Source organism: Thalassospira sp. B30-1 (assembly GCF_015767575.1).
GTDB lineage: Bacteria > Pseudomonadota > Alphaproteobacteria > Rhodospirillales > Thalassospiraceae > Thalassospira > Thalassospira xiamenensis.
On record NZ_CP065232.1, the window covers coordinates 3497178 to 3727863 of the forward strand.

At 54.9% G+C, this 230686-nt stretch carries 189 protein-coding genes, 1 tRNA gene and 1 other RNA gene (1 of these 191 running past the window's edge); 104 read left to right on the forward strand and 87 right to left on the reverse strand.

Translation table 11 applies throughout. The features are described from left to right. The first annotated feature begins 103 nt into the window (after window positions 1-103). Both IT971_RS16525 and IT971_RS16530 read left to right on the forward strand, forming a co-directional pair. Complete coding sequence (locus IT971_RS16525; protein ID WP_063092577.1) at window positions 104-580, forward strand: GNAT family N-acetyltransferase; 477 nt, start codon at window positions 104-106, stop codon at window positions 578-580. Window positions 581-794: 214 nt separating this feature from the next. Beyond that, window positions 795-2219, forward strand: a complete 1425-nt coding sequence (locus IT971_RS16530) for a pentapeptide repeat-containing protein (protein WP_063094783.1) — start codon at window positions 795-797, stop codon at window positions 2217-2219. Here IT971_RS16530 and IT971_RS16535 read toward each other — a convergent pair. From IT971_RS16535 to IT971_RS16545, 3 genes are all read right to left on the reverse strand, one after another. Next, the gene (locus IT971_RS16535; RefSeq protein ID WP_063094781.1) at window positions 2194-3414 is read right to left on the reverse strand and encodes an aminotransferase class I/II-fold pyridoxal phosphate-dependent enzyme; all 1221 of its coding nucleotides are present in this window, start codon (window positions 3412-3414) and stop codon (window positions 2194-2196) included. The two genes, IT971_RS16530 and IT971_RS16535, sit on opposite strands and share 26 nt — an antisense overlap. Before the next feature lie 28 nt (window positions 3415-3442). After that, the gene (locus IT971_RS16540; protein WP_063094739.1) at window positions 3443-4342 is read right to left on the reverse strand and encodes a tyrosine-type recombinase/integrase; all 900 of its coding nucleotides are present in this window, start codon (window positions 4340-4342) and stop codon (window positions 3443-3445) included. Window positions 4343-4650: 308 nt separating this feature from the next. Then, on the reverse strand, window positions 4651-6330 hold the full coding sequence (locus tag IT971_RS16545; protein WP_110252821.1) for an FMN-binding glutamate synthase family protein: 1680 nt from the start codon (window positions 6328-6330) through the stop codon (window positions 4651-4653). Between the two features lie 188 nt (window positions 6331-6518). On the opposite strand from IT971_RS16545, the gene IT971_RS16550 reads away from it, so the two are divergent. Then, window positions 6519-7565 carry a serine protease gene (locus IT971_RS16550; RefSeq protein ID WP_063094741.1) on the forward strand — a complete coding sequence of 349 codons (1047 nt, stop codon included), beginning with the start codon at window positions 6519-6521 and terminating at the stop codon, window positions 7563-7565. Between the two features lie 112 nt (window positions 7566-7677). Here IT971_RS16550 and IT971_RS16555 read toward each other — a convergent pair whose 3' ends face one another. From IT971_RS16555 to IT971_RS16570, 4 genes are all read right to left on the reverse strand, one after another. Then, complete coding sequence (locus tag IT971_RS16555; RefSeq protein WP_063094743.1) at window positions 7678-11331, reverse strand: hydantoinase B/oxoprolinase family protein; 3654 nt, start codon at window positions 11329-11331, stop codon at window positions 7678-7680. A gap of 68 nt (window positions 11332-11399) precedes the next feature. Beyond that, on the reverse strand, window positions 11400-12701 hold the full coding sequence (locus IT971_RS16560) for a TRAP transporter large permease (RefSeq protein ID WP_063094745.1): 1302 nt from the start codon (window positions 12699-12701) through the stop codon (window positions 11400-11402). Between the two features lie 10 nt (window positions 12702-12711). After that, complete coding sequence (locus IT971_RS16565) at window positions 12712-13224, reverse strand: TRAP transporter small permease (RefSeq protein WP_007089714.1); 513 nt, start codon at window positions 13222-13224, stop codon at window positions 12712-12714. 127 nt (window positions 13225-13351) lie between these two features. Continuing rightward, window positions 13352-14326: a TRAP transporter substrate-binding protein gene (locus tag IT971_RS16570; protein ID WP_063094747.1), complete on the reverse strand. Its 975-nt coding sequence runs from the start codon at window positions 14324-14326 to the stop codon at window positions 13352-13354. Between the two features lie 259 nt (window positions 14327-14585). On the opposite strand from IT971_RS16570, the gene IT971_RS16575 reads away from it, so the two are divergent. Continuing rightward, window positions 14586-15335, forward strand: coding sequence for an SDR family oxidoreductase (locus IT971_RS16575; RefSeq protein ID WP_063094749.1), 750 nt, complete (start codon window positions 14586-14588; stop codon window positions 15333-15335). A 77-nt stretch (window positions 15336-15412) separates the two neighbouring features. On the opposite strand, the gene IT971_RS16580 is transcribed toward IT971_RS16575, so the two are convergent. Together IT971_RS16580 and IT971_RS16585 are read right to left on the reverse strand one after the other, a co-directional pair. After that, window positions 15413-15937, reverse strand: a complete 525-nt coding sequence (locus IT971_RS16580) for a winged helix DNA-binding protein (RefSeq protein WP_007089717.1) — start codon at window positions 15935-15937, stop codon at window positions 15413-15415. Between the two features lie 136 nt (window positions 15938-16073). Continuing rightward, complete coding sequence (locus tag IT971_RS16585; protein WP_063094750.1) at window positions 16074-18038, reverse strand: methyl-accepting chemotaxis protein; 1965 nt, start codon at window positions 18036-18038, stop codon at window positions 16074-16076. A 367-nt stretch (window positions 18039-18405) separates the two neighbouring features. On the opposite strand from IT971_RS16585, the gene IT971_RS16590 reads away from it, so the two are divergent. From IT971_RS16590 to IT971_RS16610, 5 genes are all read left to right on the forward strand, one after another. After that, entirely contained in the window at window positions 18406-19218 is an 813-nt protein-coding gene (locus IT971_RS16590; protein WP_110252822.1) for a TerB family tellurite resistance protein, read from the forward strand. Window positions 19219-19347: 129 nt separating this feature from the next. Then, window positions 19348-21180 carry an ATP-binding cassette domain-containing protein gene (locus IT971_RS16595; RefSeq protein WP_037992270.1) on the forward strand — a complete coding sequence of 611 codons (1833 nt, stop codon included), beginning with the start codon at window positions 19348-19350 and terminating at the stop codon, window positions 21178-21180. Window positions 21181-21272: 92 nt separating this feature from the next. Next, a complete protein-coding gene (locus IT971_RS16600; RefSeq protein WP_063094751.1) occupies window positions 21273-21455 on the forward strand; it encodes a hypothetical protein in 183 nt (60 codons plus the stop codon). A gap of 156 nt (window positions 21456-21611) precedes the next feature. After that, window positions 21612-22484 carry a DMT family transporter gene (locus IT971_RS16605; protein WP_007089723.1) on the forward strand — a complete coding sequence of 291 codons (873 nt, stop codon included), beginning with the start codon at window positions 21612-21614 and terminating at the stop codon, window positions 22482-22484. Window positions 22485-22499: 15 nt separating this feature from the next. Further along, on the forward strand, window positions 22500-23231 hold the full coding sequence (locus IT971_RS16610) for an N-acetylmuramoyl-L-alanine amidase (protein WP_063094752.1): 732 nt from the start codon (window positions 22500-22502) through the stop codon (window positions 23229-23231). On the opposite strand, the gene IT971_RS16615 is transcribed toward IT971_RS16610, so the two are convergent. Next, entirely contained in the window at window positions 23225-24094 is an 870-nt protein-coding gene (locus tag IT971_RS16615; protein ID WP_037992176.1) for an ABC transporter substrate-binding protein, read from the reverse strand. The two genes, IT971_RS16610 and IT971_RS16615, sit on opposite strands and share 7 nt — an antisense overlap. Window positions 24095-24236: 142 nt before the next feature. Between IT971_RS16615 and rnpB the strand changes: the two genes are divergently transcribed. Next, window positions 24237-24632: RNase P RNA component class A (gene rnpB, locus IT971_RS16620), an RNA gene on the forward strand. Between the two features lie 54 nt (window positions 24633-24686). On the opposite strand, the gene IT971_RS16625 is transcribed toward rnpB, so the two are convergent. Both IT971_RS16625 and IT971_RS16630 read right to left on the reverse strand, forming a co-directional pair. Beyond that, the gene (locus tag IT971_RS16625) at window positions 24687-25307 is read right to left on the reverse strand and encodes a pyridoxamine 5'-phosphate oxidase family protein (RefSeq protein ID WP_063093882.1); all 621 of its coding nucleotides are present in this window, start codon (window positions 25305-25307) and stop codon (window positions 24687-24689) included. Window positions 25308-25377: 70 nt separating this feature from the next. Then, window positions 25378-25950: a cysteine hydrolase family protein gene (locus IT971_RS16630; protein WP_063093884.1), complete on the reverse strand. Its 573-nt coding sequence runs from the start codon at window positions 25948-25950 to the stop codon at window positions 25378-25380. Window positions 25951-26049: 99 nt separating this feature from the next. Between IT971_RS16630 and IT971_RS16635 the strand changes: the two genes are divergently transcribed. Next, entirely contained in the window at window positions 26050-27027 is a 978-nt protein-coding gene (locus tag IT971_RS16635; protein WP_063093886.1) for a GlxA family transcriptional regulator, read from the forward strand. A gap of 57 nt (window positions 27028-27084) precedes the next feature. Beyond that, on the forward strand, window positions 27085-27873 hold the full coding sequence (locus tag IT971_RS16640) for a hypothetical protein (protein ID WP_063093888.1): 789 nt from the start codon (window positions 27085-27087) through the stop codon (window positions 27871-27873). Here IT971_RS16640 and corA read toward each other — a convergent pair. Both corA and IT971_RS16650 read right to left on the reverse strand, forming a co-directional pair. Continuing rightward, a complete protein-coding gene (gene corA, locus IT971_RS16645; RefSeq protein WP_063093889.1) occupies window positions 27868-28911 on the reverse strand; it encodes a magnesium/cobalt transporter CorA in 1044 nt (347 codons plus the stop codon). The genes IT971_RS16640 and corA overlap by 6 nt on opposite strands. Before the next feature lie 152 nt (window positions 28912-29063). Next, window positions 29064-29777: a hypothetical protein gene (locus IT971_RS16650; RefSeq protein ID WP_223305256.1), complete on the reverse strand. Its 714-nt coding sequence runs from the start codon at window positions 29775-29777 to the stop codon at window positions 29064-29066. Between the two features lie 567 nt (window positions 29778-30344). Here IT971_RS16650 and IT971_RS16655 point away from each other — a divergent pair. From IT971_RS16655 to IT971_RS16735, 17 genes are all read left to right on the forward strand, one after another. Then, on the forward strand, window positions 30345-30881 hold the full coding sequence (locus tag IT971_RS16655) for a division/cell wall cluster transcriptional repressor MraZ (protein ID WP_037992169.1): 537 nt from the start codon (window positions 30345-30347) through the stop codon (window positions 30879-30881). Beyond that, complete coding sequence (gene rsmH, locus IT971_RS16660) at window positions 30881-31864, forward strand: 16S rRNA (cytosine(1402)-N(4))-methyltransferase RsmH (protein ID WP_063093893.1); 984 nt, start codon at window positions 30881-30883, stop codon at window positions 31862-31864. The genes IT971_RS16655 and rsmH overlap by 1 nt, the downstream gene beginning before the upstream one ends. Further along, the gene (locus IT971_RS16665) at window positions 31861-32304 is read left to right on the forward strand and encodes a hypothetical protein (RefSeq protein WP_007089735.1); all 444 of its coding nucleotides are present in this window, start codon (window positions 31861-31863) and stop codon (window positions 32302-32304) included. Before rsmH ends, IT971_RS16665 begins: the two co-directional genes overlap by 4 nt. Further along, a complete protein-coding gene (locus IT971_RS16670) occupies window positions 32301-34019 on the forward strand; it encodes a penicillin-binding protein 2 (protein ID WP_007089736.1) in 1719 nt (572 codons plus the stop codon). Before IT971_RS16665 ends, IT971_RS16670 begins: the two co-directional genes overlap by 4 nt. Continuing rightward, window positions 34006-35466, forward strand: coding sequence for a UDP-N-acetylmuramoyl-L-alanyl-D-glutamate--2,6-diaminopimelate ligase (locus tag IT971_RS16675; protein WP_074624785.1), 1461 nt, complete (start codon window positions 34006-34008; stop codon window positions 35464-35466). The genes IT971_RS16670 and IT971_RS16675 overlap by 14 nt, the downstream gene beginning before the upstream one ends. Before the next feature lie 65 nt (window positions 35467-35531). Next, window positions 35532-36962 carry a UDP-N-acetylmuramoyl-tripeptide--D-alanyl-D-alanine ligase gene (murF, locus tag IT971_RS16680; protein WP_063093897.1) on the forward strand — a complete coding sequence of 477 codons (1431 nt, stop codon included), beginning with the start codon at window positions 35532-35534 and terminating at the stop codon, window positions 36960-36962. Window positions 36963-36986: 24 nt separating this feature from the next. After that, window positions 36987-38075, forward strand: a complete 1089-nt coding sequence (gene mraY, locus IT971_RS16685) for a phospho-N-acetylmuramoyl-pentapeptide-transferase (RefSeq protein WP_007089739.1) — start codon at window positions 36987-36989, stop codon at window positions 38073-38075. A 27-nt stretch (window positions 38076-38102) separates the two neighbouring features. Then, entirely contained in the window at window positions 38103-39512 is a 1410-nt protein-coding gene (murD, locus tag IT971_RS16690) for a UDP-N-acetylmuramoyl-L-alanine--D-glutamate ligase (protein ID WP_063093898.1), read from the forward strand. After that, entirely contained in the window at window positions 39509-40651 is a 1143-nt protein-coding gene (gene ftsW / locus IT971_RS16695; protein WP_037992162.1) for a putative lipid II flippase FtsW, read from the forward strand. The genes murD and ftsW overlap by 4 nt, the downstream gene beginning before the upstream one ends. Before the next feature lie 140 nt (window positions 40652-40791). Further along, window positions 40792-40980 carry an antitoxin VbhA family protein gene (locus IT971_RS16700; protein ID WP_063093899.1) on the forward strand — a complete coding sequence of 63 codons (189 nt, stop codon included), beginning with the start codon at window positions 40792-40794 and terminating at the stop codon, window positions 40978-40980. Window positions 40981-41017: 37 nt separating this feature from the next. Then, on the forward strand, window positions 41018-41317 hold the full coding sequence (locus IT971_RS16705) for a hypothetical protein (RefSeq protein ID WP_063093900.1): 300 nt from the start codon (window positions 41018-41020) through the stop codon (window positions 41315-41317). A gap of 69 nt (window positions 41318-41386) precedes the next feature. Continuing rightward, a complete protein-coding gene (locus tag IT971_RS16710; protein WP_339723780.1) occupies window positions 41387-41737 on the forward strand; it encodes a metalloregulator ArsR/SmtB family transcription factor in 351 nt (116 codons plus the stop codon). Between the two features lie 62 nt (window positions 41738-41799). Continuing rightward, window positions 41800-42777: a zinc-dependent alcohol dehydrogenase family protein gene (locus tag IT971_RS16715; protein WP_196871079.1), complete on the forward strand. Its 978-nt coding sequence runs from the start codon at window positions 41800-41802 to the stop codon at window positions 42775-42777. A gap of 145 nt (window positions 42778-42922) precedes the next feature. Continuing rightward, window positions 42923-43246, forward strand: coding sequence for a helix-turn-helix domain-containing protein (locus tag IT971_RS22600; RefSeq protein WP_196871080.1), 324 nt, complete (start codon window positions 42923-42925; stop codon window positions 43244-43246). Next, window positions 43203-43925, forward strand: coding sequence for an IS30 family transposase (locus IT971_RS16725; protein WP_196871081.1), 723 nt, complete (start codon window positions 43203-43205; stop codon window positions 43923-43925). Before IT971_RS22600 ends, IT971_RS16725 begins: the two co-directional genes overlap by 44 nt. A 190-nt stretch (window positions 43926-44115) precedes the next feature. Beyond that, on the forward strand, window positions 44116-44580 hold the full coding sequence (locus tag IT971_RS16730; RefSeq protein ID WP_065701673.1) for an N-acetyltransferase: 465 nt from the start codon (window positions 44116-44118) through the stop codon (window positions 44578-44580). A 200-nt stretch (window positions 44581-44780) separates the two neighbouring features. Continuing rightward, the gene (locus IT971_RS16735; protein ID WP_065701674.1) at window positions 44781-45584 is read left to right on the forward strand and encodes a DUF3800 domain-containing protein; all 804 of its coding nucleotides are present in this window, start codon (window positions 44781-44783) and stop codon (window positions 45582-45584) included. Window positions 45585-45732: 148 nt separating this feature from the next. Here the strand turns inward: IT971_RS16735 and IT971_RS16740 are convergent, their stop codons facing one another. Further along, complete coding sequence (locus IT971_RS16740) at window positions 45733-46839, reverse strand: IS30 family transposase (RefSeq protein ID WP_196871082.1); 1107 nt, start codon at window positions 46837-46839, stop codon at window positions 45733-45735. Between the two features lie 135 nt (window positions 46840-46974). Here IT971_RS16740 and murG point away from each other — a divergent pair, with 135 nt between their 5' ends. From murG to IT971_RS16765, 5 genes are read left to right on the forward strand one after another with little or no spacing between them, the layout of a single operon-like run. After that, window positions 46975-48174, forward strand: a complete 1200-nt coding sequence (gene murG / locus IT971_RS16745; RefSeq protein ID WP_082822636.1) for an undecaprenyldiphospho-muramoylpentapeptide beta-N-acetylglucosaminyltransferase — start codon at window positions 46975-46977, stop codon at window positions 48172-48174. A gap of 11 nt (window positions 48175-48185) precedes the next feature. After that, on the forward strand, window positions 48186-49595 hold the full coding sequence (gene murC, locus IT971_RS16750) for a UDP-N-acetylmuramate--L-alanine ligase (protein ID WP_063095125.1): 1410 nt from the start codon (window positions 48186-48188) through the stop codon (window positions 49593-49595). Between the two features lie 39 nt (window positions 49596-49634). Next, window positions 49635-50579, forward strand: coding sequence for a UDP-N-acetylmuramate dehydrogenase (gene murB / locus IT971_RS16755; protein WP_063095123.1), 945 nt, complete (start codon window positions 49635-49637; stop codon window positions 50577-50579). Continuing rightward, complete coding sequence (locus IT971_RS16760) at window positions 50576-51490, forward strand: D-alanine--D-alanine ligase (RefSeq protein ID WP_063095121.1); 915 nt, start codon at window positions 50576-50578, stop codon at window positions 51488-51490. The genes murB and IT971_RS16760 overlap by 4 nt, the downstream gene beginning before the upstream one ends. Then, on the forward strand, window positions 51478-52347 hold the full coding sequence (locus IT971_RS16765) for a cell division protein FtsQ/DivIB (protein ID WP_063095118.1): 870 nt from the start codon (window positions 51478-51480) through the stop codon (window positions 52345-52347). Before IT971_RS16760 ends, IT971_RS16765 begins: the two co-directional genes overlap by 13 nt. Window positions 52348-52465: 118 nt before the next feature. Here the strand turns inward: IT971_RS16765 and IT971_RS16770 are convergent, their stop codons facing one another. Both IT971_RS16770 and IT971_RS16775 read right to left on the reverse strand, forming a co-directional pair. Beyond that, window positions 52466-53437, reverse strand: coding sequence for a 2-hydroxyacid dehydrogenase (locus IT971_RS16770; protein ID WP_196871083.1), 972 nt, complete (start codon window positions 53435-53437; stop codon window positions 52466-52468). A 108-nt stretch (window positions 53438-53545) separates the two neighbouring features. Then, a complete protein-coding gene (locus tag IT971_RS16775; protein ID WP_063095114.1) occupies window positions 53546-54307 on the reverse strand; it encodes a GntR family transcriptional regulator in 762 nt (253 codons plus the stop codon). A gap of 172 nt (window positions 54308-54479) precedes the next feature. Here IT971_RS16775 and IT971_RS16780 point away from each other — a divergent pair, with 172 nt between their 5' ends. From IT971_RS16780 to IT971_RS16805, 6 genes are all read left to right on the forward strand, one after another. Next, window positions 54480-55505, forward strand: a complete 1026-nt coding sequence (locus IT971_RS16780) for a TRAP transporter substrate-binding protein (protein WP_037992147.1) — start codon at window positions 54480-54482, stop codon at window positions 55503-55505. Window positions 55506-55567: 62 nt separating this feature from the next. Beyond that, window positions 55568-56095 (forward strand): TRAP transporter small permease subunit, encoded by a 528-nt coding sequence (locus IT971_RS16785; protein ID WP_063095112.1) that lies wholly within the window; start codon window positions 55568-55570, stop codon window positions 56093-56095. Further along, window positions 56085-57389, forward strand: coding sequence for a TRAP transporter large permease subunit (locus IT971_RS16790; protein WP_037992146.1), 1305 nt, complete (start codon window positions 56085-56087; stop codon window positions 57387-57389). Before IT971_RS16785 ends, IT971_RS16790 begins: the two co-directional genes overlap by 11 nt. Before the next feature lie 19 nt (window positions 57390-57408). Then, on the forward strand, window positions 57409-58608 hold the full coding sequence (locus tag IT971_RS16795) for a mandelate racemase/muconate lactonizing enzyme family protein (protein WP_063095110.1): 1200 nt from the start codon (window positions 57409-57411) through the stop codon (window positions 58606-58608). A 24-nt stretch (window positions 58609-58632) separates the two neighbouring features. Continuing rightward, window positions 58633-59400 (forward strand): SDR family oxidoreductase, encoded by a 768-nt coding sequence (locus IT971_RS16800; protein WP_063095105.1) that lies wholly within the window; start codon window positions 58633-58635, stop codon window positions 59398-59400. 11 nt (window positions 59401-59411) lie between these two features. Next, complete coding sequence (locus tag IT971_RS16805) at window positions 59412-60449, forward strand: L-idonate 5-dehydrogenase (RefSeq protein WP_063095103.1); 1038 nt, start codon at window positions 59412-59414, stop codon at window positions 60447-60449. A 528-nt stretch (window positions 60450-60977) separates the two neighbouring features. Here IT971_RS16805 and IT971_RS16810 read toward each other — a convergent pair. The 12 genes from IT971_RS16810 to IT971_RS16865 form a co-directional block, all read right to left on the reverse strand. Then, window positions 60978-62024 carry a LacI family transcriptional regulator gene (locus IT971_RS16810; RefSeq protein WP_065701675.1) on the reverse strand — a complete coding sequence of 349 codons (1047 nt, stop codon included), beginning with the start codon at window positions 62022-62024 and terminating at the stop codon, window positions 60978-60980. 37 nt (window positions 62025-62061) lie between these two features. Further along, a complete protein-coding gene (locus tag IT971_RS16815; protein WP_063095099.1) occupies window positions 62062-63171 on the reverse strand; it encodes an ABC transporter ATP-binding protein in 1110 nt (369 codons plus the stop codon). A gap of 29 nt (window positions 63172-63200) precedes the next feature. Continuing rightward, entirely contained in the window at window positions 63201-64079 is an 879-nt protein-coding gene (locus IT971_RS16820; protein WP_007089754.1) for a carbohydrate ABC transporter permease, read from the reverse strand. Then, window positions 64079-64972, reverse strand: coding sequence for a carbohydrate ABC transporter permease (locus tag IT971_RS16825; protein WP_063095095.1), 894 nt, complete (start codon window positions 64970-64972; stop codon window positions 64079-64081). Before IT971_RS16825 ends, IT971_RS16820 begins: the two co-directional genes overlap by 1 nt. A 65-nt stretch (window positions 64973-65037) precedes the next feature. After that, complete coding sequence (locus tag IT971_RS16830) at window positions 65038-66297, reverse strand: ABC transporter substrate-binding protein (protein ID WP_110252648.1); 1260 nt, start codon at window positions 66295-66297, stop codon at window positions 65038-65040. Between the two features lie 272 nt (window positions 66298-66569). After that, a complete protein-coding gene (locus tag IT971_RS16835; RefSeq protein WP_063095094.1) occupies window positions 66570-67952 on the reverse strand; it encodes a M20 family metallopeptidase in 1383 nt (460 codons plus the stop codon). Between the two features lie 66 nt (window positions 67953-68018). Next, window positions 68019-69605, reverse strand: a complete 1587-nt coding sequence (locus IT971_RS16840) for a gamma-glutamyltransferase (RefSeq protein ID WP_063095092.1) — start codon at window positions 69603-69605, stop codon at window positions 68019-68021. Next, the gene (locus tag IT971_RS16845; protein ID WP_007089759.1) at window positions 69602-70567 is read right to left on the reverse strand and encodes an ABC transporter ATP-binding protein; all 966 of its coding nucleotides are present in this window, start codon (window positions 70565-70567) and stop codon (window positions 69602-69604) included. Before IT971_RS16845 ends, IT971_RS16840 begins: the two co-directional genes overlap by 4 nt. Next, window positions 70567-71580: an ABC transporter ATP-binding protein gene (locus IT971_RS16850; RefSeq protein ID WP_063095090.1), complete on the reverse strand. Its 1014-nt coding sequence runs from the start codon at window positions 71578-71580 to the stop codon at window positions 70567-70569. Before IT971_RS16850 ends, IT971_RS16845 begins: the two co-directional genes overlap by 1 nt. Window positions 71581-71590: 10 nt before the next feature. Continuing rightward, entirely contained in the window at window positions 71591-72514 is a 924-nt protein-coding gene (locus IT971_RS16855) for an ABC transporter permease (protein ID WP_007089761.1), read from the reverse strand. Window position 72515: 1 nt separating this feature from the next. Beyond that, window positions 72516-73433 carry an ABC transporter permease gene (locus IT971_RS16860; RefSeq protein ID WP_007089762.1) on the reverse strand — a complete coding sequence of 306 codons (918 nt, stop codon included), beginning with the start codon at window positions 73431-73433 and terminating at the stop codon, window positions 72516-72518. 25 nt (window positions 73434-73458) lie between these two features. After that, the gene (locus IT971_RS16865) at window positions 73459-74976 is read right to left on the reverse strand and encodes an ABC transporter substrate-binding protein (RefSeq protein WP_063095088.1); all 1518 of its coding nucleotides are present in this window, start codon (window positions 74974-74976) and stop codon (window positions 73459-73461) included. Between the two features lie 178 nt (window positions 74977-75154). On the opposite strand from IT971_RS16865, the gene IT971_RS16870 reads away from it, so the two are divergent. The 8 genes from IT971_RS16870 (at window position 75155) to IT971_RS16905 (ending at window position 86124) form a co-directional block, all read left to right on the forward strand. Next, a complete protein-coding gene (locus IT971_RS16870; RefSeq protein ID WP_037992128.1) occupies window positions 75155-75934 on the forward strand; it encodes an IclR family transcriptional regulator in 780 nt (259 codons plus the stop codon). Window positions 75935-76121: 187 nt separating this feature from the next. After that, window positions 76122-77372, forward strand: a complete 1251-nt coding sequence (ftsA, locus tag IT971_RS16875; RefSeq protein WP_007089765.1) for a cell division protein FtsA — start codon at window positions 76122-76124, stop codon at window positions 77370-77372. A 255-nt stretch (window positions 77373-77627) separates the two neighbouring features. Next, window positions 77628-79313: a cell division protein FtsZ gene (gene ftsZ, locus IT971_RS16880; RefSeq protein WP_007089766.1), complete on the forward strand. Its 1686-nt coding sequence runs from the start codon at window positions 77628-77630 to the stop codon at window positions 79311-79313. A gap of 311 nt (window positions 79314-79624) precedes the next feature. After that, window positions 79625-80593, forward strand: a complete 969-nt coding sequence (gene lpxC / locus IT971_RS16885; RefSeq protein WP_063095086.1) for a UDP-3-O-acyl-N-acetylglucosamine deacetylase — start codon at window positions 79625-79627, stop codon at window positions 80591-80593. A 222-nt stretch (window positions 80594-80815) separates the two neighbouring features. Next, window positions 80816-81640: an outer membrane protein assembly factor BamD gene (locus IT971_RS16890; protein WP_007089768.1), complete on the forward strand. Its 825-nt coding sequence runs from the start codon at window positions 80816-80818 to the stop codon at window positions 81638-81640. Window positions 81641-81865: 225 nt separating this feature from the next. Further along, on the forward strand, window positions 81866-83536 hold the full coding sequence (gene recN / locus IT971_RS16895; RefSeq protein WP_037992121.1) for a DNA repair protein RecN: 1671 nt from the start codon (window positions 81866-81868) through the stop codon (window positions 83534-83536). A gap of 91 nt (window positions 83537-83627) precedes the next feature. Further along, window positions 83628-85697 (forward strand): NAD-dependent DNA ligase LigA, encoded by a 2070-nt coding sequence (gene ligA / locus IT971_RS16900; protein WP_063095142.1) that lies wholly within the window; start codon window positions 83628-83630, stop codon window positions 85695-85697. A gap of 34 nt (window positions 85698-85731) precedes the next feature. Beyond that, on the forward strand, window positions 85732-86124 hold the full coding sequence (locus IT971_RS16905) for a hypothetical protein (protein ID WP_063095085.1): 393 nt from the start codon (window positions 85732-85734) through the stop codon (window positions 86122-86124). On the opposite strand, the gene IT971_RS16910 is transcribed toward IT971_RS16905, so the two are convergent. Then, on the reverse strand, window positions 86121-87335 hold the full coding sequence (locus IT971_RS16910; protein ID WP_007089772.1) for a hypothetical protein: 1215 nt from the start codon (window positions 87333-87335) through the stop codon (window positions 86121-86123). The two genes, IT971_RS16905 and IT971_RS16910, sit on opposite strands and share 4 nt — an antisense overlap. Before the next feature lie 311 nt (window positions 87336-87646). Here IT971_RS16910 and IT971_RS16915 point away from each other — a divergent pair, with 311 nt between their 5' ends. Continuing rightward, on the forward strand, window positions 87647-88198 hold the full coding sequence (locus tag IT971_RS16915) for a thermonuclease family protein (protein ID WP_063095080.1): 552 nt from the start codon (window positions 87647-87649) through the stop codon (window positions 88196-88198). 9 nt (window positions 88199-88207) lie between these two features. Here IT971_RS16915 and IT971_RS16920 read toward each other — a convergent pair whose 3' ends face one another. Beyond that, window positions 88208-89254, reverse strand: coding sequence for a DMT family transporter (locus tag IT971_RS16920; RefSeq protein WP_063095077.1), 1047 nt, complete (start codon window positions 89252-89254; stop codon window positions 88208-88210). A 141-nt stretch (window positions 89255-89395) separates the two neighbouring features. On the opposite strand from IT971_RS16920, the gene IT971_RS16925 reads away from it, so the two are divergent. Then, window positions 89396-90301, forward strand: coding sequence for a LysR family transcriptional regulator (locus tag IT971_RS16925; RefSeq protein WP_037992114.1), 906 nt, complete (start codon window positions 89396-89398; stop codon window positions 90299-90301). 57 nt (window positions 90302-90358) lie between these two features. Here IT971_RS16925 and mgrA read toward each other — a convergent pair whose 3' ends face one another. Both mgrA and IT971_RS16935 read right to left on the reverse strand, forming a co-directional pair. Then, window positions 90359-91414: an L-glyceraldehyde 3-phosphate reductase gene (mgrA, locus tag IT971_RS16930; protein ID WP_063095140.1), complete on the reverse strand. Its 1056-nt coding sequence runs from the start codon at window positions 91412-91414 to the stop codon at window positions 90359-90361. Window positions 91415-91578: 164 nt separating this feature from the next. After that, window positions 91579-93603 (reverse strand): aminopeptidase P family protein, encoded by a 2025-nt coding sequence (locus IT971_RS16935; protein WP_063095075.1) that lies wholly within the window; start codon window positions 93601-93603, stop codon window positions 91579-91581. A 237-nt stretch (window positions 93604-93840) separates the two neighbouring features. Between IT971_RS16935 and IT971_RS16940 the strand changes: the two genes are divergently transcribed. The 3 genes from IT971_RS16940 (at window position 93841) to IT971_RS16950 (ending at window position 95933) form a co-directional block, all read left to right on the forward strand. After that, on the forward strand, window positions 93841-94077 hold the full coding sequence (locus IT971_RS16940) for a hypothetical protein (protein ID WP_007089778.1): 237 nt from the start codon (window positions 93841-93843) through the stop codon (window positions 94075-94077). Between the two features lie 195 nt (window positions 94078-94272). Continuing rightward, a complete protein-coding gene (locus IT971_RS16945) occupies window positions 94273-95013 on the forward strand; it encodes an SDR family oxidoreductase (protein ID WP_063095073.1) in 741 nt (246 codons plus the stop codon). A 158-nt stretch (window positions 95014-95171) separates the two neighbouring features. Then, complete coding sequence (locus tag IT971_RS16950) at window positions 95172-95933, forward strand: sulfite exporter TauE/SafE family protein (protein WP_063095071.1); 762 nt, start codon at window positions 95172-95174, stop codon at window positions 95931-95933. On the opposite strand, the gene IT971_RS16955 is transcribed toward IT971_RS16950, so the two are convergent. Continuing rightward, the gene (locus IT971_RS16955) at window positions 95930-96811 is read right to left on the reverse strand and encodes a 50S ribosomal protein L11 methyltransferase (RefSeq protein WP_063095139.1); all 882 of its coding nucleotides are present in this window, start codon (window positions 96809-96811) and stop codon (window positions 95930-95932) included. The two genes, IT971_RS16950 and IT971_RS16955, sit on opposite strands and share 4 nt — an antisense overlap. 60 nt (window positions 96812-96871) lie before the next feature. Beyond that, window positions 96872-99229 (reverse strand): ATP-dependent helicase, encoded by a 2358-nt coding sequence (locus IT971_RS16960; RefSeq protein ID WP_063095137.1) that lies wholly within the window; start codon window positions 99227-99229, stop codon window positions 96872-96874. A 207-nt stretch (window positions 99230-99436) separates the two neighbouring features. On the opposite strand from IT971_RS16960, the gene IT971_RS16965 reads away from it, so the two are divergent. Continuing rightward, window positions 99437-100168, forward strand: coding sequence for a hypothetical protein (locus IT971_RS16965; protein ID WP_063095069.1), 732 nt, complete (start codon window positions 99437-99439; stop codon window positions 100166-100168). A gap of 97 nt (window positions 100169-100265) precedes the next feature. Here the strand turns inward: IT971_RS16965 and IT971_RS16970 are convergent, their stop codons facing one another. Further along, window positions 100266-100448 (reverse strand): hypothetical protein, encoded by a 183-nt coding sequence (locus IT971_RS16970; RefSeq protein WP_063095067.1) that lies wholly within the window; start codon window positions 100446-100448, stop codon window positions 100266-100268. A 322-nt stretch (window positions 100449-100770) separates the two neighbouring features. Here IT971_RS16970 and IT971_RS16975 point away from each other — a divergent pair, with 322 nt between their 5' ends. Continuing rightward, complete coding sequence (locus IT971_RS16975; protein ID WP_063095065.1) at window positions 100771-101364, forward strand: hypothetical protein; 594 nt, start codon at window positions 100771-100773, stop codon at window positions 101362-101364. Window positions 101365-101433: 69 nt separating this feature from the next. Here the strand turns inward: IT971_RS16975 and IT971_RS16980 are convergent, their stop codons facing one another. After that, window positions 101434-103227, reverse strand: coding sequence for a chloride channel protein (locus tag IT971_RS16980; RefSeq protein WP_063095135.1), 1794 nt, complete (start codon window positions 103225-103227; stop codon window positions 101434-101436). A gap of 299 nt (window positions 103228-103526) precedes the next feature. On the opposite strand from IT971_RS16980, the gene IT971_RS16985 reads away from it, so the two are divergent. After that, on the forward strand, window positions 103527-104771 hold the full coding sequence (locus tag IT971_RS16985) for a multidrug effflux MFS transporter (protein ID WP_063095063.1): 1245 nt from the start codon (window positions 103527-103529) through the stop codon (window positions 104769-104771). Window positions 104772-104836: 65 nt separating this feature from the next. Here IT971_RS16985 and metH read toward each other — a convergent pair whose 3' ends face one another. The 4 genes from metH to IT971_RS17005 all read right to left on the reverse strand — a co-directional run bounded on the left by metH (window position 104837) and on the right by IT971_RS17005 (window position 110586). Continuing rightward, entirely contained in the window at window positions 104837-107482 is a 2646-nt protein-coding gene (gene metH, locus IT971_RS16990; protein WP_074624786.1) for a methionine synthase, read from the reverse strand. Window positions 107483-107517: 35 nt separating this feature from the next. Beyond that, window positions 107518-108591 carry a homocysteine S-methyltransferase family protein gene (locus IT971_RS16995; protein ID WP_074624787.1) on the reverse strand — a complete coding sequence of 358 codons (1074 nt, stop codon included), beginning with the start codon at window positions 108589-108591 and terminating at the stop codon, window positions 107518-107520. A 38-nt stretch (window positions 108592-108629) separates the two neighbouring features. Further along, window positions 108630-109532, reverse strand: coding sequence for a methylenetetrahydrofolate reductase (gene metF / locus IT971_RS17000; RefSeq protein ID WP_063095061.1), 903 nt, complete (start codon window positions 109530-109532; stop codon window positions 108630-108632). 76 nt (window positions 109533-109608) lie between these two features. Next, a complete protein-coding gene (locus tag IT971_RS17005; protein WP_063095059.1) occupies window positions 109609-110586 on the reverse strand; it encodes a metalloregulator ArsR/SmtB family transcription factor in 978 nt (325 codons plus the stop codon). Window positions 110587-110774: 188 nt separating this feature from the next. Here IT971_RS17005 and IT971_RS17010 point away from each other — a divergent pair, with 188 nt between their 5' ends. Both IT971_RS17010 and IT971_RS17015 read left to right on the forward strand, forming a co-directional pair. Continuing rightward, window positions 110775-111677, forward strand: a complete 903-nt coding sequence (locus IT971_RS17010) for a VacJ family lipoprotein (protein WP_223304853.1) — start codon at window positions 110775-110777, stop codon at window positions 111675-111677. Between the two features lie 14 nt (window positions 111678-111691). Then, on the forward strand, window positions 111692-112339 hold the full coding sequence (locus IT971_RS17015; protein WP_223304854.1) for a phospholipid-binding protein MlaC: 648 nt from the start codon (window positions 111692-111694) through the stop codon (window positions 112337-112339). Between the two features lie 123 nt (window positions 112340-112462). Here IT971_RS17015 and ettA read toward each other — a convergent pair whose 3' ends face one another. After that, entirely contained in the window at window positions 112463-114145 is a 1683-nt protein-coding gene (gene ettA / locus IT971_RS17020; RefSeq protein ID WP_007089794.1) for an energy-dependent translational throttle protein EttA, read from the reverse strand. A gap of 539 nt (window positions 114146-114684) precedes the next feature. Here ettA and IT971_RS17025 point away from each other — a divergent pair. The 8 genes from IT971_RS17025 (at window position 114685) to modC (ending at window position 122786) form a co-directional block, all read left to right on the forward strand. Continuing rightward, a complete protein-coding gene (locus tag IT971_RS17025) occupies window positions 114685-114942 on the forward strand; it encodes a DUF4212 domain-containing protein (RefSeq protein WP_007089795.1) in 258 nt (85 codons plus the stop codon). Between the two features lie 36 nt (window positions 114943-114978). Then, window positions 114979-116745 carry a sodium:solute symporter family protein gene (locus IT971_RS17030; protein ID WP_063095053.1) on the forward strand — a complete coding sequence of 589 codons (1767 nt, stop codon included), beginning with the start codon at window positions 114979-114981 and terminating at the stop codon, window positions 116743-116745. Between the two features lie 113 nt (window positions 116746-116858). Next, window positions 116859-118727, forward strand: a complete 1869-nt coding sequence (locus IT971_RS17035; protein WP_063095051.1) for a DUF294 nucleotidyltransferase-like domain-containing protein — start codon at window positions 116859-116861, stop codon at window positions 118725-118727. Between the two features lie 2 nt (window positions 118728-118729). Continuing rightward, entirely contained in the window at window positions 118730-119419 is a 690-nt protein-coding gene (locus tag IT971_RS17040) for an exonuclease domain-containing protein (RefSeq protein ID WP_063095049.1), read from the forward strand. A gap of 75 nt (window positions 119420-119494) precedes the next feature. After that, window positions 119495-120010: a hypothetical protein gene (locus IT971_RS17045; RefSeq protein ID WP_063095048.1), complete on the forward strand. Its 516-nt coding sequence runs from the start codon at window positions 119495-119497 to the stop codon at window positions 120008-120010. A gap of 182 nt (window positions 120011-120192) precedes the next feature. Beyond that, window positions 120193-120975, forward strand: a complete 783-nt coding sequence (gene modA, locus IT971_RS17050; protein ID WP_063095046.1) for a molybdate ABC transporter substrate-binding protein — start codon at window positions 120193-120195, stop codon at window positions 120973-120975. Window positions 120976-120981: 6 nt separating this feature from the next. Next, entirely contained in the window at window positions 120982-121674 is a 693-nt protein-coding gene (gene modB, locus IT971_RS17055; RefSeq protein WP_082822631.1) for a molybdate ABC transporter permease subunit, read from the forward strand. Then, the gene (gene modC / locus IT971_RS17060; RefSeq protein ID WP_063095043.1) at window positions 121671-122786 is read left to right on the forward strand and encodes a molybdenum ABC transporter ATP-binding protein; all 1116 of its coding nucleotides are present in this window, start codon (window positions 121671-121673) and stop codon (window positions 122784-122786) included. The genes modB and modC overlap by 4 nt, the downstream gene beginning before the upstream one ends. Here modC and IT971_RS17065 read toward each other — a convergent pair. Together IT971_RS17065 and IT971_RS17070 are read right to left on the reverse strand one after the other, a co-directional pair. Then, window positions 122783-123163: a winged helix-turn-helix domain-containing protein gene (locus tag IT971_RS17065; RefSeq protein ID WP_063095042.1), complete on the reverse strand. Its 381-nt coding sequence runs from the start codon at window positions 123161-123163 to the stop codon at window positions 122783-122785. The two genes, modC and IT971_RS17065, sit on opposite strands and share 4 nt — an antisense overlap. Window positions 123164-123229: 66 nt before the next feature. Beyond that, window positions 123230-124177: a 2-hydroxyacid dehydrogenase gene (locus IT971_RS17070; protein ID WP_063095040.1), complete on the reverse strand. Its 948-nt coding sequence runs from the start codon at window positions 124175-124177 to the stop codon at window positions 123230-123232. A gap of 245 nt (window positions 124178-124422) precedes the next feature. On the opposite strand from IT971_RS17070, the gene IT971_RS17075 reads away from it, so the two are divergent. From IT971_RS17075 to IT971_RS17090, 4 genes are read left to right on the forward strand one after another with little or no spacing between them, the layout of a single operon-like run. Beyond that, window positions 124423-125676 (forward strand): sarcosine oxidase subunit beta family protein, encoded by a 1254-nt coding sequence (locus tag IT971_RS17075; protein WP_063095038.1) that lies wholly within the window; start codon window positions 124423-124425, stop codon window positions 125674-125676. Window positions 125677-125687: 11 nt separating this feature from the next. Continuing rightward, entirely contained in the window at window positions 125688-126008 is a 321-nt protein-coding gene (locus tag IT971_RS17080; RefSeq protein ID WP_062960758.1) for a sarcosine oxidase subunit delta, read from the forward strand. Beyond that, window positions 126005-128998 (forward strand): sarcosine oxidase subunit alpha, encoded by a 2994-nt coding sequence (locus IT971_RS17085; protein WP_063095035.1) that lies wholly within the window; start codon window positions 126005-126007, stop codon window positions 128996-128998. The genes IT971_RS17080 and IT971_RS17085 overlap by 4 nt, the downstream gene beginning before the upstream one ends. Window positions 128999-129030: 32 nt before the next feature. After that, window positions 129031-129582: a sarcosine oxidase subunit gamma gene (locus tag IT971_RS17090; protein ID WP_063095029.1), complete on the forward strand. Its 552-nt coding sequence runs from the start codon at window positions 129031-129033 to the stop codon at window positions 129580-129582. A 1395-nt stretch (window positions 129583-130977) separates the two neighbouring features. Here the strand turns inward: IT971_RS17090 and IT971_RS17100 are convergent. The 4 genes from IT971_RS17100 to IT971_RS17115 all read right to left on the reverse strand — a co-directional run bounded on the left by IT971_RS17100 (window position 130978) and on the right by IT971_RS17115 (window position 133944). Next, window positions 130978-131673 carry a Crp/Fnr family transcriptional regulator gene (locus IT971_RS17100; RefSeq protein WP_007089809.1) on the reverse strand — a complete coding sequence of 232 codons (696 nt, stop codon included), beginning with the start codon at window positions 131671-131673 and terminating at the stop codon, window positions 130978-130980. Next, entirely contained in the window at window positions 131651-132427 is a 777-nt protein-coding gene (locus tag IT971_RS17105) for a Crp/Fnr family transcriptional regulator (RefSeq protein ID WP_082822632.1), read from the reverse strand. Before IT971_RS17105 ends, IT971_RS17100 begins: the two co-directional genes overlap by 23 nt. Window positions 132428-132497: 70 nt before the next feature. After that, a complete protein-coding gene (locus IT971_RS17110) occupies window positions 132498-133166 on the reverse strand; it encodes a Crp/Fnr family transcriptional regulator (RefSeq protein WP_063095025.1) in 669 nt (222 codons plus the stop codon). Next, complete coding sequence (locus IT971_RS17115; RefSeq protein ID WP_063095023.1) at window positions 133153-133944, reverse strand: hypothetical protein; 792 nt, start codon at window positions 133942-133944, stop codon at window positions 133153-133155. Before IT971_RS17115 ends, IT971_RS17110 begins: the two co-directional genes overlap by 14 nt. Window positions 133945-134143: 199 nt before the next feature. On the opposite strand from IT971_RS17115, the gene IT971_RS17120 reads away from it, so the two are divergent. The 10 genes from IT971_RS17120 (at window position 134144) to IT971_RS17165 (ending at window position 143149) form a co-directional block, all read left to right on the forward strand. After that, complete coding sequence (locus IT971_RS17120) at window positions 134144-135871, forward strand: nitrite reductase (protein WP_063095021.1); 1728 nt, start codon at window positions 134144-134146, stop codon at window positions 135869-135871. Between the two features lie 74 nt (window positions 135872-135945). Then, the gene (gene cobA, locus IT971_RS17125; RefSeq protein WP_007089814.1) at window positions 135946-136776 is read left to right on the forward strand and encodes a uroporphyrinogen-III C-methyltransferase; all 831 of its coding nucleotides are present in this window, start codon (window positions 135946-135948) and stop codon (window positions 136774-136776) included. Then, the gene (locus IT971_RS17130) at window positions 136760-137098 is read left to right on the forward strand and encodes a cytochrome c (protein WP_007089815.1); all 339 of its coding nucleotides are present in this window, start codon (window positions 136760-136762) and stop codon (window positions 137096-137098) included. Before cobA ends, IT971_RS17130 begins: the two co-directional genes overlap by 17 nt. Further along, window positions 137095-138318 carry a cytochrome D1 domain-containing protein gene (locus IT971_RS17135; protein WP_139189968.1) on the forward strand — a complete coding sequence of 408 codons (1224 nt, stop codon included), beginning with the start codon at window positions 137095-137097 and terminating at the stop codon, window positions 138316-138318. The genes IT971_RS17130 and IT971_RS17135 overlap by 4 nt, the downstream gene beginning before the upstream one ends. 9 nt (window positions 138319-138327) lie before the next feature. Continuing rightward, window positions 138328-138789, forward strand: a complete 462-nt coding sequence (locus IT971_RS17140) for an Lrp/AsnC family transcriptional regulator (protein ID WP_063095019.1) — start codon at window positions 138328-138330, stop codon at window positions 138787-138789. After that, on the forward strand, window positions 138780-139331 hold the full coding sequence (locus tag IT971_RS17145; RefSeq protein ID WP_063095017.1) for an Lrp/AsnC family transcriptional regulator: 552 nt from the start codon (window positions 138780-138782) through the stop codon (window positions 139329-139331). The genes IT971_RS17140 and IT971_RS17145 overlap by 10 nt, the downstream gene beginning before the upstream one ends. Beyond that, window positions 139328-139780, forward strand: coding sequence for an Lrp/AsnC family transcriptional regulator (locus IT971_RS17150; RefSeq protein WP_082822633.1), 453 nt, complete (start codon window positions 139328-139330; stop codon window positions 139778-139780). The genes IT971_RS17145 and IT971_RS17150 overlap by 4 nt, the downstream gene beginning before the upstream one ends. Continuing rightward, window positions 139777-140310 (forward strand): Lrp/AsnC family transcriptional regulator, encoded by a 534-nt coding sequence (locus IT971_RS17155; protein ID WP_007089820.1) that lies wholly within the window; start codon window positions 139777-139779, stop codon window positions 140308-140310. Before IT971_RS17150 ends, IT971_RS17155 begins: the two co-directional genes overlap by 4 nt. Next, entirely contained in the window at window positions 140298-141542 is a 1245-nt protein-coding gene (nirJ, locus tag IT971_RS17160) for a heme d1 biosynthesis radical SAM protein NirJ (protein WP_063095013.1), read from the forward strand. Before IT971_RS17155 ends, nirJ begins: the two co-directional genes overlap by 13 nt. After that, the gene (locus tag IT971_RS17165) at window positions 141539-143149 is read left to right on the forward strand and encodes a nitrite reductase (protein WP_063095011.1); all 1611 of its coding nucleotides are present in this window, start codon (window positions 141539-141541) and stop codon (window positions 143147-143149) included. The genes nirJ and IT971_RS17165 overlap by 4 nt, the downstream gene beginning before the upstream one ends. 58 nt (window positions 143150-143207) lie before the next feature. Here the strand turns inward: IT971_RS17165 and IT971_RS17170 are convergent, their stop codons facing one another. From IT971_RS17170 to IT971_RS17200, 7 genes are all read right to left on the reverse strand, one after another. After that, the gene (locus IT971_RS17170) at window positions 143208-143489 is read right to left on the reverse strand and encodes a cytochrome C oxidase subunit IV family protein (protein ID WP_062947882.1); all 282 of its coding nucleotides are present in this window, start codon (window positions 143487-143489) and stop codon (window positions 143208-143210) included. Window positions 143490-143580: 91 nt separating this feature from the next. Next, window positions 143581-144201, reverse strand: coding sequence for a cytochrome c oxidase subunit 3 family protein (locus IT971_RS17175; protein WP_082822634.1), 621 nt, complete (start codon window positions 144199-144201; stop codon window positions 143581-143583). Between the two features lie 35 nt (window positions 144202-144236). Further along, window positions 144237-146207 (reverse strand): nitric oxide reductase activation protein NorD, encoded by a 1971-nt coding sequence (locus IT971_RS17180; protein WP_065701679.1) that lies wholly within the window; start codon window positions 146205-146207, stop codon window positions 144237-144239. A 13-nt stretch (window positions 146208-146220) separates the two neighbouring features. Further along, entirely contained in the window at window positions 146221-147030 is an 810-nt protein-coding gene (locus IT971_RS17185) for a CbbQ/NirQ/NorQ/GpvN family protein (protein WP_007089826.1), read from the reverse strand. A 128-nt stretch (window positions 147031-147158) separates the two neighbouring features. Then, window positions 147159-148502 (reverse strand): cbb3-type cytochrome c oxidase subunit I, encoded by a 1344-nt coding sequence (locus IT971_RS17190; RefSeq protein ID WP_063095007.1) that lies wholly within the window; start codon window positions 148500-148502, stop codon window positions 147159-147161. A 27-nt stretch (window positions 148503-148529) separates the two neighbouring features. Continuing rightward, window positions 148530-148982 (reverse strand): cytochrome c, encoded by a 453-nt coding sequence (locus tag IT971_RS17195; protein ID WP_007089828.1) that lies wholly within the window; start codon window positions 148980-148982, stop codon window positions 148530-148532. 185 nt (window positions 148983-149167) lie between these two features. Continuing rightward, window positions 149168-149875: a DUF542 domain-containing protein gene (locus IT971_RS17200; protein WP_063095005.1), complete on the reverse strand. Its 708-nt coding sequence runs from the start codon at window positions 149873-149875 to the stop codon at window positions 149168-149170. A 254-nt stretch (window positions 149876-150129) separates the two neighbouring features. Between IT971_RS17200 and IT971_RS17205 the strand changes: the two genes are divergently transcribed. From IT971_RS17205 to IT971_RS17215, 3 genes are read left to right on the forward strand one after another with little or no spacing between them, the layout of a single operon-like run. Further along, a complete protein-coding gene (locus IT971_RS17205) occupies window positions 150130-150834 on the forward strand; it encodes an SCP2 sterol-binding domain-containing protein (protein WP_063095003.1) in 705 nt (234 codons plus the stop codon). Window positions 150835-150858: 24 nt separating this feature from the next. Beyond that, the gene (locus tag IT971_RS17210; RefSeq protein ID WP_063095001.1) at window positions 150859-151836 is read left to right on the forward strand and encodes a peptidase U32 family protein; all 978 of its coding nucleotides are present in this window, start codon (window positions 150859-150861) and stop codon (window positions 151834-151836) included. Beyond that, on the forward strand, window positions 151833-152750 hold the full coding sequence (locus tag IT971_RS17215) for a U32 family peptidase (protein ID WP_063094999.1): 918 nt from the start codon (window positions 151833-151835) through the stop codon (window positions 152748-152750). The genes IT971_RS17210 and IT971_RS17215 overlap by 4 nt, the downstream gene beginning before the upstream one ends. Window positions 152751-152951: 201 nt before the next feature. On the opposite strand, the gene IT971_RS17220 is transcribed toward IT971_RS17215, so the two are convergent. The 13 genes from IT971_RS17220 to kdpF all read right to left on the reverse strand — a co-directional run bounded on the left by IT971_RS17220 (window position 152952) and on the right by kdpF (window position 170184). Beyond that, window positions 152952-153941: an FAD:protein FMN transferase gene (locus IT971_RS17220; RefSeq protein WP_063094997.1), complete on the reverse strand. Its 990-nt coding sequence runs from the start codon at window positions 153939-153941 to the stop codon at window positions 152952-152954. Next, window positions 153938-154453: a nitrous oxide reductase accessory protein NosL gene (locus tag IT971_RS17225; RefSeq protein ID WP_063094995.1), complete on the reverse strand. Its 516-nt coding sequence runs from the start codon at window positions 154451-154453 to the stop codon at window positions 153938-153940. Before IT971_RS17225 ends, IT971_RS17220 begins: the two co-directional genes overlap by 4 nt. Then, window positions 154450-155274: an ABC transporter permease subunit gene (locus IT971_RS17230; protein ID WP_063094993.1), complete on the reverse strand. Its 825-nt coding sequence runs from the start codon at window positions 155272-155274 to the stop codon at window positions 154450-154452. Before IT971_RS17230 ends, IT971_RS17225 begins: the two co-directional genes overlap by 4 nt. Continuing rightward, window positions 155271-156200: an ABC transporter ATP-binding protein gene (locus IT971_RS17235; RefSeq protein WP_063094991.1), complete on the reverse strand. Its 930-nt coding sequence runs from the start codon at window positions 156198-156200 to the stop codon at window positions 155271-155273. The genes IT971_RS17230 and IT971_RS17235 overlap by 4 nt, the downstream gene beginning before the upstream one ends. Continuing rightward, entirely contained in the window at window positions 156190-157488 is a 1299-nt protein-coding gene (locus IT971_RS17240) for a nitrous oxide reductase family maturation protein NosD (RefSeq protein WP_063094989.1), read from the reverse strand. The genes IT971_RS17235 and IT971_RS17240 overlap by 11 nt, the downstream gene beginning before the upstream one ends. 11 nt (window positions 157489-157499) lie before the next feature. After that, complete coding sequence (nosZ, locus tag IT971_RS17245) at window positions 157500-159416, reverse strand: TAT-dependent nitrous-oxide reductase (protein WP_063094987.1); 1917 nt, start codon at window positions 159414-159416, stop codon at window positions 157500-157502. A gap of 18 nt (window positions 159417-159434) precedes the next feature. After that, window positions 159435-161774: a NosR/NirI family protein gene (locus IT971_RS17250; protein WP_063094985.1), complete on the reverse strand. Its 2340-nt coding sequence runs from the start codon at window positions 161772-161774 to the stop codon at window positions 159435-159437. Between the two features lie 346 nt (window positions 161775-162120). Then, complete coding sequence (locus IT971_RS17255) at window positions 162121-162804, reverse strand: response regulator (protein ID WP_063094982.1); 684 nt, start codon at window positions 162802-162804, stop codon at window positions 162121-162123. 1 nt (window position 162805) lies between these two features. Then, the gene (locus IT971_RS17260; RefSeq protein WP_063094980.1) at window positions 162806-165535 is read right to left on the reverse strand and encodes a sensor histidine kinase KdpD; all 2730 of its coding nucleotides are present in this window, start codon (window positions 165533-165535) and stop codon (window positions 162806-162808) included. A 208-nt stretch (window positions 165536-165743) separates the two neighbouring features. Beyond that, window positions 165744-166310, reverse strand: coding sequence for a potassium-transporting ATPase subunit KdpC (gene kdpC, locus IT971_RS17265; RefSeq protein ID WP_063094978.1), 567 nt, complete (start codon window positions 166308-166310; stop codon window positions 165744-165746). 13 nt (window positions 166311-166323) lie between these two features. Continuing rightward, entirely contained in the window at window positions 166324-168357 is a 2034-nt protein-coding gene (gene kdpB / locus IT971_RS17270; protein WP_063094976.1) for a potassium-transporting ATPase subunit KdpB, read from the reverse strand. Window positions 168358-168374: 17 nt separating this feature from the next. Beyond that, window positions 168375-170084 (reverse strand): potassium-transporting ATPase subunit KdpA, encoded by a 1710-nt coding sequence (kdpA, locus tag IT971_RS17275; protein ID WP_063094974.1) that lies wholly within the window; start codon window positions 170082-170084, stop codon window positions 168375-168377. A 13-nt stretch (window positions 170085-170097) separates the two neighbouring features. Then, window positions 170098-170184, reverse strand: coding sequence for a K(+)-transporting ATPase subunit F (gene kdpF / locus IT971_RS22605; protein ID WP_065701680.1), 87 nt, complete (start codon window positions 170182-170184; stop codon window positions 170098-170100). 591 nt (window positions 170185-170775) lie between these two features. Here kdpF and atpD point away from each other — a divergent pair. The 9 genes from atpD to IT971_RS17325 are packed head-to-tail and all read left to right on the forward strand — an operon-like array spanning window position 170776 to window position 177338. Further along, window positions 170776-172239 carry a F0F1 ATP synthase subunit beta gene (atpD, locus tag IT971_RS17285; protein ID WP_063094972.1) on the forward strand — a complete coding sequence of 488 codons (1464 nt, stop codon included), beginning with the start codon at window positions 170776-170778 and terminating at the stop codon, window positions 172237-172239. Beyond that, window positions 172236-172652: a F0F1 ATP synthase subunit epsilon gene (locus IT971_RS17290; RefSeq protein WP_196871085.1), complete on the forward strand. Its 417-nt coding sequence runs from the start codon at window positions 172236-172238 to the stop codon at window positions 172650-172652. Before atpD ends, IT971_RS17290 begins: the two co-directional genes overlap by 4 nt. Continuing rightward, window positions 172649-172951: an AtpZ/AtpI family protein gene (locus IT971_RS17295; RefSeq protein ID WP_037987405.1), complete on the forward strand. Its 303-nt coding sequence runs from the start codon at window positions 172649-172651 to the stop codon at window positions 172949-172951. Before IT971_RS17290 ends, IT971_RS17295 begins: the two co-directional genes overlap by 4 nt. Continuing rightward, window positions 172948-173238, forward strand: coding sequence for an ATP synthase subunit I (locus IT971_RS17300; RefSeq protein ID WP_037987404.1), 291 nt, complete (start codon window positions 172948-172950; stop codon window positions 173236-173238). Before IT971_RS17295 ends, IT971_RS17300 begins: the two co-directional genes overlap by 4 nt. After that, entirely contained in the window at window positions 173235-173948 is a 714-nt protein-coding gene (locus IT971_RS17305; RefSeq protein WP_063095127.1) for a F0F1 ATP synthase subunit A, read from the forward strand. The genes IT971_RS17300 and IT971_RS17305 overlap by 4 nt, the downstream gene beginning before the upstream one ends. Beyond that, the gene (locus IT971_RS17310) at window positions 173948-174193 is read left to right on the forward strand and encodes a F0F1 ATP synthase subunit C (protein ID WP_037987400.1); all 246 of its coding nucleotides are present in this window, start codon (window positions 173948-173950) and stop codon (window positions 174191-174193) included. Before IT971_RS17305 ends, IT971_RS17310 begins: the two co-directional genes overlap by 1 nt. 4 nt (window positions 174194-174197) lie before the next feature. Further along, on the forward strand, window positions 174198-174935 hold the full coding sequence (locus IT971_RS17315) for a F0F1 ATP synthase subunit delta (RefSeq protein WP_063094970.1): 738 nt from the start codon (window positions 174198-174200) through the stop codon (window positions 174933-174935). Then, window positions 174925-176496 carry a F0F1 ATP synthase subunit alpha gene (locus tag IT971_RS17320; RefSeq protein ID WP_063094968.1) on the forward strand — a complete coding sequence of 524 codons (1572 nt, stop codon included), beginning with the start codon at window positions 174925-174927 and terminating at the stop codon, window positions 176494-176496. Before IT971_RS17315 ends, IT971_RS17320 begins: the two co-directional genes overlap by 11 nt. Continuing rightward, window positions 176493-177338, forward strand: a complete 846-nt coding sequence (locus IT971_RS17325; RefSeq protein WP_037987397.1) for a F0F1 ATP synthase subunit gamma — start codon at window positions 176493-176495, stop codon at window positions 177336-177338. The genes IT971_RS17320 and IT971_RS17325 overlap by 4 nt, the downstream gene beginning before the upstream one ends. A gap of 439 nt (window positions 177339-177777) precedes the next feature. On the opposite strand, the gene IT971_RS17330 is transcribed toward IT971_RS17325, so the two are convergent. The 8 genes from IT971_RS17330 to IT971_RS17365 form a co-directional block, all read right to left on the reverse strand. Further along, window positions 177778-184401 carry a tandem-95 repeat protein gene (locus IT971_RS17330; protein WP_065701682.1) on the reverse strand — a complete coding sequence of 2208 codons (6624 nt, stop codon included), beginning with the start codon at window positions 184399-184401 and terminating at the stop codon, window positions 177778-177780. 332 nt (window positions 184402-184733) lie between these two features. Further along, entirely contained in the window at window positions 184734-186182 is a 1449-nt protein-coding gene (locus IT971_RS17335; RefSeq protein WP_063095380.1) for an HlyD family type I secretion periplasmic adaptor subunit, read from the reverse strand. Next, window positions 186166-188343: a type I secretion system permease/ATPase gene (locus tag IT971_RS17340; RefSeq protein WP_269451299.1), complete on the reverse strand. Its 2178-nt coding sequence runs from the start codon at window positions 188341-188343 to the stop codon at window positions 186166-186168. Before IT971_RS17340 ends, IT971_RS17335 begins: the two co-directional genes overlap by 17 nt. A gap of 194 nt (window positions 188344-188537) precedes the next feature. Beyond that, window positions 188538-194825: a cadherin-like domain-containing protein gene (locus IT971_RS17345; protein WP_065701683.1), complete on the reverse strand. Its 6288-nt coding sequence runs from the start codon at window positions 194823-194825 to the stop codon at window positions 188538-188540. Window positions 194826-195932: 1107 nt separating this feature from the next. Further along, window positions 195933-196009 (reverse strand) — tRNA-Ile (locus IT971_RS17350). 96 nt (window positions 196010-196105) lie between these two features. Next, window positions 196106-198181: an RNA polymerase sigma factor RpoD gene (rpoD, locus tag IT971_RS17355; protein WP_063093130.1), complete on the reverse strand. Its 2076-nt coding sequence runs from the start codon at window positions 198179-198181 to the stop codon at window positions 196106-196108. A gap of 118 nt (window positions 198182-198299) precedes the next feature. Further along, window positions 198300-200189, reverse strand: a complete 1890-nt coding sequence (gene dnaG / locus IT971_RS17360) for a DNA primase (protein WP_063093131.1) — start codon at window positions 200187-200189, stop codon at window positions 198300-198302. Between the two features lie 144 nt (window positions 200190-200333). After that, window positions 200334-200789, reverse strand: coding sequence for a GatB/YqeY domain-containing protein (locus IT971_RS17365; RefSeq protein ID WP_062947972.1), 456 nt, complete (start codon window positions 200787-200789; stop codon window positions 200334-200336). A 365-nt stretch (window positions 200790-201154) separates the two neighbouring features. On the opposite strand from IT971_RS17365, the gene carA reads away from it, so the two are divergent. The 4 genes from carA to IT971_RS17385 all read left to right on the forward strand — a co-directional run bounded on the left by carA (window position 201155) and on the right by IT971_RS17385 (window position 206794). Further along, the gene (gene carA / locus IT971_RS17370) at window positions 201155-202321 is read left to right on the forward strand and encodes a glutamine-hydrolyzing carbamoyl-phosphate synthase small subunit (protein ID WP_062960795.1); all 1167 of its coding nucleotides are present in this window, start codon (window positions 201155-201157) and stop codon (window positions 202319-202321) included. Between the two features lie 90 nt (window positions 202322-202411). Then, window positions 202412-205654 carry a carbamoyl-phosphate synthase large subunit gene (gene carB / locus IT971_RS17375; RefSeq protein WP_063093132.1) on the forward strand — a complete coding sequence of 1081 codons (3243 nt, stop codon included), beginning with the start codon at window positions 202412-202414 and terminating at the stop codon, window positions 205652-205654. 104 nt (window positions 205655-205758) lie between these two features. Further along, window positions 205759-206232 (forward strand): transcription elongation factor GreA, encoded by a 474-nt coding sequence (greA, locus tag IT971_RS17380; RefSeq protein WP_007089850.1) that lies wholly within the window; start codon window positions 205759-205761, stop codon window positions 206230-206232. A gap of 85 nt (window positions 206233-206317) precedes the next feature. Beyond that, window positions 206318-206794, forward strand: a complete 477-nt coding sequence (locus IT971_RS17385; protein ID WP_063093133.1) for a GNAT family N-acetyltransferase — start codon at window positions 206318-206320, stop codon at window positions 206792-206794. Between the two features lie 263 nt (window positions 206795-207057). Here IT971_RS17385 and IT971_RS17390 read toward each other — a convergent pair whose 3' ends face one another. Further along, entirely contained in the window at window positions 207058-207543 is a 486-nt protein-coding gene (locus tag IT971_RS17390) for an Lrp/AsnC family transcriptional regulator (protein ID WP_007089852.1), read from the reverse strand. A 309-nt stretch (window positions 207544-207852) separates the two neighbouring features. On the opposite strand from IT971_RS17390, the gene trxB reads away from it, so the two are divergent. The 5 genes from trxB (at window position 207853) to IT971_RS17415 (ending at window position 215972) form a co-directional block, all read left to right on the forward strand. Beyond that, complete coding sequence (trxB, locus tag IT971_RS17395; protein ID WP_007089854.1) at window positions 207853-208803, forward strand: thioredoxin-disulfide reductase; 951 nt, start codon at window positions 207853-207855, stop codon at window positions 208801-208803. Window positions 208804-209145: 342 nt separating this feature from the next. Then, a complete protein-coding gene (locus IT971_RS17400; RefSeq protein WP_007089855.1) occupies window positions 209146-210063 on the forward strand; it encodes a LysR family transcriptional regulator in 918 nt (305 codons plus the stop codon). Between the two features lie 999 nt (window positions 210064-211062). After that, entirely contained in the window at window positions 211063-212376 is a 1314-nt protein-coding gene (locus tag IT971_RS17405; RefSeq protein WP_065701685.1) for an adenylate/guanylate cyclase domain-containing protein, read from the forward strand. 915 nt (window positions 212377-213291) lie between these two features. Next, window positions 213292-215379: an elongation factor G gene (locus IT971_RS17410; protein ID WP_074624788.1), complete on the forward strand. Its 2088-nt coding sequence runs from the start codon at window positions 213292-213294 to the stop codon at window positions 215377-215379. 122 nt (window positions 215380-215501) lie between these two features. After that, window positions 215502-215972 (forward strand): Dps family protein, encoded by a 471-nt coding sequence (locus tag IT971_RS17415; protein ID WP_065701687.1) that lies wholly within the window; start codon window positions 215502-215504, stop codon window positions 215970-215972. 79 nt (window positions 215973-216051) lie between these two features. Here the strand turns inward: IT971_RS17415 and IT971_RS17420 are convergent, their stop codons facing one another. From IT971_RS17420 to IT971_RS17450, 7 genes are all read right to left on the reverse strand, one after another. Next, window positions 216052-217332: an amidase gene (locus IT971_RS17420; protein WP_065701688.1), complete on the reverse strand. Its 1281-nt coding sequence runs from the start codon at window positions 217330-217332 to the stop codon at window positions 216052-216054. Window positions 217333-217384: 52 nt separating this feature from the next. Further along, entirely contained in the window at window positions 217385-218068 is a 684-nt protein-coding gene (locus IT971_RS17425; RefSeq protein ID WP_065702128.1) for a DUF2848 domain-containing protein, read from the reverse strand. A gap of 133 nt (window positions 218069-218201) precedes the next feature. Continuing rightward, window positions 218202-219482 carry a TRAP transporter large permease gene (locus IT971_RS17430; protein WP_065701689.1) on the reverse strand — a complete coding sequence of 427 codons (1281 nt, stop codon included), beginning with the start codon at window positions 219480-219482 and terminating at the stop codon, window positions 218202-218204. After that, a complete protein-coding gene (locus IT971_RS17435; protein ID WP_223304858.1) occupies window positions 219479-220027 on the reverse strand; it encodes a TRAP transporter small permease subunit in 549 nt (182 codons plus the stop codon). Before IT971_RS17435 ends, IT971_RS17430 begins: the two co-directional genes overlap by 4 nt. Window positions 220028-220057: 30 nt before the next feature. Next, window positions 220058-221110 (reverse strand): TRAP transporter substrate-binding protein, encoded by a 1053-nt coding sequence (locus IT971_RS17440; protein ID WP_062960805.1) that lies wholly within the window; start codon window positions 221108-221110, stop codon window positions 220058-220060. A 39-nt stretch (window positions 221111-221149) separates the two neighbouring features. Further along, window positions 221150-222001: a putative hydro-lyase gene (locus tag IT971_RS17445; protein ID WP_065701691.1), complete on the reverse strand. Its 852-nt coding sequence runs from the start codon at window positions 221999-222001 to the stop codon at window positions 221150-221152. 89 nt (window positions 222002-222090) lie between these two features. Beyond that, window positions 222091-222984, reverse strand: a complete 894-nt coding sequence (locus IT971_RS17450) for a LysR family transcriptional regulator (RefSeq protein ID WP_065702129.1) — start codon at window positions 222982-222984, stop codon at window positions 222091-222093. 275 nt (window positions 222985-223259) lie between these two features. Between IT971_RS17450 and msrP the strand changes: the two genes are divergently transcribed. Next, the gene (msrP, locus tag IT971_RS17455; RefSeq protein WP_065701692.1) at window positions 223260-224228 is read left to right on the forward strand and encodes a protein-methionine-sulfoxide reductase catalytic subunit MsrP; all 969 of its coding nucleotides are present in this window, start codon (window positions 223260-223262) and stop codon (window positions 224226-224228) included. 28 nt (window positions 224229-224256) lie between these two features. On the opposite strand, the gene IT971_RS17460 is transcribed toward msrP, so the two are convergent. Next, window positions 224257-225021: an ABC transporter substrate-binding protein gene (locus tag IT971_RS17460; RefSeq protein WP_065701693.1), complete on the reverse strand. Its 765-nt coding sequence runs from the start codon at window positions 225019-225021 to the stop codon at window positions 224257-224259. A 143-nt stretch (window positions 225022-225164) separates the two neighbouring features. Beyond that, window positions 225165-227315 carry an excinuclease ABC subunit UvrB gene (gene uvrB / locus IT971_RS17465; RefSeq protein ID WP_065702130.1) on the reverse strand — a complete coding sequence of 717 codons (2151 nt, stop codon included), beginning with the start codon at window positions 227313-227315 and terminating at the stop codon, window positions 225165-225167. A gap of 306 nt (window positions 227316-227621) precedes the next feature. Between uvrB and IT971_RS17470 the strand changes: the two genes are divergently transcribed. After that, complete coding sequence (locus IT971_RS17470; protein WP_065701694.1) at window positions 227622-228824, forward strand: aspartate transaminase; 1203 nt, start codon at window positions 227622-227624, stop codon at window positions 228822-228824. Between the two features lie 116 nt (window positions 228825-228940). Beyond that, a complete protein-coding gene (locus IT971_RS17475) occupies window positions 228941-229726 on the forward strand; it encodes an alpha/beta fold hydrolase (RefSeq protein WP_065701695.1) in 786 nt (261 codons plus the stop codon). 98 nt (window positions 229727-229824) lie between these two features. Here IT971_RS17475 and asnB read toward each other — a convergent pair whose 3' ends face one another. Continuing rightward, window positions 229825-230686 carry the 3' end of an asparagine synthase (glutamine-hydrolyzing) gene (asnB, locus tag IT971_RS17480; RefSeq protein WP_175484465.1) on the reverse strand. 920 nt of this gene lie beyond the right edge of the window, so 862 of the gene's 1782 nt are visible here — the last part of the coding sequence; the start codon falls outside the window, past its right edge — the gene reads right to left on this strand; it ends in the stop codon at window positions 229825-229827.

Consider the following 230686-nt stretch of genomic DNA (forward strand, 5'->3'; position numbering starts at 1 on the left):
TCAGGATCAGACTCAAAACGTGACAACAGCCCGAAAACCCGCATGTTCCGGGCACCGACTATCGCCTGAAAAGACGCAACAATAAAAAGACAACGAGCCACGAATGCAGATCCGCAAAGGCACGGCCAACGACCTCCCCTTCATCCGCGACCTTACCAAACGCGCTACCGATTCAACCTATTTCATCGAAGGCATGGGCGATGCCGCGACCGCGACGGTTGCCCGCTATGTCGATATGTCGACCGGTGTGTTTGAAAATGCGCTTTCAAGCGACAATCACGGCGTCATCGTCGCAACCCAGGGCGACGACCTGCTGGGCTATGTCATTGTCATACATGACAATCCCGAAATCGACTGGATCATGGTCGACCCGGCGGCACATGGGATGGGCGCGGGCAAGGCGCTGATGATCGCAGCCCTTGATGCGCTGGCCGAACGCAAACCGCATGCGACCGTCAGACTCTCCGTCGTCGCGCACAACGAACGCGCCAAGGCGTTCTACCGCAAATTCGGCTTCCTCGTCACCGGCCCGATCCCGGGGCGCGATATTCCGACCGTGGAGATGCAGCGGGCGGCGTGATAGCTGCCGCCTGAAGCAGCCGCTGGACAGAGTCCCTATAAGTTGCAGTACACTCTTGCGACAAGATACGCACAACTAGACATCAAACTGTTTCCCTGCAAACAACTTTTAGTATGATTTTTCCCTCAGACTCTCGTAATCTAGAAACCTGACATATAATCAGGGAGTGAAACACTCTCTGAAACAATTACGATAACTAGGAATTATCAGAGATATGAGCGGCGACCAAATTTCTGTTTGGCAAAAATGGGCAGACCAACTGCCACCTATTGATCTAGGCGGCGATATATGGCCTGAAGAAGTAGGCAAGGACATTATTGGCCGTCTGATTTCAGGAGATGTGGATGGTTTCGAGTTCAGCCACAATTTCCAACGATGCTCGTTTAAAATGGCGGTCTTGTCCAACAGCAAGCTGAAGAACGTTGATTTCAAGGATTGTTCGTTTCTTGAGTCAACGTTCATCGGCTGCGACCTTGGTTCTGGATCAACTGTTTCATGCACCTATTCAAAATGTGTTTTCATAGGATGCTCCCTCTCTGATGCAGCATTTCATGAATGTATGTATCTTGAATGCAGGTTCATTGAGTGTGATTTCCGCAGCTCAATGGTGCGGAATTCTCAGATAAAAGAATGCCTTTTTGAGGAATGTAAAACATCGAACAAAGTTTTTGATGGATGCATTTTGTTTAACAATTCATTTAAGAAAACATCAATAGATTTTCGCGCGATCATTGATAATTTCGGATTGGATTGCCGTCAGATTGACCAAGGATTAATTCGAGTTGATCGTAGTTACCCTGAGGCAGAAATATATGAGTTCGATCAGGCGGACAATCACACATCAAAGAGTTCGCAAACGTCCCCCTTTGAATCCCTACGACTAGATTTTTATTTGGCGGAAGGCGAGCTCGAAGGAAGTACAACTCTTGACAAGGTATTTGAGGCAGAAGCATGGCTGTCAATGGTCCGCGCGCCCATAAACTTCATGCGGTTGCTTCAAGACTTCTCAAGTTTTGTTTTATACTTATACGATACTGACAAAGTTCCTGTCCTTATTGTAGTAAAGATGTACGTTCTTACAGATAAAATCTGGTCGTCTTTTCAAGGAGCTCTGGGCAGCGAGCATTTAGCTCAAACCGCGGCAGGCGTAAATTTACAATGCTTGCAACGAATAGAACATCTGGATCGGGCTAGCGACCGGATAGTCGGGAATACACAAGGATCTAAAATTGTTTATCGGTCCTTTGATTGGGCAACTGATGAACAAATAGACGATCTATCAAAAGAATTGGCCGCTTTGTTACCTGAATCCCATTTTTTTATTCGCCCCAGAAATTCGCCAGTGGACATTGTATTCTCCATTGGCAATTCTGCAACGCTTTTGCTTGGAGTTTACCTGTTTTTAAACACCAAAACACGTATTCAACTCGCACAACAAAAGGCGAAAGACGTTGGTCGGGGAAACACCCCGCTCGTGAATCTCGAAATCGGGGGAGCCTCGGGGAAAGAACAGATGAGCCTTGTACATTTCAGCGGAAACTTGCCAAGGGCAGTGACTTTCTGTTTCGAAATCAATTTCAGCTCCACGCTGATTTCACGCATAAAAAATGTCGTCAAAGACGTTCATATAGAGAAGTAGAAAACTTCTGAAATGCAGTACCAGATCGCGTCATGTTCTCGGGAGGAGTGAAATAGTTAATTCGAATAATTTCCCCACTTGCGTCATAGGGAAAATACAAACTTGACCCCCGCACAATCGGTAGCTTTATTTCAACAGCTGTATACAGAAAATATTCTCGAAACTGATCAAAGTCCACGTTGGGGGGGCTGCGAAAATGGGCGGTTGCGAGATAACTGTTTTCTATCGGTGCCAAGGTAATCGGAAGCCCCATAATCATACTCTGCAATGTTTGGTATTGCTGTCTGACATAATTACGTGCTCCTTCGAGAAGAGCCAAGTAACGCATAGGTTTTTTAGCGAGTTCCAACACCAACCTCATTGCAGCAGCATCAATTGCACCTCCGGTGAAATCAACAATCTCCCCCAATAATGGCCTCATGTCGGTTGGATGTAGAATTGTGGCTATTTTCGCAGAGTTCAGCCCCAATCCCTTTGTAAGCCCGCGAACCCGAATAATCTTGACATCCCCATCTAACTCCACCTTGCCAAATGGGCTGGGAGCGGACTGATCTGCCGCTTCATCAACAACAATAATATCTCCTGGCCTCAATGCCTCTCTGAGTTTTAGCAGCTCTTCAGTCTTCCGATTGTAACCCAGTCCGTATCTGGGCTGAGTTATCATCAATGCAACCGGAGCACTCGATATACGATCAATGTCGATAATATCCTGTGGCGTTATTCGATAACCGCTGCTTGGGCTTGCCGGAAATAGCCCGACATTTAGACCAAGCAGTTCAGCCTGCTCTATACCCGCAAAATATGCTGGGAGTTCAAAGATAATCTCCCCTATCCCCATACTCTTGAGCGCCGCCATGATGATTAGTAAGGCGCTTGAAACTCCTGGAGCCAAGGTGAATTCATCTGTGTTGATTAGCTTGCTGTCAAATGCCGCAACAAGACTTGCAATTTGTTGTTTTTCTGTCCAAAGCACATCACCAGTGTCCATCTTATATCCTTTGAGGTGGGAAGCCTCTAAGGACAACTGCGGATATTCATCAGAACATGGGACAACGGTGTCCATAACAGCACCGGGCAATGCGATCCAATCAGCAGACGTAACGGTGGGCCTGAAACGTGTTGCAACCAAGTCGAAATCTTCATCGTAGACCTTTAATTCAGGGTCACGTCTGTTGCGAAGAATGCGGCGGCTCATATCTCTGATAATTCCTAGTTATCAGAATTCATATCCTTCGTGGGCTTGCCATCTCCACGACAGTTCTCAGCTGCCGATCCGAAACATGGGTATAGATTTCGGTTGTCGAAATACTGGCATGTCCCAACAACTTCTGAACAAAACGGATATCAACACCGCGCTCCAGAAGGCGCGTTGCCGCAGTATGACGAAACATATGAGGCGTGACTTTCCGATCCAGTGGAAGTTTGCCAACAAAATCATGGATCATTTTTCGAATGTAGCCTGGGTCAACTTTACCTCCGCCAGACGAAAAAAGCAGCCCCGTGCCACGCGCGCCATGACGGGACCTCAACGTCATGTAAACAGTGATCTGCTGGTGCAGTTCTGAATCGACAATATAAACGTTACGTTCCCGGTTCCCTTTGCCCCGGATACGAATATTGCCAGCCTCCAAATCAATATCACCAACCGTTATGCTACAAAGCTCACCAACCCGTATCCCTGTTGCCAGAAGAAGCTCTAGCGATAGGGCCAAAGTCGCCAGTTCTGGATTATCTTGTCCCACCCTGCGCAGTTCGCTGGTTTCAAAAATTAACCTGAGTTCTGCCGAGGTCAGATTCCGTGGTAGTTTCCGGGGCAAACGCACCAACGTGTGCAGCTTGTGGAATGGATTTTCATCCAGTCGCTCCTCTTGCTCCAACCAACGAAACATCGCACGCAGACAAGCTACGCGACGTTTGACACTGGCTGGAGCCAAGTTTCGCGTGCGCATATCTTCAACCCAGGCCAAGATTGAGTGCTTTTCAAACGGGTTTCTTCTGCCACTTCGGCTGAACCACAATCGATAATCTTTCAAATCCCGATCATAAGCTCTAAGCGTATGACGCGACAGGTCCTTAAAGCGGCAGTGGACCATAAAGTCATTAATGACGTCTAGCAGTTTCATACGCAATTCTCCCAATCATTAGAAAATGAGAAATTGCAACAAAACCCTTAAAAATCATGCCTCTATAATAGAAAAACCCTGAACAAGAAATATGCTTACTGCCAAATGGTTTAGGGAATTAAGCAAGACCTGTAACAATTACTCTGGCAGCTTCTCAATATGGAAATTACCCCAAAACTCCGAAAGACACTGTTACACCGAGGCGCTTGCAGCACCAGCATACCATCCATAAATTGCTGAGCATGATATCTTGCGCATTGCTCACGTCGTTAAATATCGTAGATCAAGGTCATCTAGATATCCTCTCCCTACTGCGCTGCCCGCTCCCCTGCGATATTCGCATGGCGTTTGAACGGCCCGAACGGAATTTCGGACGGCGCAAAGGTTTCCGCCGATGCCCGGTCCCAGCGCGAATACCAGTCATGCAGCCCCTCGATCTCCGGCCCGCCGGAAACAAGGAACCCTTCGGGCAGGTAGGGATAGGCTTCGTTGCCATCCAGGAACTCGTTATCCTTCTGGCGCACCATGAAGTGATAGGGCATGAAATTGCGCGGATCGGTCAGGCCCGCAGCCCCGGTAATTTCGGCCAGCGCATGCATGGTATTATGATGGAACCGCGCCACCCGGTCGCTTTTGTCACCCACATTAAGGGCCCGCTGGCGCAGCGGGTCCTGGGTTGCAATGCCGACCGGGCAATGGTTGGTATGGCATGACTGCGCCTGAATACAGCCCAGCGCAAACATATACCCCCGCGCCGCATTGCACCAGTCCGCACCAAGCGCCAAGGTCTGCGCGATGTCAAACGCCGAAACGATCTTGCCCGCCGCACCGATCTTGATCTGATCACGCACACCAGCACCGCGAAGGGCATTGTGAACAAATGTCAACCCCTCGCGCATCGGCATGCCGACCCGGTTGGCAAATTCAACCGGGGCCGCACCCGTACCGCCTTCCTTGCCGTCGACCACGATGAAATCGGGCAGAATACCGGTTTTCAGCATCGCCTTGACGATGCACATAAACTCGCGCCGATGCCCGATACACAGCTTGAACCCGACCGGCTTGCCGCCCGAAAGATCGCGCAGCTTGGCGATGAATTCCATCAGGCCGACGGGGGTGGAAAACGTGCTGTGCGCGGCAGGCGAAATGCAATCAATCCCCATCGGGATGCCGCGTGCCTCGGATATTTCCGGGGTGATTTTGGCGGCGGGCAACATGCCGCCATGGCCGGGCTTGGCCCCCTGGCTCAGCTTTACCTCGATCATCTTGACCTGCGGGTCGGATGCGGTCTCGGCAAAGCGTTCCTCGGAAAAAGTGCCGTCGTGGTTGCGGCATCCGAAATACCCCGACGCCACCTGATAAATCAGATCCCCGCCACCTTCGCGGTGATACCGGCTGATGCTGCCCTCACCGGTGTCATGGGCAAAGCCGCCCTTTTTCGCCCCCTTGTTCAGCGCCAGAATGGCATTGCCCGATAACGAGCCAAAACTCATCGCCGAAATATTGTAAAGGCTGGCGTCATAGGGCTGCTTGCAGGCCGCCCCGCCGACCCGAACCCGAAAATCGATATCGGTGATGCTGGTCGGCGTGACCGAATGGGTCAGCCACGCATAGCCGGAACCATACACATCCTCGATCGTGCCAAACGGGCGCTTGTCCTCGACCCCCTTGGCACGCTGATAGACAAGCCCGCGCGACTGGCGGCTGAACGGCACCTCGTCCTGATCGCTTTCGATCATATATTGCCGGATTTCCGGGCGGAAACTTTCAAGGATAAACCGGATATGCCCGCTAACCGGATAGTTGCGCAGGATCGAATGCCGGGTCTGGCGCAAATCAAACCAGCCGACCACCATCAACGCGCCAAAGACCACCACCGGCACCCAGAACCAGACATCGACCGCAGCCGCACAGATCAACGAGGCAAAAGTCAAAAGCGTCACACCGGCCAGAACCGCATAACGCTGATTCAAAATCAGAAACTTCACAGTGATCTATCCCATCCAATGGTGCGGGGAGTGTTGAATGCGGTTCCCGATCCTACCTTCTTATGCCGCCGCCGTCAGGGTGAAATCGACATGCACGGCATCATGCTGTACTTGAGAAATTCATTTAAACAAATCACAATTGTTAAAAGGAAGAACATATAGAAAAAAATAAAATCATCGAGGCATCAATGGAAGATATTAACCTTCAGCTAAATAGCACAAACAAAACCGACATCGAATTTGAAATCTGCGGCTTAGCTCGTGTATTTTCAAATCAGTTATTTGAAAAGCAAATACCAGAATTTCGCGACTTCACTCCGACTAAGAACTGCTACAGCTTCTTTTCTCACATAAGTGAGGATGGATGGGTAGCCATCCGAATCACCTACGATGATCGCATGCAAATGATTGTCGGGCCAAAGCATGACAAAAAAGATACGGAGATTGTTTCTAAAATAGCAAAAACAAACAAATTCATTTCTCCAGAGGAACTGCACAATAATTTAGATGAAAAATGGATATCATATTCAACATTCAGCTACATAGGCCCGTATAAGGAAAGAAAAATATCTGAAGAGCACTTTATATCCCACGTAATTTACTGGCTAAACACATACGTCATACCTCAACTAGACGACATCAACAAAAAGAGAGTTCTAAGAGCCATTCCGACTCCGCCAGAGTACGACATAAAAAGTATTTTCCAATCAATGTGGGTTTTAGAGTGTGAAAATGAATTAATTCAAGGAACCGCCTTCGAGATAAGCGAAAAAACATTCGTAACTTGTGCTCATGTTCTTGGATCAAACACCAAGGCCTTCCGATATGATGAACCGTCAAAGAAGTACGCCGTTGAAGTTATTTCCCAGAATGAGGCAATTGATTTAGCCACAATCCGAATATTCACTGACCACAGCCAGCCCATAGAGACCGGGGACTCTACCAAACTAGTATACATGGATCATATCTTGCTGGTCGGACATCCAAATTATCGCCTAGGAGACAAACCTATAATTAGCCCAGGCCTCATTACCGGTTTTCGACGCAAATCAGGTATCACTCGATTTATAACTAATGCCCCCATTGTCCGAGGAGCGAGTGGCGGTCCAGTCTTAAACGCTTCAAATCAAGTCATTGGTGTCGCGGTAACTGGAGCTGAAACTTTGAGTGAAACAGCCAACACTGAAGACCTTGGCGTAATACCAATTGAGGCTATTGATCTGATGCATCCATAAAAAAACCGCCGGTTTCCCGGCGGCTGCAAGTCTGACAAGTAACATCCTGTCGGGAACACCCCGTGATGAGGGGCGGGTGTTCCCGGATGTCCTGTCGCTCTGGATCGTGTGATCAGGCTTTGCCGTAACCGCCGCCACCCGGCGTTTCGATGATGAAGACATCACCGGGATACATGGTCGCGCCATCGGTTCCCTTAAGTTCCTCGACCGTGCCGTTGGTGCGTTCAATCGCATTGCGGCCAAGTTTGCCCGGTTCCCCGCCGCCAACGGCCTGAACCGGCACGCGACGGTGGTTGGACAGGATCGATGCGGTCATTTCTTCAAGGAAGCGAACCCGGCGTACCGTGCCGTCCCCGCCCTTGTGCTTGCCCGCACCGCCGGAACCCTTGCGGATGCCAAAGCTTTCCAGCATCACCGGGAACCGCCATTCAAGCACTTCCGGGTCGGTCAGGCGCGAATTGGTCATGTGCGAATGCACACCCGACGTGCCATCATAATCCGGCCCGGCACCCGTCCCGCCACAGATGGTTTCGTAATACTGGTGCGTATCATTGCCCCAGGTGAAGTTGTTCATCGTGCCCTGCGCACCCGACATCACGCCAAGTGCAGCATACAGCGTATCGGTAACATGCTGCGATGTTTCAACGTTCCCGGCGACCACGGCGGCCGGATAACGCGGGTTCAGCATCGATCCTTCCGGCACGATCAGATTGACCGGCTTCAGGCACCCGGCATTGAGCGGAATGTCATCATCAACCAAGGTGCGGAAGACATAAAGAACTGCCGCCCGCGTCACCGCCGACGGTGCGTTGAAGTTGTTATCAAGCTGATCGGACGTACCGGTAAAATCAACCGTGGCCGAACGGGTTTCCTTATGGATCGTGACCTTGGCTTTCACCACCGCGCCATTATCCATTTCATAGGAAAACTCGCCGTCTTTAAGCACGTCAATCACACGACGAACGCTTTCCTCGGCATTGTCCTGCACATGGCCCATATAGGCATGCACAACATCAAGCCCGAAGTGATCGACCATCTTGCGCAATTCCTGCACGCCCTTTTCATTGGCGGCAATCTGGGCGCGCAGATCGGCAATGTTCTGATACGGGTTACGTGCCGGATATTTCGCCCCTTCCAGAAGCGCGGTCAAACCGGCCTCGTCAAATTTGCCCTGATCAACCAGTTTGAAATTGTCGATCAGAACGCCTTCTTCCTCAAGGATACGGGAATTTGGCGCCATCGAGCCCGGGGTGATCCCGCCAACATCGGCATGGTGGCCACGCGATGCGACATAGAACAGGATTTCCTTGCCATCATCACCAAACACCGGCGTGATCAAGGTAATATCGGGCAGGTGCGTCCCGCCGTTATAGGGATCGTTGAGCATATAAACATCGCCGGATTTCATTTTCCCGGCATTGTTTTCCATGACAGCCCGAACAGACTCACCCATCGATCCAAGATGGACCGGCATATGTGGTGCGTTGGCAATCAGAAGACCTTCCTGATCAAACAGCGCGCACGAGAAATCAAGCCGTTCCTTGATGTTGACCGAGTATGACGTGTTGGCAAGGGTGACCCCCATCTGTTCGGCAATATTCATGAACAGATTGTTGAACACCTCAAGCATCACCGGATCGGCCTGCGTGCCAATCGCTTCCGACCGTTTGAGCGGCACAACACGCGTCAACACAAGATGATCCCGGCCATTTACCTTGGCCTCCCAACCCGGATCAAGCACCGTGGTGCCGACCGGCTCGACAATCACCGCCGGGCCGCGCACGGTGACACCCGGTTTCAAATCTTCGCGTTTATAGAACGGCGTATCTTCGGATTTACCATCAAACACCACCTTGCGGGTGGCAAGCGGATCGGGTTTCACACCATCCTTGGCAACTTCGGTTTCGGCATCGGGCAGGCCTTGGGTTTCACCAATCGCCTCGACCGCGACGGCTTCGACCACCAACGGCTTTTCGTCCATGACAAAGCCGTAACGCTGCTTGTGCTGTTCTTCGAACTGCGCCTTGATCGAGGCAACATCACCGAAATCAACGATCAACGGATTATCCGTACCGTCATAACGCAGATGCAGCTTTTTCAGCATGCTGATCTTGCTATCCCCAATGCCCTGCTCATGCAGCTCGCCACGCGCCTCAAGTGCTAGCGCATCAAGGCTTTCATCAAGCCCCGCAAGGGCAGACGTTTCAAGCTTCGCCTCGACCGCCTGTTCGCGCATTGCGCGGATATCGGCAAGCCCCATGCCATAGGCCGACAGAACCCCGGCAAACGGATGGACAAACACGCGTGTCATGCCCAGCGTATCGGCCACCTGGCAGGCATGCTGCCCGCCGGCCCCGCCAAAGCATTGCAGGATGTAATCGGTCACGTCATAGCCGCGCTGAACCGAAATCTGCTTGATCGCGTTCGCCATGTTTTCGACAGCAATCCGAAGGAACCCTTCGGCGACTTCTTCAGGCGTGCGGACCTGACCGGTGGCTTCCTTGATCTTGAGCGCCATGTCGGCAAAGCCCGCCTTGACCGCATCCGCGTCAAGCGGCTCGTTGCCTTCGGGGCCAAACACATTCGGGAAGAATTCCGGCTGAACCTTGCCCAGCATGACATTGATATCGGTCACTGCAAGCGGCCCGCCACGGCGATAGGCCGCCGGTCCGGGATTGGCACCGGCACTGTCCGGGCCGACACGGAAACGCGCACCATCGAAATGCAGGATCGACCCGCCACCGGCCGCAACCGTATGGATTTTCATCATCGGGGCGCGCATGCGCACACCGGCAACCTGGGTTTCGAAATCGCGTTCATATTCGCCGTCATAATGCGAAACGTCGGTCGATGTGCCGCCCATATCAAAACCGATGACCTGATTAAAGCCATCCATTTCGGCGGTCCGCACCATGCCGACAACACCGCCCGCCGGGCCGGACAATATCGCATCCTTGCCCTGGAACTTCGCGGCATCGGTCAGCCCGCCATTGGACTGCATGAACATCAGCTTCACACCGCCCAATTCACCGGCAACCTGATCAACATAACGGCGCAGGATCGGCGACAGATAGGCATCAACAACCGTGGTATCGCCACGCGACACCAGTTTCATCAACGGACTGACCTGATTGCTGACCGATACCTGGGTAAAGCCGATCTCACGTGCGATTTCAGCCGCCGCATTTTCATGGGCGGTATAACGATAGCCATGCATGAACACGATGGCACATGCCCGGATGCCGTCATCAAAGGCGGCCTGCAAGTCACGGCGCAGGTTTTCACGATCAAGGGCTGTCAGTTCCGTGCCCTGCGCGTCAAAGCGGCCATCGGCCTCGATCACGCGCTCATACAGCATTTCCGGCAGCCTGATATTGCGATCAAACAGCTTCGGGCGGTTCTGATAGGCAATGCGCAACGCATCGCGGAAACCGGTCGTGGTCACCAGAACCGTGCGGTCGCCTTTGCGTTCCAGAAGCGCATTGGTCGCAACCGTCGTGCCCATCTTGACGGCTTCGATTTTCTCGGCCGGGATTTTCTCGCCCGCCGGAACGTCAAGCAGTTCGCGAATGCCCTGAATGGCGGCATCGGCATAACGTTCAGGGTTTTCCGACAGCAGCTTGTGCGTCAGAAGGCTGCCATCGGGCTTGCGCGCGACAATATCGGTAAAGGTACCGCCACGGTCGATCCAGAACTGCCATTTCGGCTGTCCGGTGGTCTGATCAGTAGTCTGCGAAGCGGGCGAATTTTGGGTGTGCGAAGCCATGATGCTTACTCCTTCAGCATCGTATTCAAACAAATCTTGCGAATGCGCCGACCGTTAAACGGCGCGGGTCAGCCGTTCATTTTCTGCGGAAGCCAGGTGGCGATTTCGGGGAAGACCGTAATCAGCAAAACCGCCAGCAAAAGCAGGAAGAAGAACGGCAGGGAAGCCCGTGCAATGGAAAACAGGTTTTTGCCCGTAAGCCCTTGCAGAACGAAAAGGTTGAAACCGACCGGCGGGGTGATCTGCGACATTTCGACCACCAGCACCACATAGATGCCAAACCACAAAAGATCGATCCCGGCGGCCTGCACCATCGGCAGGATCACCGACGTGGTCAGAACCACCACCGAAATCCCGTCAAGGAAGCAGCCCAGCACGATAAAGAACACCGTCAGCGCGGCAAGCAACGCATAGGGCGAAAGGTTCATTTCCGCGATCCATGCCGCAAGCTCACGCGGAATGCCGGTAAAGCCCATGGTGACGGTCAAAACCGCCGCCCCGGCAAGGATGAAACCGATCATGCACGATGTGCGCGTCGCCCCCATCAGGCCGTCGATAAAGCTTGCCCGGTTCAGCGACCCGCTGATGGCCGACAGGATCAGCGCACCGACCACGCCAAAGGCCGCGGCCTCTGTCGGGGTGGCAATCCCGCCATAGATCGACCCGATCACGCTGGCAATCAGCACGATCACCGGGATCAGGCGGCCAGATGCCCGGACCTTTTCCATAAAGCCCATATCCGGCCCGGCAGGCGGCATCTTGTCCTTGTTTAGCGTCGCCCAGATCATGACAAAGCCCATGAACAGGATGATCAGCATCGCACCGGGCAGAATGCCGGCAATAAACAGACGCGCAATCGAAAGCTCCGCCGAAACGCCATACACGATCAGGATGATCGAGGGCGGGATCAGAAGCCCAAGCGTGCCGGAACCGGCCAGCGTGCCAAGGATCAGCCGGTCGGCATAGCCCTGCTTGCGCAGTTCCGGGATCGACATCCGGCCAATCGTGGCCGCCGTCGCCGCCGACGAACCCGATACGGCGGCAAAAATCCCGCAGCCCAGAATATTGACATGCAGCAACCGCCCCGGAAGCTTGTTTAACCAAGGTGCCAGGCCGGTAAACATATCCTCGGACAGCCGCGACCGAAACAGGATTTCACCCATCCAGATAAACAGCGGCAGCGGTGCCAGCGACCAGCTTGCAAGCCCCGACCACGCGGTCGTCGCGATGATCGGTCCGGTCTGCGCGCTGGTGAAAAATTCAAGTCCGATGACACCGACCGCAAATAACGACAATGCCACCCAAAGCCCCGCCCCCAGAAACAGGAACATCAACCCCATAAGGATCAGGCCGATTTCAAGTACTTCCATGACCGTCCCCCTATTCCGTCAGTTCGCTGGTTTCGCGCGTGGCAAAGACGGGCGCACGACCGCGCGCCACATCAAACAATGCTTCAAGCATGGCGATGGTAAAAACAATCAACCCGAACGCCATCGCCGCTTGCGGGATCCACAATGGAAAGGCCAGAACACCGGGCGACGTATCGCCATAGGAAAAACTTTCCTCGGCCAGCACGGCCATCCAATAGGCGAAATACCCGCCAAGAAAACTTGCCAGCGCCAGCGTGATGCTCTCGATCCCCCGGCGCAAACCGCCCTTAAGGTGCGATAACACAATCAGAACCCGGATATGGGTGCCCGCCCGAAGGGCCGGACCAAGGGCCAGGAACGTCCCCGCCGCAAGCGAGAACCCGGCAAGCTCGTTGGCATCATGCACGGCAATTCCGACAAACCGGCCCAGCGACGACGCCAGGATCAGCAATGCGATGGCAACCAGAAAAATGGCTGCTAACCCCGCACTGAATTTGAACAAATAATCTAATGATCTGCGCACAGCAGTCCCCTTTCCGCCCGCGGGATTTCCCAGTGGTGGCTGACAATACGGACAGTCATATCATGAATTTCGGCGGGGCGTCCCGATCCGGGCGTCTTCACCCGGATCGGAAAAGTCGGTTCGTCGCTTACTTTTTATAAGCGTCGATGATGGCGGCACCGGCATCACCGGCTTCTGCCTGCCAATCGGCAACCATCTGTTCGCCAACCTTGGCCAGACCGGATTTCAGCGCGTCGCTCGGTGCGGCAACATTCATGCCGTTATCGGCCAGAACCTTTTTCTTCTCGTCGGTTTCGGCCATGCTCATTTCCCAGCCGCGCGTTTCGGCTTTGGCGGCGGCGTCCATGACGGCTTTCTGTACTTCCGGCGACAGACCGTCAAATGCCTTGGCATTGACGATCACCATGTTTTTCGGAAGCCATGCCTGAACGTCATAGAAATTCTGCACAAAGTCCCATGCCTTGGAATTCGCACCGGTCGAGGGCGAGGTCATCATCGCTTCGACAATGCCGGTCGCAAAGGCGGTCGGGATTTCCGGCACTTCAACCTGGGTGCCGACCATGCCGGTCAGGTCTGCCAGTTTCGACGTTGCCGAGTTATAGGCACGGAACTTCATGCCTTTAAGGTCATCAACCGTGCTGACGGGCTTGGCGGTATAAAGACCCTGTGCCGGCCATGCGACCGCATAAAGGACCTTAAGGCCATCACCGGCCAGTTTTTCTTCAATCGCCGGGCGCGATGCTTCCCAAAGCTTTTTGGCTTCGTCATAGCTGGTCGCAAGGAACGGGATCGCGTCAACGCCGTAAATCGGGTCTTCATTCGACAAAAGCGAAATCAGGGTTTCACCGGCCGGAACCAGACCGCGCTGCACCGAACGTTTGATGTCGGGGTGCTTGAACAGCGAACCACCGGAATGAACGGTGATGTCAAGCTCACCGCCGGTCGCTTCTTTCACGTCCTTGGCAAATTCGATGATGTTCTGGGTGTGGAATGTCGCGTCCGGATACGGGGTCGCCATATCCCATTTTTCGGCTGCCATGGCAAAACCGGCCGACATGGTCATCGCGGCAACTGCAACGGTGGAAAGTGCCTTTTTAAGCATCAGTCAAGTCTCCCTGTGTGTGATGAGGCCGACATGCATTTTTTCGCGCATCTCGTGACTCCGAAGTAGCCTCCCAACAGAACGGTCACATTTTACTGATAAATTGTCAATGTTATTTCATGGCTGATATGCAAAATGCGGGAAACGACGCAGGATATTTTATCGGCATTGACCCGCCAGAGCGCGCCATCAATATGATATTCCTCGATTTATGGCCGTGTGCTAGGCTCCGCGCAAATAACAAACAGGGAGAAAGCCCGTGCATGATCTTTCGGGGAAATCAGTCTGGATTACCGGTGCCGGCAGCGGCATCGGCGAGGCAATCGCAAAATCGCTTGCCGCGGCGGGTGCGCATGTCGCCCTGTCCGCACGGCGCGAAGAAACACTTCAGCAGGTCGCAGACACGATCACGTCAGAGGGCGGAAAGGTCGAAATCCACCCGCTTGATATCAGCAACAGCGATCAGGTCCTTGATGCCGCCCGGAATATCAAAAATTCCATGGGCTCGGTCAATGTCCTGATCAATTGCGCGGGCATGAACACCCCCAAACGGCATTGGCGCGATCTTGATATTGCCGACTGGCACCGCATCGTCGCGGTCAATCTCAATGGTGTGGCGAACACGGTTTGCGCAACCCTGCCCTTCATGCGTGATCAACAGGACGGACTGATCATCAATATCGCGTCATGGGCGGCAAAGCATGAATTCCCCGTCGCGGGCCCGGCCTATGTCGCGTCAAAACGCGGCGTTGTCGACCTGTCGCACAGCATCAATCAGGAAGAAATGCACAACAATATCCGTTGCTGCTGCATAAGCCCCGGCGAAGTCGCCACCCCGATCCTTGACCAACGCCCCGTCCCGATCAAAGAAGACGAACGCGCCCTGATGCTAAAACCCGACGATCTGGCCGATATGGTCGCCTATGTCGTCGCCGCCCCGGCACGGGTTTGCTTCAACGAAATCATCATGTCCCCGACCCATAACCGAACCCTTCTGCCGCAGCCCTAAAACGCAGACATGAAAAAGGCAGCCCCGATACCCATCGCGCTGCCCTTTGTCTGCTCTTCAGAAACTCTGGAAGTCAATCACATCGCACTCGCCGCACGCGATGCCTGATCATACACGCCCGAAATCGCGCGCAGCGTCTTGGCCACATCGCCGACTTCCTCGTGATTGACGCCCAGTCGCTGGAACGTCTCCACCAGACAGGCTTCGCGCACCTCGCGGTATTTCTCGCACATCGCGCGGCCGTCCTTGGTCGTCGAATAATGCACTTCCTTGCCGCGCTTGATCCCGTCAACCAGTCCCAGCTTGCGCAGTTTCTTAAGCGAATAATTCACCAGATGGCTGTCTTCGACATTCAGAACGAAACAGACCTCCGACAGGCTTTTTTCCCGCTCGCGTGAATTGACGTTATGCAGAACAAGGATATCAAGAACCGAAACATCGGGCATGCCCGCCGCCCGCATGCACCGCACCATCCAGCGGTTAAACGCATTGCCCGACAGGATCAGGGCAAATTCAAGCTCGGAAAGCTCGGCCGCGCGTTCCGAAACAAGATGTGACGATGATACGATACGTGGTTTGTCGGTCCGTGGTGTGTCGGTCATGCGGCGTTCCTGAAATCCCGTTGTTAACTTTCGCGATGCGCTTTGCGGCATTCACTTATACGCTTTGTCGGGATTTTATCGCAAAAAAAGCAGCCCGGACAAGGCCGGGCTGCACATTAATGTCGACATTTCACCGTCAAAGTGATCGCATGCGTTCCAGGAACCCGTCAATCTGACCGCGCAAATGACCGCTTTGCGTGCCAAGATTATCGGCCGAACCATGCACGTCATTGGCGGCAACATTGGTTTCGGCGACTGCTGCCGATACGCCCTGCATGGCGGCTGATATTTCCTCGGTCCCGGCGGCGGCCTGTTCGACATTCTGCGAAATCTCGCTGGTCGCGACCGTCTGCTGTTCGACTGCGGCGGCAACGGCCGATGCCCGTTCACTGATGTCGGAAATCATCCGCACGATTTCATCAATCGCCTCAACCGCCAATCCGGTCGCCTGCTGGATACCGTTAATCTGGCTGGTGATTTCATCGGTGGCCTTGGCCGTCTGGTTGGCAAGGTTCTTGACCTCGCTTGCCACAACCGCAAACCCCTTGCCGGCATCACCGGCACGTGCGGCCTCGATGGTGGCATTAAGCGCCAGAAGGTTGGTCTGCCCGGCGATATCGCTGATCAGGCCAATGACCTCCCCGATCTTGAGCGCGGCATCATTCAGCCCCTGAATGTTTTCATTGGTATGGCGCGCACGCTCGGTCGCGGATTGCGCCATGTTCGATGTTTCGCTGACCTGACCGGAAATCTCGTTGATGGATGCCGCAAGCTCGGTCGCCGCCGTCGCGACAAGCTGTACATTCGCCGATGCTTCCTCGGTCCCCGATGACACCGCCAAGGACTGGTTTGCCGCAGTATCCGCACTTTTGCGCAGCACATTTGACACTTGATGCAGCTGGTCAACGGCACCGCCAACCTCGGCCATGACAGCCACCACCGCCTGATCAAACTCGCGGATATACCGCTCCTGGGTTTCCAGACGTTTACGGCGGCGTTCATCCGCCTCGCGCTGGGCGGCTTCAAGCTTGACACGTTCAATACCGTTTTCACGGAACACCAGAACCGCCCGGCCCATCTCGCCGATCTCGTCGGCCCGATTGACTTCATTGATGTCGACATCAAAGTCGTTATGCGCCAACCGCGTCATCTTTGTCGTCAGCCCGGCTATCGCGCGCACAATTGCTTTTGACAGCAATACGGACAGCACCAGCAACGCCAACGCCCCCACAACAAACATCACCACCGTCGTCATCAGGCTACGCTGCGAAATGGCGTTTGCCTCCGCCTTCTTCGTGGCTGCGATGGCCGCTATATCGGCACTAAGCTGTTCCAGAACCGGTTCTGCCGCAGCGTAATAGTCGCTCAGCTTGCCCAATTCTTCCTCGCGCTGAAGGATCCCCGCCGCCAGCGCCTTGAAATCCGTCACATAGGATTTCATCAGATCGGCAATCTTTTGCTTTTCCGCAGCAGGAATACTGTCGGCGGCGGTCAATGCCGGACCAAATTCCGCCAGACGGTCATCAATGCGCGCAACATATTTCGGATCAATCCGCGCCAGGAAATCCTTCTCGTGGCGGCGCATCATCAACATGATGATTGTCAGCTTGTCGGCCTTGTACTGGTCCAGCGCTTCCTCGACATTGTGAACCGATGCGCGCAGACTGCCAAGCAGGCCACTTTCTTCATTCAAGCCGATTTTCTGTTGCAAATCAGCGATGATTTCGAATTGCGCCGCATAATTGTCAAAGGACGTCGCAATGGACGAAATTTGACCATCAAACGGATCAAGGGCCGGATCATCTGACAGCTTTTTCAAATCGGACTGAACAATCGCAACCGTTTCTGCATGGTCGGCGGCGTATTTTTCATCCAGCCGCAGCAGAAAGTCTTTTTCACGCCTCCGGGCGTTCAGGAATTCTCGGGCGATCCCATCAACGATCAATCGGTCATCGACGGCTTCCTCGGCAGTCGTTTCCGCAGTTTGACGCTGATAATCCGCGACAAACAGGACCATGGCAACGATCGCAAAAATAGAAAGCGCAGCTAAACCTATCAACGAAATCTGATAGATCAGCTTCATGCGCGACAAAAAGCTCATTACGAATCTCCCAAGAGACTTATATTCAACAGGACACTAACCCTAGGTATAGTACTATACACTTTGGTATAGCAGGTCACGCGTTTTCCGCCCTATTGCCCTGCATCTGATGCATGAGTGCTATCTTGGGCTGCACCTGTGCCTTTTCATCTCCGGTTGGGTTACCGTTTTGTTACAATGGTGCATGCCGGACGGAAAGACGCCACTTGCCAAGGCCTCAGACCCTTGAAAGGACGCGACATTTACCCCCTGCCGCCACCGCGCCCGGTACACTGCAACGATTCCCTGAATGAAAAGACTGGCTTCCTGCTTCACCTGTACTATCTAATGCGCTTTGCCTGTCGGCATCTGGCCGATACGGCGATAAATGAATGTCCTTTTCGCAACCAAGAGCCTGATCAGAAGTATGAGCATCTGGGGTAAAATCATCGGCGGCACTGCGGGCTTTGCCCTTGGCGGGCCGCTTGGCGCCATTCTGGGGGCGGCGGCCGGTCATGTCGTCGACAGGATCAAGCACAATATCCGCACCGCCCGCATTGGCGGCTATAGCGGCAGTACACAGGGCAGCTTCCCCGGCGGGCAGGATGCGCGTCAGGTCGCCTTTGCCACCGCCGTTGTCGTCCTGTCGGCCAAGATGGCCAAGGTCGATGGCGTGGTGTCGCGTGATGAAATCAACGCCTTCAAGCGCGTGTTCCACATCCCGCCGGGCGAGGAAAAGAATGTCGGTCGCCTGTTTGACATGGCGCGCAAATCATCCGACGGCTTTGAACCCTACGCCCGGCAGATCGCCCTTCTGTTCCGCGGCGAACGTGCTTTGCTCGAAGGCATCCTCGAAGCGCTTTATCAGATCGCGATGGCCGATGGTGCCCTGCACCCGGCCGAAAAGGACTTCCTGCACAAGGTCGCAACCATTTTCGGCTTTGCCGATATTGATTTTGATCGCGTGCATCATGCCTATACCAGCCCCGGCGGCCCCGATCCCTATGAACAGCTTGGGCAGGGCCGCGATGCCAGCGACGATGACCTCAAGGCCGCCCATCGCAAACTGTCGCGCGAAAACCATCCCGACACCCTGATCGCCAAGGGCATGCCGCCCGAATTCATCGAACAGGCAAATCACAAGATGGCCCGCATCAATGCCGCCTGGGATCAGATCCGCAAGGAACGCAATATCCGCTAGGGTCACGCCCTGATAACAGCCACTTGCGACGCACCCCTGCCCTGCATGCAATGATTTCCCTTGCAAGATGCCGCGATTTGCGGTTTGCAGGGGGCCAGTTTTCATGACCTCAAGCTTATCGGTTTTTCCATGGCGCCACCGCTGATCAATATAAACGATATCCGTCTGACCTTTGGCGGCAACGATCTGTTTTCCGATGTTTCCTTTGCCATCGGTGATCGGGATCGCCTGTGCCTTGTCGGGCGCAATGGCGGCGGGAAATCGACCCTGCTTAAAATCATCGCTGGCGAAATCGAAGCCGATGGCGGCGAACGCTTCGTTCAGCCGGGCTGCAAGATCGCCTATCTCAATCAGGAACCGAAATTCGACGGCTTCGCGACGGTCGAGGAATATGTTCTGTCCGCACTCGACGAACATGAAATCGATTATGCCTATCGCGTCTATATGCTGCTGGACTCGGTCAATATCGATCCGCAGGCCGACCCGACCAAACTCTCGGGCGGCGAAGGCCGCCGGGCGGCAATCGCGCGCGCGCTGATCGCCGATCCGCAGGTTCTGTTGCTTGACGAGCCGACCAACCATCTTGACCTGCCGACCATCGAATGGCTTGAGGGCGAGATCAAAAACTTCCGCGGTGCGGTTGTCGTCATCTCGCATGACCGCGCCTTCCTGAACGCGATTTCAACCGGCATCCTGTGGATTGATCGCGGCGTCATGCACCGCACCGATCAGAACTTCTCGAAATTCGAAGAATGGTCCGAGGAAATCTTCCGCAAGGAAGCCGAAGAACGCGCCAAGCTTGATAAACTGATCGCCCAGGAAACCGTCTGGTCCGTGCAGGGCATCTCGGCGCGTCGCAAACGCAACCAGGGCCGTCTGCGCCGCCTGTGGGACATGCGCGAAACCCGGTCGCAGCAGATCGAACGCATCGGCAATGTGTCGCTGGCGGCTGACGCCGGCAGCACCTCGGGCAAGGTCGTGATCGAGGCCACCGACATCACCAAATCCTTTGGCGACAGAACGATCCTGACCGGTTTCTCGACCCGTATCCTGCGCGGCGACAAGGTCGGCATCATCGGCCCGAACGGGGCGGGCAAAACCACCCTGCTTAAAATGCTGACCGGGCAACTTGAACCCGATAGCGGCACGATCAAGATCGGCACCAACCTCAATGCCAGCTATTTCGATCAGAAACGTGCGGCCCTTGATGACAATATGACCCTGTGGGATACGTTGTGCGATATCGGCGGCGATCAGGTCATGGTGCGCGGCAATCCGCGCCATGTCGTAAGCTATCTGCGCGATTTCCTGTTCGACGAAAAACAGGCGCGCAGCCCCGTTGGCGCCCTGTCGGGTGGGGAACGCAACCGGCTTTTGCTGGCCAAACAGCTTGCCAAGCCGACCAACCTTCTGATCATGGACGAACCGACCAACGATCTTGATATGGATACGCTTGATCTGTTACAGGAAATGCTGGCCGATTACGAAGGCACGCTTTTGCTCGTCAGCCACGACCGTGACTTCCTGGATCGCGTCGTGACATCCTCCATCGTGATGGAAGGCAACGGCATCGCCACCGAATATCCCGGCGGCTATTCCGATTATATCGCGCAACGCAAACTGTCCGCCGCCCCGGCTGTCGCCGAGGAAAAGCTGGGCAGCACATCGGGCAAAGGCGGCAAAAAATCCGTCTCGTCACAGGCCGCCAAGCCCAAACCGACCGGCAAGATGAGCTACAAGGACCAGCGCGAATACGACAATCTGCCCGGCCAGATCGCCAAGCTTGAGGCCGAGATTGCCGAAATCGAAGCCGCCCTGTCCGATGGCAGCCTGTTCACCAAGGACCCGGATGCCTTCCAGAAAAAGGTCGACCGCATGGCAGCGGCCCGTGCCGAACTCGAAGCGGGCGAAGAACGCTGGCTCGAACTCGAAATGCTCCGCGAGGAACTCGGGCTGTCATAAGCCCGGGACCGCCGCCCAAAGGCTGGCCACACCACTTGCAGCTTTTCGACTGAAACCGTAATCTTCTGACGGAACATTACGGGGAAATCGGCATGCGCGGCACGGTAAAACAGGATGCAATCGACGCGATTTCGAGGCTTCCCGATGATGCCAGCATGGATGACATCATGTATCAGCTTTACGTGCTGAAAAATATCCGCTGCGGGCAGGATGACATCGCATCGGGCAAATGCCATGACATGGACCAAGTAAGGGCCAAGCTTAACTCTTGGTAACCAATGCTTTACGGCACTATTCGGATCGGTCACAATTTACCCGACAACTGAAAACAATTCACTTGTCGGGTTGCTCTTTCCATCCGATGAAGGGGCATACCGATAAACCCGCAAACGCGCCACCAGCGCCGATGCGCTTTGCCGAAAGCCCCTGCCATGCCCCTCAAAGCCGTTCTGATGGCCCTGTCCGTTGCCGTGATCTGGGGCGTCAATATGCTGACCGTCAAAGGCGCGGTCAGTGAAATACCGCCCCTGATGCTGACCGCGATCCGTTTTGGATCGGTTGCGATCCTGCTTTTGCCCTTCACCAAAATGCCGTCTGGCCGCTTTGGCCGTCTCGCCATTCTGTCGGTCATCTTTGGCACCGGCCATTTCGGCGTGCTGTTCTTTGCGCTTTCGATGCTTGATGCCGGGCCGGTGGCGATTATCGTTCTGCTCGGTGTGCCGTTCTCCTCGATGCTGGCGACCTATTTCTTCAATGACCGGCTGGGTTGGAAACGGCTTTCGGGCATGACACTGGCCTTTGTCGGGGTGATGATCATGTTCTGGGACCCGACCATGACCGACCTGCAATTGCCCCTGTTGCTGGTGGTCTTTGCCGCCTTCATGTGGGCGGTTGCCAATGTCATGATCAAAAAACTCGGCAATATCGATACCTTCCAGCTTAATGGCTGGATGGCTTTGATGGCTGCCCCGCAATTGCTGATCCTCTCGCTGTTCCTCGAACCGGCTGCGGTTGAGGCGGTGTTCAATGCAAGCTGGGTCGCATGGGCCAACACGAGTTTCACCGTCGTGATGTCGTCCATCGTGGCCTATGGCTTCTGGTATCATTTGCTGAAAACGCAGGATGTGAATGTGGTGGTGCCGTGGTCGTTGCTGGCCCCGGTGATCAGTGTCGCCGGATCGTTCATTGTCTTTAACGAACCGATCAGCACCCTTAAAATCATCGGCGGCCTGACGGTTCTGGCCGGGGTTGGCGTGATCATGCTGCGCAAACCGCCGCAGCAACAGGAACAGGGAATGGACTAGGCCGCAATGCCCACAATGTCTGCCGGAAATGACGACCTCAAGAACCACATCATCGCCCGCCCCTCGCCCAATTGCGGCGACAGGCCCGGTGATGGTGCGGGGGACCGCAAGGTCGATATCCTCGTCCTGCATTATACCGGCATGCAAAGCGGTAAGGCCGCGCTGGATCGTCTGTGCGATCCGACGGCCTCGGTCTCAAGCCACTATCTGGTCGAGGAAGACGGCACCATTTTCCGTCTGGTGGACGAGGATAAACGCGCCTGGCATGCCGGGCGCGGTCAGTGGCAGGAATGCGATGATGTGAATTCCAATTCCATCGGCATCGAAATCGTCAACCCGGGTCATGAATTCGGCTATCGCGCCTTTCCCGATATTCAGATCGATGCGGTGATCGCGCTATGCCGCGATATCCTGACCCGTCATGATATCAGGCCTGATCGCATCATCGCCCATTCCGACATGGCCCCGGACCGCAAGGAAGACCCCGGCGAACTTTTCCCATGGGATCGTCTGGCGGCAAACGGCATCGGCCTGTGGCCCACGGCGGACATCACGATAATGGATGAAACCTGCACCGAAACCGAATTCGATGCGATGCTCGACCGTCTGGGATATGGCCCGAATGACGCGCTTAAACGCCGCATCGCCTTTCAGCGTCACTGGCGGCCTGCCGATATTTCGGGGAAGGTGGACGGAGAATGCGCCGCAATTTTGCGCGCATTGCTCGATAAAGCCGGACTTTACTGAACGATCAGGCCACCCGGATTGGCAATCGGCACATCCGATAACCCGACATAGCGGGCAAAACCGACCCGGCTAAAGCCAAGATGCCGGTGATAGATACCATCCACCACCCCGGTCAGAAGCCCGCGCGCCATTTCCCGGTCAAAATCGTTCAGCACCGGTGCCAGATCGGACCGCAGGCTCAAATACCGCTCCTCAATCTCGACCGCAGGCAAAAGCACCTTGAACCCCGTCAGGCTTTTCTGATCCCCACCAGCAAAACGCAGAAAGGCCAGATCGCTAAACAGCACATCGACATGGTGCCGTTTAAGCATCTCGAACCCCTTGGCATATTCGGCAACTTCCACCGGATGCATGGTTTCGTTGGCAAGGATTTCCGCCGGATAGGACTGCCCGATCACTTTAAGCCAGTTGGTGTTATCAAGGCTGCGCACGCCCTGATAGGTCCCAAGACAAAAGCCCGAATTGACCACGGCCACCGTCACCTTGCTAACCAGGGACTGGGACGATATCACAAGCCCGGTTTCATCAGCCTTGGCAAGATCATCAAGCAAAACGCCATCCACCGCCCCCTGCCGCAGCGAGAAACGGCACCGCGCCATCGGCATCGCGACAAAACTGACGGAATGCCCGGCATTTTCAAGGAACCGGGTCGCCAGATCCACCGCAAGCCCGCGCGCAACACCCTGATCGTCATAGGCATAAGGCGGCCAGTCGTCATAGCACAGACGCACGTCTTTCGCCTGCGCCCCAAAAGACACAGCACAAAAGATCAATATTGCGCCTGAAATCCAAAGCGCCGCACGCATGGCCAATCCTTCAAATGAAAATCCGGCATCATCAATATGAGCCTGAAAACACGACATACCCCCTTAGGAGGGATATGGCAAACCCGCAGTTTTCCGGGCTTCCATGCGTTTTTGGCATGGTTCGGATAACGATCGTATAAGTCCCTGTACAAACTGCTTTTTCTTGACGACGGGGTCAATGTCACCTACATCACGCCCACCAGATGGCCGGATGGCCGCCCCGGTTCTTCGGAACGGGGGAGGAAAGTCCGGGCTCCATGGAAATACGGTGCCAGTTAACGGCTGGCGGGGGCGACCCTAGGGAAAGTGCCACAGAAAGCAAACCACCTGATCGCGCAAGCCATCAGGAAAGGGTGAAAGGGTGCGGTAAGAGCGCACCGGTCCTTCAGCAATGCGGGACGCATGGTAAACCCCACCGGGAGCAAAACCTAATAGGAATGGTCGGCCGGATGCTTCGGCATTGTCGGCAGGCGGGTTTCCGCGCCACCATTCGGGTTGGTTGCAGGAGGCGTCCGGCGACGGGCGTCCCAGATGAATGGCCATCCAGTGCGGTTCGCCGCATGGACAGAACCCGGCTTACAGGCCATCTGGTCTATTTTCTTTTTTGCCCGATATGACATCGGCGGGGACATGCCCCGCCGTGAATGCCTTAACCGCGTTCGGCGATGGATTGCGCGAAATACTTATCGGCATCTTCCTGGGTGCCAACGTCGAAACTCGCTGCCGTCTGATCCTTGATGATCTTGCCAAGGGTCGGCATCACCTTGCGATCCACCTGGCTATCAATGCTCCAAAGCTTGGAGCGCATCAACGATTTCGCACAATGCAGGAACGCTTCCGCGACCCGGATTTTGATCACCGTGATCGGCAGTTTTGGCGTATCGGCAAAATGCGCCAGCAATGCCGGATCATTATGGATTTCCGCCGTGCCATTCACACGCAGCGTATCGTTGAAACCGGGCACGAAAAACAGCATCCCGACATTCGGGTTTTCAATGATGTTCGATAACGTATCAACGCGATTGTTGCCCGGACGATCCGGCATCAGAAGCGTATTGTCATCAAGCACCTTGATAAAGCCCGGCCCGTCGCCGCGCGGGCTGACATCGGCATTGCCCTTGGCATCGGCCGATGAAATCACTGCAAAGGGTGCCAGTTCGATAAAATGCCGGCAATGCGGGTCAAGTTTCGTCAATGCCTTGGCAACCGCCAATTCCATCGGCATTCCGTAAATCTCGCGCAGCTTCTCGGCAGTATCGATCTTGGTCATGGGGCAAACCTTTTCAGGGGACGATTATGATGGTGACGGGCGGCAAAACTGCGTCAAGCCAGAACGCAAGTCAATCGCAATCCCCCCCGATCACCTGATCTGTCGTGCAAACTTTGGCAAACTCGCCGTTCAAACTCGCCAGCGCCACATCATGCACAAGATCGGCACCAAACACCCGCCCATCGGGCAATTTGCGCTCAAACGCAAAACAGGCATCACTGACAATCGTCACCTCAAAGCCAAGGTTCGCCCCCATCCGCGTTGTCGTATTCACGCAATGATCGGTCGATATCCCGCAACAAACGATCTGATTGATCCCCCGCGCCCGCAAATCGGCCTCAAGGCTCGTTCCGATAAACGCCGAATTGACCTGTTTGCCATAAACCGCCTCACCATCCTTCGGTGTGGCAAACTCAATGAATTCATGCCCCGGATGATCGGGATGCAGGCGCGATATCGGGGTTGTTGAATCATGACGCACATGAATAACCGGCGCGCCCTTTGCCCGCCAATGCGCCAGAAGCGCCGCGCCATTGGCCTCCGCCCCCGGATTATTGCGCTGCCCCCAATAATCCAGATCGGCAAAACCCTGCTGCCAGTCAATCAGGATCAGGGCGGTATTTGCGGTTTTGGTTTCGGTCATTCTCAATCTCTCCGGCGCGGTTGAATGTTGGCCCTAGATTATCCGATCCCCGAATGGCATAAATGACAACCACCCCTCATTTCAGGACAAAGCCCCTTGATGCCCCGGCTGCCCCACCTCATCGCTTTCATCCTCACCCCGCAAACCGTGATGCTTGATGTCACCGGCCCCTTACAGGCGTTTCACGAGGCCCGCGATCCGGCAACCGGCACCCCGCTTTATCGCACCATATTGGCCTCAAGCCACGGCGGCCCGATCATGACCGATACCGGCATCGCATTGGATACCGTCGCCCTTGCCGATCTTGATCCGGGTGAAATCGACACCCTGATCGCCGCCGGGTCCGATGAAATGCTTGATGCGCTGGGTGATGCCAATCTGATCGGCTGGCTTGAAAAATATCGCGCTCAAATCCCCCGCATCGGGTCGGTCTGTATCGGGGCGTTTATTCTCGGCGCTGCCGGGATGCTTGATAATCGCGCCTGTGTGACGCACTGGCGCTGGTGCGACCGTCTGCAGGCCATGTTCCCGCAAAGCCGTGTCGCCCCCGATCCGATTTTTGTCCGCGATGGCCCGGTCTGGACCTCGGCCGGGGTAACAACCGGGATTGATATGGCGGTCGCGATGATCGAACAGGATCTTGGCCGTGACGCCGCCCTTGCCGTGGCGCGCAGCCTGATCGTCTTCATCCGCCGTCCCGGCGGCCAGTCACAATTCAGCCTGCCGCTTGAACATCAGGCCAATGACAGCACCGGGCGCTTTGACGATCTGCATGGCTGGATCACGCAAAACCTTCAAACCCGCCTTGCGGTCGAAGACCTCGCCGAACAGACGGGCATGAGCCCGCGCAACTTTTCACGCACCTACAAATCCGCCACCGGCCTGAGCCCGGCGCGCGCAGTCGAACTGATGCGTCTCGAAGCCGCAAGAACCGCCCTTGAACAAACCGACAAACGCATCAGCCAGATCGCGCTTAATTGCGGCTTTGGCGATGACGAACGCATGCGCCGCTGCTTCGTCAAACATCTGGGCGTGGCACCGACAGAATATAGACAGCGATTCTCAACTAATGATTGATTATTTTGATTAAAAATGAAATCTTTGGATGCCATTTCATCCTAAGGACCAATCATCATGATTCCAAGCTGCAAGGTCAGACACAACGCGCCCAGTCCATTGAAAGCAACCCAACGCTACACTGCAAACGGGTCAAGTGCTGATTTCGATTTATTGATGGGAGATTTATGGCCTCGCGACGCACGACGCAAAGAGCGCATTGAAGTCGGTGATGATTTTGACAGAAACGAACTATCAATTACAAAAATTGACCCCGTAACGACAAATCCCGATAGCGTGTGGCGAACCAGCGGAGGGGAATGGGAGTACACATTGGAAGCACCATGGGCAGTTGCGCAGACCGGCAAGGGCTATTTGGTATTCGGCCAATTGCAATATGGCGATCAGTTATTTTCACTGCGATGGGCACCATTTGATAAAAGCTATTCGATGAACGGGCGCCTCTGGTTCGATATCATTCAATACAATGCGGGAAACACCAGTTCGCAGCTTGATATTTCAGATTTAATCGCGGGCTACACAACCAGCAACCTCGAAGAACCAAGCCAAACACCAGAAACACTGAAGATAAGACTGAAAATCGATGCAAACGCATATTCAAATGGACTTATGAAAATACAAGCATCGGCGGAAAACATTTCGGGCATCTCCAATGATTTCAGCACCTTCATTGCCCCGAACCAAATTGGGACCTCTAGTAGCGAAATGCGCTTCAAATTTGGGGTATACAGACGTCGAAAGTGCGTTAGATTTTGGGAACCCGTAAAGGTTCGAATTTCTGATGTAAAAATTGACCAACAAAACGGCACATTCCCTGCGGCGCCAAATTACTCAAGCGGCTTATAACCACCCTTTCCGCTTGAAATACCAAAGCGGAAGAACAGCCGACAGCACCATCAGGCCAATCGCCAGCGGATAACCAAACTGCCAGTCAAGCTCCGGCATGACGCTGAAATTCATGCCATAAATGCTCGCAATCAGAGTCGGCGGCAGAAATGCCGCTGCCGCGACCGAGAAAATCTTGATGATATTGTTCTGTTCCAGATTGATCATGCCCAGCGTCGCATCAAGCAGGAACGTCACCTTGTTGGCGATGAAATTGGCATGTTCGGTGATCGACACGATATCGCGCGAAATGGTTTTAAGCCGCGTCTTGGCATCCTTTTTAAGCCGCGTCTGCGTCGACAGAAACAGCCCCAGCCGATGCAGGTTCAGCAAACTGTCCTTGGCCTTGCCCGAAAGGTTCCCGGCCCGCCCGATGCGGCGCAGAACCGCCCGGTGATCCTGATCATGGGCCGGGTCATCGGGATTGGCGAAAACGATGTTTGACAACCCTTCAAGGTCGGCGGCCGCCTGTTCCATGATATCGGCCAGCCGGTCAACAATCTGTTCCAGCAACCCGAACAGAACCGCCTCGGCGCTGGACGCCAGCGACGGGCTGCGATTGACCCGCCGGATAAAGGTCTTGAACGGCACCGGGTCGGCATAGCGCAGGGTAATCAGCGTTTTCTTGACCAGGATAAAGGTGATCGCGGTGGTTTCCGGCTCGTCACTATTGGCCTTGTTTAGGACCGATACCGTCATGAAAAGCGCGCCGTCTTCGTCATACAACCGCGATGAAAGCTCGATCTCCTGCATTTCCTCGCGGGTCGGCACCTCGATGGCAAACCGCTTTTCAATCTCGTGAATTTCATCATCGGACGGGTTCAAAAGGTCGATCCAGACCGGCGTGCGCTCCACCTTTGGCGGCTTTGCCACACTTCCCGCGCTGTTAACCTCGCCATCAACAGCATCGCCGCTACTGACCAATGCAGCATCATCCGCCGGTGCGGCGGTATCGTCGGACGGGGTCCGGGCCGGGGCAAAAAATTCGTTGCTGTCCATGGTCACTCTCCATCCGCGCCGGTTGACCGGACATTGCCGGGTGCCGGTCTATTTCGGGCTTGTGCGCTTCCTGTCATAGGCCCGAAGGCCCCGTTCTGTCACGCGCCAAGCCATGACAAATCGGTTAAACACCGCCAAGGCACATCATCGCGCTATTGAAACGGCAGAACCGTCTGAAACGCAAACGGATCAATATCCGCATCGTTCCCGCGCTTTTCATCAAACTGCGCCTTGGCATATTCAAGGAATTCATCCTTGCTGATCATTTTGTCAGAATTGGCATCAACCCCGCCAAACAGCAATTCCAGCCGCCGGCTTTCGGTCCGCAGCCGCTGCCGGTTGGCCTCCGGCGATCCCGGCAATGCCTCGACCGCGGCAAATTCACGCGCCACCAGGACACTGTCGCCATTGATATCACGCCGCCGAAACATCCAGCTCGCATAGGACGCGGCCTCGTCGGCACTGATGCGCGCATCGTGATCCATGTCGATCGGATGATATTGCTGCCGATACATTGTCACTTGTTCGGGGATGCCGGTTGCGGCAGCACTCGCCGCATTCTGCTTTGCCAGCGCCTTGGCAATCGCATCCTCAAGCCCGGGGATGGCCGCCGCACCCGTGCCGTTGGCGCCTGTGCCCGCAGGCATGCCCTCGCCATCCTCAAGCCCGCCCAGTCCGTTAAGCGCACCAAGCCCGCCAAGCCCGAACTGCCCCATCAATTGCGGATTATTCTGCAACTGCTGCATGATCAAGGGCAATAACTGGCGCATTTCCGGCGACGTGACCTCGGGCGTGATTGTCGCACTGCCCTTATCCAACTGAAGGCTTTGGGCATGCACCGATGCCCGAATGCCAAAAACTGCCACCAGGGCACAAGTCATTAACAATATGGCAGCTTTTTTCCGCAACACTCGTTCCCTTCGCCTGTCCTGACGCCGCCCCGCATCAGGATCATCATCATAGCATATCAGCACGGACCGGATCGCGGGCAACATTGCCCCATCAAAACCGATTAACGATCAAATGCCAATCCCCGAAGCCGGGATCGGCCCCCAAACCGGATCATCGCCATGTTGCGTGAAATGCCTCCCCGTCATCCCGTCACATCCCATGCAGGACAAAAATGGTCTGCGAATGGATTTGCATGGGCGGACATGGGGACGCCTGTGGGTTTTGATGGGCGAGAGCCGGAAATCACCCGGAAAACGGTTACTTTTGGCCCATTTGCCCCCCATTCCGATATGCCCCAAAGCCGCAGGAAACCACATTATTACCCTATTTGATCCCATCAATTCCCATTGACCCCCATCAAAACCCATGGTACCCCATAACTAGGCACATTTACGGTGTCATGCGGGGCATATCCATTTCGACGCGGAAACTGATCATTCTCTGGCGGTTCGAAATGGGTTTTTGATCAGGGGAATGGCGAAGTGCTGTTCACAGGAACGCACATTCACAAGCTGGACCGAAAAGGGCGCGTCTCCGTGCCCAAGCGGTTCCGTGCGACCCTGGAACGCGAAACCTTCGCTGGCATCTATCTGTATCAATCCCACAAGGAAGCCGCTCTTGAAGGCTGTGGCGAAAGCCACATGGACCGCATTGCCGCGTCGATTGACGAACTTGCGATGTTCTCGGACGAGGCAGATGACCTTGCCGATACCATTCTTGGCGCATCCCACATGCTGCCGTTTGACGGCGAAGGCCGCATCATCCTGCCCCCGGAACTGATCGAATTCGCCCGCATCGAAGATCAGGTCGCCTTTGTCGGCCGTGGCCGCACCTTCCGCATCTGGAACCCGGAAATCTTCAAACCGCTGCAGGATGCAAGCCGCACCCGCACCTTCAATCGCGGATCGACCCTCAAACTCAAACCGGCATCCGATTTCGCGCCGGGCAGCCGCCCCGCTGCCCCGACCGGCGAAATCGCCCCGGATGAAGAGGGACCAGATGATGGGGGGAGCGCGTGATGAGCATCCATGACCTCAGCTTCGCCACAGGCGATGGCCCGCACAAGCCGGTGCTATTGCGCGAAGTTCTCGATGCCCTGTCCCCCGGGGCGGGTGAGATCATGGTGGACGGCACTTTTGGCGCGGGTGGATATTCCCGCGCCATTCTCGATCATGCGGACTGCGAACTTTACGCCATCGACCGCGATCCGACCGCCGTTGCCACCGGCAAGGCCATGGAAGCCGATTACGCCAATCGCTTCCACATGCTCGAAGGCTGCTTTGGCGATATGGGCACCCTTCTGCCCGCTGCTGGCGTTGATCAGGTGGACGGCATCGTCCTTGATATCGGCGTATCTTCCATGCAGCTTGATCAGGCCGACCGCGGATTTTCCTTCCGCGAAGACGGGCCGCTTGATATGCGCATGTCGATGTCCGGCCCGACGGCGGCTGATTTCATCAATACCGCCGACGAAGAAGACATCGCCAACGTCATCTATCGTTATGGCGAGGAACGCGCATCGCGCAAGGTCGCGCATAAAATCATTGAAATGCGCGCCGAGGCCCCCTTTGAAACCACCCTGCAACTGGCCCGCGCGGTGCGGTCGGTCGTGCGCAAATCCAAGGACGGCATCGATCCTGCAACCCGCACCTTCCAGGGCCTTCGCATTTACGTCAATGACGAGTTGGGCGAACTCGAACGCGCCATGCAGGCGGCTGAAAACCTGCTCAAACCCGGTGGCCGTCTGGTGGTCGTGACCTTCCATTCGCTCGAAGACCGCAGTGTCAAAACCTTCATGAAGGAACGCTCGGGCGATCCGTCGAAAATGTCGCGCCGCCTTCCGGGCGAGCCAGAGGTCGCAACCCCGACCTTCACCACCATCACCCGCAAGGCCGTAACCGCGCAAAAAGACGAACTGCGCGCCAATCCGCGTGCGCGTTCGGCCAAACTGCGTGCGGTTGCCCGCAATGAACAGCCCGCAACTCAAGGGGGGCGTAAATGACACGCGCCATGACCTTTATCGGGCTGTTTCTGACCATCGTTATTGGTGCTGGCACCTATTGGGTGTCGCACGAAGTCGAACGCCTTGAAAAACGCTATTCCGCCATTCAGTCGGAAATCCTCAATGAACAGGAAAGCATCCACGTCCTCGAAGCGGAATGGAGCTACCTGAACAATCCGCAACGCATCGAAAGCCTGGCCAAGACTTACCTTAAACTCGATCAGATCGCCCCGCTTCAGATGGCCAGCATCGATGACCTGCCCGAAGACGCCGATCTGCACCAGTACCGTCTTGATAAATTCGGCGAAGCCGTCGCCTTCCTGCCGGTGCCGCGTGCGCGCCCCGATGAACTGGCCCCGGACGAAGCCGCCGAAGCCATGATCATCAATGCCCCGTCGCTTGCCGCAACCCGGTCCGATGCGCAGGAGGGCGGACAATGAGCTTCCATCGTTTCTCATACTGGCTGCGCGGTGACCGCCCGGAACTCAGCCCCGATCAACGCGAACGTCACGCGATTGAAACCGCGCGCAACCGCATCTTCATTACCGGTGCGATGTTTGCCGTTGGCTTTGTCTGGATCACGGCGGGTCTGGTCGATGCCACCGTTCTGCGTCAGGGCAACGAACCCGAAATGGCATCGGGATCGGATACCCGCGAACTCAAAACCGAACGTGCCGATATCGTTGATCGCAACGGCATGCTGATCGCGACCGATCTTCCGACCAATTCGCTTTATGCCGATGCGCGCGTGATCAAGGACCCGGTCGGATCGGCTGATCAATTGCTGACCGTCCTGCCCGAACTCGATCGCGATACCCTGATCCGTCATCTAAGCTCGCAAAAGGCTTTCGTCTGGATCCGCCGCAACCTGACCCCTGAACAGCAATATGCCGTCAACTCGCTTGGCGTGCCGGGGCTTAATTTCCAGCGTGAAGAACGCCGCGTCTATCCGCATGGTCGCCTGTTTGCCCATGTGCTGGGCTTTACCGATATCGACAATAACGGCATTGCCGGTGTCGAACGCAAATTCGATAACGAACTGCGCATCAATAACGGCCCGCTGCAACTCTCCCTTGATACCCGCATTCAATACGCGCTTGAGGAAGAAGTCGAAAGCGCGATGAAAACCTATGATGCGGTCGGGGCGACCGGCATGGTCATGGATATCTATACCGGCGAAGTGCTCGGCATGATGTCGCTGCCCGATTTTGATCCGCACCGCCCCGGTCAGGCCCCCGCCGACGCGCGCTTTAACCGCGCAACGCTGGGCGTTTATGAAATGGGCTCGGTGTTCAAACTGTTTAACACCGCCATTGCGCTTGAAACCGGCACCGTCAATCTGCAAAGCATGTATGACGCCTCCCAGCCGATCCGCGTCGGACGCTTCGCGATTAGCGACTATCGCGGCGAAAACCGCTGGTTATCAGTCGCCGAGATCATCAAATATTCGTCAAACATTGGGTCGGCCCGCATCGCCCTTGATTTCGGGACCGAGACCCAGCGCAAATATCTCAAGAAATTCGGCATTCTCGATACCCCGAAAATCGAGCTGCCCGAAGTCGGCTCCCCGCTTGTGCCCAATCCGTGGCGCGAAGTGAACACCATGACCATTTCCTTTGGCCATGGTCTTGCCGTGACACCCCTTCAGGTTGTCAGCGGCATTTCCGCCCTTGCAAATGGCGGCATTTTGCGCCCGGCAACGATCCTCAAACAGGACGGCGCACCGGCGGGAGAACGTATTATTTCCCGGCAGACCTCGGACAAGATGCGGCGTTTGATGCGCCTCGTCGTGACCGATGGATCGGGCAAAAAGGCTGAAGTTCCGGGTTACTTCCTTGGGGGTAAAACCGGGACGTCGGAAAAACTCGTGAACGGGCGCTATGTCAAGAACGCCCGCATGTCGACCTTTGTCGCCGCCTTCCCGATGCAGGACCCGAAATATGTGGTTCTGGTGACGCTGGACGAGCCCAAAGGCACAAAAGAAACTTATGGATTTGCCACGGCCGGTTGGGTGTCCGCCCCGGCAGTAGGCAAGGTTGTGACACGTATTGCTCCCCTTCTGGGCATTGAACCGGCGAATGCGAAGGCGCCGGAGATTGAGCAAGCGCTGCAGATCGACCTTCGCAAGGGGGAGCGCAAACTTGCGTCTTTCTGAACTCATGGCAGGTGATCAAGCGGCACTTAAACATGCCGACGGACAGGACCCGAACATTACGGGCCTGACAGCAGACTCACGCACCGTGAAGGATGGCTATCTGTTTGCCGCCCTGTCCGGTGCCAAAACCGACGGATCGAAATATATCGATGATGCGATCCGCCTTGGTGCAGCCGCCATCCTGGCAAAGGACGGCACGCCCAAACCCATGGCCGCAACGGTTCCCCTGATCCCGGTGGAAAACCCGCGACAGCGTTACGCCCAACTGGCCGCGCGTTTTTATGGCAAACAACCGGCCAATATCGCGGCGATCACGGGGACGAACGGCAAAACCTCCACCGCCGTTTTCACCGAACAGCTCTGGACGATCATGGGCAATATGTCGGGCTCCATCGGAACCCTCGGCATTCGTGCCGCCGGGGCCAAAATCCCCGGATCACTCACCACGCCCGATCCGGTGGCATTGCATCAAAGCCTTAATGAAATGGCTGAAATCGGTGTCACCCATGTCGCGATGGAAGCCTCCTCGCACGGGCTTGACCAGCATCGCCTTGACGGGGTGAAAGTCACGGTTGCCGCCTTTACCAACCTGACCCGCGATCACCTTGATTATCACGGCAATTTCGAAAAATACTTCGCCGCCAAGGCCCGCCTGTTTGCCGATCTTCTGGCGGACGACGGCACTGCGGTTTTGAATGCCGATGTCCCGCAATTTAAAATCCTGCGCTCGATGTGCGAAGGACGCGGCATTTCGGTGATGTCCTATGGCCTTGCTGCCGACGATATCAAACTGCTCGAAGCCAAGCCCGATGCCACCGGCACCAAGCTCAAGCTCGCCATTGAAAAGGGCGAATATGGCGTGCATCTGCCGCTTATGGGCTCGTTCCAGGTGATGAACGCCCTTGCCGCCCTTGGCATCGTCATTGCGTCGGGTGCGGATGTCGATGATGCGGTTGCCGCCCTTGAAAAGCTCGAAGGTGTCCGGGGCCGCATGGAACTGGTTGGCAAAACAAGCTTCGGCGCACCGGTCTTTGTCGATTACGCCCACACGCCTGATGCACTTGAAACCGTGATCAAGGCTGTCCGCCCACACGCCAAGGGCCGCATCATCTGCGTCTTTGGCGCAGGCGGTGACCGTGACACCGGCAAACGCCCGGAAATGGGCCGCGTGGTCAAGGAAAACGCCGATATTGCCATCATCACCGATGACAACCCCCGAAGCGAAGACCCCGCCAAAATCCGTGCTGCGATCAAGGCCGCCTGCGACGGTGCGGTTGAAATCGGTGACCGGGCCGAGGCAATCAAACGCGGCATCGGCATTCTGCAACGCAACGATATTCTTATTATTGCCGGAAAAGGCCATGAAAGAGGCCAGATTGTCGGCGATACGGTTCTGCCTTTTGATGATGCCGCGGTCGCGCGCAACATCCTTCTGGGCGGTAACTGATTGATTTTAAAACCAGCCACGACGCCAAAGATCGTGCTGGATGCGGATACGAAAGAAACCCAAAAATGACCAAGGCTGTTTTATGGACGGCAAAAGACGCCGAAAAAGCCACCGGGGGCAAGGCCACCGGCAACTGGCAGGCGTCCGGCGTATCAATTGACAGCCGCAAGACCGCCAAGGGCGATCTGTTCATCGCGCTCAAGGGGCCCAATTTCGACGGTCACAAATTCGCCCAGGCCGCCCTTGATAACGGCTGTGCCGCCGCGATGGTGTCGGATACCAAAACCCTTGGCAATGGCGCACCGGCCCTTGTGGTCGATGATACGCTGGATGCCATGGTCCGCCTTGGCCTTGCCGGGCGCGAACGCAGCACCGCCAAAATCGTCGCGATCACCGGCTCTGTCGGCAAAACCGGCACCAAAGAGGCGCTCAAATACGTTCTGAACGAACAGGGTCAGACCCACGCCAGCCCTGCGAGCTTCAACAACCATTGGGGCGTCCCCATGAGCCTCGCCACCCTGCCGGTGGCGGCCGAATATGGCGTATTTGAAATCGGCATGAACCATCCCGGCGAAATCAGCCCGCTGGTCAAGATGGTCCGCCCCAAGGTCGCCCTGATCACAACCGTCGTCGGCGCACATACCGAATATTTCAGGGACGAGGCCGAAATCGCACAGGCCAAGGCTGAAATCTTTGATGGCCTTGATGCCGATGGCACCGTGATCCTCAACCGCGACAACATGCATTATTTTGCATTGGCGCGTCGGGCCAAGGAACTCGGCATTAAAAACATCAAGTGCTTTGGCACCGATGCCATGGCCGATTACCGCCTGTTCGAAGCCAACATTGTCGCCAATGGTTCTGCCGTGCGTGCGCGTATCGGCGGTCGCGATATCGAATATTTCATCGGCTGCCCCGGCGAACACTGGGTCATGAACTCGCTTGCGGTTCTGGCCTGCGTTGATGCAATCGGCGGTGATGTGCTGCGCGCCGCACAGGATCTGGCCGATTTCACCCCGCCCGCCGGTCGCGGGGAAACCCATATTCTGCCGCTGCCCAATGGGGCTGATGGCACCTATACCCTGATTGACGATGCCTATAACGCCAATCCGACCTCGATGATGGCGGGTTTAAGCGTGCTGGCGCAAAGCAAACCCGAAGGATCAGGCCGCAAAATCGCGGTTCTGGGTGACATGCGCGAACTGGGCGATGATGCGCAAAAACTGCATGCGGACCTGCATCAGCCGCTGGTTGCCCTTGGCATCGAACGTGTTTATACGGTCGGCCCTTTGATGGCCAACCTGACGGAAACCCTGCCAGCCGGCCTTCTTGCTGGCCATTTTGACACCGCCGAAGACGCAATCGACCCGATAAAGGCCGATTTGCAGGCCGGTGACGTGGTTTTGATCAAAGGATCGCTTGGCATTTACGTTTCGAAAATTGTCTCGGCCTTAAAATCATCGGATGGCGCATCTGGCGCCGCATCCAAAAATTAAGACGCAGAAGGAACCCCCGGGGCGATGCTCTATAATCTGCTTTATCCGCTGGCCGACCAGTTTCCGATCTTCAACCTGTTTCGTTACATCACGTTTCGGACCGGCGGGGCGATTATCACATCCCTTATTCTGGCCTTCGTGCTGGGCCCGTCCCTGATCAACTGGCTGCGCTCCAAACAAAGCGAAGGCCAGCCGATCCGCGATGACGGCCCCGAAAGCCACCTTCTGACCAAAAAGGGCACGCCGACGATGGGCGGCCTTTTGCTGTTGCTGTGCACATCCATCGGCACATTGCTTTGGGCGGATCTGTCCAATGCCTATGTCTGGGCGGTGCTGCTGGTCACCATCGGCTATGGCTTCCTTGGTTTCCTTGATGATTTCCTGAAAGTCTCCAAGAAAAACACCAAGGGCCTGCCGGGCAAACTGAAACTGCTTGGTCAGTTTTCCATTGCCGCCGCCGCTGCATGGTGGATTTCCACCAACACTGCCGATCCGCTATCAACCGCGCTGGCCTTCCCGTTCTTCAAGAACTACCTGCTTGATCTCGGCTGGTTCTTTGTACCCTTCGCGATGTTTGTCATGGTCGGCGCGTCCAACTCCGTCAACCTGACCGACGGCCTTGATGGCCTTGCCATTGTCCCGGTCATGATTGCGGCGGCCAGCTTCGCGCTCATCACCTATCTGATCGGTAACATCCAGTTCGCCGAATACTTACAGGTCCACTATGTCGCCGGATCGGGCGAACTGACCATCTTCCTCGGTGCCCTTGTCGGGGCTGGTCTTGGCTTCCTGTGGTACAACGCCCCACCGGCCATGGTGTTCATGGGCGATACCGGGTCGCTGGCCTTGGGCGGTGCGCTGGGTGCTGTTTCGGTTGTCACCAAACACGAACTGGTTCTTGCCATCATTGGCGGTCTGTTTGTCCTTGAAACGCTGTCGGTGATCATTCAGGTCGGCTCGTTCAAAATGACCGGCAAGCGCGTGTTTCGTATGGCGCCGCTGCATCACCATTTCGAAAAAAAGGGCTGGCAGGAACCGACCATCGTCATCCGCTTCTGGATCATCGCCGTCATTCTGGCCCTTGTCGGGCTGGCAACGCTTAAACTCCGTTAAACTCCGTTAAATTAAGGACATCCCGCCTTGATCGACCTGTCACATCTGCGCGGCAAAACCATCGCGGTTCTGGGTCTGGGAAAATCCGGCCTGGCCAGTGTCAAGGCACTGGTCAATGGCGGGGCCATCGTCTGGGCGTGGGATGACAACGCGGAAAGCCGTGGCCAGCTAGAGGCCTTCGGCCTCGCCCCGATCAATCTGGCGGAATGTGACTGGACCGAACCCGATATGCTGGTCATAAGCCCCGGCATCCCGTCCACCTTCCCGACCCCGCATCCGGCGGCTGAAAAGGCCCGCCGTGCGGGCAAACCGATCATCTGCGATGTCGAACTGCTCTGCACCGCCCTTCCCGACGTGCCCAGCATCGCGATCACCGGCACCAACGGCAAATCGACCACGACGGCCCTGACCGCCCATATCCTCGCCCATGCCGGGATCAAAACCCAGGCGGGCGGCAATCTCGGCAATCCGGCCCTGGGCTTTGATCCTGCCGGTGCGGACGATTGCTTCGTGCTTGAACTCTCCTCCTATCAGCTCGAACTGCTCCATGACGCCAGCTTCGATGCCTGTGGCCTGCTCAACATCACGCCGGATCATCTGGATCGGCATGGCGGCATGGATGGTTATATCGGGGCCAAACGCCTTGTCTTTGCCCGCAACAAGGGCCCGAAATGGGCGGTGATTTCGGTTGATGATGATCCGTGCGCGCGCATGGCGGTTGAACTCGCCCGCGAAGGCGGCCGTCGCGTGATCGAGGTCTCGGTCCACAAACCAAGCCCGCATGGCATTTACGTTGAAAATGGCTGGCTGATCGATGACCTGACCGGTGCGCAAACCCGCATCATGGATCTGGTCACCGTCACCCATATGCCCGGCGTCCATAACTGGCAAAATATCGCGTTTGCCTATGCGCTTTGTCGGGCACGCGGGGTGGCGGCATCCCAGATCATCGACGGCATCATGACCTTCCCCGGCCTCGCCCACCGGCAGGAACGGCTGGGCATGGTCGATGGCGTGACCTTTGTGAATGACAGCAAGGCCACCAACGCCGAAGCCACCGCCAAGGCGCTTTCGGCCTATCGCGATATCTACTGGATTCTGGGCGGCAAGCCCAAGGAAGGCGGCATTGACGGCCTTCAGGCGTTTTATCCGCAGATCAAAAAGGTCTATCTGATCGGTGCGGCCGCCGACGCCTTTGCCGAAACGCTCGGCGATGATCTGCCCTGGCAGAAATGCGAAACCCTTGATCGCGCCACGGCGGCGGCGTTCCTTGATGCCAAGGACGCCATCCAATCGCGTGCGGTCGATATGCCGGTCGTGCTGCTCTCGCCGGCTTGCGCATCCTTTGATCAATTCAAAAGTTTCGAAGCCCGCGGCGATGCCTTCCGCGATCTGTTTAACGCACTGGCTAATACCGCTGGGCAGGAGAAACCATGAAATCCCTGTTTGGCAACAGCAACAGCAACATCGCCTTTTCGCGTGCCGATACCTCGGTACTTGGCATCTGGTGGTGGACGATTGATCGCTGGATGCTGGCGGCTGTCATCCTTCTGATGGGGATCGGTGCACTGCTCGTCATGTCGGCAAGCCCGCCGGTGGCGGACCGCATCAATGTCGACAGCTTCCATTTCGTCCGTCGCCAGTTCGTGTTTCTCGGCCTTGCCGCGATCTGCGCCTTTGGCATTTCGCTGCTCTCGATCAAATGGGTGCGGCGTCTGGCCTCGATCATGTTTCTGGGCGTCATCTGCCTTCTGATCATCACCCCCTTTGTCGGCTCGGAAATCAAGGGCGCGGTGCGCTGGATTCATCTCGCCGGGATCACGCTGCAACCGTCCGAATTCCTCAAACCGGCCTTTGCCGTCGTGATTGCATGGATGCTGTCCGAAGGCCGGCTTAACCCGAACTTTCCGGGTTATATCGTCTCCTGCATGCTGCTTGCGACCTGCATCATCCTGCTGATGATCCAGCCCGACTTTGGCCAGACCGTCGTCGTCACCGCCATCTGGTCAACCCAGATTTTCCTCGCGGGCCTTCCGATGGTGCTGGTCTTTGGCCTTGGCATGGGTGTGGTCGGCCTGGCGGTCGGGGCCTATCTGATCCTGCCGCACGTGCAGTCGCGTGTGGACCGCTTCCTTGATCCGGCATCGGGCGATAACTATCAGATCGACCGCTCGATGGAGGCCTTCATGAATGGCGGCCTGATGGGTCAGGGCCCCGGCGAGGGTTCGGTAAAAAACTTCCTGCCCGACGCCCATTCCGACTTCATCTTTGCGGTTGCGGGCGAGGAATTCGGCCTTCTGTTCTGCGTTCTCGTGGTTGGTGTGTTCAGCTTCGTCATCATGCGCGGCCTCTCGCGCCTGATGGGCGAACGCAACCTTTTCGTCGTGCTGGCGGTGACCGGCATTCTGGTCCAGTTCGGTTTGCAGGCGGTGATCAACATGGCCTCCACCCTGCAACTCGTCCCGCCAAAAGGCATGACCCTGCCCTTCATCTCGTATGGCGGCTCCGCCACCGTCGGCATCGCAATCGGCATGGGCTTCGTTCTGGCCCTGACCCGCAAACGCCCGGGCGAATAAAACAGCGATCAGGCATCACGAACATCGCGGTTTCTGCCCCCCTCTTAAGGCATTGATCAAGGTCAGGACCTATTGCTGTTCACATCTGATGATTTCAGCTATAATTGCCTCATCCAAAGTTAACCTTAAGGTGTTCTGGAATGACAACTAAAGAGCAACTTTTTGACCGGCAGCGTCACGTAGCCAACGCCGTGGCAAGTCAGCGTCTGGAAGGGCTGAAAGTTGACCCCACCACCCTCGCTGATTTGCAGCGCTATTCTGATGGGTTACTCGATATTGAAAACGTACTGGCTCGCCTGAAAGACCGTATTGCGAGTGGGAAAGTATAGTTCAAACGACGATTATCTGGACGCTAAAACGGGCGTAATGAAGAACAAGCTCGGTTTTGAAAATCAAGCCGAGCTTGAGGCGTTTGAAGGGGGTATTGTTGCAGTTCGCACATCGCAACTTGCAGAAACTCCCCTGAAAAATCGCGATAAAACCTTCGACCTTTCTCATATGCAACGCATACACAAACACTTGTTTGGCGATATATACGAATGGGCCGGTTATTTCATTGACTGGACGAAAACCAGCCAGGAACAGATGATAAGAGCTTCAATCGAGGCGTATCATGGTCAAAGCGAACGGATGGCGCAGATCATACTGGATAATCTGCAAGATTAGCTCTCTGAAACTCCTTAAAACCACTCCATGACCCAACACTCACCCTCGCAGCCACGCATACCTGCCCGGTTGATTCCGCATATTGACATATCGGAAAATCCCGATATATTTCGCGTCATGGAAATGCTCGAAATATTCAAAGCCCTCTCGAACCGGACCCGCCTTGAAATCCTCAAAGGCTTGAAAGAGCCCGCGAAGAACTTCCCTCCGCAGGATGAAGGCGACGTCAATACGGTTGGAGTTTGCGTCAGCAGTATTCAGGAAGGTGTCGGACTGTCGCAATCGACGGTGTCCGATTATCTTGCGACGCTGCAACGGGTGGGTCTGGTGGAAGTCAGACGCATCGGTCAGTGGACCTACTACAAGCGGAACGAAGCAACCATCCGCGCTCTTGCCGAGGCTATCGGAAAAGAACTGTAGTTTTTTTGCCACAATATATCGAGAAATTGCGATATCCCTTTTTACCGAAATTCGGTAGCAAAATGAAAGCCCAGACAATGAAAGCCCAGATACTCAAATCCTTTGGCGGCCCGGAAGCGTTTGAACTTCAGGACGTCGCCATGCCCGTCCCGCAGGCCGGACAGGTCCTTGTCCGTGTCCACGCAACCTCCATCAACCCGCTGGATTATCAGGTCCGGCGCGGTGATTATCCCGATTATGTGCCCCTGCCCGCCATTACCGGGCATGACGTTTCGGGCGTCGTCGAAAGTGTCGGCCCCGGCGTCACCAGCTTCGTTCCCGGCGATGAAGTCTGGTACACCCCGCAGATTTTTGACGGTCCGGGAAGCTACGCCGAATACCATGTCGCTTCGGAAAAAATTATCGGCAAAAAACCGGCCTCACTCAGCCACCTTGAAGCCGCCAGTCTGACGCTGGTCGGCGGCACGGCGTGGGAGGCACTGGTGGTGCGTGCGGGCCTTCGGGTCGGTGAAAGCATCCTGATCCACGGCGGTGCCGGCGGTGTCGGCCATGTGGCAATCCAACTGGCAAAGGCAATTGGCGCAAAGGTCTTTACCACCGTGCGCGAAGATAACTTCGAATTCGCCCAAAGCCTCGGTGCCGACGTCCTCATCGATTACACAAAGGAGGATTATGTAGATGCCATCCTGCGCGAAACCGATGGCAATGGGGTGGATGTCATCTTTGATACCATCGGCGGCAATACACTCGCCAAAAGTGCCGATGCACTGGCCCAGCTTGGCCGCGTTGTCTCGATTGTCGATATCGCACAGCCACAGAACCTGATCGAAGCCTGGGGCAAAAACGCCAGCTACCACTTCGTGTTCACCCGCCAGAACCGGGGCAAACTTGACGAGCTAAGCACCCTGATCGAACGCGGTCAGCTTCGCCCCCATGTCGGTGCCGTCTATTCACTCGCCGACATCCCGCTTGCCCACGCCCGGCTGGAAAATCCCGATAACGGCCTCCGGGGCAAAATCGCGATCAAGGTCGCTCCATAACCCGACAATCACCCAACCACACCCCGACAACGCCGCACCTTTGGTGCGGCGTTTCCCTTCCCAAACAGCCTTATCCTGCTTCCGCCAAAACTGGATTCCGGAGACTCACACCACAAGTGCAACATCAGTTATAGTTGGTGTTGCGATGGGACAGGAATACAGGCAGCTCGGCCTTGACGAGCGTATAGAGATTTACCGCCTGCACCGGGCGGGGAAATCCGTTCGGGCGATAGCCGTGTCGATGGGGCGCGCCCCATCGACAATCTGTCGTGAGCTTCACAGAAACAGCCGGAAGACCAAGGTCTGGGATGGCGGTTACGAGCCTGCCCGGGCCCATGGTCTGGCCTTGAGGCGACGGCGATGGGACTGTCGTCAAAACTGGCGCGCCAACCGGCATTGCAGCAAAAGGTCCGGATTGCCTTGCGATGGGATGGTCGCCGGAACAGATCGCTGGCCGGTTGGCGCGTGAACAGGGTGGCACAGTCATCAGTCATGAGTCCATCTATCGCTTTATCTATCATCGCAGTGCCCAGAAAGATTACTGGCACCGGCTGTTGCCGCGTGCCCGGCATCGCAGGGGACGCCTTGGCAAACGCGGCGGAAGCCCGGTGGATCGTATCCGCGACCGGGTCCCGGTCAGTCAGAGACCATCGGAAGCCGGAACACGCAAGCAAGCCGGTCACTGGGAGGCCGACCTGATGCTGTTCAGTCGCTACGGACAGGCGGTTCTGGTGACCCATGAGCGCAGATCGCGCTTCACACGGATCACGCGTCAACCGAACAAGGCAGCTCGTCCGGTGCTCGACAGCTTGCTGGGGCAGTTCCGGCATTTACCTCCAGCGATCCGGCGTTCGGTCACGTTTGACAACGGTACCGAATTTGCCTTGCACCATCAGCTTAAAAGCAGGCTGGGGATCGAGACTTTCTTCTGCGATCCGCATGCTCCCTGGCAAAAGGGCGGCGTGGAAAATGCCATTTGCCGGTTGCGTCGTTTTCTGCCGAGAAAGTCCGATCTTGCAAGTATCACACAGGAGCAGCTTGATGAGCTGGTTGCAAAATACAACAATACACCGAGAAAGTGCCTTAACTTCAAAACCCCTGCCGAGCTATTCTCTGAGCAGGTCAAACATGTTGCACTTCAAGTGTGAGTCCATCTTCCCGCCTTCGCGGGAATGACGACAAAGGGGCAGCGACCGCTCCCTCCCTCCAAAACCCACCGTCACTCCCGCGAAAGCGGGAGTCCAGTCTGCTCCTTCCTCAAAAACACCAGCCTTGATTGACTTTTAGCGATACAGTACCCGTACCTGTTCGCCCCAAACACGACACCAAGGCCCCACCATGATCGATATCCAGCATGCCGAAGCCCGCCACCGCACCGGATGGGAACGCCTCTGGCGGCAAAACATCATCCAGTTCGGCGCACCCGACATGCCTGACGACGTGATTGATGGCCTGTGGCAGCGCATCCTTGACCCCAGCCACCCGATGCAGGCATGGCTGGCCTTGGATCATGACCAAGATGATGATGACCAATCCGTCATCGGACTGGCCCACCTCATCATCCATCCACACACCTTCACGCTGCGCGATGTCGCCTATCTCGAAGATTTCTGGGTATCGCCCGATCACCGCAGCCGCGGCATCGGCAGCCTGATGATGGACGCCCTGCAAGAACAGGCAAAACAAAACAACTGGCTCCGCCTCTACTGGCTCACCGCCAGCGACAACCACGGCGCCCAACGCCTTTATGACCGGCTGGCAAAACGGGTTGATTCGGTGCTGTATAAGATTGATATCGACTAAAACTCCGGCATCGGAAACAATATCAAAATCGGCCAACCTGCTAACGTAATGATCGCAACAACTGTTACTGTCTGTAACTTTTTAATTGACGATACCGTCAATAGTGGACCATATTGTTCATGCGTCGCACGAATGAAAGTTTGTGCACGCTTTCCGAGGCCCACGTTCATCGTGGGTCTTCGTGTTTCTGGGGGAGACACATGACCTACATCGCCTATCTTGATGAATTTGGTCATATCGGCCCCTACGTTTCCCGCATCCATCCACGATATAAAGAAAGCCCGGTTTTTGGCCTCGCAGGTTTGATATTGCCTGCATCAGAAGTCCGATCTTTCGGTACCTGGTTTTTCCAGAGAAAACAGGAATTGCTGGATTGGGAAATAAAGCGGGCGGGAAAACACCCGGCAACGTGGGAGAAAAAAGGCGCTGCCCTCTACACCCTGCGCAATATCTCAAAGTATCCGGAACTCCGGCATTTCACCAACCGGCTGTTCAATAAAATTGAAAATATCGGTGGCAAGGTATTCTTTGTCGGAACAGAAAAAACCGCATCCCCCGAAGAGCATGAACCCAACCGGCTCTATATTTCCATCCTCCGCGAAGCCATAAAACGCATCAATCAGTTTTGCGAAGATGATTGCCCGTCAGGAACCTCTTTCCTGCTGGTCCTTGATGAACATGACCAACGGGATGCACTCGTCACCGCTGCTGCTCAAGCAATGTATAATACTGACGACCCACGCCGCAGACTGATCGAGCCTCCTTTTCAGGTTGAAAGCAATCGATACCAGACATTGCAGGCGGCCGACTGGATTGCGGCTCTGGTGGGGCGTCTAGGCGCCTGCTGGGCGGAAAGCGGGCAATATGAAGATTGGACACCGATACGCAATTACTTCGAAGCCCGCATAAACCGCGTCGCGGTTCGAAGCGGCATCAGGACAGGTGCAGCGGCTAGCTTCATTGACAAAGAAGCCAATGAAATCGCTAAAACACTCGAAAGCTAGCTTCTTGCTCCCCTATTCACTGAAATTTCGTCTTATTGGCAAACCTGACCTGAAAACTGGATTCCCGCCTGCGCGGGAATGACAAACTTGGGGTTCACTTCCCAACCACAAGAACCACCGTCACTCCCGCGAAAGCGGGAGGATGGACTCACACTTGAAGTGCAACATGTTTGACCTGCTCAGAGAATAGCTCGGCAGGGGTTTTGAAGTTAAGGCACTTTCTCGGTGTATTGTTGTATTTTGCAACCAGCTCATCAAGCTGCTCCTGTGTGATACTTGCAAGATCGGACTTTCTCGGCAGAAAACGACGCAACCGGCAAATGGCATTTTCCACGCCGCCCTTTTGCCAGGGAGCATGCGGATCGCAGAAGAAAGTCTCGATCCCCAGCCTGCTTTTAAGCTGATGGTGCAAGGCAAATTCGGTACCGTTGTCAAACGTGACCGAACGCCGGATCGCTGGAGGTAAATGCCGGAACTGCCCCAGCAAGCTGTCGAGCACCGGACGAGCTGCCTTGTTCGGTTGACGCGTGATCCGTGTGAAGCGCGATCTGCGCTCATGGGTCACCAGAACCGCCTGTCCGTAGCGACTGAACAGCATCAGGTCGGCCTCCCAGTGACCGGCTTGCTTGCGTGTTCCGGCTTCCGATGGTCTCTGACTGACCGGGACCCGGTCGCGGATACGATCCACCGGGCTTCCGCCGCGTTTGCCAAGGCGTCCCCTGCGATGCCGGGCACGCGGCAACAGCCGGTGCCAGTAATCTTTCTGGGCACTGCGATGATAGATAAAGCGATAGATGGACTCATGACTGATGACTGTGCCACCCTGTTCACGCGCCAACCGGCCAGCGATCTGTTCCGGCGACCATCCCATCGCAAGGCAATCCCGGACCTTTTGCTGCAATGCCGGTTGGCGCGCCAGTTTATGACGACAGTCCCATCGCCGTCGCCTCAAGGCCAGACCATGGGCCCGGGCAGGCTCGTAACCGCCATCCCAGACCTTGGTCTTCCGGCTGTTTCTGTGAAGCTCACGACAGATTGTCGATGGGGCGCGCCCCATCGACACGGCTATCGCCCGAACGGATTTCCCCGCCCGGTGCAGGCGGTAAATCTCTATACGCTCGTCAAGGCCGAGCTGCCTGTATTCCTGTCCCATCGCAACACCAACTATAACTGATGTTGCACTTGTGGTGTGAGTCTCCGGAGTCCATCGCGCCACAGGCTCGGTCTCGCCTGCCCCATCAACCGAGCCCCACATCCCAAAACCTCAAAACCCACCAATCCACCCTCAAAAAAACGACAAAATCCTCCCCTACAAACGCCCGCGCTTGAAGGGATGTTAACCTTTCTCGGGTTCTGATAGGGGCAAACCGTCGTTGCATATGTGGATCTGATGACCGACATCCAGAATATTGAAGTTTCCCCGATGGAACACCCGTTGGCAGGACAGGTGATCGCCCTGACATCGGGCGGCACCGGCGGCCATATGTTTCCGGCGGTTGCACTGGCGCGCGCCCTTGTCAGGCGCGGCGCGCATGTGCTGTTTTTTACCGATGCCCGTGCATCGCGCTATACCGAGGGGGTCGAGGGGGTTGAAACCATCATCCTGCCGGCGGGCGGCATTGCCGGAAAGGGTCTTAAGGGCCGTCTGACCGGTGCACTTCGCCTTGGCCTTGGCACGATGAAGGCCAGATCCCTTCTGAAAAAATCCCGCCCCGCCGCGGTCATCGGCTTTGGTGGTTATGCCTCCATCCCCGCCACCCTGTCGGCCAAGTGGCTTGGCATTCCCTTTGCCATTCATGAACAGAACGCGGTGCTGGGCCGGGCCAACCGGATGGTTGCGGGGGCGGCACAGCGCATCGCGACATCCTTCCCGACGGTCAAACTGATCGCGCCAAATGACGAAGCCAAGGTCATCTGGACCGGCAACCCGATCCGCCACGAGGTCGCCGCGCTTGCCAGCACCGAATATGACGCCCCGACATCCGAGGGCCCGGTGCGCCTGCTGATTACCGGCGGGTCGCAGGGCGCGCGCGTTCTGTCCGAAATCCTGCCCGCCGCACTGGTCGCCCTGCCGCGTGATTTGCGCAACCGCCTGATCGTGACCCAGCAGGCCCGCGAAGAAGACCTTGAGGCCGTGCGCAAAACCTATGAGGGTTCGGGCATTGATGTGACCCTGGCATCCTTTATCGATGACATCCCCGAACGTCTGCGCGACTGCCATCTGGTGATTGCGCGTTCCGGTGCCTCCACCGTCGCCGAACTCACCGCAGCGGGTCGTCCGGCCCTTCTGGTGCCGCTGCCAAGTGCGATTGACGATCACCAGCGTTTCAACGCCCAGCAGGTCGAAGAAGCAGGTGGCGCGTGGCTGATGTCGCAGGACCGGTTTACAATCGAAATTCTAAGCGAGCGTTTGACCAAGCTTCTGCAAAACCCGGCCGCACTCACCCGTGCTGCCAAGGCTGCCAAGGCCACCGGTCGCCCCAATGCCGCCGAACGGCTGGCCGACATGGTGCTGGATCTGCTGGGGCTGAACCCGGCCGGTAGCCCCGATAATGATAACATGACAAAGAAAGACCCCCAGAAGGTATGAGGAGACACTCCATGAACACCCTGCCGCTCAACATCGGCACCATCCATTTTGTCGGTATTGGTGGCATCGGCATGTCCGGCATTGCCGAAATCCTGCACAACCTTGGTTACACCGTGCAGGGATCGGATATTTCCGACAATGCCAATGTGCAGCGCCTGCGCGATCTGGGGATCAGGGTTTTCGTCGGCCATCAGGCCGCCAATGTCGAAGACGCCAAGGTGGTGGTGATCTCCACCGCTGTCAAACCCGACAACCCCGAAGTCGTCGCCGCACGCGCCGATATGATCCCGGTGGTTCGCCGCTCCGAAATGCTGGCCGAACTGATGCGGCTTAAGGCCGCGATTGCGGTTGGCGGCACGCACGGCAAAACCACCACCACCTCGCTGGTCGCGACCATGCTGGACGCTGCCGGGCTTGATCCGACCGTGATCAATGGCGGCATCATCAATTCCTATGGTACCAATGCGCGCCTTGGCGATGGTGACTGGATGGTGGTCGAGGCCGATGAGTCTGATGGCACCTTTGTTAAGGTCCCCTCGACCATTTCGGTCGTGACCAATATCGACCCGGAACATCTTGATCACTGGAAAAACTTTGATCAGCTGCGCGAGGCGTTCAAGAACTTCGTTCAGAACATCCCGTTCTATGGCTTTGCCGTTCTGTGCATCGACCATCCCGAAGTCCAGGCCCTGATCGGCAAGGTCACGGATCGCCGCATCTTTACCTTTGGCTTCTCCCCACAGGCCGATGTCCGTGCGGTTAATGTCCGCACCGAAATCGGCCAAAGCACCTTTGACGTCGTCATTCGCGAACGCGTCGATAGCGCCGAACGCGTGATCAGGGATGTCCGCCTGCCGATGGTTGGCGATCATAACGTGTCAAACTCGCTGGCCGCGATCACGGTCGCCCTCGAACTTGGCATTCCTGACGATAAAATCGTCTCCGCCTTTGACGGTTTCACCGGCGTCAAACGCCGCTTTACCAAAACCGGCGAAGTTGATGGTGTCACCATCATCGATGATTACGGCCACCACCCGGTCGAAATCAAGGCGGTGCTGAAGGCCGCCCGCAAGGCAACCGAAAACAACGTGATCGCCGTGGTCCAGCCACACCGCTATTCACGCCTGCATGACCTGTTCGAGGAATTCTGCACCTGCTTTAACGACGCCGACAGCGTGATCGTCGCCGACGTTTACGAAGCTGGCGAAAGCCCGATTGAGGGTGCCACGCGCGACGCACTGGTCGAAGGGCTTCGCAATCGCGGCCATCGCCACGTTGCCGCCCTTGAAGGGCCGGAATCACTGGCAAGCATGATCGCCAAAGAAGCCAAACCGGGCGATCTGGTCGTCTGCCTCGGTGCCGGATCGATCAGCGCATGGGCCAACGCCCTGCCCGCCCAACTTGAAGCGCTTAAGAACTGAGACTGAACCGAAACCTGAAACGGATTTGACGAGTTTGTCATGAGCACGCCGGGACATCACACACCGCTTATTGATCGCCTGCCAAAGGTGCGCGGCAAGCTGCGCGAAGGCGCACAATTGTCCAAGGTCACCTGGTTTCAGGTCGGCGGCCCGGCAGATGTGATGTTCCGCCCGGCTGATGAAATGGATCTCGCCGATTTCATCAAAAACCGCCCGGCCGAAATTCCGATCACCGTCATCGGGGTCGGATCAAACCTTCTGGTCCGTGATGGCGGCATTCGCGGGGTGGTCATCCGCCTTGGTCGGCCCTTTACCGATGCCATCATCAAGGACGGCGAAATTCATGCCGGGGCCGGTGCGCTTGATCTCAACGTCGCGCAAATGGCGCGCGACGCCGGGATTGCCGGGCTGGAATTTCTGTCTGGCATTCCGGGCACGATTGGCGGCGCGCTTCGCATGAATGCCGGGGCCTATGGCGCGGAAATCAAGGATGTTCTGGTCAGCGCCAATGCGATTGACGGCAATGGCGACCTTCATACCGTCACCGCCAAGGCGATGGATATGACATATCGGCACTGCGGCCTGCCCGAAGACTGGATTTTCACATCCGCCATCCTGCGTGGCAGGCCGGGCGACCCGGCCGAGATCACCAAACGCATGGATGAAATCCACGAAGCCCGTGCGGTATCACAGCCGATCAAATCGCGCACCGGCGGATCGACCTTCGCCAATCCCCTGCCGGATCGCGCATGGGAAGTCATTGATGCCGCCGGGTGCCGGGGGCTGACGATTGGCGGCGCACAGATGTCGCCGCAACACTGCAATTTCATGATCAATCTGGGCAATGCCACCGCCTTTGATCTCGAAGAACTCGGCGAAACCGTGCGCGAGCGCGTGAAAAAACATTGTGGCGTCGATCTGCGCTGGGAAATCCGGCGCATCGGCGACCGACTGGGACACTCGATCATAGGAAAAGACGCATGAGCAAGCATGTCGCCGTCATTTATGGCGGCTGGTCCGCAGAACGCCCCGTTTCCCTGTCCTCGGGCACGGAATGCATCAAGGCGCTGCGTGAAAAGGGCTATCGCGTCACCGAAATCGATGCCGGTCGTGATCTCGCCGCGCAGCTTGCCGCCATCGATCCCAAACCCGATGTCGTGTTCAACGCCCTGCATGGCCGCTGGGGCGAGGATGGCTGCGTGCAAGGGTTGCTTGAAATCATGGGCATTCCCTATACCCATTCCGGTGTGCGCGCATCCTCCATCGCCATGGATAAAATGTCGGCCAAGGCGATGTTCATGGAATATGACATCCCCTGCGCCCGCCACGTCTGGGTCTCGCGCGATGAAATCGCCTCGGGCAATGCCCTGCCCCCACCCTATGTCCTGAAACCCAATAACGAGGGGTCTTCTGTCGGGGTGGAAATTATCCTGACGCCGGAGGAAGAACAGAACATGCTGGCGCGTGAATGGATGCATGGCGATGGCGTGATGCAGGAAGAATTCATTCCCGGCCGTGAAATGACCGTCGCGGTCAAGGATGGCAAGGCGATGGAAATCATCGAAATCATGACCGGCAATCACGCCTTTTATGATTTTGAGTCAAAATATGTCGCGGGCGGCTCGGAACATATCATCCCGGCCGATATCCCCGGCGACCTTCGCGCCAAAATTCAGGATTGCGCCGAAAAGGCCTATCGTGCGCTGGGCTGTCGCGGGATTGCACGCGCCGATTTCCGTTATGACCCGGCCCATGACCGCGTCGCGATCCTTGAAATCAACACCCAGCCCGGCATGACCCCGACATCGCTTGTCCCCGATGCCGCCCGTCACGACGGTCTAAGCTTCGCCGACATTGTCGCCTGGATGGTCGAGGACGCCTCATGCGAGCGTTAGGAACCCTCGAAGAACAGGCGCGCGAACGCCGCGAGAAGCTTCAACAGCAGCACGGCGTTGGTGCCAACCTGAAAAAACTGGTGCGTGTTTTCTGGTGGTCGAGCCTCACGGCCCTGCTGATCGCCGGGCCCTTTGCGCTGTGGTATACCGGCAAGGCCGAAAAATGGTATGCCGTCGCCGAGGTGGAGGCGATCCGCCTTTCCGCCGAATTTGGCATGACGGTGAAAAACATCGAAGTCCGGGGGCGTGAAAAGACCGACCCCGAAGCCCTTCTGGCCGCCATCGGCCAGAAACCCGGCACCCCGATTGTCACCTTTGATGTCGATGCCGCGCGCGAACGCATCGAACAGCTTTCCTGGGTCCGCAATGCGATTGTCGAACGCCGCCTGCCCAACACCCTGATCGTCTCGATCACCGAACGCCAGCCGGTCGCCCTGTGGCAGACCGATACCGGCCATGTGGTGATTGATGCCGACGGGGCGCAGCTTCAGAATTATGAACTGGGCGATTATCTTGACCTGCCGGTCGTGGTCGGCGCGGACGCCCCCGAACATGCCAGCGAAATGCTCACCACGCTCAAATCCATCCCGCGCCTGTTTGACATGGTCAGCGGCGCACAGCGCATCGGCAACCGCCGCTGGAACATCCAGCTTGCCAACGGCATGTTCATCCGCCTGCCCGAAGAAAACATCGACAAGGCCTGGGCCCGCCTCGATCAGCTTGATCAGGAACATCACATCCTGTCACGCGACGTGCTGATCGTCGATCTGCGCCTGCCTGATCGCACCTTTGTCCGCCTGACCCCCGGTGCTGCCGAACAACGCCGCAACCCGCCAAAAAAAGGTAACGCGGCCTAAGGCCGCGCACCGTTTTCTCTAACAAAAGACCCGGAGCAAAAGGGCGGCTTCTGCTCCGGGGATAGCCGGTCGGTCGAAAATCAACCGTCCGGCCGGTGGGCGATGCGGTCAAACGACCTTATTTTGCAATCCGATTGACTGGTGCCAATCCCTGACAGATACGGTTGACGTTATCTGCCATGACATTTCTGCGCCGTTCAATCGTGCCATGGGTCCAGCCCGACATGTGCGGCGTCATTGTAATGTTGCCGAGCTCATGAAACGGCAGGCGGGAGGGATAGGTCACCGCGTCCGGTCCGCCCGGATACTGGTACCATGTATCAATAAAGGCATGTGCGATCAGGCCGTCTTTTGATGCCCCAAACAGCGCCTCTTCATCAACCACCCCACCGCGGCCGACATTCATGAAAACCGCAGTCGGCTTCATGTTGGCAAACGCCTTGCCATCGACAAGGCCGGTCGTGTTGGCCGCCAGCGGCAGCGTATTCACGACAACATCCACATGCGCCAGCATTTCCCTGAAATCATCAATGGCATGAAACGCATCGATCTGGCTCTGATCCTCAGGGCGGGAACGATTGGCAACATGCACATTCATGCCAAACGCCTTGGCGCGTTGAGCAATCGCCTTGCCGATATGCCCGTAACCCAGAATACCGATTGTGGTATTGCCAAGCTCCGTTCTCATGCCAGATGGGCCACCCGCCCAGTATTTCCAGTCCCCTTTGCGCAAACGCGCGTCGGCATCGCCAAGCGGAACATGACGCGACAGCAACGCACACATCGCATATTCCGCAATCGCGATCTCATGCCCGAAACAATTGCAAAGATCGGCATCCACCGGCAGGTCCGAAACTCGGATGCCGTCATAGCCCGCACCCGGCACCTGATAAAGTTTCAGGTTACGCGGCGTTGGAAAACTGTCATCAAACCTGATACCGATAATGACATCCGCCGTGGCATAGGCTTCGCGATCCGCCTCACTGCCAAGATGATCGGGCAACAGAACAAGCTCATGCGCCGTATCAAGCAATTCGGCAAAACCGGGATGAAAAGTCGAGGCATTCGCCCCATGGAACACGACCTTCACGAAATCCTCCCACATATGGTTATTATTTTTGCGGCTTGATATTTTCTGATATTTCACAAAATTTCAACAGGAAAATCGCAAAACCCTATTGGCCCTCCGGCCCCTATCTCAAAATGGATCAAAGTCCTGCGTCACGTCAAAAATGCTCGGCGCGATACTGCTTTCAAGAACCGGGAACATCGCATCCACAAACTCGATCAGCTTGTCCGACGCAACCAGTGCCTCATCCTTTTTGCCCTCGACAACCGCATTCAGAACATCCAGATGGCTGTCGATGGTCACGTCAAGCGACACCCCATCATCCGTCTGCGTATGATAAATCCACCCCAGACGGCGGAAAATCGTATGCAGGGGACGCAAGGTATATTCAAGAAACGGCTCGCCGCAGGCCGCCAGCATCATCTGATCAATCCGGCGGTCAAATTCGTTGAACTCGACAATCGTCATCTTGTCGCGATGCGTGGTCAAAAGCCCGATCAGGTGGCGCATCTGACTTCTGTGCGACGTACTCGCCCGCGCACTCGCCAGCGACACGACAAACCTTTCCATATCGCGGCGCAGCCGCAACAGCAAATGGGTGCGCGTCAGGTCAATCGGCGCAATCTGGATGCCCTGGCGGGGCTGAATGATCATAAGGGTATCGGCTGACAGGCGCGTGACCGCCTGATGAACCGGCGTGCGGCTGATACCGGTTGCGGTTTGCAAATCCTGTATGCGCAGATAACTGCCCGGCTTCAATTCACAGGTCACGATAAGTTCTTCAAGCTTGTTATAGGCAAGCTCGTTTAAGTTTTTGCCCCCGCCCGATCCCGTTTTTCCCGGCTCGGAAGAATCGCCTGAAATGGCCTTATCTTTCTGTTTCGGTGCCATTATTTCTCTCTGTAATTTCATAAAAAGTCACAATATATTTGTTTTTATTCAATACCATATATACACATTCCCATGGATGGAAAAGTAAAACCTGTTGAAGTTCCCGCTTGATACATGTTACTGATGTTTCGTGAAATATCACAACATGTCACATAAGGGAGGAACCAACGACATGAAAAAACTAACAAAAACATTAACCGCCTTGGCCGCCACCGGCTTTCTGACCTTCACCACCTCACAGGCCTTCGCGGCCGACCCGACCCCGCTGCAATTCCAGACACATCACAACGCCTCGTCATTGCAGGGCAAGGCACTGTTGCGGTTTGCCGACCTTGTCAAAGAATATTCCGATGGCACGGTGCAGATCGAAATGCACACCAGTTCGTCGGTCGTCAATTCGAACGAGGCCTTCGAAGCATCCAGCATGGGCATCATTGACGGTGACGCAACCGGTGCGGGCTATATCACCGGCAAAAACCCTGCCTTCCAGTTCTATGGCGACATCATGGGCGGCTACAGCACCCCGGAACAGCTTCTTGGCTGGTACAAGGATGGCGGTCTCGACCTCGCAAACGAGCTGTATCACAAATTCAACATGCATCTTGTCGGTGTGTTCATCGCAACCCCCGAGTCATTAAGCTCAACCACCCCGCTTGCCGGGATCAATGATCTTAAGGGCTGGAAATTCCGCTCGCCTCCGGGCATGGAATCCGAAATTTTCCAGAAACTTGGCGCAGGCCCGGTTGTGATGCCGTTTGGCGAAGTGTTCACCGCCATGTCCACCGGCACGGTTTCGGGGGCCGATGCCTCCACACTCGCCGTGAACAAGAAACTCGGCCTCTATGACATCGCCAAATACGCGACCTATCCGGGCTTCCATTCCATGCCGATCGAACATATCGCGATTAATCTGGAAAAATGGAATGCGCTGAACGACACCCAGCAAAAGGCAATGCAGGACGCCATTGCAACGATTGCCCCGGAAGTCATCGCAGAATCAAACAAGCTTGATCAGGAAGCCGCCAAGGAACTGACCGAGGCCGGCGTCACCCTTGAAGACTGGAGCAACGAAGACCGTCTGGCATTCCGCAAGGCGGCACAGGACGTATGGGCCGACTGGGCAACGCGGAGCCCCGAAGCCAAGGCGGCCTATGACGCACATATCGCCTACATGAAGAAAAACGGCATCCTCGACTAACCAGCAAGTCCGTCATTCTGATCCTCGGGGGTTTCCCCCGGGGGCTTTTCTGGAGGTCCGCGATGCAGGCAACCCCGAAACGCGTGCGCAGCTTTCAATTCGTCGTCGCACTATTTTCCCTACTTCTTTTGATCATTGTCGGGGTGACTTTTTACGAAGTCATCGCACGCTACATATTCAGAACCCCGACAATCTGGGCCAATGAACTGGCCTTGTGGCTCTCGGCAATCCTGTTTCTGGCTGCGGGCCTCTATGCCATGCAAAGAGACCAGCATCTCAGAATTACCGTCCTCTATGACGCAAGCCCCGCATGGCTCCAGCGCATATTCGATCTCATCACGCTGGCCTGCTGCCTGACATTCTGTCTGGGCATTGCATGGTTCGGCGCGCCCAGTTCGTGGCAATCCCTGATGAATTGGGAACCGTTTGGCACGGCGTGGAACCCGCCGATCCCGGCAACGGTAAAGCCGCTCATTGTTCTGACAACCGGTTTGATGGCGCTCTACGGGATCATCAACTGCGTCAAAAGGTTCCGTGGCATCCCCGCAGACACCGCAGAATCAGTCACGGAGGACAACCGTGTCGATTGAACTCATTTCCATTATCCTCGTCGGTGGCGTCTTTGCCCTGATGGCGCTGGGTGTTCCGCTGGCTTTCGCCGCCGGGTCGCTTGCCGTCCTTGTCAGCTATCTTAAATTCGGTCCGGCGGTCATCGCACTTGCCCACAAAACGGTTTACGGGCTTGCGACCGAATATTCGCTGCTGTCCGTACCGCTTTTCATTCTGATGGCAACCCTGCTGGAACGCTCCCGGCTGGCACAGGATCTTTACGATGCCCTGTTCAAGGTTTTCGGGAATCTGAAGGGCGGCGTTGCGACCGTAACCCTGATCATTTCCGTTTTCATGGCCGCCATAAGCGGCATCATCGGCGGCGAAATCGTTCTGCTTGGTCTGATTGCCCTGCCACAGATGATGCGCCTGCAATATGACCGGAAACTCTCCATCGGGATCATCTGCGCGGGCGGGTCACTCGGGACAATGGTGCCGCCTTCGATTGTCCTGATCATTTACGGCCTGACCGCCGATGTCTCGGTGCAAAAGCTCTTTCTGGCGTCCTTCGTACCGGGCTTCGCGCTCGCCTTTGCGTACTTTGCCTATATCTATATTCGCTGCACGCTTAATCCGGCCCTGACCCCAAAGGCACCGGAAAAAACCGAGCCCTTCACAAAACAGGATTTCTTACGCGGCGTTCTGCCACTACTTGTCCTGATCGGCATCGTTTTTGGCTGCATCTACGGTGGGGTGACCTCCATTACCGAGGCCGCGGGCATCGCGGTTGGCGTCTCCATCCTTATCATCGCCCTGCGATCCGAACTGAACATAACCATGCTGTGGCAGGCCCTGACACGCACCCTGCAATCCTGCGGGATTATCCTGTGGGTGACGTTTGGCGCGGCATCGCTGATTGCCATTTACAATCTTTCGGGCGGCCAGCGCTTTGTCACCGGCATGATCACCGGTCTGGATATCGCACCTGTTGTCACGATCATGCTGATGATGGCGATCTTCATCGTACTCGGGCTGTTCATGGACTGGATCGGCATCCTGCTTCTGACCATTCCGATCTTTGTGCCGATCGTCACCCAGCTTGGCTATGACCCGGTATGGTTCGGGGTGCTTTTCTCGCTGACCATGCAGGTGGCATTCCTCTCGCCGCCTTTTGGTCCGGCTGCTTTCTATCTCAAAAGCGTCGCCCCGCCGGAAATCACCCTTCAGACGATTTTCGCGTCTCTCTGGCCTTTCATGCTCATTCAGATCGCCTTCCTGGCGCTGATGCTCACCTTCCCGTCCATCGCGCTATGGCTCCCGGAAATACTCAATTAATCTGAATTCGGATAAGAAAATGAAGATCACAGCAATCAAAACCTACCGCGTAGACGAATTTGCCAATGTCCTGTGGGTCCATGTCGAAACGGATGCGGGCATTACCGGCCTTGGCGAAACCTTCTATGGTGCCGGTGCTGTCGAAGCACACATTCACGACACGCTGGCCGGACGCCTGATCGGGCAGAACCCCCTTCACATCGAAGCCCTGCACAAGGAAATGGTCAACCTGCCGATGGCACAATCATCGACGGGCGCGGAATATCGTGCGGCATCCGCCATCGACATTGCCCTTTGGGATATCTTTGGCAAGGTCTGCGACCAGCCCGTCCATCAGATGCTGGGCGGTTTGTGCTGGGATAAAATCCGGATTTACAACACCTGTGCCGGCTATCGCTATGTCCGCACCAACAATATCAAACCCGTATCGAACTGGAACCTTGGCGAACCGGAAGGCCCCTATGAGGATCTGGACGGTTTCATGAACCGCCCCGCCCAACTGGCCGAAAACCTTCTGGAATCCGGCATCACGGCCATGAAAATCTGGCCATTTGATCCGATGGCGGCCGAAACACGCGGCCAGTACATCACCGCCGAACAGATGAAAAAGGCGATCCGTCCCTTCGAAGAAATCCGCAAGGCCGTGGGCGACAGAATGGAAATCATGGTGGAATTCCATTCCCAATGGAACCTGCCGACCGCCAAGAAGATCGCCCGCGAACTCGAACAGTTCAGCCCGACCTGGTACGAAGACCCGATCCGCATGAACTCGCCGCAGGCTCTGGCAGAATTTGCCGCATCCACTGATGTCTGGACCTGTGCCAGTGAAACACTGGGATCACGCTGGCCCTACAAGGATATGCTCGACCGTGATGCAACCCATGTGGTCATGGTTGACCTGTGCTGGACCGGCGGCCTTACCGAAGGCAAGAAAATCGCCGCCCTGGCCGAAACATGGCATCGCCCGTTTGCCCCGCATGACTGCATCGGGCCGGTTGGTTTTGCCGCCGCCATTCACATGTCGTTCAGCCAGCCAAACACCCTCATTCAGGAAAGTGTCCGCGCCTTCTACAAGGGTTGGTACAATGAACTGGTCACCGCCGTTCCGAAAATCGAAAACGGCTATGTCTATCCGATGGAAGGCCCCGGCCTTGGTGTCGAATTGCAGAAATCCTTCTTTGATCGCAGCGACCTGACCGTCCGCGAAAGCAAAGCCTGAAAATAAAAGCCCGTTGGAGGAAACATGTCTCTCGAACTTTTCTCGCTCGCCGGTAAAACAGCCCTCATAACCGGCTCTTCCCGCGGTCTTGGTCGCGCCTTTGCCGAAGGTCTGGCTGCCGCCGGGGCCACCGTCATCCTGAACGGCACCAATTCCGAACGTCTGTCGCAGGCCTGCAAGGAAATGTCTGATGCGGGTATGAAAGTCGATATGTCCCTGTTTGACGTCACCGACGAAGCCGCAATCAGGGCCGCCTTTGACCGCTTCGATACGTCCGGTATGCAGATCGACATATTGATCAATAATGCCGGTATCCAGTTCCGCAAACCCATGCTGGAACTCGACACCGCCGACTGGCAGCGCGTGATTGATACCAATCTGACATCCGCCTTCATGATTGGCCGCGAAGCCGCCAAACGCATGGTCAAACGCGGGCATGGCAAAATCGTCAATATCGGATCACTGACAAGCGAACTGGCACGTGCCACCGTCGCCCCCTACACCGTCGCCAAGGGCGGCATCAAAATGCTGACCAAGGCGATGGCAGCCGAATGGGGCGAACACGGCCTTCAGGCCAACGCGATTGGTCCGGGTTACATGCTTACCGACATGAACGCGGCGCTGACATCCAACCCGGAATTTGACGCCTGGGTCAAGGCACGCACCCCCGCACGCCGCTGGGGCCGGCCTGACGAGCTGATCGGTACGGCGATTTATCTCTGCTCGGATGCGTCGAACTATGTGAACGGTCAGATCATCTATGCCGATGGCGGCATGATTTCCGTTCTTTAAGGTGATCTTAGATGTACTCTGTTGTCATACATTCACCCCATGACCTGCGTGTCGATCAGATCGACCAGCCCGGCGCACCGGAACCGGGCACGATAACCGTTCAGATCGACAAGGGCGGCATCTGCGGCTCTGACCTGCACTACTATCATAACGGCGGTTTTGGCACGGTTAAAATCCGCGAACCGATGGTTCTCGGGCATGAAGTCGCCGGTACGATCATTGCCGTTGGTCAAAACGTGACCGGCCTTGCCGTTAATGACAAGGTCGCGGTCAATCCCTCCATGCCATGCAACCAATGCCAGTATTGCCGCGCGAACATGCGCAACCAATGCACCGACATGCGTTTCTTTGGCAGCGCAATGCGCTTTCCCCATCAACAGGGCCTGTTCCGCCAACAGATCAACCTGCCCGCCGAACAACTGGTCAAACTGTCCCCCGACATCAATATGGAACACGCCGCCTGCAGCGAACCCTTGGCCGTCTGCCTGCATGCGGTGCGTCAGGCCGGGGCACTGTCGGGGAAAAAAGTCCTCGTTTCCGGTTGCGGTCCCATCGGCTGCCTGACCATTCTGGCCGCCGCCCATTCCGGGGCGCACTGGATTACCGCGACCGACCTGTCAAAGGCCGCCTTGGATATTGCGGCAAAGGCAGGTGCCAATAGCTGCATCGATGTTGCCCGCAATGCCGATGCCTTCAAAACGCTCGGCATGAACAAGGGCACGCAGGATGTGGTCTTTGAATGCTCCGGCAGCCCGCAGGCGCTTGCCAATGCATTCGACGCGGTCAAACCGGGCGGCACCATCATCACGGTCGGCCTTGGCGGCAATGGCGAACTCCCGCTCAGTCTCGCCGTCACCAAAGAAGTCAGAATGATCGGAAGCTTCCGCTTTGATGCGGAATTTGCCCAGGCCGCAGAACTGATTGACCGCAAGGTCATTGACGTTTCACCGATCATCAGCTCGGTGCTGCCCTTCCGGGACGCCAAAACCGCCTTCGACCTTGCCTCTGATCGCAGCCAATCCATGAAAGTACAACTGGATTTCGGCTGACGGCTGACCTATTCGTCCGCGCGCCCCTATCGCCGCGCGGATCACCGGGGCGGGCAAGACACCTCGATAACCTTGCCCGCACTCGCTGCAACGATCTATCTCGGGGCAAAGATGCAGGCCATACGCACGCGACCGCGTTAAACAGCATTCACAGGTGCGCAACACACTTGTCGCCCCCGCCCGCTCGCCCCCATCTTTGTCTGCCTGATCTCGGGCCACCAACAACACCTCAACCCACCAAAAAAGGTAACTCTGCCCCACGCTACATGCCCTGCCCGCAAAGCACCCTGAATAAATCCTCATACAAATAATATTAATGGCGGATTTCCGGGATTTATCTGGCAGGTTGGGGCTGAAAACCTGCCTGAAATGCCGGTTTTGAAAATCAATTCCTCATACAAATAAAAACGCTGTTTTTACGCTTTGCCGGGCCGATGATTCACGCCCGAAAAGCGATTAACAACCAAAAATGAATAATCGATCTTATTTTTCACTTTAAATGAATAATAAGTCCGGGAAATCGGCCGCTTAAATATCGTTGCGCCAGACCGGGATCGGCGCGCTCAGCGATTGCAGATTTGCCCCTTCCCGCCCCTCGATCATGTCCAGCAGATGGGTCGCCAATTGCTGCCCCGCCACGATCAGATCCTCCCGCAAACTGTCGATCCGGGGCCGGGTAAAGTTCAGCAAATCCGACGTTTCCTTGGCGATCACATCGATGTCCCGCCCGACATCCATCCCCGACTGGATCATCCCGTCAATCAGCGCCATCGCACACAGCTCGCTGCCGCAAATCACCCCGTCGGGCACATAATCCTGATAACGCAATGCCATGCCGGCCTGGCGCAAAACCTCGCTGCTGCTATCAAGGTCTATCCCGCCAAGCACCTGAAAAGGCACAGCTTCTGCCTCCGCCACCGCGGCAAGCCCGGCCAGCGTTTCCTGATAATATGAAAATTCCGACGGCGGCGAAAGCAGCGCCAGCCGCCTGCGCCCCCGCGCAATCAGACGCCTTGCCGCCATCTCGCAAAACGCCCGGTTATCAAAATCGTGATAGGCATGACCCGGTGCCGAAAGACACCGGCCATGCGCCACAAACGGCAGTCCGCTTTGGCTCAGGGCCTGCACCCGTTCATCATCGGGCCTGATATGGGTGATGATCACCCCGTCGGCAGCCCGGGTATTAAGCACATATCGCACCGGGTCCATCGGGTCATCGGCACGTGATTGTGGTGTTACAACAAGGTGATAGGGCGTACCGCGAATGACATCGGAAATGCCGACAATCAGCCGTCTGGCAAATTCCGGCACCTTGTCGGTCTGATCAAGGATCAGGCTGATAACATTGGTTTTTCCCGTCCGCAAACGCACCCCGGCCCGGTCCGGGTGATAGCCGATGGCATCTGCCACCTTGCGCACGCGCAGCTTGGTTTTCGCACTGATATCATGCGCATCCTTAAGCGCGCGCGACACCGTCGTCACACCAAGACCGGTCATTTCCGCAATGGTTTTAAGGGTCGGCCGGGTTTGGGCGGCGGGGCGCTCAACCTTCCCGGCAAGATCGTGATCAGACAGTTGTCAAAGCCTCCGTGGGGTATTCCAAGGTCAGGACCTAGCGCAGTCTTACGCCGCTTTCGGGGTCAAAAAACACAACTTTTTCAAGGTTGAACACAAGTTCGGCATGGCTGTTGGCCTGCCCGCTCCAGTCCTGATGCAGGCGGGTCACCACCTCCTTGCCGCCCAGCGACGTGATGGCAAAAATATCCGCCCCGGCCGGTTCAACCACATCAATCCGGCACGATGCACTGACCGCCTGCTGCCCGTCGCGCACCAGTGCCCGGTTATCGGCATCGGTGATCGCCTCGGGCCGGATGCCGACAATGACTTCCTGCCCGTCCCGCGCCCGGACATCCGCGGGCAGTTGTTGAAATTCAAGCATCAGCGGCTCTTCGCCCGCCCGCGCCATTTCAACCGCACTGCCCCGCACCGTCGCCGGGATCAGGTTCATCGCGGGCGATCCCATGAAATCGGCAACAAACAGGTTGGCCGGATCGTTATAAATCTCGGCCGGGGTGCCGTATTGCTGAACAATACCGTCCTTCAGGACCGCGATCCGCGTGCCCAGCGTCATGGCTTCGATCTGGTCATGGGTGACATAGACAATCGTGGTGCCGAATGTCTGATGCATGCGTTTGATTTCGGTGCGCATATCGACGCGCAGCTTGGCATCAAGGTTTGATAACGGTTCATCAAACAGGAAAAGCTGCGGATTGCGCACAAGCGCACGGCCCATCGCAACGCGCTGGCGCTGCCCGCCCGAAAGCTGGCCGGGCTTGCGATCCAGAAGATGTTCGATCTGAAGCGTCTTGGCGACCTCGGCGACCTTGGCGGCGCGCTCATCCTTTGGCATGCCGCGCATTTCAAGGCCAAACGCGATGTTCTGCCCGACATTCATGTTGGGATAAAGCGCATAGCTTTGAAACACCATCGCGATATTGCGCTCCGACGGCGGCAGATCATCAATGACATTGCCTGCAATGCGGATTTCCCCGGTCGTCAGCTTTTCCAGCCCGGCAATGGTATTAAGCAAAGTCGATTTGCCACAGCCCGACGGCCCGACAAGCACCAGAAAACCGCCTTCTTCAACATCAAGCGTAATATCGCGCAGAACCTTGATCGGACCGAAACTTTTGCACACCTTGTCGATTTGCAGAAAGGACATGATAACTTCCCTGTAAGTCTTTTTATGAGCTAACCCTTGACCGCACCGGCCATCAGTCCGCGCACGAAATAGCGCCCGGAAACGATGTAAACGATCAGTGTCGGAAGGGCGGCAAGAACCGCACCGGCAAAGTGCACATTGTATTCCTTGACCCCGGTCGAGGATGAAACGAGGTTGTTGAGCGCAACCGTCATCGGCATCGAATCAAAATCGGCAAATGACGCCCCGAACAGGAAATCATTCCAGATATTGGTAAATTGCCAGATCACAGTCACCACAATGATCGGCCCGGAACTGGGCAGAAGAATACGGGTAAAGGTCCGCCAGAACCCGGCCCCGTCCATCTTTGCCGCCTTGATCAGCTCGTCTGGGAACGCCGCGTAATAGTTACGGAAAAACAGCGTGGTAAAGCCAAGACCGTAAACCACATGCACCAGAACCAGCCCGCCGGTCGTGCCTGCCAGACCAATCATGCCCAGCACGCGTGCCATCGGGATCAGGACGATCTGAAACGGGATAAAACAGGCAAACAGCATCAGCCCGAAAATGATCTTGTCCCCCGGAAACCGCCATTTGGTCAGAACATACCCATTCAGCGCCCCAAGCCCGGTCGAGATGGCGACCGCCGGTACAACCATCATGATGCTGTTGATGAAATAGGGTTTAAGTCCCGTCGGCTCGACCCCGATCTGGGCCTGTGACCACGCGGTAAGCCAAGGCTCGAAGGTGAACATTTCGGGGAACGACATCATGTTTCCGCCCCGGATTTCATCAAGCGTCTTAACCGAATTGACCAGCATCACGAATAGCGGCAGCAGGTAATAAACCGCAAACAGGATCAGGACCGCATAAAGGGCCGCCCGCAACAGCTTTCCGGTGCCAAAGGAGGATTGTGTTGAACGCGACATCAGCGGCGCTCCCGAAGTTCGGAATAAAGATAGGGCACAATGATCGAGGCAATCATCGCCAGCATGATCACCGCCGACGATGCCCCAACTCCCATCTGGTTTCGCGTGAAGGTATAGGAATACATGAACGTCGCGGGCAGCTCGGTCGCCCGCCCCGGCCCGCCATTGGTCAGCGCAATGACAAGGTCATAGGCCTTGATCGCCAGATGGGCCAGAACCACAAAGGCCGACAGGAACACCGGGCGTAATTGCGGAATGACGATACGGGTATAGAGGCTCCATCGGCTGGCACCATCCATCTGGGCGGCCTTGAGGATTTCAGTGTCAATCCCGCGCAAACCCGCCAGAAACATCGCCATGACAAAACCCGACGATTGCCAGACCGCCGCAATCACCACGGTATAGATCGCCATGTCGCGATCCTTGATCCAGTTGAAGGTAAAGCTTTCCCACCCCCAAAGATGCATGGTGTTTTCAAGACCAAGCCCCGGATCAAGAAACCATTTCCATGCCGTGCCGGTGACAATGAAGGACAGCGCCATCGGATACAGATAGATCGGGCGCAAAACGCCTTCGCCGCGAATTTTCTGATCCAGCAGGATCGCCAGAACCAGCCCCAGCACCGAACAGATCGCAATGTAAAGAATACCGAAAATCGCAAGGTTTTGCAGGGCAATCAGCCAGTTTCGCTGCCCCCACAGATTGGCATAGTTGCCAAATCCCTCAAGCTCGTAGGAGGGCAGCATCCGGCTGTCGGTCAGCGACAGATAGCCGGTGTAAATGATAAATCCGTAAACGAATAAAAGGATCAGAAACAGGCTGGGGCTCAGCACCAGACGGGGCAGAACCTCCCGCAGGGTTGCCTGTGCCTTGCCGGGCAAGGATGATTGCATGGGTGATGCTCCGCACTTTGTCCGGCGGCCGGGATGCTATCCGGCCGCCGGTTTCGTTTTTGGTCTTATTGAGCGGATTCAACCGCGTTGACGAGTTCCTCGACAGCGGCCGCACTGTCATATTCGCCGTTAAAATGCGCGGTAATCACGTCATACATCGCGTTTTTGACCCCGGCCGGAACCGAATGGCCATGCGCCATCGACCCGAACAGTGTGCCCTTTTCATTGGCAGCAGCAAGTTCGGCCATGCCTTTTTTGCCACAGGCATCAAAGTCGTCATTGGGCACATCGGTGCGCGCCGGGACCGATCCCTTGACCACGTTGAATGCCGACTGGAAGCTTGGCGACATCACGGCTGATGCCAGTTTCATCTGCGCGTCCTGACGGTCTTCGCCAACCTGGAACATCACGAACTGGTCAGAGTTGAACGTCACTGCATCCTGTGTTCCGGGGAAACGGAAGCACATGAAATCAGTGTCGGGCACCTTGCCGGCATTCAGAAACTCGCCCTTGGCCCAGTCGCCCATGAACTGCACCCCGGCTTCCTTGTTGATCACCATCGCGGTCGCAAGGTTCCAGTCCCGGCCCGAGAAATTGTCATCAACATAGGTGCGCAGTTGCGCCATGCGATCAAACACGGTTTTCATCGTGTCCGACCCCAGCGCGTCCGGATCGGTATCGATCATGGATGCCTGATAGAATTCCGGCCCGCCGGTTGCCATGACGACCGCATCAAAGATCGTCGCGTCCTGCCATGCCTGTCCACCGTGGGCGACCGCGGTGTAACCGGCATCCTTGATTTTATCGAGCGCCGCAATCAATTCGTCCCAGTTGGTCGGCTGCTTCAGGCCAAGCTCATCAAAGATCGCCTTGTTGGCCCAGACCCAGTTGGTTGAATGGACGTTGACCGGGGCCGCGATCCAGTGACCGTCATATTTCGAAAACTCTTTTAAGGCATCGGGAACAACTTCTTCCCAGCCTTCCTTTGAGGCCAGATCGTCAAGATTGCCCAGAACACCCTCGCCCGCCCAATCCTTGATATCAAAACCAAGCATCTGAACCGCGGTCGGTGCATTGCCCGATGTAACGCGTGCGCGCAGCACGGTCATGGCCTGTTCGCCACCACCACCAGCAACCGGCATGTCGTTCCACGAAACACCCTGATCTTCGAGATCCTTTTTAAGAACCTGAAGCGCCTTCGCTTCGCCGCCCGCCGTCCACCAATGCAGGACTTCCACACTTTGCTGTGCCGATGCGATGCTGGTTGAAAGCCCGAATGCCGCGATCATACCGATCCCGGCACATGTCATTTTGCCAAGAAACATGCTGTTTCCTCCCTGTTGGCTTTTTTGATTTGGCAGTTGATTACTGCAACGTTACAGGTCGAAGTCAAGCGCCTCCTGTAACGTTGCAGTACAGCAAAGCCGCCAACAGGCGCAAAACCTGTGATTGATCCGACTGCGTTATTGCGTCGCAAAATAGTGCATTTGTTATTGCCGGAAACTGGAACGCGGAAGACTCCGCCTCATATAAAAAGGCGCCAGCCATGATCCTGTCATGGTTTCTGGCGCCCGAATTTTCGGATGGCTTGCGATGGTCAGGCGGCGTCGCCGATATCCCAGAACACACCGGCCATCATTTGCAGGGCCTGTCGGCTGAGGCTTTGCAGGATGTGTTCGTTGGGCGCATGCTGAGAGCATGATGCATAGGAATGCGGCACCCAGACGGTTGGCAGATCAAGGATATAGGCAAATGTATCATTGGGCAGCGACCCGCCAAGATTGGGCAGGATTGCCGGTTTGGTTCCGGTGGTCTTGATGATTGAATCGCGTACACGCGTGACCCACGGATGGGACGGGTCAAGCCGGGTTGCCCGGAAGAACCCCTTGGCCGAGGGAATGATTTCAACATCCGTAAAGCCATGTTTATCAAGGTGGCGGCGCAAAGCCGGCAGAATGTCATCCGCATCCGTGCCGACCACATAACGCAACTGGCAATGCGCAATAGCTTCAGGCGCGATGGCGTTGACCGGTTTTTCAGGGTTTCCGGCCTTTGCCGCAAGTACCGCAAAGCTGTTCCAGCCATAAACCTTTTCCGCCAGTGACAGGCTTTCCTCGCCCCAGTCAGGGTTGATTGTCGGCCCGGTTTCGGGTTGGGTGATTGCGCAATCCTTTAGGGCTTCCCGGACTTCGTCATTCAGGCTGTCAGGACGCCATTCCGGTACCTGAATCTGTCCTCGACGATCAACGATGGATGCAATCGCATGCGAAAGAACAATCATCGGGTCTTTCAGCAAACCGCCCCAGTTCCCGGAATGGTGGCCGCCTTCACGATATTTAAGCGACAGCGCAAAATTGATCGCCCCGCGTGACCCCATGAACATGGTCGGGCGTTCGGCACTCAGGCGCGGACCGTCCGATGCAATCAGGACATCGGCGGCAAACAGATCGCGATAATTGGTAAACAGTTCGGCAAGGCCGGGCGACCCCGCCTCTTCGCCCATCTCAATGATGACCTTGCAGTTAAAGCCCAATGCACCACGTGTCTGAATGACCGACCGCAGGGCCGCCAGATTGATGCAATGCTGCACTTTGTTATCCGCCGTACCGCGCCCGTAAATCCGATCACCTTCGATCACCAGCTTGAAAGGTTCAAGGCCTTCGCGCCATTCGCCTTCCTGTGCGAGGATCACATCGCCATGCCCGTATGTCAGAACAGTCTGCAGGTCATCACCTTCGTGTCGTTCGGCAAACAGGAACGGTCCGAAACCGGGCTTGGGATTATCGATGATGCGGGTTTCAAACCCCATATCGCGCACCATCGGCACAATCACATCGGTAAGATACCCATAAAGCGCTTCGAGATTATCGGGCTTCTGGCTTTCGGTTTTCTGTTCGACCATTCGACGCAGTTCGTCGATAAACTGCCCATCTTCAAAATACCGGGTTACATTTTCGATAGCATCAGCACGCGTTGACATTGATTGATCCTTGTTCTTTCCGATAAGCCATCCAATTCCCAAAGGAACGACGGAGCATTTTGTGTTTCACGAACCATCCCGGTTTTCCGCCACCGCATCGCCCCAGGGCGACATGATTTCGGTCATGCCCTGATTGAAGTTTCCCTGCCGAAGAACCCCGGCCGGGCAGGCAAAGGCATAGGGGAAAGCGGTCCGGCGCGTGGTCACGCAACGATGCCCTTCCCCCAGAGCCGCAATGATATCGGGCGAAAGGCTTTGATCGATGATCACCGTATCGCCGCCGCTGAAATCAACCCGCGCCTGATGGAAGGCGTCTTCGAGGGTCATATCGAAATCCATCAGGCAGGATGTCAGTTGCAGGATGGCTGGCAAAATCTTGCGCCCGCCCGATGCTCCGATGGCAAAACGCCGGTCCTTGTGCCGCCCGATTGCCGGGCAGACATTCATCAAACACCGCTTATTAGGTGCTAACGAGTTTGGCCGTCCCGGTTCGGGATCGAACCACAGGATCCCGTTATTCATCAAAAGCCCGCTTCCGGGCAGCACGACCTTGGATCCGAAAATGGACAGCAATGTCTGGGTCACCGCGACCATGTTGCCATGTCGATCCGTCACACTGAAATGCGTGGTGCAGGCGGGGGCGCGACTGTCATCAACGTCCCCCATATCGCGCAACCGGCGTTTATAGGTCGCCTTAAGCGCATCGACATACGCCCCATAGGCATCCGCCCCCGGTGACGTCCCCTCAAAATTCTGATGCGACAGGATTTCCAGACATTCCGCAAGGTTTTCACCCGCCGTCATCGCAGGCGGCGTATAGACCGCCCCCCCGCGATAGGATGCTGTCAGCGGATCAGACAAAACAGCCTGATAGAACTTCATGTCATCAAGCGACAAACATCCCCCGGCGTCCCTGACATCGGCAACGATTTCCGCCGCAAGATCGCCTTCGTAAAATTCACGCGCACCTTTATCGGCGATGCGTTGCAGGGTGGCCGCCATCCGGTCAAGATTGATCCGCTTGTCCGAAAGGGCCGTCCATCCGGCAATAGTCGGCCACTGCCCATCTTCCAGAAAGGTCTCCGCCGCGGTCGGGTTTTTGGCAAGTTCGCGGGTACTAGACGCGATGATAAGGGCGGCATACCAATCAACCGATAACCCGCCCGACGCAAGCTTGGCCGCCGGCGAAACAAGATCACGCCACGGCATCGTGCCAAACCGGTCAAAGGCAAGCTCCATACCGGCAACGGTACCGGGTACCGCAATCGCGGTTGCACCAATCTGGTTACGATCCCCGACGACCCGCGCCCACGGGAACAGGTCGCCTGCAACGCCTTGGCCCGATAACGGATAATCGGCGATATCAAGCCCGGCGGGGGACCGCATCCCGAAGGTAATGCTATAGGTCCGGTCTTCATCGGCACGATAGATCATCATCGCACCGCCACCGGCCGGGCCACTCATCCAGGGTTCGACCACCCCCATGGCAAAGGATGTGGCAATCGCGGCATCAATGGCATCGCCACCGGCGGCAAGAATGTCAGCCCCGACCTGGGCGCCTAGCTTATGCTGGGCTGCGACCACCCCACCATTTTCGACGGCGACGACGTTTTTACGGACCGACTGCATGTTGGAAAAATTGTCGCGGATCATTGAACCGCCCCTTCGACCAGATGACATTCAACCCGCTTGCCCTGATGCAGGGTCGCCACCGGTGCCTTGGTCGAACAGATATCAATCGCGCGCGGGCAGCGCGGATGGAAATGGCATCCACTGGGCGGGTTGATCGGATTGGGGAATACGGCACCCAATTGCGTGTCGGGCACGCCAAGGGACGGGTCCGGCGTCAGAACGGATTCCAGCAACGCATTGGTATAAGGATGATCCGGACCGGCAAACAGCGAAGATGCTTCTGCTTCTTCGACAATGCGCCCCAGATACATTACCGCCACCCTTGTTGCGAGATGTTCGACCACCGCAAGATTGTGACTGATGAACAGATAGGTCAGCCCGAATTCATTGCGCAAATCCGACAGCAGATTAAGAATTTGCGACTGTACCGACACATCAAGCGCCGATGTCGGTTCATCGCAGATCACGATTTCCGGGCGCATGATGAGTGCACGTGCAATGGCGACACGCTGACGTTGCCCGCCCGAAAGCTGGCTGGGATAACTGCGCAAAACCCGTTTGGGCAAACCGACAACATCAAGAATATCGGCGGTCTGCTTATCCCAGTCACGCGGATCGCCGACCTTGTGCACCCTTAGCGGCAGCGAGATGATATCTCCAATCGTCTTGCGCGGGTTCAGCGATGAATAGGGATCCTGGAAAATCGGTTGGATACGCCGCGCCAGATAGGATCTGTCATGGCTGGTAATGTCTTCGCCATCGACCAGAACCCGGCCCTGTGTCGGCGTTTCCAGTCCCAGCAAAATACGTGCAAGGGTACTTTTGCCACAGCCGGATTCCCCGACAAGGCCAAGGACCTCTCCCTTTTGCAGTTTCAGGGTCAGTTCATCGACCGCACGAAGATCCTTGCGTTTGCCAAAGATGCCCTGCTTGATCGAAAAAATCTTCGACACATTTTCAAGTTCAAGAACCGGAACGGACATTATGCTTCCCCCGATTTTGGCTGGTTCATCGACAGGGATGCAGACCTGTCATAATCGTGAACACAGCGATAAAGATGCCCGGCGGGTGAAATCCGGGCCGGTATATCGGACGCACATTGCGCTGTTGCCTCGTCACAGCGGCTTCGGAAAGCACAACCAGCAACATCACCGATAAGAGACGGCACAATACCGGGGATCGAGCCCAGATGTTCGCCAACCGCGGTTTTGCCCGGCACCGGAATGCAATTAAGCAACCCGCGGGTATAAGGGTGCTTTGGCGCGGTAAAGACTTCGGCAGCACTACCGGCTTCGACCATTTCACCGGCATACATGATGGCGACCTTGTCCGCGACGCGGGCCACCACGCCCAGATCGTGGGTAATCAGGATCATCGCCATGTTCAATTCACGCTGAAGATCCTTAAGCAGGCGCAATATCTGCGCCTGAATGGTGACATCAAGCGCGGTTGTCGGTTCATCCGCAATGATCAGATCAGGTTCGCCCATCAGGGCCATGGCAATCATAACGCGTTGGCGCAGACCGCCTGAAAGCTGGTGGGGATATTGTTTCATACGGTTGGCCGCCGCCGTGATCCCGACCTTTTCCAGAAGTTCGATGGCACGGTCACGCGCTACCGTCTTGGGGACCTTGCGATGAAGCAAAAGGGCTTCCATCAGTTGATCGCCAATCGTGTATGCCGGATTAAGCGAGGTCATCGGTTCCTGAAAGATCATCGAAATCCGGTTGCCGCGCAGTTTGCGCATATCCCGATTGGATGCGGTTTGCAGATCGACACCTTCAAAATCCAGAACCTGCGCCGAACGTTGCGCCTGCTTGGGCAGAAGTCCCATGATCGCAAGCGATGTCAGGGACTTGCCACTACCTGATTCACCCACCACACACAGGGTTTCACCCCGCTTCACATCGAAATCAATGCCGCGCACGGCATGCAGCGTTCCGGCTGCCAGCGGGATATCAACCGTCAGGCCGCGAACAGAAAGAATGTTTTCCATACTGATGCCCCTAGTTGCGGTTTTCAGGTGCGGAAACGTCACGAAGACCGTCACCCAGCAAATTGATCGCCAGAACAAGGATGAACAGCGCGACACCCGGGATGGCAATCATCCAAGGCTGGAACAGAAGCATCTGTTTGCCTTCCGACACCATCAAGCCCCAGGACGGTGTCGGCGGTTGCACCCCCAGGCCCAGGAACGACAGGGCCGCTTCAAGCAGGATGGCATGCGCCATTTCGAGCGTCACAATCACGATCAGACTGTTGGCGATGTTCGGCATGATTTCGCTAAACAGGATGCGCTTGGTTGAACAGCCGATGGCCTTGGCCGCCGTGACATATTCCATGGATCGCAATTGCAGGGTGGCAGATCGCATCACAACCGCGAACCGATCCCAAAGCAAAAGGCCAAGAACCGTAATCACCACCTGAAGTGATCCGCCAAACAGTGCGACCACCGCCAACGCCACCAGAACCACGGGCATCGCAAGACGCACATTGATCAAAAAGGTGACACAGGCATCGACACGTCCGCCGAAATAACCGGCGGCAACGCCCATACTGGTGCCGATAATGCCGGAAATCAGGGCCGCAATCGCCCCGATGGCCAGTGAAATACGTGCGCCATAAAGCAACCGTGAAAGATAATCCCGCCCGAGATGATCGGTACCAAGGATGTTTTCCCAACTGCCTTTGGCATCCCAGACGGGCGGGATCATTCGATGCATCAAATCCTGATGATAGGGATCATAAGGTGCCAGAAGAGGTGCGAAAAGCGCCATCAGGAAGATGGTCAGAAGCACGATGGCACCAAACATCAGTCCCTTGTGACCAAGGACTTTGGTCAGCAGAACCTGTCGCGGCGTCGGGCCGCTCAGGACTTCAGCTTCAACCTTGGGTGCCACTGTGTTGATGGTTTCGGTCGTGTTGGTCATGTCAGCCCACCCTCATGCGCGGGTCAAGCCACGCATTCAACAAATCCGACAGGAAGGTGAAGACGATATAGAACATCGAAAACACCAGAATCAGGGCCTGTACGGTTGGCAGATCGTTGCGACCAATGGATTCCCACGCCAGATAGCCCGCCCCATGCAGGGCAAAGATCGATTCAACGACAATCGACCCGCCTAGCATGAAGCCCATCTGAACGGCGGCCAGACTGACAACCGGGATGATGGCGTTGCGAAGGGCATGCTTGAACATGACCCGGAATTCACCCGCCCCCTTGGCGCGTGCGGTGCGGACATAATCCGCACCCAGCACATCAAGCATCCCGGCACGGGTCAGGCGCATGATGGCAGGCATCGCGTAATAACCCAGCACGATGGTCGGCATCACAAAGTTCTGCCAACTGTCCGAACCGGAAGGCGGCAGGATGCGAAGCTTGATACTGAACAGGACAATCAGGACCAGGCCAAACCAGAAACTGGGCATGGCCTGCCCCATGACCGAAAGGAATAGCGCAATCCGGTCAATAAGACTGTTGGGGCGAACGGCGGCGGCAACGCCCAACGGCACCGCCGTCAGAAGCGCAAACGAGATTCCGCATACGCCAAGCAACATCGTGACGGACAGACGCTCCGCAACCAATTGCGACACCGGCAGTTTGAAATAGTAACTTTCGCCGAAATCGCCCCTGATCGCGTTGAACATCCATTCGCCATACTGAACGACCCATGGTCGATCAAAACCGTAATAAACCCTTACAGCCTCGATATCCTCGGCATTTGCCGTTTCACCCGCAATAGCCGCCGCAGGATCCCCCGAAAGATAGAGAAGCGCGAAGCTAAGCATGGAGACGGCAAGCGTCACCAGCAAGGCCAAGCCAAGCCTTTTTAACGTATATACCAACACCGTTCTGAACCCCTGATCCGGAGGATTATTTCCAGTTCATCTGGAAGAAGCGCGGAATTGCATCCGTGGTCGGTGCATATTCCAGATCCTTGGTGAACACGTAGTTCGAGTTATAGGAGAACAACGGCAACCAATAGGCTTCTTCCGCAATGCGCTTCAGGGCTTTGGAATAATATTCCTTGCGCTCCTCGGAATCGACGGAACTGTCGGCAACATCCAGCCATTCCTTGACCTGCTTGTCTTGCGCACTGTCAAGACTGCCAAGCTTGAAATACTGGCTGACGATCGCCGACGCATCATTGATCGAATAGGATCCCCATGTCTGGAACGACATCGGTACTTCGCCCTTCATGCTCAGTTCACGCAGGGCGGAGTATTGCAAAAGCTTGAAATTGCTTTTGATACCGACCGCTTCGAGATAGCCCAGCATCGCTTCGGCATATTCGCGATCGCGATAGGCATAGAAGTCAATTTCCAACCCGTCCGGATAACCGGCTTCGGCAAGAAGCTGCTTGGCTTTTTCAGGATCATAGTCATAGACAGCGACGTCCTGTGCACAGCCGAACTGCGACGGGAAGCAGGCCGAATTGACCACACGGGATTTACCTTTGAGCATCGATGCAACGATGGCTTCGCGGTCAATGGCATGCGAAATTGCCTGACGCACAAGCTTGTTGGTGAACGGGTTGCTTTCACCGCTGCGACCGGCGGCATCAAATTGCAGATAACCGATGCGCATGGTGCTTTCGTTGGCAACCGTGAATTCACCCATCGCGCCAAGGCTTTCGGCCTGATCTGGCGGCACCTGCCAGATCCAGTCCAGACCGCCACTGAACAGTTCGGCAGCCTGCGTGTTGAAATCGGGAATGGTACGGATATCCAGACGACCGATATTGGCCTGCCCCTTCGGGCTGTCCTTGTGATAATTTTCGTACTTCTCCAGCACGAAATGCTTGCCCGGCTCGACTGAAACAACCTTGTAAGGACCGGTCCCTACCGGATTAAGTCCCATGCCGGTCGGACCAGCTTCGGCGTAATATTCGTTGGGATAAATCGATACAGGTCCGGCAAGATATTCGATTGCTGCGGGGAATGGTGCTTTCAGATGAATGCGGACCTTGAACTGGTCAATCTTCTCGGCACTTTCCATCCAGTTGACGTTGCGCTGGGTTTTCACCCCGTTCTTTTCGTCCGCAACCCAGTTCACGGTCGCGACCACATCGTCGGCGTCGAAAGGCTCGCCATTGTGGAACGTCACACCCTGGCGAAGATTGAATTCAAGGGTTTTGTCATCAACCCATTTCCAGTCCGTCGCCAGATTTCCCTGATACTCGCCGGTATAAGGATCGCGATACACCAGCCCATCCCAGATGGAGCGTTGCAGAATAACGCCTTCACGCGCCGAGTTGAAATAACTGTCGACATTTTCAAGCTCTTTGGAGAATGCGACATTGAGGGTATCGTCTGCTTTGTTGGCAGCAGCTGTTCCAGCAGCGGCCATGACGAGGGCAAAGATTCCAGCCCCCTTAAGGATCTGTTTCATTATAGCCTCCTGATATGCGTGCCTTACTTCACGGTGTTCGCGGCAAGACACATTAGATGCATTTAAAACATCTTGTATTATATTGTAATACAGCGTACTGTATAAAACTACGATAAGGCAACTGGAAGCTGCATGTCAACCAGCACGTTTGCCATTAAAAAACCGAGGAAACGCGACCATGGCGAATGCCAAAGCCCGGCAGCAGGACACCCTTTTTGTCACATCCCTTGAAAAAGGCATGCGGATACTCGAAGCTTTTTCAGAAGACAAAACCGAACTTGGGCTGGCCGATCTTGTAAAGGTTACCGGCCTCGAGAAGAGTGCGGCACAACGATATGCCAACACGCTTTACGAGCTTGGCTATCTGGAAAAGAATCCGGAGACTCGCCGGTTTCGGCCATCCGTCAAATATCTGGAAATGGCGTACAGCTATCTGTGGGCTGATTATCTAGCGCAGTTGGCAATGCCCCGCCTGATCGACCTGAGCCGCCAGACATCCCAAACCATCAACATGGCCGAGCCCATCGGAACCGATATTATTTATGTCGTGCGCATGCCCAACCACCGCACCAATTTCGGGGCTTCTGCGATTGGCCGACGGGTGCCAGCACTGGTTGCCTCGTCCGGGCGCATTATCCTGAGCCGCCAGTCAGATCAGGCCATTCGTGACGCAGTGAATAATTGGCCAATCCGGCAATACACCCCCCGGACAACGATGGATCGCGATGCCATACTCGACAATATCCTGATGGCACGCGAAAAGGGATATTGCACCACACAGGGGCAGGTTTTACCCGATGAAGTCAACGTTGCCGCCCCGATCTGCAGCATTGACGGAATACCGGTTGGCGCCATCCACTGTTCTTTGCCGTCGATCCGCTGGACAATCGAACGCGCGGAAGCAGAAATTGCCCCGCTTGTAGTTGAAGCAGCCCAATCGATCGTGCCATCCAGATAAGGTAAAACCCGGTCCGGCCAGACCAAGGGAACGCCAGCACAGCCTCAGACAGACGCACAGCTTTGGAAAATACCGAATAACGCGGCCCTGCCTTAACCAATTTGCAACAGCTTATGGGCGAAAACCGGCATAAGATCTGGCGGACAGAAATCAGATCATAATTTTTAAAAAAGTTCAGAGCATTCAATTGGCACGCAGCAAAACCAGATCAGGCTTGATCGCGGCCTTGGACATCGGCACGTCCAAGGTCTGTTGCTTTATTGCCCGACGTGAAAAGGGCGAAGCCCCGAAAGTCATCGGCATCGGACATAACATGTCCAAGGGGCTGCAAAGCGGATCAATTGCCAATCTTGATGCTGCACAGGAAGTTGTCCTTGCGGCGGTGAATGCGGCCGAGAAAATGGCAGGCCACACGATTGATTCCGTCATCGTCAATCTGTCTGGCGGCAGCCCGGAATCAGAAACCCACACGGTTGAACTGCCGCTGGGATCGCGTCCGATTGGCAATCTTGAAATCCGCAAACTGAACGATCAGAAGGACGCCGTTCTGCGCCAGGCGGGTGACGAGTTGATCCATACCGTGCCGCTGGGCTTCAGGGTCGATGCCGCCACAGGTCTTCGTGATCCGCGCGGCATGTACGGGTCTGTCGTCGGGCTTGATCTGCATTTTGTGCGCACCCAGACCGCCCCGCTTCGCAATCTGGAAACCCTTCTGGGGCGTTGCCATCTGAGGATCGAGGAAACAGTCGTCACCCCACTGGCATCGGGCCTGTCGGCTTTGACTGCCGATCAACGCGACCTTGGCGCGACTGTCATCGATATGGGGGCCGGCACCACAAGCGTTGCCGTCTTCCACGGCGGTCAGGTGATCTATACCGCGACCGTACCGGTCGGCGGGGCGCATGTGACGCGCGATATCGCCTATGGGCTCAATACATCGCTTAATCATGCCGAACGCATGAAAACACTGCACGGCAGTGCTTTGACATCGCCGTCCGACGATCAGGAAATCCTGGCGGTCCCTGTGATCGGCGATGAAGACGAAAACAACGTCAATCACGTGCCGCGTTCGATGCTGATCAACATCATCAAACCGCGCCTTGAAGAAACGTTTGAGTTGATTCGCGATCAGTTGGACGAGCATGGCCTGTCACAGATCGGCGGCCGTTCCATCGTTCTGACGGGTGGTGCCAGCCAGCTTAACGCGATTGCCGATCTGGCAAGCCAGATGTTCGAACGCCCGGCCACCATTGCCACACCGCACGGGGTATCAGGTCTTGCCGAAGCCACAGCCGGCCCGGCATTTTCGGCCTGTGCAGGTTTGTTGTTGCGCGCCCTTCAGCAGCAGAACGATCCGCTTAGCGAAGCAATGGCTCAAATCCGTCAATCGGGTGGGCGTTGGGGTCGACTTGGCGCATGGTTCAAGGAAAACTTCTAGTTTCCCTGTCCGTCCCAAGGCTTTTCGCGGCCTGCCCGATCCGGCAGGAAAGGCGTTTTACGCAACGCGAAAATTATTTCGCGAAAAAAACGCGATAATTTTCGAAATCTTCCATTGTTATTAATACGGCAATAACTCTTTGCCCGCTAAAACGAATGCCAAGGTCTAATGTCCGGGGGACACCTGAGACTTAGCGTGGCAACGGGAAGGCCGCGCCGATCTTAAGCTCTAAAGCGCGGAGAGGAAGAGCAAACAATGAGCACGATCAATTTTTCCGTTCCTGAAACGGAAGAAAACCTGAAACCGAAGATTACCGTTATCGGCGTCGGTGGCGCTGGCGGAAACGCCGTTAACAACATGATCGCATCCGAACTTGAAGGTTGTGATTTTGTTGTTGCCAACACCGACTCACAGGCCCTGAGCCAGAGCAAAGCAGCACGCAAGATGCAGCTTGGTCGCAAAATCACCCAGGGTCTGGGTGCTGGCGCACGTCCCGATGCGGGCAGTGCGGCCGCCGAAGAATCCATCGAAGACATTCAGGCCCAGCTTGAAGGCAGCCACATGGTGTTCATCACCGCGGGCATGGGCGGCGGTACCGGTACCGGTGCGGCCCCGGTCATTGCACGTGCTGCCAAGGAAGCCGGCATTCTGACGGTTGGGGTCGTTACCAAACCGTTCCATTTCGAAGGCACGCGCCGTATGCGCACTGCCGAACAGGGGATCGAGCAGCTTCAGCAATATGTTGATACGCTGATCATCATTCCGAACCAGAATCTGTTCCGGGTCGCGAATGAAAAAACCACATTCGCAGATGCCTTCCAGATGGCTGATGACGTTCTGCGCAACGGCGTGCGCTCCATCACCGATTTGATGATGGTCCCGGGCCTTGTGAACCTTGACTTTGCCGACATTCGCACCGTCATGAGCGAGATGGGCAAAGCCATGATGGGCACCGGTGAAGCCACGGGTGAAAAACGTGCCCTTGAGGCCGCCGAGGCCGCCATCGCAAATCCGCTTCTGGAAGATGCTTCGATGAAGGGCGCACGTGCGGTCCTGATCAACATCACCGGCGGCATGGATATGGCCCTTTACGAAGTCGACGAAGCCGCGAACCGTATTCGCGAGGAAGTTGCTTCGGAAGCCAACATCATCTTTGGTTCGACGTTCGACCCGACCATCGAAGGCGCACTGCGCGTTTCCGTGGTTGCCACCGGTATCGATGCCGAGGAAGTCCGTCGTCCGCAGCCGACCACCGTTTCGGTTGCCCCGGTCAAACCGGCCGAACAGGCCGCAAAACCGGCAACCCCATCCTTTGGTCAGCACGGTGCGGCAGCCGCCGTCGCCAGCGCCGCGGACGCCGCCATTGCAAATGGGCATGATGGTTATCAGGGCGGTGCATCAATCGACGAAATTCCGGCAGAACGTTTTGCCGCAACCGGCAGCGCCCAGCAGCCGGAACTGAGCAATCAGCCTGCTGGCAACAATACCGGTTCGATTGAACTGGGTCAGACCGTTCTGAAACCGAAGCCGGTTTCGCGTCCGGCACAGCATTTCACCCCGGCCGAAAAGCCGAAAGAAAACGGTGACATGGCCTTTATCCCGCCGCGCCCAGCCCGTCCGAGCGACGCAGAACAAAATCACAGCCCGGATGTGTTCGAAGCAGCAGATGCCCAGAACGCAACCCCGCCGCGCTTTGGTCTGCGGACCCTGTTTGGTAAAAACAAGGGCGGTCACGAAGACCATTCAGAACAGTCTCACCACGCGGCACCGCGTCAGGCACACCCGCAGCCGCAGGCTCCGGCACCGCGCCAGACCGAAATGTCGCTTGGCGAGAATGCAAACCAGTCCTTGAAGGCGGATCCAGCTTCCCGCGTCAAGACGTCGAATGCGTCTGACGACCTTCTGGAAATTCCGGCCTTCCTGCGTCGTCAGGCCAACTGACGACATTCTCCGCGCGAAGAAGGGGAAGGCTTTGGCCTTCCCCTTTTTTTAATGCGGTCCAAGTTTTTTAATGCGGCCCGGTCATCCAAACATCTGCCTCTGCGTAACCTGAAATGATATTCGATCAGATTTTCCACATTGTTTCTTTATTTATCAGTTACTTATCCAGTTTACAAAGCGTAACAAAGAGTGATTTGTTCTCTTGTCACAGCGCCTGTAGGGTCTGAAACTAAGAAATGGGGTTCATACCCCAAGCGCCGATAGGGCGCATTCATTGACAAACTTGACTGACCTGACTTTTGGGGGTTCCCGTGAACAAAATTGCAGACCTCAGCGCTGCCCTTTCGCATTCGGGCGCATCTGATCATGATGTCGTGCGTCAGCGGACCCTTAAAGCATCCATCGGCTGTGCCGGTGTCGGGCTTCATTCAGGTCATAAAATCCGCATCACCCTGCACCCTGCACCTGAAAATCACGGTATCGTATTCCGCCGCACGGATCTGGATGGCCAACCGCTGTTTCCGGCACGTTACGATGGTGTGATCGATACGCAGCTTTGCACCTGCCTTGGTGACAGGGGTGCCGGGATCAAGATTGGCACCATCGAACATCTGATGGCAGCCCTTGCGGGGCAACGCATCGACAACGTTCTGATCGACATTGATGCCGACGAAGTGCCGGTTATGGATGGCAGTTCGGCACCGTTCAACTTCCTGATCGATTGCGTCGGGATTGAGGAACAGGATGCACCGCGTCAGGTAATTGAGGTTCTGAAACCGGTTGAAGTCGAATACAAGGGCTGCACCGCGCGGATCGAACCGGGGCATGGCTTTGAGGTCGATTTCGAAATCGATTTCGCCAGCAAGGCAATCAACAATCAGCGCATGTCGGTCAAATTCGACGATGGCGTGTTTGTTGCCAATATCGCCCGTGCACGGACTTTCGGCTTCCTGCACGAAGTCGAAGCCATGCGGTCGATGGGCCTTGCACGGGGCGGTTCGCTTGATAACGCCGTTGTCCTTTCGGGCGACGAAGTCATGAATGAAGAAGGTCTTCGTTACGACGACGAATTCGTCCGTCACAAGATTCTTGACGCGCTTGGCGATCTTTACACCGCCGGCAAGCAGTTGCAGGGCAAAGTGACGGCATATAAATCCGGTCACCATGTCAACAACCTGCTTTTGAAGGCGCTGTTTGCCGATGCAAGTGCGTGGCGCGTTGTGCCAATGCGCAAATCGGCCCTTCATGCGGTTGAAGCCCCTGCGCTCGCAACGGCTTGAGAAGCTTTTTTGATATGATCTTGTTTGCAAAAAGCGGTCCCTGGGGGCCGCTTTTTTATTGCGTTGCCCAACCACGGCTTGTGAAACCGCGATCCGGTTTCCGACCGGGATGCAGAAAAGTGCCTGCGGGGTAACACAACCCCTTGCCCTATGCCCGTACAGGCATGGTATAGTCTGGCAAATTCCGCCTGAACGCGTCACAAAGCTTAAGGAAACGTCACAGTGCTTCGTAAGGCTTCCGCCAAGAATGTTATTGCTGCTTGTGGTCTGGCCCTGCTTCTTGCAGCCTGCTCCAGCGACGACAAACCGGCATATGTCGAACGCCCGGTTTCCGAACTTTATAACAGCGCGCAGGACCTTCTGGACGCCAAGGAATACCAGAAGTCAGCCGAGGCCTTTGACGAGGTTGAACGCCAGCACCCCTATTCTGTGTGGGCGACCAAGGCGACCCTGATGTCGGCCTATGCCTATTATCAGGACAACAAGTATGACGACGCAATCACAGCCCTTGATCGCTTTATCTCGCTTCATCCGGCAAACCCGGATGTGCCATACGCCTATTACCTGAAAGCATTGTCCTATTACGAACAGATTTCCGACGTCGGCCGCGATCAGCAGATGACACAGCATGCGATGGATTCGCTTGATGACGTTATCCGCCGTTTCCCCGACAGCCAGTATGCGCGTGACGCGAAACTGAAAAAGGATCTGACGGTTGACCACCTTGCTGGCAAGGAAATGAGTGTTGGCCGTTATTATCAGGATCGCGGTGAATATCTGGCTGCGATCAACCGGTTTAAAATGGTCCTCGACAAATACCAGACCACCACGCATGTCCCCGAAGCACTTGCGCGCCTGACCGAAAGCTATCTGGCACTTGGTCTTGAAGGCGAAGCCAAACGCACCGCATCGGTACTGGGTCATAACTTCCCGGGCAGTCCGTGGTATGAGGAATCATACGATCTTCTGGTTGGTGACGGCATAAACACCCGCGAGGGAGAAAGCTGGTGGCATTCGACCACCACCGCCCTTGGTGACTGGTTCTGATTCTTGACGCGTCGCGTGACTTCCGACACGAGAACGCATCAGGAACACCGATTTCTTGTCAGTTGTTTTTCAACATTTTTCGCTCTTTCCTGCGGCACACAGGGATGCGGCAGATTTTGCGTTCTGCCAAAGCTTGCAAGGCGCGCTGTGATTGGGCACTCTGCTTGTCGCGACGCTGCCTGACGGGCACGATCGCACCTGTTTTAACAATGTCAGTATCCCGCAATGCTCCGACGGCTTAGCATCCGAAATGTTGTTCTGATCGACAAGCTGGACCTTGATTTCCGCGACGGGCTTAGTGTGCTTACCGGGGAAACCGGTGCCGGGAAATCGATCCTGCTTGACTCGTTGGGGCTGGCACTTGGCGCACGCGCCGATAGCGGCCTTGTCCGACATGGCACGGACAAATGCAGCGTTACCGCAACCTTCACCCTGCCCGCCGGTCATCCGGTTTACAGGCTTCTGGCCGAACAGGATATCGAGGTTGAGGACGACGAACTGGTGGTGCGTCGTGTTGTCACCTCGGACGGGCGGTCGCGCGCCTATGTCAATGATCAGTCGGTATCGGTCGGCCTTTTGCGCGATGTCGGCAATTACTGTGTCGAAATCCAGGGGCAGTTTGACCAGCACGGATTGCTAGATCCGACCACCCATCGCGCGACCCTTGATGCGCACGGCAATCTTGGCAGTCTGGCACTTACGGTGCGCGATCAGTGGCGCGCATGGCGCGATACGCAAAAGGAACTGACAGCGGCGACCAACCGCATCAACAAGGCGCGCGAAGAAGAAGAATGGCTGCGCCACGCGGTTGACGAACTTGAAAAACTTGGCCCTGAAGAAGGCGAGGAAGAACGCCTTGCCGAGGAACGCCAGTTCCTGATGCATGGGGAAAAGCTTGTTGCAGCCCTGAATGATGCCGCAGGCGAACTGTCGCGCGGCAAGGGTGCCGAAAGTGCGCTTCGCAGTGCGCAGCGCCATCTTGAACGCGAATTGCAAAAGGCCGAAGGCCGGTTTGAACCGATCATCGAGGCACTGGACCGTGCCGCCATCGAACTTGAAGAAGCATCGCGTGCGATATCGGTCACCCTTGCTGATCTGAATGTCGATACCGGGCAGCAGGAAACGGTTGAGGAACGGCTGTTTGCGCTGCGCGCGGCCGCGCGCAAATACAATGTACCGGTTGATGGGCTGAATGGCCTGATGAAGGAATACCGCAGCCAGATCGATCAGCTTGAATTCGGCGAAAAGGAACTTTCACGCCTGACCGCTGCCGTTGCCGAACATCGGGCCGCCTTTATCGATGCCGCGCAAAAGCTTCATGGCGCACGCAAAGCCGCGGCCGAGACCCTTGATACCGCGATCAATGCCGAACTGCCGCCGCTTCGTATGGAAAAGGCGCGGTTTGTCACCGACATTGCCGAACTGGAAGAAAACGAATGGGGTATCGACGGGATTGATCGCGTCCAGTTCATGGTTGCCACCAACCCCGGCAGTCCGGCCGGACCGCTGAACAAAATCGCCTCCGGTGGCGAGCTTTCGCGCTTCCTGCTTGCTCTCAAGGTGGTTCTGGCGCGGGTTTCCGCGGTGCCGAGCCTTGTGTTTGATGAAGTCGACAGTGGTGTTGGCGGCGCAACAGCCGCCGCGATTGGCGAACGGTTGCATTTGCTGGCCGGGGAACGCCAGATTCTTGTGATTACGCACAGCCCACAGGTCGCCGCACGTGGACGCACCCACTTCAATATTGCCAAAAGCGAAAATGACGGCAGCATGGTAACGCGTGTGAATGAGCTGGTCGATGGTGCCCGACGCGAAGAAATCGCAAGGATGCTGGCCGGACATTCGATCACCGCCGAAGCCCGTGCTGCGGCAGACAGCCTGTTAGACCAACCCCGCTAGAACGTTTGACAGGGTATTTTCCCTGCCCGTTCCAGCCGCTTGAATACGGATAAAAAGAAATATGAGCGCCGAACAAGGGTCAACCTCGTCCATTGTCCCCGACATGCCCGAAACCCGGACCGAGGCAGGCCGGCAGCATGCCGAAATTTCCGACCGTATTCGCGGCTTTAACGAAGCGTATTATATCAATGATGAACCGCTGGTTCCCGATGCGGAATATGATGCACTGTTCAATCGACTGATCGAACTTGAAGCACGCTATCCGACGCTCAAGAAGAACAGCCCGACGCAGGAAGTTGGTGCCGCCCCGGCCGATGGTTTTGCCAAGATCAAACATGCGCGTCCGATGCTGTCGCTTGCCAACGCATTTTCGCGCGAGGACATTGTTGATTTTCTGGCCCGTATTCGCCGTTTCCTGAACCTGACGGCGCACAGCCCAGTCGAAATCGTTGGCGAACCCAAGATCGATGGTTTGTCACTATCGCTGCGCTATGAAAACCGTGAACTGGTCAGCGCTGCAACGCGTGGCGACGGGACAGAGGGCGAAGACGTCACCGCCAATGTCGCCCATATCACCGACATCCCCAAAATCCTGCCCGAAGATGCACCGGCCGACGTCGTTGAAATCCGTGGCGAGGTTTACATGGCGCGTTCGGCCTTCCAGAAGCTGAATGAAACGCAGACCGAAACAGGTGGTAAAACATTTGCCAATCCGCGCAATGCCGCCGCCGGGTCGCTTCGCCAGCTTGACCCGACCATCAGCGCCAAACGCCCGCTGCGTTTCTTTGCCTACAGCTTTGGCGAACTGTCCGAAAGTCTTGCGCAGACGCATTGGGATTTCATCAGCAAGATCAAGGGTTGGGGCTTTGTCACCAATCCCCACACGACGCTTTTGCACAACACCGACGAGATCATGGCGTTTTACGAGGAACTCGGCAATCAACGGGCCGAACTCGATTATGACATTGACGGCATTGTCTATAAGGTCAACGACTTCGAATTGCAGTTGCGGCTTGGCTTTGTCAGCCGGTCACCGCGCTGGGCAATTGCCCATAAATTCCCGGCCGAACAGGCCCGCACCCGCGTTAAGGCGATTGATATCCAGGTTGGGCGCACTGGCGCACTAACCCCGGTTGCGCGGCTTGAACCCGTCACGGTTGGCGGCGTTGTGGTCTCGAACGCGACCCTTCATAACCGCGACGAAATCGAACGGCTCGGCGTAAGGGTCAATGACCTTGTCGTCATTCAGCGGGCTGGTGATGTGATCCCGCAGGTGGTCGAGGTCATTACTGATGAACGGCCCGATGACGCCGTGCCCTATGACTTCCCGGAAACCTGCCCGAAATGCGGCAGCCACGCCATGCGCGAAGAAGGCGAAGCTGTCACACGATGCAGCGGCGGGCTGATCTGTCCGGCACAGGCAGTTGAACGACTGAAACATTTTGTGTCGCGCAATGCGTTCGATATCGAAGGCATGGGCGGAAAGCATATCGAGGCGTTCTTTGACCTCGGCTGGGTCAAATCACCTGCCGATATTTTCCGGATCGAGGAAAAGCACCGGGACGCCCTTCGAAAGCTTGAAGGCTGGGGCGACAAATCGGCCGAAAAGCTGTTTGCCAGCATCAATGAACGGCGGACCGTGCCGCTGGACAGGTTTATCTATGCCCTTGGCATCCGCCAGATCGGTCAGGCGACGGCAAAGCTCCTGGCGCGGCATTACGGATCGATCACGGAATGGCGCACAGCGATGAATGATGCCGGAACGCCCGATAGTGACGCGTTGCGCGACCTGATCAATATCGATCAGATCGGCCCCAGTGTGGCCCATGACCTTATTGAATTCATGGCCGAAGAACATAACCGCGATGTGCTGGATGACCTTCAGGCCGTTCTGACCATCGAAGATGTCGAAGCCCCGCAGGTTATCGACAGCCCCGTCAGCGGCAAAACGGTTGTCTTTACCGGCAAGCTGGAACTGTTTTCGCGCAACGAGGCAAAGGTCAAAGCCGAAAGCCTTGGTGCGAAAGTAGCCGGTTCGGTATCGGCAAAAACCGATTTTCTGGTTGCAGGACCGGGTGCGGGTTCCAAATTAAAGAAAGCAGAAGAATTAGGTGTTACTGTTCTGGATGAACAAGGATGGCTTGATCTGATCGCCGATTGATCAGCGTGGGCAAAGCGGAAGGAAAACGGATCTTATGGAAGACCTTGGCAGCTTTTTTCGCCGCTATGCCGATGCACATCTTAAATTCGAAGCAGACGCCCTTGATGCGTTCTATCACTTCCCGTGCCTGATCAATGACCTGATGGGGGTTCATGCCATCGGCTCGGTGGAGGATCTGCATAAATACAATCAGTCGTTTTTTGATGAATTGAAAAATGCCGATCTGGCGATGGCGAAATCAATGCTGGTCGAACAGCATTCCGCCCTGCCCGGCGGATCGCGCGCGATCGTGTCGTTCCGGTTCGGCAATTCGGAAAACAATCTGATCTTTGATTGTGATTATGCCTTTGCCCTGCTCAAACAGGACGAAACATGGAAAATCGTTTTTGCCCAGCTTGACGAGATCCGATACAGCGATCTTTATTAGGCACGTGCACGCCCCAAGGCCAGACGCGCACGGGGCAGATCTTTCGCTGTGGCTTTGCCCAGCACCCGTTCAATTTCAACGGGCGCATCAAGAAAACCTGCCAATCCATACCCTTGAAAGTATGAAACGCCTGCCTGCACACCGGCTTCGATCTGCGCCACTGTCTCACAGCGGCAGAAAACTATTTTATTGATCAGATCGGGCGAACATTGGTCGAGTGTCTGCCTGATTTCATCGGGTTCGCAATCCGCCACATGCAGTTTGATGAAGTCGGCGATTTCAGTTTCCTTGGCCAGAAGCTGTGTCAACCGCGACAGCGGAACACGATCAAAGGCCAGTCGAATGCCATGCCTTTGAAAACGTGACAAAATTCCCTGACGGACTTTGGGATTGTTTCGCCACATCAGCAACGGGATTTCCACCGTTAACTTGCGAAGCTGACGGGATGGAATGGTTTTGATCATTCGCTGAAAATTGGCGCTGACAACAGCCACAGGATTCAGGTTCAGAAACCGCGCGACATCACCCGTATAGTTTTCCTTGGTGACGTAGGATAGAACCCGGTTATCCAGAAGCTCTGTAAAACGCGCGAACATCCATTCATCGTTGAGAATTTCCTTGCCCGAGATTTCTTCCATCGCGGCAATAGAAACCCAGAACTCCTCACCGGCAAGCGCAGGCGTGCTTTCCGGCAGCAATTCCCAGATCAGTTGGCTGCGAATATGCATCGAGATGTCGGCCTGGCCAATGATCCGCTCGATTTCGACAAGTTGCCCAAGCTGGGTGACGTTTTTTGGCGGTGCCAGATAGAAATCAAGGAAGTCTTCGGCATTTTCGCGTGTGATGGCCCGCATATGACCGACACAGCAGAGCGCAAAAGCAGATGCTTCCTCACTAAGATCGAAGACCTTGCAGTCAAGGCCGCCATATCGGCGTGCCAGCAAAAATGTTCTTACATTTTCGACCAGTTCTTCCATTCGGCTGCGCTGGTCGTTGGGCATCGTCAGGACGAATGTGTGGTCTGATAAAATGCGCGGCGTCAGGTTTTGCAGACAGCCATATTGAAAGTAGCGGACAAATGAACAAAACACCGTCCGGCTTCGTGTCGTCGGCACACTTGTAAAATCAAGAACGAACGCGCAATGGTCAGGTTTATGAAGGCCGGATTTCTGAATACTGGCGAGCAACTCTTTCGGGACTGTTCTATTCATCCAAGGACCCCTAACGATGCAACTTCATTGTATGTGTCGCTGTTGATCGCGACTTCCTTTAGCGTCCCGGTCTGTGAATTGGATCGTGCTAGGCACGGGTCAAGAGTTATTCTATACTTTAATATAGTACATATCTCTACGGAATCTAATGTGTCCATGTCAAGTAATGGTTGACCGGGCACATGACTTCGAATTGACGATCAGTCACTTAAGGTTCGTACTCAACTGCCGCCTGAACCAATACTTTCTTTGATTTCTGCCGACAGACAGCACAAGATAGATACTTGGCCGATCACACAGTCAGATAAACCATGAGCCCGATGCATTTCTTCAAAACCATGCTTGTTCTGGGAACGGTTACGGCCTTTTTCGTCGCGAGTCCGGCACTAGCCGACCCCGATTTCGATGAACTGGTTGGCAAGGCGCGTGCGGTTGATGGCGACACGCTGGAGTTTGGTTTCAAACGCGTTGATCTTTGGGGGGCGGACGCGCTTGAACGGTTCCAGCGATGCATCGTGAATGGTCAAACCACGGCATGCGGTGCAGATGCCTGGCAGGTCGTTACCAATTTGATTGCAGCCGGGCCAATTACCTGCAAGGTGCAGGGCAAGAACCGGTACCATCGCAACATGGCGATCTGTCGCAATGCCAACGGGATTGATATCGGCCAAAGCATGATTGCACGCGGCATGGCCGTGGCACGGACCGACGAAATGCCATCTTATGCTGCGGCTGAAAACAGCGCACGCCAAAGTCGTTCAGGGGTATGGGCCGGGCAGTTCATCGACCCGCTGCTGTGGCGACGCGGAGAAAGGTTGCCGGAACATCAAACCGAAGTCCGCCGCTGGCAACGTGACGAATAAAGGCCACTGTCACGCGCCTTTGCCCGGCGCACCAGCTGCCGGTTCGCCGTCTGTGTCTGTCGCGTTGGCATCCCCCGAACCACGACCGGTTGCCGAAAAGAACGGACGGGCCAGTAACCGACCAAGACCGGCCAGTGTCACACCATTCTTGATCGATGCCACACCAACAATGACGATAGCAAAGCCAAGGGCTTGTGCCGTGGTCAGAACTTCGCCCAGTAGTAGCCAGGCAGCAAAGAATGTCATGGCAGGGCCCGAAAGCGAAATCAGTGCTGCCTGTGTCGCCCCGATCCGCCGAATACCTTCAAACAGCAGAAAGAACGGGATCACGGTGCAGAAGATCGAAATACCCGCGGTCCACAAAACCCCATCGACATTCAGATTTAGCGGCTTGGTGACGATCAGTTCATAGATGATCATTGATACACCTGCCATGGTATTGACCATGGCGGCAAAATGCATTGATCCAATGACCGAAATCATCCGCTGCCCGAAATAAAGGTAACAGGCGTAAGTCAGGGCGGATGCAAACGCGAGCGACGCTCCCAGCCAAAGCTGATCTGAAACGGCACCGATCCCGTTGGGGGCGAGAACCAGTACCAACCCGACATAAGTAACCGCAAAGCAGACAAACTGGCGCAAGGGAGGAAGCCGCCACTTATGCAGGCATTCAAGGATCAGGACGATGGCCGGGAATGTGAAAAGCACGATCCGCGAGACGGTGACATCAATCACCGACACGGCGGTAAAATCAAACAGGGCAGCGGCAAAGAACAGCCCGCCATAAAGCGCGCCCCAGAGAATATCGACCGGCTTCATCGTACGTTCGCCCGGTCGGTGTTTGCCAAACAGATAAACACCGATCCAGAAAAACGGCATCGCGATCAGAAAACGCAGCAGCAGCAAACCATCCACCGTCATGCCGGTGGCATAAACATATTTTGCCAACAGCCCCTTCATCGCGAATGCCACAGTCGACAGCAATACAAGGGTCAGGGCCGAACCCGATGGCTTTGCCACGGATTTGGCATCTGCTGGCGCGGATGGTTTTGTCATTATTGTCTCCGGTCTCTCTCGACCTTAACTATCTGCCGCGCATAGCCATTATTCAATTCGAATTAAATGTTATCAGATATCAGGATTTGCTATATCTAACAAAACATACGCCGGTTCATATTCCTTTTGGATTGCAGATAAATGGACATCAAACAGCTTCGAAGCTTTGTTCACATTGCCGAACTTGGCAGCCTGTCGCGCGCGGCCGACCGGCTTAACCTGTCGCAACCAGCCCTGAGCCGACAGCTTAACCTTCTGGAAGAGGCACTTGATACCCGCCTGCTGGAACGGACCGGACGTGGGGTCAAACTGACCGAAGCCGGTCAGATGCTGGCGGAACGGGCACGGGTTATTCTGGGTGATCTCGCAAGGCTGGAGGCCGATCTTTCGGCGCGACGCAGCAAGGTGACCGGTCATGTTCATGTCGGTGTGCCGCCCAGTGCGGGGATCGTCATTACCGGCGCACTGGTCGAAGCATTGCGTGAACGCTATCCCGATCTGAATATCTCGATTGCCGAGGATCTGACAGGTGACGTGCAGGAAGGATTGCTATCGGGTCGTCTTGATATCGGCATCCTGCATGACGGCATGATTTCGCGAAGCCTGCATGCAGAACCATTGTGGCGCGAAGACCTGTTTCTGATTTCCCATCCGTCGCGCGTTGGCGAAGGCGAAACCGAAATTGCCTATGAAGATGTATTGGCCCTACCGCTTATCATGCCAACGCCAAAACACGGGTTGCGCGCCAAGATGCAGGAAGCAGCATTCCGTGCCGGTCGTCCCCTGACCCCGGTGGTCGAAGCCGATGCGTTGCGGGTTCTGGTCGATCTGGTGCATCGCGATCTGGGCCATACGGTTTTGCCACGAAGCTCGCTTGTGATGGAACTTTCGACCGGTCGGCTTAAGGCACGGCGGATCGTCAACCCGCAGCTATCGCGCAAGGTGATGTTGTCGTGGCTTCAGGATCGCCCGCTAAGTACCGGGGCCAAGGCCGTGCTTGATACCCTGCGCGATCTGGCCGGCACCATGCCGATGGCTGATAACTGAAAAGAAAACCCCGGCACGACAAACGTACCGGGGTTTGATGGAAAGACTTTGGACCGATCAGACCGGGGCTTCGGAATCAGATGATTTCTGCCACAGGTTCAGGCCGCCATCGGTCGCGTATTTATCGATCTCAGCCAGTTCCTCGGCACTGAATTCAAGATTGTTCAGGGCATCAAGGCTGTTATCAAGCTGTTCGACATGACGCGCGCCAATCAGGGCCGATGTGATTTCCGGGCGACGCAGCACCCAAGCAATCGCCATCTGTGCCAATGTCTGGCCGCGGCGTTTGGCGATTTCGTTCAGGGCGCGCACACGGTTCAGGTTGTCTTCGGACAGCATGCCGGGCTGGAACGATCCTTCAAGGGCTGCACGGGAATTTTCCGGCACACCATTCAGGTATTTGTTGGTCAGAAGCCCTTGCGCAAGCGGCGAGAATGCAATGCAGCCAATGCCAAGTTCGGACAGGGTATCAAGCAGACCTTCGGTTTCGACCCAGCGGTTCAGCATCGAATAGGATGGCTGATGAATGACGCAGGGCGTGCCCAGATCAGTAAGGATCGCCTGCGCCTTGCGGGCCATTTCGGCGGAATAGGACGAAATGCCGACATAAAGCGCCTTGCCCGAACGCACGATCTGATCGAGTGCGCCCATGGTTTCGGCAAGCGGCGTGTTCGGATCAACACGGTGCGAATAGAAAATATCCACGTAATCAAGACCCATGCGCGACAGGCTTTGATCCAGACTTGAAATCAGATATTTGCGCGAACCCCATTCGCCGTACGGCCCCGGCCACATGCGGTAACCCGCCTTGGTCGAAATCACCAGTTCGTCGCGATGGGATTTCAGATCCTTTGCCAGCACCTTGCCAAAATTTTCTTCGGCCGATCCGGGGGGCGGGCCATAGTTGTTTGCAAGATCGAAATGGATGACACCGCGATCAAAGGCACGCCGGATCATGGCACGCTGCGTTTCAAAAACGTCAACACCACCAAAATTCTGCCAAAGGCCAAGCGTGATCTGCGGCAGCATCAGGCCGCTTTTGCCCGAACGGTTATAGGTTGCATTGTCGTATCGCGCGGGATTGGCATTCCAGCCTTCTTCCACTGACGCCATGTCTTCCTCCTGATTATTTTCTTTGGGGCCATGCCCACAATTGAATCGATCCAATGTTTTATTCATAAGGCAAAAAGACCACGCTGTCAGGCGTGTTAAAACGAAAAAACCGCCCCGATATGTCGGGACGGTTTTGTGATATGCCTTGACTTGATAGGGGGAACTTACGCCGCACGTTTCTTGATCGGTGCCGTTGCCTTTTGCAGCCATTCAAGAAGATCTTCGTCAAGATCGTCGGCATACATCGCATAGACCTGCGCGTGGTAATCGTTCAGCCACTGCAATTCGTCCTTGGTCATCAGTTCCGGATCAATCAGTTTGCGTTCAATCGGCGAGAAGGTCAGCGTTTCAAAGCCCAGCATCGGGCGATCCGCCCCGACCGGACCATCAATCTCGACAACCGCTATCAGGTTTTCAATCCGAATGCCGTATTCGCCTTCCTTATAGAAACCCGGCTCGTTCGACAGGATCATACCCGGTTTAAGCGCGATCTTGTTCGGGGCTTTGGAAATCCGCTGCGGACCTTCGTGAACACCAAGGTAACTGCCAACGCCATGCCCGGTGCCGTGGTCGAAATCAAGACCGGCTTCCCAAAGCGGCGCTCGGGCAAGGGTATCCAACTGCTGGCCGGTGGTGCCGACCGGGAAAATCGCGCGCGCAAGCGCGATATGCCCCTTCAGCACACGGGTGAACCGATCCCGATGTTCCTGGGTCGGCTGTCCGATCACGGTTGTCCGCGTGATATCGGTGGTACCGTCCAGATACTGCCCGCCACTATCGATCAGGAAAATTTCGCCCGGCGAAAGTTTGCGATTGGTTTCGGGGGTATTGCGATAATGGCACAAAGCACCGTTCGGGCCGCTGCCCGGAATGGTTTCGAAACTGGTATCGCGGAATAACGGATCTTCGGCACGAAGTGCGAGAAGTTTGTCCGCAGCCATGCGTTCGTCAATGCTGCCATCGGCAGCAGCTTCGTCGAGCCACGCGAAATAACGAATGATCTTTTCGCCGTCGCGTTTGTGCGCCTTGCGCGATCCTTCAAGCTCGACCTCGTTCTTGCAGGCCTTGGGCAATGCCACCGGATCACGGCCGATCCGCATGGTTGCACCGGCATCGGCAAGCTTCATGCGCAGCCAGTCGGATGCGGTTGCCTCGTCCAGGCGGACCGACTGATTGCCCAACGCGCCAAGGGCTTCTTCGAGTTCGCCGGGCTGGCGGAGGGTCGCATCGTTTTCAAGCCATTTGACGGTTTCAGCCGCAAACTTGCGTTCATCCATAAACAGATCAACCGATGCATCGCCATGAATGATGGCATATCCCAACGGCAGCGGAATATGGGGTACATCGCCGCCACGGATATTCAAAAGCCAGGCGATGCTGTCAGGCGCGGAAATCACCGCACTGTCGCATTCCAGCTTTTCGAGCATTTCGGCAATCTGTTTACGTTTTTCCGCGTTTGATTTACCGGCATGTTCCAGAAGATGTGGACGAACGGGCGCTATCGGCATGGCGGGCTGTTTATGCCACAGAACATCAATCGGATTGGGTTCGATTGCGACCAGTTCGGCACCGACACCCTTGCACGCACCGCGCAGATGTTCGGCCTGCTGCACGGTATGCAAATGCGGGTCATAGGCCAGCTTCTGTCCCGATTTCAGATTGTCGTGGATCCAGCCGACAACCGGCTCATCGACCAGATGACGATATTCGTAAATGTCACGGTTCACCTGCTGGCGGACCTGAATGGTGTAACGGCCATCGACAAATACTGCGGCCTTGTCGGCAAGCACCACCGCCGCCCCGGCCGACCCGGTAAAGCCGGTCAGCCACGCCAGACGTTCGGCACAGGCAGGAACATATTCACCCTGATGTTCATCAGATCGCGGTACGACGAAGCCATCGACACCCTTTGCCGAAAGATATTTGCGAAGGGCATCAACCCGACCGGCAGCATCATAGCCATCCTTGGCATACAGAAATTCCGATTTGCGTTCATCACGCAATGCCAGCAGGGCCGATTTCAGATCATCGCCAAGCTTGCCACCGACCAGATCAAGCCAATCGGTTCGCGTATCGCCATTGGCACTGGCAAGAACACCGTCGATCAGATCGACAATGGCAGTAACGTCCTTGTTAACGCCGTCACGTTCAAGCATGGCAGCAAGTTGGGTATCGCCGGGAAGGGTCATCAAAATCCTCGTTTCTATGCGTGGGGCAGCATCCGACCAAAGCTATCTAAGGGTTTTCGCTGATCACTTGCAAGATGGAATGCCATAAAACGCCTTCCTGCGCGTCAGATCAGGTCCGCAATAAACTACACCTGTTCTGGTCCTATACCACCACATGCATCATGGGTATGAAAGCCCTGCAAGCTTCGCAATGCAAATTAAGGAAAGTTTAAACTATGACATCCCGGTGACAAAAAGATGACCCGTCGGGACGTCAATTTGCAGGAGACCAAAACGGTGATCCGTTTTCCAATTACTGCCCAAAGCGTTGTTCAATCGCGTCGTCGTCAGACGGCCTATGACGGTCTTGAGCGCCTCACCCGTGCGGAAAGAGCCGCGCTCGGCCTTGATACAGGCCCTGCCAATCTGTCAGACGACGCTGAAAGCCACCATCGGGGTCAGACCCTTTCGGTAGCAGCAATGGGCAGGGAATAGGGATCAATCCCGCCCGCCTAGGTCTTTGATGCCATAGGACGCCACGCAGGATCGAAGGTTCGCGATCCTTGCGGTCTTTTTTTGTCTTTCCCTCTGAGACGGCCCTGCTACTCCACAGCAGGGCCGTTTCTTTTTGACCCCGGCATAAAACCCGCGCCATAGTGTCGCCCGACATTGATTTTCGGGGAAACATCCATGACAAAAACCGTCCTGATCACAGGCGGCTCCCGCGGGATTGGCCGTGCCACGGCCATTCTGTGCGCGCAACACGACTGGAACGTCGCCATCAGCTATGTCGGTAACAGGGAAAGTGCCGATGAAACCTGCGCGCTGTGTGAACGGGCCGGACGAACCGGCAATGTTTTCGCCCTGAAATGCGACGTGAAATATGAACAGGACGTTGTTGACCTGTTTCAGGCAACGCTTGACCGGTTCGGAACAATCGATGCGGTTGTCAATAATGCCGGGATCGTTGCCCCCAAAAGCGATCTGGCGGATATGAGCATCGAACGGATGAAATCGGTGTTTGATACCAATGTTCTGGGGGCCTATATCGTTGCCCGCGAGGCCGCACGTGCTCTGTCAAATGCGGGCGGTTCAATCGTCAATGTATCGTCGATGGCCTCCAAACTCGGATCACCGGGCGAATATGTCGATTACGCCGGGTCCAAAGGTGCGATTGACACCCTGACCATTGGTCTTTCGAAGGAACTTGGTCCCAAAGGCATTCGGGTCAATGCGGTGCGACCGGGCATTATCGATACCGACATTCATGGCAGTGTCGGCCGCCCGGAACGGGTTGCCGAACTTGGCCCCAACTGCCCGCTGGGCCGCGCGGGCAAGGCAAACGAGGTCGCCAATCTGATTTATTGGCTGCTGTCAGATGACGCGTCCTATGTGACCGGCGCGCTGATTGATATTTCAGGCGGGCGTTAAGCCCGGCCCCCAAAGCCCCATGACCCGAGTAAACACAAGAATGTCCTGCGGCATTTATGCATGGCGGACATTCCGCCAAACGCGCATTTGCCGATATCAAAAACACGGCCTGTCGATACAATTCCGGCGTTGTGTTCTTGATGGAGCAACGCACATAAATGGACGACTTTTTCTGGTGGATCGTTCTGATCGGCTTTGCCGCACAGCTTGTTGATGGTGCGCTGGGCATGGCTTATGGCCTGACATCGACATCGCTCCTGATCAGCATCGGCCTTCCCCCGGCGCAAGCCAGTGCAACAGTGCACGCCGCCGAGATTTTCACCACCGCCGTTTCTGGCACATCACATCATTTCGCGCGCAATGTTGACTGGAAAATGGTCAGGACACTGGCGATTGCCGGTTCCATCGGCGGCGCTGCCGGGGCGGCGTTGCTGTCATCGGGGATCGGCGAATATCTTGCGCCGTTTGTCGCCCTTTACCTAAGCGCGCTGGGCGTTCTGGTCATTGCCAAGGCGGTGCGCAAGGTACAACCGCCTGCGGCCATGCGCGGGCTTGCCCCGCTTGGTCTGGTTGGCGGGTTCCTTGATGCGGTGGGCGGCGGCGGATGGGGACCGATCGTATCAAGCACGCTGGTCTATCGTGGCCATGCCGAACCGCACCGTATGCTGGGCACTTCGGCGGCGTCGGAATTTTTCGTCACGGTGATGATCACCGTGACCTTTGCCGGGCATTTCGGACTGGAAAGTTTCGGGATGGCGGCACTGGCACTGGTGATTGGCGGCGTGCCCGCCGCACCGCTTGCCGCCGTTCTTGTCCGCATCATACCACGCAAACCGCTCATGATCGCTGTCGGATTGCTGATCGTGATCCTTGGCGGGTTCGGGATTTACCGGTTTGTCAGTGCGTTGCTGGTGGCTTAGCCAACCACCAGCGTCGTCCATTCTTCGACCGGGAAACGTTTGACCAGCGACAGGCCGACATCGCGGTAGGCCGACAGAACAAACTGTTCCTGATGGGACAGAAGCCCCGACAGAACCACATAACCGCCATCGGCCAGCGTCCCGCGCAGGTCGCGTGCCATATGGCGCAACGGGCGGGCAAGGATATTGGCACACACAATGTCGTAATAACCGGCATTGCGGATGCGAACGTCGCTAAAGCCGTTGGAATGGATCGCGGTGACCAGATCGGTGATCTTGTTGATCCGGGCATTTTCACGGGCAACGCGCACCGATGCGGCATCGATATCGGCCATCATCACCGGGCAGCGCCATGTTTTGGCACATGCCATGCCCAGAATGCCGGAGCCACAGCCCATATCAAGCGCATTGTGACGATAAGAATGTTTGGCGATCCAATCGATTGCCGCAAGGCAACCCTTGGTCGTTTGATGTTCGCCAGATCCGAATGCCAGACCGGCATCGACCTGCAAACCGGTTTTGGCCACCGGCACGCTGTCTTCCCAGTGCGAGCCATGGACATAGAACCGGCCGACCGAAATCGGCTTGAAGCTGCGCAGATTGTCGCTGACCCAGTCTTTGGGCTCGTAAGTGCCAAACTCGACGACCGGCACGTCAACACCAACGGCTGATGCCATCAATGATACGGCGGTTTCAACCGCAGTCTTGTCAAGGTGATCGCCCGAAAAGCCCTCGACCTTCCAGGGTGCGGTCGGATCGCCCGGCCGTTCGAAATGCGACAGGGCATCGCAATGCTCATACAACGCCTCGGCAAAGGCGGCGGCATATTTGCCATCGACCTCGAAGGTGAAATTATAGCAACGAACGGTTTCGGTCATATCGCTTCTCGCAAGATTGCGGCGGCCATTTGACCGCACCAGAAATAATGTCCGGGCGGCTTAACCCGGCAGGATGAAACTGTCGACCACTTTCTTTGTGCCGACACCTTCGAAATGAATTTCAAGCTTGTTGCCATCGACCGCCTTGACGGTGCCGGGGCCGAATTTGCGATGACGTACCGCATCACCAACCTTGTATTTCGATGATTTCGAACTGGTTGTGTAGCTGGTTTCACCGTCCGGCTTGACGTCGATCACGTTTTTGCGCACCCGGTCCTGCCAGCCTGCGCTGGCAAACCGGCGTTCGCCGGTCCCGCCATAGGGGTTATAGCTTTCCGCCGGTTTGTTATCCGCCCAGCTTGGCATTTTCATCCAGTCATCGGCCCCCCATGCACCCGGCGATACATTGCCGCGATGATTGCCAAGGCCGGTATCGCTGATGCGTTCGACATGCTCGTCGGGCAATTCATCGACAAAGCGCGACGGCAGGGCCGATTGCCACTGGTTATAAATCCGCCGGTTGGCGGCATAGGAAACCGTGGCACGTTTGCGCGCACGCGTGATGCCGACATAGGCCAGACGACGTTCTTCCTCAAGTCCCTTGACGCCGCTTTCATCCATGGCGCGCTGATGGGGGAAAACGCCCTCTTCCCAACCGGGCAGGAAGACATAGTCAAATTCCAGCCCCTTTGCCGCATGCAGGGTCATGATGGTGACTTTTTCCTGATCGGCGTTCTGTTCGTTTTCCATCACCAGCGACACATGTTCAAGGAAGCTGGTCAGGTTTTCAAACTCGCCAATTGCGGATACCAGTTCTTTAAGGTTTTCGAGACGGCCCGGCGCATCGATTTCCTTCGATGTCCGCCACATATCGGTATAGCCGCTTTCATCAAGAACCGTTTCAAGCACCGCCACATGCGATGTGGTTTCAAGCATCTCGCGCCAGCGTTTGAAATCACCCAGCAACCCGCCAATCGCCTGACGCATTTTGGGTTTGAGTTCCTCGGTCCCGATCAGATCAAGGGCCGCCGCCGGAAGCGACACGGCCTGATCACGCGAATATTGATGCAGGGTTTGCAAGGTGGCCTTCCCCACCCCGCGCTTGGGCACATTGACGATGCGTTCAAACGCAAGGCTGTCATCAGGTTGGGCGACCATGCGGATATAAGCCAGCGCATCGCGGATTTCCTGACGTTCATAGAAACGCGGTCCGCCGACAACCCGGTACGGGATGCCCAATGTAATCAGCCGTTCCTCAAACTCGCGGGTCTGGAACCCGGCGCGAACAAGGATCGCCATCTGGGATGCACCGATGCCACGGCTTTGCAGGGCTTCGATATCCTCGCCGACAAGCCGCGCCTCTGCCTCGCCATCCCAGACACCTTTGACAAAGACCTTTTCGCCGGTATCAAGTTCGGTCCAAAGCTCCTTGCCCAGACGACCATCGTTAAAGGTGATCAGCTTGGACGCCGCCGCCAGAATATGGGGCGTGGAACGATAATTCTGTTCCAGCCGGACGACCTTGGCCCCGGGGAAATCGGACTCGAAACGCAGGATGTTGCCGACCTCGGCCCCGCGCCAGCTATAGATCGCCTGATCGTCATCACCGACACAGCAGATATTGCGATGAACCATCGCCAGCGCACGCAGCCAAAGATATTGGGCCACGTTGGTATCCTGATATTCATCGACCAGAACATAGCGGAAGGTTTCCTGATAGCGGCGCAGGATTTCCGGATGTTTCTGGAACAGGGTCAGGCAATGCAGCAAAAGATCGCCGAAATCGGCCGCATTCAGAACCGCAAGGCGTTCCTGATAGATTTTATAAAGGTACTTGGCCCCGCCATTGGCGAACTCGACACTTTCATTGACCCGTTCGGGTGAAAGCCCCTTGTCCTTCCAGCGCTGGATGATGCCCATCAGCTGCTTGGCGGGCCATTTTTTCTGATCGATCTGTTCGGCATCCATGATCTGCTTGAGCAGGCGGACCTGATCGTCGCTATCAAGGATCGTGAAGTTTGATTGCAACCCGACCAGTTCGGCATGACGGCGCAACAGGCGGGCGGCCAGCGAGTGGAAAGTCCCCAGCCACCATCCTTCAACCGGACGGCCCAGCGCATGGGCAACACGTTCCTGCATTTCCTTGGCCGCACGGTTGGTAAAGGTCACGGCAAGGATTTGCTGCGGATGCAGGCGCTCCGTCTGTCCCTTGGTTTCCAGCAGATGGGCAAGGCGGGTCGTCAGAACGCGCGTTTTCCCGGTCCCGGCACCTGCCAGCACCAGCAACGGGCCATCAAGCGTTTCGACTGCTTCGCGTTGCTCGGCATTCAGATTGGCAAGGTAATCCGGTGCGGGTGCGTCCTGAAGGCGCATTTCCGGGCTTGCGGCGAATTCATCGATTTCAAAGGGATCATCCATCATGTCGGGATATATAACATGCTCTGCAAACGGGGCCAGTATTGGCATTCAATCAAGTGGCGATATCGGGTTGCTTATTGTGCAACAAATCAGGAACGTCGACCAATTTTTTCCCTGAAAATATTTTTCCGCCTGCTTTTCTGCGCCAGTTTTTCCTGCGCCTCGCGTGAACAGTCATAACGACAATCACCACGCAAGGAGCCCCTGATGAGCGGCATCAACAGTCTCAGTGCCAGTCTTGCGCAAATATTTAGCCAAACACAATCGACCGGTAGCAGCCAGTCTACCGAAAGCAGCAGCGGCGTAGAAGGCATTGGTGGATTTGCGCTCGCCAGTGCGCAAAGCACGGCCTCGACACAGGCGGTCGACGCGGTTTCGGAAATTGCTGCCAACGGACAGGGCAGCGTTGACCAGCTTTCCGATCAGATCAAAGCCATGCTGCTCGAAATGCAGGAAAGCACCGACACATCGGCCACCGATGGCGGTTTCGATGCGCAGCAACTGTTCGATGACCTTGATACCGATGATGACGGCTCGCTGACCAAGGATGAATTCCTGGCCGGGAAACCCGATGATGTCAGCGATGAAATGACCGAAAACCTGTGGTCGATGATGGCGGGAAGTGATGCCGAAAGCATTTCCGAAGACGATTACCTGACAAGCATGGCACCACCACCCGGTGCCACTACGGCCACGGCAACTGCGGCTGAAAGCACGGGCAGTTCATCGGACGGTGACAGTGCCGCAACATCCGATATCGAAAATTACGATCCGCTTGATACCAACGAAGACGGTATTGTCAGCCTTGCCGAAATTATGGCCGCCTCCCCGGCCAATGAAACCGCGTCGGTCAGCAGCACAAGCAACGACGCAGCCACCACGACCAGCAACGGCCCAACACCGTTCGACAACCGTCTGATGGCGCAGTTGATGGCGTAATACCGTTCACTTCCGACGAAGCGATAGCACCAACTTGCTGCCGGCCCCCCGAAATCAAACCGGCAGCATTTTTTTGCCTTCACATTCAGGGAATACCTCAGAAAAGCTTAGGCGGCGCATCACCGCGCTCTTCGCTTTGCAGTTCCAGAAGCGCGTTGTTATAGGACATCATCGCGTCCTTTTCATGGACGAAGCCCACTATCAGGCGTTCTTCCTCGTTATTGATCACCGGATCGTTGGATGCTCGCGCGACGCGCCCCCCAATCAGATGAACGTGCATCTATTGCCTCCACACCCGGTATAATTCATGCGGTCGGTATCACAGGCTTGTTGCGTATCGCCTTGCACTTATCCAATCGTCCGTAAGGGTTGGCAGGTTATAACCTGTTGGATAATGGGCAAATTATGCCGCCCAAGACACACAAAGCCCTGACGCCGGATATGTTTGGCGCAATACAAGGTTACTGACATCAGCAGACCTTTGGAAAAGTGCCAATGGTCTTGAAGTTGCATGAATTTTTCCGGTTCGCGTTACACCCTGCAAAAGGTTCGCCTTTTGTGTGGTGTAGTGCTGTGTACATCCATGAAGAAGGACATTTTTCATGAACAGTCTTCTTGGATTGGGATTTGGGCTACCGGTAACGTCGCCCAACACCTCAGTATCTAAGGATGGTGGACCCGAAGGTATCGACAAATACAGCGCATTTAGCGCAACACCTCAAAGCAGCAAATCTGCACAACCGACCTTTTATGGCACCAAATTCGGCGATTTGTCTGATGCGGTGCAGACGGTCATGCTGGAAATGCAAGCAACCGGAAGCGGATCGACATCCTTTGCCGATGCAATGGCCAATGTTGCAGAACAAGGCAAGGATGCCACTTCCGGCGAGGAGGCCTCCAAGGGGGTCTTCTCGTCAAATTCTGATCCGGCCAAAAACGATCCTGCATTTGCTGAGCAGGATGCCGAGGAAGAATTCAAATCTGCCGTTCGTGACAGCTTGACCCCGCCATCAAAGGAGGACAAACGTAACGAAACGGCAGAAATTGAGACCCGTAAAGAAAGTCAGGAAATCGATATTGCCGCCCAACAGGCTGCAAACGATCTTCCTGAAAACGTTGCTGGTCTTGATAGTCGTGTTGCAGCCCAGGTCATGTCCGGTCGGCCGGGTCAAACCCAACCTGCACTGGCCGCCTGATAGTATTGGCCACAGAACCTTGAACGGAGCAGCGCATATAAGCGCTGCTCTTCTTCATCACGGATCGGACTAGAACAGCTTGGGCGGCGCATCACCGCGCTCTTCGCTTTGCAGTTCCAGAAGCGCGTTGTTATAAGCCATCATCGCGTCCTTTTCATGGACGAAGCCCACCATCAGGCGTTCTTCGTCATTATTGATCACCGGCAGGTGTTCCTCGCCGGTTTGTTCCATCAAACGCACGGCCTTTTCGATACTGTCGGTCCTAAGCAGGACCGGCGGCTTGGATCGGGCGACCTGGCCTGCGGTAACTTCTTCGCCCATCGTCGGGTCAAATGCGGCATGGCGCAGATCTGCCAGTGTGATCGTGCCATGCAACCGGCCATCATCATCAACAACAAACAGTTCGGAATAGGGGGCGTTAATCAGTTTTTCCCGTATTCCCGGCATGCCTTCGACAAGCGGCACGGTTTCGTATTCCGCCTTCATGATGTCGGCGACCTTCATCATGCGCAGCAAATTGACTTCCCTGCCCCATCGGGTTGAAAGCCCCCTGCATTTAAGCTGCCACGCGAAAAACGACCCGCCCTGAAACTGATCCATGATGACCGATGCAATCACCGATGCCACCATCACCGCAATGGTCAGGGCATAGTCGCCCGTCAGCTCAAACATCATCAGGGTGGTTGAAATCGGTGCTCCCAGCATGGCAGCGGCGACTGCCCCCATCCCGATCAGCGTATAAGCACCATAGCCCGATGAAAGGTCGGGAAAAACTGCCGTTGCCGTAATCCCGAAAGCCCCGCCCAGCATCGCCCCCAGGAAAAGGGCGGGGCTGAAAATGCCGCCCGCAAAGCCCATACCGATGCAGATCGCGACCATCGCGGCCTTTATAAACAAAAGCTGCATCAGGAATGACCAGTCATAAGCACCGTAAAGCGCATCATTCATTGCGCTGTATCCAACCCCGACAATCTGGGGAAACTGGATCGCAACGATACCAATCACAAGCCCCGCCACCGCAGGCCGTAACCAAAGCGGAATTTTGGATGCCTTGGCGGCCTTTTGCACCACCGGTATCGCGCGTGTTACGCAGATTGCGGTAATTCCCGCGGTGATGCCCAAAAGGATAAAAGCCGGAAATTCAAGGAAGGACTGGATTTCGTGGGCAGGCAGCAAAAAGGCAACATCGGCACCATAATAAAGCCGGGTTATGATCGTGCCGGTCACAGATGCCAGAACAATCGGGGCAAATGCCGTTAATGCGTAGTGACCAAGGGCCACTTCATGGGCAAACAAGGCCCCGGCCAGCGGCGCATTGAACGATGCCGCCACCGCCGATGCGACACCACAGCCAAGCAAAGTACGCGAAGCGCCGCGCCTTAAATGCAGTATTCGCGCAAGCCACGCACCGAAGGATGCCCCCATATGGGCAACGGGTCCCTCTCGGCCCAGTGACGATCCGGCTCCCAGTGACACAGCACTGACAAATGCGCTTTTGATCCCGCAACGCGATGACATGCGCCCATCGTGAAAGGCCACCGCGTCAATCAGGTCGGCAACACCGTGCGGGCGTTTTTCCGGCAGAAATTTATAGATGAATATGCCGACAAAAAGTCCGCCCAGTGTCGGGGCCGCCATCAGATGCCAGAATGGCAGATCGACAAGATAGTGATGAAGGGCCTCGTCCCCGGTGCCATAAACCAGTGCCTGAAAAAACAGCAATCCTTCGCGAAACACGATTGTTCCACCCCCGGCCATGGCCCCGACCACCAATGCCAGTATCGACAGCACAAGCTGTTCGCTTTTGACAAGGCGACGCAGTTGACTGAGCAGTTGGTTGGACTTGAAAAGCTTTTCTGCCATATCGGGGTACCGGCGGGAACGGGTGAAACAGGATGTGATCATATGATTACAAGTTCCTGCGAATAAAAGGTAAAGGTCGGCAAATCCAATATTTTTTGCCACTATCAGCATTTTTCAGGCACAAATAATGACCTTTGTTCGTTCAAAATGCTGTTTTGAGTGGGGAATGACCTGCCTTTCAAAAAACCATCATTGATCTTGCAACGAAAAATAACGCATGTTTGTTGCAATACAGGCCTTTTGGCTGGCGGGACTTGGCCGCACACAACAACAAACTCCTTTTTCAGGACTTCCGATAAATGACTGAAAGTCAAAAATCGGGCGCCACCATCGCCCGTCCGCTCCCCGGTTTTGTCGAATTCGTGGTATTGATGGCGATCACGATTGGTCTGGTCGCGCTTTCGATCGATAACCTGTTACCGGCATTCGGCCCGATTGCCACCGATTACGGCATCGAAGACGGCAACCGCATGCAGTTGCTGATCTATGTCTTCATGATTGCCTTTGGCCTGATGCAGATCGTTTATGGTCCGCTGGCCGACAGCTTTGGCCGCAAGCGTATCTTGATGCTGGGTCTTTCGATTTATGCCATCGGCACGGTCATGGCGATTTTTGCCGACAGTTATGACCACCTTCTGATCGCGCGTTTCGTTCAGGGACTTGGCGCGGCGGCCCCGCGCGTCCTGACGATTGCGATCACGCGTGACTGTTTCGAAGGCCGCGAAATGGCGCGTGTCATGTCGTTCGTGATGATGATCTTTATCATCGTGCCGGTCTTTGCCCCGGCATCGGGCAGCCTGATCCTCGCCCTTGCCAACTGGCACATGATTTTTGTCAGCACCCTTGTGCTGGCGATCATTATTGCCGTCTGGTACAGCCTGCGGATGCCCGAAACACTGCATCCGGAATACCGGCATAAACTGTCACTCAGCCGGATTGCGCGCGATATCAAAACCACCATCACCAACCGCCAGACGCTGGGTTATGCAACGGCGATGGGGCTGATGTTTGCCTGTCTGATGGCTTATATCGGATCGGCCCAGCAGATTTTCGAAACCGAGGTTTACGGACTTGGCGTCTGGTTCCCGCTGGTGTTCGGGATGATCGCCGCCTGCATGAGCGTTTCGTCCTTCGTCAATGCCCGGCTTGTGCGCAAGATCGGCATGCACAAACTCTCCCAGGGCGGGCTTCTGGTGATGGCAATCAGCAGCCTGATCAATCTGGGCATTGCATTTGCCTTTGACGGCGCCCCGCCGCTTCCGGTGTTTGGTGTGGGTCTTACGGTCACACTTTTCTGCTTTTCGATGACCATGCCAAACTTCAATTCGCTGGCGATGGAACCGGTTGGCCGGATTGCCGGCACCGCATCCTCGATGATCGGGGTTTACAGCACCCTGATCGGTGTTGTCGCGGGCGGCATCATCGGTCAGCAGTTCAATGGCACGGTGATCCCGCTGGTGGGCGGTTATCTGGCTCTTGCCGTGCTGGCTATCATCATTGTCGGCATCACCGAACGCGGGAAGTTTTTCCACGCGACGCATTGATGACCGACCCAATGTAAAAAAGCCCCGCAGCCGGAAAGCTGCGGGGCTTTTTTGGTTCTGTACGATCACGCCTGACGCGGATCGTAATTCAGGTTCGGTGCCAGCCAGCGTTCGGCTTCGGCCAAAGTCATGCCCTTGCGTTCGGCATAGCTTTCGACCTGATCGCGTTCGATCTTGCCAAGACCGAAATATTTGGCTTCGGGATGGGCGAAATAGAACCCGCTGACCGAGGATGCCGGGGTCATGGCACAGCTTTCGGTCAGTCTGACTCCGACATTCTTTTCGGCATCAAGCAACTGCCACAGCGTACGCTTTTCCGTATGTTCCGGGCAGGCAGGATAGCCCGGTGCCGGTCGGATACCGCGATAGTTTTCGGCAATCAGTTCCGCATTCGGAAGGTTTTCATCCGCCGCATAGCCCCAAAGCTCCTTACGCACCTTTTCATGCATGCGTTCGGCAAAGGCCTCGGCAAAGCGGTCGCCCAGTGCCTTGACCAGAATGGCGTTGTAATCGTCATGCTCGGCTTCAAGCTTTTTGGCGATTTCTTCGACCTGCGGCCCGGCGGTGACGACAAAACCACCGATATAGTCGGTTTTACCGGATTCTTTTGGCGCGATGTAATCGGCAAGGGCGCGGTTCGGGCGTGAATTGTTTTCACGGAACATCTGCTGGCGAAGCGTGCGCAGCATTACCGGTTCGTTCTGATCGGGTGCCGGGGTGACCTCGATATCGTCACCCACCGAATTGGCCGGCCAGATACCAACAACCGCACAGGGCTTGAACCATTTTTCATCGACAATGCGTTTGAGCATCGCCTTGGCGTCTTCATAAAGACCGCGCGCGGTTTCGCCAACCTTCTCGTCGTTCAGAATATCGGGGAAACGGCCATGCAGTTCCCAGGTTTCAAAGAACGGTTTCCAGTCGAACCGTTCAACCAGTTCGGCAAGATCAAAGGTTTCAAACCGGGTAATGCCCGGTTTGGCCGGTGCGGGAACATCATAGGCTTCCCAGTCAAGCTGCACCTTGTTGGCGCGCGCGTCCGCAATGGCAAAACGTTTTTTCTGCAATTGCTGGGCGGCGTGTTTTTCCGCCATCGCGATATATTCTGCACGGATTTCGGCGGCAAAACGTTCACGGTGGGTTTCAGATACAAGCTGGCTTGCAACCCCCACCGCACGCGATGCGTCAATCACGTAAACCACCGACTTGTTATAGTTCGGGGCGATCTTGACTGCGGTATGGACCTTGGACGTGGTTGCGCCACCGATCAGAAGCGGGATATTGAGCCCTTCGCGTTCCATTTCGGCCGCGACATAGGTCATTTCTTCAAGCGATGGCGTGATCAGGCCAGAAAGACCGATCATGTCGACCTTTTCGGCCTTGGCGGTTTCGATGATTTTCTGGGTCGGCACCATCACGCCAAGGTCAAGGACCTCGAAATTGTTACATTGCAGGACCACGCCCACAATGTTCTTGCCGATGTCATGGACATCGCCCTTGACCGTCGCCAGCAGGATTTTGCCGTTGGTTTCGCGCACACCGTCCTTTTCTTCCTCGATGAACGGGATCAGGTAAGCAACGGCCTTTTTCATCACGCGGGCGGATTTGACCACCTGCGGCAGGAACATCTTGCCCGCACCAAACAGATCGCCAACCACATTCATGCCGTCCATCAGCGGCCCTTCGATAACGTGAAGGGGCTTATCAGCCTGTTGGCGGGCTTCTTCGGTGTCTTCTTCGACGAACTCGGCAATGCCGTTGACCAGCGCATGGGCCAATCGTTCATTAACCGGCTTTTTGCGCCATTCGAGATCGGCCTTTTTCTCTGGCCCGCCGGTGCCCTTGTATTTTTCGGCGACTTCAAGCAAACGGTCGGTTGCATCCGGACGACGGTTCAGGATCACGTCCTCGACCCGCTCGCGCAGTTCAGCCGGGATTTCCTCATACACCACGAGCTGACCGGCATTGACGATGCCCATATCCATACCGGCCTGCGTTGCATAATACAGGAACACGGAATGCATCGCTTCGCGGACCGGGTTGTTGCCCCTAAACGAGAAGGAAACGTTGGAAACACCGCCGGAAATCTTGGCGTATGGCAAGCGTTCCTTGATCAGCTTGCAGGCTTCGATGAAATCGACGGCATAATTGTCGTGTTCCTCGATCCCGGTCGCGACCGCAAAGATGTTCGGATCGAAAATGATATCTTCGGGCGGGAAGCCGACCTTGTCGACCAGCACGCGATAGCTGCGTTCGCAAATCTCGATCTTGCGGGTAACCGTATCGGCCTGCCCTTTTTCATCAAAGGCCATCACGACGACGGCGGCACCATAACGGCGCAGAAGACGTGCTTGCTTGATAAAGGGTTCCTCGCCTTCTTTCAGGCTGATGGAGTTGACTATCCCCTTACCCTGAAGACATTTCAGACCGGCTTCGATCACGTTCCATTTGGAACTGTCGATCATGATCGGCACACGGGCAATATCGGGTTCGGCCGCCAGAAGATTAACGAATTTGACCATCGCCGTTTCGGCATCCAGCATCGCATCATCCATATTGATGTCGATGATCTGTGCGCCATTTTCGACCTGCTGACGGGCAACCTCAAGGGCTGCGTCGTAATTTTCCTCGACGATCAGGTTTTTGAACTTGATCGATCCTGCGACGTTCGTGCGTTCGCCGATATTGATGAATCTTGAAATGTCACTCATGGGTCTGTTCGATCTCTTTTTTCAGCTTCCCGGCATCAGGCGGCGTTGAATGGTTCCAGGCCCGAAAGACGCATTTTCGGTTCAATCACAGGCAATTTGCGCGGGGTCGCATTTGCCACCGCATCGGCAATCGCCTTGATGTGGGGTGGCGTCGTGCCACAGCAGCCGCCCAGCAGATTGACCATGCCGGTATCGGCCCATTCCTTGACCAAGGCCGCCATTTCGGCATCCGATTGATCATATTCACCGAACTCGTTGGGCAGGCCCGCATTGGGATAAACCGAAACACGGCATTCGGCAATGCGCGACAGTTCCTGCACATAGGGGCGCAACTGTGCCGCCCCCAATGCACAGTTAAGCCCGATCGAGAACGGCTTGGCATGACGGACCGAATTATAAAACGCCTCGGTCGTCTGCCCCGAAAGAGTCCGGCCAGAGGCATCGGTGATCGTGCCCGAAATCAGAACCGGTACATCTTCACCACGTTCTTCAAGCACTTCGTCGATGGCAAATAACGCAGCCTTGGCATTGAGCGTATCGAAAATGGTTTCCACCAGAAGCGTATCCGCCCCGCCATCCAGAAGGCCGTTCACAGCTTCCTTATAGGCTTCGCGCAGCTGATCAAAATTAACCCCGCGGAAGCCCGGATTATTCACATCGGGCGAAATCGATGCGGTGCGGTTGGTCGGGCCGATGGCACCATTGACAAAGCGCACATCGCCGGGATGGGCGGCTTCCCATTCATCGCAGGCCGCGCGCGCGATTTTGGCACTTTCGTAATTGATCTCGTAGGCAAGGCTTTCCATGCCGTAATCGGCCTGCGCAATCGTCGTCGCACTAAAGGTATTGGTCCCCTGAAGGTCGGCACCCGCGGCAATATATTGCAGATGGATATCCTTGATGATGTCTGGCTGGGTCAATGACAGCAAGTCGTTATTGCCCTTCACATCCTGTTTCCAGTCGGCAAAGCGTTCACCGCGATAATCTTCCTCGCTCAGCTTGTGCTTCTGGATCATGGTGCCCATCGCACCATCAAGGATCAGGATTTTGTTTTCGGCCCGTTTACGCAGCAGGGCAATGCGTTCCTTGCGGTCATTCATCATCGTCATCCAGTCGTTTTGATCATGCAGGGTTTCTGGCGGGTGGTTCAGGCAGCAGCCTGTGCAACACCGCGAATACCCAACGCATGACAGATGGCATATGTCAGTTCGGCACGGTTTAACGTATAGAAATGGAATTCGGTAACACCTTCGGCCATCAGGCCCTCGACCTGTGAAATGGCTTCGTGGAAGGCGACCATGCGGCGCGTATCGGGATCTTCGTCAAGGTCTTCAAACCGCCAATGCAGGCGCTTGGGCACCGATGCGCCGCACATATCGGCAAATTTCAAAAGCGATCCGAAATTGGTCACCGGCAGGATACCCGGCACAATCGGTGCGGTGATCCCGGCAGCAACACATTTGTCACGGAACCGAAGAAAAACCTCGTTATCAAAGAAGAACTGCGTGATCGCGCGGTTCGCACCGGCATCGATCTTGTGCTTCAGATATTCGATTTCGAAATCGGCACTGGGGGCATCCGGGTGGGTTTCCGGATAGGCCGAAACCGAAATATCGAAATCCGCAATCCGCTTTAGTCCTTCGACCAGATCAACCGCATAAGGATATCCCCCCGGCGTCGGCACATATTTATCGCCCGCATCAGGCAGGTCACCGCGCAAGGCAACAATTGATCGGATGCCTTCATCCCAGTAGTTGCGCGCGATACCCTCAATTTCGTCCTGGGTGTGACCAACACAGGTCAGGTGGGCGGCCGCCGGAATGCCGGTTTCGCCCTGAATGCGGGTGACACTGCTATGCGTGCGGTCACGGGTTGACCCGCCTGCCCCATAGGTTACCGAAACAAAAGACGGGTTCAACGGCGCCAGACGGTGGATCGAACGCCACATGGTTTCTTCCATCTTTTCCGTTTTCGGCGGAAAGAATTCGAACGAAATCCGCAAATCGCTGCGGGATGTTCCCTGTGGTGCGATGTCGTTTTTAACCGTCATTCTTTTAATCCTGTCTTGTCGTTCCGGTGGAACGGGTCGTTATTCATCATTATTATGGTATCAAGCTGCCGGTTTGTTACTCGGCAGCTTCGTTATGATTGTTCGCGATCTGCGCCTTCTGTTCCTTTGCGGATGCATGTGCAGACCAGATTCGCACCGTCAGGGGCTTGCCCGGCAGGCTTATGACATCGCCGGGCGAAAGTTCACATGCGCGAAACCACGTATTGATCGCCCCGTCTTCAAAGCCAAGCCGCCGATGCGCGTGCTCTTCACGCAGTTCTTCGCGGTCATGGGTTGCAAAATCAACCACCACCAGCCTGCCATTAGGTGCCAGAACGCGGGCAGCTTCGGCGATGGCGGCTTCGGGGCGTTCGGCGTAATGCAGCACCTGATGCAGGGTCACAACATCAAACATTCCGGCCGGATAAGGCAGTTGATACATATCGGCCTGCCGTACCAGACAGTTCGAAAGATCGGCGCGCTGCAAGCGTGCGCGTGCGACCGCCAGCATCTCGCGCGACATATCAACACCGACACCTTCTTCGGCCGTTTTGCCCAGAAGTTCCAGAATCCGGCCCGTACCGGTCCCGATATCAAGAATACGGCCCCCGGAAAGATCGCCGATGGCGTCAACAAGCGCCCGTTCGACCACTGCTTCGTCGACATGAAGTGACCGGATTCGATCCCAGTCATCGGCATTGGCACGGAAATATTCCGTCGCAATCTGTTCGCGCTGCGCCTTGACCTGCTCAAGCCGGGTACGATCAAGTAAGAGGGTTTCGTCATCGCGGGGCAACAAATCAAGAACCGGCTGCAACAGTTCGGCCCCCGGACCTGTATTGGGTGTGCGATAAAAAACCCATGTCCCTTCACGGAATCGGACAAGCAAACCGGCTTCGCACAGCAATTTCAGATGACGTGACACACGCGGCTGGCTCTGCCCGATGATCTGGGTGATCTCGCTGACCGTCAGTTCGCATTCGGCACAGATCGCCAGCAGGCGAAGACGTGTCGCCTCTGCCGCCGCGCGTAACCTTGCAAGGACCTGTTCCATTTCGCCACCTCCGCTAACTCTGCAAAGACATAAAGATATGTTTATATTTAATCAAGACCTATTTACCCACCCCAAAGGGGTATGGCAAAAAAGCAACACGCCAAATCCCATTGATCGGGCACATAATTTTGTGTGCTGGTGTTTAAACTTTCCCTATGCTAACCACATTGGTATCTGAGACGTGCGCGATGCATGGTCCTGTTTTCTTCGCGGGCAACAGGACAGGTAGCGTTTTTGAAATCCCGATTTCAAAAACGTCTCGGGGTCGGGGAAAGTTTGTATCGAAAATCGTTTGGCAAAAAATAATGAAGCTTCGAACTTTGCTTTCGCTGTGCGCTGGTGCATCTCTGTCCATGCTGACAGCATGCGCGTCCACCCAGCCGGCACAGGACATGAGTGACTATGACCCTCTCGAACCGGTGAACCGGGTCGTGCACGGGGTTAATGGCGCCGTAGACTTTATGGTCCTTTACCCAGCCGCCATGTGGTATCGCGACATTGCACCGCAGCCGGTAAAAACAGCTGTCCGCAGTTTTGTGCGCAACATCGGCGAGCCGGTTAATGCATTGAACTCGCTGCTGCAAGGGGAACCTGATCAGGCGGCTGACACCGTTCAGCGCTTCATCATGAACACCACGATCGGCTTCCTTGGTTTCAATGATGTGGCTGCCGATTTCGGCATCGAATATCATTCAGAAGATTTCGGCCAGACTCTTGGCCATTACGGTATCGGCGGCGGTCCTTACATCGTCCTGCCGCTGCTTGGTCCGTCGAACTTGCGTGATACGACCGGCATTGCCGTTGATTACGTGGCAAACCCGCTGACCTGGGGCAGCCGGAACAGCGATACCCTTGATGCGCTCTATCTTGGTTCGCTGGGTTTGACAGCACTTGACGCACGCTATCGTACGCTCAACCAGCTCAACGAATTGCAGCAGACGTCGATTGACTATTATGCCGCTTTGCGTAGCCTGTATCGTCAGCAACGCAACGCCGCCATTCGGAACGGTGCAGATCCTTCGGCACCGAATTTCGAAGACGAAAGCGCTTCTGCCGACTTCGACGATGCGTTTGAAGCTGCGGCAAATTAATGGTTCGATCGAACATGAAAAGCAAATTTACGATTCCCGCACTGGCGGCAGCAATCGTTAGCGCGACCGGCCTTCTGGCCGGTCCTGCATTTGCAGGTAATGCAAACACTGCGCCGTCCCTGACGGTAGAGGTCGCTGTAAGCAGCAACGCATCCGAGGTAATCAAGACTCTTGCGAATGAAGCGATTATCGGCCTGACCGACCAGTCGCTTAGCAACGATACCCGTCGGCAGAACTTTGTTGCGCTGATGGACCGTTACTTCGCAATGGATGTGATTTCCCGGTTTGTTCTGGGACGTTACTGGCGCTCGATCTCCGAGGAAGAACTCAACGAGTTCGCCGATCTTCTCCAGGACTATCTGGCGCTTAACTACGCCAGTCAGTTCAAGGATTTCAATGGCGAGCAATTCGTTGTCGGCGACGAGAAACAGCAGAACAAGGATACCTTCGTCAATTCGCAGTTTGTCCGCCCGGACGGTCCGCCGGTTTCGATTATCTGGCGTCTGCGCGAATTTGGCGACGAGTACAAAATCATCGACGTCACCGTCGAAGGGCTGAGCATGGGCATCACCCAACGCGACGAATTCACCGCCGTCATCCAGAAAAACGGCGGCAAGGTCTCTGCGCTGACCGAAAATCTGCGCGAAAAAGTCGGAAAATAACTCCGTCACGACCTTTACGGAAATCAAAAAGCCACCGGTGATTTTCCGGTGGCTTTTTTAATGCATCCCCCAGATGGGGATAATAAAAGGCCGCCCGGCAGGCAAGCGGGCGGCCTTTTATTGTTAACCGCGCGTCAGCGGCTTGTATTTGATGCGATGCGGGCGGTCGGCCGCGTCACCGTAACGGCGTTTATAATCCGCTTCGTATTCCTGATAGTTGCCTTCGAACCATTCGACATGCGAATTGCCTTCGTAAGCCAGGATGTGGGTCGCGATACGGTCAAGGAAGAAACGATCGTGCGAGATAACCACGGCACAGCCGGCAAATTCCAGCAGACCTTCTTCAAGCGCGCGAAGCGTATCGACATCAAGATCGTTGGTCGGTTCATCGAGCAGCAGGACGTTAGAACCGGATTTCAGCATCTTGGCAAGATGAACGCGGTTACGTTCACCACCGGAAAGCTGCCCGACCTTTTTCTGCTGATCCGCCCCCTTGAATGCAAACTGCGACACATAGGCGCGCGAGCTCATCGGGCGTTTACCCAGAAGGATTTCGTCCAGACCGTCGGAAACTTCCTGCCAGACGGTTTTGTTCGGATCAAGCGAGTCACGCGACTGATCGACATAGCCCATCTTGACCGTTTCACCGATCTTGAGCGTACCAGCATCGGGTGTATCGCTGCCGGTCAGCATTTTGAACAAAGTGGTTTTACCCGCACCGTTCGGACCGATCACACCAACAATCCCGCCCGGCGGCAGACGGAAATGCAGATCATCAAACAGAAGCTTGTCACCAAATGCCTTGGTCAGGCCTTCAGCAGTGATCACCTCGTTACCAAGGCGTTCGGCAATCGGAATAACAATCTTGGTTGAATCCGGAACCGCCTTTGCGGCTTCGGCAACGAGATCGTCATAGGCACGAACACGGGCCTTGGATTTCGCCTGACGGCCTTTCGGGTTCTGACGGATCCAGTCCAGTTCGGATGCCAGCTGTTTCTGACGGCTACCTTCCTGACGGGCTTCCTGTTCCAGACGCTTCTGCTTCTGTTCGAGCCAGGATGAATAGTTGCCTTCATACGGGATACCCTGACCACGGTCGAGTTCAAGAATCCAGCCGGTAACGTTATCAAGGAAGTAACGATCGTGGGTAACCAGAATGACAGTACCCTGATAATCTTCAAGGTGACGTTCCAGCCACGCAACCGATTCCGCATCCAGATGGTTGGTCGGTTCGTCAAGCAGCAGGATGTCGGGCTTTGCAAGCAACAGACGGCAAAGCGCGACACGGCGGCGTTCGCCACCGGAAAGCTTGGTCACATCTGAATCCTTGGGCGGGCAACGCAGCGCATCCATGGCGATATCAAGCGTACGCTCAAGATCCCAGCCATTGGCCGCATCAATGCGTTCCTGCAATTCCCCCTGCTCGGCGAGGAGATTATTCATCTCGTCATCGGTCATCGGCTCGCCAAAGGCCATGCTGATTTCATTGAAACGTGCGAGATCGTCAACGATCTGACCGCAACCTTCCATGACGTTGCCCAGAACATCCTTTTCCGGGTTCAGCTGCGGTTCCTGTTCAAGGTAACCGACGCGAACACCTTCGGCTGGCCATGCTTCGCCGGAATAATCCTTTTCGATGCCCGCCATGATTTTAAGCAGGGTCGACTTACCGGCACCGTTGTTCCCGAGAACACCGATTTTCACGCCCGGCAGGAAGGATAGCGTAATGCCTTTGAAAAGTTCGCGACCGCCCGGAAGGATCTTGGTCAGGTCCTTCATGACGTAGATATACTGGTAGGATGCCATTAAATTCCCCATCCAAAATGTGAGAAATCCCGGGCAATGCCGGGACATGCGGATCGTCGCATTGCGACCATCCAGAAAGCTTTGCCCGTTTGTAACCGACCGGCCCCTTACAAACAATGACAAACAATCGCAATCGCTGTGATGCGCTTTGAATCTGCATCGGTGGAAACGACGCGGGCAAAACCGCGCCCGGAAATACACCTCTCGGGGCAAAATCAACCGTTAATAATGCATAATCAAGCAAATATACGCGTATTTCGATTAAAAACAGGCTGCCATTGTGCAGCGCAGAAAAACATCGAAAAAATGGCGGTTTTGGTAGGTTTTTGCAGCATTTCCAGCAGGTTGAGAACCCCGGGCGCGCGAATGTCTACGACTAATGATTAGCTTCTTGCGCATTCTGAAAACTGTTATCGAATTCGTTGGCAATGGTGCGTGCAAACACCACCACTGCATCAAAAGCAGGCGGACCGGCACAAAAAAAGAACTCAATAGCCGGTCGGCAGGGAAGTTTTCATTTTCTAGGAAGGAGACGCGCTATGGATGAGCAAAGCGCAGCCTACTGGAAGCGAAACGTAAAACTGGTGACCACCTTGTTGATCATCTGGTTTGTCGTTTCCTACGGTTTCGGCATCTTGTTTGTCGATGTGATGAACAACATCAAGATTGCGGGCTTTGAACTCGGGTTCTGGTTCGCCCAACAGGGGTCCATTTACGTCTTTGTCGCGTTGATTTTCGTTTACGTGTCCAAGATGAACAAACTGGACCGTGAATTCGACGTTCGCGAAGACGACTGACGTCGGTGAAAATTCCGGATCCGGGGAGACAGACAAATGGATCTTACTACCCTTACCTATATCGTCGTCGGCCTGAGCTTCGCGCTGTATATCGGCATCGCGATCTGGTCACGTGCGAGCACCACCGGCGAGTTCTATGTCGCTGGCAAGGGCGTTAACCCGGTCGTCAACGGTATGGCGACCGCCGCAGACTGGATGTCTGCTGCATCCTTTATTTCAATGGCCGGTCTGATTGCCTTCCTTGGCTATGGCGGCTCGGTCTACCTGATGGGCTGGACTGGCGGCTACTGCCTGCTGGCAATGCTTCTGGCACCTTACCTTCGCAAGTACGGTAAATTTACCGTGCCGGAATTCATCGGGGACCGGTACTACTCCAAAACAGCGCGTATCGTTGCTGTTATCTGCCTGATCTTCATTTCCTTCACCTATGTTGCAGGCCAGATGCGCGGTGTCGGTATCGTGTTCTCGCGCTTCCTTGAAGTCGAACTCCTGACCGGCCTGATCGTCGGCATGGGCATCGTCTTCGTTTATGCCGTTCTTGGTGGCATGAAGGGGATTACCTATACTCAGGTTGCGCAATATTGCGTGCTGATCGTTGCCTATACCATTCCGGCAATCTTCATCGCCTTCCAGCTGACCGGCAATCCGCTGCCGCAGCTGGCATTCGGTTCGACGGTTAACGGTACGGGCGATCATATGCTTGATCGTTTAAACCAGATCGTGACCGAACTGGGCTTCCTTGAATATACCACCACCAACAAATCGACGATCGACATCTTCTGCATCACGCTTGCGCTGATGGTCGGTACGGCAGGTCTGCCGCACGTTATCGTCCGCTTCTTCACGGTTCCGAAAGTACGTGATGCACGTTCATCGGCCGGTTGGGCGCTGGTATTCATCGCGATCCTTTACACCACTGCCCCGGCAGTCGGTGCGATGGCTCGCCTGAACCTGACGGAAACCGTGCAGATCGGTGCGGTTGGTGATCCGGAAGGCAACCTTAAAATCGAAGATCGTCCGGATTGGATGACCCGTTGGGAGGCCACCGGTCTTCTGAAATTTGAAGACAAGAACGGTGATGGTCGTATCCAGTACTATAACGATGCCAATGCCGAATTTGCCGCCAAAGCCGCTGAATATGGCTGGGCCGGTAACGAACTGAGTGTTGACCGGGACATCATGGTTCTGGCCAACCCGGAAATTGCACAGCTTCCGAACTGGGTGATTGCCCTTGTCGCAGCCGGTGGTATTGCCGCCGCACTGTCAACGGCAGCCGGTCTGTTGCTTGTGATTTCCTCGGGCGTTTCGCATGACCTTCTGAAGGGCACGTTTACGCCAGATATGACAGAAGGGCAGGAATTGATGGCCGGGCGTATTGCGGCAGCCGTCGCAATCGTGATTGCCGGTTATCTTGGATACAACCCGCCTGGCTTCGTGGCACAGGTGGTGGCCTTCGCCTTCGGTTTGGCAGCGGCATCACTGTTCCCGGTTATCATCATGGGGATCTTCTCCAAGAAGGTTAACCGCGAAGGTGCGATTGCAGGGATGCTGGTCGGTCTGATCTTCACCATGGGCTATATCATGTCCTACAAGGGCATCTTTATCCCGGTACTGATCGAAAACGTTCCGGCAAACTGGCTGTTCGGCATTTCGCCGGAAGGCATCGGTGTTGTTGGTATGATCCTGAACTTCCTCGTTGCGTTCGGCGTTTCGAAAGTTACCGCAGAACCGCCGGAACATATCCAGCACATGATTGAAGATATCCGTGTTCCGAAAGGAGCCGGTAGCGCCGTTGACCATTAATCGGTCGACTGGTTTGCAAGAAACCTGTTGCTGGCCCCCGGAATTACCTCCGGGGGCCTTTTCTTTTGCCGCGAACTCGGGCAACAATGCATCACGACAGGGAGGAAGGTCATATGAGTCTGGAATTAAAAGAAATCAGCGATTTCCTTAAGCAGCATCACCCGTTCGACCTTTTGCCTGACGACGTGATCAATGCCCTGCCCAAACGCCTGACCGCGCGCTATTTCCGCAAAGGGACGAAAGTCCTCTCACCTGAACAGCAATGCCTGCATCTGCACATCATCCGGACAGGCGGAACCGAAACACGCGACCCCGATGGCCAGCTTCTTGCCCGCCTTGGCGAAGGTGAATGTTTCGGCGTACGCGCGATGTTCCGCAATGGCAAGGCCGCCAACAACATCACCATGCTCGAAGACAGCCTTGTCTATCTGCTGCCCGAAAAGGATTTCCACGATCTGGCGGGGAAATACCCGCAGTTCAATTACTTCTTTGAACAGATGGGCGGTGCCCGACTTCGAAGCGGCATGCAGTTGCTTGAAAAGCGTGATGATGATCAGCTTAAACTGATGTCCATCCGGGTTTCCGATCTGATCGCGCGTGATCTGGTCAGTATCGATATCGGCGCATCGATTCTCGAAGCAGGCAAGCTGATGAGCGCCGAACGGGTTTCCTGCCTGCTGATCACGCAAAACGGCGATGAAGTCGCAGGCATCATGACCGATCGCGACCTTCGCAACCGGGTCGTCGCCGAGGCCCGATCGTTTGACGAACCGGTGACCAACATCATGACGCCGAACCCGATCAGCATCGGGCCGGACGATTATGCCTTTGACGCACTTCTGACCATGACGCGTCACAATGTCCGACACCTTCCGGTGATGAAGGACGGTAAGGCGATTGGCATGATCACCACCAACAACCTGCTGGCCCGCCAATCGCTTTCGGCGGTTCATATGGTCGGGCGCATTCGTAAAATGACCAGACCCGCCGATATGGCAAAGGTCATCGCACAGGTGCCCGAACTGCTAAGCAACCTGATCGAAGCCGGGGCGACATCGCGCAATGCCGGGCACATTGTCACAACACTTTCGGATGCGGCAACATCGCGCCTGCTGCAACTGGCCGAGGAAAAATTTGGTCCCCCGCCCGTGCCCTATGTCTGGATGGCGGGCGGATCGCAGGGGCGACAGGAACAGACCGCCCTGTCGGATCAGGACAATTGCCTGATCCTTGATGACGCCTATGATCCCGATCAACACGGCGACTATTTCAAGTCATTGGCCGATTATGTTTGCGATGGCCTTGATACCGTCGGCTATGTCTATTGCCCCGGCGAAATGATGGCGAAAACCGCCGAATGGCGGCAGCCTGTCCGGGTCTGGCAGCAATATTTCAACAAATGGATCGAACAGCCTGAACCCAAGGCATTGATGCTGTGCTCCGTCTGGTTCGACTTGCGGCCGATCCATGGGACGCGGTCGATTTTTGAAGACCTGCATCGCATGATCATCACCAAAGCCAAGGGCAACCGTATTTTCCTGGCTTACATGGTCGGAAATGCTTTGACCCATCACGTGCCGCTTGGCTTCTTCAAGAATTTCGTGATGGTTCGTGGTGGTGAACATGACCGCACGCTTGATATGAAGCATAACGGGGTTGTACCGATTGTTGATCTTGCGCGGATTCACGCATTGGCCAACGGTGTTGATGCGGTCAACACCTATGAACGCCTGGAGGCCGCAATGACCTTCCCCTCGATCAGCAAACAGGGGGCGTCCGACCTTCTCGATGCATTTGAATTTATCAGCATCACCCGGCTGAAACATCAGGTCCGGCAGATCCGCAACGGGGATCGCCCCGATAACTTCCTGCATCCCGAAAGCCTGTCGGCGTTTGAACGCACCCATCTGAAAGACGCATTTTCGGTGATCAAAAACCTGCAGACCGCCCTTGAGAACGCCTTTGGCAAAAGCGGGACATAACAATGGGCCTGCGTCAGAAAATCGTCGATAGCGACTTTTACCGCCAGATGGTGCAACGCCGGGCGACCGGGCCGCTTCGTTCCTATTACGACATCCCCGCCGCCGATCCCGATACGCCGATCCGGAATGTCGAATTTGTCGCCCTTGATCTGGAAACCACCGGTCTTGATCCGAAACACGATGAAATCGTCTCGATTGGCTTGGTGATCATTCGTCAGCTCGCAGTTGATTTTTCAAGCTGTCAGCATCTTCTGGTGCGGCCGAAAAAGGAACTCAGCGAAAGCTCGGTAATCGTGCACCGCATTTTCGACAGCGACGTCGAACAGGCCCCCGATATCGAGATCGCGCTGGCCCATATCCTGCCCATTCTGGCCGGGCGGGTTCTGGTGGCCCATCACGCGCCGATCGAGCTCGGTTTCCTTGGTCATGCCTGCAAACGTTACTTTGGTGCATCTTTGCAGATTCCGACCGTCGATACCCTGGTGCTGGCTCTTCGTGATCTGCACCGGCAGGGACAACCGATGAAATCGGGCGCGCTGAAACTTGAAACGCTGCGCCATACCCATAATCTGCCACCCTATCGTATTCACAATGCCCTGTCGGATGCGATTGCCGCGTCGGGCCTGTTTCTGGCGCAGATTGCCAAGCGTGATCCGAAAGGCGAACTTGAGCTTCGCCGCGTGCTGCGTTAATCGGTAATCAGGGGAAACGGGAACACCCGCCAGACCGATCCCGTCATAACAATAAATCAGGGGACTTCTTGCCGGATGTATGTGTTTATTATCACGACCGTTGTGGTCGGTTTTGCCTGTGCCGGTGTGGTCATGTTGCTGTTCCGCCTTTGGGGACGCAAGGCACCGAAATATGTCATCCCCTTTGTCGCGGCGATTGGCATGTTTGCCTATATGATCTGGGATGAATACAGCTGGTTTGACCGCTATGCCGGTCGCCTGCCCGGCCAGATCGATATCGTGCAGACCTTTGCCGATGAAAATCCCTTTGCCCCCTGGACACTGATTTCTGCCCCGATCAACCGCTTTACCGCCATTGACCGGGAAAAGGTCGTCGCTAATCCGGACAATCCCGGTCATAAACGGGTCACGACCCTGCTTCTGAAAAAAGGTTCAGAAACGCTGGCCCTAACCCATCTGGTGGATTGCAATGCCGGAACACGCGGCTACATCACCGCTCAAACCGCCCTTGATGGCAACGGATTCCCGATTGGCATCGAAGAATGGTTTACGATGGACGAAAACGATCCGCTGCGTTCGGTCTGTGACTGATCTGATCCAATCCAATCGAAAATTCCCGAACAGGATCGGCCATGCCGGTCCTTTCTTTTTTGGCCCGCACGCCCCGGCAGGCTCCATCTGATGGCACAGATGGTTGACGTCCCGCTATATTTTATCGAATATAGCGGAAAATGATCATCTGCTCCGTTCATCCTCCAGCCCGGAATTTTGCCATGCGCGATCTGATCCGAACCGCTCTTGCGTCCCTGTTGTTTCTGGCTGCCGCAACCACCGCCCGCGCCGAAGAAATCACGGTCTTTGCCGCCGCCAGCCTGACCGACGCCATGACGCAGGTGGCCCAAAGCTATGCCACGGCAACCGGCGACACGTTGCAACTATCCTATGCCAGTTCATCGACACTGGCCCGTCAGATCGCCGCAGGTGCCCCGGCTGATTTATTCATCTCGGCCAATCAGAAATGGATGACCTGGCTTGCTGATCAGGATCTGATCGCCGCCAACAGCCGCCATGATCTTCTGGCCAATGCGCTTGTTCTGATTGCCCCCGCCAACAGTAACCTTGAACCGATCACGTCCCAAACCGATCTGACCAGCCTGATCGGTGACGAGGACCGCATTGCCGTTGGCGACCCGGACCATGTCCCGGCGGGCATTTACGCCAAACAGGCACTTGAAAACCTTGGTCAATGGAACACCGTCGAACCAAGGCTGGCACGTGCTGACAATGTGCGCGCCGCCCTGGCACTGGTGGAACGGGGCGAGGCACCGCTTGGCATCGTTTACGCCACCGATGCCGCCATCGCCACCGATGTCAAAACCATTGCCACCTTCCCCGAAAACAGTCATCCGGCCATTACCTATCCGGTTGCGATCACGGCCGGACAGACCAAACCCGCAACCGCAAAATTGCTGGCGTGGCTTTTGGGGGATGACGCGGGCACCATTTTTGCGGAATATGGTTTCAGACGCCCGGCAACCAGCCCGAAGACACAATAACAAACCATGATCACACTCACCGACGCCGAGATCGAAGCCCTGCTGCTTAGCCTGCGCATTTCCGGCGTGGCGGTGATATGTGCCCTGCCCTTTGCCATTCTGGCCGCTGCCCTTCTGGCGCAGGCGCGCTTTCCGGGCAGGATTTTGGTCGATGCACTGGTGCATCTGCCATTGATCCTGCCACCGGTTGTGATGGGCTATCTTCTGCTGATCAGTTTTGGCACCCGCGCGCCGCTTGGCGCGTGGTTGCTGGAAACGTTCGATATCCGCCTGATTTTCAGTTGGACCGGTGCGGCACTGGCCGCGGGGATTGTCAGCTTCCCGTTTCAGGTCCGCGCCATCAGGCTGGCACTGGAAAATATCGACCCCGGCCTGTATCACGCCGCCGAAACGCTGGGGGCCGGGCCGGTTGACCGGTTCTTCAGCCTGACATTGCCGCTGGCCCTGCCCGGTATCATTGCCGGGGCGATTACCGCCTTTGCCGCAAGCCTTGGCGAATTTGGTGCCATCATTACTTTTGTGTCCAACGTTCCGGGTGAAACACGCACCCTGCCACTTGCGATCTATACCGCAATCCAGACACCGGGCGGCGAACTGGCCGCCGCACGCCTTGCGGCCATTTCCATCGGACTTGCCCTGATCGGGCTTCTGCTTTCGGAATTTGCCATGCGCCATATTCGCAAAAGGGCCCGCGCATGAGCATTTCCGTCGATATCCGCCACAAGATCGGCAAGCTGGACCTGCATGCGCAGTTCGATATTGCCGAGCCCGGAATTACCGCCCTTTTTGGCCCGTCAGGCAGCGGCAAAACCACCATCATCAATGCGATTGCCGGGTTGCTGCGCCCGGATCGGGGGCTCATCACCATCCATGACCGCCTTGTCTATGACAGCATGAAGCGGATCAATCTGGCACCGCGCAAGCGCCGGGTCGGTTATGTCTTTCAGGATGCCAGACTGTTCCCGCATCTGAGTGTCGCGGCCAATTTGTTTTACGGCCATAAACGCTGCGACCGGCCCATGAACAAAGCCGCCTGTGATGATGTCATCGCGATGCTCGGTATCGGCGGCTTGCTATCGCGACGCCCCAACCTTCTTTCCGGCGGCGAGAAACAGCGCGTCTCGCTGGGCCGGGCATTGCTGGGCAATCCGGAAATCCTGCTGCTTGACGAACCGCTCTCGGCCCTTGATCAGGGCCGCAAGAACGAGATCATCCCCTATCTGGAAAATCTGCGTGACGCACGGCAATTGCCGATCCTTTATGTCAGTCACGCGATTGATGAAGTCGCCCGTCTGGCCGATCATATGGTGGTGATGGAAGGCGGCAAAACGCTTGCCAGCGGATCGGTGTTTGACATGCTGGGCCGAACCGACCTTGCCCCGCTTGCCGGGCAGTTCGATACGGGAACCGTGCTTCCGGCCACGGTCAAAAGCCGCGACCCGAAGGGTGTCATAAGCTTCCTTGACTGTGCCGGGCAACGATTTGTCGTGCCCTTCCTTGGCAAGAAATCCGGAAGCCCGGTGCGCCTGCATATCCGGGCGCGTGATGTGATGATCGCCCGGACAGCCCCGACCGGGATCAGCGCCAATAACGTCCTGCCGGTAACGATCCGCGATATCGCCGATAATGGCGGCGATACGCTGGATGTCACGCTGGGGCTGGGTCATGACGATACCGGTGAAAACCGCACAATCCATGCCCGCATCACCCAATGGTCGGCAACACGCCTGAAACTTGCCATCGGACAAAAGGTCTTTGCGGTGATCAAATCGGTCACGGTCGACGGGCATCTGCGCGCCGACGATCTTTAAGACCCGTCTTCAGTCGGCGGGGACGGATCGCCCGCCAGTTCATCGGCAAGCTTGCGCAACTGGTCCGCCAACGCTTCATCTGCACGGGTTTGCGCATCGTCGTAAATCGCAATGATCCGCATCCCCGTCCCGGTCAGGCTGGCCCCGCCACGGCCTGCCCCCCCCATCCGGGTTTCAACAACCGGGGTGGCAAAGCTTTTGTTCAATTCTTCAAGCAGCATCCATGCCCGGCGATAGGACATGCCCATCGACCGCGCCGCCGCCGAAATCGACTGTTCACGATCAATCGCGCGCAGCAGATCGATCTTGCCATAACCAAGGCGAACCCCATCGGGCAATTCGATTTTAAGCCGGATTTTAAGGTCGGTTTTGCTCATGACGGACAATCTAGCGCCTTGGTCACATGCGCGCTACTGCCAACCGTAAACCGGGTGCCGATACAATCAGTTAACCGGGCTTACCAGCGTCCCGTCCGCAAACCACTGTGCCAGATTATCGACCACCATCTGCGCCATCGCATCGCGGGTTTCGACCGTGCCGCTGGCGTTATGGGGATACAGCACGACATTCTCAAACTCGGCAAAGGCACGGTCCATATGCGGTTCATTATGGAACACATCCAGCCCCGCCCCGGCAATCACGCCATCCCGAAGTGCCGCAATCAGGGCCGGTTCATCAATCACCGAACCACGGGCGATATTGATGACAAAACCGCGCGGGCCAAGTGCCTTCAAAACGTCGGCATTGATGATCCCCTGTGTCGCCGCCCCGCCGGGGCAGGAAATCATCAAAACATCCGCCCAGTTCGCAAGCCCGATCAGATCGGCTTCATAATGATAATCGACCGGCTTTTTGGATCGTCCGAAATAACCGATTTTCATGCCAATCGGCTCCGCCCGCGCGGCAATCGCCTGCCCGATCCGGCCAAGCCCGACAATGCCAAGCTTCTTGCCGCGTGCCGTTGTGGTTAACGGCATCGCCCCCTTTTCCGACCATTGTCCGCTGCGCGCCCAATGATCACCAACAACCAGCCGCCGAAGCGTCGCCAGCAGCAGCATGATCGCGGTATCGGCGACATCGTCATTCAAAACATCGGGCGTATTGGAAACGCGAATACCGCGCGCCGTACAGGCCGCGATATCAATCGCATCATAACCGACCCCGAAACTTGTAATGACCTTAAGGTTCGGCAGTTTCCCGATCAGCTCCGTCGGCACCCCGACCCCGGCGGTCGAAACAAGGGCTGTGATTCTGTCTGCCACTTCAGAAAGAAACGCGTCCTTGTCACTCGCCTGATCCCAGCGATGCAGTTCGTATTTCGCGGCCAGTTCTTCCATATGACGCGGCCGGATGGCCGAAACGACGAGGATATGTTTGTCAGAACGTGACATCGGGGATTCTCCGTTGGTGGCGGGAGGTCACAGACTAGCGGCATGCAACTTGTAAAACAAGAGAACAGGACAATTAACAGGCCAGCGCACATACCCCCTGAACTTGCAACCTGCCGCTGCGCCATTGCACACTACCTGCCCGGATGGCGAATATGTACAACAGATATGACGCAAATATCCAATCGCGACGTCGCAAATTCACATCTAATCGTGCAAAATCATGACACTTGGTGGAGCCGCTTCTCATGACGCATTTTTCTGCTTTGTCGCTGTTAAAGAATGCTCTTACAGGACAAAAGAACTGGCAGGCGCAATGGCCCGACAGCCAACCGAAGGCAGAATATGACGTCGTCATTGTCGGTGCCGGCGGGCACGGGCTTGGCGCGGCCTACTATCTGGCCAAGGAACATGGCATCACCAATGTCGCCGTGATCGACAAGGGCTGGCTTGGGGGTGGCAATACCGGGCGCAACACCACGATCATCCGGTCAAACTATCTTTATGATGAAAGTGCGCGGCTTTATGACCATGCCGTTGATCTCTGGGAAGGTCTTAGCCAGGATCTGAATTACAACGTCATGTTTTCGCGCCGCGGCGTTCTGATGCTCGCACACAATGTTCACGACGTTCAGTCTTTCCAGCGCCACATCCATTCCAACCGCCTGAACGGTGTCGATAACCGCTGGCTCACGCCCCAGGAAGCCAAGGAATTCTGTCCGCCGCTTAATATTTCGCCCAATGCACGCTATCCGGTCGTCGGTGCCGCCCTTCAGATGCGCGCCGGAACCGCCCGCCATGATGCGGTTGCGTGGGGCTATGCACGCGGGGCATCACAACGCGGTGTCGACATCATCCAGAACTGCCCGGTCACCGCGATCCGCCGCGGGCCGGATGGCGCGGTTGAAGGCGTTGAAACCGCCAAGGGCTTTATCCGTGCGAAAAAGGTCGCGGTTTCGGCCGCCGGTCACACCAGTGTCGTTATGGAAACCGCCGGTGTGCGCATGCCGCTTGAAAGCTATCCGCTGCAGGCACTGGTATCCGAGCCGGTCAAACCGATCTTCCCCTGTGTCGTCATGTCCAACACCGTGCATGCCTATATCAGCCAGTCGGACAAGGGCGAACTCGTGATCGGATCGGGCACCGATCAATATACCAGTTATTCCCAGCGTGGCGGCCTGCCGCTGATCGAACATACGGTTGCCGCGATCTGCGAGATTTTCCCGATCTTCAACCGCATGCGGATGCTGCGCAAATGGGGCGGCATTGTGGATGTGACCCCGGATCGCTCCCCGATCCTTGGCATGACCCCGGTACCGGGCCTTTACGTCAATTGCGGCTGGGGCACGGGCGGGTTCAAGGCCACACCGGGGGCTGCCCATACGCTTGCATGGACGGTTGCCAAGGACACTCCGCATGACATCAACGCCCCCTTCACGCTGGACCGTTTCCGGACTGGCCGTCTGATTGACGAAGCGGCCGCAGCCGCCGTCGCACACTGAGGAGAACGAACATGCTTCTCATCCATTGCCCCTATTGCGATGAAACGCTGCCGGAACTGGAATTCACCTATGGCGGCGAAGCCCATATCGCGCGTCCGGAAAATCCGGCGGACAAAACCGATGATGAATGGCGCGATTTCCTGTTCATCCGCACCAATGTCAAGGGACCGCATTTTGAACGCTGGCGTCATGCCCATGGCTGCGGCCGGTTCTTTAACGCCGTGCGCGACACCGTCTCGGACCGGTTCCTGACGACATACAAGGCGGGCGAACCGCGCCCTGACCTTGCTGTTTTGCTTGAAGATGCCGCAAAGAAGGAGCCTTCGAAATGACCGCTTTCCGTGTTCCGGGGCGTGGCCGGGTCCTTCACAATCGGCCGGTTTCATTCACCTTTGACGGCGACACCTATCAGGGTCTGGAGGGCGACACTGTCGCATCTGCCCTGATCGCCAATGGTGTTCACCTGATGGGGCGTTCGTTCAAATATCATCGTCCGCGCGGCCCGATTGCCGCAGGGTCGGAAGAACCGAACGCCCTGATCGGAACACGTCGCGGCAAGGGGCAGTTTGAACCCAACACGCGCGCAACCGTGCAGGAAATCTGGAACGGGCTTGAAACCAACAGCCAGAACAAATATCCCAGCCTGAAATTCGATATCGGCGCGATCAACGACCGCCTTTACATGCTGTTTTCCGCCGGGTTCTATTACAAGACTTTCATGTGGCCGCGCTCCTTCTGGGACAAGGTTTACGAGCCCTTCATCCGGGCGGCTGCCGGTCTTGGCGTGTCACCGACCGAACCCGATCCGGACAATTACGCATCCCGTTATCTGCATACCGATATTCTGGTTGTCGGCGCCGGTCCTGCGGGCCTTGCCGCCGCACGTGCCGCCGCTGAATCCGGGCTTCGCGTCACACTGGTCGATGAAAACGCCGAACCGGGCGGAACGATTTTAAGCGAACCGCAGGCAAAAATTGACGGCAAACCGGCATGGGACTGGCTGGAGGCCGAGCTTGATGCCCTGACCGACCTTGGTGTGCGGATCATGACCCGCACCACAGCAATTGGCTATTACCATCAGAACATGATCGGCCTGTGTCAGAAACTGACCGATCATCTCGAAAACCCGGCCGCCAGCACCCCGCGGGAACGGATGTGGCGGGTCCGCGCCAAACAGGTCATTCTGGCGCAGGGTGCCCTTGAAAAACCACTGGTATTTGATGGCAATGACCGTCCGGGCGTGATGCTGGCCGGGTCGGCGCAAACCTACCTGAACCGCTATGGCGTGCGTGTCGGAAACAATCCCGTCATCGTCACCAGCCATGACAGTGCATGGTATGCCGCCTTTGATCTGGCATCGGCCGGAACGAAGATCGAGGCCATTGTCGACACCCGCCCGACCCCGAATGCCGACCTTGTCAAGGAAGCCGCCGCACGCGGGATCACGGTCTTTGCCGGTTATACCGCAACCGGCACCTCGGGCCGCCTGCGCATCAAATCGGTGCGGATCAACAAGGTTGAAAATGGCACCGTTATGGCCGCCCAGACATTGGCCTGCGACAGCCTTCTGGTCTGCGGGGGCTGGACCCCGTCGCTCCATCTGTTTTCCCATACCAAGGGGACGCTTAAATGGGATGACCAAAGCCAGACCTTCCTGCCCGACCGCATTACCGAGGATTGCCAGATCGCCGGTGCCGGGCGTGGGCTTTGGGGGATCGAAGCCGCCCTTAATGACGGGGCCGCAATGGGCGCTGCGGCGGCCAAAGCACTTGGCAAAACCGCCACGGTCAAAACGCTTTCGGTTGCCGATGATCGCCCCGGTTCGGGCGCCAGCCACACCGAACTTCCGACCGACCTTGACGCTGGCAAGGCCCGTGCCTTTGTCGATTATCAGAACGATGTCACCGCCAAGGATTTGCGCCTTGCGGTGCGCGAAGGCATGCGCTCGATCGAGCATGTCAAACGCTACACCACCAATGGCATGGCCACCGATCAGGGCAAGATGTCAAACATCAACGGCCTGAACATCGCCGCCGATGCGCTTGGCAAGAAACAGCCCGAAGTCGGCCTGACCACGTTCCGCCCGCCCTATACCCCGACGACTTTCGGGGCGTTTGTCGGCTATCACAAGGGGGATCATTTCGAGGTCACCCGCAAAACCCCCATCGATAGCTGGGCCGAAGAAAATGGTGCCGTGTTCGAACCGGTCAGCCTGTGGCGTCGTGCATGGTATTTCCCCAAGGACGGCGAGAATATGGACGCCGCCGTGCGTCGCGAATGCCGCGAAACGCGCAAATCGCTTGGCATGTTTGACGCATCCACCCTTGGCAAGATCGAGGTGGTCGGCCCTGATGCGGTTGAATTCATGAACCGCATGTATACCAACCCCTGGACCAAACTTGCCCCCGGTCGCACCCGTTATGGCCTTTTGCTTGGCGATGATGGTTATATCCGCGATGACGGCGTGATTGGCCGTCTGACCGATGACCGTTTCCACATCACCACCACCACCGGCGGTGCGGCGCGTGTGCTGAACATGATGGAAGATTACCTTCAGACGGAATGGCCCGATCTGAAAGTCTGGCTGACATCGACCACCGAACAATGGGCGACCATTGCGCTCAATGGTCCGAATGCGCGCAATCTTCTGGCGCCGTTTGTCGAGGGGCTCGATATTTCCGACGAAGCCTTCCCGCATATGTCGATTGCCGAATGCTCGGTTGCCGGTTTCCCGGCCCGTCTGTTCCGGGTCAGCTTCACGGGCGAACTTGGATTTGAGGTCAATGTCCCCGCCCGTCATGGCCGGGCCCTTTGGGAAACGCTGTTCGCGGCGGGTCAGAAATACGATATCTGCCCCTATGGCACCGAAACCATGCATGTCCTGCGTGCCGAAAAGGGCTTCATCATTGTCGGTCAGGATACCGACGGGACGGTGACGCCTTATGACGCGGGTGCCGGATGGGCGGTTGGCAAAAACAAGCCCGACTTTGTCGGAATGCGGGCCCTTAACCGCCCGGACCTGACGGCAGAAGGCCGCAAACAACTGGTCGGGCTTCTGACCGATGATGGCACGTCCAAACTTGAAGAAGGCGCACAGATCGTCCTTGATCCGAACCAGCCGATCCCGATGAAGATGGTCGGCCACGTGACATCGTCCTACCATAGCGACGCGGCAGGTCGCCCGATTGCCCTTGCCCTGATCGAAGGCGGTCACGGCAAGACCGGCGAAACGGTTTATATCCCGATGCCCGACCGGACGATCAGGGCCACCATCACCGGCACGGTCTTTTACGACCCCGAAAATGCGCGTCTCAAACTTTAAATTCCAAGGTCATACAAGCGGAGATGACTGCAATGACTGCACATATCGACCTGTCCAAAGCCGGGATACTGGCCGAAAGCTCCGCCGTGCGTGTAGCACTTCTGCCCCCTGTCGCCCGCTTTTCCCTTCGGGCCGCAACGCCCGAACAGAAAGCCCTGTCAAAGGCGCTTGGCGTACCCCTTCCGGCCAAAATCGGTCAGTGCGGGCGCAAAGGGGATATTGAAATCCTCTGCCTTGGCCCGGACGAATGGACGATCATCGCCCCCGAAGATCAGGCAGGAACGATCACCGATGCCTGTGCCGCGATCTATGCCAAAACCCCGCACAGCCTGACGGAAATTTCCGACCGCGAAGTTACCGTCCATATCACAGGCCCGAAGGCCAGCGACCTTATCACCATCGGCTGCCCGCGCGACCTAGATCAATTACCGACCGGCGAAGCACGCCGCACGGTTTTTGATGGTGTGTCGGCGGTGCTGTGGCGGGATGGCGATCAGGATTACCGCCTCGATCTTTGGCGCTCCTTCGCCCCGCACGTCATCGCCCTTCTGGAAACGGGTTGCGCTGAACTGGCGGGCGAATAACCCGATGCCCGGGCCCTTTGCAAAGCTGCCGCAAACCCGGGACCGACGCCGCGATATGACGCCTCGACCCATGGCTTTCCCCGCAAGAGCCACGCCACGAACCCCAACCCGCCCCACAGCCGACGACGGCCCCAACGACAAACCACCTCCGCCAAAACCGGACGTCCCTCAATCCGGGAAGTCCCGACAAACGCGGGGCTTTGGCATCCCAGCCAACGCGGCAGAGCAGACAAGCCGCCTTCGGCCTCACAGCCCACTCCGGTCTTCCGGCCATGGTCGCATTTCCGGCAACCATCGGAAGGCCCGAAAAACCCAGGACTTCGGCATCCCCGCTAATGCCGCGCAGACAGCGGCCTTCGGCCTCACAGCCCGCCCCGGTCACTTCCGGTCATGACACCACCCCCGCAATCATTGGAAGCCCGGACGAACCTCGGGCCTCCGCCATCCTCGCCAACAACCGGTCTCCGGACCCACGACCCGCTCCCATCACTCCCGCAATGGCGACATTTCCGGCAACTGATGAAGTCCGGACACATTTCGGGCATTCGCCATCCTCGCCAACAACCGGTCTCCGGACTCACGTCCCGCTCCGATCACTCCCGGCAATGGCAACATTTCCGGCAACCGATGAAGTCCGGACAAACTTCGGGCTCATGGACCCCGCCGGTCCCCCCTTGACGGGCCACAGCTCAACGCTGCCCCCTGCTGCCATCGTTGCCGCTACCGGCAAATTTAAAGCTCCCTCCTCAACAAGACGCACCTCTCCCGTCATGACAAATGATCGGGTTAGCCCCCCTAGTCCTCGTCCTAGTCCCAGTCCTCGTCCTCGGGCAGAATGCCGCCATAATGGCTCCGCCATCCGCCGCCCCATATCCTGCGGAATGCCCCGCCGCCCTGCCTGTGTCTATGTCCGCGTCTTTGCCGATGCATCCCGATATCCTCTTTCCTTCAGCCCCAAACGCAAAAACCCGCAAGGCACAAGGCCTCGCGGGTTTCCGTCCGGGTGCATTTCTCCCGTTGACTTTACTCTTATGCCATAAATAAAAGAACAAATCAAGAACTTTTTAAGGAAACCGAATGGGAAGGAGGATTCGACACGACGCAGCCTGCGCGCTCGGAAATCTAGAAACAACTCTCACGGGTACGTCCACCAGAAATGGCTATTCGCTATTGCGTGGCAATTGATGAGCCCTACCCGACGCGCGCCCATCGGATGCCCGGTTCGGCTTCGGGAAAATCCCCAATTACAGCACCACCAACAGATCCGCATACCGGGAATATAAAAGCATCCTGCTGCTTCGGCAGCATATGTGCCACAGCCTTTTTGTTCACGAAGAGGAAAACCCTTTTGCAGACATTTCCACGTCGCGACAGGTAAGACCAGCCGTCATAATTCTAGCGCGAAAGCTCGTACAGAACCGCCCGGTCAAGGATGCGCAGTTTCGGTCCGGCGGCGATTGCACCTGTTGCCTCTAGCTTACGAAGCGAGCGCGAGAATGTTTCTGGCGTAATGCCGATCCGGCTTGCGATCTGACGTTTTTCAGGAAAGTTCGTCTCGTCCTCGCCACCCAGATTCTCGCCACTTCTTTCTTCGAAATCGATCAGGAAAGACGCAATTCTCTGGATCGGTTTGGTGTGGCGAATTTTGAAAATTTCTTCGAGGAAGAATCGTTCCCACCGCAGAAGTCCGGCAAGGACTTCGGCCATGACATCGGGCGCGCTGCGTAAAACGGAAAGATAGGTATCGCGCGGAATGGCGATGATCTCGCAATCTTCCATGACCTCGCATTCCACCGGATATGCCCGACCGGCCAACGAAACGGCTTCGGCGAATGCCCCCGGTTGGGTCAGGAAATGCATGACGGTTTCTTCGCCCTGCGGGGAAACCTTTACAAGGCGCAAGTGCCCGGAAAGCAGAACATAGAAGTTACGGGCAACATCACCGGCACGAAACAGATGTTCGCCGCGCGAATGGCATTCCACACGACATTTTGCCATCAGACTATCAAGCCGCGCCCCGCCAAGAGCAGACAGAAACGGGACCTGTCGGACGATATCGTAATCGATTTCAGACAGCGGTCTTGAACGCATCTTCGCCCCCTTCCTTGGCATCATTCCCAGACAACCCGCACCAATCGGCCAGCATTTCCGCATCTGCAATCCGGATAATGTGACCATTGGCATGTTGCGAAACACCAATTTCAGAAAGTTTCTTAAGCGCGCGAGAGATCGTCTCGCTGGTCATTCCCAACTTGCGGGCCAAGGCAGACTTTTCAATGGTCAGGGGTGTTTCATGCACACCGTCAATCGGCACCGCATCTGCCAGGAAATAGATCCCCAGACGTTGCGCCGCCGACCGGCATTTAAGTTCTTCGGCCTGTCGCAACATCTGACACAACCGTTCTGTCATGGCCGACATCATGGTCAGTGCACGGTCGAAATGGGCCGCAAGAAAATCAGCAAAGCCAGCACCATCAATACGAACCGCGGTTGTTGCCTCCAAGGTACGAACCGAAACCGCATAACAGCCATCGGGCACCAATGCGCATTCCCCGACAAGCTGACCATTCCCCAGAAGATCAATGACCCCGTCTTTACCGTCCTGATCCTTGAAAGACAATTCGACATGCCCGTTCACAATCAGATAAAGCGCTGACGCCAGTTCATCTGCCGAAATCATCATTGTATGAGTGTCAAACCTGACCCATTGGCATAGGGATGCCAGTTCAAGGATATCTTCCTGCGGCCATGTTCGGAAATAGTTCGCAAAGCGAAGAACACCGGAAATGCGTTCGACATCATTCATCACGGCATCGTCCATTGTATAAAAAAGGGAAGATTGCATTTACTGGAATAACTCTAACATCAGCCCAGATGATCAAGTTTGTTCCAGATCAATTTTGATCGGAAAACGCTTATCGGCGCGAGAACTGCCTTAGCCCTTCGACATCAAGGATGCTCATCCTTGTATCCTGGGCAATAAATCCGTCGTCTTCAAGTTTGCGCAATGCGCGTGAGAATGTTTCCGGGGTGACACCGATCCGGTTTGCGATGACATGCTTGGGTACGATTTCCGCATCGTCAGACTGCGAGAGCAAAAATCCGGCAAGGCGCTGCGATGGGCTTCGCTGGCGCAAATCATTGAGCTCCCTGTAGAAAAACCGTTCTCTCTCGATCAATGACTGCATCATCCGACCAATCATCGCCTTGTCATTCCTGAGGCGATTGACCAGTTGCAGCCTGCTGATTGCGATGATCTGGCTGCCCGGATCGCATTCGGCAGATACCGGATACTTTTGCCCGGAAAGGACCACAGCCTCGGCAAAAGACTCGCCTGCTGAAACAAGATGAAAAAGGGCGACACGCCCGTCACCGAGAATTCGAAACAGACGCACCTGCCCCTTGATGACAATAAAGAACTGTTCGGCGGGCTCCCCCTCGCTAAACAGCAATTCACGGCCGTTATAAATCACAACGGTCGCACCATTTGTCATCGATACGATTTCATCGCGCGAGAAGGCAGAAAGAACTGCCACCTTCGACATCAGACTGAAATCCGCATCATTCAGGTTACGGCGTGACATGATCGGCTCCAAACTCTGTCCGAGCTGACTGCGATGGTTGAAAACTGCTTCTGCGATGATGTCGACCGCAATTCACATGATCGGCCAACAGCGAAGACAACTCCCACCACGTGCCAACCGGTGCGAGCATGCCGACTTTCTCATCAGACCGGGAATTAACAGAAGCCGGAATATCAATGCGGCAATGCGCCCCATCCCCCGTCATAAGGGGAACAAAAAGAGCATTTCTGCACCTTGTCATGTTTCGCCAGTTGGCGAGAGACGGTTGGCCATCAATCTGGACATTGTAGATTTCGTCGTGATCAAGATGGTGCGAAAGTATCGCTCGCAACTGCTGCATTTCGGGCGACGGGCAGATGTCCTGCTTCTGCCCGTGAGCCACCAGAAAAATTGCCTTTTTATCCTTTTGATTTCCACCGGCCTTTAATCGCTGGGCAATTCGTGCCGCCAACATGCGGTCATATCCAGACAAATGTCCTGCGAATGGCAAAAGTGCCTCCGCTTCCAACCGGGCATCGGCAACAAGTGCGGACAGTTCCGCCACCAAACCGGCGCCCGGCGTAAAGAACAGGGGAAAGACAAGCACGTCAGACGCCGAATTCCGCGTCATGACCTTCAACACATTTCCCGCTGATGGCGTTGATCGCAAAAATGAAAGGCGGATGTCGAAATGCGGTAACTGACGTTGCAGATGCGCGGAAAACATCCCGCCGGGCACTGCACCAGTTCGTCGCGTTCCATGCGCGACAATCATCAAAACCGGATCGCAGACGGACATAACCATTCCCCTGTTTCACTCTCTCTGAACGCATTTTGCGGGCTTTTCCCCCAAGCGTATTGACTCCCGTCAAGAGTGGAACGGCTCAAAACCACAATGTTCATATGGTTATTTGATCATCATCAAGGCTGGCTCGCGTCGAAAGATCAAATCTCCGCAACCGGGAGCGAAGGCTTTCATTTTCCTAATGGAGGGACGCATGAAACTCACAACTCGGCTGAGACGGTCGGCAGCGCCGCTTGCACTTGGTTTCGGCCTTATCTTTGCCTCGGTGGCAATCGCCCAGGAAAAACATCCTGAAAGCGAAAGCACCTATGAACCCAGTCTCGAGTCACTTCCGACCGATGGGTCGCAACCCGGTACACACGAAGGTGTGCCAACGATGACGGCCGATGAATTCAATCAGGGCCGCAAGATTTTCTTTGAACGTTGCGCAGGTTGCCACGGCGTTTTGCGTAATGGTGCAACCGGCCCGGCCCTGACAACGGACCGCACCCGCGATCTTGGTTATGACTATCTGCATGACTTCATTACCTATGGATCGCCAGCTGGTATGCCAAACTGGGGAACCTCCGGAGATTTGACAGAAGAGCAAATCGACATCATGGCGCGATATGTCATGCAGGACCCGCCTCAACCGCCAGAATGGGGTATGGCCGCGATGAAAGAAAGCTGGAAAGTCATTGTTCCAGTCGACCAGCGCCCGACCCAAAAAATGAATGATCTCGATATCGAGAATCTGTTCTCGGTCACACTTCGTGATGCGGGTCAGATCGCACTGATCGACGGCCACGACTACAAGATCAAATATGTCATCGACACTGGATATGCCGTTCATATTTCACGTGTATCCGCGTCCGGGCGCTACCTCATGGTTATCGGTCGCGATGCAAAAATCGATATGATCGACCTATGGATGAAGGATCCCAAGATCGTTGCAACGATCAAAGTTGGTTTGGAAGCTCGTTCAGTCGAAACTTCTAAAATGAAAGGTTGGGAGGATCGTTACGCGATTGCGGGCTCATACTGGCCACCACAATTCACAATTATGGATGGCGAAACGCTTGAGCCACTTAAAATCGTCTCTACTCGCGGCATGACATATGATGAACAGGAATATCACCCTGAGCCTCGCGTTGCCGCGATTGTATCCTCACATTACAACCCGGAATTTGTCGTTAACGTTAAGGAAACCGGCAAGGTACTTCTGGTAAATTACGAAGATCTCGACGCCTTGCAAGTCACTTCAATAAGTGCCGAACGGTTTCTCCATGACGGTGGTTTTGATTCATCCGGTCGATATTTCATGGTTGCCGCCAATGCTCGTGACACAGTCGCCGTTATAGATACCAAAGAACGTAAACTGACCAAACTTGTCGAGGTCGGCACAACCCCGCATCCGGGTCGCGGGGCGAACTTCATCCACCCGGAACTCGGTCCGGTCTGGGCAACCAGTCATCTTGGCGATGACACCATTGCATTGATCGGTACCGATCCGGAAAAACATCCGGAAAATGCGTGGAAAATGGCGGCATCCATTGACGGGCTCGGTGGCGGTTCACTGTTTATCAAAACCCACCCGAATTCGAAAAACCTTTGGGTTGATGCGCCGCTAAACTCGGATGCCGAAATTTATCATTCGGTTGGTGTCCTTGACATCAACAACCTTGATGCCGGTGTTGAAACACTGCCGATTGCCGAATGGGCCGATCTGGGCGACGAAGGTGCCCAGCGCGTCGTTCAGGGTGAATATAACAAACAGGGTAATGAAATCTGGTTCTCTGTCTGGAACGGCAAAGCTGAAAAGTCAGCCATTGTGATTGTTGATGACAAAACCCGGAAGCTCAAGAAGGTCATCAAAGATGATCGCCTTGTGACCCCGACGGGCAAATTCAACATCTACAACACCCAACACGACATCTACTGATCTGCAGAACCGGAGGCCATCCACGGCCTCCGGACTTCCCGCATTTGAAACCTTGCCAAAACAGGGGAAAAGCCATGCAAAAATCCGGGCGTATTTATCTTGTCGGAGCCGGACCAGGCGATCCTGAATTGCTGACCATCAAGGCAGCACGCCTTCTCGACCGCGCGGATGCCGTTATCTATGACCGGCTTGTCTCCGATGAAATACTTGAACTGGCCAACCCGTTTGCAGAACGCGTTTATGTCGGAAAATCCACAGGATCCCACAGCCTGAAGCAGTCCGAAATCAATACGCTTCTGGTTCATATGGCCAGAAAACATTGCCACATCGTTCGTCTGAAAGGCGGGGATCCGTATATTTTCGGACGCGGGGGTGAAGAGGCAGAATGGCTCAGCCTGCATGATGTTCCGTTTGAAGTTGTTCCCGGAATTACAGCCGCCGCAGGATGCATGGCACAACTTAATCTACCGCTGACCCATCGCGGTCTGGCAACCAGTGTACGTTTTGTCACCGGTCACATGCAGGCAGACGCAGAACCCCATCACGACTGGCGTTCTTTGGCCGATCCGGACACTACGCTTGCGATTTACATGGGGGTCAAAACCATGCCGGTAATCGCGGGCAAACTGCTTGAACATGGGCTGCCCACCGATACGCCGGTGATGATTATCGAAAATGGTTCGACACCGGATCAAAGACATTTCCGCAGCACATTGGGCAATGTCTGTGACGACCTGAACCGGCTGGATTTTGATCCGCCCTGCATGATCGTCATTGGCCGCGTCATTTCACTGGCGGATCGACTATCACTGCCCGAGGCCGAACTTCTATCCGAAAGCCGGTTTGACCAAAACGCAGCACCCGACTTCCCCGATGGGGGTCTACGTTATGCCCATACTGCGTAATTCCCTCGTGATCCTGATCACCACGCTCGCTTTGGCGGGGACCTATTCAGTAAGTGCGGAAAACGCGACTTCTTCCCGAAGCCCCCATGCGCTGGAGCAAATGGTGCGTCAGGATTGCGGTTCCTGTCATGGCCTAACGTTTAAGGGAGGTCTGGGATCGCCCCTTTTACCGGAAAGCCTTGCGGCTTACAGCGTCGAGGATTTGACAACCATCATCCTCGACGGATTGCCCGGGACAGCCATGCCACCCTGGCGCGCAATCGTGACACCCGACGAGGCCACGTGGATGGCCCGCTATCTGAAAACAGGAGAACCCGAATGATGCGCATTGCATTTTCGGCCCGCATTCCTTCCACCGCGTTACAGGCAACCCGCAACCTTTTGGTTGTTGGGGGCATTTTGCTTTTGGCGGGCTGCGCAAATATCTCATCCGTTCGCGGGACGGCTGATCTGGCAACCGTCGTTGCCCGGGCCACTGGCGAAGTTGCTATCCTTGACACCAGCACCCGGCAATTTATCGGGATCGTTGAAGGCCTTGGCGATCTGTCACATGCATCGATCGTCTATTCCCGGGACGGACGGTTCGCATTCGTCTTTGGCCGCGACGGGGGATTGACCAAGGTAGACATTCTCAAACATGAGGTTGTCGTTAGAACCTTGCAAGCGGGCAACAGTATTGGCGGAGCCATCAGCCAGGACGGCAGACTGGTGGCGGTTGCCAATTACGAACCCGGCGGTGTCCGCGTTTTCGATAGTGAAACCCTCGAACTGCTGGCCGATATTCCTGCAATCATTGACGGCAGTTCGGATCGTTCAAAAGTCATCGGGCTGGTTGATGCGCCGGGGAACCGGTTTGTTTTCAGCCTTTGGGATTCCGGCGAAATCTGGATAGCCGACTTCTCAACCGGCAACGAGCCAAAGATCAACCGCTACAAAGATATCGGAACACAGCCCTACGATGCGCTGATCACATCTGATGGTCGTTATTACATTGCCGGTCTGTTTGGCGAAGACGGCATGGCATTGCTTGATCTTTGGCATCCGGAAAATGGCGTGCGCCGCATCCTTGATCATTACGACATGGGCCAAGAACGCTTACCCGTTTACAAAATGCCCCATCTTGAAGGCTGGGCGATTGCGGGGAAACGCGCATTTGTACCCGCCATCGGTCGCCACGAAGTTCTCGTGATTGACACCGAAAACTGGCAGCAGATCGGACGTATTCCCGTCCATGGACAGCCCGTTTTCGTCATGGCTCATCCCGACAACAGGCATGTCTGGGTCAATTTCTCGGTCCCGGATTACGACACGGTCCAGATAATCGACACGGAAAATCTGGCAATCGTCGGGGAACTGAAACCCGGCACCGGTGTCCTGCATATGGAATTCAGTCCACGTGGCGATCAGGTCTGGCTGTCGGTGCGCGATGACAACAAGGTCGTTGGATACAATCCCTACACGCTCCAGCCGATTGCCGAACTTCCGCTCCCCAGTCCCAGCGGCATTTTCATGTCTGACCGTGCCGGTCGGATCGGGTTGTAGGAGGCCATCATGAGCACCGAACTCACCCGCCTTCAGACCCGGCTGATCGAACATTTTCAGCGCGGATTTCCGACGACGCCACGCCCGTTTGAAACCATCGCCAGTGAACTGGGCACCAACGAAGACACGGTGATTTCCGCCATTTCCGATTTGAAGGACAAAGGTTATCTCGACCGGATTGGCGCGACCTATGCGACCGGGCGCGCAGGGGCATCAAGCCTTGCGGCGATGGAAGTTCCAGATGATCAGCTTGAAAAAATTGCAGCCCAAGTCAGCCACTTTACCGAAATCAATCACAATTACGAACGCGAAGATAAACTCAATTTATGGTTCGTCGTAACCGCCGCCGATCAGGCCAGTCTGGAAACGGCAATCAAGGCAATCGAAACCAAAACCGGCTTACCGGTATATCGGATGCCGATGATCGAACATTACCGTCTCGATTTGGGATTTGCGTTGAAATGGAACTGAGCAATCTTCAACACCGGCTGATCGAAAGACTGCGGGACGGCTTGCCACTTGGCAAACACCCATATGCCGACATCGCCAATGACCTCGGAACGACCGAGGGAACGGTGATCGAAACGCTTGAACAGCTTATCGCCCACAAGGTTATCAACCGCTTTGGCATGATCATCCGTCATCGCGCACTTGGTTATCAGGCCAATGCGATGTGCGTTTTCGATATCGGTGATGATGCGGCACCCGACATAGGCAAGGCGATGGCAGCCCTTCCCTATGTCACATTGTGTTACCGCCGGGAACGGGTTGCCGGGGTTTGGCCATACAATCTTTATTGCATGATCCATGGTCGAGACCGGCTGACAGTTCGGGCACAAATCCGCCACCTGATTGCGCGTCTGGAACTGCATGATGCGCCCCACAAGGTTCTTTTCAGCAAGCAATGCTTCACCCAGCGGGCGGGCAAATATGGCGCCCCGAGGGCATCCGTATCCTTGCCGGCGCCAACAGAAACTCGCGCAATTCCCGATGAAGTCAGGGAAATATCATGAACAAGCTTGAACGCGACCTGATCAACAATATGCAGGGTGGTTTTCCGATCTGCGCGCACCCGTTCCAGGTGCTGGCCGAACGTCTTGGTTATGACGAACAAACCGTCATTGACGGTGTCAAAAGGCTGATCGCGGACAGATATGTCAGCCGGTTTGGGCCGCTTTACAACACGGAAAGACTTGGTGGTGCTGTAACCCTTGCCGCGATTGCAGTCCCACCTGATCGCTTTGACGAGGTCGCGGAACAGGTCAACGCATGCGAGGAAGTCGCCCACAATTACGCCCGTGAAGATGTTCTTAACATGTGGTTTGTGATCCTTGCCGAGGATGAAGAAGCGCTTCAGGACGTCATAAAGCGGATCGAAAACACAACCGGGCTTGGGGTTCTGAGCTTCCCAAAGGAACAGGAATACTTCCTTGAATTGCATCTGGAGGTTCCCGAAAAATGATTTCCTTTCTGAACCAACCAGAACTACCGGAACTTGACGAAATCGATCATGCCCTGATCCGTGCGACGCAAACCGGATTGCCTTTAAGTCCCACGCCATACGGGGATATCGCGTTGGGCCTTGGACTTGGCCCGGATGAAGTTGAACAGCGCTTGCAACGTTTGCTTGATGTTGGCGTCATTCGCCGTATCGGCATCATCCCCAACCATTATCGGCTGGGTTATCGCGCCAATGGCATGAGCGTTTGGGACATCGACGATAAAACCGTTGATGCCATGGGCGAGATGATCGGAAAGCTGGATTTCGTATCGCACTGCTATCGCAGGCCGCGCCACCTGCCCGATTGGCCATTCAACCTGTTTGCCATGGTCCACGGAACAACACGCGAAACGGTCGAGGCCAAGGTCGAAGATATCCGCAACCGTTTGGGCGGGAATGTCCGCGACCATCGCATTCTATACAGCAACCGTATCCTGAAAAAAACCGGCCTGCGTTGGCGCAAAAGCGGAGAAAAGAAATGTTGCGGTTAAGCCAGTATATCCGTGCTGCAATCGATATTGCCGAGAATGGCACAGCACCCGTTACGAACCCCCGCAAACATGCCCCGCTTTCCAACAGCGGACCTGTCGTTATCTGGAACCTGATCCGGCGGTGCAACCTGACATGCAGGCACTGCTATGCCTCTGCCGTTGATAAGGATTTTCCCGGTGAGCTAACGACAAAACAGGTTTTCCATACCATGGAAAATCTGCGTGATTTCAATGTTCCTGTGTTGATCCTGTCGGGTGGGGAACCGCTTATGCGGCCCGATATTTTTGATATTTCGGCCTATGCCAAAGAACTTGGTTTCTATGTCGCACTGTCGAGCAACGGGACCCTGATTGATGATAGAAACATCGATCAGATTGCCGCCGCCAACTATGACTATGTCGGGATCAGTCTGGATGGACTTGGCGCAACACATGATTATTTTCGCCGTCTTGAAGGCGGTTTTGATCTTGCCCTTCGCGGGGCAAAACTGTGCCGTGGTGCCGGATTGCCGGTTGGCATTCGTTTCACCATGACCCGCGAAAATTATCAGGACCTTGCCGGTCTTCTGGACCTTGTGGAACAGGAAAAGATCGACAAGTTCTATTTCTCGCATCTGAACTATGCCGGTCGCGGTAATCACAACCGCAAGGATCACGCATTTTATAATATGACCCGCGAAGCGTTGTTGATGATGTTTTCCCGCTGCGAAGCAGATGTCAAAGCAGGCATCGCGCGCGACTACGTGACGGGCAACAACGATGCCGACGGGGTTTTCCTGAAATTCTGGATTGACGAACATTACCCCGCAGCATCCAGCCAGATCGAGAAAATACTGCAACGCTGGGGCGGGAACGCATCGGGTGTCAATGTTGCCAATATCGATAATCTGGGCAATGTCCATCCCGATACCATGTGGTGGCAGCACACATTGGGCAATGTCCTGAAACGTCCGTTTTCGGAAATCTGGCAGGATATCAGTGATCCCTTGATGGCCGGGTTAAAACAGCGTCCCCGTCTCGTTCACGGACGCTGCGGCGAATGCCGGTATCGCGATATTTGCGGCGGCAATACGCGAACGCGCGCCTATCAGTTGACCGGCGATCCTTGGGCCGAAGATCCGGGCTGTTATCTTGATGATGCAGAACTTGGCATTGTTGGCGAACATAACCGTCTTGAAACCGTTCCATTTTCCGCGACCAGACGTCACGGTCAGGTGGAGGTCACATCATGATCCCCATCGTTAAGCCTGTTCTGGCGCGGATTTGCCTTGGAACGGTATTGGTATCCGGTTTGATCAGCACAACGAACGCGTTTGGCCAAACCGCACTCTCTTCCGCGCAGATTGCCGATGCCAACGCGCTCTATGCAACGCATTGTGCTGCCTGTCACAATGGTGACCGGTTGGGCGGCATGGGCCCGGCGCTTTTGCCCGAAAGCCTTGAAAAATTGCGAGGCAATGGCATTTCGGATGTCATCCGCGATGGCCGCGCGGCAACGCAGATGCCGGCCTTTGGCGAAACCCTTGCCGCAACGGAAATCACCCTTCTAGCGGACTGGTTGCGCCAACCGATGGACAGGTCACCGGAATGGGGCATGTCCGAAATCGTCCAAAGTCACGACGTTTTCATCGATCCGGCGGAACTGCCCGACAAACCGAAATTCAAAAGTGATCCTCTAAACCTGTTCACAATTGTCGAGGCGGGCGATCATCACGTCACGATCCTTGATGGTGACACGTTCGAACCCCTTGATCGTTTTCCGACCCGCTTTGCCTTGCATGGCGGGGCAAAATATTCACCGGACGGTCGGTTTGTCTATCTGGCGTCGCGTGATGGATGGGTCCAGATGTATGACCTTTATTCCCTGCAAACCGTTGCTGAAATCCGGGTCGGCCTGAATACGCGAAATGTGGCGGTATCCGATGACGGCCGATATGTGATGGCGGGCAACATGCTGCCGCACAATCTGGTTCTGCTGGATGCACGGGATCTGACACCAATACGCGAGTTCGCCGTTATCGGTGATGATGGCAAATCATCGCGTGTTTCGGCGGTCTATACCGCCCCTCCGCGCCATAGCTTTATCGTCGCCCTGAAAGACCTGCCCGAAGTTTGGGAAATTTCCTATGCCGATGATCCACGTCCGGTCTATCCCGGTTTCGTTCATAACTACGAAGCCAATATGGTCGAAGCACTGGACGTTCAGAACGGCCCATTTCCGGTAAGGCGTATTCATCTTGGTGATGGTCTGGATGATTTCTTTTTCGATCAGGATTATCGCCACCTGATCGGGGCGGCCCGCAATGGCCGCGATGGACAGGTGATCAACCTGAATGTCGGCCGAAAGGTGGCCGACATTGCCTTGGAGGGCATGCCGCATCTCGGGTCGGGCATCACCTTTGACTATCAGGGGCATTCGGTGCTGGCCACCCCCCATCTGAAAGATTCCAAGATCAGTGTGATCGACATGGAAAGCTGGAAAACCATCAAAACCATCGAAACAAAAGGCCCCGGATTTTTCACCCGCAGCCACGACAACACGCCTTATGCCTGGGTCGATGTATTCTTTGGCCCGGACAAGGATGTTGTTCATATCATCGATAAACGCACACTCGAAATCGTTAAAACGCTCCGCCCGGACCCCGGCAAGGTGGCGGCCCATGTGGAGTTTGATCGCAGCGGCCAACACGCGCTGCTGTCGATCTGGGACGATGACGGCGCAATCATCGTTTACGATGCCCAAACATTCGAAGAAATCAAGCGCATCCCGATGAAAAAACCGGTTGGGAAATATAATGTTTTCAACAAAATCACCTATTCCGCCGGCACCAGTCACTAACACCAGATCAGCCGTCACGCGATGATTTAGCCATCTTGTGGCGGCGTGAAGATACGCCCTAGTGGCTTGACAAAATCACCGCCCCCTGTGCGGCCAGAACACCGGCAAAAATCACAATAAGAAAGGCAACAAACAATCCACGCCATCCGCCCGCGGATGGCCCAAGCCCAAGATAGTATCGCAAGATCAACCATGCCTTAAAGCTACCCACAGCCATAATAATTGTGGCTGGCACCAGACCAAGCATCGTGGCTGTGCGTTCTTCTCCCACAAGCGCAAGGACCAGTGACAGGATGGTCGTGCTGGTTGCGATCAGCCAGACCAGAATTGCTGTTCGCATCGATAAAGCCTGCGTGTCGCAAGATTTGCCAACATTCCTTACGACATCATCGGATTTCGCACTGATGGTACAATGATGGTCCATAATTACCTCATCGCAACAGATAGATCACAGGAAAGACCAGCACCCAAACCATATCGATCATATGCCAGAAGGCGGCACCGGTTTCGATGTTGGTTAAATTGGGCCAAATGGAAACAATCCCCAAAAGACCAAGCCCCATCACCACATGCAGCGCATGAAAACCGGTGATGAGATAGTAAAGCGTGAAGAACGTACTGCTTTCCAAACCGATCCCGGCATCGATTTTACTGCTATATTCCAGCAGTTTTATGATCAGGAAAGCGATAACCAGAATTGCAGTTGCCGCCATCCAGCCTCGACACCGCAAAACAGCATTTTGGCGTATGGCATGAACGGCGAACACCGCGAACAGACCGCTTGTCAGTAAAACAACCGTATTAAGCCCGCCCATAACACGATCAAGACGCAGTTGATCCGCCGCAAACCCAGACGGGTCGCCAATTCTTGCCGCGGAAAATGTCAGCAGAAAAGCCCCGAAAACAACCAACTCCGACAGGATCAGGACCCACATCAACGGATGCCCGGGCAAGGCTTCAAGCCCGCCCCAGGCATCAGCCCCGGCAGAAGAAGTTACCGATACACTGTGATGATCACTTTCATTCGCGGGCGAGATATCATGTTGTGCCATATTTTCCTGACGAGCTTGCATATTATCACCCGTTTTCAAGATACAAGCTGGCGATAGATACGTGGTAAAGCCGCCGGAAGGTTTTCCAGCTTGCTGACAATTGCGTGCCCGCCTGCCCCAAAGATATAGGGGAAGTAATCCTGTGCCCTTTGATCGACCGTTACACCGAAAAGGCCAAGCCCTGCCTTTCGGCATTCACGTACCGCACGGCGGCTATCCTCTATGCCGTAGCGACCTTCGTAATGGTCGATATCATTTGGCTTGCCATCCGTGATTACCAGCATCAACCGGTGTTGGTGCGGTCGATCCCCCAACAGCTTTCCAACATGGCGGATGGCAGCCCCCAACCGCGTGTAATACCCTGGACGGAGCTTCTGTATCCGGTCCTGCGTAGAACGTGACCATTCCTCGTCGAAGTTCTTGATCGCATTAATACGCACCCAATCCCGACGACGTGATGTAAAGCTGAAGATACCAAACTCGTCCCCACATTCGTCCAGCCCACCAGCCAGCACCGAAAGCGCCTGCTTTTCAACATCGAGAACCCGTTGATCCTGTATCCAGGCATCGGTCGACAATGATACATCGACCAGTACCGCAACCGACAAATCGCGTGCCCGTCGAACCGTGTTCAGATACAGCCTGTCACTGAGTTCTCCACTGCCTTTCTGGTCACAGCGGGCGCGCACCAATGCTTCGAGATCAAGCTCGCTTCCATCACTTTGCGCGCGCAGAATTTCATGGCGCGGCCGAAACGCTTCGAATTGGCGGCGAACCTGGCGGATTTGTCGCCGTTCGGTTTCACCCGGATGCCAGACATCACACTCACTGACTTTTTCATCACCGGATTGCATGACGACTTTGCAGAAATCCGGGCGATACGATTGATGACGGTAATCCCATTCCGGATAGGTCCATTCACCAATCACGCGTCCTTCATCAGCTTCGCGTGGCGGCAGATCCAGATCGAAACGCAATTTGGTTGCCGCTTTGCGTTTGCAGTCGGAAATTTCCATTTCGTCAAGCTCGTCAGCCGCTTTCTTTGCATCCTGCTCGTCCTCGTCATCCATCGGCCGATTGACATTGACCATCTCGGCTATCGAAAGGATTTTTTCAAACCGGTTTAATGCGAGGGGATCATTGCGACCAGCCTGATCATTCTTGCGTCGGCGAGCGCGTTTTTTACGTTCCTGACTGCCGTCTGACGAATTTCCATCCTCGTCCGTGTCGGTATCGGCAACACGACTGGCCTTGCCCGAACAAATGGCTTCGCCCCAAAGCGGAACGGGAAGGAACGGCGCATAACGACGCGGTTGCATACCCGCAACATCAATCATGCCCGCAATATCGCCATTTGCGTCAACGGCGTTAACAACAGGCCACAGATCGTTTGCGTCCTGTTGATCCGCAGCCCCAAGAATCTTCAGAACACATTCTTCGATCTGCTGTTCGCATCGGGGCAAGGGACGAACCGGTCGCAACGCCAGAAACGCATCATACAGGCGTTGCCGCAAACCGATGATGCCTGGGAACTGGCGACACACATCCTGATCGGTTTGTCGTGCCCGGGAAAGCCGCATGATGTCGGCCAATAACGGGCTTTGCGAAATGTCCGCCGAAATGGTTTGCGGCTCCGAAACCGCGAACCATGCCATCAGCCAGATATAAAAATCACGGTTAAGATCACGGGACGGAAACAGTGAAATGGACGCGGGCAGCTTTACCGATGCCTCGTTCATTTCGGCCATCGTGATCTGTTCATCCACCAGACCGATCCGTTGCCGCCAGCGTAGCCGATGCCCCGAAACCCGTTTATCAATCTGGGCAAATTCCAACGCCGGGTCGCCACCAAGAGTGCGAAAAATCACCGGCAAATGAACGCGCAATTCAGCAAACGTGATCGCGTGTTCAACATGATCGCGATAGCTTTCCTGATTGCGTGATGCAATCCGGTGCCAGATCATGCCGACCTGTTCTTCGAATTCCAGAAAATCGAAACTCATCATCGCCTCCCGGCTGTCAGCCCCGGATAATCCCGATGGCCTCGCGAAGGCCCGCCTTGATATCCGCATCATCCGACAGTGGTTCGATGATGGCCGCATTGATGGCGTCATCAAATGCAACATTGGCCATCAAAAGCGTCGCGCCATAGACCAGCAACCGGGTTGAAACAGCTTCTTCAAGATCAATACCGGTAAGCTTGCGAATATTGCCCGCAATGCGCACCAGAAGGGCTGCCCGTTCAACATCGATCCCGGTTTCACGCATGATGACCGCTTTTTCGGTTTCCGCGTCCGGGAAATCGAACTCGACGGCCAGAAAACGCTGTCGGGTCGATGGTTTAAGCTGCTTCAGAAGGTTCTGGTAACCGGGGTTATAGGACACCACCAGCATGAAATTGGCAGGAGCTTCAAGCATCTCGCCCGTCCGGTCCAGCGGCAACAGACGCCGATCATCCGTCAACGGATGAAGGACCACCGTCACGTCCTTGCGCGCCTCGACCACCTCATCAAGATAGCAGATACCACCGTGGCGGACCGCACGTGTCAACGGACCATCCACCCAAACCGTTTCCCCGCCCTTGATCAGATAGCGCCCCGTCAGATCCGCAGCAGTCAAATCGTCATGGCAGGAAACGGTATAAAGCGGAACGCCCAGCTTTGCAGCCATATGGGATACAAAACGTGTTTTCCCGCAACCGGTCGGTCCCTTTAACAACAAGGGCAGATGCTGCTGCCAGGCTGTTTCAAACAGCTGCTGTTCGTTGCCGGTAGACTGATAATAAGGAACGTCTTGCTGGGCGAGTACGTCTTTAAGAGCGGTCTGCATTTGAATGCTCCTTGGAAAATGGAGAGGCCGAAAATGACAACGACCGGTCGCGGGAACCAACCGGTCGTTGTCCGCCATGTGTCGTCATGGAAGAGAGCATGAAATCGAACACACAGACTTGATTGCCGTCATTCGGCAGGCTGACGTGCCCCGGCTGTTACGCGTGCATCACGCGGTGCCACCACCAGTGACCAGATAATCATGGTGACACCGATCAGCACGACAACACCCGATCCCAAGCGCGTCCAGTAGAACAGGGCAACCTGGTCCTGGACTTCCATGTAATTCATTCCCAGAACACGTTGCAGATGGGTCTGAACGACACCCGCAAATGTCAGGGTAAAGGTCATGAAGGCCATCGCACTGGTCGTGATCCAGAAGCCCCACATATTGAGCTGCTGGTTATAAGGTTCACGCCCGCGAAGATAAGGCAGCGCATAGGTGAAGATTGCCAGATTAAGCATCACATAGGCCCCGTAGAAAGCCAGATGGCCATGTGCTGCGGTAATCTGTGTTCCGTGGGTGTAGTAATTGATCGACGACAGGGTATGCATGAAGCCCCATACGCCCGCGCCAAAAAACGCCATGACCGAACATCCAAGCGACCAAAGCAGGGCCGCCTTGTTCGGATGATCCCGGCCGCCTTTCCAAACCATGTAGAAGCAGAAAACAACCATGGCAAAGAACGGGACGACCTCAAGCGTGGAAAACACATTGCCGATCCACTGCCAATATCCCGGGGTTCCGATCCAGTAATAGTGATGGCCGGTACCCAGAATGCCGGTAAACAGCGAAAGTGAAACCATGACATAAAGCCATTTTTCAACGACTTCGCGATCAACACCCGTCATTTTGATCATCAGAAACGCCAGGATCGACGCCATGATCAGCTCCCATACGCCTTCAACCCAAAGATGCACGACATACCACCAGTACATCTTGTCCACCGCAAGGTTGGACGGATTATAGAACGCAAACAGGAAAAGCAACGCGACGAACCAAAGGGCAACCATCAGTACGTTTGATACTGCGGTTTTCCGGCCCTTAAGCAGTGTCAGCGTCGTGTTGTAAAGGAACATCAGCGCCACGACGACAATGCCGACCTTGATCGGCAATGGCTGTTCAAGGAATTCACGCCCTTCGTGATAGCCAAGGATGTATCCGACAACTGCAGCAGCGGTTGCCGCCATGAACAGCCAGAACTGGATGATCGCCAGTTTCGGGCTGTGCAGTTCGGTTTCGCATTCTTCGGGCAGCAAATAGTAAGCAGCTCCGAAATACCCCATCAACAACCAGACGATCAGGGCATTGGTGTGGATCATGCGAATGACGTTGAACGGCAATAGTTCGGACAAGACGTTTGGAAAAACATAGACAGTGCCCGCCACCACGCCGAACAGAATCTGGGCTGCGAACAATGTCAGCGCGCCGTATATGTAATACAGCGCAACCTTTTGCGATTGATATTTCATTGTAGCCTCGTTTCCATCAGCACCGGATTATCCCGCCTCGTTTGGCGGCCAGTTCTGGGTGTCGATTTCACTGGTCCATTTCAGGAAGTCGACAAGCTCATCGAGCTCCTGATCTGTAAGGTTGAATTGCGGCATCTGGCGGCGGCCTTCGATGCCTGTGGGCTGTGCGGCCATCCATGCCTTAAGCATATCGCGCGCACCTTCCGGATCATCTTCACCGCCATACCGCACCCAGACATTGCCAAGTTCAGGTGCGAAATAGGCACCCTCGCCCAAAAGCGTATGGCAGTTGATGCATGAATTGCGTTCCCAGACATGCTTGCCCGCGACAACCGATGGCGTCAGCTGATCCTGATTGCTGGACTCGTTGACGATATAGTTGTGGCTGTGCAAGGTCAGTCCGATAAAGATGACCAGAAAGAAGATCGTTCCGCCGTAGAAGATGTTTCGGGCGGCAGATTTTGTCAGTCGTTCCGACATGTGAACGGATCCTCACTCCGATTGGCAGTTCAGTGCCGCTCTGTCCCCAAAACGGCGTCATGCAATCATTTCCCGACTGGACGTTTCCCACCTTGACTACCGTCAAACGAAAAAAGCCCCGTACAATGGCGGGGCAGGTGGGGTCGGAAATGCACGGCAGGAAGGATAAGGCAAACCGCGTCAGGCTATTCAAAACGCGGAAACAGTATTTCATTCTCAAGATGGATATGCGCCACCAGGTCTTCGACCAGCTTGGCCGTACCGGAATAAAGCGCCTGCCATGAACCGCAGACACCGTCGGGCAACGTGAAATTATTGGTCAGCTTTTGCAGTTTATGGATGGCTTCGGCATGCTCGTCATGTTCTTCGCGCATGCAATGGATCGGCATGATCAGGGGGATTGTGCTGGCACTGTTGCGTTGCATTTCGCGCATCGCCGGAAACAGAACCATTTCCTCTTTCGCCATATGGGAATCAAGCTTTTCCGTCATTTCAAACAGCGCGTCGGCCAATCCCGCCGGGGCGTCCGGATGATCTCCGTGAACCGCCTCGACCTTGCGGGCAAGCAGGATGAGTTCGGCCAGTTCATCACAGTGGGTCTGATGATACCGATCCAGAATAAAATCGATGAACGCATTGATATCATTTGGATCCGGCAAGGTCAGTGGTCCCTTGGGCAAATCACACAATTCACGGGCAATCAGACCGGCATCCAGTCCTTTCACACTGGTGACCTCGTCCAGCGACTTGTTGCTTGAACAGCAAAATCCGATTTTATGGCGTCGCAAAACCAGGGTCGCCCCCGGAAAACTCGCGACCAGATCGCCTATCTTGCGATGGATCAGATTTGCTGAATTGGCAGCTTCCTGATCATGGGTGAAATCGGATTTCATGCTGGCGGGCCTCCATCCCCGGATATTGATCCAACCAAGTTTAGGCACCTTCCCAAAAGTCACGTTGACGATGGTCAAGTAGCGCTGCGTGGAATTTTGCGATCCCCCTGCCCGATACTGTCTTGCAAAAGCAGAACCTTTCCGCCTTATCAAGAACCGTAAAAATTCAAATCTTTCAGTGATTTGACGGACATCAACACCTTAAGACCCAAACATGACAATACTTCCGGAACCAATTCGGTCCGGAGTCCGCCGTGTCAATCAAACGCCCGTCATTTACACCCTTTCTGCTGATGAACCCCATCGTTCGAAATGTTCCGGCATTTGCGCTGGAACGTCTGTGCCAGCACGCCATGGAAACCATGTATCGCCGACACAAAGCTGTTTTCGAACGGGTCACCGAACGCGAAACATTTACCCTGCTCGTATGCCCGACGGACCTTGATCTCGACCTTTTCCTTGCCCTTGATCCCAAGGCCCCCGTCCTGCGCCCTGCCCATGAGGGGGATGACAATATCATCGCGGCACGGATCATCGGCCCGCTTCCGGCCCTTCTGGAACTGCTCGAAGGAAAATCCGACGGGGACGCACTGTTTTTCTCGCGCGCATTACGAATAGAGGGCCGGACCGACCTTGTCGTTGCCCTTCGCAATGCCCTGGACGGCGAAGAAATAGACCTGCGTTCCGCCGTCATTGAAAGCTTCGGCGCGTTGGGTCCTGCGGCACGTCTGGCACTGCGCGCGGCCGAAGCGGCATATCGCCAGATGCAATCGGACATGGACCGCGTTGCCGACACCCTGATGTCCCCGATTGAAAAACGTCTGGGCGGACTTGACCGGCGTCTTGGCGAACATGCGGAAAACATTTCAGGGATTCAGAAATCAGTAAAACGTCGCACGCCGCGCATCGGTCAGACCGTGCTGTCGGGTGATGATTTCGCCCTTCCCGATCCTTCATAACCGACAAACACATACAGGGATTTCATGGAATTAGTTTGCCCGGCAGGAACCCCCGCCAGTCTGCGTGCCGCCGTCGAGGCCGGTGCGGATGTTGTATATTGCGGTTTCCGCGATGCGACCAATGCCCGCAACTTTCCGGGGTTGAATTTTTCCCGACCCGAACTGGCCGAGGCCGTTACATTCGCACATAGACATGGCGTGCATGTCTATCTGGCCTGCAACACCTATCCGCAAGCCGGTTCCGAAGATATCTGGCACAAGGCCGTCGATGATGCGGTTGCAATCGGCGTTGATGCGGTAATCTTGGCCGATATCGGTTTGCTGCGCTATGCGCGCGATAAACACCCGGATGCACGTCTGCATCTGTCGGTTCAGGCATCCGCCTCGAACGAGGAAGCCATTCGTTTTTACCACCGCGAGTTTGGCGTGCGTCGTGTGGTTCTGCCGCGTGTCCTGTCGCTCGAAGAAATCCGGATGTTAAACCGGCGCATTTCGGTGGAAACCGAAGTTTTTGCCTTTGGCGGCATGTGTGTCATGGCCGAAGGTCGCTGTTCGCTATCTTCCTATGCCACGGGGGAAAGCCCCAACATGAATGGCGTTTGTTCGCCAGCAGCCCACGTCCATTACGAGGAACGCGGCGACAGCACCGTTTCCCGCCTTGGCAATTTTACAATCAATGTTTACGGCAACGATGAAAAGGTCGGATATCCGACCCTTTGCAAAGGCCGGTTTCGCGCCATGGACAAGGCCGGTTACCTGTTCGAAGAACCCACCAGCCTTGACGTTACCGCAATCCTGCCCGAACTCGCCGATGCCGGTGTAACCGCCCTTAAGATAGAAGGACGCCAACGCGGCAAGGCTTATATCACGCAGGTTGTCGGCGCATTCCGCGCGTCCCTTGATCGCATTGCCAATGGGCAAACCGGTACGCGCAGTAATCTGGCTGCCCTTAGCGAAGGTCAGGCAGATACAACAGGTGCCTATCGGAGAAGCTGGCAATGACAAAATCAAGACTGGTCATGGGGCCTATTTTGTTTCACTGGGACGAAAACCGTAAAAAGGATTTCTATGCCCGGATCGCGGATGAAACCGACATTGATACGGTACATGTTGGCGAAGTCGTTTGCGCCAAACGCATGCCGTTTTTCGACAAGCATCTGCCTGACATCATCGAGCGGCTTCAGAATGCCGGAAAGGAAGTCGTCTTCTCGACACTGGCCCTCGTGATGAATGAACGCGAGATCGCCCAGCTTCGTGAAATTGCCGAAATGCCGGACCTTCTGATCGAAGCCAACGACATATCTTCCATCGGCCTGCTTTCCGGCCGCCCGCATGTCGTCGGGCCGTACATCAATACATATAACGAAAGCACCTTGGACTACCTGATTTCCAAAGGTGCGCATCGCGTATCCCTTCCCTGGGAATTGCCGATGTCATCGATCATAGCGCTTTGCAACGCGCGGAAATCTGCCGAGATCGAAGTCCAGATATTCGGGCGTGTCCCGCTTGCCATATCAGCCCGGTGTTACTCTGCACGCGCACATGGCTTGCACAAGGATGGCTGCCGATATGTCTGCGGCGAGGCCCTTGATGGCATGGATGTCGAAACGCTGGATCATATACCGTTTCTTGCCGTCAATGGTCTGCAAACCCTGTCCAGTCACTATCTGGAATTATCGACCGCCGTTGATGATCTGAAAGATGCTGGTGTTACAGCCTTCCGAATTTCACCGCACACTCTTGATATGGTGCGTGTTGCCAATCTCTACCGTCGTCTGATTGACGGTGAAACCTCGTCTGACGAGGTCAGGCAATCGTTGCTGGAAATGCAAAACGATCTGGCTTTCGCCGATGGCTTCCTGCACAGCCTTCCGGGTGCGGATCTCCGGGAAACGCTTGGTTCCCGGGCAGAATAGCCTTCCCCACCGCGCAAATATCCATATCCCGAATACAGATATGAAAAGGGCCACAGCCTGATGAACTGTGGCCCTTCGATACATTGTGCAGGGGAGTGGACAGCTCAATGTATTGACGATGGTTGGAGTATAATTGATTTGCTTTGATACTCCTTGACGGTCGTCAATTAGGACTGCCTTTGCGGGTTTCCTGCTTTTGGATCACACATCAATTTCTATTTCCTGCGCCTCGCCCAAAGGCACAAGAAGGATTTTTCGAACAGGCAGATGACGCGCTGCATGCCGTATTTCGGTTTCACGCATCATCGAAAACGCGGTTGAAAACGCATCGGCATCCGTTGCGGTATCTGCAAAGACACTCACCCTCTCCCACAAGGCGGGCGAATGTCCGCTGCGCGGGTCGATCAGATGGGTATAATTCCCGTTCAAACTGAACCTGAATCCCGAACCTGACGACGTTGCCAATGCACCATCATATATCCTGATTCCACTGGACGACTGCGCATCGTTCCCGCCAAATCTTACCGGCCATCCCGTATCGTCTATTCTGGGGCCAATCGCGTATTTTTCGCCAAGGTCAACCAGCACATTCTTCATGCCATGTCGCCGGAAAACCCCCGCGACACGGTCGGTGATATAACCCTGTGCCATACCATTCAGCGTGACCTGCATGCCCTGCTGCGCAAAGGAAACCCGGTTCGGCTCAATCCGGATTGCCTCATATCCGATCAAGGATTTCAGCCTCCCGATTTCTGCCTGAACTGCACCTTTATCAGTGATAGCGATCTGCTGCGACAGTTCTGTTAGCCGCGCCCAAACAGTCTGGACCGTCGGATCGAATGCGCCATCGGTATGTCTGGAAATCATGACCGCGCGCGACATCAGTTCAACAAATTCCTGTTCGGGGTTTTCGACAAATCCATCGCGATTCAAGCGCGAAATTGTCGCATCCGGCCGATACAGACTGAACATGTTTTCCAGTCGTTCGATTTCGGAAAGTGCCGACGAAATCATTTCATCGGCCTGATCTTGCGAAAGGCCGTCCAGATAGATTGCAGCCTCTGCACCAAGGGCGGTTCCCTGCCAACGATGCAGCTTATCTGACGCGGCGAAGACCTTGGGGGATACCAAGGCAATTGATGCCGCACTGGCAAACAGGGTGATAAAGCGACGACGGTTCAAGTCTGTCATGACGCACCTCCGTCCGAAGGTCCAAGATCAAAAACGTAGTCATCAGGGATGTCTTTGTAGTCGACAATCTGCCCCCCATGCGCGGTTACGAATGACTGGGCTGCGGCAAGGGTCCCGAATGGCACGGCTTCGCCAATTCCCATGCCGCTTGTCATGTCACTGCCGATCACGAAATGTGCGCTATCAATGACCACCCAATTTGGTGGCGGGGATTGCCAGTCGGCATAACCGGTCATGTCATTTACATAAATGACAGCCACGTCACGGGCTTCACCGGGCATAAGCGTAAACGCAATCGCGTCACGTACCGACGGGAACCATAAAATTTCGCCATTCGATTTACGGTGCAGCTGGGCCTTTGGCCCCGGATGATCGGCAACAATCATGCCGCAGAAAAAGCCAGAAACATCGCGTGTCAGATCCTGCGGATCGGGACGCGCGACAATCTCTTGCTCGCGACATCCCGCAAGCAGGATCGCCCCGAGAACGACAAACGGTAAAATGGCTTTCATAACTGCTTCCTCCGAAACAGCACCACCGCCAGTATCAGCGGAACAACAACCCACATGCCGAGCGAGAGCACGGGTGCGAAACCGTTACCGATACCTTCAAGGTCCGATATCACCAGCCCGGCAGCAACCCGGACATCCTCAAAACCCGAAAGATTGATCATGCGAAATGCATCAGCCGGATTGACAGTCAGAAGCATATCGAAAACCGGTGCGCTTATGCCTTCACCGCCATCGGCAACCAACGCCCCCAAAAGCGCCATGTCATAAACGATCACCAGACAAAGCCACACACCAAACGCCAGAGCCGCCGCGGCACTCCGTTGACGGGGCATGGCACTGATGGCCAATCCAAGTGCGACAAAAGCCGCCCCCAGCACAACCGAACTCCCTATCAGAACGCCAAAGGCCATCCAGTTAGCGCTTTCAATCCCTCCGTAAACAAGGACAAGTGCCGCTGATCCGAAACCAAGAATAGTTGCCAATCCAAGGCCCAGCGTCTGGCCCAGAAACTTTCCGATAATGATGTCGGATCGCGACAGCGGATAGGTCAGCAACAAAAGCATTGTCCCGCGTTCAACCTCGCCCACCAGCGCGTCATAGGACAGCAACAACGCCATCAATGGCAGCAAAAAGACCGAAAGGCTGGCCAGACTGACGATCGTAACAGCCAGTTGATCGACGCCAACGGTGCCCGCCGGCGCACTTCCCAGAAAAGTAAGGCTTAGCGAAAACAGGACCAGCGCCGCGGTCGCGCCTAAAAACCAGCGATTGCGAATTCCGTCCCGAAATTCCTTGATTGCAATGATGACAAGTTCTCTCATGACACCACACTTTCTTTCTGGAAATGCATGTAGAGATCGCCAAGCGACGGCAACCTGATGTCAACGTCGTCAAGCTCCGGCACGGTGGCCGACAGATGCCGCAATACGTCAATCTTGCGTTCAGATGGCAAGGTCAGATCAAGACCATGGTCGTTGATCCGCTCGCAGCCGATCCCGTCGGGAATTTTTTCAGCACAGGCGGCCCCCATTCCCGGTCTGGTGATCAGACGGATATGCACCGGCAGATTGGCCCGCCTGCGCAGATCATCGATGGTTCCCGATGCAATCAGTTGGCCCTTTCGCATGATCGCAATTTTACGGGTATGGGCTTCAAGTTCCGTCAGCGCATGCGACGACAGAATGACCGTCACACCACTGTCTTCAAGTTCGCGCACGATGTCATAAAAGGCGTTGCGCAATTCCGGATCAAGGCCGGTCGTGGGCTCGTCGAGCATCAATATCCGCGGATTGCCCAGCAATGCCTGCGCAAGACCAAGACGCTGACGCATCCCTTTGGAATAATGCCCAACCCGCTTATGCGCGGCTGCAGCAAGCCCGACACGTTCAAGGATCCGTGCGCAGTCTGACACGGGATGGCGTTTCAACCGGGCAAAGAAAGCCAGCGTCTCCGCACCGCTCATGCTGTTATAAAACGCGATATTTTCCGGAAGATATCCAAGAAATGCATGCGCGTTCTTTCCGCGATGGCGGGATGTGCTCTCCTCACCAAGAATGCGGATATTTCCCTTGTCAGGACGCATAAGACCAAGGATCAGCTTGATAAGTGTCGTTTTACCCGCGCCATTATGGCCAAGTAACGCAACACTCTCGCCTGCGCCAATTTCCAATGACAGATCGTTGACAGCGTTTTGCTGATCGAACGTCTTGGTCACTTTTTCAAGAAGAATTGCAGGATCATTCGGCATGATAGCCGTCTCCTTCAAATCGGGCGATAACCGGCGGTGCCATTAGCGGATGACTGTCAATCACGCCCCCCGGATGCAGTGCCGGAAACCGGGACTGCGCCCATTTCAAAATCTGTATTGCGGGTGCATTCAGCAAAAGCTTGGCGGATGGATGGGCCCAGACGACCTGATCAAGCATGTCATTTGGCCGATAGGCCCGATCCCCAAGACCATCACCATCCAGATCGAACGCGGCATTATCGCTCCAGTAATTTCCGCGACCGTTTTCAGACCATTCAAGCCAGCGTGTGCCGACATACTTGACCTGTGTCCGGTTGCCGGAAAACGCATTGCCAACAATGACATTGCGTTCCGATCCGGCTGTAAACTGCACACCGATCCCGCAGCCCTCGAACCGGTTTCCCCGAAAATCGTTCTTGTTGGAGTTATAGATAAAAACGCATTTCTCGCCGCCGCGATCCACGACATTCCCGCTAAATTCGGACTTATTGGCATAGTTCAGCAAAATGCCGTGGTCACGATCCCCGCGTGACAGGTTGTTCGTTACCTTCAAACCATCCGAAAACATCAACGCATAGCCGACCGTATTGTCAAAGGAACGGTTGTCCCGGATTTCGCTGTCATGCGTATACATGTAATGAACCGCAAAACGGACATTGCGAAATTCGTTACCGATGAACCGGTTCTGTTTGCTGGTCGTCACAAAAATACCGTCTCGGCCCTGTGATATTGCGTTGCCGACAACAACCGATCCCGGTGTGTTCCAAAGCTGCACCCCATTACCACGCTCGTTGACCCGCAGGTCCTGCCGGCCGACGATGATATTGTTCCGCACTGTCGCGTTTTCCGGACCGGAAAGATAAATGCCGATCAGATTGTCACTGATCACACTGTCTTCAATAACGGCACCGTCGCCATTGGGGGTCACAAAAACCCCGCTATCCTGTGTTGATAAATCCAGCCCCGATCCCGTCACGGTGACACCGCGAAGCATCACATCCGGTCCGTCGATGGTAATCACATTGCCGGTTCCATTCCCGACAATCCGGACATCATCACCACCTTCAAGCATGACCGGACGATGCAGAATGATCGGCCCGGAATAATCTCCCGGGCCGAGCAGAATCCGGTCACCGTCCTGTGCCGTGTCGACAATCTCCTGCAATCCCTTATCTGGCGGGCTTGCCTCGATTTCCGACGCATGCAGCGACGAGAATGTTGCCCCCCAAACCGCCAGCGCAGATAAAGCGGTTCGAATGGCAGTCTTTGGACGGATGACCGGAAACATCGTGCTTATCCTTACGCCGGTTTAACCAGCATACGGCCGCGCATTTCCATATGCAGCGCATGGCAGAACCACTGACAGTAATACCAGTGCACACCGGGTCGATCGGCCTTGAAGGTCACCGATGCCGTTGCCTGCGGTGCGACTTCCATTGCCACGCCATAGTTCGCGATGGTGAACCCGTGCGTCAGGTCGTCGACATCATCGATATTGGTGATGAATACGGTAACCTCGTCGCCCTGATTGACCTCGAACTTGTCCATGCTGAACATCGGCGCGTTGGAATACATATAGACACGCACCTTGTTGCCATCCCGAATGACGATTGAATCGCCTTCAAGATCGACACCATCCTTTTTCGCCCAGTCGCGGGCTTCGGCAAACATCGGATCGTTGCGATCCCAAAGATTCACCGGATTGACCACCGAACTATGGACGATGATGCAATCATGGGGTTCGGCAAATGTCGGACCGTCATGAACAACCTTTGGCGCATCCCCGGTAATATCAATCAGCTGATCGTTTTCCGGCTTCAGCGGACCGACATTAAGGAACCGGTCTTTCGAAAACTTGTTAAGCGAGATAAGCCATTTGCCATCCGCATCCTTGGTTTCACCCATGGAAGTGTGGTTATGCCCCGGCTGATAATGGACATCGACCTTGGCAAGGATCGGATCGACCTCTTCACCGTTGAACTTGCGAACCGCGGCATCAATGTTCCATTTGCACATCTGACTATCAAGGAACAGGGTGGTATAGGCATTCCCCTGACCATCAAACGCGGTATGTAGCGGACCCAGACCAAGTTCCGGTTCGGCCACGACAACTCCGCGCGGCTCGATCTTGTCTTCGAAGCACTCTTCGAACTTCCGCACATCAAGAACGGTAACCGTCGGGGACAGCTTGCCGTTAATGACAATATGCTTGCCGTCCGGTGCCGTGTTGCAGCCATGCGGGCTGTTCGATACCGGCACATAACGGGTCAGCGGCGATCCTTTGCGGCCGTCAACGACCTTGACGCCGTTGATTTCCTTGTAATTGCCATTCTTGATCGCCTGTTCGATGCGCTCGATCGAGAAAATGACCGCCCAGTCCTGCTCGCTTGCCGTCATTTCGGCAAGCGACACACCGTTTTCCGAATTGTAGCAGGTCGAAACCGCATATTTTCCCTGATAATCCGCATCACAGTTATCAAGGTTGCCATCAACCATCACCTGCCAGGCAACTTCCATCGTGTCGCCGTCAATTGCCGTGAAAATTGCATGATACCGCGACGGATCGTCCAGAATGCTACCGTCATTGGGAACCGGAACCCGATGTTCACCATTGGCAAAGACATAGCCGGTGCGCGGGAATTTCTGCGGGCGCAGACCATGGATGTCCGACGCGTTCGGAATTTCGATGATCTTGTCGCATTTCATGACGTCACAGCGAATGCGGGCGACACGCGTGTTCGCCTTGTCATTCACAAACAGGTATCGCCCATCATAGGTCCCATCCGTGAAGGACATATGCGGGTGGTGCAAATCCCCGTTCAGCCAGATTTCACCCTTGTCGGCCAGATACTTTTTGGTTTCCGGCAACAGACCTTCGGTCAGGATTTTGCGGCTTTCATTCGTTTGGCCCCAACCTGTTGCGCTGCATCGGTTGAAAACCGGAATGCGCATCAGCTCGCGCATGGAGGGAACCCCCATAATGCGGACTTCGCCAGCCTGCCCACTGCTCCAGAAGCCGTAATATTCGTCAAGATCACCTGGCAAAACCTCAACCGATCCAGCAGCCGCTTTTGCCGCCGTTGGTGCGAGGATTGAACCCGCGGCAATGCCCGCAGCACCGGTTGCACCGGCAATCCCTGCCAATCCTGCCATCTTTGCTGTTCCGCCGAGCAAGCCGCGTCGGCTGATCTTATAGTTCTCTGTTTCATTCGACATAATGGAACTCCTGATATGTCACAGCTGGTTAGACGCACCGTTGTTTCCGTCCGAAGACTTCGGATTGGAACAACTTGCGCCGCATCCACCGGAGCCACAGCTCGCGGACGATGGTTTCGAATGAGAAGTCGTTTCGGTTTTCGTTTGAGGTCTGGAAGTTTTTGAACCGGACTGCAGTGCCATGCGGCGTTCAAACCGGGCCAGTTTCTGGATCATGACCGGGCAATTCTGGTCGTCGTAATACAGTTCCTGGCAATGAAGGCAGTACAGGCATTCATTCGGGTCAATGTGCCCGTCAGGATGAATGGCCTGAACCATGCATTCGTTTGCGCACCGGTGGCAGGGGGAACCGCAATCACGATACCGTTTCAGCCAGTCATTGACCCGGATCCGACCAGGTATCGCCAAAGCCGCGCCCAGCGGGCAAAGGTAACGACAGTAAAACCGCTCGATGAAAAGGCCCGCGACCAACAGCAGAACCGCAAACAGGACGAACGGCCAATCGCGCATGAAGGAAAGAATGATCGCCGTCTTGAAGGGCTCGATCTCGGCCAGATGCTCGGCCTGATCGAACGCATGGAACGAGATGCCAAACAGGACCAGAAAGGCGATATATTTGATCGGCCAAAGGCGCTGATGCAGGCCAAAGGGAACCGCGATTTGCGGAATGCGAAGCTGTTTGGCCAGCTTGTTCAAAAGTTCCTGAAGTGCGCCAAACGGGCAAAGCCACCCGCAATATGCACCGCGTCCCCAGAATATCAGTGACGCCGCAACCGCAAACCACAGCATAAAGATCAGCGGATCCATCAAGAAATAGGACCAGTCAAAACCCGACCCAAAGGAATTGGCAACCGTCAGGACATTGACGACCGAAAGCTGTGCATTGGCATAATATCCAATCCAGACCACGGTAAAGATCAGGAATCCAGTCCGGATCCGCTGCGTCAGTTTGCGACGGCGGACAAACCAGTCCTGGAAGAAGAACAAGCCGGTCAGAAGCAGGATTGCGCAAGACAGGATGACAATATCGACAATCCGGTTCGTCCATATCCGCTTCCAAAGCGCGTCCCGGTTTTGGGTATCGGTACCGGATTTCTGTGCACCAACCTCGTTGGCTTTTTCCGAAACATTATCCGGTGCCGCCGTCGCAACATCGATCTTGCGCAGATATTTGACCGGTGGCGCATAATCGACGCCAAATGTCGTAAAGGCCTTCTCCAAAGCGCCTAGCTGGCGCTGGACCAGAAGCTGCAAATGCCACGGCACAGTTGGATCAAACGGCACTTCTTCGGGGATAACAAAAAGGGCAACTTCCCTGAAACGCGGCGCACCCTCGGCCGCAATTTCCCCGAGGCGCTTGTGATGTTTGTCACGGAAACGGACACTGTTATCGCCCTGTATAACCTGAATACGGTCAAACACCCCACCGCGAACATAACCCGATCCCTTGAAGGAATATTCACCGTTCGCCGCAACAAGCAACGCCTGCTGGCCGGGCTTCAGAACCTTCTGAAGATTGGCATATTCCGCATCCCCCAGCAGATTATGTCCGATCATCGGAATGGAAACGAGAGCGGTATATAGATCGATGAACGGGCCGTCGGCAGCGATCCTGGCTTGATCGTTGCCACTACCTTTACCTTGCCCTCTGTCGTCAGTTCCCTCGAAGGCCTGCGCAACATCGCCATGCGATAGCGACAGACGCCTAACCGACCCGTCGCCAAGCAATTCATCCCAGCTTGCCGGCCCGTCTTGCGACATATCGACGGCGAATTTGTCGCCCTTGCCGCCCGGCTGCGCCAACCCGCCCAGACCAAGTGTTCGGGCCACCTTGATTGCCGAGCGCCGAATTGAATCGTCAATCACCATGATGGTGACGGTGGCACCACTCACGATATCGTCAGGCAACGCATCCAGCTCTTCGCTGCGGGCATATTCGGCGATGTTAAAACCGGTATAGCCCGCGATGTAGTCCGTGATTTTGCTTTCAGGAATGCCAACCAGCACGATCGGTTCTTTGTGGGCAACCAGTCGTGCACCGGTAATAACACCCTGCATCGAGATGCCGACCAGAATGTCGATTGGTTTGCCGGAATAACCAACCGAATTGGCCCAGTCGCTATTGAGGAAAATGTAACCAAGCTGGTTACTACCGCTATAGACGGGAACAAGATGATCTGTTGTTTGCTCCTCGCCGATATGATCGGCTCCGGGCATGATGCTTCCGGCATCAAGCGACACGACATAATCGTCAAGCGTCCCTGCAAAACTGCTCGTGAACGCAAGCCCCCAACCGATCACTGCCAGCAGAAGCAGGCGCAAACCCGATAACGAAAATGATCCGGATACAACAACCACGGCACGTCCCCACCAAACTGATGCTCCATAATCTGAACACCAGTGAGCGGGACCTTATCGGATCCGGAAACGCCATCACTTGACTCACGTCATGTCAAAATTGCGAAATCGCAATTGCCTGATAGCTTGTCGTTTTATCTACGCAAAAACGTCATTTTTGATGACGCTCTCTAAAATTGATCTCTTCGAAACTTCAATACCAAACGACATACGGGACGAGAACGCTCAAAATGGGCGGCACTTTCAAGTCCCGTTAAGCTCATATCATAAAGCTATATAATCCCGAATTGTGAGCCCGCGACAAAAGGAAACTCTCGCACATTTTCACCTCCGGAATACTTCGGTATTAACAAAACCGGTATCCAACCCCCGGCTCGTTTTCGATATAGGTCGGGTTAAGCGGATCATCGCCAAGTTTCTGGCGCAGATGACCGATATAGATACGCAGATAATGTGTTTCACTTTCCTGCGCAGGTCCCCAGATTTCGCGTAAAATCTGTTGATGGGTCACGATACGCCCCGCGTTACGCGCCAGAAGGGTCAGTAAGGCAAACTCCTTTTTGGTCAGTTTCAGTTCATTATCGGCCTTAAAAACCCTGTGTGCCGCCAGATCGATCTTTAGATCACCCGAAACAATCTCGCTACTGGTCAGGTCTTCGGGTTTGCGGCTGCGCAGAATAGCCCGCACCCGTGCGATCAATTCGGCGATGCCGAACGGCTTGGTCACGTAATCGTTCGCACCACAGTCCAAGGCAGTCACTTTTTCTTCCTCATTGGCACGCACGGAAAGAACGATGATCGGAACCTCGCTCCATTCCCTGATTTTCGTCAAAACTTCCTGCCCGTCCAGATCAGGCAATCCAAGGTCAAGAATGACGAGATGCGGGGTCTCAAGGGCGCATTTCTCGATACCCGACTGGCCGTTTTCGGCCTCGATCACCTCATACCCCTGCGCACCAAGGCTGATCCGCAGGAATTTGCGAATTTGCGGTTCGTCATCAATGATCAGCACTTTGGCCTGATCGCGCATCTCAGCTTCCTTCCGCACTGCCATCCTGCAAATCCTCGTCATCCTCTGCAACCGTTGGCATCGCGGTTATCGGCAGGGTTATGGCAATCGTTGTGCCCACCCCCTGCGGCCCGTCGTGTGCAACGATACCTCCGCCATGCGCCTCGATAAAACCACGGCAGATCGACAATCCAAGCCCCGTACCCGCCACCTGGCTATCGCCTGCGCGAACACGATAGAAAACATCAAAAACAGCCTGTCGCGCTTCTGCCGGAATACCGCGCCCGTTATCCGATATCTCGACCACCATCCGTGTTTTATCTGCCTTGGCACTTACTGTAATCCGACCGTTGTCGGCGGTATGCTTTACAGCATTATCAAGAATATTGAACAGAACCTGTTCGATCAGAACCGGATCAAGCTGGATCGGGGACAGATCGGGCGACACCTGCACGTCAAAGGATCGCGACCCGGCATATTTGCGGACATGCTTCACCGCACGACCGATAATCTCGGCCAGATCCGACCATTCCTTTCTCGGCTGCAAGGCACCATAGCCAAGCCGTGTCATATCCAGAAGGTTCTGAACAAACCGGTTCAAGCGTTCGCTTTCCTCAAGGATGGTCTGGGTAAGCTGCCCGCGATCCTCTTCTCCCATGCTGTCGCCATAGCTTGATAATGTAGTCGCCGACCCGATGATCGATACCAGTGGGGTGCGCAAATCATGCGATACCGAAGACAAAAGTGCCGCGCGGAGCTGCTCGGTCTCGCTCAGCAAGCGTGCTTCTTCGATATCGGTCGCAAGACGGGTACGTTCGACAGCAACGGCCACCTGATCGACAAGCGCCTCAAGCAGGCGACGCTGGGAAGGCCCCAATGTGCGCGCATCTTCCCTGAAGCGGACACCAAGAACGCCAAGCGGTCCCTGCGGGGTATTTACCGGCATGAATAGCCATTCTGCGGTCGGCAGGGTTTCGGATCGCCAGCCGGCCGGTTTGGAATGCTCCCACGCCCATTCGGCGGCCCCCCAATCTTTTAGCCCCAACTGATCCTCTGGCGGGTAGGCTGCGGTAATTTCCAACGATCCATCCGTACCCGGCTGCAGGACCATCGACTGACAATCAAGCGTCGCGGCCACATGATGCACAGCCGCCCACAACACATCGTCAAGCGATGCCGCCGCCGCAATCTTGCGACTGAAATCATAAAGATTGGCAGTGCGCTTGCCGCTGGTTTTCATGGCATCGACCTGCAGGCGCAGACGTCCTGCCAGATTGCCAACAATGACCGAGACAATCAGGAAAAATACGATGGTAATCAGCTGTTCATGATGGAACACCGACAGGGTGTAATAGGGCACGGTGAAGAAGAAATTGTAGGAAATGAAAGACAGCAGACTGGCGGCAATCGACGGCCACATGCCGCAACGGATCGCAGTTAACAACACCGCCAGAAGATAAATCAGCGACAGATTGCCAAGCGGCACATACCGGTCAGCAAAAAGTGCGGCAACGGTTGCCACAGTAACGCTGCCAAAGACCCACGAAAGGCTGCGTGATCGCCAGTTTCCGCGTTCGAACGGATTGTCCGAGATCAGCGAACGTTTTTTCTCATCCATGTCCGCAGCAATGACCGTAACATCAAAGCCCTCGGCATTCTCAAGCAGCTTGCGCGCCACATTTTCACGCAACAATCCGGTCCAGCGTCTTCGCCTTGGCCGCCCGATCAGAAGACGCGTAACATTGCGCTTGGACGCCAATGCGGAAATCTCGCGTGCCAAATGGGATTCCGCCTGAAGCGTGACAATTTCCGCCCCCAACTGTTCCGCCAGACGCAGTGCTTCGGCAATATCATCTTTTTCGGCATTCGCCATCCGGTCGTCGCGTGGTGTTTCGACATGCAAGGCGATCCACGGAACACGCTGGCGTTCTGCCATCCGCTTGGCCGTGCGCACCAGCTTTTTGGCCACCGGACTTTCATTCAGGCACACCATCAGGCGGTCCTGCGTCGGCCATGGGCCGCTGACCGCATGGGTACGCATATATTCCAGCATCTGCGCATCAATGCGTTCGGCTGCAATACGCATCGCCAATTCGCGAAGTGCGGTCAGATTTCCCTTGCTGAAGAAATGCCGGAGCGCGCGCCCCACCTGATCGATGACATAAACCTTGCCATCGCGCAGTCTTTGCAAAAGATCATCAGGCGGCAAATCGATCAGCTCGATTTCATTGGCTTTTTCAAGGAAACTGTCGGGCAGTGTTTCGCGTACGCGAACACGTGAAATCCGGGCGACAATATCGTTCAGGCTTTCAAGATGCTGGATGTTCAGCGTCGTATAGACATCAATCCCGGCATCAAGCAGCTCATCGATATCCTGATAGCGCTTTTCGTGGCGGCTGCCCGGCACATTGGTGTGTGCCAGTTCATCAACAAGGGCGATTTCCGGTTTGCGCCAGATGATCGCGTCAATGTCCATTTCCCCAAAGACACGGCCCCGATGCAAAAGCCTCTTGCGCGGCAATGCTTCAAGACCGCGCAAGAGGTTTTCGGTTTCCACGCGCCCGTGGGTTTCGACAATGCCGACAATAACGTCCCTCCCCTCCTTCCGCCGTTCCTGCGCGGCCTGAAGCATGGCATAGGTCTTTCCGACGCCCGGATAGGCGCCCAGAAAGATCTTGAGCTTGCCCCGATCATCCTTGCGGGTCTGTTCCAGCAGGGCTTCGGGGGATGGACGGTCCTCTTCGTCGGTCATCTTGCGTCGATCAAAGCCTTTCGTATTTATCCTGTCATATCAGAACCATCGGCGGATCACCCGGATAAATCGCCGATAGACTGACAGCACCTTGCTCCGGAGCCAGACAGCGCGCATTTCCTCTGCCTCGCGCTGAACCTGTCTTTGCCGGGCACCGGACTGCCGAAAGACAGCCCGATACCCTGTATTTTTGGAATAATCCATCGGATCAGGACGACATTTCGTCCAGAGCCAGATTCAACATCAGAACATTGACCCGCGGCTCTCCGATCAACCCAAAGGTTCTATCTTCAATATGGGCTGCAACCAGTTCTTCCAGGTCATTGAGCGGGATGTTTCTGACTTTAGCCACCCTTTCCATCTGGAAGCGGGCACTTTCGGGCGAGATATCGGGGTCAAGTCCGCTGCCCGATGCCGTCAGCAAATCTATTGGCACCGGGCGATTGCCGTTTTCCGCCGAAAGATCAAGGGCACGGGCCTTGATCCCGTTGACCAGTTCCCGGTTCGTCGCCCCAAGGTTGGAACCACCGGAATTATCCCCCTCATAGCCATCGCCGGCATAGGAAGGGCGCGGATGGAAATAGCGATCACCTTCAAACTTCTGGCCGATCAGGCGCGAACCAACCACGACACCGTTCTTTTCAATCAGGCTGCCATTGGCTTCTTCCGCGAACAGTCCCAGCCCGATCCCGGTCATTGCCAGCGGATAGGCAACACCGGTTATCACCGTCATCACAGCAGCCATGCCAATGGCCGGACGTAACAAGTTCAACATGACAAATTCTCCGTTAAACCAGACCAACGGCATTGATCAGAAGGTCAATGACCTTGATGCCGACAAAGGGAACGATCAGACCACCAAGGCCATAGATCAGAAGATTTCGACGCAGCAGCGCCGCCGCACTGCCCGGCGTAAACCGTACCCCGCGCAGAGCCAGCGGGATCAGGGCGATAATGATCAGGGCATTAAAGATCACCGCCGAAAGGATCGCGCTTTGCGGGCTGGCAAGCCCCATGATGTTCAGCGCACCAAGCTGCGGATAGGCCGCAATGAAAAGCGCGGGCAGGATCGCGAAATACTTGGCAACATCGTTGGCAATCGAAAATGTTGTCAACGCGCCCCTGCTGATCAGCAACTGTTTGCCGACCTGGACGATCTCGATCAGCTTGGTCGGATCACTATCAAGGTCGACAAGGTTGCCCGCCTCGCGTGCGGCCTGGGTGCCATCATTCATCGCAACCCCGACATCTGCCTGTGCTAAGGCCGGCGCATCGTTCGATCCGTCACCGCACATCGCCACCAGACGCCCGCCTTCCTGTTCCTGACGGATCAGTTCCAGCTTTTTCTCCGGTGTTGCCTCGGCCAGAAAATCATCCACCCCAGCCTCGGCAGCGATTGCGGCCGCCGTTAACGGGTTGTCCCCCGTAATCATGACGGTCCGGATGCCCATGGCACGCAGTTCAGCAAACCGTTCGCGAATGCCCGGCTTGATGATGTCTTTCAGATGAATGACACCCATGATCTTGTGGTTTTTCGCGACCACAAGCGGCGTGCCACCTGATTTGGCGATGCCATCAACGATCCGGCCAAGTTCGGCAACCTGCGGGCCCGCTTCGGCATATGCCCGCATCGCATCCCCGGCACCTTTACGATATTCATCCGCACCGATATCCGCACCGGACATACGGGTTTCGGCACTAAAGGCAATCGCCTTGGACAGTTTCGATTTGTCGCCCCGGAAGTCAAACAGCTTGCCCGCCAGTTCGACAATCGATTTGCCCTCTGGCGTGTCATCGGCAAGCGATGCGATTGCCGCGGCTTCCGCCACTTCCCGGTCCGTGATGCCTTTGAGTGGCACAAATTCGTCGGCCATACGGTTGCCAAAAGTAATGGTTCCGGTTTTATCAAGCAGCAGCGTATCGACATCGCCCGATGCCTCAACCGCACGCCCGGACTTGGCGATGACATTGGCCTTGACCAGACGGTCCATACCGGCAATCCCGATGGCAGACAGCAGACCACCGATTGTTGTCGGGATCAGGGTAACCAGCAACGCAATCAGAAACGCCATCGGGATCGAGGTCCCCGAGAACAGCGCGAAGGGTTCAAGCGTGACAACGACGATCAGGAAGATGATCGACATGCCGACCAGCAGGATATTAAGCGCGATCTCGTTTGGTGTTTTCTGACGCTGCGCGCCTTCGACCATCGCGATCATGCGATCAAGGAAACTTTCGCCCGGTTTGGCGGTGACACGGACTTTAAGCCAGTCCGACACAATCCGCGTCCCGCCGGTTACCGCCGACCGATCCCCGCCACTTTCGCGGATTACCGGGGCCGATTCACCGGTAATGGCAGATTCATCGACCGAAGCAATCCCTTCGACGATCTCGCCATCGACCGGGATGACATCGCCCGCCTCGACCAGTACAAAGTCACCGGGCGAAAGACGGCTGCTTGCGACCATTTCAACGGCGGTCTTTTCCCCGTTGCGAAGCTTTTTTGCCTGGGTTTCCTTATTGGTTGACCGCAGGCTATCGGCACGTGCCTTGCCACGACCTTCGGCGACCGCCTCGGCAAAATTGGCAAACAGGACAGTAAACCAAAGCCAGACGGTGATCTGGATCAGGGCCGACAGGTCCGGACCGCCCGTCATACCGGTATGGATGCTGATGACAGTTGCCATCACCGCACCGGCCTCAACCATGAACATCACCGGATTGCAGATCATGATCCGCGGATCAAGCTTGCGAAACGCCTCAATACTGGCAGTCCGCACAAGCGCCCCGTCCAGCAGACGGGAATTTTCTGTTTTCTTCATTTTCTGTACTCCTCCGGTCAGTAGGCAATTCCGGCCAGCATTGCGAAATGCTCCGCAATCGGGCCAAGTGCCAATGCCGGGAAGAAAGTGAGACCACCGACAATCAGAATGACGGCAATCAGAAGGGTAACGAAAAGCGGACCGTGGGTCGGGAATGTGCCGCCCGAAACCGGAACGACATTCTTTGTCCCGAGCGACCCGGCAATCGCCAGGATCGGAATGATGAAGCCATAACGCCCCAGCAACATTGCAATGCCCTGCAAGGTAGTCTGGAACGGCATTCCTGCTCCGAACCCGGCAAAGGCAGAGCCGTTATTGCCCGTCGCCGAGCTATAGGCATAAAGGATTTCCGAAAGCCCGTGCGGTCCGGCATCCTGTACTGCCGTCATAGCGACCGGAACGGTGGCCGACAAGGCCCCGAAGACCAGAATGCCGATCGGCATGGTCAGGATGGCCAGAACAGCCAGCTTGATTTCACGGGCTTCGATCTTCTTGCCCAGATATTCCGGCGTCCGCCCGACCATAAGTCCGGCAATGAAAACCGTCAGAACAACAAACAGCAGCATGCCGTAGAAACCGGCACCAACACCGCCATAGACGATTTCACCAAGCTGCATGTTCAGCATCGTTACCATGCCGCCAAGCGGTGTCAGACTGTCATGCATGGCATTGACCGATCCGTTCGACGCGGCCGTCGTTGCCGTTGCCCAGAGGGTGGAATTCAGGATACCGAAACGGGTTTCCTTGCCTTCCATATTGCCCGGATCGGCAATAATCGTGCTGGAATTTGTCAGCAACGCATTGCCTGCCTTTTCCGCACTATAGGTCGCGGCAAATCCACCGACAAACAGCACGGCCATCACGGCGAAAATCGCAATGCCCTGACGCTTGTCATTAACCATCTTGCCAAACAGAAAGCAGAATGCCGCCGGGATCAGCAGGATATAAACCATCTGAAGCAGATTGCTCAGCGCTGTGGGGTTTTCGTATGGATGCGATGAATTGACGTTAAAGAAGCCGCCACCATTGGTGCCAAGCTGTTTGATCGCGATCTGCGATGCGGCCGGTCCCTGTGCCAGAACCTGCTTTGTGCCTTCAAGCGTGGTTGCATCGACATAGGAATTCAGGTTCTGCGGAACGCCCTGCGACATCAGGAAAATCGCTGCGATAATCGAAAGTGGCAGCAGAATGTAAAGAACACCGCGCGTCATATCGACATGGAAGTTGCCGAGATCACGGATTTTGCGACCAGCAAACCCGCGGATCACCGCAACGGCAACCGCCATGCCCGTTGATGCACTGACAAAGTTCTGCATGGTCAATCCGACCATCTGACTGAAATAGGACAGTGAGGTTTCACCGCCATAGGCCTGCCAGTTGGTATTGGTGACAAAACTGACCGCTGTATTAAACGCCAGATCGGACGACATCGGCGCCAGCCCGGCCGGATTCCATGGCAAAAGATGCTGCAAACGCAGAATGGCAAACAGCAAAACCCATCCGGCAGCATTAAAGGCCAGAAGGGTCACGGCATATCGCGACCAATGTTGCGATGCCTGCGCATCGATACCGCAAATGCGATAAATGACTTTCTCAACCGGCTTGAAAACGGGGGACAGCAAAACCGCCTGCCCGCTGTAAACCCGGTACATATACCCGCCCAGCAACGGGGCGCACGCCAGCAGGATCGCGCAATAAAGCGCGAACTGGCCGAGATCGGTTGTCATCGGGAACTCCGTCCTAGAATTTTTCGGCCCGGATCAGGGCGGAAAACAGGTAGATAACAAGCGCGGCCGATACCGCGCCGCCAAGAATGTAACTGATCATGGAACCTCCTAGATCCGTGCGCAGCCGCGAACCGCAAGCCCGCACATGGCAAAGGCACCCAATGCCAGAACGGTATAGATCAGATCGAACATGGGATACTCCTGTAGTGTTCGGATCAACTGCTACAGGCTAGGAGAGAGAACCGTAAAAATGCGATGGCAGAAATGTGTCCTGAACCGATGTCAGGCATAAAAAATGCGTAAAACCCCGATGACAGCGCGCGGCGATGCCTTCTGAACGGCTGTGATTGGCGTTCACGCCAGAGGCCATAACCCCGAATCATGACAAGCGGGCTTAGCGAGCTTGCAAGCTACAACTCAAGTAATGAGAAATAAATTTCTGAGGTTATATGATAGAAGGTCTCACATTTCCCGAACTGCTCTCTTCAATTAATTGCAACTCCGTCATTAATTTGATTGCGGGAATATAATAGCACCCACTATCTAACCTTTAGGCAGGTTGACGCCGGAAGCCAACACCATATTGATTTGAATCAGTGTCTCGCGGTGCCTGATTGAATACTATCAATTGGGAAATAACACCAAACCCCGAAGATACATAGAGCACCAAAGGTCAGGAGTTCCTCCGACCATGCACCGGGATGACAAACAGCCAGCCATAAAAGAAGAACTGCACGGCATTGTGCACGCCGTTCGCGGTGCGGTTGTTGACGTCGTTTTCACAGGGTCGGGTCTGCCACCAATCAATTCTTCGCTGATTGTGGCATGGGATCAACCGACACCTTTAACCCTGGAAGTTCACAGTCACCTTGATCTGGAAACGCTGCGTGCTGTCGCATTCCAGTCGACGGCGGGATTGTCCCGCGGCGTAAAGGTTTATGCAACTGGTACCCCTGTGACAGTGCCTGTCGGCAACAACATTCTGGGTCGCCTGATTGATGTCGTCGGTGAACCGAAGGATAGCGGGCCAGCTTTGGCAAAGGACACACCACGTCGCCCGATCCACGCCCTTCCGCCATTGTTGAAAGCACAAACAAAAAACACTGAAATTTTCGAAACCGGGATCAAGGTTATTGATCTTCTCACACCAATGGCACAAGGCGGAAAAGCCGCAATGTTTGGCGGTGCCGGGGTCGGCAAAACGGTTCTGGTCATGGAACTTATTCATGCCATGGTCCAGAAATACGAGGGCATATCTGTTTTTGCCGGGATCGGTGAACGTTCGCGTGAAGGTCATGAACTTCTGACCGAAATGCAGGCATCCGGCGTTCTGGAACGAACCGTTCTTGTGTATGGCCAGATGAATGAACCACCCGGCGCACGTTGGCGCACCCCGCTTACCGCCCTGACCGTTTCGGAATATTTTCGCGATCAGAAGCACCAGAATGTGCTGTTGTTGATGGACAATGTCTTTCGCTTTGTCCAGGCAGGAGCAGAGGTATCAAGCCTTTTGGGACGTCTACCATCGCGCGTTGGCTATCAGCCGACACTGGCAACCGAAGTTGCCGGACTTCAGGAACGCATCGCATCGGTTGCCGGAGCGGCTGTTACCGCTATTCAAGCGGTCTATGTGCCCGCCGATGATTTTACAGACCCCGCCGTAACAACAATTTCAAGCCATATGGATTGTGTCGTTGTGCTGTCGCGCGCGCAAGCTGCCGAAGGTTTCTATCCCGCGATTGATCCTCTTGCCTCTTCCTCGATGTTGCTGGACCCGATGGTCGTTGGCAAAGATCATTATGAAACTGCCGAAGCAGTCCGTCAGGCATTGGCAAGGTTCCGGGAACTGACCGACATTATCTCTCTGCTCGGCATCGAGGAACTGGGAATTGCGGACAGAAAGACCGTTAACCGGGCACGTCGGCTACAGCGTTTCCTAAGCCAACCCTTCATGGTTACACAGGCTTTTACAGGCACGCCGGGCTCAAGCGTTGCCCTTTCCGATACATTGGCAGGATGCCGGGCAATCTTGGACGGGGAAACAGACGATTGGTCTGAAAGTTCGCTTTATATGGTCGGAACACTCCAAGAAGCCCGCGCGAAAGAAGAAAAAGCAACCGCCGCCGATGCCAGTGATCGCGAGGCCAGATCATGACGATGAGGTTGACGATCATCACACCGCTTTCAATCGTCGTTGATGAAGAAATCGATAGCCTTCATGCCGAAGATGAAAGTGGCAGTTTTGGTATCCTGCCCGGGCATGCGCCGTTTCTGACGGCATTGGCAATTTCCATTGTCAGTTGGCGCGTCGAAGGTCAGGACCGGTTTTGCGCCGTGCGTAATGGCGTCATGACCGTAAGTGAACGTACAAAAATCAACATTGCGACCCGTGAAGCTGTCACCGGAGACGATCTGGCAACTCTCGATCAGGAAGTTTTACAAAGATTTCATTCCGAAGCCGACGAAGAACGCGTCGAGCATGTTGAAACGATGCGTCTTCAGATGCATGCCATTCGACAGATCATCAGCCGCCTGCGTCCTGGCATGCATAAGGAAACATTCCGGTGAGCAAAGCACCCGATAGATTTCCGCAGCCACCGGAAGAAGACCCGCTTGTTCGGGAAGTAAGGCGGCGACGCGAACGGCATGATCGCTGGTTACGCGAAGGCGATATGTCAGTCGGTCGACGATTGGCCCAAATCGGGGTGCTGGGCTGGATCATTATTGTACCGACATTGGGTGGACTTTTTTTGGGACACTGGATCGACAAACAGTTTGGTACGGGCATTTTCTGGACAGGACCATTGCTGATCGTCGGCTTGGCAATTGGGGGCTGGACTGCATGGAAATGGATGAACACACAATGATTAATTCCGATGTATCGCCAATACTTCTGTTGTTGCCTGTCTGTTTCTCGGGTGGGTTTGCCATGGGTATCGTTTATTTCTGCACCATCCGCATAACGGCTGACATGATTGTATCAGGCCAAAGACCGATGCTTGTCATTGCTTTGGCGATTGGCAGGCTGGCTCTTCTGGTTTGTGGATTTGCGCTTGCTCTCCAGGCTGGCGGGTTCGGAATTCTGGTAACCTTGGCAGGCGTTATCGGCGGGCGCGAAATGATCATCCGAATAAAATGGGGAGCCCGGCCGTGAAGTCGCCTCTTGAAACGCTTCCTCTTTTTTATGTCGGCCCAATACCCGTTACGGCGGCCGTGGTCACCACATGGGTAATCATGATCATCCTGGTGGTTGGTTCCATGCTTCTGACACGGCGACTTGCGTTGATTGCAACCAAACGCCAGGCCACACTGGAACTTCTGGTCGACACCATAGATAACCAAATTCGAGAAACAAGCGGTGCAGAGCCGGCTCCCTATCGCAGTTTTATCGGATCGCTGTTCCTGTTCATCCTGATCGCAAACTGGTCATCACTTGTGCCGGGAATTGAACCACCGACAGCACGACTTGAGACAGACGCGGCATTGGCGATGCTGGTTTTCCTGTCTGTTATCTGGTTTGGCATCAAAGGTGCCGGGGTTGGCGGGTATCTGCGATCTTTCGCAGCACCAAATCCGGTAATGATCCCGCTGAACATGGTCCAAAGTGTAACGCGGGCTTTTTCCATGTTCGTACGTCTGTTTGGCAATGTGATGAGCGGAGTATTCGTCATCGGGATTGTTGCAACCCTGGCAGGTTTCATCGTTCCGATCCCACTCATCGCGCTCGATCTGCTAACCGGACTGGTGCAGGCCTATATTTTTGCTGTGCTGGCGATGGTCTTCATCACGTCGGCCGTCCGAGACGGCACACGTCACCCCACAGAAAAGACGATCCCTCTTCCTCCCGAACAAAAGGACATGTGATGGATTACCTTAACCTCGCCAGTATCGTAAGTGCGGCATTTGCCGTTTCATTCGGGGCAATCGGCCCGGCACTGGCCGAAGGTCGCGCAGTTGCCGCCGCAATGGATGCGATTGCCCGTCAGCCAGAAGCCGCAAACACCATTTCACGAACCCTTTTCGTTGGCCTTGCAATGATAGAAACAACCGCAATCTATTGCCTCGTGATCGCGCTTTTGTTGCTGTTCGCCAATCCGTTGCTGGGATGATCCAATGACAATTGACTGGTGGACCCTTGGCTTGCAGGCGGTCAATGTCCTGATCCTGATGTGGTTATTGTCTCGTGTATTCTGGCGGCCGGTTGCCAATGCAATCGCAAAGCGCAAAGAAGCATCACAGGCAATGCTTGATGCCGCAAAGGCAGCTCAGTCCAAAGCGGATGCAATACGTGCCGAATTGACAGAAGAACGCAAAAGCATCGCTGCGGAACGCGAAGCCATCTTGCTTGCCGCAAGACAAGATGCAGATAATGCAACCAAGGCCGCACTTCTCGAAGCGCACGAAAAAACGGAAAAAATCGTCGCAACAGCACAAATTTCAATCGCCCGCGCGACAGATGCCGCACAGAAGAAAACGGTCACACAGGCGGCTGAACTTGCCACAGAAATTGCATCAAAACTGCTGGAAACTCTTAATACGGCAATCGTTCAGGAAGCATTTTTCCAATTGCTTCTCGATAGTATCGCAAACTTGCCAGAGGCGGAGCGCACAGCATTGGCGCAGAACGCAGACGGCCTTGATCTGGTCAGCGCATATGCGCTTGAGGATGCCGATCGGACCAAATTCAGCAACGCCATCCACAAGGCCCTTGGCGGTACGCCTGATATTACATTCATGACGGATCCAGAACTGATTGCCGGAATGGAAATCCGAACCGCGCATTTCATTTTGCATAACAGCTGGCAATCCGATCTTGCCGAGATTCTGAAGGAGCTAAAAAATGCTGCCTGATGATCCCGATTGGCGCATTGCGGCGCGGCATGCGATTGAAAATGTCCCCTTGGGGCCCCGAACGGAACACAAAGGAAGAGTCGAAGAAATTAGCGATGGTGTCGCGATGATCTCCGGCCTGCGCGATGTTCGCCTTGACGAGGTGCTGCGTTTCCAGGGCGGGCAGATTGGCTTTGCCCGGGTTCTTGATCCGGATCTTATCGGTTGCGTCTTGCTTGATGCCGCAACCGAAATCGAAGCGGGAGACGCGGTATTTGGTACAGGTGAAATCATCCAGGTTCCTGTCGGCGATGCCTTGCTTGGTCGCATTGTCGATCCTCTTGGCCGCCCGCTTGATGAAAAGGATGAGCTCTCCACCACCGAAAGGATGCCTATCGAACGCCCTGCTCCATCAATCATAGAACGTGATCTTGTTACCGAACCGGTACAGACCGGGATGCTGGTGGTAGATACATTATTTGCGCTTGGCCGGGGGCAGCGCGAATTGATCGTTGGCGATCATTCGACCGGCAAAACAACATTGGCAATCGATGCCATGATTGCCCAACACGCAAGCGATATGATTTGCATATATGTCGCCGTAGGGCAGAAAACATCCAGCGTGCGCCGCGCCATTGATGCGCTGCAATCCGAAGGCGCATTTGAACGCTGTATCGTTCTCGTTGCCGGATCGGCGAGCGCCCCCGGATTGCAGTGGATTGCCCCCTATGCTGGCATGACCATGGCGGAATACTTTCGCGATCAGGGAAAACATGCCCTTGTTGTGATCGACGATTTATCAAAGCATGCAGCAACACATCGTGAAATAGCCCTTCTGACCCGCCAGTCTCCAGGTCGCGAAGCCTATCCTGGGGATGTTTTTTATATTCATGCGCGCCTTCTTGAACGTGCGGCAAAACTATCAAAGGATCTTGGCGGCGGTTCGCTGACAGCACTCCCGATCGCGGAAACAGATGCTGGCAATCTATCGGCCTTTATTCCGACCAATCTGATTTCGATTACCGATGGCCAGATCATGCTTGATTCCGCCCTGTTCCATCAGGGCCAGAAACCTGCTGTTGATGTCGGGCTCAGTGTCAGCCGGGTTGGCGGCAAGACCCAGGCACCAATATTACGGGAAGCAGCGGGCTCATTGCGGCTTGATTATGCGCAATTTCTGGAACTGGAAGTTTTTACACGTTTTGGAGGAATGCCCGAAGGGCGTGTACGCCAACAATTAACGCGTGGTGCCAGGATACGCGAAGCTCTGAAACAGTCACAACACTCACCATTCCGGCTTGTCGACGAGGTTGCACTGCTAATCGCCGTGCAATCCGGGTTGCTTGATCCCTTGCCTGTTTCGGCCGTCACAGCATTCCGCGAACGGCTGCCCGCCATATTGGACAGTGACGCAGCAGAAAGCGTGCGTGTCATCTCCGAAACAGACAATCTGGACGAAGCTGCCCGCGCCATGCTGATCGCAGCAATGACCGGCCTTGCGTCTTCGTTATCCGCCATCAAAAATGACACGTCACATGATATTGTGAGCCACAATCCTGAGAGAACCGGTGAAAAAGCATGACCGAACGTTTGGCAGATGTCAGTGAGCGGATTGAAGGCATTCGTCAGCTTGGCGCTGTTGTCAATGCCATGAAAGGCATCGCAGCAGCACGTTCCAGAGACGCAAGGAAGCATATCAAAGCCGTCGACGGTTATGCATCCACGATCGCAAATGCCATGCGAAGCACCCTATCCCCGGAGGAACACCGACCGACAACAAAGATACCTGCCAACACTGGTAAGGGGCTTCTTGTTTTCTGCGCCGAGCAGGGGTTTGCCGGTGCCTTCAGTGAACATGTTCTCGAGAAAATTGCTGAAGACCTTAAAAAAGCAACCCTGTTTTTGATTGGAACGCGCGGGTTATCCATCGCAAGGACACGCGGGATTTATCCTTTCTGGAGCACGGCAATGCCCTCCCACACACCGGGCATTCCGAAAATGGCGGACAATATCACCAAGGCCATCTATGGCAGCGTCGAAGTCGGCAAGATTGACAGCCTTGATGTCATCTATTCTACATGGCATTCAGGAAGACCCGAAATCGTCCGGCACAGTCTGTTTCCAATTGATCTGACCGAGTTCGCATCTCATGCCTCGCGGCCACCGATGATGCAGCTCCCGAAAGCAGCCTTGCTCGATAGCCTGAGCGCTGATTACTTTCATGCTCTGGTTTGCAAGTCTTGCCTGCACGCATTTGCGGCCGAAAACGAAGCGCGACTGGAAGCAATGTCGGCTGCAGCAAGCCAAATCGAACGCGAACTTGATCTGTTTCAAGCTAGATTGCGCCAAGTCCGTCAAGAAGAAATCACAGCCGAAATCATTGAATTGGGAACGGGTACTGCATCTGCGCACCACAAGAAATGAATAAGGAACACGCATGCCGGACCGCGACCAAATCGTCGCTTGCATATTTGGACAAAAATGAGCAACAAATTCCCTCAACATCTAAAGAGGGTAAGGGAATTTATTTGGCGTAAATTTCGCCTATTAAATGTTCGATTTGTCTCAAATTATTTTTTGACCACGTTAGTAATTTCGGCTTCAAATGTCAGGTGCCGCAAAAGATGACATCTAATTTCTAATGAATCCAGATACTTAGAATTTCTGACTGCCATATAAGTTGTCATCGATTGTCACAAAAGATGACAAAAATCTGCAGAATTGACAGAAAAGCTGGCAATTTTCATTTTTCAGCGAAATACCAAGATCAATCCCCTCTCATCAAATCTTTTGAAGAGAGGGGAAAGCACATATCAAAATTGATCTGGTATAATCTGTACTGATTTCCTAATCAGCGATATCGCTAGCTCTGCCAATTTGCGGCAATCACAGTTTGCACATTCGAAAAAGCTTCGCTGCTACGATCAATCGTATCTGCAATCACATCTCCGACGCCGAACACTGACATGGCATCGACCAAGGCCTGAACATTTGCCCCGTCCAGTGATGCACCAGAACCGAGTTCAATGTTGTTGACCCGGTGGCTGCCCGTTCCGTCAAACCAATCTGAAACAGTCAAATTGTCCTGACTACCCAACAATTGGATAACCAAGTCATCACCATCCTTTAGGAACCAAAGGTCATCTGTATCTAGCCCATCCGTGATTTGAATGTGGTCGCTGCTTTCAGCATCGAGAATAACATCCGCTTGATCCCCTGTGCCGAACACAAAGGTATCAGCCCCGTCTCCCCCCTCAAGCACATCATCTCCGGCTCCACCTCGCAGAAGGTCATCCCCGCCCGAGCCAACCAAAGTGTCAGCTAAGCCTCCTCCGGAGAGCACATCGTTCCCTGAACTCCCTTCTTCCGTCAAACTACCACTGATAGCATCACTCGTGACCCATCTGACCGGTACCGCATCACCGTCACCGGTAACAAGAGTCACCTCGCCAATCGTCCTTCCTTTGTCAGACAGCGAAGCACTCGGAATCAACGATGCACTGGCGTCGATCACATACTCGGACGTGTATAGAATTTCGCCATTCTGCTTGTAAACAACGGCGCCTGTTTCCAGCCGTTCAACACTCAGAATATCTCCATATTCATACGTACCGATTACAAGCGCAGGGAATCCATAACCGTTGCTAGGATCATACGCAGCAATCTGATTATTAATTCTAGTCACATAAATACTATATTCCGGTACTCCATGCGCCATATCGAACGCTGACTCAGAGGTCGAAAAACCTATAGTCACAGGTTCGTCAATTACTTCAAAACTCAAAGCGCCCGCGCCGCTGAAACTCTCCAACGCAAAGACACTTTTCCAATCAGAATCCTTCGACGTCTTCGTCAGACCACCTGACACAATACCAACCGACACATCCATCACCGCCGTCTGGCTCAGGCCATATTCATCGGTCACCCGATAGCTAAAGCTGTCATTGCCAACATAACCGTCATTCGCTGTGAAGCTGTAGGTACCATCGGCATTAACCGTCACCACACCATTCGCAGGGCCATCAACCAATTCGAAGCTCAGTCCGTCACCATCGACATCAACACCATTAAGCTGATGTTCAATCGTGCCGGCTTCAGACAGCACAATGCGACCACTTTCAACTGTCGGGCCATGATTGTCTGCATCAACCGTGTAAGTCTCATCTGCAAAGACAAGTTCTTCAACACCGCTGACAATATCAGCTCCATCATCACCATCAGACGCATTGAGGTCCCGAACCGTCAGAGAGCCGTCGCCATTGTCCTCAATCGCATAGTCGTTGCGATTGCCTGAGAAGACCGCCTGATCATGCCCCTCTCCACCAACGAGGGTGTCATTTCCTGCATTGCCTTGCAGAAGGTCGTCTCCGCCGGAGCCTGTTAAAACGTCAGAGAGCTCTCCGCCCGAGATCACATCATTCCCCGACGCTCCCTCTTTACCCTCAAAAGAGTCACTCGGAGCCCAATTGACTGGCTGCGCATTGCCAGCATCATCCACAAAAGTTACATCGCCGATCACAGCTCCCTGATTAGCTAAGTACGCATTCACGGTTAATGGCTTGCTGACGTCGGAGATATATTCAGAGGTGTAAAGGATCTCGCCATTTTGCTTGTAAACCACGGCCCCGGATTCTAACCGTTCAACAGTGAGAACATCCCCTAGTTCAAACGTGCCTACGATACGGTCTGGAACGCCTTGCTGGCTGCTTTCATCAACAGCGCCAAGCTGATTGTCAATTCGAACTCTGAAACCATAATTAAACATGTCATTGGTTATTTCGGAGTCCGAAAAACCTATCATTACAGGCGTAGTCGTTACGACAAACGATAAAGCACCCGCTCCGACGAAACTCTGCGATGAAGTTACAGTTTCCCAGTCACTGCCTTCAGACGTCTTCGTCAAACCGACACCAACCGACACATCCATCACCGCCGTCTGGCTCAAGCCATGTTCATCGGTCACCCGATAGCTAAAGCTGTCATTGCCAACATAACCGTCATTCGCTGTGAAGCTGTAGGTACCATCGGCATTAACCGTCACCACACCATTCGCAGGACCATCAACCAATTCGAAGCTCAGTTCGTCACCATCGACATCAACACCATTAAGCTGATGTTCAATCGTGCCGGCTTCAGACAGCACAATGCGACCACTTTCAACTGTCGGGCCATGATTGTCTGCATCAACCGTGTAAGTCTCATCCGCAAAGACAAGTTCTTCAACACCGCTGACAATATCAGCTCCATCATCACCATCAGACGCATTGAGGTCCCGAACCGTCAGAGAACCGTCGCCATTGTCCTCAATCGCATAGTCTTTGCGATTGCCTGAGAAGACCGCCTGATCATGCCCTTCACCACCGGCAAGCGTATCATCGCCCTCACCACCGGTAAGGACGTCATCTCCTGCCTTGCCCGAAATCACATCATTTAGCGTACTGCCTTCCAGAACGTCATGACCTGATGTGCCATCAATGTCAGCACCATGGTCGACAAGATACAAACCCGTCGCATCTGCTCCGTCATACGCAAATGGTTCCTGACCAAAGTTGTACTCGACGGCAAAATCACCGCTGGTGACAGCGAAGTCGTATTCTCCCGATGGGATATCATCAAAGACAATCCCCTGATCAACACCATTCAGGAACCAGCGCAGACTTCCGGTATCGGCGTCATATAACAGACCAATCTTGTCTCCATCGGAGAAAGCAGCATTCTCACCAATAACGCTGATACCATCTGAACCACCGCTATATTGATGCAACGCCAATGCACTCCCACCTCCTGCTTCCGTCGTGAGATTGAGAGCATATTCATCCTCGTAATAACCGATCAGATGCGGGTGATCCCGGCCAACACGTCCACTAAGATCCCGACCTGCAGCTATAATGCCAAGGCGCAACGTCCAGGAATCCGTCGCGGACGCGCTCGTAACCGGCGTCACCTCGAAATACGATTTCCCGGTTGTCAGCAGACTGATCGAACTCGAGATTGATTGGAAGGTATTCGGATAATCGTGATCTGTACGAAGTCCATCTGCGTCGACAACATTGCTGCTATGGACATTTGACGTATCAATCGTCGCGAAAGTGAACTGCGAGTGATCCGGTCCGACCTGTACCGACATCACACCTTCACGGCTCAGACCATGTTCATCGGTTACGCGATAGCTAAAGCTGTCTTCGCCAATATAACCATCATTGGCCGTGAAGCTGTAACTGCCATCCGCATTGATCGTCACACTGCCATTAGCAGGACCATCGACAAGCTCGAAGCTTAGCGCGTCACCATCAACGTCAACCCCGTGCAGCTTGTGCGCGACCGTACCAGCTTCGGAAAGCACGATACGACCACCGTAAATATCAGGGCGGTTGTCCACCTCGATCGAAGCAACCGCGGAGGATGTCCCTCCTTGGCCATCGCTGATCTCATACGTAAAGCTATCAGTACCGCTAAAACCTTCTGGTGCGGTATAGCTGAAACTGCCATCCGCATTGACTTCGACCGTAACGCCCTGTGCTGTGACGTAGGACGATGATGTCACAGTTATGGAGTCACCATCAACATCACTGTCGTTTGCCAAAAGATTGAAAATGTGCGTGCTGTCGGCCTCAATAACAAAGCTGTCATTCTCTGCAACCGGCGCATCGTTGACCGACGCAACATCAATGGTTACAATGCCGCTATCTTCGAACTCTCCATCCGACGCCACAAAGCTAATTTCGACGTTATCACCATGGAAATTAGCTGCTGGCACAAATGTCCAGCTGCCATCGCCGTTATCCATAATTGCGCCAAATTGCGGATCGACCGAAACCGACGTAATGCTTAACGGGTCACCATCGACATCACTACTATTGCTCAGGAGATCTTGGGCGGTGAATATCCGGCTGGTATCTTCGTCAATCGACCCAAAATCGATATCGCCAACGACGGGCGCATCATTAGTCCCCTGAACTGTGACATCAAATGTGGACTGCGATACGCCACCATGACCATCACTGATGGTATAAGTGAAGCTTTCAACCACAATTTGCCCTGCCGAAAGCGCCTGTACCGCGGCACTGGCGTTATCAATTTGGTACACGTAGGTGCCATCGGAGTTCAACAGAAGGCTGCCATATGTTCCGACGATCGCCTGCCCGATAAGCTGCGCTTCGCCGTTGACCGAAATAACCTGCAGTGTATCGCCATCGGCATCCGTGTCATTATCAAGAACATTGCCTGTCACCGGATCTGTCGTGAGATCTTCGGTGACAATCGTGATATCAGCCACAGCAGCGGGAGCATCATTACGCCCTTCAATCGTTACAGTCGCTGACGCCCCGACAGACACACTGCCATCCGAAACCCCATAGTCGACATCGATGGTAACGCTCTCACCCTCGGCAAGATCGTTAAACTGTTCGGGATCCAGCACAAACGCACCTGTCTGCGGGTCGATGGAATAATCCAGCGCACGACCGTCAGATACCGTTACAACGGCATTCTCAACACTCAGTACGTCACCATCCACATCTGTCGCATTTGAAAGGAGATCGACCGTAAAAGTCGCTTGGTCTTCTTCACCACCACCAACAACATTACCATTAATTACCGGCGCATCATTTGTACCAGTCAGCGTGATATCTACAGTTGTCGTCGTCACCCCACCATGGCCGTCATCAATGCTGACCTCAAAACTCTCGACCACCGTTTCGCCTTCTGCAAGACTATCCAGCGCGCCGTCAGAAACGACATAGTTCCATTCGATGATGCCGGTATTACCGCCTGTCGAGTCCTGGACAAGCGTTGCTGTCAGAGCGCCCCTGTGACCAGAAGGCGACGCAACCGACACAGTGTGATCGTCACTCAGATCAAGATCAGAAAATTCGATGGTACCTTCGGCTGTATGCTCGGTAGCTCCCTCGCCAGCATCACCCTCGGCAATTTCGCTGATGAAGGCGCCGGACGACGACGCCGAAATCTCGGGCGCATCATTGGTCCCGGTCAGTGTAATATCGACGGTTGTCGTCGTCACACCACCATGACCGTCATCAATGCTGACCTCAAAACTTTCTATCAGCGTTTCACCTTCGGCAAGTTGCTCCAGCGCACCATCAGAAACGCTATAGTTCCATTCAACAACACCTGTATTACCGCCCGTCGCACCTTGCGCAGGTGTTGCGGTCAGAACACCCTTGTGACCAGAAGGCCCCGTAACCGAGACAGTGTGACCGTCACTCAGATCAAGATCAGAAAATTCGACGGTACCATCTGCGGTGTGCTCAGTCGTTCCCTCACCAGCATCGCCATCGGCAATTTCGCTGATTACTGCACCGGGCGATGATACCACGATCTCGGGCGCATCATTTTTACCCGTTATGGTTACGGTGACTTCTTTGGAGACCTCTCCCCCTTCGCCGTCGGTAAGGACCATCACATAGGTTTCTGTGATGCTTTCTCCGACGCCTAAATACTCAATCGCAGCGTCATTTACGTAATACTGCCAAAGTGCAGTTCCACTTCCATCACCATTTGCTGGATCTAAAACGAAAGCCGTAAATGTTCCCAAAGATGAAGTTGGCTCTACAACCGAAATGCTGTGGGAGTGCTCTATGACTGTATCAGAAAATGAAATCCCCCCATAAGCCCCGTGAGTGTTTTGCGCTTCTCCTGAAGCTCCATCTGCCAATTCGTTAATCGTTCCAACATCTACACCAGCGCCCCAAACCGCCGTCGCATCCCCGGCGCCAGTTAACGTGATATCGACAGTTGTCGTCGTAACCCCACCATGGCCGTCATCAATACTGACTTCAAAGCTTTCGACCAGGGTTTCGCCTTCAGCAAGGCCATCCAGTGCCCCGTCAGAAACGACATAGTTCCACTCAATGACACCGGTACCATTGGCGGCCAGCGTTGCCGTCAAAACGCCCCTGTGACCAGAAGGCGACGCAACCGACACAGTGTGATCGTCACTCAGATCAAGATCAGAAAATTCGACAGTACCATCTGCCGTATGCTCTGTCGTTCCCTCGCCCGCGTCACCATCGGCAAGTTCGCTGATTACAGCACCGGGCGATGACACCGAAATTTCAGGCGCATCATTTTTACCCGTTATGGTGACGCTGACCTCTTTGGAAACCTCCGCACCATGATCATCGACAAGAACCATCACATAGGTTTCTGTGATGCTTTCTCCGGCCCCCAAATATTCAATTGCGGCGTCATGGACGAAATACTGCCAAAGTGCTGTCCCACTTCCATCACCATTTGCCGGGTCTAAAACAAAAGCCGTGAATGTTCCCAGAGACGAGGTCGGCTCAACAACTGAGATGCTATGAGAATGCTCTATAACCGTATCAGAGAATGAAATCACCCCAGCAGACGCATGAGTATTTTGCGCTTCCCCAGGAGCACCGTCTGCCAGTTCGTTAATCGTCCCGGCATCTGCACCAGCCCCCCAAACCGCCGCTGCTGCAACATTTTCATTCTGTTGTTCAACCATAACTGTCCCCGTTGATGCCCTGTAAATTGTCTGATGAAAGAGGAAACGCCCTAGATGGGAATCGCTTCCTATCTGAATTTAATGATGAATATTAAGGTGAAGGTTGCGAATCATGTCACGTTTTAAAACTTTAAAACACGTTAAAGTTTAGCGAAAGATCATTTAAGAGCAAAAAAGGACGCATAGAATCGCCCAATTTCAACCGTTATGGGTCCAAATACAGACGCCTTGAAAATCAAATGCGCCTTCATCGCAAAACAGCCCCGCAACAACTGCTACGGGGCTGTTTGTATACGTCGCGGGTCTTTAATTGCGTTAATTTGATGCTCAACTCATCTTTCTCTGAGCGCTTCATCCCCGTATTTCATTACGGGGGACAGCAAAAACTCGATAATCCGACGCTTGCCAGTCTTCACTTCTACCGACGCCGTCATTCCGGGCGTCAGCTTGACCATCCGGCCATCGGCAAAGATTTCCGAAGTATCAAGGGTTGCACGCACCTCATAGACCAACCCCAGGTCTTCATCCTGAATGGCATCACGCGAGATGCTTTTAACCTTGCCGTCGATTTTGCCGTAGCGGGTGAAGGGGAAGCTGTCGATCTTGATCACCGCATCCTGCTGTGTACTGACAAACCCGGCATCCTTGTTTTGCACCTTGGCGACGGCTTCAAGCTCCACATCATCGGGCACAACCACCATTAGACTTTCCGCCGGCGAGACAACGCCGCGTATAGTGTGCACCGCCAATTGCTGGATAGTACCGCTGACCGGGGCGCGCAATTGATGGCGCTCTTCGCGGCTTTCGGCCTTACGCAGAGTAATGACCGCCGTTTCAAACTTATTACGGGCATCAAGCAGTTCTTCAAGTGTTTGTTGTTTGGTTTGCGCGATCAGGTTTTCACGGTCTTTCTCTGCCGCTGTGATGGAAGCATCAGCTTCTTCAAGCCGGTTGCGGTAGATCTCAAGATTGCTTGTGGTTTCAATCAGTTGTTGTTTGACTTCCAGCCAAACCGGCTTGGTGCTAATACCGTCAGAGACGAGGCTCGAAAGCGATCCTTCGCGCTCCACCAGAAGCGGAAGAAGCTCCCGACTTTTGGCAATTTCGGCATTGATCGACGCACGCTCTGCCCGAAGTTTTGCAGCCTCGGCATCCTTCGCCGCCAGCTTGGCAAAAAAGGCTGACAAGTCACTGCGAAGCTTCTGCTCTGCCGTTTGAAGAATTTCGTCATTTAAAGTCGCGTGGCGCGACAGTGCTGCAACAGTGCTTTCATCCATGCCATTAAGAAAAGCCCGAAGACGTGCTATATCAAGGGCAGCAGCATCCCGTTCGTGCAAAAGCTGGCCTTTGTCGGCCTCACTCTCCGTCGGATCGAGTTCGATTAGCAGGTCTCCTGCAGTGACATGCTGACCATCCCGAACATGGATCGCACGCACGATCCCGATTTCTAGCGGTTGGATCTGCTTGACGCCCCCCGTTGGCATCAGACGCCCCTGTGCGACCGCCACAACATCGACCTGCCCGATAACGGCCCAGCCAATAGCAATCGTAAAGAACCCGGCGAGCGACAAGGCCACAGTGCGACCAAGGGGGTTGGCCGGCGTTTCCATAATTTCAATCGCGGCAGGCAGAAATTCACGTTCCTCTGCCGAGCGGGTTGCTTTCGACTGCTTCGAATTCGGGTCTAGGCGTGGAAAACGTTCGAAGAGCTCCCTGAAGGCCGCACTGCCCGCATCCTTGGCACGCACATAGAACTCTTCAAGATTATTGCGCAGCGACATTGTTTACCGTCCCTGCCTGCAATTGATAAAGCTTGGAATAGCGCCCGCCGTTACGAAGGAGCTCCTCATGGGTGCCATCTTCGATGACCTGTCCGGCCTCAACCGTGATGATCCGATCGGCATCGCGCACGGCAGCTAACCGGTGGGCAATAATAAGAACTGTGCGGCCTTTGCAGATCCGGCGCATGTTCTCCTGAATGATTTTTTCGGATTCATAATCGAGTGCGCTGGTCGCTTCGTCAAAGATCAGAATGCGCGGGTTATTGACCAACGCCCGCGCAATTGCCACACGCTGGCGTTGCCCTCCCGACAGGTTTGATCCGCGCTCGCCGATTTTGGTGTCGTAGCCATCCGAAAGCGAGAGGATGAATTCATGGGCACCCGCAAGTTTGGCGGCTTCGATAACGCGCTCCATCGGCATGCCGGGATCAGCAAGGGCGATGTTTTCACGCAAGGACCGGTTAAACAGGATGTTTTCCTGTAAAACCACCCCGACCTGGCGCCTAAGCCAAGCAGTATCCACCATTGAAAGATCAATACCATCAATCAGGACCCGACCACTTTCGGGCACATACATGCGCTGTACCAATTTGGTCAGGGTACTTTTGCCCGATCCACTTGGACCGACGATACCAACCACCTCGCCTGCATTGATGCTAAGATCAACCCTGCGCAGAATTTCCGGCCCATCGGGGCGATACCGGAAAGTCACCAGATCAAACTTGATATCCCCCTTGATGTCATTGAGCGTGGATCGATTTGGGTTATAGGTTGGTTCGGTTGGCGAATTCAGGATATCGCCCAGACGATCAATCGAAATACGGGCCTGCTGGAAATCATTCCACAATTGCGCCAGTCTCAGGATCGGGCCGGTCACGCGTCCCGCCAGCATGTTAAACGCCACCAGTTGTCCAACTGTCATATCGCCACCGACAACAGCCGTGGCCCCAAAATACAATGTCAGTACCGTGGTGATCTTGGAAATCAGTTGGGTCAATTGTCCAGCAACGTTGCCCAAGTTGGCCGTTTTAAAACTTGAATGCACGTAACCGGCAAGCTGCTCTTCCCAGCGGCGTTGCATCTGAGGCTCGACCGCAAGTGCCTTCAGTGTTTCAACACCGGTAACACTTTCAACCAGAAACGCCTGATTTTCCGCCCCACGCTGGAACTTGTCATCCAAACGCTTGCGCAAGACCGGGGTGACGACAAAGGCCAGAATGACGAAAAACGGGATGGAGCCCAACACAATCATCGTCAGAAGCGGGCTGAAATGCCACATCACCGCGAAGAACACGATGGTGAAAAACAGATCAATCACAAGGGTCAGGGCAGAACCAGTGATGAAGTTTCGAATGCTTTCAAGTTCTCGCACGCGCGCAACACTTTGCCCAACTTGACGCGCCTGAAAATAGCCCATCGGCAGCGACAGCAAATGGCGGAACAGCCGCGCACCGAGTTCAACATCCACCCGGTTGGTGGTATGCGAGAAGATATAGGTTCGAAGAGTGCCAAGCAGCACCTCAAACACCGAAACAACAAGCAACCCGAAGACCAGCACATCCAGCGTCGTCAAACCGCGATGGACAAGAACCTTGTCAATCACCACCTGGAAAAACAGCGGGGAGATCAGTGCAAAGAGCTGCAGAAAGAAGGATGCAATCAGGACCTCAATGAAGATGCGGCGGTACTTCGAAAGAGCCGCGACGAACCATGAAATATCAAACTTTCCGCCCTGACCAAGGATCGCAGCACGGCGCGTTGCCAGCAACAACCGCCCGGACCATTTGTCTTCAAAGTCGGCCTTGTCAACAGCAACCGCACGCCCGGCAATCGGGTCCTGTACCAAGACCTTCCCTTGCTCGACATCAATCTTGGCAACAATAACAAAGCTGCCGTTTTTGATTTCGGCAATCGCGGGCAGGTTTGTTTTGGCAAGTCGTTCCCAACCCGATTGAACAATCCGGGATTTCAGCTTCAGCCGCTTGGCCGCCAGTTGTAAATCCTCGATCACGAAAAGCGCGCCGGGTTTGCCGAACTGATGACGGATCTGCTCGGCATCCGCAGGCAAATTAAAAAAGCGCAAAATTGTGACCAGCGCCAGCAAACCACTATCCTTGGTTTTCTGCTCTTCTTGCTGGTTATTCTCGATTGCTTCCTGCAAAAGATTTCCCCAAAGTTCGCACGCAAGCCCCCACTTCCGTATACTAATGACTATTAATCACAGAATTAGAGCTTGTCGCAAATGGAGATTGATGAAGCTGATATGCTCGCAGACCTAGAAAGCAGCTAGAAAGCTCTATCAACAATGATGGTGAGCAGGGCACTTTGAGTGCACCCTGCTCATACAAGATTTCGTTAACTGCTTTGCCAGTTTGCAGCAATCACAGCCTGAGCATTCTGGAACTCGGTGCTGTTGTGATCAATGCTATCCACTGCCACATCATTGATGCCGAAGACAGACATGGCATCAACAAGGTTCTGAACGTTCGTTGCCTGCAACGTACTGCCCGCAATTTCAATCTCGCCGACTTTCTGCGCAGCCGGACTATACCAATTTGCAACTGTCAGGTTATCCTGCGAACCAAGCAACTGTATTACCAAGTCATCACCTTGCTGAAACAGCCATACATCTTCGGCTAGCACGTCAGGTTGAAGCAAAATCTGATCAGCGGCATCTGCATCCGTAATAGTGTCATGATCGAAACCACGACCAAAAACAAATGTGTCTGCACCACTGCCACCAGATATCAAATCATTTCCTGCCCCGCCATCCAGCACATCATCTCCCGAATTGCCAACAAGAGCATCCGATAATGCACTTCCGGTGATAACGTCGTTACCTACACCACCTACCTCCGGTTTGTAGTCCCGATACTGTGCCGGATCGAGTGTTTCACCCGTAACACCACTATCGACATGGATCTTGTAAAGCTCGGCATGACTCGAACTGATCGGGTTGCTGAAATAGATATACACACCCCCATCATCGGCGTGCTCAAGCTTCACATAGGTTTCCTGACCATCAACAAGCTCGCCAAAGTCGACAACACCATTCACCGGATTGCCTGACGCATCATAGCGCTGACCGTAAACCTGATAGGGACTTGAAGCGTTGCCTTCCCGGCTGTTGAACACCGTGAAATAGCCGCCATCTACAAGGGCAATGACGTCACCAGACACCACATTGCCGCCATCCGGATCAAGGGTCGCAAGATCAACTCGCGTAAGTTCCGTTACCACATTGTCTGAGCCAAACTCATACACAACGAGGCTACGGCCACTCACAACCGCAACCCGGCCATCCGCCAAAAGCGTCGGCTTCGCACCAAGGCCAAAATACATTGGATCTGTCGTGTCATTCGTACCGACAAAGTCCCGAATGACAAAGGTTGTGCCCAGCGGATACCCCGCAGAGGAAAACACTTGCCCAACGGTCTCGTTAGCGCCGTTCTTCATCATCATGAGCAAACGGCCATCGGGTAACTCAAGCCCGGTGGCCATGGTATCATTGCCACCAGCAAGACCACTCAGATCAAACAGCTCGCCAACTTCATTGCCCGACGCATCATAGCGCTGACCAAAGGTATCCTCGCCTATGGTTTCGCCGTTAACCTGGCGGCTCATGACAAGAACAAAGCCGCCGTCCTGAAGTGCTATGATATCTGCGTCAGAGATGTTGACACCGGCTTCCTGCAGACTGACATCTGTCAGACGGTTTCCTGTCGCATTGAAGAGCTGGAACTTTACTGTGCTTTCGGGAGCATCCGAATAGGTGATGATATAATTGCCATTCGCAAGACCGGTGATATTGATGCCTGTCGTATTCAGTGAAACCGTGATCGTCTGGCGGCTACCTGTCGGCGCGCCCGATGCATCATAGCGTTGACGATAGATCCGATAGGCTCCGTCATACCAGGTGACAACCTGACTGCCGTCAGAAAGCTGCGCAACATCCCATTCGACACGTCCATCCGCTTCACCTTCAACGACATAGCCCGGTGACAGCTTCGTCGGGTCATCAAGAGTCGCTCGCACATCAACTGTAACAGTCGCCGAACTGTTACCCCCCAAACCATCATAAACAACGTAACTGAACTTAGCAGGACCGTAATAATCCGCGTCTGGCGTGAACGTCACACTGCCATCCACATTCAACGACACCGTCCCATGCTCACCGCTCTGCACGGAGGCAATTGCATATCCGTCAACATTCTCACCGTCATTGGCAAGCAATTCACTCGCCGCGATGATCACTGAACGGTTCGCAACCGTCGAAATATCGTCCGCCGATGCGACCGCATATTCCCGATATTGTGCGGGATCAAGCGTTTCACCGGTGACACCACTATCAACATGGATTTTATAAAATTCCAGCGAGTTCGTAGAACGATAATTGCTGAAATAGATATACACACCACCATCTTCGGCATGTGCCAGTTTCAGGTAGGATTCCCGACCATCTGTAAGCTGATAGTACCCTGTAACCAGTTCACCAAAATCGACAACACCGTGAACGGGGTTCTCCGATGCATCATAGCGCTGGCCATAAACATGATGGTAACTCGCTTCCCCGGCTTCACGGCTGTTGAACACCGCAAAGTAACCACCATCGGCAAGCGCAATCACGTCGCCTGACACGATATTCCAGCCATCCGGGCCCAGCGTTTCAAGGTTAACACGGCTGGTTTCATTGACACTGTTATCCGATCCGATCGAATAAACAACAAGCTCACGCCCACTCACAATCGCAATACTGCCATCTGCAAGAAGTGCTGGCTTGGCACCAAGCCCCATATACATCGGGTCACTCGTATCCGTCGTTCCGACAAAATCGCGAACAACAAATGATGTCCCCAAAGGATGACCACCAGATGAAAACAGTTGGCCAACCGTCTCGTTCGAACCATTCATCATCAGCAACAGCAAACGGCCATCGGCAAGCTCTATTCCCGTTGCCATCCGGTCGTTCCCAGCGGAAAATCCACTGAGATCAAACATATCCCCGACAACATTCCCGGATGCGTTATAACGCTGACCAAAAGTATCCTGACCGTCTGTCTGACCATCACTCTCTCGGCTCATCACCAGGATAAAGCCGCCATCCTGAAGCGCTATGATATCGGGATTCGTATTATCACCCCATTCATCTATAAGCTTGACTTCTTTCAGAAGGGTGCCCGTCGAATTGAATAACTGAACACGAACCGCATCATTAGAAGAGGAAATATGTGAGTAGGTGATGGCATAATTGCCATTCGCCAGCCCGGTAATGTTGGCATCAATTGCATTAACGCCTTCGGACTTCACAAGCGGTCCCAGCGGCTCACCCGAGGCATCATAACGTTGATGCTCGATATAAACGCCACTCTGACGGATCACAACATGGCTGCCATCCGCAAGCTGGGTAACATCAAAACCATTTTTCCTCGGCCCATAACCAATAAATGTTGGCTGATCCAAAGTCGCACGCACATCCATCGTAACGGTTGCCGTACTGCTGTGGCCATCCGCATCCGTTGCCGTATAGCTGAACACTGCCGGACCGTAATAATCGGCTTCTGGCGTGAAAACGACATTCCCGTCAGCATCCAACGACACCGTCCCATGCTCGCCACTCTGCACCGAGGAGATCGAATATCCCTCGCCACCATTCTCACCATCATTGGAAAGAAGCTCACTCGCCGCGATGATCACCGAACGGTTCGCAACCGTCGAAATATCGTCCGCCGATGCAATCGCATATTCCCGGTATTGTGCCGGATCAAGCGTTTCACCGGTAACACTGCTATCAACATGGATTTTATAAAATTCCAGCGAGTTCGTAGAACGATAATTGCTGAAATAGATATACACACCACCATCTTCGGCATGTTCCAGTTTCAGGTAGGATTCCCGACCATCTGTAAGCTGATAGTACCCTGTAACCAGTTCACCAAAATCGACAACACCGTGAACGGGGTTCCCCGATGCATCATAGCGCTGGCCATAAACATGATGGTAACTCGCTTCCCCGGCTTCACGGCTGTTGAACACCGCAAAGTAACCACCATCGGCAAGCGCAATCACGTCGCCTGACACGATATTCCAGCCATCCGGGCCCAGCGTCTCAAGGTTAACACGGCTGGTTTCATTGACACTGTTATCCGATCCGATCGAATAAACAACAAGCTCGCGCCCACTCACAATCGCAATACTGCCATCTGCAAGAAGTGCTGGCTTGGCACCAAGCCCCATATACATCGGGTCACTCGTATCCGTCGTTCCGACAAAATCGCGAACAACAAATGATGTCCCCAAAGGATGACCACCAGATGAAAACAGTTGGCCAACCGTCTCGTTCGAACCATTCATCATCAGCAACAGCAAACGGCCATCGGCAAGCTCTATTCCCGTTGCCATCCGGTCGTTCCCAGCGGAAAATCCACTGAGATCAAACATATCTCCGACAACATTCCCAGATGCATCATGGCGCAGGCCGAACGTATCCTGACCATCCGTGTGACCGTCAATCTCTCGGCTCATAACCAGGATAAAGCCGCCATCCTGAAGCGCTATGATATCAGGGTTCGTGCTATCAACCCCTTCCCCTATCCCGAAATAGGCCTCGTTTTCTTCTACAAACTTGACTTCTTTCAGTAGGGTACCCGTCGAATTGAATACCTGAACACGGACCGCATCGTTCACATGGATAGGATGCGAATAGGTAATGACGTAATTGCCATTCGCCAGACCGGTAATGTTGGCATCAATTGCATTAACGCCTTCGGACTTCACAAGCGGTCCCAGCGGCTCACCCGAGGCATCATAACGTTGATGCTCGATATAAACGCCACTCTGACGGATCACAACATGGCTGCCATCCGCAAGCTGGGTAACATCAAAACCATTTTTCCTCGGCCCATAACCAATAAATGTTGGCTGATCCAAAGTCGCACGCACATCCATCGTAACGGTTGCCGTACTGCTGTGGCCATCCGCATCCGTTGCCGTATAGCTGAACACTGCCGGACCGTAATAATCCGCTTCTGGCGTGAACGTCACACTGCCATCCACATTCAACGACACCGTCCCATGCTCACCGCTCTGTACCGAGGTGATCGAATATCCCTCACCACCATTCTCACCATCATTGGCTAGCAGCTCACTCGCCGCGATGATCACCGAACGGTTCGCAACCGTCGAAATATCGTCCGCCGATGCGACCGCATATTCCCGATATTGTGCGGGATCAAGCGTTTCACCGGTGACACCACTATCGACATGAATCTTGTAAAGCTTTGATGTGTTCACGCTGTACGGATTACTGAAGTACACATAGGCCCCGCCATCATCGGCATGTTCAAGCTTGACATAGGTTTCCTGCCCATCAACCAGTTCACCAAAATCGACAACACCGTGAACGGGGTTCCCCGATGCATCATAGCGCTGGCCATAAACATGATGGTAACTCGCTTCCCCGGCTTCACGGCTGTTGAACACCGCAAAGTAACCACCATCGGCAAGCGCAATCACGTCGCCTGACACGATATTCCAGCCATCCGGGCCCAGCGTTTCAAGGTTAACACGGCTGGTTTCATTGACACTGTTATCCGATCCGATCGAATAAACAACAAGCTCACGCCCACTCACAATCGCAATACTGCCATCTGCAAGAAGTGCTGGCTTGGCACCAAGCCCCATATACATCGGGTCACTCGTATCCGTCGTTCCGACAAAATCGCGAACAACAAATGATGTCCCCAAAGGATGACCACCAGATGAAAACAGTTGGCCAACCGTCTCGTTCGAACCATTCATCATCAGCAACAGCAAACGGCCATCGGCAAGCTCTATTCCCGTTGCCATCCGGTCGTTCCCAGCGGAAAATCCACTGAGATCAAACATATCCCCGACAACATTCCCAGATGCATCATGGCGCAGGCCGAACGTATCCTGACCATCCGTGTGACCGTCAATCTCTCGGCTCATCACCAGGATAAAGCCGCCGTCCTGAAGCGCTATGATATCAGGGTTCGTGCTATCAACCCCTTCCCCTATCCCGAAATAGGCCTCGTTTTCTTCTACAAACTTGACTTCTTTCAGTAGGGTACCCGCAGAATTGAATACCTGAAACCGGACCGCATCGTTCACATGGATAGGATGCGAATAGGTAATGACGTAATTGCCATTCGCCAGACCGGTAATGTTGGCATCAATTGCATTAATGCCTTCGGACTTCACAAGTGGTCCCAGCGGCTCACCCGAGGCATCATAACGTTGATGATGATAGTAGACACCGCTCTGACGGATCACAACATGAGTGCCATCCGCAAGCTGGGTAACATCCCATTCATCTTTCTTCTGGCTATAGCCAATAAATGTAGGATCATCGAGGGTTGCACGTACATCCACGGTGACAGTAGCCGTGCTGCTGTTGCCATCCGCATCTATTGCCGTATAGCTGAACACTGCCGGACCATAATGATCTTCATCCGGCGTGAACACGACATTTCCATCGGCATCCAACGACACCGCCCCATGCTCACCATCCTGCACCGAGGCAATCGTATAATCCGCGCCACCATTCTCGCTATCATTGGCTAGCAATTCACTCGCCGCAATGATCACTGAACGGTTCGCAATCGTTGAAATCTCGTCCTGCATTCAAGCCCCCTAGCATCGCCATCTCGACACGCTACAGCGTCAAAACATCCATTCACAACTGCACTCTGCAATTACCACTCGTTAAAAGAGCATAAGTTGTGAAACAACGAACGCGCAAGCGAAACTTTGGTTACTCAACGAAGAATTGTAGACATCAAATAAGTTAGTGAAAGCAGCGGCATAACCCCGAATTATGACAACTCTGCAATCGATGCGTTGAGCTCATTGCGTGCGGGGGAGAAAAGGAGCGATCGAGCATTTTGTATCTGCGACTTACCCGAATCGATGAACAATGTTTCAATTCAAATATAAAATTAACCTTCAAAGAAAGAGGCGGACGATGTCCGGGAAAGCTGAAGCGCGCATCAGCGGTGCAGTCAAATCAGAATCAGCAGACCGCGCTCGTCTGAGTACATCAGCCAAAACCGGATTTCCCGCAATCCGGGAAGTCCCGACGAACCCGGGGCTTCGGCATCCTCGCCAACGGAGCGCAGATCGGCAGCCTTCCCAGCAGACGGCCTTCGGCCTCACGAGGTGCTCCGGTCACTTTCGGCAATGGCGGCACTTCCCGGCAACCACCGAGGTCCAGACAAACTCCGGGCGCACGGGCCCCACCTTTAGACCGTTGACGGGCCATAGCTCAATGCTGCCCCCCTCCTGCCATTCCTGCCGCTCCCGGCAAATTTGACGCTCCCTCTTCAACAAGACGCACCTCTCCCGTCATGGCAAATGATCGGGTTAGTCCCCCGGTCCTAATCCTCGGGCAGAACGCCGCCATAATGGCTCCGCCATCCGCTGCCCCATAGCCTGTGGGGCACCCCGCCGCCCTGCCCCGTGTCTGTTCCGCGTCTTTGCAACTGCATCCTGATCACATCCTTGATCCGGCCCCGAACGCAAAAACCCGCAGAGCCTACAAGGCTTTGCGGGTTTCGGTCCGGGTGCATTTCTCCCGTTGATTTTTCTCTTATGCCACAAACAAAAGAACAAATCAAGAATTTTTACGAAAAATATGGTAGGCATTTTAGGGGAAATGTGTCCCACGACGTTAAAAATCGCGGGACACAATCAACAATTAACCGTTGAATATCAATAAGTTAATTGGATGGATGGTAGGCCCGGAGGGACTTGAACCCCCAACCAGACCGTTATGAGCGGTCGGCTCTAACCAATTGAGCTACGGGCCCCCAAGGGGAATGGAAAAGACCGCGCCAATTGTTTGGCGCGGTCCCGAAAACTAGCGATTTTCGGGCCAAGGTCAAGCCCGAACGTCGCAAGATTTTTTAATAATCGAGGAAAGAACGCAATTTGCGCGAGCGCGACGGATGCTTGAGCTTGCGCAGCGCCTTTGCCTCGATCTGACGGATACGTTCGCGGGTCACGGAGAACTGCTGCCCAACCTCTTCGAGGGTATGGTCGGTGTTCATCCCGATCCCGAAACGCATACGCAGAACACGTTCTTCACGCGGTGTAAGCGATGCCAGAACGCGCGTGGTGGTTTCCCGCAGGTTGGCCTGGATCGCAGCATCAAGCGGCTGAACGGCGTTCTTGTCCTCGATGAAATCGCCAAGATGGCTGTCTTCCTCGTCCCCGATCGGGGTTTCGAGCGAGATTGGCTCCTTGGCAATTTTCAGAACCTTGCGAACCTTTTCAAGCGGCATCTGCAGTTTTTCTGCCAGCTCTTCCGGGGTCGGCTCCCGACCGATTTCATGCAACATCTGGCGCGAGGTACGGACCAGCTTGTTGATGGTTTCGATCATGTGAACCGGAATACGGATCGTACGGGCCTGATCGGCGATGGAACGCGTGATCGCCTGACGGATCCACCAGGTCGCATAGGTCGAGAATTTGTAACCACGGCGGTATTCAAACTTGTCCACCGCCTTCATCAGGCCGATATTGCCTTCCTGAATAAGGTCAAGGAACTGAAGACCGCGGTTGGTGTATTTCTTGGCAATGGAAATCACGAGACGCAGGTTGGCCTCGATCATTTCCTTTTTCGCACGTGCTGCTTCGCGTTCGCCCTTGTTGACGACGCCGTAAACACGGCGGAATTCACCAATCGGCAAACCGACTTCGGCCGAAACACCGCCAACCTGTTCACGCAGCTGCGCGATTTCATCCGGGTAGCGTTCGATGAAAGCCTTCCAGCCCTTGCCCGGCAATTCGCTGACGCGTTCCATCCAGTTCGGGTCAAGTTCATGGCCCTGATACTGCTTGACGAAATCGGGACGCTTGATCTTGCAACGGTCGGCAAAACGCAGAAGCTTGCCTTCAAGGCCGAGCAAACGGTTGTTCAGGCCGGTCAGGTGATCAAGCAGCTCCTCGATCCGGAAGTTGTTCAGATGAACATCTTCCATCAGGTCAACCATCTCGCCCTTCAGCTTGGCATAACGTTTTTCGGTCGCCGCCGGAACGCTTTCGCCCTTGTTCATCGCGACAAGGCGCTGTTCCTGTGCCTTGTGCAATTTCTCATAGGTTTTGGCGATCAGTTCGAACTTCTCAAGAACCTGCTCGGTCAGTTCCTCTTCCATTTTGGAAAGTGAAACGTTGACCTGTTCGTTCTCGTCATCGTCCTCATCGTCGCCATCACCTTCGCCTTCAGAACCCTCGGAATCTTCGTCCGACTCTTCTTCGTCGTCGTCCTCTTCTTCCTCGTCGCTGGCGGGCGCACCGGTCGGTTCTGGCGTTTCGGTTTCGGCTTCTTCGTCTTCGTCGGCATCGGTTTCGACGGCGGCTGCCTCGAAATCATCGCCTTCGGTTTCTTCGGCTTCGTCACCTTCTGCGGCTGCGATTTCCGCATCAGGACCACCACCATAAGTGGTTTCCAGATCGATCACATCGCGAAGCAGAAGATTGCCAGCCTGAAGCTGATCATGCCAGTTGACGATCGCACGAATGGTCAGCGGGGATTCGCAAATCCCGCCAATCATCATGTCACGGCCAGCCTCGATACGTTTGGCAATGGCAATTTCGCCCTCGCGCGACAGCAGCTCGACGCTGCCCATTTCACGCAGATACATACGGACCGGATCATCGGTACGGCCAACATCATCTTCAGAGATATTGCCGCTCGGATCCGAGTCTTTCTCGTCATCGTCGTCCGAGTCGTCCCCATCTTCACCATCGATAACATTGATGCCCATCTCGTTGAGATTGCTCATCACGTCTTCGATCTGTTCGGAGGAAAAATGCTCCGACGGCAAGGCAGCGTTCAATTCATCGACCGAGATGTGGCCTTTCTCTTTGCCCTTGGCAATGAGCTTCTTGATGGCCGCTTTATATGTATCGAGAAGAGGTCCGTCTGCGGTTTCAGAAGAGTTCTTTTTCTCTTCAGCGTTCGAAGTCTTAGACGACATCTATTCCCCGTTTCCCGCTGGGTACAGTTCGTACCGTTGTTGTCCCAAGCACTGTTTTGCTCAGCGCAAATCACAAATAGCCCGAACGCCGATCCCGCATACAAACCGCATGCATCGATCAGTCGTCGAGCTTAAACACTTTTTCCCGGCGCCGGGCCAGATCGTCGCGTCTATGCGAAAATCTTTCCCATTCTTCCTCGCTGATATCTGCTGCCAACTGTCGGACGGCGTATTTTGCCTCTTCGTCCTCCAGGGAGCTTACAGCCATGGAAAAAACCTGTTCCCAACCCGCACGAGCCCGTTCGAGCGGCGTTTCGGGCCTGGCGAAAGCGGCGTGCGCCAAAATGTCCGCACCAACCACCCGCAATACTGTCTCTGACAGCCCGTCGCGCTCCAAATGGGCCTTGATTGTTTCGGAATCAAGTCCGGGATCACCGTCAAGCAGCTTTAAGACGGCACGACGAAGATTGTCAAGGTCGGAGTCTGCACAAGTGTAGATTCCAAGCCGCTCGCCAACATCCTCATGCAGGTGGGGATGGTTTATCAACGTTACCAGCAAAATACAGTCCTGTACGACACGACGTTTTTGCATGGGTGGACGCGACATCCCCGGAACGGCTTTACCTGCCGGTTCCCAGAAATAGTCTTTTTTTCCGCCTTTGCCACCCCGGCTGAATTTTTTGTTCTGGTATCCGCCGCCTGGCGCAGGCCGTGATCCCCCGCCTTTTGCACGATCACCCTTGAATAATTGCCAGATGCGATCGCGGAACATCGACTGATATTGCGATCTGACCGCGTCATCTCCGATTGCCGAAATGCGTTTCTGAATGTCGGCCTCAAGGGCCGCACGGCGTTCGGGTGTATCGGTTGCCCGCCCGGCGACATCCATGCGCCATACCAGTTCTGCCAGCGGCACGGCGCTATCGAGTATCTTGCGAAAACTGGCAAATCCGTTTGTTCCCGCCATCAGGCTATCGGGGTCTTCGCCCTCTGGCAGGATCGAAAACAGTAATGATTTGCCCGGACGCAGGATGGGAAGGGCACGCTCGGCGGCACGCACCGCCGCGCGCTTGCCCGCCGCATCACCGTCAAGACACAGGATCGGCTCGTTGGTCATTTTCCAAAGCTCGCCGATCTGCTCTTCGGTTACCGCTGTCCCCAACGGGGCCACTGCCCCGCGAAAACCGGCCCGATGCAGGGCGATCACATCCATGTAACCCTCGGTCACGATGATCGGTGCATCCTGCTGGCTGGCTTCACGGGCCTGCGGCAAGCCATAAAGAAGCCGGCCCTTGTGGAACAAAGGTGTATCAGGGCTATTCAGATACTTTGGCTTGGTATCGCCCATGACACGCCCGCCAAAGGCAACAACCCTACCCCTTCGATCAAGGATCGGAAACATCACGCGACCACGGAACCGGTCATAGGTCTGGCGTCCCTGATCTTCGGGCTCGATCAGAAGCCCGGCTTCAATCATCAGCGGCTCGTCAAATTCTTCGCGTTTTAACGCTGCCTTCAGCGCACCACGATTATCGGGTGCAAAGCCCAGTCGGAATTCGGCAATCGTTTTATCGTCAAGACCGCGACGACGAAAATATTCAAGCCCTTCGCGACCTTCGGGCATATGAAGCACGCGTTCATAAAATACGCAGGCCGCTTCCATCACTTCGTAAAGTGTTTTGGCCTTTTTTTCACGTTCCTGGGCTTCACGGGATGGCTTGGGCACATCCATGCCGACCTGATTGGCCAGCACCTCGACCGCCTCGACAAAGGTCAGGCCGCGGGTATTCATCACAAAACTGATCACGTCGCCATGCGCGCCACAGCCAAAGCAGTGATAAAAGCCCTTCTGCTCGTTGACCGTGAAAGACGGGGATTTTTCGGAATGGAACGGACACAGACCAGAATATTCCCGACCGCGTTTGATCAGCTTCACCGACGTACCGACAATATCCGCCAGTCCGACGCGTGCCCGCAGATCGTCAAGAAACGACTGGGGAAAGCTCATGATTGTCCCGATCCCGTGATCATGTTGATACCAAATCCCATCCTACCCTTTTATTGTTCCATTGCCTGGAATCCGGGCTTAGGGACGACGAAAGCCGGACGATTTTACACGCCCGGCTTCCATAAAAAATAGCTATTCTCGAAATCAACCGAGAAGTTTTTTCGCAACACCGCCGGCTTTGCCGAAATCCATGCAGCTGGCATATTTTTCGCGAAGGGCCGCCATCGTCCGGCCCATATCCTTAAGGCATGTCGCGCCAAGGTCGGTAACCACGCCTTTGACAGCCGCCTCGATTTCTTCATCGGACATCTGTTTGGGCAGGAACCGTTCAATCACACCGATCTCGGCAGCTTCCTGTGCCGCAAGTTCGGGGCGATTGCCCTTGGTGTACATTTCGATGCTTTCGCGACGCTGTTTAACCATCGCCTGCAGCAGGGTCAGGATTTCCTCGTCGGAAATACCGTCCGTATTCCCCTCGCCGCGTGCCGCAATATCGCGTTCCTTGAGTGCTGCCAGAATGAGGCGCACGGTTGTCACGGATACGGCATCCTTTTCGAGGACGGCCTTTTTCAAAGCGTCTGTAAGCTGCGATCGCAGCATGGCTTATCTCTGATTCTGTGGAAGAAAGGAGCGAACATACCCCAAAAGCGCCATCTAGGCAAAGAAAACCTTTCCACTCAACTTATTGATTTTAAAAGAAAAATAAAAGTTTGGATGCATCCTTGACAGGGCGACACGACTCCCGTAGACATCCGCCAATTTGCCTGCCGGGATGAGGTTTTAACCCGCTTTCAGCATATTGTACCAACGTCTTTTGACGTTACGGTCGTTCATGCTGGGGATACCTTGTCATGTCCGCATGCCCGATATGCAGGGGAATTTGGCCGTTTTTCTCGGCCTGCTCGTAATTATTATATATAAAGACTCCGTGTCTCACCGTGGAAAGATCGAAAGGACATTCGCCAATGTCAGCGCCCACGCACACCCCGCCTCCTGGAGCTTCTGCCGTTCTGGTACTTGCTGATGGTTCTGTTTACTGGGGACGAGGCGTCGGCGCCCGAGGAGAGGTGGTTGGTGAAGTCTGCTTCAACACCTCGATCACGGGCTACCAGGAAATCATGACCGACCCGTCCTATGCCGGGCAGATGATCACCTTTACTTTCCCCCATATCGGCAATGTCGGCACCAATGACGAGGATATCGAAAACGAAATCCCTGTCGCCCTTGGCTGCATCCTGCGCCAGGACATTACCGAGCCATCAAACTATCGCGCACAGGGTCATTTCAATGACTGGCTGGCAAAGCATGGCCGGATCGGCATTGCCGGTATTGATACCCGCCGCCTGACCAAACGCATCCGTAGCGAAGGCGCTCCGAACGGCGTGATCTGCCACAACCCGGATGGCAAGTTCGATATCGATGCCCTGATCGCCAAAGCCAATGAATGGCCGGGCCTGGAGGGCATGGACCTTGCCAAGGACAATAGCTGCACCGAGGGTTATGACTGGGATCAGACCCTTTGGACCCGCGAAGGCGGTTATGGCGAACTTGGCAATGCCAAACACCATGTTGTTGCCATCGATTACGGTGTGAAACGCAACATTCTGCGTAATCTTGCCGCGCTTGAATGCAAAGTATCGGTTGTTCCGGCAACGACGTCCGCCGAAGAAATCCTTGCGATGAACCCGGATGGGGTCTTCCTTTCGAACGGCCCTGGCGATCCGGCGGCGACCGGCGAATATGCGGTTCCGACCATTAAAAAACTGATCGCCAGCGGCAAACCGGTTTTCGGTATCTGCCTTGGTCATCAGATGATGGCGCTCGCCCTTGGTGCGAAAACCAAAAAGATGGATGTCGGTCATCGCGGCGCGAACCACCCGGTAAAGGATACCACAACCGGTGTCGTGGAAATCACCAGCCAGAACCACGGCTTTGTCGTCGACAAGGACAGCCTGCCCGACAATGTCGAAGCAACGCACTTCTCGCTGTTTGATGGATCCCTTGCCGGGCTTCGCCTGAAAGACAAACCGGTCTTTGCGGTTCAGTACCACCCCGAAGCGTCCCCGGGGCCGCATGATAGCCATTACCTGTTCAAACGTTTCGTTGGCCTGATCGAAGACGCGAAAGCCTGATAGCGCGACGACATCAGAGACAAGCGATTAACGGACTTAATTTCGGGCGGTGCAGCAATCGCGCCCGCCACGCCAAAAGCGGAAAAAGACATGCCGAAACGTACAGATATCAAATCCATCCTTATCATCGGTGCCGGCCCGATTGTCATTGGTCAGGCCTGCGAGTTCGACTACTCCGGTGCACAGGCCTGCAAGGCCCTGAAGGAAGAAGGCTATCGCGTCATTCTGGTCAACTCGAACCCGGCGACGATCATGACCGATCCAAACCTGGCCGATGCAACCTATATCGAGCCGATCACACCTGAAATGGTCGCCAAGATCATCGAAAAGGAACGCCCGGATGCCCTGCTGCCGACCATGGGTGGTCAGACAGCGCTGAACACCGCACTGGCACTTTATGACGATGGCACGCTGGATAAATATGGCGTTGAAATGATCGGTGCGAAAAAGCACGTGATCGAAAAAGCCGAAGACCGTCAGCTTTTCCGTGAAGCGATGGACAAGATCGGTCTTGAAAGCGCGCGTTCCGCAATGGTCCGCACCTTTGAAGAAGCCGTTGTAGCCCTTGAAACAACCGGCCTTCCGGCCATCATCCGGCCAAGCTTCACCCTTGGCGGTGAAGGCGGTGGTATTGCCTATAACCGCGAAGAATTCGAACAGATCGTTCGTAATGGTCTGGCGATTTCGCCGACCCATACGGTTCTGGTCGAAGAATCCATTCTTGGCTGGAAAGAATACGAGATGGAAGTCGTCCGTGATCACGCGGATAACTGCATCATCATCTGCTCTATCGAAAACGTCGACCCGATGGGCATTCATACCGGGGATTCGATCACCGTTGCCCCGGCCCTGACCCTGACGGACAAGGAATACCAGATCATGCGCGACGCCTCGCTGGCGGTCCTGCGCGAGATCGGTGTGGATACTGGCGGTTCGAACGTTCAGTTCGCGGTCAACCCCGATGATGGCCGCCTGATCGTCATTGAAATGAACCCGCGCGTGTCGCGTTCGTCTGCACTGGCGTCCAAGGCGACCGGCTTCCCGATTGCCAAAATCGCGGCCAAACTGGCTGTTGGTTACACGCTTGACGAACTTGATAACGACATTACCGGCGTGACCCCGGCTTCGTTCGAGCCGACCATTGATTATGTCGTCACCAAAATTCCGCGCTTCACCTTCGAAAAATTCCCGGGTGCCCAAGCGCTTCTGGGGACTGCGATGAAGTCGGTTGGCGAAGCCATGTCGATTGGCGGCTCGTTTGCCGAAAGCCTTCAGAAAGGCCTGCGGTCGATGGAAACCGGCCTGACCGGTCTGAACGAAGTGAAAATCGAAGGCGCGCCGGACAAGGCCGCGATCCGCGCAAAACTGACGCAACCGATGCCGTTCCGCATTCTTTATGCGGCACAGGCATTCCGTCACGGTCTGACTCTTTCGGAAATCCAGTCGGCGACCAAGTTTGACCCATGGTATCTGCGCCAGATCGAAACGCTGGTTGCCGAAGAAGAACAGGTTCGTGCCAAAGGCCTGCCTAAGGACAAGCAGGAAATGCTGCGTCTCAAGAAACTCGGTTTCTCGGACGCGCGTCTCGCGGAACTGGTGGGCATGGAAGAAGACGACGTTCGCGCGATCCGTCACGCGATGGAACTTCGCCCGGTTTATAAACGCATCGATACCTGTGCCGCCGAATTCCCGTCACGCACGTCTTATATGTATTCGATTTACGAAGGCGACGGTTTCTTTGAACCGGAAAACGAAGCCGAAGTCACCGATCGCAGGAAAGTCATCATTCTTGGCGGTGGTCCGAACCGTATCGGTCAGGGCATCGAGTTCGATTATTGCTGTGTGCATGCGGCCTATGCGCTTCGTGAAGTCGGTATCGAGGCCATCATGGTCAACTGCAACCCGGAAACGGTTTCCACCGACTATGACACTTCGGACCGCCTGTATTTCGAACCACTGACGGCCGAAGACGTGATCGAACTTTGCCAGCTTGAGCAAAGCAAAGGCGAACTTCTGGGTGTGATCGTTCAGTATGGCGGCCAGACCCCGCTTAAACTGTCAGCCGCACTTGAAAAGGCCGGCATTCCGATCCTCGGCACCAGCCCGGACAGCATTGACCTTGCCGAAGACCGCGACCGGTTCCAGGAACTGATCCACAAGCTGGGCCTGAAACAGCCGGCCAACGGCATTGCCCGTTCGGTCGACGAAGCCGTCAAGATCGCCGAAGGCATCGGTTACCCCATCGTTATCCGCCCAAGCTACGTACTGGGCGGCCGTGCGATGGAAATCGTTCACACCACCGAAGACCTGCTGCGCTACATGACCGAAGCCGTTCAGGTTTCGGGCAAAAGCCCGGTTCTGATCGACAGCTTCCTTCAGGATGCGATTGAAATTGATGCCGACGCGGTTTCGGACGGCGAAAATGTCTTTGTCGCGGGCATCATGCAGCATATTGAGGAAGCCGGTATCCATTCCGGTGACAGTGCATGCTCGCTACCGCCCTATTCGCTCGGTCAGGACATGATTGATCGCCTGAAAGAACAGACCGTGCAACTGGCCAAGGCGCTTGATGTTGTTGGTCTGATGAACGTGCAGTTCGCGATCAAGGGTGATGTGATCTATCTGATCGAAGTCAACCCGCGTGCCTCGCGTACTGTTCCGTTTGTTGCCAAGGCCACCGGCAACCCGATTGCAAAAATCGGCGCGCGCATCATGGCAGGCGAAAAGCTTTCGGACTTCAAGATCAACGAAGGTCCGTTCAAGCATATTGCGGTCAAGGAAGCGGTGCTTCCGTTCAACCGCTTCCCGGGTGTCGATACCCTGCTTGGCCCGGAAATGCGCTCAACCGGCGAAGTCATGGGCCTTGATACCGATTTCGGTCGCGCCTTTGCCAAGGCCCAGATGGCGGCGGGTCACGATTTGCCGCAATCTGGCAAGATCTTCATGTCAGTCAAAAACTATGACAAACCGGCCGCTGTTCAACTCGCACGCGACGCGATCGAGCTTGGCTTTGTGATTGTTGCGACGCATGGCACTGCCGAAGCTCTTGAAAAAGAAGGGCTGGACGTCACCCCGGTCAATAAGGTACAGGAAGGACGTCCCCATATCGTGGACATGATGAAGAACGGCGATATCAACCTGGTATTCAATACCACCGAGAGCAAACAGGCTGTGGTCGACAGTTTCTCGATCCGGCGGACGGCACTCAGCAACGATATTCCGTACTACACCACGATTGCCGGTGCCCGCGCCACCCTGCGTGCCATCGACAACCTGAAACGCGGAGCACTTGCAGTGCGACCCGTTCAGGAATATCTTGGGGACGAGTACTGAGGTTCCTTTTCGAACCCGTTCAACGAGTTTAGACCGCCCGGCGGTATCTGCCGGGCGGTCGATTTTGTAGTATCGATCGCTAATAAGAATAGGCTGTGAGCGCGATGGAAAAAGTACCTATGACCCCGCAAGGGCATCAGCGCCTCGAAGAAGAGCTGAAGCACCGCAAATCCGTCGAACGCCTTGAAATCATCAAGGCGATCTCGGAAGCGCGCGAGCATGGCGATCTCTCGGAAAACGCCGAATACCATGCCGCGCGTGAACGACAGAGCTTCTGCGAAGGTCGAATTGCCGAACTGGAAGATGTTCTTAGCCGCTCCGAAGTCATCGATATCAAGTCGCTGGCTGGATCGGTCGTCAAATTTGGCGCGACCGTGCATCTTGTCGACGAGGACACCGACGAGGAAACCACCTATCAGGTCGTCGGCCCGATCGAGGCAGATATCAATTCCGGTCGCATTTCGACAACATCCCCGATTGGCCGTGCGCTGATTGGCAAGGCTGTTGGTGAATCCGTAGAAGTTACCGTGCCTGGGGGCACGAAGAGCTACGAGATCCTGAAGGTCGAATTCGCCTGATCCGGTTATGATATCTTGCGAAAGTACGGCCCGATGTTTATCGGGCCGTTTTTTTTGATCCAAATACCCTGCACAAGCATTTGCCATGACACCTGACATCATCATTTCCCACGCCCGCCCGGAAGACAGCGTCCATGTCGCCGACATGTCCAATGCCCTGCATGTCGAACTTGATTACGACAATCCGCCCCATACGACCGAAAGCATCCATGAAATGATGTTCGGGCCCAAGGCACTGATCAAAAGCCTGATCGCATGGGATAGGCGTAGCGCTGTCGGACAGGCGATCGTTCAGCCGTTCTATAACCCGGATTATTCAAAAATCGGGTTATGGATGACCGAACTTTATGTTGTGCCAGACATGCGTTCGGAAAAAGTTGGCAACAAACTGATGAAGGCTCTTGGCAAATACGCCTTGGATCACGGCTATATTTCAATGTGGTGGTCCGTCCTGCATCGCAACCAGGCCGCCTGCCGGTTTTACGAACGGCTAGGCGCGCGTAACTCCGGGGCCCTGCAGTATGAAATTGATGGGGATGAGTTAAAGAACCTTGGCCAATAAAACCACTGATCATCAAGCACGTGACAAAGAATTGAATTCATAATATTTTTCGGCATCATTCTGAAATGATCGTTCTGGAAAGATCGAGAACACCAACAGCGTGCGATGCCCGGCCGGGGGGATAACGGGCGTCTCAAAGCGGAGCCAGTCACATGATTGGCTCCGCTTTGATTAACGACAAACCTGTTTCTGGCACGCAGACAAAACAAAACCGGCAACCTCGAAGGTGCCGGTTTTTATCTATCGGACTGATGCAATTCAGCTCAGTCCTCGGCCTCGATGTCAATCGGAACGCCGGGCTGGTTTTTGGCGGTACGAATCGAAAGTGCCGATTTCACGTGATTGACGTTTTCCGCAACCGTCAGTTCGGTTGTCAGAAACTTCTGATATTCGTCCCAGCTGTGTGAAACGATTTTCAAAAGGAAATCCATTTCACCGGCAACCATATGACATTCGCGCACTTCCGGCCATGCAGCGGCACGGCCTTCAAAGGCGCGCAGATCATGTTCAGCCTGGCTTGCAAGACCGACCAGCGCAAACACGGTTACATTATATCCAAGCGCCTGCGCATCAACATCGGCATGATAGCCCTGAATGAAACCGGCTTCTTCAAGCGCACGGACACGACGCAGACAGGGTGGCGCAGAAATACCTGCACGGCGTGCAAGTTCCACATTGGTCATGCGGCCATCTTCCTGGAGATCGCGCAGAATTCTGCGGTCGATCTTGTCGAGTTTGACCCGTTGCATTTATCCCTCGATTCTGTGCGCTGAACTTACCCCGGACGAAACAATATTACAGGGAGCCAGTACGCTGGCAATAATATATTCGGCAGCAGAATGCAATCTGCCCTTTTGTAACGCGTACAAATGCACTGCACAATTTTGTATCAAAACGTTGCAAACCGCTATTTTCCGCCAATCGGAATGTCAGGCTGAAAAGCATCATCGGCCACCGTTCCGAAAACCTTGCAAAACATCGTGCGAGGCGGTTGCGCAATGCCATATCACCCCATATGTTCGAAACCTGTTTTTCACCGACCACAATATGCAAAGCACATGGCCCAGGAACATAACACCAAAGTCCTCATCATCGGATCCGGCCCGGCCGGTTACACAGCAGCGATTTATGCTGCACGCGCCAACCTGGAACCCATGATGGTTATGGGCCTGCAACCAGGTGGTCAGTTGACGATCACGACAGATGTTGAAAACTATCCCGGCTTTGCCGATGTCATCCAGGGCCCGTGGCTGATGGATCAGATGAAGGCGCAGGCCGAACATGTCGGAACCAAAATGGTCCACGACCTGATCACCGAAGTCGACTTTTCGAAACGCCCCTTCGTCTGCAAAGGCGATTCGGGTGATGTCTATGTAGCCCAAAGCGTGATCATTTCAACCGGCGCACAGGCCCGCTGGCTTGGCCTTCCGGGCGAAGAAAAATTCAACGGTCGCGGTGTTTCCGCATGTGCCACCTGTGACGGGTTCTTCTATCGCAACAAACCGGTTGTGGTGGTTGGGGGCGGCAATACCGCGGTTGAAGAAGCTCTTTATCTTGCCGGGATCTGCTCGAAGGTGACGCTCGTGCATCGTCGCGACGAATTGCGCGCGGAAAAAATGCTGCAGGATCGCCTTTTGAAACATGAAAAGATCGACGTCGTCTGGGACAGCGTCATTGACGATATTCTTGGCGGTGACGGGCCGATGGATGGCGTTGAAGCCGTTCGCGTGCGCAATGTCAAAACCGGCGATCTGACAGACATTACTGCGGATGGTTTCTTTGTTGCGATCGGCCATGATCCGGCAACCGCCGTGTTCAAAGGACAGATCGACATGGATGACGAAAATTACATCCTTGTCAAACCGGGCAGCACCACAACCAACGTCAAGGGCGTCTTTGCCGCAGGCGACGTGACCGACAAGATTTACCGTCAGGCGGTTACCGCAGCAGGCATGGGGTGCATGGCCGCCCTCGAAGCCGAAAAGTTTATTGCCGAGCACACCGAATAAACACGGCAACACGAGAACCAGATATGATAAAGGGGTGCTGATGGTGCCCCTTTTTTCTGTGCGTTAGACGGAAATACAACCTTTTTCGCAATGCACGAATACGCTGTTTCCGGGCAATCCCCTGAGTTCATTTACGAATTCGGCGTGAACGAAATCACCACTTTCGCAATTGGTTGCTTGCAGATCGCGTCAAAGGCCTCATATTGATCTAATGATATCAGTTTGGAAGCAATTCCGCATGCGGCTTAACAGTGTGGAAACCAAATGCTTCTAAGAAGAAGATAAAGAAGTATCAGGGGACTGTTGCAGCAATAGCGCGACAGTGACATTAGGAGCAGGTCTATGGACTGGGACAAGCTGCGTGTTTTTCACGCTGTTGCGGAAGCGGGAAGCTTCACACACGCGGGGGAAAATCTCAATCTGAGCCAGTCGGCTGTCAGCCGGCAGATCAGCGCACTTGAAGAAAGCGTCAAGGTGCCGCTATTCCACCGTCACGCCCGCGGCCTTATCCTGACCGAGCAGGGTGAACTTCTGTATCGCACGGCCCATGATGTGTTTGCCAAGCTTTCCATGGCCGAAGCCCGCATTCGCGAATCCAAGGAACGCCCCAGCGGTCCGCTGAAGGTCACCACCACGGTCGCCTTTGGCTCAACCTGGCTGACACCGCGGATCAACGAATTCCTTGAACGCTATCCGGAAATCGAATTGTCGCTGGTACTCAACGACGAGGAACTCGATCTTGCCATGCGCGAGGCCGATGTTGCGATCCGCATGCAGCCCCCACGTCAGGCCGATCTGGTGCAGCGTCAACTGATGACGCTGCGTTATCATGTCTTCGCATCCCCCGAATATATCAAGCAGTTCGGCATTCCTAAGAAACCCGAAGACCTGAAAGATCATCGCCTGATCATTTATGGTGCGGATGCGCGCCCGCCGGTTTCCAACGTCAACTGGATGATGGCCGTCGCCCAGCAGTTCAAACCGGATATGCGGCCGATCCTGAAGCTGAACAATATCTATGGTATCTTCCGTGCGACCGAGTCCGGGCTTGGTATTTCAGCTCTGCCCGATTACCTGCTGCCCGCCGACAGCAATCTGGTCCGCATTCTGCCGGAACTCGAAGGGCCAAGTTTCGATGCCTATTTCGTTTATCCCGAAGAACTGCGCCATTCCAAACGCATTGCGGTGTTCCGTGATTTCCTGATCGAGGAAATCAACAAGGTCAAAGCAAAAGTGAATGCCGCCGCCGCGGCTGACTAACGCAAACGGCACCAAGAGAATCCAAAGCCCCGCAACAAATCTGGTTGCGGGGCTTTTTTCTTGCGTCTCAACGGAACAATACAACCTTTGATTTACAACACCCCGCACGATGACATACCGACGACGGCCAAACCTGAGCGCGCATTAGTAAATCACTGACGTGATGCGCAGGTTTATCAGGATGCAAAATCGGGCCTTTCAGGAAAACGCAGTCATAATAGCTTCAATTTACTGACATTTTTTCGCCATGCACTGAGCGCATGGTTGGATTGTCGTTATTCTATTTTTAAGCGTAAGATCATATGCGTATGTTCACATCAGAAGTTGTTAGCGACCGCAAACGCGAAGAGCGCTTTCATCTTTTCCTGATCTCCGCATGATCCGTCCGCCGAAACGTTATTCGGCTTGGAATCTTCCCTGGATTCCACGTCTCCCAGACGTTAAAGCCTCCCTGTTGATCTTGCCGGTAGCTTCCCCTAGCTACCGGCTTTTTTTTCCCATTCGCACAATTAAGCGGCAGTAAACTGATCAAAAGATTGGGAACAAGCGCATTAGAATCCATAAATATTTTATATATTTCAGTTACTTATAGGAAAAATTTTCGCAGCCCAAGATTTATGCAATTTACGCATGGCTGAATGAGCAATTTGACAGTGGTGTTTCCCGTCAAAAACGCTATCTTCCTCTTCGAACCGCAGCGGTGAACAACCGCATCGCGGTACAGAGTTTTCTCCCTGACCGAATTTCGGTCTTTGCCGGGCGCCCTGCCCGGCATACCCAGGGCCCTGAGAAGGGTCCTACGTCTCCCAGACGTGAAGCCTCCCTGATAAACTTGCCGGGCATTCATTTGCCCGGCTTTTTTTTTTGCCCTGACGATATCCTCACCATCACCACGCGCAACTGTGACCCGTTGCAACCGTCTTCACCTTGGCAGTCACACTGAAACCACGCAGTATGAAGCTTGCGCGCACGTGCGTCTGGTAATCGGGGATTAAAATCATGCAGAAAAATATCGGCCAGTTCCTGTTTGGCAAACCGGCACAGGATCAACTGCCAGACCGTGTGCGTGATGCAATCGCCCATCAGCAGCAAGACAGCGAAAAACTGATCGGCTGGGTGCAGCTCTTGCTGGTGACGATCTTTGCGACCCTTTACGCCGTCTCACCCAAAACATTCATGAACACCGGAATTCATCCTGTCCCATGGGCATTGGGACTATATTTCCTGTTCACCTTTATCCGACTGGCACTGTCTTATCGCGGCAGCCTGTCAAACTGGTTCCTGACCCTGTCGGTTATTGTCGATATTGGTTTGCTGATGGTCCTGATCTGGAGCTTCCATATCCAGTATATGCAACCGGCAAGCTTCTATCTCAAATCGCCGACCATGATCTATGTGTTCATCTTCATCTCGCTGCGCACCCTGCGGTTTGACCCGCGTTATATTTTGCTGGCGGGCGCAACGGCGGCAATTGGCTGGCTGATACTGGTCTTTTATGTGATCTGGAGCGAACGCGGCCAAAGCATGATCACGCGGGATTATGTGACCTATCTGACATCCAATTCGATCCTGATCGGGGCCGAGATCGACAAGATCATTGCCATTGTTCTGGTATCAACCGTGTTGGCGATTGCAGTTTTGCGCGCACAACGTTCGTTCACCCGTGCCGTCACAGATGAAATCGCGGCAAGCGAGCTGTCACGCTTTATCTCGCCCGAGGTCGCCGCGCGCATTACCCACGCAAACCAGCAAATCAAACCTGGCGATGGTGAAGCCGCAAGGGCCACCATCATGTTTACCGATATCGAGGGGTTTTCCGGCGTTTCCGAAAAGCTGAGCCCGCAAGAACTTGCTGCAATGCTCAACGAATATTTCGCCGCGACCAGCAATGTGATCAATAAACATGGTGGCGTGATCACCCAGTTTCAGGGCGACGCAATGCTGATTACCTTCAACGCGGTAAAAGCCGATCCCGACCACGCATTAAACGCAGTACGGACAGCAATCGATATCACACGGGTCTGTGCTGAAACCACATTTTGCCATGGCGGCAGGCTCAAAACCCGTTGCGGGATCAATACCGGCGATATCGTGATCGGTGCGGTTGGATCGGAAAACCGTCTGACCTTCACCGTCCATGGTGACAATGTCAATATTGCCGCCCGGCTGGAACAGCTAAACAAACAATATGGCAGCTACATCCTTGCGACCGAGGATACCGTCAGGGCCTGCGAGGAAGGTTTTGCCTGGCAGGCGCGCGGTGAAGTCACCGTGCGTGGGCGCGAAACGCCAACACCGATCTTCAGCCTCTGACCGGATCAGGATTTTTACGACCATCCATATCCCCACAAAGAAAAAGCGCGCGGCGGGCGATTTGCCCGCCCCACGCTTTTTGGGGACAGATGGTCTTGGGGAGACCGGTCAGATACGGTGCCTTGACCTTGGGGTGCAGATCACTGCGGGGGACAGTGATTTTAAAGGTCCCGGTGAGTAGCGAGGGAGGGGCGCTTCACCGGCGTTTCCGCATCTGACAATTGTAAATATGCCCTTGAATTGGGGCGTAAAAACCGGCCGGTAATGACCATTCAGGGGCAAATTGGGGCAAAATAAAGTTGGGATTTAAAACCACGAAAAACCTGTTTCCGTTCGGGAAAAAAGAAGGGGCGGGATTTACCCGCCCCATTTTCGGGGTCTTCATGGTCTTGGGGAGACCGATCAGCGAGGTCTGCAATTGTTCTTTCTTCGGGGGAAGATGAAAGAACGGGCCAGAAGACGTTTGAGGGGGGACAGAAGGTTCTGGCCGTTGCCTCGACTGACAATGCCTAATCTGCCTTGTGAATAGGGCAGGAAAACAGGTCGCATAGGGCCATTTGAGGGCGAATTATGGCCAAAAATAGGCGCACGCCACTCCAAACCCGCGATAGCGAAATGAACAATAATGATCTATCCTGAAGATTGTCCGGTTTCACATTGGCCTGAATGTGCCAATCCGAAATTCAGCATGCACCTGCATTAACTCCCGGCACCGGCTCCTTGCCCCGCATGCCAACGCAGACCGGACATCACGCACTAAACAGACCCGGCACAAACCGGGCCCGCGAAACGTCCTGACCGGTTGCCACCTTGGCAACAGCACATGGAACCGCCAAACATTACCGGGCGATGACAGAACCAACTTCCATGCGCGGACCGGTCCCATGCGTCCCATGATGCGTCAAGGAGATGTCCATGCCCCCGTCCAAAGACACAAAAGACAAAGATGACGCCAAAAATTCTCCCTCAGGCCCCCGGCACGTTCCGCGATGCGCAGCATTGATCGGCCCCTATTCCAGCGGCAAGACCAGCCTTTTTGAAAGCCTCCTTGCTGCAACCGGCCGTGTCCACCGCAAGGGAACCGTTCGCGATGGCACGACAATCGGTGATGCAACCGCCGAAGCACGCGAACGGCACATGAGCACCGAAATGACAGTTGCCCAAACCCGTTATCTTGACGAGGAATGGCACTTCATCGACTGCCCCGGCTCTGTCGACTTTGCACAGGATGCCCGCGAAGCCGCGATGATATGCGACGTTGCAATCGTCGTAGTCGAACCCGATCCGACACGCGCCATGATCGCCGCACCGACCCTGAAATTTCTTGATCGCAACCGCATTCCGCACCTGATTTTCATCAACAAAACCGACCATGGCGGCATCCGCCTGCGCGACAGTCTTGATGCGTTGCAATCAATTTCGGAACGCCCACTTGTTCTTCGTGAAATTCCAATCCGCGATGGCAAGGGGCCTGACGATACGATAACCGGTTTCGTCGATGTCGTTTCCGAACGGGCCTATCAATATCTGGAAGGGCAACCGTCGAAACTGATCACGCTGCCCGCCAATGCCAAGGATCGCGAAACAGAAGTCCGCGACGGGTTACTCGAAGCTTTGGCGGATTTTGACGACAACCTGCTTGAACAGATTCTAGAAGATCAGAAACCGGCAACAGCAACGATCTATGACAATCTTGAACGAGATCTGGCCAAGGATTTGATTGTTCCGGTCTTTTTCGGTTCTGCCGAACATGATCACGGGATCATCCGGTTGTTAAAGGCGTTGCGCCACGAGGCCCCGAATGCAGATGTCTGCGCCCATCGCCTGGGCATTGAGCCGGAAGATAACGTCGCCGCCGTCCAGATTTTCAAAACTGTTCATCTGCCCCATGCGGGGCGGTTTTGTTATGGGCGCGTCCTTTCGGGACAGCTAAAGAATGGCGACACACTTGGTCGCGACAAGGTCGCAGGCATGTGTCAGGTCTTTGGCGATAAGCACGAAAAGCTCGATATCGGCACATTTGGCAGCATTATCGGCCTGCCGCGCATCGATCATCTTCGAACCGGCTCGCTCTGCACCACCGATGGTGAAATGGATAATCTGTGGCCCGATCCATTGCCCCCGCTTTATGAAACAGGGCTGGAAGTCACCAAACCCGGTGATGACGTCAAACTGACCGAAGCATTGCGCCATCTGTGCGAACAGGACAGGTCGCTGTCCTTCATCCATAGCGACAATACCGGACAACTTGTTTTACGGGGGCATGGTGATATCCATCTTCAGGTCGCACTGGCGCAGCTTCGCAGCCGCTATCACCTTGAAATCGAAACCCGGCCTGTTGAAACCGCCTATCAGGAAACCGTGCGCAAACCGGCCCAGGCGCGCGGGCGATATAAAAAGCAGACCGGCGGTCACGGGCAGTTTGGCGATGCCCAGATCGAACTGAAACCCCTTGGACGCGGCGAAGGTTTTTCATTCACTGAACGAATCGTCGGCGGGGCCATTCCCCGGCAATATATCCCAGCTGTCGAAAAAGGGGTGCGCGACGCCACGCGTTCCGGGCCGCTCGGTTTTCCGGTTGTCGACATCGCGGTTGAATTGGTTGACGGGTCCTATCACGCGGTCGACAGTTCGGATCAGGCGTTTCAGATGGCCGGGCGCATTGCCATCGCCGAAGCGCTTAAAGAAGGGCAGTCTATCCTGCTTGAACCCATCGAAAGATATTCGATTTCAATTCCGTCCGAATTCACGTCAAAAGCCCAGCGACTGGTCAGCACCCGGCGTGGTCAGATCCTTGGGTTCAGCGCCAAGGATGACTGGCAGGGATGGGACGAAATCGACGTGCAGATGCCAGCATCCGAAACCGGCGACATGGTGATGGAATTACGGTCACTCACACAGGGCACGGGCTTTTTCACGCGAAGTTTCTCGCACATGCAGGAGATTGCGGGAAAACAGGCCGACCTGATCGTCAGCGCCCGACAAAAACCACATAAAAAGTAATAGAATTGATCTATCGCTAATCATTAAACTATTGATTGGCGTAAAGTTTTCCAATGATTGATACTCTTTGCAGACAAAGAGAAAACCTTCGGGCATGTGCCCCATTTAACCGGAGTGACAACATGCAGATCGATATCGGAATCAATGAAACCAACCGCACTGCAATCGCCGACGGCTTGGGCCGCGTTCTGGCAGATTCTTATGCGCTGTATCTCAAAACCCATAACTTCCACTGGAACGTGACCGGCCCGATGTTCCAGACCCTGCACACCATGTTCGAAGAACAATATACCGAACTGGCCATGGCGATTGACGAACTTGCCGAACGTATTCGGTCGCTGGGGGCCTTTGCACCGGGTAGTTTTTCGGCCTATTCGAAACTTTCCTCGATCCCCGAAGAAACTGGTGTGCCTGCGGCCAAGGACATGATCGCGCAATTGGTCGAAGGCCATGAAACCGTGATCAAGACCGCGCGTTCACTTTATCCGATCTGCGACTCGTCAGACGATGACGCCACCGCAGACCTGCTTACCGCACGTATTCAGGTCCATGAAAAAACCGCCTGGATGTTGCGATCCCTGCTGGAAAGCTAAGACGCAAAACGTCGTGCTCAACAAGAAGGCCCGGATGGATTTCCGGGCCTTCTTCGTATCCGGCTTCGCCAACCGAACCCTATCCGCGCAGTAACGGATCAATCCGCCTTGCCGCACGCAGAACCGCAAAATCATGCCCGTGCGGTGCCGCAATCATCAACGCCCCCGGTGCAACACCATCACCAACCGGAACCGGGATCGATATGGCGCAGGCATCCGAAAGGTTCAGATAGGATGTGTTGCGCAACATCATTGCATTCAAACGATCGAAGTCGGCCTCAACTTCGGCAATCTTGGGTGCCATCATCGGCAAGGTTGGTGCAATCATCACATCGACATCCGCCATTGCCGAACTGAACATCGCAATCACGTCGGTCCGTTTGGCATAGGCATCAATCAGGTCTGCCGCACTTAGTGTATCGGCGAAACGCATCCGGTTCAAAACACGCGGATCGCCGCAAGTTTCAAGCGCCTTGAAATCCTGTGAATAGATTTTATGCGCCTCGGCCGCGACAAGAATTTTGTTGATCACGGCATTTTCGGCCAAAAAGCCCAGATCAATCTCGATCAACTGATGTCCGGCATTTGCCAGCTTTTTGCAAACCGCATCAAAATCCGCCCGCACCCGGTCATCAAGATCATTCACAAAGGCATGGGCCGGCACACCGATTTTGATCGGGGCGGGTTTGCCATCCTGTGCGGGGACGGTTTTGCCCGACATGACTTCAAATGCGGTTATGGCGGTTTGCAAATCACCGGCAAGCGGACCCGCCGTGTCAAAACTTTTGGCCAGCGGATGAATGCCTTCGCCCGAAATCCACAAACGGCTGGGCTTATACCCATAAAGCCCGTTGATCGCCGACGGAATGCGAACCGATCCGCCGGTATCAGTACCCAGCGCGATATCGACCAGACCAAGTGCAACCGTCAAACCGCCGCCCGATGTCGACCCGCCCGGAATGCCTTCAGGGTCAAACACATTGCCCGGCGTTCCGTAATGCGGGTTAAGTCCAACACCGGAATAGGCAAATTCGCTAAGTGCTGTACGGCCAAACGGCACGGCACCGGCAGCCTTGATACGCGCAACGATTTCGCAATCCCGCGATGCCGCCGGGCGACCCTGCAACAATTTTGATGCTGCCGTGGTGGTCACACCGGCCTCGTCGTAAAGGTCCTTTACCGAAACCAGCATACCGGCCAACGGCAAGTCTGTTGCCGATTGCGCCACTCGTTCTTCAGCCGCCGCGGCGTCACGCAAAATGCGGTCACGGTCGAATTCGGTGAAAATCCTGGCTGCCAAATCGCCCAGTTGATCGACCCTGTCGATTGCCGCCTTCGCCTTGTCGATGATCGCACCCATCGGGCTGCCTCCGTTACGTTCTGATTTTTATGGAAATTTTCTGAAACCGAGCCTAGGCGATTTCAGGCAATTCAACAATGTCATAGCTGTGCGTAATGCTCAGCCCCCGTACCGGGTCATGCATCGCCATTTTAAACGAACGTGCCGGACGCACCCCGCCCTTCGCACCAAAAGTTCCACACAGCATCGCAGCCGCCTTGCCATTAGCCCCTGCTGACTTTAGCCCCGAACCTTCGATCAGATCGGAAAGCGGACGGATCGATGCAATCGTGCCTTCCTGATATGGAACCCATTCATCACTGTCGCCTTCACGGATCCAGGATTTCAGTTCGATCTGTTCCAGATGATCGGCAACATCGTCAAATTTCCAGATCGTGTTGGCGACCGGCTTGGCGCAAATCTGCTTTGACAGTGCAACCGAATGGGCTTCAAGTTCGCGGTCGGTATGATCGGATGCCAGTCCAAGATACAAAACACCATCCTTTGCAATCACCAGCGGCTCTACCTCGCCCGATGTGCCTTTGCCAACCACCTCGATCACCGGTGCCTGGGTCAGCATGCCAAACGATGTGCGGTAATAAAGCGGCACGGTCGAAGGCGGTTTGACCCCGATAGCGGCCAGTTCGTCAATGTGATGCTGGATTGCCTTGGCATCGCGGCCGGTCCAGCCAGCAACCGTGCAATGGCCGATTTCAAAGCTGACGACACCGCCATCAAGGATAAAATTCATCTGCATTTGCGTTATCCCAATTCTGATTTTTACAAATTTTGCGCGCATCTGGCGGTTGCGGACCGGTTCCCGGTCCGCCCCGAAGGCACAAAAGATCAAGACATGATGCGTGTTGTCGCGCGTGTTTATCCCGACCGGATCAAAGGATGTCGGGCAGGAACAGGGCGACGGACGGCACCGCGACAAGCAGGGCGATCATGGCAAGCATCACCAGAACGAACGGAATGACGCCCAGCATCACATCGGACAATCGACCTGATTTGCGTGCGCCCTGCACAACGTAAAGATTAAGTCCGACAGGCGGTGTGATCAGGGCCATCTCGATCAGAACGATCAGGAGGATTCCGAACCAGACCTTATCGAATCCCATGCCGGTCATGATAGGCACAATGATCGGGATGGTCGCCACCATCAGCGACAGGGTTTCAATGAAGAAACCCAGCACGATGTAAAGCAGGATCACGACCATCAAAGTCCCCATCGGCGAAAAATTCAAACCGGTCAGAAGGTCCTTAAGCTCGCGCCCCATGCCTGCGGCAGTCAGGGTAAAGTTCAGGAAATAAGCCCCGATAATCACCAGCATGATCATCGCGGTGATCCGAACCGTGCCATACAGGCAGCGTTCGATCATTTCGCGGGAAACACCGCGATTGAATGCCGCAATCAGCATCGCAATCGCAACCCCGACGGCGGCCGATTCAGTTGGCGTTGCCCAACCGGCATAGATCGACCCGATCACCACAAGGAACAGAACCACAATCGGCAGAAGATGCTGCAGGCTGCCGATCCGCTCCGACCAGGTGAATGAACGGCTTGTGCCGCCAAGGGTCGGCTTGATCTTGCACAGGATCGCCGTGACCATCATGAAGGCCACCGCCATCAGAAGCCCCGGGATCAACCCGGCCAAAAAAAGACGCGGGATCGATGTTTCGGTCAGGAAGCCATAGACGATCAGGTTGATCGAAGGCGGGATCATGATGCCAAGCGTCCCACCCGCGGCAATCGCACCGGAAAACAGTTTCGGATCATAACCGAGCTTTTCGGCCTGCGGCATGGCAACGGTTGCCACCGTCGCCGCCGTCGCAACAGATGATCCCGACGTTGCCGAAAACATCGTCGCGGTACCGATATTGGCGTGGATCAATCCGCCCGGAAGCCATGAAAACCATTTATCAAGGGCTTCATAGGTGCGTTCGGCAATGCCCCCGCGCACCAGAATTTCCCCCAGCAGCACAAAGAACGGAATGGCGATCAGGGTTGATGAATTCGACGATGACCAGACCACCTGCCCAAGCCCGCGTAAAAGCGGGAAAGGCGAAAACAGCTGATCAACCCCGAAACCCAGCAGGAACAGAACAATCCCGACCGGAATGGACAGGGCCAAAAGCCCCAGAAGCGATGTGGTAACTGTAAAGATCATGCTTCCAACTCCAGTTCGGAGCGGGCACCAACAAGCGCATCGGCCTGCTCGAGGTTACGCTTGACCAGAAGCGACAATGTCAGGATGACCAGAACACTTGAGCACACGGCAAACCATATCCAGCCGGAAAGCCAGATTGATTGCGGTATCCATAATGGCGTTTCAAGTGGAGTATTGGCGCGTGACCCGCGTTCAATCGTCTTTTGCAGAACCGGCCAGCTTTGAACGGCAATAACAATCGACGTTCCGGCAAGGGCAATGATCGCAAGAAGATCAAGCATTGCCTTGCCACGCTGGCGCAGACGCAAACGGATAAGGTCAATACGGACATGCGCCAGTTCCGTCAGGGCATACGACATGCCCCAACTGGCAACGCCGGCCATCACATAACCCGATATTTCGTCCGCCCCCCCAAAGGAAATGCCGACTTCACGTAAAAGAATATCTGCGATGATCAGGACCACGCAGCCTGTCAGAACAAGTCCGACAAGCAACGCGATCATGCGGTTAATGCGGCGGATGGCCGCAATCAATGAGGTAGTCACGGTTGCGGCCTCCTCCGGCTGGTTTTCTGCTTAGCTCAGAGGTACGGTAACACCGACGGCTTTACCAACCGTTTCGTTCCAGCGCGTAACCCACTCCGCACCTGCACGTTCAGCCCATTCCGGCAAGACAACGGTCGTCAGGATTTCCTTGGCCTTGGCAAGATCGGCATCAGATGCCTCAACCAGGGTCATATTCGCCGGGTTCCCTGCCGGGCAGGTTCCATTACCGGTCAGACACGCGATATCGGCTTCAAGAGCACCTGCGGCTGCGGCCCAGGCCGGGGCTTCGAACTTGGAATTGACTTCGTCGGTAATCAGTTTCTGCATTTCCGGCGACAGGCTGTTCCACTTGTCAAAATTCATCGCTGTTACAACCGGGTCCCAGCCACCAAGCGGAATGGTCATAAGGTGGTCGGAAACTTCCCACCAACCCGCACTGTATCCCGAACCAGCACCGGTAACGGCACAATCAATCACACCACGTTCAAGCGCGCCCGGTACTTCGGAAAACGCAACATTCACACCGTTGGCACCCAGTGCCTCAAGGAACTTGGTGGTCATGCGGCCCGAACCACGAACCTTTTTACCTTTCAGGTCTTCAAGCGAGGTCACATCGCCCTTGCAGAAAACGACCTGCGGCGGGTATGGCGCAATTGCAAGAACCTTGGAATTGAAGCGTTCCTTGAAGATATCTTCGACCATCGGGCGGGCGGCTTCAACCATCGCCTTTGCTTCTTCGGCTGTGTTGGCAACCAGCGGCACATCTAGGCCTTCAAGTTCCGGGGCATCGCCAACCGCATAATCGGCAACCGTCATGCCAACATCGAAAACGCCATCATTCAGAATACGAAAAACGTCGCCGCCGCCGATACCCATCTGATCATGGGTGGTCATCTGGACATTAATGTCGCCGTTTGATGCGGCGGGCAGTTCTTCGGTCCAGAACGGTGTTTCAAACTGCTTGTTCAGCGGCAGGCTGCTCCAGCTGCCAACAACCGAAAGGTCTTCGGCAAAGGCAGGGGTTGCCATCATGCCCGCACCAAGGGCAGAAACGGCAAGTAACGATGATACTGTCTTTTTCATGAGATGGTCCTCTCTGATAGCTAGGTTTTATTTGTGATTTCAGGCGGTCTTTGTCTGCAGTGAAAATTCCGCGGCTTCTGCCAGGACATCCGTCACCAGCATCAGACCGGGTTCATGCGTGATGGCAAGGTCCGGCAAAACATTGCGGATCGCCATTTGCGGCGTAACGCCACAGGCCCAGAAAACCGGGATATCCCCCTCGTCCACGACAGGTTCGTCGCCGAAGTCCGGCTTCATGAGATCGGAAATGCCAATGCTGGCCGGATCGCCAATATGAACCGGCGCACCATGCGCCAGGCGATAACGATCGGAATAAAGGATGGCACGGATGGCATCGGATGGTTTGAAGGACCGCATCGAAACCACCAGCGGGCCATGGAAACGCCCGGCCGGGGTGGTGGCAATATTGGTTACATACATCGGAACGTTCCGATTGGCGTCCATATGACGCAGTGGCACACCACTGCGAGTAATCGCCGCCTCGAACGAAAATGAACAACCGAGAACAAAGGTCACCAGATCATCGCGCCAAACCGCACTCAGATCGGAAACACTGTCAAAATCAGTCGTGCCACGAAACACACGATAGCCCGGCAGATCGGTACGAATATCAAGATCGGTGCCAAGTTCCGGGATATACGGCGAACCCGGTTCGGACATGCCGATCAATGGGCAGGATTTCGGGTTTTTGGCACAAAATTTAAGGAACTCGTCGGCATAGCTTGCCGGCAGGATCGCAAGATTGCCCTGCAGATACCCGGATGCATAGCCGGTGGTGGTGCCCCGATGTTTTCCGGAACGGATTGCGTGTCGCAAAGCCAGCGGCGATATCGTCGATGCAGATTCCGAAACGGTCGTCGGGGAACAAGATGCGCTTTTTGTCGCGTTCATTTATTCGGTCCTGTTCTCAGCCTCGAAACAAGCTTGAGAAACTCAACCGATCTTGTCAAGAAATCATTTTAGTCAATTTATGATCTAATTTAACGATCAGTTTGATCGAACAATCTGGCCGCCTCGATCACGGCCTCGCCAATTTCACGATTGCGTTCCGGGTAATAACTGATCACAAAATGAAGGTCGGTCAGCCGGGCTTCTTCCTGCACCGGGATTGCCTTAATATGTTCATCCCAAACGGAATTTGTAACCATCAGGGACGGCAGAACCCCGATCCCGAAACCTCCGCCGACAAGGTGTTTTACGGTCGAAAGTGACGCCGATCCATGTAATGCTGGCGGCGAAATATCGGGCGCGGAAAAGATGCTTTCGACCTCGCGAAACGGAGGTGTTCCCTTTGGGAAGGTGACAATAGCATGCTCGGCAAGCTCCGCCAGCGACATCGGATGATCGGGTAATTCCATCGATCCGGTGCAATACCAGCCCAGTTGAACCGGTTTCAGGGCCGCGGCAACCGCCCCCTGTGGCACCGATTCCCGCAGCATGATCGCAACGTCAAGCGCATCATCAGCCATGGTCATCGCCAATTGGCCGGATGTATCAACCGACAATTCGAAACGGACTTTCGGGTAATCGTCTTTCAGCTTGTTCAACATGTCGGTCAGGATCGTATGAACGATGGTTTCCGCCACGCCAATGCGGACCGTGCCGCTCAGTTCCCCCGGATGGGTCAATTCCTGCCAGATACGATCGCGTGCGCGCGATAAACGCTGCGCTTCTTCAAGAAAACGAAGACCAGCCGCCGTCAAACGCACCTGCCGGTTGGACCGGTCAAACAGCATGATGCCCAGTCTTTTTTCAAGTGCGGAAACCCGCGATGAAATCGCCGACTGGGACAGATCATATTTTTGGGCCGCCGCGCGAAAGCCCCCTGCCTTGACGATATCCTGCAGAATCTCGATATCTTTGAATTCAAACACGTTTTCGTTCCCCAAATAGCAACTGTATCGTCGATCCTGTCAGTCGGATCGTTTGATTTAAGATCACAATACCCTGCAACCGATCATCTGGCACGATCAATCCATCGCGGTTTTGGGATCGTATGCAAAACATGACCATAGAAAAGATACGTTTTCGGGCATTCTGGCTTAATTGCACAACACCAGAAATGCTCATCACTCCCCCCTCACCGAGGCGTTACTTGCCCAAAGCGCCTTTTCCTTCGACATTGAACACAGCCAGTTTGGAGGGTTAGATGCTGATACGCCGCAAAAAGGGTTGGGAAATCGCCGAACGCGATGTGACCCCGGAATCCGTTTACAAAAACCGTCGCCAGTTTCTGAAGGGCATTGCTGCAGGATCAATCGGCGCCGCAGCAACCAGCCTGCCCATCGGTCGCGCACTGGCCCAGGGATCCGATCCCACCGCCGATCTTTATCCGGCGATGCGCAATCCGGCTTACGTTGTTGATCGCGCCATTACCGACAAATCAAAGGCGCTGACCTATAACAACTTCTATGAATTCGGATCGCACAAATTCATTTCCGATGCTGCCCAGGCGATGAAAATCCGCCCATGGACGGTCAAGATTGACGGAATGGTTGAAAAACCGATTGAAATCGATTTTGAGGATCTGGTGCGCAAAATGCCGCTGGAAGAACGCGTTTATCGCTTCCGCTGCGTAGAAGCCTGGGCGATGACCGTGCCCTGGACCGGTTTCCCGATGAAGGCACTGGTCGATTATGCCAAACCGCTTTCAGGTGCAAAATACATCGAAATGCAAACTGCGGAACAAAAGGACACCATGCCGGGCCTGCGGCAGTTCTGGTATCCATGGCCCTATATCGAAGGCCTGACAATCAGCGAGGCCACCAACGAACTTGCAATGATCGCGACCGGCATTTACGGCGAACCGCTTCCCAAACAGAACGGTGCGCCGTTGCGTCTGGTCACTCCGTGGAAATACGGCTTCAAGAACGTCAAATCGATTGTCCGATTTACCTTTACCGACAAACGCCCCGTCAGTTTCTGGGAACAGCTTAACGACGGCGAATATGGCTTCTGGGCCAACGTGAACCCAAAAGTTCCCCACCCGCGCTGGAGCCAGGCACAGGAACGCCTGCTGACCACCGGGGATGAAGTCCCGACACAGCTTTACAATGGCTACGAGGAATATGTCGCGGATCTTTACAAGGGCATGGAAGACGAAAAACTGTTCATGTAACGGCCAAACGTCACGGGATCGGTGGCCCTCATGACCCCGATCCCGCGTAGCGGCGATAAATATCATCAAAGGTGCCATCGTCGCGCATGTTGACCAGTTCTTTCTCAAGACCGCGATATTCCCGGCTGAGAAAGAACTGCGACTTACGCGACAGACCGATAAGGGAAGGTTCGCCCTGCAACACCAGACTTGCCTTGCGCACCGCCAGATTCTTGTCGCTCAGCAAATCCGCTGCCAGCAATTCCGGCACAATGACCGCGTCGACATGCTGTTGATTGAGCATCCGAAACAGTGTGAGATAGTCTGCTGCTTCCACCCATTCGATACTTTCTTCGGACGACAGCGCATCGATATAGGACGCACCGCGAAGCACGCCGACATGCTGGCCTGCCAGCCCTTCAATCTGCCTGATATCCGGGGTTAGTGCCGATTGATAAATCGCTTTTGGTTCGTCGGGCAGTGCGGCATCGAAGAAATACATGAATTTCTCCCTCTCTGCCGAACGGTTCGGTCCCAGCATGATATCCGCCCCACCTTCTTCCATCAGATAAAGGGCCCGACGGAACGGCACCACATCAAACCGCAAAGTATGCCCGGCACGTGATGCTGCTTCTTTCAAAACCTCGACATATATGCCGGAAAATTCCGGCTCTTGCCCTTCCCCGGCAACAATGCGGTAAGGCGGCGCATCGTTTATTGCAACCAGTAATTCTGTGGCAAGCACAGCCTTCCCGCCCCCGCACAAAACAATCAGGGCACATAATGCAATCAGGCGGTGCGCAAAGCCCGGCAAAAGCGTCTCCGTCCGGCAGACCGGCTAGCTGATCGATTTCAACGAAAGGCTGCTTCCTTAGTCTAAAAATTCAAGGCCATTCAATTAGAATCAACTTATATGATTACGGTGAAATGTCAGACAACTATCCAGACGAACAGGCCTCAAGGTCCGCTGCGCCGACGCCCCTTGTATTTCGACTTGTTGGCCGATTTTGACCCCGGCCCGATGGTTCCGATACTGCGTGCCATCGGCCCGGCATCGGCAAGGCCAAGTTCCTGATCCTCAAGGCGCTTGATCTCGTCACGCAGGCGGGCTGCTTCCTCGAATTCAAGGTTTCCAGCGGCTTCACGCATGCGTTTTTCAAGGTCTTCGATATGCGCACGCAGATTGTGCCCGATCAGGACATCACCCGAAACGCCGGTATCGACCGTGACGTAATCATGCTCGGCAACGCTTTCCAGAACATCGCGGATTTTGCTGCGCACCGATTCTGGCGTGATGCCATTGGCTTCGTTATAGGCAATCTGTTTTTCGCGGCGGCGGTTGGTTTCGCCAATCGCATATTCCAGACTGTCGGTCATCTTGTCGGCATAGAGCAAGACCCGGCCATCAATGTTACGCGCCGCACGCCCGATGGTCTGCACCAGCGATGTTTTCGACCGAAGGAAACCTTCCTTGTCCGCATCCAGAATGGCAACAAGCGCACATTCAGGAATATCCAGACCTTCGCGCAAAAGGTTGATGCCGACCAGAACATCAAACACGCCAAGCCGCAGATCGCGAATGATTTCGATCCGTTCCAGTGTGTCGATATCCGAATGCAGGTAACGGACCCGCACCCCATGCTCATGCAGATATTCGGTCAGATCCTCGGCCATGCGTTTGGTCAGCGTCGTGACCAGAACACGCTGCCCCTTGGCGGCACATGCCTTTGCCTCGGCCAGCAGATCATCGACCTGTGTTTCCACCGGACGAATGATGCAAACAGGATCAATCAGACCAGTCGGGCGAATGACCTGTTCGGTGAATACACCGCCCGTGCGTTCCATTTCCCAATTGCCCGGCGTTGCTGACACAAACACGCTTTGCGGGCGCATGGCTTCCCATTCCTCGAATTTAAGCGGGCGGTTATCCACGCAACTCGGCAGGCGGAAGCCATGTTCGGCCAGGGTGAATTTGCGATTATAGTCACCTCTGAACATGCCGCCGATCTGCGGCACGGCAACGTGACTTTCATCAACAAACAGCAACGCATTTTCCGGCAGATATTCAAACAATGTCGGTGGCGGTTCGCCCGGATTGCGGCCCGAAAGCCAGCGGGAATAGTTTTCAATCCCTTTGCAGTGGCCCACGGTTTCCATCATTTCCAGATCGAACATCGTGCGCTGCTCGATCCGTTCGGCCGCCAGAAGTTTTCCTTCCTGCTGGAACTGCGCCAGCCGGTCTTTCAATTCCTGTTTGATGCCGGTCATCGCCTGCACCAGTGTCGGACGCGGTGTGACATGGTGCGAATTGGCATAGACGGTCACCGAGTCCATGGTGGCAAATTTGTGCCCGGTCAGCGGGTCAAACTCTGCCAATTCCTCGACCTCGTCACCAAACATGGAAACACGCCATGCCCGGTCTTCGGCGTGGGCCGGGAAGATTTCCAGAACGTCACCACGCACCCGGAATGTCCCGCGCGAAAATGCGGCGTCGTTGCGGGTATATTGCAACTCGACCAGCCGCTTCATGATCAGGTTGCGATCAACCTCATCGCCAGCCGCAATCCGCTGTGTCATCTCAAGGTAGGTCTCGACCGCGCCAATACCGTAAATGCAGGAAACAGACGCCACGATGATACAGTCATTGCGCTCCAGAATCGCGCGCGTTGCCGCATGTCGCATCCGGTCAATCTGTTCGTTAATCGAACTGTCTTTTTCGATATAGGTGTCCGAGCGCGGGATATAGGCTTCGGGCTGGTAATAGTCGTAATAGGATACGAAATACTCGACCGCGTTTTCCGGAAAAAACGCCTTCATTTCCGAATAAAGCTGTGCCGCCAGTGTCTTGTTCGGGGCTAGTACAAGGGCCGGTCGCTGCGTCTTTGCGATGATGTTGGCCATGGTAAAGGTCTTGCCCGACCCGGTCACCCCCAGCAGCACCTGATCGCGTTCTTCGCGAGTGATCCCCTCCATCAGCTCGGCAATCGCCTTTGGCTGATCACCAGCGGGCTGGTAATCCGTCACCAGTTTGAATTCCCGCGATCCCGCAACCGGCGGGCGGCGTTTCAGCAAGAATTCCGGCAAGCCGTCATGTATCGGCGCGTTCATTGGATCGACCCCTTTTTCGACATGCCTATAGTTATAGGCCACCGCGACAACATCGCAACCCCCGGCCCTGACAACTGCTGTCAGCAGTTGTCAGGAGACGTCAGGACAAAAAATGCCGGAACAGGCACCGGACTATCGCGTTAAATCGTCATGACTTTCGGATCGGATGCTGCGACGGGCCGTTTTCATCCCAAAGAACCCGCAAAAGGCGCGAAACTGCCTTGAATTGCTTTAAACACGGGCGTAGGGTCCGAACCGAAAGAAAGCGATTCTTTCTATTTCATTTCATTCCAGGGAAACAGACCAATGGCGTTTATTGCCGACCGTTTGAGCCGTATCAAACCCTCTCCTACCATTGCTGTCACCACCAAGGCTGCTGAACTCAAGGCTGCCGGCGTTGATGTGATCGGCCTTGGCGCAGGCGAGCCGGATTTCGATACCCCCGACAACATCAAAGACGCCGCCAAAGCAGCCCTTGATGCTGGCAAGACCAAATATACTCCGGTCGCTGGCACTCCGGAATTGCGCAAGGCGATTGTCGCGAAGTTCAAACGTGAAAATGACCTGGAATACACTATCGACGAAATCACCGTCGGTTGCGGCGGGAAACAGACGCTTTTCAATGCGCTGTTTGCAACGCTGAACCCGGGTGATGAAGTCATTATTCCGGCACCGTACTGGGTGTCCTATCCAGACATGACCCTGATGGCCGAAGGCGTTCCGGTTGTTGTCGAATGCCAGGAAGAAAACGACTTCAAGATCACGGCTGCCGAACTCGAAGCCGCGATCACGCCGAAAACCAAATGGGTTGTTCTGAATTCGCCATCGAACCCGACCGGTGCCGCTTATTCGCGCGCCGAACTGCGCGCAATTGCCGATGTTCTGCTCAAACATGAAAATGTCTGGGTCATGTCCGACGACATGTATGAACATCTCGTCTATGACGATTTCGAATTCACCACCATCGCACAGGTCGAACCGAAACTGAAATCGCGTACGCTCACCTGTAACGGCGTGTCGAAATCCTATGCCATGACCGGCTGGCGTCTTGGTTATGCCGCAGGCCCGGCTGAACTGATCAAGGCGATCAACAAGGTTCAATCGCAGTCCAGCACGCATACCTCCTCGATCAGTCAGGCCGCATCGGTCGAAGCCCTTAACGGCCCGCAGGACTTCCTGAAAGAACGCGCCGAAGTGTTCAAGGAACGTCGCGATCTGGTCGTCAAGGCCATGAATGAATGCGAAGGTCTGACCTGCAAAAAGCCGGAAGGCGCGTTTTATGTCTATCCGTCCTGTGCCGGCACGATTGGCAAGAAAACCCCGGATGGCAAAGTCATCGAAACCGATACCGATTTCGTGACATACCTTCTTGAGTCCGAAGGCGTTGCCGCGGTTCAGGGCTCGGCATTCGGTCTTGCGCCGTATTTCCGCATTTCCTATGCCACCTCGACCGAGGCACTGACCGAAGCCTGCGCACGCATCAAACGTGCCTGTGCCGCGCTGAAATAAGCCGGTTTTCCGATCACGGAAAATTCGACGGGGTCCGGTACTTGCCGGGCCCCGTTTTTTTGTCCATTATCCAATTCAATATTTACGCACTAAATTACCGATAAATCGGACGCACCATGCAAAACGAGAATTTCTACGTCACTGTGGACGGCATCAGCCTGTCCTGTCAGCAGATCATCCCGACCAATGTCAGGCCGGATGCCCCAACGATGCTGTTTCTGCACGAGGCACTAGGGACCATCCGCATGTGGCGCGATTTCCCGGCAAAGCTCGCCACGGCAACCGGCCATCCGGTAATTGTTTACGAACGGCGCGGTCACGGAAAATCCGATCCGCACGGCCCTGACGATATCCCGCGGCCCATCGATTTCCACAACACGGAAACCGATATCTATCTCCATGGCCTGATCAGGGAACTTGGCCTTGATCGCCCGATCCTGTTTGGCCACAGTGACGGGGCCACTATCGCGCTTAAATATGCCGCCCGGTTCCCGAACAATGTTCGTGCCGTCATCAGTGAAGCCGCACATGTTTTTGTCGAGGACGTCACGATTGCCGGGATCAATGAAGCGGCATCGATCTATGCCAGTACGGATTGGAAATCAAAACTCGAACGCCATCATTTCTTCCAGACCGATGACGTATTCCGTGCCTGGGTCGATACGTGGCGCCAACCGGCATTTCGCGACTGGCAGATGATTGACGAACTGCCCAACATCATCTGCCCTATACTGGTCATTCAGGGAAATGACGACCAGTTCGGCAGCGACGAGCAGGTCCACATTATTTGCGACAAGGTCAGCGGTACTGCGACCAAAATGATCCTTGCCGACTGCGGCCATATCCCGCATTTCGATCAACCGGATCAGATCATTGAAGCAGTTTCAATTTTTCTATCTTAGATATTAAGGTTCTATTTCAGGACCTTTTTTTTTATTTTGCACGTCGAATCTAAGAATTTTTCTTCGAAAAATCAGCCGACATTGAAAAGAGAAACACATTAACCAGAAACAATATCCGGGAATAGTTTTCCTAATATTTGCTTAGGAATGTTTTTGGCTCGATCATACAGGCGGTCAGACTTCCGAATTCTACCGATGCCAAAACCTTGTTTTTTGCGGAACAACGCTGAGTGCGGAATTTGATTACTATATGCACTTTTTAAAACAGCCTTGAGCTCATTCCCCTCGTAACGTACATCTTCGGGAATAGACCAAGCCGCCGCGATCATCTTTTTGCTCAAAAAAGGAACACGAGTTTCCAAAGCGACCGCCATGCTGGCGCGGTCAACCTTCGTCAAAACAGAATCGTGCATGTAGGTATGAAAATCAATGTATTGGGCTCTTGTCCTCGGAGAGAGATCCGGCCTGTCGAACTTCCTGAAATACCAATAATCATCGTATGATGACGGGATGTTATGCGCCTTCGCCCATAATCTCTTCCAACGATCTGTTTTGACTATCCCACCTTTAAGAGCAGCCCAACGTTCCATTGGATCCTCAAGAATCTCAGCCTCAAACCTCTGGGATTTCTTTATGAGAGACCGATGAGGAGCATAAGTTTTCAAAAATACAGCGATTGGCCTCAACCATGCCCATTTAACACGCTCCTTCGAGAAAACCCTCTTAGCAAGAGAATACGAAGAATAACCGCCAAACAGCTCATCTCCACCATCACCTGTCAAAACAACGGTAACATGCTCACGGGCCAGTCGACAAACCTCGTTTGTCGGCAGCGCGGAAACATCTCCAAATGGCTCATCGTAAAAAGTTTTTAAAAGAGCAAAATTCTCGTTCGCGATATCCTGACTGAAGAATTTTTCAAAATGTCGTGAACCAATCCTATCTGAAACCATCCGAGCA

Bases quoted from the DNA above. Each gene is read 5' to 3' on its own strand.
- IT971_RS16525 (WP_063092577.1), top strand. From the start codon at position 104: ATGCAGATCCGCAAAGGCACGGCCAACGACCTCCCCTTCATCCGCGAC.
- IT971_RS16530 (WP_063094783.1), top strand. From the start codon at position 795: ATGAGCGGCGACCAAATTTCTGTTTGGCAAAAATGGGCAGACCAACTG.
- IT971_RS16535 (WP_063094781.1), bottom strand. From the start codon at position 3,414: ATGAGCCGCCGCATTCTTCGCAACAGACGTGACCCTGAATTAAAGGTC.
- IT971_RS16540 (WP_063094739.1), bottom strand. From the start codon at position 4,342: ATGAAACTGCTAGACGTCATTAATGACTTTATGGTCCACTGCCGCTTT.
- IT971_RS16550 (WP_063094741.1), top strand. From the start codon at position 6,519: ATGGAAGATATTAACCTTCAGCTAAATAGCACAAACAAAACCGACATC.
- IT971_RS16555 (WP_063094743.1), bottom strand. From the start codon at position 11,331: ATGGCTTCGCACACCCAAAATTCGCCCGCTTCGCAGACTACTGATCAG.
- IT971_RS16560 (WP_063094745.1), bottom strand. From the start codon at position 12,701: ATGGAAGTACTTGAAATCGGCCTGATCCTTATGGGGTTGATGTTCCTG.
- IT971_RS16570 (WP_063094747.1), bottom strand. From the start codon at position 14,326: ATGCTTAAAAAGGCACTTTCCACCGTTGCAGTTGCCGCGATGACCATG.
- IT971_RS16580 (WP_007089717.1), bottom strand. From the start codon at position 15,937: ATGACCGACACACCACGGACCGACAAACCACGTATCGTATCATCGTCA.
- IT971_RS16585 (WP_063094750.1), bottom strand. From the start codon at position 18,038: ATGAGCTTTTTGTCGCGCATGAAGCTGATCTATCAGATTTCGTTGATA.
- IT971_RS16590 (WP_110252822.1), top strand. From the start codon at position 18,406: ATGAATGTCCTTTTCGCAACCAAGAGCCTGATCAGAAGTATGAGCATC.
- IT971_RS16595 (WP_037992270.1), top strand. From the start codon at position 19,348: ATGGCGCCACCGCTGATCAATATAAACGATATCCGTCTGACCTTTGGC.
- IT971_RS16600 (WP_063094751.1), top strand. From the start codon at position 21,273: ATGCGCGGCACGGTAAAACAGGATGCAATCGACGCGATTTCGAGGCTT.
- IT971_RS16605 (WP_007089723.1), top strand. From the start codon at position 21,612: ATGCCCCTCAAAGCCGTTCTGATGGCCCTGTCCGTTGCCGTGATCTGG.
- IT971_RS16610 (WP_063094752.1), top strand. From the start codon at position 22,500: ATGTCTGCCGGAAATGACGACCTCAAGAACCACATCATCGCCCGCCCC.
- IT971_RS16615 (WP_037992176.1), bottom strand. From the start codon at position 24,094: ATGTCGTGTTTTCAGGCTCATATTGATGATGCCGGATTTTCATTTGAA.
- IT971_RS16625 (WP_063093882.1), bottom strand. From the start codon at position 25,307: ATGACCAAGATCGATACTGCCGAGAAGCTGCGCGAGATTTACGGAATG.
- IT971_RS16630 (WP_063093884.1), bottom strand. From the start codon at position 25,950: ATGACCGAAACCAAAACCGCAAATACCGCCCTGATCCTGATTGACTGG.
- IT971_RS16635 (WP_063093886.1), top strand. From the start codon at position 26,050: ATGCCCCGGCTGCCCCACCTCATCGCTTTCATCCTCACCCCGCAAACC.
- IT971_RS16640 (WP_063093888.1), top strand. From the start codon at position 27,085: ATGATTCCAAGCTGCAAGGTCAGACACAACGCGCCCAGTCCATTGAAA.
- corA (WP_063093889.1), bottom strand. From the start codon at position 28,911: ATGGACAGCAACGAATTTTTTGCCCCGGCCCGGACCCCGTCCGACGAT.
- rsmH (WP_063093893.1), top strand. From the start codon at position 30,881: ATGAGCATCCATGACCTCAGCTTCGCCACAGGCGATGGCCCGCACAAG.
- IT971_RS16665 (WP_007089735.1), top strand. From the start codon at position 31,861: ATGACACGCGCCATGACCTTTATCGGGCTGTTTCTGACCATCGTTATT.
- IT971_RS16670 (WP_007089736.1), top strand. From the start codon at position 32,301: ATGAGCTTCCATCGTTTCTCATACTGGCTGCGCGGTGACCGCCCGGAA.
- murF (WP_063093897.1), top strand. From the start codon at position 35,532: ATGACCAAGGCTGTTTTATGGACGGCAAAAGACGCCGAAAAAGCCACC.
- mraY (WP_007089739.1), top strand. From the start codon at position 36,987: ATGCTCTATAATCTGCTTTATCCGCTGGCCGACCAGTTTCCGATCTTC.
- ftsW (WP_037992162.1), top strand. From the start codon at position 39,509: ATGAAATCCCTGTTTGGCAACAGCAACAGCAACATCGCCTTTTCGCGT.
- IT971_RS16700 (WP_063093899.1), top strand. From the start codon at position 40,792: ATGACAACTAAAGAGCAACTTTTTGACCGGCAGCGTCACGTAGCCAAC.
- IT971_RS16705 (WP_063093900.1), top strand. From the start codon at position 41,018: ATGAAGAACAAGCTCGGTTTTGAAAATCAAGCCGAGCTTGAGGCGTTT.
- IT971_RS16715 (WP_196871079.1), top strand. From the start codon at position 41,800: ATGAAAGCCCAGACAATGAAAGCCCAGATACTCAAATCCTTTGGCGGC.
- IT971_RS22600 (WP_196871080.1), top strand. From the start codon at position 42,923: ATGGGACAGGAATACAGGCAGCTCGGCCTTGACGAGCGTATAGAGATT.
- IT971_RS16725 (WP_196871081.1), top strand. From the start codon at position 43,203: ATGGGATGGTCGCCGGAACAGATCGCTGGCCGGTTGGCGCGTGAACAG.
- IT971_RS16730 (WP_065701673.1), top strand. From the start codon at position 44,116: ATGATCGATATCCAGCATGCCGAAGCCCGCCACCGCACCGGATGGGAA.
- IT971_RS16735 (WP_065701674.1), top strand. From the start codon at position 44,781: ATGACCTACATCGCCTATCTTGATGAATTTGGTCATATCGGCCCCTAC.
- IT971_RS16740 (WP_196871082.1), bottom strand. From the start codon at position 46,839: ATGTGGGGCTCGGTTGATGGGGCAGGCGAGACCGAGCCTGTGGCGCGA.
- murG (WP_082822636.1), top strand. From the start codon at position 46,975: ATGACCGACATCCAGAATATTGAAGTTTCCCCGATGGAACACCCGTTG.
- murC (WP_063095125.1), top strand. From the start codon at position 48,186: ATGAACACCCTGCCGCTCAACATCGGCACCATCCATTTTGTCGGTATT.
- murB (WP_063095123.1), top strand. From the start codon at position 49,635: ATGAGCACGCCGGGACATCACACACCGCTTATTGATCGCCTGCCAAAG.
- IT971_RS16760 (WP_063095121.1), top strand. From the start codon at position 50,576: ATGAGCAAGCATGTCGCCGTCATTTATGGCGGCTGGTCCGCAGAACGC.
- IT971_RS16765 (WP_063095118.1), top strand. From the start codon at position 51,478: ATGCGAGCGTTAGGAACCCTCGAAGAACAGGCGCGCGAACGCCGCGAG.
- IT971_RS16775 (WP_063095114.1), bottom strand. From the start codon at position 54,307: ATGGCACCGAAACAGAAAGATAAGGCCATTTCAGGCGATTCTTCCGAG.
- IT971_RS16780 (WP_037992147.1), top strand. From the start codon at position 54,480: ATGAAAAAACTAACAAAAACATTAACCGCCTTGGCCGCCACCGGCTTT.
- IT971_RS16785 (WP_063095112.1), top strand. From the start codon at position 55,568: ATGCAGGCAACCCCGAAACGCGTGCGCAGCTTTCAATTCGTCGTCGCA.
- IT971_RS16795 (WP_063095110.1), top strand. From the start codon at position 57,409: ATGAAGATCACAGCAATCAAAACCTACCGCGTAGACGAATTTGCCAAT.
- IT971_RS16800 (WP_063095105.1), top strand. From the start codon at position 58,633: ATGTCTCTCGAACTTTTCTCGCTCGCCGGTAAAACAGCCCTCATAACC.
- IT971_RS16805 (WP_063095103.1), top strand. From the start codon at position 59,412: ATGTACTCTGTTGTCATACATTCACCCCATGACCTGCGTGTCGATCAG.
- IT971_RS16815 (WP_063095099.1), bottom strand. From the start codon at position 63,171: ATGTCCTTTCTGCAAATCGACAAGGTGTGCAAAAGTTTCGGTCCGATC.
- IT971_RS16820 (WP_007089754.1), bottom strand. From the start codon at position 64,079: ATGTCGCGTTCAACACAATCCTCCTTTGGCACCGGAAAGCTGTTGCGG.
- IT971_RS16825 (WP_063095095.1), bottom strand. From the start codon at position 64,972: ATGCAATCATCCTTGCCCGGCAAGGCACAGGCAACCCTGCGGGAGGTT.
- IT971_RS16830 (WP_110252648.1), bottom strand. From the start codon at position 66,297: ATGTTTCTTGGCAAAATGACATGTGCCGGGATCGGTATGATCGCGGCA.
- IT971_RS16835 (WP_063095094.1), bottom strand. From the start codon at position 67,952: ATGTCAACGCGTGCTGATGCTATCGAAAATGTAACCCGGTATTTTGAA.
- IT971_RS16840 (WP_063095092.1), bottom strand. From the start codon at position 69,605: ATGATCCGCGACAATTTTTCCAACATGCAGTCGGTCCGTAAAAACGTC.
- IT971_RS16845 (WP_007089759.1), bottom strand. From the start codon at position 70,567: ATGTCCGTTCCGGTTCTTGAACTTGAAAATGTGTCGAAGATTTTTTCG.
- IT971_RS16850 (WP_063095090.1), bottom strand. From the start codon at position 71,580: ATGGAAAACATTCTTTCTGTTCGCGGCCTGACGGTTGATATCCCGCTG.
- IT971_RS16855 (WP_007089761.1), bottom strand. From the start codon at position 72,514: ATGACCAACACGACCGAAACCATCAACACAGTGGCACCCAAGGTTGAA.
- IT971_RS16865 (WP_063095088.1), bottom strand. From the start codon at position 74,976: ATGAAACAGATCCTTAAGGGGGCTGGAATCTTTGCCCTCGTCATGGCC.
- IT971_RS16870 (WP_037992128.1), top strand. From the start codon at position 75,155: ATGGCGAATGCCAAAGCCCGGCAGCAGGACACCCTTTTTGTCACATCC.
- ftsZ (WP_007089766.1), top strand. From the start codon at position 77,628: ATGAGCACGATCAATTTTTCCGTTCCTGAAACGGAAGAAAACCTGAAA.
- recN (WP_037992121.1), top strand. From the start codon at position 81,866: ATGCTCCGACGGCTTAGCATCCGAAATGTTGTTCTGATCGACAAGCTG.
- IT971_RS16905 (WP_063095085.1), top strand. From the start codon at position 85,732: ATGGAAGACCTTGGCAGCTTTTTTCGCCGCTATGCCGATGCACATCTT.
- IT971_RS16910 (WP_007089772.1), bottom strand. From the start codon at position 87,335: ATGAATAGAACAGTCCCGAAAGAGTTGCTCGCCAGTATTCAGAAATCC.
- IT971_RS16915 (WP_063095080.1), top strand. From the start codon at position 87,647: ATGAGCCCGATGCATTTCTTCAAAACCATGCTTGTTCTGGGAACGGTT.
- IT971_RS16920 (WP_063095077.1), bottom strand. From the start codon at position 89,254: ATGACAAAACCATCCGCGCCAGCAGATGCCAAATCCGTGGCAAAGCCA.
- IT971_RS16925 (WP_037992114.1), top strand. From the start codon at position 89,396: ATGGACATCAAACAGCTTCGAAGCTTTGTTCACATTGCCGAACTTGGC.
- mgrA (WP_063095140.1), bottom strand. From the start codon at position 91,414: ATGGCGTCAGTGGAAGAAGGCTGGAATGCCAATCCCGCGCGATACGAC.
- IT971_RS16935 (WP_063095075.1), bottom strand. From the start codon at position 93,603: ATGACCCTTCCCGGCGATACCCAACTTGCTGCCATGCTTGAACGTGAC.
- IT971_RS16940 (WP_007089778.1), top strand. From the start codon at position 93,841: ATGACCCGTCGGGACGTCAATTTGCAGGAGACCAAAACGGTGATCCGT.
- IT971_RS16945 (WP_063095073.1), top strand. From the start codon at position 94,273: ATGACAAAAACCGTCCTGATCACAGGCGGCTCCCGCGGGATTGGCCGT.
- IT971_RS16950 (WP_063095071.1), top strand. From the start codon at position 95,172: ATGGACGACTTTTTCTGGTGGATCGTTCTGATCGGCTTTGCCGCACAG.
- IT971_RS16955 (WP_063095139.1), bottom strand. From the start codon at position 96,811: ATGACCGAAACCGTTCGTTGCTATAATTTCACCTTCGAGGTCGATGGC.
- IT971_RS16960 (WP_063095137.1), bottom strand. From the start codon at position 99,229: ATGGATGATCCCTTTGAAATCGATGAATTCGCCGCAAGCCCGGAAATG.
- IT971_RS16965 (WP_063095069.1), top strand. From the start codon at position 99,437: ATGAGCGGCATCAACAGTCTCAGTGCCAGTCTTGCGCAAATATTTAGC.
- IT971_RS16970 (WP_063095067.1), bottom strand. From the start codon at position 100,448: ATGCACGTTCATCTGATTGGGGGGCGCGTCGCGCGAGCATCCAACGAT.
- IT971_RS16975 (WP_063095065.1), top strand. From the start codon at position 100,771: ATGAACAGTCTTCTTGGATTGGGATTTGGGCTACCGGTAACGTCGCCC.
- IT971_RS16980 (WP_063095135.1), bottom strand. From the start codon at position 103,227: ATGGCAGAAAAGCTTTTCAAGTCCAACCAACTGCTCAGTCAACTGCGT.
- IT971_RS16985 (WP_063095063.1), top strand. From the start codon at position 103,527: ATGACTGAAAGTCAAAAATCGGGCGCCACCATCGCCCGTCCGCTCCCC.
- metH (WP_074624786.1), bottom strand. From the start codon at position 107,482: ATGAGTGACATTTCAAGATTCATCAATATCGGCGAACGCACGAACGTC.
- IT971_RS16995 (WP_074624787.1), bottom strand. From the start codon at position 108,591: ATGACGATGATGAATGACCGCAAGGAACGCATTGCCCTGCTGCGTAAA.
- metF (WP_063095061.1), bottom strand. From the start codon at position 109,532: ATGACGGTTAAAAACGACATCGCACCACAGGGAACATCCCGCAGCGAT.
- IT971_RS17005 (WP_063095059.1), bottom strand. From the start codon at position 110,586: ATGGAACAGGTCCTTGCAAGGTTACGCGCGGCGGCAGAGGCGACACGT.
- IT971_RS17010 (WP_223304853.1), top strand. From the start codon at position 110,775: ATGCATGGTCCTGTTTTCTTCGCGGGCAACAGGACAGGTAGCGTTTTT.
- IT971_RS17015 (WP_223304854.1), top strand. From the start codon at position 111,692: ATGAAAAGCAAATTTACGATTCCCGCACTGGCGGCAGCAATCGTTAGC.
- ettA (WP_007089794.1), bottom strand. From the start codon at position 114,145: ATGGCATCCTACCAGTATATCTACGTCATGAAGGACCTGACCAAGATC.
- IT971_RS17025 (WP_007089795.1), top strand. From the start codon at position 114,685: ATGGATGAGCAAAGCGCAGCCTACTGGAAGCGAAACGTAAAACTGGTG.
- IT971_RS17030 (WP_063095053.1), top strand. From the start codon at position 114,979: ATGGATCTTACTACCCTTACCTATATCGTCGTCGGCCTGAGCTTCGCG.
- IT971_RS17035 (WP_063095051.1), top strand. From the start codon at position 116,859: ATGAGTCTGGAATTAAAAGAAATCAGCGATTTCCTTAAGCAGCATCAC.
- IT971_RS17040 (WP_063095049.1), top strand. From the start codon at position 118,730: ATGGGCCTGCGTCAGAAAATCGTCGATAGCGACTTTTACCGCCAGATG.
- IT971_RS17045 (WP_063095048.1), top strand. From the start codon at position 119,495: ATGTATGTGTTTATTATCACGACCGTTGTGGTCGGTTTTGCCTGTGCC.
- modA (WP_063095046.1), top strand. From the start codon at position 120,193: ATGCGCGATCTGATCCGAACCGCTCTTGCGTCCCTGTTGTTTCTGGCT.
- modB (WP_082822631.1), top strand. From the start codon at position 120,982: ATGATCACACTCACCGACGCCGAGATCGAAGCCCTGCTGCTTAGCCTG.
- modC (WP_063095043.1), top strand. From the start codon at position 121,671: ATGAGCATTTCCGTCGATATCCGCCACAAGATCGGCAAGCTGGACCTG.
- IT971_RS17065 (WP_063095042.1), bottom strand. From the start codon at position 123,163: ATGAGCAAAACCGACCTTAAAATCCGGCTTAAAATCGAATTGCCCGAT.
- IT971_RS17070 (WP_063095040.1), bottom strand. From the start codon at position 124,177: ATGTCACGTTCTGACAAACATATCCTCGTCGTTTCGGCCATCCGGCCG.
- IT971_RS17075 (WP_063095038.1), top strand. From the start codon at position 124,423: ATGACGCATTTTTCTGCTTTGTCGCTGTTAAAGAATGCTCTTACAGGA.
- IT971_RS17080 (WP_062960758.1), top strand. From the start codon at position 125,688: ATGCTTCTCATCCATTGCCCCTATTGCGATGAAACGCTGCCGGAACTG.
- IT971_RS17085 (WP_063095035.1), top strand. From the start codon at position 126,005: ATGACCGCTTTCCGTGTTCCGGGGCGTGGCCGGGTCCTTCACAATCGG.
- IT971_RS17090 (WP_063095029.1), top strand. From the start codon at position 129,031: ATGACTGCACATATCGACCTGTCCAAAGCCGGGATACTGGCCGAAAGC.
- IT971_RS17100 (WP_007089809.1), bottom strand. From the start codon at position 131,673: ATGCGTTCAAGACCGCTGTCTGAAATCGATTACGATATCGTCCGACAG.
- IT971_RS17105 (WP_082822632.1), bottom strand. From the start codon at position 132,427: ATGCAATCTTCCCTTTTTTATACAATGGACGATGCCGTGATGAATGAT.
- IT971_RS17110 (WP_063095025.1), bottom strand. From the start codon at position 133,166: ATGTCACGCCGTAACCTGAATGATGCGGATTTCAGTCTGATGTCGAAG.
- IT971_RS17115 (WP_063095023.1), bottom strand. From the start codon at position 133,944: ATGTCCGTCTGCGATCCGGTTTTGATGATTGTCGCGCATGGAACGCGA.
- IT971_RS17120 (WP_063095021.1), top strand. From the start codon at position 134,144: ATGAAACTCACAACTCGGCTGAGACGGTCGGCAGCGCCGCTTGCACTT.
- cobA (WP_007089814.1), top strand. From the start codon at position 135,946: ATGCAAAAATCCGGGCGTATTTATCTTGTCGGAGCCGGACCAGGCGAT.
- IT971_RS17130 (WP_007089815.1), top strand. From the start codon at position 136,760: ATGCCCATACTGCGTAATTCCCTCGTGATCCTGATCACCACGCTCGCT.
- IT971_RS17135 (WP_139189968.1), top strand. From the start codon at position 137,095: ATGATGCGCATTGCATTTTCGGCCCGCATTCCTTCCACCGCGTTACAG.
- IT971_RS17140 (WP_063095019.1), top strand. From the start codon at position 138,328: ATGAGCACCGAACTCACCCGCCTTCAGACCCGGCTGATCGAACATTTT.
- IT971_RS17145 (WP_063095017.1), top strand. From the start codon at position 138,780: ATGGAACTGAGCAATCTTCAACACCGGCTGATCGAAAGACTGCGGGAC.
- IT971_RS17150 (WP_082822633.1), top strand. From the start codon at position 139,328: ATGAACAAGCTTGAACGCGACCTGATCAACAATATGCAGGGTGGTTTT.
- IT971_RS17155 (WP_007089820.1), top strand. From the start codon at position 139,777: ATGATTTCCTTTCTGAACCAACCAGAACTACCGGAACTTGACGAAATC.
- nirJ (WP_063095013.1), top strand. From the start codon at position 140,298: ATGTTGCGGTTAAGCCAGTATATCCGTGCTGCAATCGATATTGCCGAG.
- IT971_RS17165 (WP_063095011.1), top strand. From the start codon at position 141,539: ATGATCCCCATCGTTAAGCCTGTTCTGGCGCGGATTTGCCTTGGAACG.
- IT971_RS17170 (WP_062947882.1), bottom strand. From the start codon at position 143,489: ATGCGAACAGCAATTCTGGTCTGGCTGATCGCAACCAGCACGACCATC.
- IT971_RS17175 (WP_082822634.1), bottom strand. From the start codon at position 144,201: ATGGCACAACATGATATCTCGCCCGCGAATGAAAGTGATCATCACAGT.
- IT971_RS17180 (WP_065701679.1), bottom strand. From the start codon at position 146,207: ATGATGAGTTTCGATTTTCTGGAATTCGAAGAACAGGTCGGCATGATC.
- IT971_RS17185 (WP_007089826.1), bottom strand. From the start codon at position 147,030: ATGCAGACCGCTCTTAAAGACGTACTCGCCCAGCAAGACGTTCCTTAT.
- IT971_RS17190 (WP_063095007.1), bottom strand. From the start codon at position 148,502: ATGAAATATCAATCGCAAAAGGTTGCGCTGTATTACATATACGGCGCG.
- IT971_RS17195 (WP_007089828.1), bottom strand. From the start codon at position 148,982: ATGTCGGAACGACTGACAAAATCTGCCGCCCGAAACATCTTCTACGGC.
- IT971_RS17200 (WP_063095005.1), bottom strand. From the start codon at position 149,875: ATGAAATCCGATTTCACCCATGATCAGGAAGCTGCCAATTCAGCAAAT.
- IT971_RS17210 (WP_063095001.1), top strand. From the start codon at position 150,859: ATGGAATTAGTTTGCCCGGCAGGAACCCCCGCCAGTCTGCGTGCCGCC.
- IT971_RS17215 (WP_063094999.1), top strand. From the start codon at position 151,833: ATGACAAAATCAAGACTGGTCATGGGGCCTATTTTGTTTCACTGGGAC.
- IT971_RS17220 (WP_063094997.1), bottom strand. From the start codon at position 153,941: ATGACAGACTTGAACCGTCGTCGCTTTATCACCCTGTTTGCCAGTGCG.
- IT971_RS17225 (WP_063094995.1), bottom strand. From the start codon at position 154,453: ATGAAAGCCATTTTACCGTTTGTCGTTCTCGGGGCGATCCTGCTTGCG.
- IT971_RS17230 (WP_063094993.1), bottom strand. From the start codon at position 155,274: ATGAGAGAACTTGTCATCATTGCAATCAAGGAATTTCGGGACGGAATT.
- IT971_RS17235 (WP_063094991.1), bottom strand. From the start codon at position 156,200: ATGCCGAATGATCCTGCAATTCTTCTTGAAAAAGTGACCAAGACGTTC.
- IT971_RS17240 (WP_063094989.1), bottom strand. From the start codon at position 157,488: ATGTTTCCGGTCATCCGTCCAAAGACTGCCATTCGAACCGCTTTATCT.
- nosZ (WP_063094987.1), bottom strand. From the start codon at position 159,416: ATGTCGAATGAAACAGAGAACTATAAGATCAGCCGACGCGGCTTGCTC.
- IT971_RS17255 (WP_063094982.1), bottom strand. From the start codon at position 162,804: ATGCGCGATCAGGCCAAAGTGCTGATCATTGATGACGAACCGCAAATT.
- IT971_RS17260 (WP_063094980.1), bottom strand. From the start codon at position 165,535: ATGACCGACGAAGAGGACCGTCCATCCCCCGAAGCCCTGCTGGAACAG.
- kdpC (WP_063094978.1), bottom strand. From the start codon at position 166,310: ATGTTGAACTTGTTACGTCCGGCCATTGGCATGGCTGCTGTGATGACG.
- kdpB (WP_063094976.1), bottom strand. From the start codon at position 168,357: ATGAAGAAAACAGAAAATTCCCGTCTGCTGGACGGGGCGCTTGTGCGG.
- kdpA (WP_063094974.1), bottom strand. From the start codon at position 170,084: ATGACAACCGATCTCGGCCAGTTCGCGCTTTATTGCGCGATCCTGCTG.
- kdpF (WP_065701680.1), bottom strand. From the start codon at position 170,184: ATGATCAGTTACATTCTTGGCGGCGCGGTATCGGCCGCGCTTGTTATC.
- atpD (WP_063094972.1), top strand. From the start codon at position 170,776: ATGCACCGGGATGACAAACAGCCAGCCATAAAAGAAGAACTGCACGGC.
- IT971_RS17290 (WP_196871085.1), top strand. From the start codon at position 172,236: ATGACGATGAGGTTGACGATCATCACACCGCTTTCAATCGTCGTTGAT.
- IT971_RS17300 (WP_037987404.1), top strand. From the start codon at position 172,948: ATGATTAATTCCGATGTATCGCCAATACTTCTGTTGTTGCCTGTCTGT.
- IT971_RS17310 (WP_037987400.1), top strand. From the start codon at position 173,948: ATGGATTACCTTAACCTCGCCAGTATCGTAAGTGCGGCATTTGCCGTT.
- IT971_RS17315 (WP_063094970.1), top strand. From the start codon at position 174,198: ATGACAATTGACTGGTGGACCCTTGGCTTGCAGGCGGTCAATGTCCTG.
- IT971_RS17320 (WP_063094968.1), top strand. From the start codon at position 174,925: ATGCTGCCTGATGATCCCGATTGGCGCATTGCGGCGCGGCATGCGATT.
- IT971_RS17325 (WP_037987397.1), top strand. From the start codon at position 176,493: ATGACCGAACGTTTGGCAGATGTCAGTGAGCGGATTGAAGGCATTCGT.
- IT971_RS17330 (WP_065701682.1), bottom strand. From the start codon at position 184,401: ATGGTTGAACAACAGAATGAAAATGTTGCAGCAGCGGCGGTTTGGGGG.
- IT971_RS17335 (WP_063095380.1), bottom strand. From the start codon at position 186,182: ATGTCGCTGCGCAATAATCTTGAAGAGTTCTATGTGCGTGCCAAGGAT.
- IT971_RS17345 (WP_065701683.1), bottom strand. From the start codon at position 194,825: ATGCAGGACGAGATTTCAACGATTGCGAACCGTTCAGTGATCATTGCG.
- rpoD (WP_063093130.1), bottom strand. From the start codon at position 198,181: ATGTCGTCTAAGACTTCGAACGCTGAAGAGAAAAAGAACTCTTCTGAA.
- dnaG (WP_063093131.1), bottom strand. From the start codon at position 200,189: ATGAGCTTTCCCCAGTCGTTTCTTGACGATCTGCGGGCACGCGTCGGA.
- IT971_RS17365 (WP_062947972.1), bottom strand. From the start codon at position 200,789: ATGCTGCGATCGCAGCTTACAGACGCTTTGAAAAAGGCCGTCCTCGAA.
- carA (WP_062960795.1), top strand. From the start codon at position 201,155: ATGTCAGCGCCCACGCACACCCCGCCTCCTGGAGCTTCTGCCGTTCTG.
- carB (WP_063093132.1), top strand. From the start codon at position 202,412: ATGCCGAAACGTACAGATATCAAATCCATCCTTATCATCGGTGCCGGC.
- greA (WP_007089850.1), top strand. From the start codon at position 205,759: ATGGAAAAAGTACCTATGACCCCGCAAGGGCATCAGCGCCTCGAAGAA.
- IT971_RS17385 (WP_063093133.1), top strand. From the start codon at position 206,318: ATGACACCTGACATCATCATTTCCCACGCCCGCCCGGAAGACAGCGTC.
- IT971_RS17390 (WP_007089852.1), bottom strand. From the start codon at position 207,543: ATGCAACGGGTCAAACTCGACAAGATCGACCGCAGAATTCTGCGCGAT.
- trxB (WP_007089854.1), top strand. From the start codon at position 207,853: ATGGCCCAGGAACATAACACCAAAGTCCTCATCATCGGATCCGGCCCG.
- IT971_RS17400 (WP_007089855.1), top strand. From the start codon at position 209,146: ATGGACTGGGACAAGCTGCGTGTTTTTCACGCTGTTGCGGAAGCGGGA.
- IT971_RS17405 (WP_065701685.1), top strand. From the start codon at position 211,063: ATGCAGAAAAATATCGGCCAGTTCCTGTTTGGCAAACCGGCACAGGAT.
- IT971_RS17410 (WP_074624788.1), top strand. From the start codon at position 213,292: ATGCCCCCGTCCAAAGACACAAAAGACAAAGATGACGCCAAAAATTCT.
- IT971_RS17415 (WP_065701687.1), top strand. From the start codon at position 215,502: ATGCAGATCGATATCGGAATCAATGAAACCAACCGCACTGCAATCGCC.
- IT971_RS17420 (WP_065701688.1), bottom strand. From the start codon at position 217,332: ATGGGTGCGATCATCGACAAGGCGAAGGCGGCAATCGACAGGGTCGAT.
- IT971_RS17425 (WP_065702128.1), bottom strand. From the start codon at position 218,068: ATGCAGATGAATTTTATCCTTGATGGCGGTGTCGTCAGCTTTGAAATC.
- IT971_RS17430 (WP_065701689.1), bottom strand. From the start codon at position 219,482: ATGATCTTTACAGTTACCACATCGCTTCTGGGGCTTTTGGCCCTGTCC.
- IT971_RS17440 (WP_062960805.1), bottom strand. From the start codon at position 221,110: ATGAAAAAGACAGTATCATCGTTACTTGCCGTTTCTGCCCTTGGTGCG.
- IT971_RS17445 (WP_065701691.1), bottom strand. From the start codon at position 222,001: ATGAACGCGACAAAAAGCGCATCTTGTTCCCCGACGACCGTTTCGGAA.
- msrP (WP_065701692.1), top strand. From the start codon at position 223,260: ATGCTGATACGCCGCAAAAAGGGTTGGGAAATCGCCGAACGCGATGTG.
- uvrB (WP_065702130.1), bottom strand. From the start codon at position 227,315: ATGAACGCGCCGATACATGACGGCTTGCCGGAATTCTTGCTGAAACGC.
- IT971_RS17470 (WP_065701694.1), top strand. From the start codon at position 227,622: ATGGCGTTTATTGCCGACCGTTTGAGCCGTATCAAACCCTCTCCTACC.
- IT971_RS17475 (WP_065701695.1), top strand. From the start codon at position 228,941: ATGCAAAACGAGAATTTCTACGTCACTGTGGACGGCATCAGCCTGTCC.